At 70.1% G+C, this 229,140-nt stretch carries 199 protein-coding genes, 3 pseudogenes and 1 riboswitch (2 of these 203 cut by a window edge); of the genes and pseudogenes, 112 read left to right on the top strand and 90 right to left on the bottom strand.

Features of this window, described 5'->3' with window-relative positions; genetic code table 11:
- The 5 genes from OG430_RS11780 to OG430_RS11760 all read left to right on the top strand — a co-directional run.
- On the top strand, nt 1–721 hold the 3' portion of the coding sequence (locus OG430_RS11780; RefSeq protein ID WP_327352411.1) for a leucyl/phenylalanyl-tRNA--protein transferase. Its footprint begins 71 nt before the window's first position; the window shows 721 of its 792 coding nt (coding positions 72–792); its start codon lies beyond the left edge, outside the window; its stop codon occupies nt 719–721.
- 41 nt (nt 722–762) lie between these two features.
- Entirely contained in the window at nt 763–1,521 is a 759-nt protein-coding gene (locus OG430_RS11775) for an N-acetyltransferase (RefSeq protein WP_327352410.1), read from the top strand.
- A gap of 79 nt (nt 1,522–1,600) precedes the next feature.
- Nucleotides 1,601–2,644, top strand: coding sequence for a methyltransferase (locus OG430_RS11770; RefSeq protein WP_327352409.1), 1,044 nt, complete (start codon nt 1,601–1,603; stop codon nt 2,642–2,644).
- On the top strand, nt 2,641–4,530 hold the full coding sequence (locus OG430_RS11765; RefSeq protein WP_327352408.1) for an acyl-CoA dehydrogenase family protein: 1,890 nt from the start codon (nt 2,641–2,643) through the stop codon (nt 4,528–4,530). The genes OG430_RS11770 and OG430_RS11765 overlap by 4 nt, the downstream gene beginning before the upstream one ends.
- On the top strand, nt 4,520–5,185 hold the full coding sequence (locus tag OG430_RS11760; RefSeq protein WP_327352407.1) for a transcriptional regulator: 666 nt from the start codon (nt 4,520–4,522) through the stop codon (nt 5,183–5,185). Before OG430_RS11765 ends, OG430_RS11760 begins: the two co-directional genes overlap by 11 nt.
- 11 nt (nt 5,186–5,196) lie before the next feature.
- Here the strand turns inward: OG430_RS11760 and OG430_RS11755 are convergent, their stop codons facing one another.
- The 4 genes from OG430_RS11755 to OG430_RS11740 form a co-directional block, all read right to left on the bottom strand.
- Nucleotides 5,197–5,778 (bottom strand): pyridoxamine 5'-phosphate oxidase family protein, encoded by a 582-nt coding sequence (locus tag OG430_RS11755; RefSeq protein WP_327352406.1) that lies wholly within the window; start codon nt 5,776–5,778, stop codon nt 5,197–5,199.
- On the bottom strand, nt 5,765–7,024 hold the full coding sequence (locus tag OG430_RS11750) for a cytochrome P450 family protein (protein ID WP_327352405.1): 1,260 nt from the start codon (nt 7,022–7,024) through the stop codon (nt 5,765–5,767). The genes OG430_RS11755 and OG430_RS11750 overlap by 14 nt, the downstream gene beginning before the upstream one ends.
- 146 nt (nt 7,025–7,170) lie before the next feature.
- Nucleotides 7,171–8,769 (bottom strand): MFS transporter, encoded by a 1,599-nt coding sequence (locus OG430_RS11745; protein WP_327352404.1) that lies wholly within the window; start codon nt 8,767–8,769, stop codon nt 7,171–7,173.
- A 93-nt stretch (nt 8,770–8,862) separates the two neighbouring features.
- Entirely contained in the window at nt 8,863–9,030 is a 168-nt protein-coding gene (locus OG430_RS11740; protein WP_327352403.1) for a hypothetical protein, read from the bottom strand.
- Between the two features lie 242 nt (nt 9,031–9,272).
- Between OG430_RS11740 and OG430_RS11735 the strand changes: the two genes are divergently transcribed.
- A complete protein-coding gene (locus tag OG430_RS11735; RefSeq protein ID WP_327352402.1) occupies nt 9,273–11,624 on the top strand; it encodes a penicillin acylase family protein in 2,352 nt (783 codons plus the stop codon).
- Between the two features lie 73 nt (nt 11,625–11,697).
- Here the strand turns inward: OG430_RS11735 and OG430_RS11730 are convergent, their stop codons facing one another.
- From OG430_RS11730 to OG430_RS11705, 6 genes are all read right to left on the bottom strand, one after another.
- Complete coding sequence (locus tag OG430_RS11730) at nt 11,698–12,282, bottom strand: TerD family protein (RefSeq protein WP_327352401.1); 585 nt, start codon at nt 12,280–12,282, stop codon at nt 11,698–11,700.
- A 153-nt stretch (nt 12,283–12,435) separates the two neighbouring features.
- Nucleotides 12,436–13,143, bottom strand: coding sequence for a heparin lyase I family protein (locus OG430_RS11725; protein WP_327352400.1), 708 nt, complete (start codon nt 13,141–13,143; stop codon nt 12,436–12,438).
- Nucleotides 13,140–13,880, bottom strand: coding sequence for a hypothetical protein (locus OG430_RS11720; RefSeq protein ID WP_327352399.1), 741 nt, complete (start codon nt 13,878–13,880; stop codon nt 13,140–13,142). Before OG430_RS11720 ends, OG430_RS11725 begins: the two co-directional genes overlap by 4 nt.
- Nucleotides 13,881–13,993: 113 nt before the next feature.
- On the bottom strand, nt 13,994–16,438 hold the full coding sequence (locus tag OG430_RS11715; RefSeq protein ID WP_327352398.1) for a polysaccharide lyase 8 family protein: 2,445 nt from the start codon (nt 16,436–16,438) through the stop codon (nt 13,994–13,996).
- A 548-nt stretch (nt 16,439–16,986) separates the two neighbouring features.
- A complete protein-coding gene (locus OG430_RS11710; RefSeq protein WP_442816475.1) occupies nt 16,987–17,832 on the bottom strand; it encodes a serine hydrolase in 846 nt (281 codons plus the stop codon).
- Nucleotides 17,833–17,849: 17 nt separating this feature from the next.
- On the bottom strand, nt 17,850–18,821 hold the full coding sequence (locus tag OG430_RS11705; RefSeq protein WP_327352396.1) for a LysR family transcriptional regulator: 972 nt from the start codon (nt 18,819–18,821) through the stop codon (nt 17,850–17,852).
- Nucleotides 18,822–18,936: 115 nt separating this feature from the next.
- Between OG430_RS11705 and OG430_RS11700 the strand changes: the two genes are divergently transcribed.
- The 4 genes from OG430_RS11700 to OG430_RS11685 all read left to right on the top strand — a co-directional run bounded on the left by OG430_RS11700 (nt 18,937) and on the right by OG430_RS11685 (nt 23,748).
- The gene (locus OG430_RS11700; protein ID WP_327352395.1) at nt 18,937–19,917 is read left to right on the top strand and encodes an alpha/beta hydrolase family esterase; all 981 of its coding nucleotides are present in this window, start codon (nt 18,937–18,939) and stop codon (nt 19,915–19,917) included.
- A complete protein-coding gene (locus tag OG430_RS11695; protein WP_327352394.1) occupies nt 19,914–21,386 on the top strand; it encodes a peptidoglycan D,D-transpeptidase FtsI family protein in 1,473 nt (490 codons plus the stop codon). The genes OG430_RS11700 and OG430_RS11695 overlap by 4 nt, the downstream gene beginning before the upstream one ends.
- Nucleotides 21,387–21,532: 146 nt before the next feature.
- Nucleotides 21,533–22,165 (top strand): HD domain-containing protein, encoded by a 633-nt coding sequence (locus OG430_RS11690; RefSeq protein ID WP_327352393.1) that lies wholly within the window; start codon nt 21,533–21,535, stop codon nt 22,163–22,165.
- A 77-nt stretch (nt 22,166–22,242) separates the two neighbouring features.
- A complete protein-coding gene (locus tag OG430_RS11685; protein WP_327352392.1) occupies nt 22,243–23,748 on the top strand; it encodes a vanadium-dependent haloperoxidase in 1,506 nt (501 codons plus the stop codon).
- Nucleotides 23,749–23,771: 23 nt separating this feature from the next.
- Here the strand turns inward: OG430_RS11685 and OG430_RS11680 are convergent, their stop codons facing one another.
- Genes OG430_RS11680 through OG430_RS11670 form a run of 3 tightly spaced genes read right to left on the bottom strand, consistent with a single transcriptional unit; the run spans nt 23,772 to nt 25,517 of the window.
- Nucleotides 23,772–24,452, bottom strand: coding sequence for a maleylpyruvate isomerase family mycothiol-dependent enzyme (locus OG430_RS11680; RefSeq protein ID WP_327352391.1), 681 nt, complete (start codon nt 24,450–24,452; stop codon nt 23,772–23,774).
- Nucleotides 24,445–24,696, bottom strand: coding sequence for a DUF397 domain-containing protein (locus OG430_RS11675; protein ID WP_327352390.1), 252 nt, complete (start codon nt 24,694–24,696; stop codon nt 24,445–24,447). The genes OG430_RS11680 and OG430_RS11675 overlap by 8 nt, the downstream gene beginning before the upstream one ends.
- Nucleotides 24,693–25,517 carry a helix-turn-helix domain-containing protein gene (locus OG430_RS11670; protein WP_327352389.1) on the bottom strand — a complete coding sequence of 275 codons (825 nt, stop codon included), beginning with the start codon at nt 25,515–25,517 and terminating at the stop codon, nt 24,693–24,695. Before OG430_RS11670 ends, OG430_RS11675 begins: the two co-directional genes overlap by 4 nt.
- 154 nt (nt 25,518–25,671) lie before the next feature.
- Between OG430_RS11670 and OG430_RS11665 the strand changes: the two genes are divergently transcribed.
- Nucleotides 25,672–26,097, top strand: coding sequence for an ATP-binding protein (locus tag OG430_RS11665; protein ID WP_327352388.1), 426 nt, complete (start codon nt 25,672–25,674; stop codon nt 26,095–26,097).
- Between the two features lie 55 nt (nt 26,098–26,152).
- Here OG430_RS11665 and katG read toward each other — a convergent pair whose 3' ends face one another.
- Nucleotides 26,153–28,369, bottom strand: coding sequence for a catalase/peroxidase HPI (gene katG, locus OG430_RS11660; RefSeq protein WP_327352387.1), 2,217 nt, complete (start codon nt 28,367–28,369; stop codon nt 26,153–26,155).
- 229 nt (nt 28,370–28,598) lie between these two features.
- Between katG and OG430_RS11655 the strand changes: the two genes are divergently transcribed.
- On the top strand, nt 28,599–29,015 hold the full coding sequence (locus OG430_RS11655; RefSeq protein WP_327352386.1) for a Fur family transcriptional regulator: 417 nt from the start codon (nt 28,599–28,601) through the stop codon (nt 29,013–29,015).
- Nucleotides 29,016–29,052: 37 nt separating this feature from the next.
- On the opposite strand, the gene OG430_RS11650 is transcribed toward OG430_RS11655, so the two are convergent.
- From OG430_RS11650 to OG430_RS11640, 3 genes are read right to left on the bottom strand one after another with little or no spacing between them, the layout of a single operon-like run.
- Complete coding sequence (locus tag OG430_RS11650) at nt 29,053–29,649, bottom strand: gamma carbonic anhydrase family protein (RefSeq protein ID WP_327352385.1); 597 nt, start codon at nt 29,647–29,649, stop codon at nt 29,053–29,055.
- Nucleotides 29,650–29,658: 9 nt separating this feature from the next.
- Complete coding sequence (locus OG430_RS11645; protein WP_327352384.1) at nt 29,659–30,282, bottom strand: 3'-5' exonuclease; 624 nt, start codon at nt 30,280–30,282, stop codon at nt 29,659–29,661.
- A gap of 43 nt (nt 30,283–30,325) precedes the next feature.
- A complete protein-coding gene (locus OG430_RS11640; RefSeq protein WP_327352383.1) occupies nt 30,326–30,682 on the bottom strand; it encodes a MerR family transcriptional regulator in 357 nt (118 codons plus the stop codon).
- Between the two features lie 126 nt (nt 30,683–30,808).
- Here OG430_RS11640 and OG430_RS11635 point away from each other — a divergent pair, with 126 nt between their 5' ends.
- Nucleotides 30,809–31,249 carry a hypothetical protein gene (locus OG430_RS11635; RefSeq protein ID WP_327352382.1) on the top strand — a complete coding sequence of 147 codons (441 nt, stop codon included), beginning with the start codon at nt 30,809–30,811 and terminating at the stop codon, nt 31,247–31,249.
- Between the two features lie 65 nt (nt 31,250–31,314).
- Here OG430_RS11635 and OG430_RS11630 read toward each other — a convergent pair whose 3' ends face one another.
- From OG430_RS11630 to OG430_RS11615, 4 genes are all read right to left on the bottom strand, one after another.
- Nucleotides 31,315–33,339, bottom strand: a complete 2,025-nt coding sequence (locus OG430_RS11630) for a bifunctional serine/threonine-protein kinase/transporter substrate-binding domain-containing protein (RefSeq protein WP_327352381.1) — start codon at nt 33,337–33,339, stop codon at nt 31,315–31,317.
- A 126-nt stretch (nt 33,340–33,465) separates the two neighbouring features.
- A complete protein-coding gene (locus OG430_RS11625; RefSeq protein WP_327352380.1) occupies nt 33,466–34,323 on the bottom strand; it encodes a bifunctional 5,10-methylenetetrahydrofolate dehydrogenase/5,10-methenyltetrahydrofolate cyclohydrolase in 858 nt (285 codons plus the stop codon).
- A gap of 32 nt (nt 34,324–34,355) precedes the next feature.
- A riboswitch (ZMP/ZTP riboswitch) is annotated at nt 34,356–34,481 on the bottom strand.
- A gap of 40 nt (nt 34,482–34,521) precedes the next feature.
- The gene (locus OG430_RS11620; protein ID WP_327352379.1) at nt 34,522–34,962 is read right to left on the bottom strand and encodes an acyl-CoA thioesterase; all 441 of its coding nucleotides are present in this window, start codon (nt 34,960–34,962) and stop codon (nt 34,522–34,524) included.
- Nucleotides 34,963–35,055: 93 nt separating this feature from the next.
- Entirely contained in the window at nt 35,056–35,715 is a 660-nt protein-coding gene (locus tag OG430_RS11615; RefSeq protein WP_327352378.1) for a hypothetical protein, read from the bottom strand.
- A 168-nt stretch (nt 35,716–35,883) separates the two neighbouring features.
- On the opposite strand from OG430_RS11615, the gene OG430_RS11610 reads away from it, so the two are divergent.
- Nucleotides 35,884–36,312, top strand: coding sequence for a LysM peptidoglycan-binding domain-containing protein (locus OG430_RS11610; RefSeq protein ID WP_327352377.1), 429 nt, complete (start codon nt 35,884–35,886; stop codon nt 36,310–36,312).
- Between the two features lie 183 nt (nt 36,313–36,495).
- Here the strand turns inward: OG430_RS11610 and OG430_RS11605 are convergent, their stop codons facing one another.
- Entirely contained in the window at nt 36,496–37,791 is a 1,296-nt protein-coding gene (locus OG430_RS11605) for a sulfite oxidase (RefSeq protein WP_327352376.1), read from the bottom strand.
- A gap of 164 nt (nt 37,792–37,955) precedes the next feature.
- Between OG430_RS11605 and OG430_RS11600 the strand changes: the two genes are divergently transcribed.
- Together OG430_RS11600 and OG430_RS11595 are read left to right on the top strand one after the other, a co-directional pair.
- On the top strand, nt 37,956–38,576 hold the full coding sequence (locus OG430_RS11600; protein WP_327352375.1) for an RNA polymerase sigma factor: 621 nt from the start codon (nt 37,956–37,958) through the stop codon (nt 38,574–38,576).
- Nucleotides 38,573–39,799 carry a CU044_5270 family protein gene (locus OG430_RS11595; RefSeq protein ID WP_327352374.1) on the top strand — a complete coding sequence of 409 codons (1,227 nt, stop codon included), beginning with the start codon at nt 38,573–38,575 and terminating at the stop codon, nt 39,797–39,799. The genes OG430_RS11600 and OG430_RS11595 overlap by 4 nt, the downstream gene beginning before the upstream one ends.
- 55 nt (nt 39,800–39,854) lie before the next feature.
- On the opposite strand, the gene OG430_RS11590 is transcribed toward OG430_RS11595, so the two are convergent.
- The 3 genes from OG430_RS11590 to OG430_RS11580 form a co-directional block, all read right to left on the bottom strand.
- Nucleotides 39,855–41,000 carry a S8 family peptidase gene (locus tag OG430_RS11590; protein ID WP_327352373.1) on the bottom strand — a complete coding sequence of 382 codons (1,146 nt, stop codon included), beginning with the start codon at nt 40,998–41,000 and terminating at the stop codon, nt 39,855–39,857.
- Nucleotides 41,001–41,232: 232 nt separating this feature from the next.
- Complete coding sequence (gene aceB, locus OG430_RS11585; protein ID WP_327352372.1) at nt 41,233–42,855, bottom strand: malate synthase A; 1,623 nt, start codon at nt 42,853–42,855, stop codon at nt 41,233–41,235.
- Nucleotides 42,856–43,055: 200 nt separating this feature from the next.
- Complete coding sequence (locus OG430_RS11580) at nt 43,056–43,685, bottom strand: nucleotidyltransferase family protein (RefSeq protein WP_327352371.1); 630 nt, start codon at nt 43,683–43,685, stop codon at nt 43,056–43,058.
- An 84-nt stretch (nt 43,686–43,769) separates the two neighbouring features.
- Here OG430_RS11580 and OG430_RS11575 point away from each other — a divergent pair, with 84 nt between their 5' ends.
- Nucleotides 43,770–45,836: a protein kinase domain-containing protein gene (locus OG430_RS11575; RefSeq protein WP_327352370.1), complete on the top strand. Its 2,067-nt coding sequence runs from the start codon at nt 43,770–43,772 to the stop codon at nt 45,834–45,836.
- A 166-nt stretch (nt 45,837–46,002) separates the two neighbouring features.
- Nucleotides 46,003–46,317 (top strand): DUF5955 family protein, encoded by a 315-nt coding sequence (locus tag OG430_RS11570; RefSeq protein WP_442816474.1) that lies wholly within the window; start codon nt 46,003–46,005, stop codon nt 46,315–46,317.
- Nucleotides 46,318–46,405: 88 nt separating this feature from the next.
- On the opposite strand, the gene OG430_RS11565 is transcribed toward OG430_RS11570, so the two are convergent.
- Together OG430_RS11565 and yczR are read right to left on the bottom strand one after the other, a co-directional pair.
- Nucleotides 46,406–46,909, bottom strand: coding sequence for an FBP domain-containing protein (locus OG430_RS11565; protein WP_327352368.1), 504 nt, complete (start codon nt 46,907–46,909; stop codon nt 46,406–46,408).
- A gap of 72 nt (nt 46,910–46,981) precedes the next feature.
- Entirely contained in the window at nt 46,982–48,451 is a 1,470-nt protein-coding gene (gene yczR / locus OG430_RS11560) for a MocR-like transcription factor YczR (RefSeq protein ID WP_327352367.1), read from the bottom strand.
- A 113-nt stretch (nt 48,452–48,564) separates the two neighbouring features.
- On the opposite strand from yczR, the gene OG430_RS11555 reads away from it, so the two are divergent.
- Entirely contained in the window at nt 48,565–48,702 is a 138-nt protein-coding gene (locus tag OG430_RS11555; RefSeq protein ID WP_327352366.1) for a hypothetical protein, read from the top strand.
- A complete protein-coding gene (locus OG430_RS11550) occupies nt 48,702–49,199 on the top strand; it encodes a universal stress protein (protein ID WP_327352365.1) in 498 nt (165 codons plus the stop codon). The genes OG430_RS11555 and OG430_RS11550 overlap by 1 nt, the downstream gene beginning before the upstream one ends.
- Nucleotides 49,200–49,400: 201 nt before the next feature.
- Here OG430_RS11550 and OG430_RS11545 read toward each other — a convergent pair whose 3' ends face one another.
- The gene (locus tag OG430_RS11545; protein ID WP_327352364.1) at nt 49,401–50,051 is read right to left on the bottom strand and encodes a response regulator transcription factor; all 651 of its coding nucleotides are present in this window, start codon (nt 50,049–50,051) and stop codon (nt 49,401–49,403) included.
- Nucleotides 50,048–51,394 (bottom strand): sensor histidine kinase, encoded by a 1,347-nt coding sequence (locus OG430_RS11540; protein ID WP_442816473.1) that lies wholly within the window; start codon nt 51,392–51,394, stop codon nt 50,048–50,050. The genes OG430_RS11545 and OG430_RS11540 overlap by 4 nt, the downstream gene beginning before the upstream one ends.
- A 147-nt stretch (nt 51,395–51,541) precedes the next feature.
- Between OG430_RS11540 and OG430_RS11535 the strand changes: the two genes are divergently transcribed.
- From OG430_RS11535 to OG430_RS11515, 5 genes are all read left to right on the top strand, one after another.
- The gene (locus OG430_RS11535; protein WP_327352363.1) at nt 51,542–52,621 is read left to right on the top strand and encodes an ABC transporter permease; all 1,080 of its coding nucleotides are present in this window, start codon (nt 51,542–51,544) and stop codon (nt 52,619–52,621) included.
- Complete coding sequence (locus OG430_RS11530; protein WP_327352362.1) at nt 52,618–53,313, top strand: ABC transporter ATP-binding protein; 696 nt, start codon at nt 52,618–52,620, stop codon at nt 53,311–53,313. The genes OG430_RS11535 and OG430_RS11530 overlap by 4 nt, the downstream gene beginning before the upstream one ends.
- A 144-nt stretch (nt 53,314–53,457) precedes the next feature.
- Nucleotides 53,458–54,429 carry an ATP-binding protein gene (locus tag OG430_RS11525; RefSeq protein WP_327352361.1) on the top strand — a complete coding sequence of 324 codons (972 nt, stop codon included), beginning with the start codon at nt 53,458–53,460 and terminating at the stop codon, nt 54,427–54,429.
- Nucleotides 54,369–55,502, top strand: coding sequence for a LuxR C-terminal-related transcriptional regulator (locus OG430_RS11520; RefSeq protein WP_327352360.1), 1,134 nt, complete (start codon nt 54,369–54,371; stop codon nt 55,500–55,502). Before OG430_RS11525 ends, OG430_RS11520 begins: the two co-directional genes overlap by 61 nt.
- Nucleotides 55,499–55,834: a cupin domain-containing protein gene (locus tag OG430_RS11515; protein ID WP_327352359.1), complete on the top strand. Its 336-nt coding sequence runs from the start codon at nt 55,499–55,501 to the stop codon at nt 55,832–55,834. The genes OG430_RS11520 and OG430_RS11515 overlap by 4 nt, the downstream gene beginning before the upstream one ends.
- Nucleotides 55,835–55,872: 38 nt before the next feature.
- On the opposite strand, the gene OG430_RS11510 is transcribed toward OG430_RS11515, so the two are convergent.
- The 3 genes from OG430_RS11510 to OG430_RS11500 form a co-directional block, all read right to left on the bottom strand.
- The gene (locus OG430_RS11510; RefSeq protein WP_327352358.1) at nt 55,873–57,324 is read right to left on the bottom strand and encodes an MFS transporter; all 1,452 of its coding nucleotides are present in this window, start codon (nt 57,322–57,324) and stop codon (nt 55,873–55,875) included.
- A gap of 132 nt (nt 57,325–57,456) precedes the next feature.
- Complete coding sequence (locus OG430_RS11505; protein ID WP_327352357.1) at nt 57,457–57,831, bottom strand: nuclear transport factor 2 family protein; 375 nt, start codon at nt 57,829–57,831, stop codon at nt 57,457–57,459.
- A gap of 229 nt (nt 57,832–58,060) precedes the next feature.
- Nucleotides 58,061–58,861, bottom strand: coding sequence for an IclR family transcriptional regulator (locus OG430_RS11500; RefSeq protein ID WP_327352356.1), 801 nt, complete (start codon nt 58,859–58,861; stop codon nt 58,061–58,063).
- Nucleotides 58,862–59,224: 363 nt separating this feature from the next.
- Here OG430_RS11500 and allB point away from each other — a divergent pair, with 363 nt between their 5' ends.
- Together allB and alc are read left to right on the top strand one after the other, a co-directional pair.
- The gene (gene allB, locus OG430_RS11495; protein ID WP_327352355.1) at nt 59,225–60,562 is read left to right on the top strand and encodes an allantoinase AllB; all 1,338 of its coding nucleotides are present in this window, start codon (nt 59,225–59,227) and stop codon (nt 60,560–60,562) included.
- A gap of 4 nt (nt 60,563–60,566) precedes the next feature.
- Nucleotides 60,567–61,682 carry an allantoicase gene (alc, locus tag OG430_RS11490; protein WP_327352354.1) on the top strand — a complete coding sequence of 372 codons (1,116 nt, stop codon included), beginning with the start codon at nt 60,567–60,569 and terminating at the stop codon, nt 61,680–61,682.
- 96 nt (nt 61,683–61,778) lie between these two features.
- On the opposite strand, the gene OG430_RS11485 is transcribed toward alc, so the two are convergent.
- Nucleotides 61,779–62,519, bottom strand: coding sequence for an SDR family NAD(P)-dependent oxidoreductase (locus OG430_RS11485; protein ID WP_327352353.1), 741 nt, complete (start codon nt 62,517–62,519; stop codon nt 61,779–61,781).
- Nucleotides 62,520–62,667: 148 nt separating this feature from the next.
- On the opposite strand from OG430_RS11485, the gene OG430_RS11480 reads away from it, so the two are divergent.
- From OG430_RS11480 to OG430_RS11465, 4 genes are all read left to right on the top strand, one after another.
- Complete coding sequence (locus OG430_RS11480) at nt 62,668–63,282, top strand: dihydrofolate reductase family protein (protein ID WP_327352352.1); 615 nt, start codon at nt 62,668–62,670, stop codon at nt 63,280–63,282.
- Between the two features lie 131 nt (nt 63,283–63,413).
- Nucleotides 63,414–64,337: a DMT family transporter gene (locus OG430_RS11475; RefSeq protein ID WP_327359050.1), complete on the top strand. Its 924-nt coding sequence runs from the start codon at nt 63,414–63,416 to the stop codon at nt 64,335–64,337.
- 53 nt (nt 64,338–64,390) lie between these two features.
- On the top strand, nt 64,391–64,708 hold the full coding sequence (locus OG430_RS11470; protein ID WP_327352351.1) for a hypothetical protein: 318 nt from the start codon (nt 64,391–64,393) through the stop codon (nt 64,706–64,708).
- Nucleotides 64,709–64,772: 64 nt separating this feature from the next.
- Nucleotides 64,773–65,183, top strand: coding sequence for a ribonuclease (locus OG430_RS11465; protein WP_327352350.1), 411 nt, complete (start codon nt 64,773–64,775; stop codon nt 65,181–65,183).
- 15 nt (nt 65,184–65,198) lie between these two features.
- Here OG430_RS11465 and OG430_RS11460 read toward each other — a convergent pair whose 3' ends face one another.
- Nucleotides 65,199–65,399, bottom strand: a complete 201-nt coding sequence (locus OG430_RS11460) for a hypothetical protein (protein ID WP_327352349.1) — start codon at nt 65,397–65,399, stop codon at nt 65,199–65,201.
- Nucleotides 65,400–65,598: 199 nt separating this feature from the next.
- Between OG430_RS11460 and OG430_RS11455 the strand changes: the two genes are divergently transcribed.
- On the top strand, nt 65,599–66,894 hold the full coding sequence (locus OG430_RS11455) for a sensor histidine kinase (protein ID WP_327352348.1): 1,296 nt from the start codon (nt 65,599–65,601) through the stop codon (nt 66,892–66,894).
- 84 nt (nt 66,895–66,978) lie between these two features.
- On the opposite strand, the gene OG430_RS11450 is transcribed toward OG430_RS11455, so the two are convergent.
- The 5 genes from OG430_RS11450 to OG430_RS11430 all read right to left on the bottom strand — a co-directional run bounded on the left by OG430_RS11450 (nt 66,979) and on the right by OG430_RS11430 (nt 70,557).
- Nucleotides 66,979–67,317 (bottom strand): helix-turn-helix domain-containing protein, encoded by a 339-nt coding sequence (locus OG430_RS11450; protein ID WP_327352347.1) that lies wholly within the window; start codon nt 67,315–67,317, stop codon nt 66,979–66,981.
- 680 nt (nt 67,318–67,997) lie between these two features.
- A complete protein-coding gene (locus OG430_RS11445; protein ID WP_327352346.1) occupies nt 67,998–68,306 on the bottom strand; it encodes an SCO5918 family protein in 309 nt (102 codons plus the stop codon).
- A gap of 66 nt (nt 68,307–68,372) precedes the next feature.
- On the bottom strand, nt 68,373–68,696 hold the full coding sequence (locus tag OG430_RS11440; RefSeq protein WP_442816472.1) for a CBS domain-containing protein: 324 nt from the start codon (nt 68,694–68,696) through the stop codon (nt 68,373–68,375).
- Nucleotides 68,697–68,752: 56 nt separating this feature from the next.
- Nucleotides 68,753–70,198, bottom strand: coding sequence for a DEAD/DEAH box helicase (locus OG430_RS11435; protein WP_327352345.1), 1,446 nt, complete (start codon nt 70,196–70,198; stop codon nt 68,753–68,755).
- A 155-nt stretch (nt 70,199–70,353) separates the two neighbouring features.
- Nucleotides 70,354–70,557, bottom strand: a complete 204-nt coding sequence (locus OG430_RS11430; RefSeq protein WP_045556499.1) for a cold-shock protein — start codon at nt 70,555–70,557, stop codon at nt 70,354–70,356.
- A 351-nt stretch (nt 70,558–70,908) separates the two neighbouring features.
- On the opposite strand from OG430_RS11430, the gene OG430_RS11425 reads away from it, so the two are divergent.
- From OG430_RS11425 to OG430_RS11415, 3 genes are all read left to right on the top strand, one after another.
- On the top strand, nt 70,909–71,571 hold the full coding sequence (locus OG430_RS11425) for a response regulator transcription factor (protein ID WP_327352344.1): 663 nt from the start codon (nt 70,909–70,911) through the stop codon (nt 71,569–71,571).
- 113 nt (nt 71,572–71,684) lie between these two features.
- Entirely contained in the window at nt 71,685–72,548 is an 864-nt protein-coding gene (locus OG430_RS11420) for an MEDS domain-containing protein (protein WP_327352343.1), read from the top strand.
- A gap of 6 nt (nt 72,549–72,554) precedes the next feature.
- Nucleotides 72,555–73,109, top strand: a complete 555-nt coding sequence (locus OG430_RS11415; RefSeq protein ID WP_327352342.1) for an ATP-binding protein — start codon at nt 72,555–72,557, stop codon at nt 73,107–73,109.
- Nucleotides 73,110–73,169: 60 nt separating this feature from the next.
- Here the strand turns inward: OG430_RS11415 and OG430_RS11410 are convergent, their stop codons facing one another.
- Nucleotides 73,170–73,685 (bottom strand): GyrI-like domain-containing protein, encoded by a 516-nt coding sequence (locus tag OG430_RS11410; RefSeq protein WP_327352341.1) that lies wholly within the window; start codon nt 73,683–73,685, stop codon nt 73,170–73,172.
- A 104-nt stretch (nt 73,686–73,789) separates the two neighbouring features.
- Between OG430_RS11410 and OG430_RS11405 the strand changes: the two genes are divergently transcribed.
- Together OG430_RS11405 and OG430_RS11400 are read left to right on the top strand one after the other, a co-directional pair.
- Nucleotides 73,790–74,809, top strand: a complete 1,020-nt coding sequence (locus OG430_RS11405; RefSeq protein ID WP_327352340.1) for a hypothetical protein — start codon at nt 73,790–73,792, stop codon at nt 74,807–74,809.
- Nucleotides 74,796–75,209 (top strand): PaaI family thioesterase, encoded by a 414-nt coding sequence (locus tag OG430_RS11400; RefSeq protein WP_327352339.1) that lies wholly within the window; start codon nt 74,796–74,798, stop codon nt 75,207–75,209. Before OG430_RS11405 ends, OG430_RS11400 begins: the two co-directional genes overlap by 14 nt.
- Before the next feature lie 36 nt (nt 75,210–75,245).
- On the opposite strand, the gene OG430_RS11395 is transcribed toward OG430_RS11400, so the two are convergent.
- The 4 genes from OG430_RS11395 to OG430_RS11380 all read right to left on the bottom strand — a co-directional run bounded on the left by OG430_RS11395 (nt 75,246) and on the right by OG430_RS11380 (nt 77,850).
- Nucleotides 75,246–76,250 carry a Gfo/Idh/MocA family protein gene (locus OG430_RS11395; protein ID WP_327352338.1) on the bottom strand — a complete coding sequence of 335 codons (1,005 nt, stop codon included), beginning with the start codon at nt 76,248–76,250 and terminating at the stop codon, nt 75,246–75,248.
- A gap of 82 nt (nt 76,251–76,332) precedes the next feature.
- Entirely contained in the window at nt 76,333–77,133 is an 801-nt protein-coding gene (locus OG430_RS11390) for a hypothetical protein (RefSeq protein WP_327352337.1), read from the bottom strand.
- The gene (locus OG430_RS11385) at nt 77,117–77,656 is read right to left on the bottom strand and encodes an RNA polymerase sigma factor (RefSeq protein WP_327352336.1); all 540 of its coding nucleotides are present in this window, start codon (nt 77,654–77,656) and stop codon (nt 77,117–77,119) included. The genes OG430_RS11390 and OG430_RS11385 overlap by 17 nt, the downstream gene beginning before the upstream one ends.
- Before the next feature lie 32 nt (nt 77,657–77,688).
- Nucleotides 77,689–77,850, bottom strand: coding sequence for a hypothetical protein (locus tag OG430_RS11380; RefSeq protein ID WP_327359499.1), 162 nt, complete (start codon nt 77,848–77,850; stop codon nt 77,689–77,691).
- A 490-nt stretch (nt 77,851–78,340) separates the two neighbouring features.
- Here OG430_RS11380 and OG430_RS11375 point away from each other — a divergent pair, with 490 nt between their 5' ends.
- From OG430_RS11375 to OG430_RS11325, 11 genes are all read left to right on the top strand, one after another.
- Nucleotides 78,341–78,811 (top strand): hypothetical protein, encoded by a 471-nt coding sequence (locus tag OG430_RS11375; RefSeq protein ID WP_327352335.1) that lies wholly within the window; start codon nt 78,341–78,343, stop codon nt 78,809–78,811.
- A 146-nt stretch (nt 78,812–78,957) separates the two neighbouring features.
- The gene (locus OG430_RS11370) at nt 78,958–79,248 is read left to right on the top strand and encodes a hypothetical protein (protein WP_327352334.1); all 291 of its coding nucleotides are present in this window, start codon (nt 78,958–78,960) and stop codon (nt 79,246–79,248) included.
- A 93-nt stretch (nt 79,249–79,341) separates the two neighbouring features.
- Nucleotides 79,342–80,133 carry a GntR family transcriptional regulator gene (locus OG430_RS11365; protein WP_327352333.1) on the top strand — a complete coding sequence of 264 codons (792 nt, stop codon included), beginning with the start codon at nt 79,342–79,344 and terminating at the stop codon, nt 80,131–80,133.
- Nucleotides 80,134–80,305: 172 nt separating this feature from the next.
- Nucleotides 80,306–81,304 (top strand): sugar ABC transporter substrate-binding protein, encoded by a 999-nt coding sequence (locus OG430_RS11360; protein WP_327352332.1) that lies wholly within the window; start codon nt 80,306–80,308, stop codon nt 81,302–81,304.
- Between the two features lie 95 nt (nt 81,305–81,399).
- Nucleotides 81,400–82,410, top strand: a complete 1,011-nt coding sequence (locus OG430_RS11355; protein WP_327359048.1) for a substrate-binding domain-containing protein — start codon at nt 81,400–81,402, stop codon at nt 82,408–82,410.
- Nucleotides 82,407–83,468: an ABC transporter permease gene (locus tag OG430_RS11350; protein ID WP_327352331.1), complete on the top strand. Its 1,062-nt coding sequence runs from the start codon at nt 82,407–82,409 to the stop codon at nt 83,466–83,468. The genes OG430_RS11355 and OG430_RS11350 overlap by 4 nt, the downstream gene beginning before the upstream one ends.
- Nucleotides 83,435–84,367, top strand: coding sequence for an ATP-binding cassette domain-containing protein (locus tag OG430_RS11345; RefSeq protein ID WP_442816705.1), 933 nt, complete (start codon nt 83,435–83,437; stop codon nt 84,365–84,367). The genes OG430_RS11350 and OG430_RS11345 overlap by 34 nt, the downstream gene beginning before the upstream one ends.
- A gap of 282 nt (nt 84,368–84,649) precedes the next feature.
- On the top strand, nt 84,650–85,807 hold the full coding sequence (locus OG430_RS11340) for an ROK family glucokinase (RefSeq protein ID WP_327352329.1): 1,158 nt from the start codon (nt 84,650–84,652) through the stop codon (nt 85,805–85,807).
- Nucleotides 85,804–86,400: a sugar kinase gene (locus OG430_RS11335; protein ID WP_327352328.1), complete on the top strand. Its 597-nt coding sequence runs from the start codon at nt 85,804–85,806 to the stop codon at nt 86,398–86,400. The genes OG430_RS11340 and OG430_RS11335 overlap by 4 nt, the downstream gene beginning before the upstream one ends.
- A gap of 178 nt (nt 86,401–86,578) precedes the next feature.
- Entirely contained in the window at nt 86,579–89,380 is a 2,802-nt protein-coding gene (locus OG430_RS11330) for a DEAD/DEAH box helicase (protein ID WP_327352327.1), read from the top strand.
- A 917-nt stretch (nt 89,381–90,297) separates the two neighbouring features.
- Nucleotides 90,298–91,896 (top strand): SWIM zinc finger family protein, encoded by a 1,599-nt coding sequence (locus OG430_RS11325; protein WP_327352326.1) that lies wholly within the window; start codon nt 90,298–90,300, stop codon nt 91,894–91,896.
- Between the two features lie 24 nt (nt 91,897–91,920).
- Here the strand turns inward: OG430_RS11325 and OG430_RS11320 are convergent, their stop codons facing one another.
- The 6 genes from OG430_RS11320 to OG430_RS11295 all read right to left on the bottom strand — a co-directional run bounded on the left by OG430_RS11320 (nt 91,921) and on the right by OG430_RS11295 (nt 97,738).
- Nucleotides 91,921–92,853: an ornithine cyclodeaminase family protein gene (locus OG430_RS11320; protein WP_327352325.1), complete on the bottom strand. Its 933-nt coding sequence runs from the start codon at nt 92,851–92,853 to the stop codon at nt 91,921–91,923.
- A gap of 196 nt (nt 92,854–93,049) precedes the next feature.
- Complete coding sequence (locus OG430_RS11315) at nt 93,050–95,071, bottom strand: TerD family protein (protein ID WP_327352324.1); 2,022 nt, start codon at nt 95,069–95,071, stop codon at nt 93,050–93,052.
- A gap of 173 nt (nt 95,072–95,244) precedes the next feature.
- Nucleotides 95,245–95,571 carry a carboxymuconolactone decarboxylase family protein gene (locus OG430_RS11310; protein WP_327352323.1) on the bottom strand — a complete coding sequence of 109 codons (327 nt, stop codon included), beginning with the start codon at nt 95,569–95,571 and terminating at the stop codon, nt 95,245–95,247.
- 194 nt (nt 95,572–95,765) lie between these two features.
- Entirely contained in the window at nt 95,766–96,560 is a 795-nt protein-coding gene (locus tag OG430_RS11305; RefSeq protein ID WP_327352322.1) for an isocitrate lyase/PEP mutase family protein, read from the bottom strand.
- A gap of 48 nt (nt 96,561–96,608) precedes the next feature.
- A complete protein-coding gene (locus tag OG430_RS49445; protein WP_442816471.1) occupies nt 96,609–96,797 on the bottom strand; it encodes a hypothetical protein in 189 nt (62 codons plus the stop codon).
- 218 nt (nt 96,798–97,015) lie between these two features.
- Nucleotides 97,016–97,738, bottom strand: coding sequence for a GNAT family N-acetyltransferase (locus OG430_RS11295; RefSeq protein ID WP_327352321.1), 723 nt, complete (start codon nt 97,736–97,738; stop codon nt 97,016–97,018).
- 131 nt (nt 97,739–97,869) lie between these two features.
- On the opposite strand from OG430_RS11295, the gene pdxR reads away from it, so the two are divergent.
- On the top strand, nt 97,870–99,357 hold the full coding sequence (gene pdxR / locus OG430_RS11290; protein ID WP_327352320.1) for a MocR-like pyridoxine biosynthesis transcription factor PdxR: 1,488 nt from the start codon (nt 97,870–97,872) through the stop codon (nt 99,355–99,357).
- A gap of 116 nt (nt 99,358–99,473) precedes the next feature.
- Here pdxR and OG430_RS11285 read toward each other — a convergent pair whose 3' ends face one another.
- A complete protein-coding gene (locus tag OG430_RS11285; protein ID WP_327352319.1) occupies nt 99,474–100,580 on the bottom strand; it encodes a glycosyltransferase in 1,107 nt (368 codons plus the stop codon).
- A 3,164-nt stretch (nt 100,581–103,744) separates the two neighbouring features.
- Here OG430_RS11285 and OG430_RS11280 point away from each other — a divergent pair.
- The 3 genes from OG430_RS11280 to OG430_RS11270 all read left to right on the top strand — a co-directional run bounded on the left by OG430_RS11280 (nt 103,745) and on the right by OG430_RS11270 (nt 106,147).
- Nucleotides 103,745–103,948 (top strand): hypothetical protein, encoded by a 204-nt coding sequence (locus tag OG430_RS11280; protein ID WP_327352318.1) that lies wholly within the window; start codon nt 103,745–103,747, stop codon nt 103,946–103,948.
- 267 nt (nt 103,949–104,215) lie between these two features.
- Nucleotides 104,216–105,487 carry a bifunctional 3-oxoadipate enol-lactonase/4-carboxymuconolactone decarboxylase PcaDC gene (pcaDC, locus tag OG430_RS11275; RefSeq protein ID WP_327352317.1) on the top strand — a complete coding sequence of 424 codons (1,272 nt, stop codon included), beginning with the start codon at nt 104,216–104,218 and terminating at the stop codon, nt 105,485–105,487.
- Nucleotides 105,488–105,499: 12 nt separating this feature from the next.
- Nucleotides 105,500–106,147, top strand: coding sequence for an MBL fold metallo-hydrolase (locus OG430_RS11270; RefSeq protein ID WP_327352316.1), 648 nt, complete (start codon nt 105,500–105,502; stop codon nt 106,145–106,147).
- Here the strand turns inward: OG430_RS11270 and OG430_RS11265 are convergent.
- From OG430_RS11265 to OG430_RS11255, 3 genes are all read right to left on the bottom strand, one after another.
- Nucleotides 106,119–107,621, bottom strand: coding sequence for an FUSC family protein (locus OG430_RS11265; RefSeq protein WP_327352315.1), 1,503 nt, complete (start codon nt 107,619–107,621; stop codon nt 106,119–106,121). The genes OG430_RS11270 and OG430_RS11265 overlap by 29 nt on opposite strands.
- Nucleotide 107,622: 1 nt before the next feature.
- Nucleotides 107,623–108,195: a hydrolase gene (locus tag OG430_RS11260; protein ID WP_327352314.1), complete on the bottom strand. Its 573-nt coding sequence runs from the start codon at nt 108,193–108,195 to the stop codon at nt 107,623–107,625.
- A gap of 82 nt (nt 108,196–108,277) precedes the next feature.
- Entirely contained in the window at nt 108,278–108,745 is a 468-nt protein-coding gene (locus tag OG430_RS11255; RefSeq protein WP_327352313.1) for a MarR family transcriptional regulator, read from the bottom strand.
- A gap of 90 nt (nt 108,746–108,835) precedes the next feature.
- Between OG430_RS11255 and OG430_RS11250 the strand changes: the two genes are divergently transcribed.
- Together OG430_RS11250 and OG430_RS11245 are read left to right on the top strand one after the other, a co-directional pair.
- Nucleotides 108,836–109,615 carry an exodeoxyribonuclease III gene (locus OG430_RS11250; protein WP_327352312.1) on the top strand — a complete coding sequence of 260 codons (780 nt, stop codon included), beginning with the start codon at nt 108,836–108,838 and terminating at the stop codon, nt 109,613–109,615.
- Nucleotides 109,616–109,813: 198 nt separating this feature from the next.
- Nucleotides 109,814–111,046: pseudogene (locus OG430_RS11245) on the top strand (chloride channel protein); the annotation flags it as partial.
- Nucleotides 111,047–111,142: 96 nt separating this feature from the next.
- Here OG430_RS11245 and OG430_RS11240 read toward each other — a convergent pair.
- Together OG430_RS11240 and OG430_RS11235 are read right to left on the bottom strand one after the other, a co-directional pair.
- Nucleotides 111,143–112,948: an SGNH/GDSL hydrolase family protein gene (locus tag OG430_RS11240; RefSeq protein ID WP_327352311.1), complete on the bottom strand. Its 1,806-nt coding sequence runs from the start codon at nt 112,946–112,948 to the stop codon at nt 111,143–111,145.
- Between the two features lie 85 nt (nt 112,949–113,033).
- Complete coding sequence (locus tag OG430_RS11235) at nt 113,034–113,888, bottom strand: calcium-binding protein (RefSeq protein WP_327352310.1); 855 nt, start codon at nt 113,886–113,888, stop codon at nt 113,034–113,036.
- A 191-nt stretch (nt 113,889–114,079) separates the two neighbouring features.
- Here OG430_RS11235 and OG430_RS11230 point away from each other — a divergent pair, with 191 nt between their 5' ends.
- From OG430_RS11230 to OG430_RS11205, 6 genes are all read left to right on the top strand, one after another.
- Nucleotides 114,080–115,162, top strand: a complete 1,083-nt coding sequence (locus OG430_RS11230; protein WP_442816470.1) for a glycerophosphodiester phosphodiesterase family protein — start codon at nt 114,080–114,082, stop codon at nt 115,160–115,162.
- Between the two features lie 135 nt (nt 115,163–115,297).
- Complete coding sequence (locus OG430_RS11225) at nt 115,298–115,738, top strand: DUF6278 family protein (RefSeq protein ID WP_327352309.1); 441 nt, start codon at nt 115,298–115,300, stop codon at nt 115,736–115,738.
- Nucleotides 115,739–115,905: 167 nt separating this feature from the next.
- Nucleotides 115,906–116,649, top strand: a complete 744-nt coding sequence (locus tag OG430_RS11220) for an amino acid ABC transporter ATP-binding protein (protein ID WP_327352308.1) — start codon at nt 115,906–115,908, stop codon at nt 116,647–116,649.
- A gap of 19 nt (nt 116,650–116,668) precedes the next feature.
- Nucleotides 116,669–117,577, top strand: coding sequence for a glutamate ABC transporter substrate-binding protein (locus OG430_RS11215; protein WP_327352307.1), 909 nt, complete (start codon nt 116,669–116,671; stop codon nt 117,575–117,577).
- Nucleotides 117,578–117,590: 13 nt separating this feature from the next.
- Nucleotides 117,591–118,235, top strand: coding sequence for an amino acid ABC transporter permease (locus tag OG430_RS11210; RefSeq protein WP_327352306.1), 645 nt, complete (start codon nt 117,591–117,593; stop codon nt 118,233–118,235).
- Nucleotides 118,232–119,101, top strand: a complete 870-nt coding sequence (locus OG430_RS11205) for an amino acid ABC transporter permease (RefSeq protein WP_327352305.1) — start codon at nt 118,232–118,234, stop codon at nt 119,099–119,101. Before OG430_RS11210 ends, OG430_RS11205 begins: the two co-directional genes overlap by 4 nt.
- A 57-nt stretch (nt 119,102–119,158) precedes the next feature.
- On the opposite strand, the gene OG430_RS11200 is transcribed toward OG430_RS11205, so the two are convergent.
- Both OG430_RS11200 and OG430_RS11195 read right to left on the bottom strand, forming a co-directional pair.
- Nucleotides 119,159–120,754, bottom strand: a complete 1,596-nt coding sequence (locus tag OG430_RS11200) for an alpha/beta fold hydrolase (RefSeq protein ID WP_327352304.1) — start codon at nt 120,752–120,754, stop codon at nt 119,159–119,161.
- 115 nt (nt 120,755–120,869) lie between these two features.
- Nucleotides 120,870–122,093: an Ig-like domain-containing protein gene (locus tag OG430_RS11195; protein ID WP_442816469.1), complete on the bottom strand. Its 1,224-nt coding sequence runs from the start codon at nt 122,091–122,093 to the stop codon at nt 120,870–120,872.
- Between the two features lie 284 nt (nt 122,094–122,377).
- On the opposite strand from OG430_RS11195, the gene murJ reads away from it, so the two are divergent.
- From murJ to OG430_RS11165, 6 genes are all read left to right on the top strand, one after another.
- On the top strand, nt 122,378–124,009 hold the full coding sequence (gene murJ / locus OG430_RS11190; protein WP_327352303.1) for a murein biosynthesis integral membrane protein MurJ: 1,632 nt from the start codon (nt 122,378–122,380) through the stop codon (nt 124,007–124,009).
- A gap of 67 nt (nt 124,010–124,076) precedes the next feature.
- Entirely contained in the window at nt 124,077–124,757 is a 681-nt protein-coding gene (locus OG430_RS11185) for a response regulator transcription factor (protein ID WP_327352302.1), read from the top strand.
- A gap of 48 nt (nt 124,758–124,805) precedes the next feature.
- On the top strand, nt 124,806–126,227 hold the full coding sequence (locus OG430_RS11180) for a HAMP domain-containing sensor histidine kinase (protein ID WP_327352301.1): 1,422 nt from the start codon (nt 124,806–124,808) through the stop codon (nt 126,225–126,227).
- On the top strand, nt 126,224–126,778 hold the full coding sequence (locus tag OG430_RS11175) for a hypothetical protein (protein WP_327352300.1): 555 nt from the start codon (nt 126,224–126,226) through the stop codon (nt 126,776–126,778). The genes OG430_RS11180 and OG430_RS11175 overlap by 4 nt, the downstream gene beginning before the upstream one ends.
- Nucleotides 126,779–126,879: 101 nt before the next feature.
- A complete protein-coding gene (locus OG430_RS11170) occupies nt 126,880–127,671 on the top strand; it encodes an alpha/beta fold hydrolase (protein WP_327352299.1) in 792 nt (263 codons plus the stop codon).
- A gap of 8 nt (nt 127,672–127,679) precedes the next feature.
- The gene (locus OG430_RS11165; RefSeq protein ID WP_327352298.1) at nt 127,680–128,942 is read left to right on the top strand and encodes a cytochrome P450; all 1,263 of its coding nucleotides are present in this window, start codon (nt 127,680–127,682) and stop codon (nt 128,940–128,942) included.
- 15 nt (nt 128,943–128,957) lie between these two features.
- On the opposite strand, the gene OG430_RS11160 is transcribed toward OG430_RS11165, so the two are convergent.
- Nucleotides 128,958–129,719, bottom strand: a complete 762-nt coding sequence (locus tag OG430_RS11160) for a hypothetical protein (protein ID WP_327352297.1) — start codon at nt 129,717–129,719, stop codon at nt 128,958–128,960.
- A gap of 114 nt (nt 129,720–129,833) precedes the next feature.
- On the opposite strand from OG430_RS11160, the gene ggt reads away from it, so the two are divergent.
- Together ggt and OG430_RS11150 are read left to right on the top strand one after the other, a co-directional pair.
- Entirely contained in the window at nt 129,834–131,666 is a 1,833-nt protein-coding gene (gene ggt, locus OG430_RS11155) for a gamma-glutamyltransferase (RefSeq protein WP_327352296.1), read from the top strand.
- Nucleotides 131,667–131,691: 25 nt separating this feature from the next.
- Entirely contained in the window at nt 131,692–132,351 is a 660-nt protein-coding gene (locus OG430_RS11150) for a glycoside hydrolase family 75 protein (RefSeq protein ID WP_442816468.1), read from the top strand.
- Nucleotides 132,352–132,500: 149 nt separating this feature from the next.
- Here the strand turns inward: OG430_RS11150 and map are convergent, their stop codons facing one another.
- Nucleotides 132,501–133,268, bottom strand: coding sequence for a type I methionyl aminopeptidase (map, locus tag OG430_RS11145; RefSeq protein WP_327352295.1), 768 nt, complete (start codon nt 133,266–133,268; stop codon nt 132,501–132,503).
- Between the two features lie 32 nt (nt 133,269–133,300).
- Between map and OG430_RS11140 the strand changes: the two genes are divergently transcribed.
- Both OG430_RS11140 and OG430_RS11135 read left to right on the top strand, forming a co-directional pair.
- Nucleotides 133,301–133,564 (top strand): helix-turn-helix domain-containing protein, encoded by a 264-nt coding sequence (locus OG430_RS11140; RefSeq protein WP_327352294.1) that lies wholly within the window; start codon nt 133,301–133,303, stop codon nt 133,562–133,564.
- Nucleotides 133,561–134,076, top strand: coding sequence for an NUDIX hydrolase (locus tag OG430_RS11135; RefSeq protein ID WP_327352293.1), 516 nt, complete (start codon nt 133,561–133,563; stop codon nt 134,074–134,076). The genes OG430_RS11140 and OG430_RS11135 overlap by 4 nt, the downstream gene beginning before the upstream one ends.
- Before the next feature lie 187 nt (nt 134,077–134,263).
- Here OG430_RS11135 and OG430_RS11130 read toward each other — a convergent pair whose 3' ends face one another.
- Nucleotides 134,264–134,920 carry an NAD(P)-dependent oxidoreductase gene (locus OG430_RS11130; protein ID WP_327352292.1) on the bottom strand — a complete coding sequence of 219 codons (657 nt, stop codon included), beginning with the start codon at nt 134,918–134,920 and terminating at the stop codon, nt 134,264–134,266.
- 117 nt (nt 134,921–135,037) lie between these two features.
- On the opposite strand from OG430_RS11130, the gene OG430_RS11125 reads away from it, so the two are divergent.
- From OG430_RS11125 to OG430_RS11085, 9 genes are all read left to right on the top strand, one after another.
- Complete coding sequence (locus OG430_RS11125; RefSeq protein ID WP_327352291.1) at nt 135,038–135,463, top strand: winged helix-turn-helix transcriptional regulator; 426 nt, start codon at nt 135,038–135,040, stop codon at nt 135,461–135,463.
- Nucleotides 135,464–135,504: 41 nt separating this feature from the next.
- On the top strand, nt 135,505–136,938 hold the full coding sequence (locus OG430_RS11120; RefSeq protein ID WP_327352290.1) for an alginate lyase family protein: 1,434 nt from the start codon (nt 135,505–135,507) through the stop codon (nt 136,936–136,938).
- Between the two features lie 59 nt (nt 136,939–136,997).
- Nucleotides 136,998–138,170 (top strand): alginate lyase family protein, encoded by a 1,173-nt coding sequence (locus OG430_RS11115; RefSeq protein WP_442816467.1) that lies wholly within the window; start codon nt 136,998–137,000, stop codon nt 138,168–138,170.
- Between the two features lie 75 nt (nt 138,171–138,245).
- Nucleotides 138,246–138,656, top strand: a complete 411-nt coding sequence (locus OG430_RS11110; RefSeq protein WP_327352289.1) for a PPOX class F420-dependent oxidoreductase — start codon at nt 138,246–138,248, stop codon at nt 138,654–138,656.
- A gap of 203 nt (nt 138,657–138,859) precedes the next feature.
- Entirely contained in the window at nt 138,860–140,383 is a 1,524-nt protein-coding gene (locus OG430_RS11105; protein ID WP_327352288.1) for a hypothetical protein, read from the top strand.
- A 215-nt stretch (nt 140,384–140,598) separates the two neighbouring features.
- Nucleotides 140,599–141,441, top strand: a complete 843-nt coding sequence (locus OG430_RS11100; protein ID WP_327352287.1) for a nitrilase-related carbon-nitrogen hydrolase — start codon at nt 140,599–140,601, stop codon at nt 141,439–141,441.
- The gene (locus OG430_RS11095) at nt 141,438–142,718 is read left to right on the top strand and encodes an aspartate aminotransferase family protein (protein ID WP_327352286.1); all 1,281 of its coding nucleotides are present in this window, start codon (nt 141,438–141,440) and stop codon (nt 142,716–142,718) included. The genes OG430_RS11100 and OG430_RS11095 overlap by 4 nt, the downstream gene beginning before the upstream one ends.
- A gap of 63 nt (nt 142,719–142,781) precedes the next feature.
- The gene (hydA, locus tag OG430_RS11090; protein WP_327352285.1) at nt 142,782–144,188 is read left to right on the top strand and encodes a dihydropyrimidinase; all 1,407 of its coding nucleotides are present in this window, start codon (nt 142,782–142,784) and stop codon (nt 144,186–144,188) included.
- Nucleotides 144,189–144,217: 29 nt separating this feature from the next.
- A complete protein-coding gene (locus tag OG430_RS11085) occupies nt 144,218–145,240 on the top strand; it encodes a TIGR03842 family LLM class F420-dependent oxidoreductase (protein WP_327352284.1) in 1,023 nt (340 codons plus the stop codon).
- A gap of 312 nt (nt 145,241–145,552) precedes the next feature.
- Here OG430_RS11085 and OG430_RS11080 read toward each other — a convergent pair.
- The 10 genes and pseudogenes from OG430_RS11080 to OG430_RS11035 all read right to left on the bottom strand — a co-directional run.
- Nucleotides 145,553–146,332: pseudogene (locus tag OG430_RS11080) on the bottom strand (sialidase family protein); the annotation flags it as partial.
- Between the two features lie 145 nt (nt 146,333–146,477).
- Entirely contained in the window at nt 146,478–147,281 is an 804-nt protein-coding gene (locus OG430_RS11075; protein WP_327352283.1) for a hypothetical protein, read from the bottom strand.
- A 600-nt stretch (nt 147,282–147,881) separates the two neighbouring features.
- Nucleotides 147,882–150,017, bottom strand: a complete 2,136-nt coding sequence (locus OG430_RS11070) for a UvrD-helicase domain-containing protein (protein WP_327352282.1) — start codon at nt 150,015–150,017, stop codon at nt 147,882–147,884.
- 62 nt (nt 150,018–150,079) lie between these two features.
- On the bottom strand, nt 150,080–151,360 hold the full coding sequence (locus OG430_RS11065) for an McrC family protein (RefSeq protein ID WP_327352281.1): 1,281 nt from the start codon (nt 151,358–151,360) through the stop codon (nt 150,080–150,082).
- A complete protein-coding gene (locus OG430_RS11060) occupies nt 151,357–153,159 on the bottom strand; it encodes a DUF4357 domain-containing protein (protein WP_327352280.1) in 1,803 nt (600 codons plus the stop codon). The genes OG430_RS11065 and OG430_RS11060 overlap by 4 nt, the downstream gene beginning before the upstream one ends.
- Nucleotides 153,160–153,208: 49 nt before the next feature.
- Nucleotides 153,209–153,694, bottom strand: a complete 486-nt coding sequence (locus OG430_RS11055) for an ATP-binding protein (protein ID WP_327352279.1) — start codon at nt 153,692–153,694, stop codon at nt 153,209–153,211.
- A 120-nt stretch (nt 153,695–153,814) separates the two neighbouring features.
- Nucleotides 153,815–156,319, bottom strand: a complete 2,505-nt coding sequence (locus OG430_RS11050; RefSeq protein ID WP_327352278.1) for an Hsp70 family protein — start codon at nt 156,317–156,319, stop codon at nt 153,815–153,817.
- Between the two features lie 47 nt (nt 156,320–156,366).
- A complete protein-coding gene (locus OG430_RS11045) occupies nt 156,367–157,044 on the bottom strand; it encodes a nucleotide exchange factor GrpE (RefSeq protein WP_327352277.1) in 678 nt (225 codons plus the stop codon).
- Complete coding sequence (locus OG430_RS11040) at nt 157,041–157,286, bottom strand: hypothetical protein (RefSeq protein WP_327352276.1); 246 nt, start codon at nt 157,284–157,286, stop codon at nt 157,041–157,043. Before OG430_RS11040 ends, OG430_RS11045 begins: the two co-directional genes overlap by 4 nt.
- A complete protein-coding gene (locus OG430_RS11035) occupies nt 157,283–159,133 on the bottom strand; it encodes a hypothetical protein (protein ID WP_327352275.1) in 1,851 nt (616 codons plus the stop codon). The genes OG430_RS11040 and OG430_RS11035 overlap by 4 nt, the downstream gene beginning before the upstream one ends.
- A 298-nt stretch (nt 159,134–159,431) precedes the next feature.
- Between OG430_RS11035 and OG430_RS11030 the strand changes: the two genes are divergently transcribed.
- Together OG430_RS11030 and OG430_RS11025 are read left to right on the top strand one after the other, a co-directional pair.
- Complete coding sequence (locus OG430_RS11030; RefSeq protein ID WP_327352274.1) at nt 159,432–160,310, top strand: helix-turn-helix domain-containing protein; 879 nt, start codon at nt 159,432–159,434, stop codon at nt 160,308–160,310.
- On the top strand, nt 160,307–160,498 hold the full coding sequence (locus tag OG430_RS11025; RefSeq protein WP_327352273.1) for a DUF397 domain-containing protein: 192 nt from the start codon (nt 160,307–160,309) through the stop codon (nt 160,496–160,498). The genes OG430_RS11030 and OG430_RS11025 overlap by 4 nt, the downstream gene beginning before the upstream one ends.
- Before the next feature lie 77 nt (nt 160,499–160,575).
- Here the strand turns inward: OG430_RS11025 and OG430_RS11020 are convergent, their stop codons facing one another.
- The 4 genes from OG430_RS11020 to OG430_RS11005 all read right to left on the bottom strand — a co-directional run bounded on the left by OG430_RS11020 (nt 160,576) and on the right by OG430_RS11005 (nt 176,400).
- Entirely contained in the window at nt 160,576–164,676 is a 4,101-nt protein-coding gene (locus OG430_RS11020) for an Eco57I restriction-modification methylase domain-containing protein (protein ID WP_327352272.1), read from the bottom strand.
- The gene (locus tag OG430_RS11015; RefSeq protein ID WP_327352271.1) at nt 164,676–167,630 is read right to left on the bottom strand and encodes a DEAD/DEAH box helicase; all 2,955 of its coding nucleotides are present in this window, start codon (nt 167,628–167,630) and stop codon (nt 164,676–164,678) included. Before OG430_RS11015 ends, OG430_RS11020 begins: the two co-directional genes overlap by 1 nt.
- 62 nt (nt 167,631–167,692) lie before the next feature.
- Complete coding sequence (locus OG430_RS11010; protein ID WP_442816704.1) at nt 167,693–174,013, bottom strand: protein kinase domain-containing protein; 6,321 nt, start codon at nt 174,011–174,013, stop codon at nt 167,693–167,695.
- Between the two features lie 182 nt (nt 174,014–174,195).
- Entirely contained in the window at nt 174,196–176,400 is a 2,205-nt protein-coding gene (locus tag OG430_RS11005) for an N-6 DNA methylase (protein WP_327352269.1), read from the bottom strand.
- A 180-nt stretch (nt 176,401–176,580) separates the two neighbouring features.
- On the opposite strand from OG430_RS11005, the gene OG430_RS11000 reads away from it, so the two are divergent.
- The 4 genes and pseudogenes from OG430_RS11000 to OG430_RS10985 all read left to right on the top strand — a co-directional run.
- The gene (locus OG430_RS11000) at nt 176,581–179,367 is read left to right on the top strand and encodes an ATP-dependent helicase (protein WP_327352268.1); all 2,787 of its coding nucleotides are present in this window, start codon (nt 176,581–176,583) and stop codon (nt 179,365–179,367) included.
- Nucleotides 179,368–179,494: 127 nt separating this feature from the next.
- Complete coding sequence (locus OG430_RS10995; RefSeq protein ID WP_327352267.1) at nt 179,495–179,653, top strand: hypothetical protein; 159 nt, start codon at nt 179,495–179,497, stop codon at nt 179,651–179,653.
- A 192-nt stretch (nt 179,654–179,845) separates the two neighbouring features.
- Nucleotides 179,846–181,219 (top strand): UvrD-helicase domain-containing protein, encoded by a 1,374-nt coding sequence (locus OG430_RS10990; protein ID WP_327352266.1) that lies wholly within the window; start codon nt 179,846–179,848, stop codon nt 181,217–181,219.
- Nucleotides 181,203–181,310, top strand: a pseudogene (locus OG430_RS10985) (peptide-methionine (R)-S-oxide reductase); the annotation flags it as partial. The gene OG430_RS10990 and the pseudogene OG430_RS10985, both read left to right, overlap by 17 nt.
- Here the strand turns inward: OG430_RS10985 and OG430_RS10980 are convergent.
- Nucleotides 181,285–183,330, bottom strand: a complete 2,046-nt coding sequence (locus OG430_RS10980; protein WP_327352265.1) for a PE-PGRS family protein — start codon at nt 183,328–183,330, stop codon at nt 181,285–181,287. The pseudogene OG430_RS10985 and the gene OG430_RS10980 sit on opposite strands and share 26 nt — an antisense overlap.
- Nucleotides 183,331–183,608: 278 nt before the next feature.
- On the opposite strand from OG430_RS10980, the gene OG430_RS10975 reads away from it, so the two are divergent.
- Together OG430_RS10975 and OG430_RS10970 are read left to right on the top strand one after the other, a co-directional pair.
- Complete coding sequence (locus tag OG430_RS10975; RefSeq protein ID WP_327352264.1) at nt 183,609–183,860, top strand: hypothetical protein; 252 nt, start codon at nt 183,609–183,611, stop codon at nt 183,858–183,860.
- A 194-nt stretch (nt 183,861–184,054) separates the two neighbouring features.
- On the top strand, nt 184,055–184,690 hold the full coding sequence (locus tag OG430_RS10970; protein WP_327352263.1) for a nucleoside/nucleotide kinase family protein: 636 nt from the start codon (nt 184,055–184,057) through the stop codon (nt 184,688–184,690).
- On the opposite strand, the gene OG430_RS10965 is transcribed toward OG430_RS10970, so the two are convergent.
- Together OG430_RS10965 and OG430_RS10960 are read right to left on the bottom strand one after the other, a co-directional pair.
- Nucleotides 184,671–185,591, bottom strand: coding sequence for a PfkB family carbohydrate kinase (locus OG430_RS10965; RefSeq protein ID WP_327352262.1), 921 nt, complete (start codon nt 185,589–185,591; stop codon nt 184,671–184,673). The genes OG430_RS10970 and OG430_RS10965 overlap by 20 nt on opposite strands.
- Complete coding sequence (locus tag OG430_RS10960) at nt 185,582–186,286, bottom strand: hypothetical protein (protein ID WP_327352261.1); 705 nt, start codon at nt 186,284–186,286, stop codon at nt 185,582–185,584. Before OG430_RS10960 ends, OG430_RS10965 begins: the two co-directional genes overlap by 10 nt.
- Nucleotides 186,287–187,482: 1,196 nt before the next feature.
- Here OG430_RS10960 and OG430_RS10955 point away from each other — a divergent pair.
- The 4 genes from OG430_RS10955 to OG430_RS10940 all read left to right on the top strand — a co-directional run bounded on the left by OG430_RS10955 (nt 187,483) and on the right by OG430_RS10940 (nt 194,021).
- Nucleotides 187,483–187,995, top strand: a complete 513-nt coding sequence (locus tag OG430_RS10955) for a hypothetical protein (protein WP_327352260.1) — start codon at nt 187,483–187,485, stop codon at nt 187,993–187,995.
- A gap of 1,861 nt (nt 187,996–189,856) precedes the next feature.
- Nucleotides 189,857–191,200 carry a type VII secretion-associated serine protease mycosin gene (gene mycP / locus OG430_RS10950; protein WP_327352259.1) on the top strand — a complete coding sequence of 448 codons (1,344 nt, stop codon included), beginning with the start codon at nt 189,857–189,859 and terminating at the stop codon, nt 191,198–191,200.
- Nucleotides 191,201–191,348: 148 nt separating this feature from the next.
- A complete protein-coding gene (locus OG430_RS10945) occupies nt 191,349–191,771 on the top strand; it encodes a hypothetical protein (protein WP_327352258.1) in 423 nt (140 codons plus the stop codon).
- 21 nt (nt 191,772–191,792) lie between these two features.
- A complete protein-coding gene (locus OG430_RS10940) occupies nt 191,793–194,021 on the top strand; it encodes a DUF6571 family protein (protein ID WP_327352257.1) in 2,229 nt (742 codons plus the stop codon).
- Nucleotides 194,022–194,939: 918 nt separating this feature from the next.
- On the opposite strand, the gene OG430_RS10935 is transcribed toward OG430_RS10940, so the two are convergent.
- Nucleotides 194,940–195,494 (bottom strand): hypothetical protein, encoded by a 555-nt coding sequence (locus OG430_RS10935; RefSeq protein WP_327352256.1) that lies wholly within the window; start codon nt 195,492–195,494, stop codon nt 194,940–194,942.
- Nucleotides 195,495–195,579: 85 nt separating this feature from the next.
- Between OG430_RS10935 and OG430_RS10930 the strand changes: the two genes are divergently transcribed.
- Nucleotides 195,580–196,347, top strand: a complete 768-nt coding sequence (locus tag OG430_RS10930; RefSeq protein WP_327352255.1) for a transposase — start codon at nt 195,580–195,582, stop codon at nt 196,345–196,347.
- 210 nt (nt 196,348–196,557) lie between these two features.
- Here the strand turns inward: OG430_RS10930 and eccCa are convergent, their stop codons facing one another.
- Complete coding sequence (gene eccCa / locus OG430_RS10925) at nt 196,558–200,532, bottom strand: type VII secretion protein EccCa (protein ID WP_327352254.1); 3,975 nt, start codon at nt 200,530–200,532, stop codon at nt 196,558–196,560.
- A 244-nt stretch (nt 200,533–200,776) separates the two neighbouring features.
- Between eccCa and eccD the strand changes: the two genes are divergently transcribed.
- The 9 genes from eccD to OG430_RS10880 all read left to right on the top strand — a co-directional run bounded on the left by eccD (nt 200,777) and on the right by OG430_RS10880 (nt 209,092).
- Entirely contained in the window at nt 200,777–202,303 is a 1,527-nt protein-coding gene (eccD, locus tag OG430_RS10920) for a type VII secretion integral membrane protein EccD (RefSeq protein WP_442816466.1), read from the top strand.
- Nucleotides 202,304–202,406: 103 nt separating this feature from the next.
- Entirely contained in the window at nt 202,407–203,945 is a 1,539-nt protein-coding gene (eccB, locus tag OG430_RS10915; protein ID WP_327352252.1) for a type VII secretion protein EccB, read from the top strand.
- Between the two features lie 17 nt (nt 203,946–203,962).
- Entirely contained in the window at nt 203,963–205,222 is a 1,260-nt protein-coding gene (gene mycP / locus OG430_RS10910; RefSeq protein ID WP_327352251.1) for a type VII secretion-associated serine protease mycosin, read from the top strand.
- Between the two features lie 515 nt (nt 205,223–205,737).
- A complete protein-coding gene (locus OG430_RS10905) occupies nt 205,738–206,100 on the top strand; it encodes a WXG100 family type VII secretion target (protein ID WP_327352250.1) in 363 nt (120 codons plus the stop codon).
- 69 nt (nt 206,101–206,169) lie between these two features.
- Entirely contained in the window at nt 206,170–206,469 is a 300-nt protein-coding gene (locus OG430_RS10900; protein WP_327352249.1) for a WXG100 family type VII secretion target, read from the top strand.
- Between the two features lie 1,005 nt (nt 206,470–207,474).
- A complete protein-coding gene (locus OG430_RS10895) occupies nt 207,475–207,642 on the top strand; it encodes a TRM11 family SAM-dependent methyltransferase (RefSeq protein WP_327352248.1) in 168 nt (55 codons plus the stop codon).
- 15 nt (nt 207,643–207,657) lie between these two features.
- The gene (locus OG430_RS10890; protein WP_327352247.1) at nt 207,658–207,972 is read left to right on the top strand and encodes a hypothetical protein; all 315 of its coding nucleotides are present in this window, start codon (nt 207,658–207,660) and stop codon (nt 207,970–207,972) included.
- Between the two features lie 41 nt (nt 207,973–208,013).
- The gene (locus OG430_RS10885; RefSeq protein ID WP_327352246.1) at nt 208,014–208,817 is read left to right on the top strand and encodes an alpha/beta fold hydrolase; all 804 of its coding nucleotides are present in this window, start codon (nt 208,014–208,016) and stop codon (nt 208,815–208,817) included.
- Nucleotides 208,814–209,092, top strand: a complete 279-nt coding sequence (locus OG430_RS10880) for an FAD/NAD(P)-binding protein (RefSeq protein ID WP_327352245.1) — start codon at nt 208,814–208,816, stop codon at nt 209,090–209,092. Before OG430_RS10885 ends, OG430_RS10880 begins: the two co-directional genes overlap by 4 nt.
- On the opposite strand, the gene OG430_RS10875 is transcribed toward OG430_RS10880, so the two are convergent.
- The gene (locus OG430_RS10875) at nt 209,055–210,605 is read right to left on the bottom strand and encodes an NCS1 family nucleobase:cation symporter-1 (RefSeq protein WP_327352244.1); all 1,551 of its coding nucleotides are present in this window, start codon (nt 210,603–210,605) and stop codon (nt 209,055–209,057) included. The genes OG430_RS10880 and OG430_RS10875 overlap by 38 nt on opposite strands.
- Before the next feature lie 288 nt (nt 210,606–210,893).
- Here OG430_RS10875 and OG430_RS10870 point away from each other — a divergent pair, with 288 nt between their 5' ends.
- Nucleotides 210,894–212,159, top strand: coding sequence for an MFS transporter (locus tag OG430_RS10870; RefSeq protein ID WP_327352243.1), 1,266 nt, complete (start codon nt 210,894–210,896; stop codon nt 212,157–212,159).
- A 13-nt stretch (nt 212,160–212,172) separates the two neighbouring features.
- Here OG430_RS10870 and OG430_RS10865 read toward each other — a convergent pair whose 3' ends face one another.
- From OG430_RS10865 to OG430_RS10850, 4 genes are all read right to left on the bottom strand, one after another.
- Nucleotides 212,173–212,907, bottom strand: a complete 735-nt coding sequence (locus OG430_RS10865) for a Mut7-C RNAse domain-containing protein (RefSeq protein WP_327352242.1) — start codon at nt 212,905–212,907, stop codon at nt 212,173–212,175.
- Nucleotides 212,908–212,987: 80 nt separating this feature from the next.
- Nucleotides 212,988–213,599, bottom strand: a complete 612-nt coding sequence (locus tag OG430_RS10860) for a hypothetical protein (protein ID WP_327352241.1) — start codon at nt 213,597–213,599, stop codon at nt 212,988–212,990.
- A gap of 208 nt (nt 213,600–213,807) precedes the next feature.
- Nucleotides 213,808–214,638, bottom strand: a complete 831-nt coding sequence (locus OG430_RS10855; RefSeq protein WP_327352240.1) for a class I SAM-dependent methyltransferase — start codon at nt 214,636–214,638, stop codon at nt 213,808–213,810.
- Nucleotides 214,635–215,654, bottom strand: a complete 1,020-nt coding sequence (locus OG430_RS10850) for a carboxymuconolactone decarboxylase family protein (RefSeq protein ID WP_327352239.1) — start codon at nt 215,652–215,654, stop codon at nt 214,635–214,637. Before OG430_RS10850 ends, OG430_RS10855 begins: the two co-directional genes overlap by 4 nt.
- A 397-nt stretch (nt 215,655–216,051) precedes the next feature.
- Between OG430_RS10850 and OG430_RS10845 the strand changes: the two genes are divergently transcribed.
- The 3 genes from OG430_RS10845 (at nt 216,052) to OG430_RS10835 (ending at nt 218,607) form a co-directional block, all read left to right on the top strand.
- Nucleotides 216,052–217,290: a sensor histidine kinase gene (locus OG430_RS10845; RefSeq protein ID WP_327352238.1), complete on the top strand. Its 1,239-nt coding sequence runs from the start codon at nt 216,052–216,054 to the stop codon at nt 217,288–217,290.
- A complete protein-coding gene (locus OG430_RS10840) occupies nt 217,287–217,964 on the top strand; it encodes a response regulator transcription factor (protein ID WP_327352237.1) in 678 nt (225 codons plus the stop codon). The genes OG430_RS10845 and OG430_RS10840 overlap by 4 nt, the downstream gene beginning before the upstream one ends.
- An 88-nt stretch (nt 217,965–218,052) precedes the next feature.
- Nucleotides 218,053–218,607, top strand: coding sequence for a Uma2 family endonuclease (locus OG430_RS10835; protein WP_327352236.1), 555 nt, complete (start codon nt 218,053–218,055; stop codon nt 218,605–218,607).
- Nucleotides 218,608–218,619: 12 nt separating this feature from the next.
- Here OG430_RS10835 and OG430_RS10830 read toward each other — a convergent pair whose 3' ends face one another.
- Nucleotides 218,620–219,684, bottom strand: coding sequence for a lipoate--protein ligase family protein (locus OG430_RS10830; RefSeq protein ID WP_327352235.1), 1,065 nt, complete (start codon nt 219,682–219,684; stop codon nt 218,620–218,622).
- Nucleotides 219,685–219,843: 159 nt separating this feature from the next.
- On the opposite strand from OG430_RS10830, the gene OG430_RS10825 reads away from it, so the two are divergent.
- From OG430_RS10825 to OG430_RS10815, 3 genes are all read left to right on the top strand, one after another.
- Complete coding sequence (locus OG430_RS10825) at nt 219,844–220,557, top strand: M15 family metallopeptidase (RefSeq protein WP_327352234.1); 714 nt, start codon at nt 219,844–219,846, stop codon at nt 220,555–220,557.
- Between the two features lie 87 nt (nt 220,558–220,644).
- Entirely contained in the window at nt 220,645–222,447 is a 1,803-nt protein-coding gene (locus OG430_RS10820) for a gamma-glutamyltransferase family protein (protein WP_327352233.1), read from the top strand.
- Nucleotides 222,448–222,586: 139 nt separating this feature from the next.
- Nucleotides 222,587–223,444: an inositol monophosphatase family protein gene (locus OG430_RS10815; protein ID WP_327352232.1), complete on the top strand. Its 858-nt coding sequence runs from the start codon at nt 222,587–222,589 to the stop codon at nt 223,442–223,444.
- On the opposite strand, the gene OG430_RS10810 is transcribed toward OG430_RS10815, so the two are convergent.
- Nucleotides 223,380–224,084: a hypothetical protein gene (locus OG430_RS10810; protein WP_327352231.1), complete on the bottom strand. Its 705-nt coding sequence runs from the start codon at nt 224,082–224,084 to the stop codon at nt 223,380–223,382. The genes OG430_RS10815 and OG430_RS10810 overlap by 65 nt on opposite strands.
- A 95-nt stretch (nt 224,085–224,179) precedes the next feature.
- Here OG430_RS10810 and OG430_RS10805 point away from each other — a divergent pair, with 95 nt between their 5' ends.
- The 4 genes from OG430_RS10805 (at nt 224,180) to OG430_RS10790 (ending at nt 227,606) form a co-directional block, all read left to right on the top strand.
- The gene (locus tag OG430_RS10805; RefSeq protein ID WP_327359043.1) at nt 224,180–225,595 is read left to right on the top strand and encodes a phytoene desaturase family protein; all 1,416 of its coding nucleotides are present in this window, start codon (nt 224,180–224,182) and stop codon (nt 225,593–225,595) included.
- 341 nt (nt 225,596–225,936) lie between these two features.
- Complete coding sequence (locus tag OG430_RS10800) at nt 225,937–226,764, top strand: MarR family transcriptional regulator (protein ID WP_327352230.1); 828 nt, start codon at nt 225,937–225,939, stop codon at nt 226,762–226,764.
- A gap of 57 nt (nt 226,765–226,821) precedes the next feature.
- Nucleotides 226,822–227,169 (top strand): roadblock/LC7 domain-containing protein, encoded by a 348-nt coding sequence (locus tag OG430_RS10795; protein WP_327352229.1) that lies wholly within the window; start codon nt 226,822–226,824, stop codon nt 227,167–227,169.
- A 5-nt stretch (nt 227,170–227,174) separates the two neighbouring features.
- The gene (locus OG430_RS10790) at nt 227,175–227,606 is read left to right on the top strand and encodes a hypothetical protein (protein WP_327352228.1); all 432 of its coding nucleotides are present in this window, start codon (nt 227,175–227,177) and stop codon (nt 227,604–227,606) included.
- A 142-nt stretch (nt 227,607–227,748) separates the two neighbouring features.
- Here OG430_RS10790 and OG430_RS10785 read toward each other — a convergent pair whose 3' ends face one another.
- From OG430_RS10785 to OG430_RS10775, 3 genes are all read right to left on the bottom strand, one after another.
- Complete coding sequence (locus OG430_RS10785; RefSeq protein WP_327352227.1) at nt 227,749–228,123, bottom strand: hypothetical protein; 375 nt, start codon at nt 228,121–228,123, stop codon at nt 227,749–227,751.
- Between the two features lie 50 nt (nt 228,124–228,173).
- A complete protein-coding gene (locus tag OG430_RS10780; protein ID WP_327352226.1) occupies nt 228,174–228,572 on the bottom strand; it encodes a roadblock/LC7 domain-containing protein in 399 nt (132 codons plus the stop codon).
- Nucleotides 228,573–228,648: 76 nt separating this feature from the next.
- On the bottom strand, nt 228,649–229,140 hold the 3' portion of the coding sequence (locus tag OG430_RS10775) for a transcriptional regulator (protein ID WP_327359042.1). Its footprint extends 288 nt past the window's final position; the window shows 492 of its 780 coding nt (coding positions 289–780); the start codon falls outside the window, past its right edge; its stop codon occupies nt 228,649–228,651.

Raw genomic sequence — 229,140 nt, 5'->3', positions numbered from 1 at the left:
GCCCGAGGGCCCCGTCGCGTTCGGCGACGACCTGCGCCCCGAGACCCTGCTCGGCGCGTACCGGCAAGGGCTCTACCCGTTCCCCGCCGAGGGCCCCGAACACCGCCTCATCAACGAGATCAGCTACGAACCGGAGGTCGCGGCGGGCCGGGTGAAGCTGCTGCCCGGCTCGACCGAGCCGTACGCGGTCGCCTGGTGCTCCCCCGATCCGCGGCCGCTCATCCTCGTCGACCGGGCCCGTGTGCAGCGCAGCCTGCGCCGCCAGTTGAGGCAGGGCCCGCAGTGGACGACGACCGTCGACGTCTGCTTCGAGCGGGTGGTGCGCCAGTGCCGCACGGGCCGCACCGAACGCTGGCTCACCGACGAACTCCTCGCCGCCATGGTCCGCCTGCACCAGGCGGGCTACGCGCACAGCGTGGAGGTCTGGGAGGGCCGCGAACTCGTCGGCGGGACCTTCGGCGTCCGGGTCGGGCCGGTGTTCAGCGCCGATTCCCAGTTCACGCTGCGCAGCGGGGCGGGCAAGGTCGCGGTCGTCGACCTGACCCGACGCCTGGCCGAGGCGGGCGGCACGGCCGTCGACGTCCAGTACGACGGCGACCACGTCCGGCTCCTCGGCGCCCGCCCCGTCCCCCGCGCCCACTACCTCGACCTGCTGCACAGCCCGGACCACGGCACGGCCCTGAAGACCGGGCCGCTGCCCGCCCGACGGCTGGCCGACTGACCCAACTCCCTTGTTCCCCGCACCACTTCTGGAGGTCCGCCATGCCCGTCACCGGTCTGCACATCGTCAGTCTCGCCGAACGGCCCGACCTGGAAGAGGCCATGCTGACGATGGAGTCGACCTGGCCCGCGTACGTACGCCCCGATCCGATCCTCATCCACTGGGCCTTCGAGCGGCACGCGCAGCACCAGCTGGTGGTGCTCGAAGGCGACGGGGACGGTCCGGAACGTGTGGTCGCCCGCGCCGCCAGTGTGCCCCTGGCCTGGAACGGCGCCCCGGCCGGCCTGCCCGACACCGGCTGGGACGAGGCCCTGCGCCAGTGCATGGCCGACACCTACGAGGGGCGGGCGTTCACCGCGCTGTGCGCCCTGGAGATCGCCGTGGTGCCCGATCTGCAGTCGCAGAACCTGTCCGTACGCACCCTCCAGGCGCTCCGCGACCATGCGCGCGGCGCCGGGTACGGCGACCTGCTCGCCCCGGTCCGGCCCAGCCGCAAGCACGCCGAGCCGCAGCTCTCCATGGTCGAGTACGCGGCCCGGACCAGGCCCGACGGGCTGCCCGAGGACCCCTGGCTGCGGGCGCACGTACGGCAGGGCGCCGAGGTCGTCAAGGTCTGCCCGGTGTCGATGACGATCTCCGGGAGCCTCGCGCAGTGGCGCGACTGGACCGGGCTGCCGTTCGACACCAGCGGGCCCGTAGAGGTGCCCGGCGCGGTGGCCCCCGTCGCGGTGGACGTCGCGCACGACCATGCCGTGTACGTCGAGCCCAATGTCTGGGTACGGCACCGGCTTACGCCCTGACCTCCGCTGATCCCCCTTCCTTCCTTCCTCCCTCCTCCTTTCCATCCTCCCTCCCCCCTCCCTCACTAGGAGAGTTCTCATGAGCAGCAGCACCCAGAAGCTGGCCCTCCGGAACGCCCTGATCGAGAAGATCGGCGGCTATATGACGGCCCACTCGCTCGGTGTGGCCGCCGAGTTGGGCATAGCCGACCTGATCAAGGACGAGGTGCGCGACGTGGCCGAGCTGGCCACCGAGGGCAAGCTCCACGAGCCGTCGCTGCGCCGGCTCCTGCGCACCCTGGCGGCGGTCGGGATCACGACCGAGCCGGAGCCCGGCCGGTTCGCGCTGACCGAGGTGGGCGCCCAGCTGCGCTCCGACTCGCCCGACTCGCTGCGGGCCTTCAGCCGCATGTTCTGCCACCCGCTCCTGGTCAACTCCTGGCAGGCGCTCGGGCACTCGGTGACCACGGGCGAGCTGGCCTTCGACCATGTCCACGGCGCGGACTTCTACAGCTATCTCGCCACCCAGGAGGAGACCAGCGCGCTCTTCAACGAGGCGATGGGCGAGGAGTCGAGGATCGCGGCCGGGCAGCTCGCCGCCGGCTACGACTTCTCGGACGCCAAGAAGGTGGTGGACCTCGGCGGCGGCGACGGAACACTGCTAGCCGCGATCCTGACCACCCGGCACGAGCTGCGCGGCATCGTCTTCGACAGCGCGAGCGGCGTGGCCGAGGCGCCCGACGTCCTGAAGCGCGCGGGCGTCGACGACCGGGCCGAGGTGGTCGCGGGCGACTTCTTCCAGGACATCCCCGCCGACGGCGACCTGTACATCATCAAGAGCGTCTTCCAGGACTGGAACGACGAGGACGCCCGGGCCCTCCTGCGCTCCTGCCGGGCGCAGATCCCGGCCTCGGCGACGCTCCTGATCGTCGGGTCCGTACTGCCCGAGACGGCCTCCCCGGAGCAGCCGATCGCGTTCTTCACCGACCTGAACATGCTGGTCAACTCCGGTGGCCGGGAGCGCACCGAGAGCGAGTTCCGGGCGATGCTCGACGAGACGGGCTTCACCGTGGAATCGGTGGGGCTGCGTACGGCGGGCCCGCTGTCGATCATCAAGGCCGTGCCGGCCGCGGCCGCGCGATGACGGGGTCGACCTTCGGCGCGGAGCTGTTCCTCGGACGGCTCCGCACCGACCTCCTTGCCCCGCCGGCCGGCGCGCCGGCGGGGCCGGGGGCGTCGTTGGAGGTGTCGTTGGGGGAGGAGGACGAGCAATTCCTGTCCCGGCTGCGGGAGTTCTGCCTGAAGGAAGTGGACGGCGAGCTGATCGAGCGCGAGGACCGCATCCCCGACGCGGTGATCGAAGGGCTCAAGGACATCGGGGCGTTCGCCATCAAGATCCCGCAGGAGTACGGCGGGCTCGGCCTGTCCGGGCTCTGCTACCTGCGGGCCCTGATGACGGTCACCACCGTGCACGCCTCGCTGGGGGAGCTGCTGGCCGCACACCAGGCGATCGGGCTGCCGCAGCCGCTGCTCCTTTTCGGCACCGAGGAGCAGAAGCGGGCGTTCCTTCCGAGGTGCGTGCGGGAGATCTCCGGGTTCACGCTCACCGAGCCGGACATCGGAAACGATCCGTTCCGGATGCACACCACGGCCGTACGGGACACGACCTCCGCTCCCTCGCAGGACGCGGACGCGTCCGGCCCGGACTCGGGAACGTACACGCTCAACGGCGTGAAGCTGTGGGCCACCAACGGTGTCATCGCCGATCTCCTGGTGGTGATGGCCATGGTCCCCGACGCCGGGATGACGGCCTTCGTGGTGGAGGGCGGGGCGCCGGGCGTGACCGTGGAGCACCGCAGCTCCTTCCTCGGGCTGCGCGGCCTGGAGAACGGCGTGATCCGGCTGCACGACGTGCGGGTCCCGGCCTTCCACCGGATCGGCGCGGAGGGCGCGGGCCTGGAGGTCGCGCTGGCCGCGCAGGACACCGGACGCCTGTCGCTGCCCGCGGTGTCGGCCGCGGCGGCCAGGTGGAGCCTGAAGATCGCCCGCGAGTGGGCGGGGGAGCGGGTCCAGTGGGGCCGGCCGATCGGGGAGCACGACGCGGTCGCGGGGAAGCTGGCGTTCATCGCGGCCACGGCCTTCGCCCTGGAGGCGATGGTCGAGGTCACCGCCCGGCTGCCCGGGTCCGGCGGCGGCCTGGAGGCCGAACTGGCCAAGCTCTTCGCCTCGGAGCGGACCTGGCAGGTGGCCGACGAACTGGTCCAACTGCGCGGAGGTCGCGGCTACGAGACGGCGGCGTCGGCTGCGGCGAGGGGCGAGCGGGGGGTGCCGGCCGAGCAGCTGCTGCGGGACGTGCGCATCGGGCGCATCTTCGACGGGTCGACCGAGGCGCTGCGGGGGTTCATCGGGCAGGCCGTGCTGGAGGGCGCCGGGCAGCCTGCGGACCCTAGCCTGGGCGGGCGGCCTGCGGACTTGAGCCTGGGCGGGAAGTCAGAGCTGTTCGGGTACGCCGACACCCTCGCCTACGCCGACACCCTCGCCACCCACCTGCGCTTCGTCGAGCGGAGCGCCCAGGAGCTCGCCGAGGCCCTGCAAGGCTTCACGAACCTGCCCGAGCGTGAACTCGCCGACCGGCAGCGCGAGTTGGGCCGCCTCATCGACATCGGAGCCGAGCTGTACGCCATGAGCGCGGCCTGCGTGTACGCCGCGGCCCGCGCCGACCCGGGGGATGCGGCGGGTCCGGCGGTCGACCTTGCCGGTGCCTTCTGTGCGCAGGCCCGACTGCGGGTCGCGGAGCTGTTCCGGCAGCTGCGGGGCAACGTCGACGGCGGCGACCGGGAGGTGGCCCGGCAGGTGCTCGCCGGGCGGCACACCTGGCTGGAGGAGGGTGTCATCGATGCCTCCGTCGAGGGGCCCTGGATCGCGCAACCCCCACCGGGCCCGGCCACCGGGCCGAATCTGCGCCGGGTCGTCCCGGCGCCCCACCACACGAACGAGCCCCATGAGCAGGGAGCCCCCGATGGCCGTTGACGTCGCAGTCCTCATCAAGGAGGCCCAGGCGCAGCTCGCCGAGCAGGCGGTGCCGAACCGCTTCCTCGACCGGCTCGAAGCGGGCCGCGTGCCCAGGGCCCAACTACGCGCCTTGGCCGGGGAGTTGTACCGCCTCGTCCGCAGCGACCGCCGCAGCTTCGCCCTCCTGGCCGCCCGCTTCCCGGACGCCCCGGCCGGCGACCTCTTCCTGGCCATGGCGCAGGGCGAGGGCGAGGCCCTGCGCCTCCTCCTCGACTTCGCCGCCGAACTCGAAATGGAGGAGTGGGAGTTGGCGGCGTACGAGCCGAAGCCGCTCGCCCAGGCCTACCCCGCCTACCTCACCCAGACCTCCCTGTACGGCTCGCGCAGCGACATCGCGCTGGCACTGCTCGCGAACGTCGAGGAGTCGGGTGCCCACTACGCGCGCGTGGCCGACGCCCTGCGGTCCGGGTACGGCTTCGACGAGGCGGCCGTCGGGCACTTCCGCTTCTTCGCGGACACCCCGCCGGAGCTCCTGGACCAGGCGACGGCCACCCTCGCGGCGGGGCTCGCGGCCGGCGACGACCCGGTCGAAGCCGTGCGGACCGCACGACTGGTGCACGCCTACGAGAACGCCTTCTGGGGCGCCCTCGCCGAGGACGCCCCAGCACACTGACCCGGCGGGGATCACCCCAACGGCAGCTCGTCCGGCGCCACTTCGATGCGCCGGTCGATCCGGTCCACCTCCCACGTGCGGGTGTCGACCAGCCACCAGCGCTCCACCTCCACGAGGTAGAGCCGGTGGCCGGCCGGCGCCCGCAGCGCGTTCGGCGGCAGCGACCACTCGCTGCGCTGCTGCTCGTCGGGGAACACGGTCTCGTAGAACACCGAGTGGTACCGGTCCAGTTCGGCCGCCGTGACCTCCGCGCAGGTACCGGTGAACTGCGCCCCGTCCACCGCCGCCACATCGAGCCCGGGCCCGCCGCCCGCCACGAACAGGGAGCCGCTCACCCGGGCCGACCGCGCGACATCGCGGCTGTGCCGGGACCCGGTGGCCGAGCCGAACACGAAGCGCAGTGGCGGCCCGGCCAGCCACGCGTACTCCAGCGTCGCCACCCACGGCGAGCCGTCCGCCGACACCGTGGCCAGATTCAGATAGCGGGCGGTGTCGAGCAGCCGCCGGGTCCGCTCGCCCAGATCACCGGGCCGCTCGTCCAGATCGCCGGGCCGACCGTCGACGTCCGGGGCGGCCACGTCAGGCCTGCCCATGGCCGAGAAGCACCGGCAGTGCGGTGATGCCGTTGCCGATGAACGTACGCACCGGCTCCACGTCGTCCGCGTCGACGCCGAGCGCCATTCGCGGGAAGCGCCGGAACAGCGCGGGCAATGCCACATCGGCCTCCAGGCGGGCCAGCCGCGACCCCGGGCAGAAGTGCGCGCCGAGCCCGAACGCCAGATGGTCCTTGTCCGCCCGGTCGATGTCGAAGCTGCCCGGCGCCTCGTGCACGCCGGGGTCGCGCCCGTGCGCGCCGTAGCAGATCAGGATCGCGTCGCCGGCCCGGATGACCACGCCCTCACCGAGGTCGATGTCCTCCGTCGCCCAGCGCATCGGCAGATGCATGACCGGGCAGTGCGTACGCAGCGACTCCTCGATCACGTCCTTCCAGCGGCCCGGATCGGCCTGGACGGCGGCCAGTTGGTCCGGGCGGGCGAGCAGTTCGCGGACCGTGTGGTCGATGAGGTTGATCGTGGTGGTGGAGCCGCCGCCGATCATCAGGAGCAGCGTAGAGATCAGCTCGTGCTCGCTGAGCGGCGCGTCGCCGTCCGCACGGGCCTCGCCCTGCTCGTGCGCGGCGAGCAGGAAGCTCGTCAGGTCGTCGCCCGGCTCGCGGCGCTTGGTGGCGATGAGGGTGTGCATCTCGTCCACCAGGGCCTGGTAGACGGCGATCGACTCCTCCTCGGGGACATCGGTCTCGCCGACGGCCCTGAACAGGCGCAGTACCTCGGGGCGTTGGGTGTCGGGCAGCCCGAACAGATCGCAGATCACCTCGGTCGGCACCCGGTAGGAGAACGCGGTGTGCAGATCGACGGGCTCGTCCGAGGGGCGCGCCGCCAGCTCGTCGAGGAGCCGTTCTACAAGGGCCTCGATCTGCCCGCGCAGGGCGTCGGTGCGGCGCGGACTGAACGCCGGGGTGATCAGCTTGCGCAGCCGCGCGTGGTCGGAGCCCTCGGCGGTGGCCATGGAGTCGACGTCCACCCAAGGGGAGAGCCAGGGCACGGAGCCCGGCTCGTAACTGGGCACGTTCTTCTTGAGGTTGCGGGACACGCCCGGGTGCGTCAGCAGGAGCCGGACGACATCGCCCCGCGTGACCGACCAGGCCCCGACGCCCTCGGGCAGCCGCACGGGCACGGCGGGTCCCGACTCGCGCAGCCGGTCGACCTGTTCATACATGCACCGGCCGCCCTCGCTGGCGAGGGTCGTGGTGGGAGAAGCGCTGAAAGCTATCGCAGACATGGTGCGCACCTTTGCGGATGTACGTATCCGGAGCTACGTATGCGGATGTGCTTGAGGAAGTACGCGTGGGAGTACGCGGGTGTCGAGGGCCGAGAGGGGGTGCGGGGCCAACCACGACCGGCCCCGCACCCCCCTTGCCCCGCCACCTACTTGACGGCTTCGCTCCCGGCCGACGCCGGCTCGGACGCGGCGTCCGCGTCCCCCGCCTGCTCGGGCACCGCGGCCGCCGCGGCCCCCGTCGGGGGCACGTGCCGCAGGGCGAGCGCGGCGAGGACCGCGCCCACGGCGGCGATTCCCGCGGCGGTGGCGGCGGCGACGTTGAAGCCGCTCGCGAAGGCGTCCCGCGCCGCACGAAGCACCTGCCCGCCCACGTCGGCCGGCAGGGTGCCCGCAGCCGTGATCGCCCCGTCGAGGTTGTCCCGCGCGCTCGCCTCCGCCTCCGCCGACAGGCCCGAGGGGAGGTCGATCTCACCGCGGTACTGGGCCACGCCGATGCTGCCGACGACGGCCACACCGAGCGAGATGCCCAGGTCGTTCACAGTGGAGCTCAACCCGCCCGCGGCGCCCGCCTTCTCCGGCGGCACCGAACCCACGACGAGGTCGGTGGTGAGCGCCATGGACGGCGCCACCGCCGGGTACATGACGATGAAGCCCGCGAGCACATACGGCAGACCGGTGTCGGCGTCGACCTGCGTGAGCATCAGATAGCCGACCACCTGCACGGCGAGGCCCGTGGCGATGACGTACCCGGGACGCACCTTGCGCGCGAGGACCGGCGAGAGCGTCGCCACCACGATCAGGAGCAGCGCGGCGGGCAGGATCGCGAACCCGGTCTGCAGCGGCGAGAGTTCGGCGACCAGCTGCAGGAACTGCGTGAACATCAGATAGATGCCGCCGAGTCCCGTCGCGGCGAGGATGAACACGCCGAGCGCCCCGCCCACGGTCCGGTTGCCGAAGAGGCGTACGTCCAACAGGGGTGCGGAGGAACGCAGTTGGCGGATCGCGAACAGCACGCCGATGACGACGCCGACGGCGATGGACACGACGGACAGGCCGACGTCCTCACCCGTGGCGATGGACTTGATGCCGTAGATGAACGGCAGCAGCGTCGCGAGCAGCAGCAGCGCGCTGAACAGATCGAGCTTGCCGGTGTCCTGACGCTGGTGCTTGGGCAGCAGCAGCGGCCCGCCGATCACCACGACCGCCATGACCGGCACCGCGACGTAGAACGTCGCCCGCCAGGAGAAGGCGTCCAGGAGCAGCCCGCTGAGCAGCGGACCGAGCGCCACACCGGCCGAAATGGCCGCGGCCCAGGCGCCGATGGCGACGCCGCGCTGCTTCGCGTCGAGGAACATCGTGAAGATCAGGCCGAGCGTGGCCGGCATCTGCGCCGCGGCCGCGACGCCGAGCAGGGCCCGCCAGACGATCATCATCGCGGGGTCGTCGGTGGAGGCGGCGACCACGGAGACGACGCCGAACGCGGCGGCGCCGATGACGAGCAGGTTCCGGTGCCCGATCCGGTCGGCCACCGTTCCCATCAGGACCAGGAATCCGGCCATGAGGAAGCCGTAGATGTCCAGGATCCACAGCGTCTGCGTGCTGCTGGGCTCCAAGTCGGCGGCCAGGTAGGGGATCGCCAGGAACAGGATCGTGAGCATCATGAACAGGAGCATGGCGGGCAGCACCAGCAGGCCCAGCGCGAGCCACTCCTTGCGCCCGGCGGTTAACTGCGGTGACGTGGACATCGGTTCTCCTTGCCATGAGAGGGATACCCCAACCGGGTATGCGTATGTGAAGGTAGGGGTGGGGGGTATCCCTGTCAAGGCGGTGGAGAACGACTATCGGAAGTTGGGGCTCCGGCAGTCACCGGAGAGTTGGATGCGCAGACTCAGGCAGAGCCCGAATGCCCGCCGCAACAGGGTCACTTCCGCCGAGCCGAGACCGCACGCCGCGGCGCAGGCCCTCGCGGCGGTGTCGCCGCCGAGATGTTTCGTGAGTGAGATCATGAACGTCAACATACCCGGTATGGGTATGTGTCAGTCCGGGTGGGGCTCAACTCGGCGCCGCTCGGGGTCCCTTGGTAGTACATCCTCGGACGGATGCGCCGACGAAAGATTGGCCGGTGGTCCGATGTCGACACCGCCCGTACCTGGGCAACGTGGGCGCCATGCGTTTATCCAGAGCACACGGAAGAATTCGACTGTCCAGAGCACATGGAAGAACTCGACGAAGTCGCACCGCGGTTGCGGTGGCCCTCGGCCTCACCGCGGCCGCCGCGGTCGTGTGGCCCGGGCCCTCGTCCGCGTCCGATGCGGCGGAGCCCGATGCGGCGGGCGCGACCGTGTCCGAGCAGAGCTACACGGCCCAGATCCGCCGCACCGAGTACGGCGTCCCGCACATCCTGGCCAAGAGCTACGACGGCCTCGGCTACGGCTACGGCTATGCGTACGCCCAGGACAACGCCTGCGAACTCGCCGACCAGATCCTGACGTTGCGCGGCGAACGCTCCCGCTATCTCGGCGAAGGCAGCCCCGAGAGCCCCAACCTCGCGAGCGACACCTACTACAAGGGCCTGCGCCGTGCGGGCACCGTCAAGCGCCTCTTCGACAAGCCCGCCCCGCTCGGCCCGACGGCGGAGCTGCGCAGGATGGTCGAGGGGTACGCCGCCGGGTACAACCGCTATCTGCGGGACACCGGCGTCGACAAGCTGCCGGACGCCCGCTGCAAGGGCAAGCCTTGGGTGCGGCCGATCACCGCGCTCGATCTGTGGGGCGTGGTGCACGACGTCAACGGGGTCCTCGGCATCGCACCGTTGGTGCCGGACATCGGCAACGCGAAGCCTCCCGCCAAGGGCGGCAAGCCCGCGACGGCAGCCCGCTCGGCCACCCGCCCGGATGCCACGGCAGCCGACTTCGGCAGCAACGGCTGGGCGCTCGGCCGCGACGCCACCCGCAGCGGCAACGCGATGGTGCTCGCCAACCCGCACCTGCCCTGGACCGGCAACTTCCGCTTCTACCAGGTGCAGTTGACGATCCCCGGCACCCTGGACGTGGCAGGCGCAGGACTGGCCGGCACCCCCATGGTCCTGATCGGCCACAACAAGCGCGTGGCCTGGACCCACACCGCGAGCGACGCCCAGCACGCCTCCCTCTACCAGCTGAAGCTGGCACCCGGCGACCCTACTAGGTACCTGGTCGACGGCAAGGCGGAGCCGATGAAGCGCCGCACCGTCCCGGTCGCCGTACGCGGCAAGGACGGCAAGGTGACCACCGTCCGGCGCACCCAGTACACCTCCCGGTACGGCCCGCTCCTGTCCCGGGGCTGGACGACCGAGACGGCGTACGCGATCCGTGACGCCAACGCCGAGAACCTGCGCTCGATGAACACCTGGCTGGCGATGGGCAAGGCCGACAGCCTCGACCAGCTGCGCGCCGCCCAGAACACCTACCAGGGTCTGTCCTGGGTCTACACCCTCGCGGCCGACACCAGCGGCAGCACGTACTTCACGGACTCCTCGGCCGTCGCCCACCTGACCGACGACCAGCTGAAGCGCTGCACACGCCCGGGCGGCGAGGATGGCCTCACCGTCCTGGACGGCTCGACGACGGCCTGCGCCTGGGGCAGCGACCCCGACGCGCTGGTCCCCGGCCTCTACGGCCCGTCCCGCCACCCGAAGCTGACCCGCACCGACTACGTGGCCAACTCCAACAACGGCCCTCAGTTCACCAACCCCGCCGCACCGCTCACCGGCTTCCCCGGCACGTACGACAGCGACCCCCGCATCGGCCAACGGGCCCAGCTCGGCCTGCGGATGATCGCCGAGCGCGCCGACGGCACCGATGGACTCGGCGCCCCCGGCTTCACCCGGCGCACGCTGCGCGAGTCGATGCTCGGCAACCGCGTCCGGTCGGCGGAGACGGGCCGCGACGACGTGGTCGCGATGTGCCGCGCGCACCCGGAGCTGACGGCGACGGACGGCAAGAAGGTCGACGTACGGGCGGCCTGCAAGGCCCTCGCCCGCTGGGACACCCGCGCCGACGCCGACAGCCGCGGCGGCGCACTCTGGAGCACCTTCTTCGAAGTCCTCCTCGACGGCGGCCCGTCGCACACGTGGTGGCGAGTGCCCTACGACCCGGACCAGCCCCTCACCACACCCCGTGGCTTCAAGGGCGACGACGCACAAGTCCAACGCGCCCTGGCGGACGCCGTCCAGGACTTCGCCGCACAAGACCTCCCCGTCGACACCGCCATCGGCGCGGTACAGCGCTGGGTGGACATCCCGCTGCCCGGCTGCAACGGCGCCAAGGGCTGCTTCAACGTCGTCGAGGCGAGCCCCGGCTCCGGGCAGCCCGACCCTGAGGACCCGACGGTCGCGTACGGCGGCGCCTTCGGCACCAGCTTCCTGATGGCCGTCGAACTGACCCCCGACGGCCCCCGCACCCACACGCTCCTGACCTACGGCCAGTCCGCGAACCCGGCCTCGCCCCACTTCACGGACCAGACCCGGCTGTTCTCGAAGGAGCGCTGGGTCACCGAACGCTTCACCTCTGCGGAGATCGCCGCCGACCCGGCCCTGGAGGTGACGACGCTGCGCCGCTGAACGCGTCCGGCCCGGGCCCCTGACACAAACCGGGGACCCGGGCCGCCAATTGCTGCAGCAGTTACTACGGCTGCTACTTGCTCACGGCAAAGCGCATCAGCGCCTGCTCGTCGCCCTGCTTGATCTTGCCCGTCACATTGATCACTTCAAGCTGCCAGTTGGCGCCGGCCCGGACCGCCTTGGCCACGGCGCAGCCGTTGTCGTTCGACAGCAGGCTCGGCCAGATGTCGGCGACCTGCGTGGTGCTGCCGCCCGTCGCGTCGTACACCTTGAAGCTGATGTTCCGCGCCTTCTGGAACGAGCTGTACTTCTTGTAGGCGGCGGCGATGAACACGATGGACGTGACATTGCCCGGCACCTTGGCGAAGTCGACCGTCACGGTCTCGTCGTCGCCGGCGCCCTTGCCCGTCTGGTTGTCGCCGCTGTGCACCAGCGCGCCGTTGCCCAGCGGGTCGAGGGAGTCGAGGCCGGCGAGGCGGACCGGGTCCGCGTCCTGCATCGCTATCGCGATCAGGTCAAGGTCGGTTCCGGCCTTCTGCCGGAGCTTGCCCATCAGACCGCCGCTGCTGCCGACGGTCGGGTCCCAGGACACCCCGATGGACAGATGCGTAACACCAGCCAGATCCGCTGGGCCGTCTTCCTTCTTGAGCGTGATCATTCGTGAATCCTTCTGGTGGTGAGACTCATGGTGGGACAACTACTTGATACCGGAACTTATCGCGGGACCGGGTCCGTGCAATACGCCGCTGGCATGGCTTAATGACGCCTGACCCGACTCATTCGTTCCCACCACCGAAGCGACCTTGCTCACTCAGCTCGCGACATCCGCGTACGACGTGCCCACCTTCAGCCCGTCGATCCAGTTGATGACCCGCTTGTCCTGCACCTCCGCGCCATAGGACCCGAACCGCGTGTCATTGCCCAGGTCGTCCCAGGTCCGCCCGGTGAAATCGGCGACCTTCGCGCCGTTGTAGTACGCCTCGACCCGCCCGCTCGACGCATCGCTGGAGGTGTGGATCCCGAGGACGATGCGCTTGTACGTACTTGTCGCGACCGGCGTCGACCACTTGAGCGTCCACTCCTCCCCGACCTTGATGTGGAACAGCTTCAGCACCCCGCCCTCGACCTTCATCAACACCGGGTAGTTCTGCTGATGCTGATCATTGGTGCCGTACGACTTCCACTGGAAGATGGTCCCGGCGTCGGGGGTGTTGGTGGAGGTGTCCCAGCCCAGCCAGTACGTCGAGTTGTTCTTGAAGGTGTAGCGGGACCCGCCCACCGTGATCCCGTGCGCCTCGCAGCGCTCGAGCCCCAGCGGCTTGTTGAACTTGAAGACCTGGCCCCGCCCGTCGTCGTTGTCCTGCGCGACGACACTGCCGGGGGAGTCGCAGAGGATGGACGAGAAGACCCCGGTGCCTCCCGAGGCGTCCCCGTTCCAGATCACGGAGGCCTGCGCCGGGCTCGCGGCGAGCACGACCAGGGCGGCAGAGGCGGCGCCGAACGCTCCGACGCGCCTCATCGGGCCACGTCCGCGTAGCTCGTGCCGACGGCCAGGTCGTCTACCCAGTCGATGCCCGCGGTGTTCTCGATGTCCGCGCCGTACGTTCCCCACTTGGGCTTGTTGAGCCCGTCCCAGGTGCGGCCGGGATAGCGCGTGGAGCCATTGCTCATCGTCTGCTGCTCCCCGTTGTAGTAGAGCTCGATCCAGCCGGTCGACGCCTCGTCCGAGGTGTGGATGCCGAGCGCGAGGTGCTTCCAGGTGTCCGCCGTGATCGCACGGCTCCAGATGAGATGCCAGGTGGCAGCCGGGTCGACGTGGAACAGCTTGAGCACGCCGCCCTCGACCTTGATCTCCACCGGGTAGTTCTGCGTGGAGTTGGGATAGGACTTCCACTGGAATATCGACTCGGCGTCGTCCGTGTTCGTGCACGTGGACCAGCCGAGCCAGTAGGTCGAGTCGTTCTTGAAGACGTACTCGTACCCGTCGCCGGTCCGGATGCCGCGCGCCTCGCAACGCCGCAGCCCGCTCGGCTTGTTGAACTTGAAGACCTTGCCGCGCGGATGGTCCACGGCCGTGACACTGCCGGGAGCGTCGCATTCGATGCCGCCGAAGACACCGGTCCCACCGCTGGCGTCGCCGTCCCAGAGCGGGGCGGCGGAGGCCGGGGACGCGAACAGCAGGGCGAGCGAGAGACCGATCGCCGGGAGGCCCGCCTTACGAGCCGTACGGAGAAGAGGTGGTCGTTGTGTGCGCATGAGGGGGGAGGGCCCTTCTGCGAGAGGGAATGGGGGGATAGGAAATGAGGGGATGTGCCAAAGGGCCGGACCCGTGAGGAGGTCCGGCCCTTCGAATGAGGGGTCAGAGCCGGTCAGTTGGTTCTGACCGTGACCTTGTGCGTACCGCCGTTGCTGCCGCTGAGATCGCCGAACGTAAGGGTGAGCGACGAGCCGGTACGCGCGTCCGACACCACGGACGGCTTGCTGACGACCGACGCCACCGGCCGCTTCCACACCAGCGTGAGCCCCTTCACCGACCGGCTGGGATCACTCACGCACACGACCGCCGTACCGTCGCGCTTCTCCCGGATCTGTACGCTCACGGGCGCATCGACGACGACTTTGCCGGCCGTCCCGGGCTCCCAGAAGTTGATCCCGGTGAACCCGAGCGACGGCACCCGCACACCCTGTGCCTTGCCGGAGTTGACCAGGGTGACCAGCCACCCACGGTCCAACGCCCGCGCAGCCGTGCGCAGTTCACTCGCACCGGGCATCAGGATGTACGAGTACGAGGCGTCCGAGGGATCCGTCCCGTGATCGGCGAGCAGCGTGACGTACCGCCGCGTGACGGCATCCTCCGCACCACCGCCGTTGATGTCCTTCCACTTCCCGGTGCGCTCCTCGCGCAGCGCGGTCAGCTTCGTCCCACCCGGAAAGACATAACCGGCATGGCCCTTGAGGTGCGCCCAGCGCGCGTCCATGGTCCCCGACCAGGGATGCTCACCCGGCTGCGTACGCCCATTGACCGTCAGCTGAGCGGCACCACTCGCACCCAGATTCCGGTTGTCCACCACACTCTCGACACCGACCCCGTCCGCACCCTTGATCCCGGCGCCCAGACACACCACGGCGTCGTCCACGAAGAACCAGGACTTCTTCGCCTCCATCGTGGAGGAGAGCCCCTTCAGATACTGACCGACGGTCGCGTACGTCCCGTCCGTCGTGCCCCCCACCCACGTCGCATCCGGCGTGGCCGCACCCCAGATCCCGCCCTCACCATCCGCGAGCCGCTTCTGCGAAGCAGTCGTACCCGGCAGCCGGTACGGGTCGACGGTCGGCCAGAACCCGTCCGAGTACTGCCCGCCACCCGCATCGGCGCCCCACCAATACAACATCCCGGACCCGGTGTGAAACCCCCGAACGTTCTCGCCGTTCCCGTTCTCGTAATAGGTGATCCGCTTCGACGCCATCGACACCGACGCCGCGAACCCCTTCGTACGGTGCACGGCCCGGTCCATGCCGGGAAACACCTTGTGCCCGACCGGCTCGGCGGCGGCCTTCACACTCTCATCGGCGAGCAACGCGTTGGCCCGCGACAGCGCCGGCACCCCGAGCGTGCGCCCGGTGGAGACATCGGCGTACCGATCCCGCGTGAACCACCCCTTGGCCAGGGCCTTCCACCGCGCGGCCTCCTCAGCACTGGCCCCCTGGGCCAGCACGAGAACGGCCCCGATGATGGCGTGCCCCCGCAGATGGTCGTCCTGCTGAATCTTCAGCACATCAGTGGCAGTCAGCCCCCGACTGATGGCACGACCCGAAACACCGTCCATCATCAGCCCGTTGTAGATGAACGGCGCATACGCGGCCTCGACGGCATCCAGGAACAACTGCTGCTTCGGATCGCTGACAGCCCACGTGGACCCTCCCAACAACCCGAGCAACTTGCTCATCCCGCTGATGAGCACAGCGCCGTAAGACCCGGTGTAGGGCACATTCGTATGCTGAATGAGCGACCCATCCGCATACAGCCCATCCCCGACCGTCACATACGGGAACGTCGGCGACATCGCATCCCGCGCCAGCGCGACCTTCGCCGCGGTGCCGTCCAGAATCCCCCGCAGCGCCAGCACCTGGCACAGGTCGATCCGATTGGCGCCCGTACTCGTCCCCGCGTACTGGGCCACCTTGGAATCGGGAACGAAATGGTCAACTGCCTTGACCGTGGCGGATATCTGCTCCGCCGACAGGTGCTCGTACATCATGATCGCGATGTCGAGCAGCGACTGCGGGGCGCCTATCTCCCAGCTGTACCAGTTGCCGTACGGCGCCTGGTTCTCGTTGTAGACGTCCTTGATCAGGTGGTCGTATGCGACCACGATCTTGTCCTTCACCGCCGCGTCCCCGGTGACCCCGGTACCCGGCTGGCAGTAGGCCTCCGCCATGGTCCTCAGCCGCGCATAACTCTCCTGGATCTTCCCGGAGAACCCGTACGACTCCGTGTCCTTGTCCGGCTCCGGATCGGCGTAGACCGCATCGGGCCAGACCGCACCGGTCGCAGGGGCCATGGAGTCGATCCACCGCCGGGCGGTCGTGCCGAGCGTGGCGAGCTTCGACTTGAAGGGCTCGGCGGTGGGCGTGAACCCCTCACCGAGGATGATGCTGCGCCACTTGGCGCGCAGCGCGGCGAACTCATCGCCTTCGGCCGCGGCTTGCGCCGCACTGGCGTGCCCCGCGCTGAAGGTCCCGGCCAGACCGAGCGCGAGGGCGGTGGCACCGGACGTGGCGAGGAAGCCGCGGCGTGACCAAGGAGTCGTCATGAGGGGGCTCCGGGTGTGCGTGGGAGGGGCGTACCGCTTGGGAGTAAGCGGTTTCTAGCACGCGCTCGCTCAAACGCTCAATATCTTGGCCCAAATTGAGCGTTTGGATCGTTTCCCCTCTGTCCCCGTGAGGGGGCTTTTGCGCCACCCACCGGCGATCAGCCGGGTACGCCCACCCACCGGCGATCAGCTGGGTACACACCATCCACCGGCGATCAGCTGGGTACGCACCCCCCCACCGGCGATCAGTCGGGTACGGGCCCGTCCACCGACCGGCGGCGCACCATGAACGAACGCGAGGGGTCGGGTCGGTAGGTGCGTGCTCGACGCATACCGGACCACCTGCAATTGCCCGCGGCGAGCACGTACCTACCGACACGGCCCCGCCTTGACCAACGGCGCTGAGCCACAACCGGGTCAGCAGGGGCAGAACCCCAAAGCCCCGCCTCACAAAATCCAGCCCGTCCGGCGCTTGAGGACCGGGGGCCCGGGGGCAGAGCCCCCGCGACCCCAACCGAAGTCGAGGCGCGACCATCCAGGCCCAACCACTACCGCAACGCGTCCACGGCAATGCGCGCAGCCGAACCGATCACCGCATCCGCCGAAGGCAACGTCGCCGCCGGATCAGCGGCACGCGTAAACACCGCCACCGCATACCGCCCACCATCGGGATACTCCACGACCCCCACCTCGTTCCGCAGCGTCGGCAGACTCCCGGTCTTCCCCGCCACATGCACATCGTCGAACGGAAACCCGGAAGCCATCCGATGCGGCCACACCTGCAACCCCAGCAACCGCCGCATGGCAGCACAGTGTTCAGGCGTACCGGCCTCATCACGCCACACCGCGGCAAGCAGCCGCGTCATGTCCCGAGGCGTACTCCGATTGGTCCGGCCAGGATCCAACGCCCGCAGCCGAGCGATCACATGCGGTTCCGCCAAAACAGCCGCACCCCCGGGCCCCGCATCCTCCCGCAGGGAACCCAGCAACTCCCCGAAGGTATGCACCGCGTGGGTACGCGCCAGCCCCAGCCGCCCCGTGACGGCGTTGACCTCGTCGAGCCCCACCCGCGAAAGCAGCACATCGGCCGCCGCGTTGTCACTGACGGCCATCATCAGATAGCCCAGATCCCGCAAGGACATCCCGACCGGATCGAGCATGGCGGCAACCCCGGTACCTCCCGCCGTGCGACCGTCCACCGCACACTCGACCCGCTCGGCGAGGTCGACCCGCCCCGCCGCGGCCTGCTCGTGCAGGGCCACCAACAAACACAGCTTGTGCACGCTCGCGGTCACAACAGGATGATCCGCGCCCGAGTCGACCTCGGCACCGGAGTCGATGTCGACGGCATGCAGCCACCCGGTGACACCGGCCTCGACGAAGGCGGCCCGCACCCGCGCACCCGGCCCGCTCACAGCCAGAACTCCGCGGCCGGACGCAGATGAAGCGGCCGCGACGGCGCCTCAGGCGCGGCACCGGCGGTATCCAGCAAGGCGCGCGTGGCCGCCTCGGTGAAGGCCCCGACCGCGGCATCGCTGCGACCGGCCGGCCAGGCGACCGAGTACTGCCACGTCAGCGGCGCCGCGGCCAACGGCCGCCACACAACACCGCGATCGGCCTCCCGCGCCTCCCGCGCATCCCAGGCATCCCGCGGACCAAACGCAACGGCCCGAGACGAAAGAATCAACCCCCGCACAAAACTCGCCCCCTGCCCATGCCGCACCGCAACCGGCGAGAACCCATGCCGCGCACAAGTCGTCAGCACCTGATCATGCAGCGCGGGCGCCCCCGCACGCGGAAACAGAATCAGCTCGTACCCGTCCAGCGACCCGAGCGGCACTTCGTCCAGCGCCGCCGCCGGAGCGTCTCGCGAGATCAGCACTCCTACCTCCCGCCGCAGCACCGGCCCCAGCTCGAGCCCCGCCACCTCGCACGGATGATGGATGAGCCCCACATCGAGCCCGCGCGCCCCGAACAGATCGAGCTGCTGCGCCGTGGTCAGCTCGTGCAGCTCCAGCTCGACCCCCGCATGCCGCTCCCGGAACGCCGCGAGGATCGCCGCCACGGTGTCCCCCGAGAGATCCGGCGGCAGCGCGGCCCGCAACAGCCCGCTCTCGCCGTCCCGGATCCGGCGGGCGGTGGCGAGCAGGGACTCGGAGCGGTCGAGCAGCGTACGTGCCTCGTCGAGCAGCAAGGTCCCCGCCTTCGTGATCGTCACCTGTCGGCTGGTCCGCTCGAAGAGCCGCACGCCCAGCTCGCGCTCAAGGCGCTGGATGCGCTGGGACAGGGGCGGCTGGGCCATGCCCAGGCGTTCCGCGGCACGGCCGAAGTGTGACTCTTCTGCAACAGCCACGAAGCACTCCAGGTGCCGTATCAGGTCCACAACCAGCAACGATACTGGATCGCTATGAATACATAACTCATAACAATCTTGGACACGACAGGCCCCGGCCTGGTCTTCTCCTCTCATGCAGACGCCTTTCACCCCTTTTCGCGCCTTGCTCAAGCCTTTGGCCGGATTCCTCACCCTCGGCCTGGCCCTCACCGCCTGCGCCACGCACCAGGACCCCGCCGACCCCACGACCCCGTCCGCGGCGTCCTCCTCGGCACCCGTCGACCAGCGCGCACACCTCAAGGTCGACGGCGTCTCGCGCGCCTTCCTCCTGCACCGGCCGGCCGCGACCAAAGCCCCCAAGCCCCTAGTGATCGCCTTCCACGGCAGAGGCGAAACCGCCGACCGCATGCGCGACCGCACTCGCCTCAACACCGCAACTGCCGCCCGCGGCATGCTCATTGCCTACCCCGAGGGCCTGCACAAGGGCTGGGGCGCCGGCACCGCACGCACCGAGCGGCGCCCCGACCCGGACGCCGACGTCCGGTTCGCCGAGGCACTGGTCGACGAACTGGTGCGGACCGAGGGGGCCGACCCCCGCCGCGTCTATGTCGTCGGCTTCTCCAACGGCGGCTCGATGGCCCTGCGCATCGCCGCCCAGCGCCCCCGCCTGGTCGCCGCCGCGGGCGCGGTCGCGGCCCAGCTCCCGACCGGGTCCGCCGAGGTGAAGCCCACCGGACCGGTCCCGCTCCTGCTCATCCACGGAGCCGACGACCCCGTACGTCCCCTCGCGGGCCGGCCCGCTGGGGACCCGCCGAACCCGGGCGACGAACCGATCACCCCGACGAGGTCGACCCGCGCCACGGCCGAGGCCTTCGCCGCCAAGGGCCCGCACGGCAAGGCCGACGAGACGGCGGCCGCCGGCTACGACCGCACGGACTGGAGCTCCCCGAAGGCCCCGGTCGAACTCCTGGTCATGCACGACGCGGGCCACACCTGGCCCGGCTCACCGGAGAAGCCGTCCAAGGGATTCGGCCGCACCAGCACCGCCCTCGACGCGACCACCACGATCCTCGACTTCCTCGTGAAGCCCGAAGGCAACCCCGCAGGCAGCAACCTCGAAGACAATCCCGGAGCCCAGCCGTGAACCGCACCCTCCGCCACATAGCCGTCCTCTGCGGAGTCCTGGTCCTCGCGCTGCTCCTGCGCATGACCTGGGTGCAGGTCGTCGACTACAAGGAGCTGGCCGAGCACCCGAACAACCGCCGCGTCGCCATCGATTCGTTCGCGCAGGCCCGCGGCAACATCATCGTCGGCGGCGAGCCGATCACCGGCTCCGCCCGCACCACCGGCTCGGACCTCAAGTACAAGCGGACGTACAAGGACGGTCCCCTGTACGCCCCCGTCACCGGCTACTTCTCGCAGGCGCAGGGCGCGACCTTCCTCGAAGGCGTCCACAAGGACATCCTCAGCGGCAAGGACCGCAGGCTGCTCGGCAACCCCGTCGACGCGCTCACCGGTAAGAAGTCCCTCCCCGGCGACGTCGTCACCACCATCGACCCGGCCGCCCAGAAGGCCGCGTACAAGGGACTGAAGGACCTCGACGCCAAGGGCGCGGTGGTCGCCCTGGACCCCCGTACCGGCAAGATCCTCGCCATGGCGAGCACGCCCTCGTACGACCCCTCCGTCTTCGCGGGCATCTCCGGCAAGGAGGGCGAGGCCTTCGAGAAGCTGGCGAAGGACAAGCGCAAGCCGCTCAACAACCGTGCGCTGCGCGAGAGTTACCCGCCGGGCTCGACCTTCAAGATCCTCACCGCGGCCGCCGCCCTGGAGCACGGCACGATCACCGACATCGACGCGCCGTCCGGCGCGAAGGACCCGTACAAGCTGCCGCAGAGTTCCAGGGAAGTCGGCAGCCTCGTGCCCGACTCCCGGTGCGACAAGGCCTCGTTGAAGACCGCCCTGCAGTGGTCCTGCAACAACGTCTTCCTCGACACGGCCCTGAAGACCGGCAAGGACAAGATGCGGGAGACCGCGGAGAAGTTCGGGTTCAACAAGGAGCAGTTCACGCCGGTACGTTCCGCCGCCAGCGGCTATCCGAAGGAGCTTGATCAGCCGCAGACCGCGCTGACCGGCATAGGGCAGGGCAGTGCCACCACCACTCCGCTGCAGATGGCCATGGTGACCGCCGGGCTCGCCAACGGCGGCAAGGTGATGAAGCCCTACATGGTCGACGAGCTGCGCGGACCCGACCTCGACACGATCGAGAAGAGCGAGCCCGAGGTCCTCGGCCAGGCCGTCTCGCCCGACACCGCCCGCAAGGTGCAGCAGATGATGGAGCACACCGTCACCGACGGCACGGGCGGCAAGGTGAAGATCGACGGGGTGACGGTCGGCGGCAAGCCGGGCACCGCCCAGCACGGTGCGGACGTACGCGACGAGGATCCGTACGCCTGGTTCGTGTCCTACGCCAAGCAGGCCGACGGCTCCTCGCCGGTCGCGGTCGCCGTGTTCGTGGACCCCGAGGACATGGACATCTCCCGCCCCGACATCGCGGGCGGCCGCCTGGGCGCGCCGATCGCGAAGGCGGTGATGCAGGCCGTGCTGAAGCGATAGGGCCCGCCGGTGGATTCCGTGGTTCCCGGATGGTTTCCGGGTGGTGGAACCTCACAAAGCCAACACGGCAAATGTCGTCAACGCGTCCGCCCGCACGCACAGTTGGTCACCGCATCCCCGCACGTCACCCCACGCAAGGAGCAGGCATGACCATCGCCGGCATCAAGGTCCCCGACAGCGCCCTGGCCAAGGAGGCCACCGAGCTGGTGCGGGACACGGCCAACGAGCTGATCTTCCATCACTCGCGGCGGGTCTATCTCTTCGGTGCGCTGCAGGGGACGAACCGCTCGCTCGGCTTCGACCCCGAACTGCTTTACGTGGGCGCCATGTTCCACGACCTCGGCCTCACCGAGTCGCACGCCGGCTCGACGCAGCGCTTCGAGATCGACGGCGCCGACGACGCCCGGAAGTTCCTGCTCGACCACGGCATCGCGGAGGACGGCGCCCGCGTCGTCTGGGAGGCCATCGCGCTGCACACCACGCCGGAGATCCCGTCCCGGATGGCGCCGGAGATCGCCCTGGTCACGGCCGGGGTCGAGCTCGACGTGCTGGGCATCGGCTACGACGACGTCAGCGACGAGCAGCGCGCCGAGGTCGTCGCCGCCCACCCGCGCCCCGACTTCAAGAACCAGATCCTGCAGGCCTTCAACGGCGGCATCGCGCACCGCCCCGACACCACCTTCGGCAACGTCAAGGCGGACGTCCTGGAGCGCTACACCGAGGGATACGTACGCCCCAACTTCGTGGACGTCATCACGGGCTCCCGCTGGGCCGAGTGACCGGCCGGCCGAACCACCGGCCGGCCGGACCCACGCCACACAGCCCCGCACTCCCACGAAAGGCCCGTGACGTCCTGATGACCCGCAGCCTGACCCGCAGCAGACGCTGGACCACCCTCGGCGCGCTCACCGCCCTGACCTTCGCCACCGCGGTGACCGTGCCCGCGGCCGCCACGCCCGACGACCACCCCCGTGCCGCCGCCGACGCCCGGAGCGAGCGCGAGAACGTCGTCCTGCAGTGGAACCAGCAGACCATCGAGGCCATGAAGGCCAACTCCCGGGCCACGGGCCAGAACACGCCCCCGCCCGTCTCCGGCCGCACCCTCGGCATCGTGCACAACGCGATCTACGACGCGTGGGCGGCGTACGACCGCCGTGCCGTCGGCACCGAGCTCGGCGGCGACCTGCGCCGCCCGCGCGCGGAGCGCACCACTGCCAACAAGCGCAAGGCGATCAGCTTCGCCGCACACCGGGCGCTCGCCGACCTCTACCCGGCCCAACGTGCCACCTTCGACGCCAAGTTGAAGTCCCTCGGCTACGACCCGGCCGAGGCGGCGGACGCGGCCCCCGGCTCGCCCGCCGCCGTCGCCCTCGCCGCGACCGACGCGATCCTGGAAGAGCGTCACCAGGACGGCTCCAACCAGCTCGCCAGCCCGCCGTACGCGACCGCCCCCGGCACGTACACGCCGGTCAACGCCCCGCAGGACGTGAACCATTTCGACAAGGAAGCCCTGGTCGCCCCCGACCGCTGGGCGCCGCTGATCACGGCCGACGGCAAGACGCAGCAGTTCGTCACGCCGCAGTTCGCGGACGCGCGGCCCTTCGTGATCGACGACACGGCGAAGTACGTTCCGCCGACGCCCCCGAAGTACGGCACGCCGGAGGCGGACGCCGCGATCGAGAAGCAGATCGAGCGCAACGCGGGCCTCACCGAACGCCAGAAGGCGATAGCCGAACACTGGCAGTGGCCCCAGGAGGGCTCCTCCTCGGTGCCGCAGGCCTGGGCCCGCTTCGTCTCGGCCCGCGACCACCACACCCTCGACGACGACGTGAAGCTGTTCTTCGCGCTCAACATCGCCGAGGCGGACGAGGCGGTCGTCGACTGGAAGACGAAACGCGACTTCGACTACGGCCGCCCCATCACCATGATCCGTTACGCCAAGTCGGGCCAGGAGATCAAGGGTTGGGCCGGTCCGGGCAAGGGCACGCAGACGATCGACGGCTCCAAGTGGCGCCCGTACCTGAACACCCCGGGCTTCGCCGCGTACGGCTCCGGGCACACCGGATTCACGGCAGCGGGCGCCGAGATCCTGAAGCAGTTCACCGGCTCCGACCGCTACGGCGCCACCGGCGTCATCAAGGCGGGCTCGTCCCAGATCGAGCCGGGCCTGCCCACGAAGGACGTCGCCCTGAAGTGGCCGACGTTCAGCGCGGCGGCCAAGGAGGTCGGCTACTCACGGCTGTGGGGCGGCGTGCACTGGGAGTTCGACCACACGGAGGGCGACGCGCAGGGGCGGAAGCTGGCGCGGGACGTGTGGGCGGAGTCGAAGCGGTACTTCGACGGGACGCATCCGGACGCCTGAGTTGCCCTTGTACCAGGGTGAGTTCAACCCCAAGCCGGGGTCGGGGGCAGCGGCCAGTCAGGCGGCTGCGGGACCCCGGCCCCGGACCCGTTCCCGGGTGCGGGCGAGCGACCGCTGAGCCAGCCGAGCAGGGCGTGGCCGGGAGCCTCGATCGCCGGTCCGGCGGGGGACAGGGTCCAGGTGCGGCCCAGGTCGGTCGCTTCGACCCGGCCGAGCGGGAAGCCGCGTGCGGCGAGCGCGACGAGGGTGCCGTCGAGGGCCCAACTCACGTACGCCTGCGGCCAGTCGGCCGACTCGTACCCCGACCCCAGGTCGACATGGTGCGTCTCCAGCTCCCGCCAGCACCGGTACAGCGTGAACCAGGCCGGATGCCGGTATCCCGCCTTCGCGGTGACCAGGACGTCCCATGCCTCGTACGGCATCCGTCGCGCGTCATCGAGCATCCGCTCAAGGCCCTGCTGTACGTCGCCGTCGCCGTCGCCGGGTGCTGCGGGGTGTGGCGTGCCGATGCGGGCCAGGTTCAGCAGGCGTACGTAGGCGTCGGCGGCCCCGGCGATGTGGTCGAGCGTGTCCCTGCGGGTCCAGCCGGGGAGCCTTGAGGGCGCGTCGAGTTGGGCATCGTCGAGCTTGGCCGTGGTGGCGGCCAGGCGGGCGTGGGAGGCCTCGATGTGGTCGAGGATCGCTTCGATGTCGGGCTTATCCACGCGGGGCGACGGCGTGTGCCAGGAAGGTCTGCCAGGCCTTGGGGGAGAGGGTGAGCTGGGGGCCTTCGGGGTGCTTGGAGTCGCGGATGTGGATGGTGGTGGGGCAGGTGGCGATTTCTACGCAATCGCCGCTTGAGTCGCCGCTGTAACTGGACTTGTGCCAGGAGAGGGCGACTTCTACACAGTCGCCGCTGGAACCGCTGCTGTAACTGCTCTTGAACCAGGCCAGTTCGTGGGTGCTCATAGCGCTCCTCGCAGACGCTCCAACAGGCCCACGGAATCCTCGGGGGTGAGGGCCTGCGTCCGCAGTTTCGCATACCGTCGGTGGAGCGTGCTGATCACTTTGGGGTCGGAGACGAACTGCCCGTTCTCCTGGCCCTCCAGGTACCCGTACCACCGGTTGTCCGGGGTTTCGAGGAGCTGAATCGGGCCGTCCAATCCGGGATGAACTCCCCGTGATTGAGGCATGATCTGCAGCTTCACGTTCCGTGGCGACGTGCGCTCCAGCATGCGGTCGATCACCTCACGCATGACCGCGGCGCCCCCGGTGGGCCTCGTCACCACGTGCTCCTCGACGATGAAGCTGTACGTCGAGTTGGGGCGGTCGAGGAGCAGTTGCTGCCGTTCCGCGCGGGCCGTGAGCTGGTGCTCGATCTGCTCGTCGGTCAGCGGCGGCTCGCGCTCCTCGAAGAGCGTCCTGGCGTACGCCTCGGTCTGCAACAGGCCCGGAACGAGCCGCGATTCGAAGGTGTAGAGGCTCACCGCGTCCTGCTCCAGGTGGGCCCAATGTCGGAACCAGGACGCGATCCCGGGTTGGCGTGCCAGCTGGTTGGCCGCCACTCGCAGCGTGCCGAACGCGTCGAGGCTCGCCTCGCACTGGTCCACGAACCGCTGCGGCGGCAGCCTTCTGCCCTGCTCCACCGAGGCCAGGAAGTGAGTGGAGTAGCCGATCTCCGAGGCCAGCGACTCCTGCGTGTAGGAGGCGTGCTTGCGGAAGCTCTTCAGTACGGCACCGAAGGCTTTGAGCCCATCGGACGGTTCCGGCTCGGTAGTGCTTGACGACATCACGGGTCACCCCTGACGCTCTCGTACGTCCCCGCCAACTCGCCCATGGTTACGGGCAGTTACGCGTACTGTCCAGTGCGTGAACTCGTACGCTGCGAAACCGTACGAGTTTCGCCCCTGACCGGGTGACCCCGGCAGGCGTGACCGTAGGGCCATGCACTCGGCAACAACCCACCCCCTGGCCATGACCCAGCGCATCAGCGCAACCCCACGCGGCGCCCGCCTCGCCCGCCACCTGGCCACGGCCCAACTCGCCGCCTGGGGCATCCCGCACGACACCGAACCCTCGCAGGCCGCCGCAGCGATCGTCGCCGAGCTGGCCGCGAACGCCGTGACGCACGGCCGCGTCGCCGGGCGCGACTTCGAGCTCGGCCTCCACCTGGACGGCGCCACCCTGCGAATCGCGGTCAGTGACGCACGTACCGAGAAACAACCCCCGCGATTCGGCGAGGCCCCTGCCCCCGAAGCCGAGACCGGACGAGGTCTCCTCCTCGTCCAATCCCTCGCCACCGCCTGGGGCGTAACCGCGCGTGACATCGGCAAGACGGTGTGGGCCGAACTCCACGTGTCCACACACTGAGAGGCGCCCGCGTCGGCCACGTACGGCCGGCGCGGACGCCTCAAAAGGATGGAACTCAGACGCGGGCGTCGAACCGGTCCAGGTCCATGACCTTGCCCCACGCGGCGGCGAAGTCCTTCACGAACTTCTCCTTCGCGTCGTCGCTCGCGTACACCTCGGCGACCGCGCGCAGCTCGGAGTTGGAGCCGAAGACCAGGTCGGCACGCGTACCCGTCCACTTGACCGCGCCGGAGCCGTCACGGCCCTCGAACTCGTCCTGCGCCGAGGACGTCGACTTCCAGGTCGTGCCCATGTCGAGCAGGTTGACGAAGAAGTCGTTCGTCAGCGTGCCCGGCTTGTCGGTGAACACGCCGTGCTTCGACCCGCCGTGGTTGGCGCCGAGGACGCGCAGACCGCCGACGAGGACCGTCAGCTCGGGCGCGCTGAGGGTCAGCAGGTTCGCCTTGTCGAGCAGCAGGAACTCGGCCGGCAGACGGTTGCCCTTGCCGACGTAGTTGCGGAAGCCGTCGTTGGTCGGCTCAAGGGCGGCGAACGACTCGACGTCCGTCTGCTCCTGCGAGGCGTCCACACGGCCCGGCGTGAACGTCACCTCGACCTCGACGCCGCCGTCCTTGGCGGCCTTCTCGACCGCCGCGGTGCCCGCGAGGACGACGAGGTCGGCCAGCGAGACCTTCTTGGCGCCGGAGTTGAAGGACGACTGGATGCCTTCGAGGGTACGCAGGACCTGCGCGAGGCCGTCCGGGTTGTTGACCTCCCAGCTGCGCTGCGGCTCCAGGCGGATGCGGCCGCCGTTGGCGCCGCCGCGCTTGTCGCTGCCGCGGAAGGAGGACGCCGCGGCCCAGGCCGCCGAGACCAGCTGCGCGGTGGTGAGGTCCGAGCCGAGGATCTGCTCCTTGAGGGAGGCGACGTCCGCGGCGTCGATCTGCTGACCCTCGGCCGCCGGCAGCGGGTCCTGCCAAAGGAGCACCTCGGAGGGCACCTCCGGGCCGAGGTAGCGCACGACCGGGCCCAGGTCACGGTGCGTCAGCTTGTACCAGGCGCGGGCGAAGGCGTCCGCGAACTGCTCGGGGTTCTCGTAGAAGCGCCGCGAGATCTGCTCGTAGACCGGGTCGAAGCGCAGCGACAGGTCGGTGGTGAGCATCTGCGGGCGGTGCTTCTTCGACGCGTCGAAGGCGTCCGGGATGATCTCCTCGGCGTTCGTCGCCACCCACTGGTGCGCACCCGCCGGGCTCTGCGTGAGCTCGTACTCGTACTCGAAGAGGTGCTTGAAGAAGTCGTGGCCCCACTTGGCGGGCGTGGTCGTCCAGATGACCTCGAGACCGCTGGTGATCGCGTCGGCGCCGACGCCGGTGCCGTGGGTGCTCTTCCAGCCGAAGCCCTGCTGCTCCATGGGCGCGGCCTCGGGGTCGTCCCCGACGCTCTCGCTCGGGCCCGCGCCGTGGGTCTTGCCGAAGGTGTGGCCACCGGCGATGAGCGCGACGGTCTCCTCGTCGTTCATCGCCATGCGGCGGAACGTCTCGCGGATGTCGCGGGCCGCGGCGACCGGGTCCGGGTTGCCGTTGGGGCCCTCGGGGTTGACGTAGATGAGACCCATCTGGACGGCGCCGAGCGGGTTCTCCAGCTCGCGGTCGCCGGTGTAGCGCTCGTCGTCGAGCCAGGTGGTCTCGGGACCCCAGTAGACGTCCTCGTCGGGCTCCCACACGTCCGCGCGACCGCCGGCGAAGCCGAAGGTCTTGAAGCCCATGGTCTCCAGGGCGACGTTGCCGGTGAGGACCATGAGGTCGGCCCAGGACAGGCTCTGGCCGTACTTCTGCTTCACCGGCCACAGCAGGCGGCGGGCCTTGTCGAGGCTGACGTTGTCCGGCCAGCTGTTGAGCGGGGCGAAGCGCTGCTGCCCGGCCCCGGCGCCGCCGCGGCCGTCGCTGATGCGGTACGTGCCCGCGCTGTGCCACGCCATCCGGATCATCAGCGGGCCGTAGTTCCCGAAGTCGGCCGGCCACCAGTCCTGCGAGGTGGTCAGGACATCTGCGATGTCCCGCTTCACGGCAGGCAGATCGAGGGAGTTGAACGCCTCGGCGTAATCGAACTCCTCGCCGAGCGGGTTGGCCACGGCCGGGTTCTTCGCGAGGATCTTCAGGTTCAGCCGCTCCGGCCACCACTGGCGGTTGCCGCCGCCCTGGGTGGGGTGCAGCGCACGTCCGTGGGCGACGGGGCAGCCGCCTGTTTCCTCAGGCTCGGGGTCTGTGACGATCGCGTCGTGGTTGTCAGTCATGAAAATCCCTCCGGACGGGGCGGATCTCGGTGCGCTCGATGCTCGATGCTCGGGGACTGCGGGAGGGCGGAGGGTGGAGCAGATGAACCGTCACATCCCTTGGCCCACTGTTGCTTTGTCCCTTGGCCGTCGCCGGAACCGATCCTACGATGGACGAAATCCAAGTCAATGGAACGACCAGACCCGTACGGATTCATTCTTCGGACTTTGCACAGTTAGGCTGGTGGACATGAGTGATCTGCTGGAACGGCTTCGTGGGCGTGGCTGGCGGATGACCGCCCAGCGCCGGGTGGTTGCCGAGGTGTTCGACGGCGACCACGTCCACCTCACCGCGGACGAGGTCCTGGCACTCGCCACGGCCCGGCTGCCGGAGATCTCTCGCGCCACGGTCTACAACACGCTCGGCGAACTGGTCACCCTCGGCGAAGTCCTCGAAGTCGCCACCGACGGCCGGGCCAAGCGCTACGACCCGAACGCCCACCACCCCCACCAGCACCTGATGTGCACGTCCTGCGGCACGATCCGCGACGTCCACCCGGGCGGTGACCCCCTGGCCGACCTCCCGGCCTCCGAACGCCTCGGCTTCACGGTGTCCGAGGCGGAGGTGACGTACCGGGGGCTGTGCCCGGACTGCGCCGTGGCTTGAGCCGAACCGTGCCACTGCTCAAGTGGCCCGCGAGTGGTCAGCCGTCGAGCAGGCGATCGTCCCTGTGGGCCGCGTAGAAGTCGGTCTGACGGGCCATGACGTCGCGCATCGGCGTGCCCCGCGAGACCCCGTAGACGGTGCCGGGGAAGTCCAGCCCGCGTTGCTTCTCCCACAGGTCGGCATGCCGGTCGGGGGAGAACAGCTCGGCCGGGTCGCCGGCCGCGATCCATCCGATCGGGACGACGGTGCCGGGCAGCAGCCGCGAGTTGACGTGCAGCACGCTGTTGATCCGCAACTCCGAGCCGGCCCCCGCCACGGCACCGGGAAACATCGACGCCCCGGTCGCGACGAACACCTCGTCTTCCACACTGGCGCCGTTGACGTGCGCGTGCGGACCGATCAGCACCGCGTCGCCGATGCGGGCCGGATGCTCCGCCCGGCCCCGGACCAGGGCGTTCTCCATCACCACCACATCCGCCCCGATACGGACCTCACCGTCCTCGGCGCTCAGCACGGCGCCGTGCAGGATGCGGGCGCGTTCCCCCAGGACGACGGCTCCGCAGAGCACGGCCGAGGGGGCGACATAGGCGGACTCGGGGACCACGGGCTTCTTGCCCCGATGTTCGATCAGCATGCCCCGAGCCTACGAGCCGCCCTCAGCGGCGCCGTCCCAGGCCATCAGATTCCCCAGCAGCTCCGCCTGCTCGATCGCGTCGTCCAGCGCGTGATGGGTGTGCCTGCGCCGCGACAGCAGATGCCGCGGCATGGTCCCCTTGGCCACCGCCCGCAACGGCAGCCCCGCCTTCGTCGCGTACAACGTCTTCATGTCGAGACAGCCCGAGTGCCCGAAGGGGCTCTCACCGGTGAAGCGGATCAAGTACCAGTACAGGAACGTCCAGTCGTACGAGGCCGGATACCCACACATCACAGGCTGCGCCCCACCACCACTGACCTCCCGCACCCACTGGGTGAACTCGCCCAGGGCAAGGGCGGGTTCGCTCCCCTCCTCCTTCAACCGCTCCCGATCGAGCCCACTGACGGCCAGCGCCTCGGGGACGAACTCCTCGCTGATGGGCTTGAGTTCGCGATAGAAGGTCTGGGCTTCGGGATCGGCGGGGTGCCATCCGCCCCCGTCCCCTTTCCCTTCCCCGTCCTGCCGTCCGGCGACCGCCGCGCCGAAGCTGATCATCGAGTAGGGGCCGGGGATGGGGCCGTCGGCCTCGATGTCGACGGAGATGTAGAGGCTGGGTCTGATGCGTCTGGCCATGAGGCGAGGGTGCCAGGGGCGCGTCGGCGGGGCATCTGAATTGTCAGTCGGCCGCCCGCAGCGGACACCCCGTACCCACCCGCGCCGTGAGTTCCGCACGCAGCGCGCCCAGTTCGGCCATGCGGGCGTCGATGACCTGGATCTTCTCCTCGAACAGCGCGGACAGTGCCGCCGCGGAGTCCGGCAGCTCGCGCAACTCCGCGCCGTGCCGGGCGATTTCCGCGAGGGAGAGGCCGAGGGTCTGCGCGGTGCGCACGTACTGGAGCCAGGCCACCGTCTCGGGAGAGAAGTCGCGGTACCCGTTGGCCAGCCGCTCTCCGGCGACCAGGCCGACCTTCTCGTAGAAGCGGATGGCGTCCCTGCTCAGGCCCGTCTGTGCGGCCAGTTCTCCGATACGCATGCCCTGTGGCCCCCACCCATCCCCGTCATCGCCCGTCATGGTGCGGCCGATGAACTTGACCTTGGACCGTACTCCACTGTTTAGCGTGAGGCGATCGCTGACCGAACCGTACTGGGAGCCCTCATCGTGATCCGATTCCTCACCCCCACCCGCCCCTCCTACCCCCGCGTCGTACGCGCCAGCGCCTGGTACGACCTCCTCGTCACCGCGGGCTTCGCGACGCCGTGGACGTACGAGCTGGTGCACCGCATGCTGTCGTCGCTGGGCGAGGCATGGGGACTTGGCGTCCTGCCCGAACTCGACCCGATGCAGGTCCTGTACGCGAATCTGATGGGCTCGGTCGTGGTCGTCTGGTCGGTGCTTCGTCTCCTCAGGCCGCTGCCCGTGCACGGTCTTTACGACGGTGCGGCGCGCACGCTGTTCTCGATCTGGATGGCGTACGCACTCGCCCTCGGCGCCCCGCAGTGGCTGTGGGCGTTCCTCGTCGTCGAGGTCACGTGGGGGGTTGTCCAGCTCGCGCCGTGGGCGGTCGGGAGGGCTGCGCGTGCGGAGAGAATGGCCGTGTGACCCTGCCGTTGCTTTCCGCCGGGGCGGTTGCCGCGCACTACGAGCGGGAATGCTGAACGCCCGTGTCAGCGGCCCGCGTTGATCTCCGCCTTGCGCACCGCGCCGTCCGGCACCGACCACTTCTTGAGGATCCTCGTGTACTCGCCGCTCTTGAGGAGGCGGGCAAGGGCCGCCTGTACGGCGTCCCGCAGGTCGGGTGCGGACTTGGCGACCGCGATGCCGTAGAGCGCGACCGGCTCGATCGGCCGGGAGGTGGCGAGTTCGAGGGACGTGCCGTCGGAGTGGGTCGCGGCCGTGTACGCCGCGAGCGGGTACTCGTCGAGGCAGGCCGCGGACCGGCCCTTGGCGACATCGGCGTACATGTCGAACGACGTCTCGTGCTCCCGGATGCGCAGCCCCTCGGGGAGCTTCTTGTCCAGTTCCCGCAGGTAGTCCTGCGAGACCGTGCCGTACTGCACGGACACGGACTTGCCCGACAGGTCCTCGGGGCGGGTGATGCCGTCCGGATTGCCCTTGCGCACGACGAGGGAGAGCCCGGCCCGGAAGTAGTCGACGAAGTCGACGCCGGGGCCGGTCTTCTTGCCCTCCGCGAGGCCCTTCTGGCGGTCCTCGGTGTCGACCATCGCCGACATGACCAAGTCATAGGTGCCGGTGCTCAGTGCGCCGAGCAGCGATTCGAACGCCGCCGTCTTGAACCGGACTTCGATGTCGAGCTCCCGGCCGAGCGCGTCGGCGACGTCCACGTCGATGCCGGTGGGCTTGCCCTCCTCCATGGATTCCATGGGCGGGTAGGACATGTCCGCGCCGACGGTGAGGGAGCCCCGGTCGCGGATGGCCTTCGGAAGCCGGTCGGAGAGGGAGCCGGACGCGGGCGGTGTCGTCCCGCCGGTCCCGGTCTTCCCGCCACCGCCCGGATCCTTGCCGCCCGTGCCACCGGTGGTGCCCTCGCCGTCGGGCCGCAGCGCCCAGGCGACGGCCCCGCCACCCGCCACGACCCCGGTGACGGACAGCGCGGCCAGCACACGGCGGCGGCTCGGGCCGCGGGGAGCGGGCGGGGTGACGGTCTGCTGCAGGGGTGGTGCGTACGGGCCGTCCACGAAGGGCGTGGGCGGGCCGAACTGGCCCAGGGGTGGGGGAGTCGGGCTCACGGCCGGGGGGCCTTCCGGCTCCGTGGCCGGGGGACGCGCCGGCTCCGCGCCCGGTGACCGCGGGTCACGCATGATCTCGGTGGAGAGCCGGTGCAGTTGTACGGTGACGGGCTCGGGCAGCCAGTCGCCGTACGGCCCGGCCGGCCCCACCCACTCACCGAGCCGCGCGAGCGAGGGCCGGGCCCCCGGATCCTTGGCCAGGCAGGCCGCCGCCAACTCCCGCAACCTGCCGGGGAGTTCAGCGAGCTGCGGCTCCTCGTGCACCGTGCGGTACATGAGCACCGTCGGATCGGCGGCCCCGTACGGACCGGCACCCGTGGCCGCGTACGAGATCACCCCGCCGAGCGCGAACACGTCCGCCGCGCCCGTGATCTTCGGCCCCGAGGTGACGAGCTGCTCCGGCGCCATGAACCCGGGGGTGCCGAGCGTGGTTCCGGTCATCGTCAGGGCGGTGTCCGCCGCGGAGTGGGCGATGCCGAAGTCGATGACGCGGGGGCCCTCGGCGGTGAGCAGGATGTTCGACGGCTTGAGGTCGCGGTGCACCAAACCGTGCGCGTGCACGGCCGACAACGCCTGCAGCAGCCCCGCCGTCAACAGCAGCACCGCGGGCTCCGGCAGCCGCCCGCAGTCGTGCACGGCGTCCGTCAGCGAGACGCCCGGCACGTAGTCGGTGGCCATCCACGGCGCATCGTCGTCCGGCGCGGCATCGACCACCGGGGCCACGAACGGCCCGCCCACCCGCCGTGCCGCGGCCACCTCGCGCGCGAACCGGATGCGAAACCCCCGGTCGTCGGCCAGCTCGGGCCGCGCGGCCTTCACCGCGACGGTCCGCCCGTCGGCCGAGCGGCCCAGATAGACCCGCCCCATGCCGCCGCTGCCGAGCAGCCCGATGAGCCGGAACCGACCGATCTGCTCCGGATCGTCCTTACCCAGCGGTCGCACCGAAACCCCCACGCTTCTCACCCATTGCCGAACGGCAGTATTCCGCACGCGATTTGGTGTGTCGCCAGGTGGGGCGGCCTCGCCCCGCAGCCGTCCCGAGGCCGGGGGGCGAGCCCGAAAGCGGACCTAGGCCAGGCCCGCCTCCGCCGAATCCAGCGTCTGCTCGAGCAGCACCGCGATCGTCATCGGCCCCACCCCGCCCGGCACCGGCGTGATCAGCGACGCGCGCTCGGCCGCCGACGCGAAGTGCACATCGCCCACGTTCCCCGCGTTGTAGCCCGCGTCGAGCACCACCGCGCCGGGCTTGATGTCCTCGCCCCGGATGAACTCCGGCCGCCCGACGGCCGCGACGAGGATGTCGGCCTCGCGGATGATCGAGGGCAGGTCCACGGTGCGCGAGTGGCAGTACGTCACCGTCGCGTCCCGCGCGAGGAGCATCATGCCGACCGGCTTGCCGAGGATCGCGCTGCGCCCGACGACCACGGCGCGCTTGCCGGTCGGGTCGACGTCGTACGCGTCGAGCAGGCGCATGATCCCGCCGGGCGTGCAGGAGGCGAAACCGGGCAGGCCGAAGCCCATCGCCGCGAACGAGTGCATCGTGACGCCGTCGACGTCCTTGCCGGGCGCGATCGCCTCGAACGCGGCCCGCTCGTCGATCTGCGCCGGCACCGGGTGCTGCAGCAGGACGCCGTGCACATCGGGGTCCTCGGACAGCTCGGTGAGGGTGGCGACGAGCTGCTCGGTGGTGGTCTCGGCGGGCAGGGCGACGAAGCGCGAGTCGATGCCGGCCTTGGCGCAGCGGTTGCGCTTCATCCGTACGTACGTCTCCGACGCCGGGTCGTCGCCGACGAGGACGGCGGCCAGGCAGGGCGCCTTGCCGGTGCGCTCGGTGAAGGCGGCGGCGCGGGCGGCGGTGCGCTCACTGATCTTGCGGGCGAGGGCGGTGCCGTCCATGAGCTGGGCGGTGTGTGCGGGCGCGGTCATCGGCGTCTCCTGGGCGTCGGCTGCGGAAGCTGCGGATTCGCCCAGGCGCGCGGCAACGTACGACGACACCGGTGACATCAGTGCGGCGACGCGAGACGGCGGACCGTCGGGCCGCTCCCCGGTGGTACTCCACCTCAGCGCCAGTCACGGCCCGCCCAGTACTTTAATCGACGCCGCGCCCGCCCCGGGCCGGGATGCCTACAGCCCGAAGAGACCGGGCTCCGTGGCGAGCGCTTTGAAGTGCTCCCTGGGGTCAGTGACCAGTTTCCGCGCCTTGAGGTCCATCAGGCCGCCCACCGCCGAGATCTCCGCCGAGACCGTGCCGTCCGTCTTGCGGATGGTCTGCACGATGCGGAAGGTCTTGCCCTCGCCCCACTCGAAGGCGCAGCTCACCGTCACCTCGTCGCCGGCGCGCAGCTCCCGCAGGTAGCGGATGGTCGTCTCCAGGGCGACGGGCCCGACGCCCTTGTCCACCAGGTCGCTCTGCCGGATCCCGGCCGCGTGCAGCAGCGACCAGCGGCCGTGCTCGGCGTACTGCAGATAGACGGCCTGGTTGAGATGGCCCTGGGTGTCCGTCTCGTAGCCCCGGACGGTCACGGGCACGGTGAAGGGCTGGGGCTGGAGTTCGGACTCGGCCACGGTTGTTCCTCGCTTCTCCTGTGGGGTTCATGCCCCTCAACTGGTGTGTGCGGTACGCCATTCCCGTGCGGAGCTGTCAGGCCCGCGCCGTGCTCAGACCCGCCGCGGCGACGCGAGCAGCCAGCGTCCGGCCTGCCCACCCCGCCCGGCATGCTCGCTGACTTGCCACCCCGCCCTCTCCAGGGCCTCCGAGCAGGCCCGTATCTCCCCCTCGGCCCCCGCCGAGAGCCGCACCGCGACCGCCTCCGGCTGCGGGGTCTCCGCCACCGCATAGCCCCCGCCGGTCCCGCCCGCCCCGCCCGCGGGTCGGCACCCCGCCGCCTCCAGGGCCAGCGCCGCAGCCTGCGCCAGATGGGTGCGCTCCCACCCGCACGGCCGCTCCGTCGCCCCGTCCGTATTGGTCATCCGGCGCAGCTCGACCAGCCCCTGCCAGGCGCTGCGCACCTCGCGCTCCCGGTGCGGCCCGGCGGTCCAGGGCTCCGCCCCGGTACGGGCCCGGAAGACCCCGGAACCGGCGTCCGTGACGGGGGCCGGCGGGGGAGGCGTCGCGCTCAGGAAGTCCTGTCTGAGCCGGTGGCCCGCCGGGGTCAGGAAGTACGCCCGGGGCGGCCGCGCGTGCCGGAAGGCGAGCCCCCGCCGGACCAGCCCCACCAGCTGGGCCTCGGAGCCGCTCAGCCGCCCGCTCGCCTCGTCCGCGCGCTCCACGATCCGGCGCAGCCCCGCCGTCAGCCGCTCGTTCGTGCGTTCCTTCATCGGGCCCCCTCCCGTGCCGTCCGCCGGACCCTGCCCGGCGACTTCCATGGTGCCGCGCGCCACTGACAACGGCCCGTCTCCGCGCGCGCTGAGCGCCACGCCGGGTGACAGTGGGCCGGGGGGCCGACATCCGGGACACCCGGACACTCCAACCCCCAGGAGGCAGAGATGGGAATCTTCGACAGGTTCAAGCACGACAAGAAGTCCGACGACTCGGCCAAGGAACAGGTCCAGGAGCAGGCCGCCCCCGGCCAGTCCGCCCCGGCTCCGTCGAGCGGCGACACCCCGGCCGCCACCGCCGAGAAGTACGCCGGAGCGACCGAGGACGCGGTCGACGCCACCAAGGAGGCCGCCGACCGCCTCGCGGCGAGCGCCCGCATCGCCCCCGAACCCAAGGCGGAGGCACCGGCCGCCGCCGCACCCGCGGCCCCCGCCCACCGCACGTACACCGTGAAGCCCGGCGACTCGCTCTCCGCGATCGCCCGCCACGAGCTGAACAACGAGAGCCGCTGGCACGAGATCTACGACCTCAACCGGGCCGCGATCGGCGGCAACCCGGACCTCATCCAGCCGGGCACCGAGCTCAAGCTTCCGTAACTTCTGAGAACGACTGGGCTAGGGCCTGTCCGGCGGATCTTCGCGGGCCCACGACGCCTGGCACGCACTCTCGCCGCACGCCCGAATCACCCAAGTACGTCCAGTACGAGGGCGATCCGGGCGCACGCCGAGAGCACGCACCAGACGCCGCGGGCTCTTCCGCGAAGATCCGCCGGACAGGCCCTAGGCGACCACGGTGACGGGATGCCGGACCACCGCGTCGAACAGATAGCCCTGCGTGTTGTGCACCGTCCGCTCCGGCTGACGGTTGCCCCGGGTGTCCGTTGCGCGCGCGAGGAGCTCCGTTTCCCCGCCGCGCACCGGACGCCAACGCGCCGACCAGCGCACCCAGTTGTGCGCCCGCGCGGGATCGCGAAGCCGGGCCCGGGTCCAGGTCGCGCCGCCGTCCGTGCTCACCTCGACCGAGGCGATGCCGCCCTTGCCGGACCACGACCGGCCGGTCAGCGTGTGCGTCTCGCCGGCCGCGAACTCCGCGCCCGCCGCCAGCTCGAAGGTGCTGCGGACCGGCTGCCGGGTGAGCGGCTCGGTGCCGCCCGGCGGGTACGCGGCGCCGAAGAGCCGGTAGAAGTCGGTGTTCCACGGCGAGTAGAGCGGTACGTCGGACACCTCGATGTCGCCCACCCACTTGATGGACGCGATGCCCACCCAGGACGGTACGAGGACCCGTACGGGATGCCCGTGGTCGTGGGGCAGCGGCTCGCCGTTCATCTCGTACGCGAGAAGTACGTCACCGAGCGCCTTGGCGACCGGCAGCGGTCGTCGCACCCGCCCCAGGTTGGCGCCGTCCGCCGTCACGTAGTCGGCGTCGAGCCCGCGCGGCTGCACATCGACGGCGTCGCGCGCGATGCCCGCCCTTTTGAGTACGTCGCCGAGCCGGACCCCGCGCCACCGCGCGCTGCCGATCGCACCGAGCCCCCAGGTGGTGCCGGTGACGCTCTCGCCCTGCTGGGACGTGAAGTAGCTGCGCCCGTTGCCCGCGCACTCCACCAGCGCGTCGGTCGTCACGGCGGGCAGCCGCCGCAGATCGTCGAGCCCGAACTCGGCCGCGCGTCCGCCGCGCAGCCCGGAGCCCCACACCTTCAGGCTCCAACTGTCCGCGTCGAGCACGGGAGTCGAGGTGTGGTTGCGCACGAAGAAGCGGTCCACCGGGGTGTGGAACCCCTTGCCCTGCCACGACGCGACCTTCGACTCCGCGTTGGTCCCGCGCACCGTGAACAGCTCGGGCGGCAGCGGCTTCACGATCCCGGCCGCAGCCGCAACCGTGGCTGATGCGCTTGCCGATGCTGATGCCGGGGCGGCACCCGCGGCACCGAACGCGGCGGCCCCGCCCGCTGCGGCCAGGAGCTTCAGCAGGACGCGGCGGTCGACGCCGTCCGCGCGGGCGTCCCCCGCGAGGAACTGCCGCAGCCGGCGGCGGTCGTACGAGTGCTCATCGACGAGATCGACATGATCATGCATGCGGACATCCTGCCCGCGGGGCTCGCCCCAACTCCATGACGGCACCGTGAAGTTCGTATGTCGCAAGTCGGCGGTAACAATCGGCCGCCCCGGACCACTACCTCATGACAACGGTCCAGGATCACCGAAGGAGGTACCGGGGGTGGCCGATGGGTGAGCCGGAGATGAGTGAGCCGGAAGCGGCGGAACGCTTCACGGCGATGTACGACGCGTGCAGACAGCGCGTCTGGGCCTATGCCGCGGCCCGCGCGGGGCGGCAGGCGGCCGACGAGGCGGTGAGCGAGACCTTCGCCGTGGCCTGGCGGCGCATCCGGGACATCCCGGATCCCGCCCTGCCGTGGCTCCTCGGAGTGGCCCGCAACGTGCTGCGCGAGGCGGCCCGCGACCAGGTGCGCCGGGAGGCGTTCGCCGCGCAGTACCTGGCGGGGGAGGGGGCGGCGGCACCGGAGGGGGATGTCGCCGACACCGTCACCGAGCGGATGGCGCTGCTGCGCGCCCTGTCCGGGCTCGGCGAGGACGACCGGGAACTCCTGGTCCTCACCGCCTGGCAGGGACTCGGCCCGCGCGACGCGGCCCGGGTCGTGGGCTGCTCCACGGCGGCGCTGCGGGTGCGGCTGCACCGGGCCCGCAAGCGGTTCGCCACGGCCGTGGAAGTCCTTGAAATCGCCGACGGCGAGCAGCAGTTGGCCGGCCGGACGCAACCTCGCATGGAACGCATGGAACGCATGGAACGCATGGAACGCATGCAACGGATCGACCGTATGGCAGGAGACGAAGCCCGATGACGAAGCAGACGCACGACCGGCGACGGGGCGACGTCCTCGACCGCCTCGCGGGGGCCCGCCCCGCCCACCTCGACCCCGACCGCCCGGTGACGGCCGAGACCCGCGTCGCCGAGCTGACCCGGGCGATGCGCGGGACTCCGCGCACGGCGGCACGGCGGCGACCGTACGTGAAGCCCGCGTGGGGCATCGGTCTGGTCGCGACCGGGACCGCGATCGCGGCTCTGGCCGTCACGCTCAACAGCGGCAGCGACAACGCCGCGCCCCAACAGGACGCCTTCAGCTGGAAGTTGGGGCAGCAGCAGGCGCCGACCGGCACGGTGGCGGCACGCCCCGTCCTGCGGGCCGCGGCGGCCACCGCGCTCAAGGAGCGCACGCCGAAGGGGCGCTACTTGAAGGTCGACTACGACTACTGGCAGAGCTTCCCCATTCGCGACACCGAGATCCCGTACACGATCGTGGGCGGCGTGCGTATGACAGCCTGGTCGGACATCAGGACGGGGGGGCTCATCGGGCCGCAGAAGGAGATCGCCTACGCCCCGTCGACCGAGGCCGACCTGAAGGCCTGGAAGAAGGACGGCTCGCCTAATCCGGCCCCGATCGATCCCAAGGTGCCGTACCGCGTGTCCGGCGGCACCGTGGGCGACATCGGGGACGGCCCGTTCAAGGTGCTGTTCGAGGCCAGAGAGAACGGCATGGAACGGTTCGGCCGGATCTACGCCAATCGCGCCAAGCCCTACTACATCGGCCGCGCCGTCACCCTGAAGGAACTCCGAGCCCTCCCCACCGACGTGAAGGCCCTGCGCGCCGACCTCATGACGGGGTGGACCGGTGATGCCAAGAAGCGGAATCCCACGCAGGAGGGCTTCCTCTTCGAGGCTGCCCACAGCCTGATCCTCGACCTCCCGGTCGAACCCGCCCTGCGCGCGGCGGCGTTCAAGATGCTGGCGGACCTGGAGGACGTGACCGTCCAGGAGAAGGCCGTCGACGTGGCGGGCCGCACCGGGGCGGCAGTCGTCCTCGACCAGAAGGACAGTCGCGGTGGCGTGCTGCGGCAGCGCCTCCTGTTCGACCGTCAGACCTCGCGCGGTCTGACGTACGACATCTCGGTGGTGGAACCGGGCGGCCGGTACCAGTCGTTCGCGCCGGGAGCGAACATCTACTCGGAGGTCGTGAAGAAGATGGTCTGGACGAACGAGGGACCCCCCAAGAGTCCCCGGCCGTAGCGCCACCAGCAGCGAAGCCGGTCCCCGCGCACTGCGGGGGCCGGCCGCGTGTGCGTCAGCCGGTGACGTTCAACAACCGGTTGGGCGAGCCCGGTCCGGGATTGACGACCACCCCGTAACTCGCGCTGTCCGTCAGTACCTTGGCCACTGCCGCCGGGCTGTCACCCGGCGAGACGCCCAGCCGCACGGCCGCCGCACCGGTCGTGTGGGCGGTCGCCATCGACGTACCGGAGACCGTAGCGACGGCCTTGTCGGAGGTGTTCCAGGCGGAGGTGATGGAGCCACCCGGCGCGAACAGGTCGACCGACGGACCGTAGTTGGAGGACCCGAGGCGCCGGTCGGCGGAGTCCGTCGCGCTGGTGGTCAGCGCCTCGGTCACGCGGGCCGGGGAGAACTGCCCGGCATCCGCGTTCGAGCTCCCCGCGGCAACCGAGTAAGTGACGCCCGCCGCAATGGAGTTGCGTACCGCCTGGTCCAGCGCCTCATTGGCCGACCCGCCCAGACTCAGGTTCGCCACCGAGGGCCCGCTGTGGTGCGCGGTCACCCAGTCGATGCCCGCGATGACCCCGGCGGTGGTACCGCTCCCGCTGTCGTTCAGCACCCGCACGGCCACCACCTTCGCCTTCTTGGCCACGCCGTACTTCTTGCCCGCGATGATCCCCGCGAGATGCGTGCCGTGGCCGTTGCCGTCCTGCGCGGTCGCGTCGCCGTCGACGACGTCCGTGCCGTACGCGGCCCGCCCGCGCAGCTCCTGGTGCGTGATGCGTACGCCGGTGTCGATGACGTACGCCGTCACCCCCGCGCCCGCCGAGTCCGGGTAGCGGTACAACCCGTCGAGCGGCAGCGTCTTCTGGTCGAGCCGGTCCAGGTTCCAGGTGGGGTCGGTCTGCACGGCGAGGGCGTGCACCGGGGTGTCGCGTACGACGGAACGTACCGAGGGATCGGCGGCAAGCCGGGCGGCCTCCGCGCGCGTGGCGGTCACCGCGAAGCCGTTCAGGGCCGTGCGGTACGTGCGGTCGATACGGGCGCCGGAGCCCTCGACCAGCGATCTCGCCTGCTGCGAGGCCGAGTTGAGGCCCTGGGCCGGGGCGAGCGTGACGATGTACCCGGACTCCGGGGCGGCGGCCGCAGGGGTGGCGGCAAGCCCCAGACCGAGCACGGCCAACGCGGAAAGGGTGGCGGTCGTACGCATCCGAACCATGCGAGGGATCCTCCTCATGCGGTGGTGCGCCTGTGGGGAGAGAGCCACGCGAGTCTGGGGCCGGCCATCTGCCCGGCGCAAGGCCACAGTTGGCCAAAACATGACCGCCCCGCGGCGCCGAATGGCGCCGCGGGGCGGTCATGTTTTCAGGGGCGCGGGGAACTGCGCGACCAGCCCCCACCGACCCGCAGATCACAACCGGCAGATCATGACCTCAGGTCGTTCGGGCTACTCAGCCAACGAGCTGCTCATACGCAGGCAGCGTAAGGAAGTCCGCGTAGTCCGCGTCGAGCGAGACCTGAAGCAGCAGGTCATGCGCCTGCTGCCAATGCCCGGCCTGGAAGGCCTCCTCGCCGATCTCGGCACGGATCTTGCCAAGCTCTTCACCGGCGATCTTGCGGGCCAGCGCGTCCGTGGCCTGCTCGCCGTTCTCGAAGACGACACCCGCGTTGATCCACTGCCAGATCTGCGAGCGAGAGATCTCCGCGGTGGCCGCGTCCTCCATGAGGCCGAAGATCGCGACGGCGCCGAGGCCGCGCAGCCACGCCTCGATGTAGCGCGTGCCGACCTGCACCGCGTCGACCAGGCCCTGGTAGGTGGGCTTGGCGTCGAGCGAGTCGATGGCGATCAGGTCGCCGGGCGCCACGGAGACGTCCTCGCGCAGGCGGTCCTTCTGGTTCGGCTTGTCGCCGAGCACCGCGTCGAAGGAGGCCATGGCGATCGGGACCAGGTCGGGGTGGGCGACCCAGGAGCCGTCGAAGCCGTCGCCGGCCTCGCGGTCCTTGTCGTTCTTGACCTTCTCGAACGCGACCTTGTTGACCTCGGCGTCCTTGCGGGACGGGATGAAGGCCGCCATGCCGCCGATGGCGTGCGCACCGCGCTTGTGGCAGGTACGGACGAGGAGTTCGGTGTACGCCCGCATGAACGGCGCGGTCATCGTCACGGCGTTGCGGTCCGGCAGGACGAACTTGGCGCCGCCGTCACGGAAGTTCTTGACGATGGAGAACAGGTAGTCCCAGCGGCCCGCGTTGAGACCGGCCGCGTGGTCGCGCAGCTCGTACAGGATCTCTTCCATCTCGTACGCGGCCGTGATCGTCTCGATCAGGACGGTGGCGCGGACGGTGCCCTGCGGGATGCCGACGTAGTCCTGCGCGAAGACGAAGATGTCGTTCCAGAGGCGGGCCTCGAGGTGCGACTCGGTCTTCGGGAGGTAGAAGTACGGGCCCTTGCCGAGCTCGATGAGGCGCTTGGCGTTGTGGAAGAAGTACAGGCCGAAGTCGACCAGGGCGCCGGGAACGGGGCGGCCGTCGAACTTCAGGTGGCGCTCCTCCAGGTGCCAGCCGCGCGGCCGCATGACCACGGTGGCGAGCTGGTCGGCGTCCTTGAGGGCGTACGACTTGCCGGACTTGGGGTCCGTGAAGTCGATCTTGCGCTCGTAGGCGTCCACCAGGTTGACCTGGCCGAGGACCACGTTCTCCCAGGTGGGGGCCGAGGCGTCCTCGAAGTCGGCGAGCCAGACCTTGGCGCCCGAGTTCAGGGCGTTGATGGTCATCTTGCGGTCCGTGGGACCGGTGATCTCGACTCGGCGGTCGTTCAGCGCGGCCGGGGCCGGCGCGACCTTCCAGGAGTCGTCCTCGCGGATGTGAGCGGTCTCCGGGAGGAAGTCGAGCGTTGAGGTGCGGGCGATCTCGGCGCGGCGCTCCTGGCGGCGGGCGAGGAGCTCGTCACGCCGGGGCGTGAACAGCCGGTGCAGCTCAGCCACGAAGGCAAGGGCCGCGTCGGTGAGGACCTCTTCCTGCCGGGGCAGGGGCTCGGCGTCGACGATGGCCAGCGGGGACGGCGCTGGTGCGGACATGAGCTGTCACTTCCTTCAGCGGGCGGTGCCTGTACATACGGCACTGAGTGCCGCTTGGGCCGTACGTACGGTCCCAGGGCCGCCGGGTTACGGGGCGCTTCTGACCAGTGGATAGTAGTTTCCTCATGGTGGAACTTCAATGGTTTGTTGATGTCGAGATTCTCCGGATCAACAGACCATGGCGCTGAGTGCCACCTCCGTTACCGAAGGTGTCGCAGATCGGCCTCTGTATCAATGTCGTACGCCTCGGCCACGTCCGCACATTCGACGAGCGTGATGTCCGCCTCATGCGCCCCGAGGTAGTCCCGCGCCCCCCGGTCGCCGACCGCGCCCGCCGCGATCGCCGGCCAGTGGTCCGCGCCGAAGAGCACGGGGTGCCCGCGCTTCCCGTCGTACGCGGCCGCCGCCAGGCTCGACGGTGACGCGTAGGCCCCGCGCACCCGGGCCACCGCCGCGGTTCCGATTCCCGGCTGGTCCACCAGGCAGACGAGCGCCGCCCGCGCGCCCGTCTTCGCCAGCGAGTCGAGGCCCGCCCGCAACGAGGAGCCCATGCCCCCGGCCCAGTCCGGGTTGTCGAGCACCACACACCCGTCGAGGCGCGCCCGTTCCCGTACGGCGTCGGCCTGTGCGCCGAGGACGACGTGCACCTCGGCGCACCCGCCCTCCCGCAGCGCCCGCACCGCGTGCTCCACCAGGGGCCGCCCGAGGTGGGTGAGGAGCGCCTTCGGGCGGCCGCCGAGCCGCCGTCCGCCACCCGCCGCGAGCAGCAGCCCGGCGACAGGGACGCCGGGCGAGACGGGGGATTCCGCTTTGTTACCTGCACGTGGCATAACCACTGCATACCGCACTACCGGGGTCGGATAAGGTGCCGGACGTCTTGTATGGGTGAAGTAAGTGGTGGGGAACGGGGATTGATGAGCACTCAGGGTGCCGAGGGCGTCTTCAAGCCGCTGGAGGGCGACGACCCGCGTACGGTGGCGGGCTACCGCCTCACGGCGAAGCTCGGCTCGGGCGGCATGGGCAAGGTGTACCTCTCCTACACGCCGGGCGGCCGGCCCGTCGCCATCAAGGTGATCCGGCCCGACTTCAGCGAGGACGCCGAGTTCCGCCGCCGCTTCAAACAGGAGGTGCGCGCCGCCCAGCGTGTACAGGGCCTGTACACCGCGCCGGTGATCGACGCCGACCCCGAGGGCACCAACCCCTGGCTGGCCACCGCGTACGTTCCCGGCCCGGCGCTGTCCGCCGCCGTCACGGAGCACGGGAAGCTGCCGGTCGACACGGTGCTGCTGCTCGTCGCGGGCATCGCCGAGGCGCTGCACGTCATCCACGGCGCCGGGATCGTGCACCGCGACCTCAAGCCGTCGAACGTCCTGCTCGCCGCGGACGGACCCCGCGTCATCGACTTCGGCATCGCCCGCGCCGCCGACGCCACCTCGCTCACCGGCAGCGGCGTCACCATCGGCACCCCCTCCTTCATGGCGCCGGAACAGGCGGCCGGGAAGAAGGTCACCGGGGCCACGGATGTCTTCGCGCTCGGCCAGATCGCCGCGTTCGCCGCGATGGGCGCCCCCGCGTTCGGCGAGGGCACCTCGCACAGCGTGCTCTACCGCATCGTGCACGAGGAGCCCGACCTCACCGGACTCCCCGCATCGCTGCGCGAGTTGGTCACCCGCTGCCTCGCCAAGGACCCGGCCGAGCGGCCCTCCGTGACGGAGGTCATCGGGCTCTGCCAGGCGGCCAACGCCGAGACGGTGCTGCGCCGCCCGGAGGACTGGCTGCCGGGCACGGTCGCCGCGGACATCACCGGACGGGCCGCGGCCCCGGCGCCGCCGCACACCCCGCCGCCCCCGGTCATCGCCCCGGCCCCGGTCATCGCACAGGCCCCCGCCCAGCCGGCCCAGGCTCCGGCCCAGCCGCCCGCGCTCCCGCCGACGGCTCCGGCACAGCCGCCGGCCGCCGCGCCGCAGTACGGCTATCCGCCCCAGCAGGGCCAGCAGGCGCCCGCCGCCGCCCAGGCCCCGACCCCGCCGCCGCAGTACGGGTACCCGCCCCAGCAGAGCCAGCAGCCCCAGGCCGCCGCTCAGCAGGCCGCGCCGCAGTACGGCTACCCGCCCCAGCAGGACCAGCAGCCCCCGGCCGCCCACGCTCCCACCCCACCGCCGACCCAGCAGTCCGGCCCGGCCACCCCGCCGCCGGGCTTCGGGCCCAACGCGTACGACACCGCCGCGATGCGGGACCCGGGCCCGGCCGCGCACGAGCCGACGCCGCCGCCGGTGACGCACGGGGGACAGGGCGCGGGCGCGACGACGGCGCTCCAGGCACAGGCCCAGCCCAAGAAGAAGAAGCGCCGCGCCCTGCCCATCGCGATTGCCATCGCCCTGGTCCTGGGCATCGGCGGCGCGGGCGGCGCGTACTTCGCGCTGAAGAAGGACGACGACAAGAAGAGTTCGCAGTCACAGGGCAGCGACAACAGCAAGTCGAGTCAGGGCACGGACGACGGGTCTCAGGGGCCGGCGTCGTCGGACGAACCGTCCGACGACGCCTCCGACGACAGCGGCCAGGCGGTGCCGAACCCGGAGCCCGTGACGAAGAACAGCATCGACCTCACTGCCGGCTACCACCTGTCCTTCACCGACGATCCGCTGGGGAAGCCGGACGACACGGACGCCACCGAGGACGACCTGGAGTACGACAACACCTATGAGACAGGTGTGTTCGAGCCCGGCGACGGCGGCAAGATGATCCTGCTCAACAACGCCCAGAAGGGCAGTCTGGAGCTGTGCCGCACGGAGACCCGATTCAGCGAGTCGATCTCGTTCGACCGGGTCAGCGTCGGCACTCAGTTCTGCGTACTCACCCCGTCGGGCCACATCGGCCTGGTCACCTTCAAGCACTACTCGCCCAAGAGCGACTCGAGCCAGTACGTCAACATCGACCTGACGGTCTGGCGCAACGCCATGGACGTCCAACCGACCAGCTGAGTCACGTCCCCGGAGTGGCGCAAACCGTACGCGATGGCGTTAACTGGCCGACGGCTGCGGGCGACTGACCACCGCCCGGCACGCCGGAAACACGCTCGACGAGCACGACAGAACGACAGAACGACGCACAAGGGTGTGCGAGGGGGAGAAGCCTGTGTTGCGAAGCATGAGGCAGAGGTCTGTGACCGGCAGCGACGAGGACCCGAGGGTGACGGAGCTGCGCCTGGCCGTGTCCAGGCTGCGCCGTGAACTCGCCGGGCACCCGGCCGAGTTCCCGGACCGGGCGATCGCCGAGGACGAGCTGGCCGCACTGGACGCGATGGCGTCGAGCGGGGTCCCGGAGATTCCGCGGCTGCGGCGCTCGCTGCTGCTGATCGCGGGCGCGGTCGGCTCGGTCAGCGCGCTGACCGCAGGTCTCACGGCGGTCCGCAGCGCGGTCGACCTGTTCGGCGAGACGCCCCGCCAACGCTCGGGCGACTAAGCCGGGCGCGAAGGGTTAGTGGGGGAAAGCGGACAAGCGAAGTGGGGCGAACCGGACAGTTATCTGCCCCGTTCGCCCCACAAGCAGTTCAGGCCGCCGCGACCTTCGCCGCGAAGACGTCCAGGTTCGCCTGCATTCTGGCCAGGCGCTCGTCCAGCGAGAGGGTCTCCTCGAACTGCTTGGCCGCCAGCTTCGGCTGCCGCTTGCCCCGCAGGTACAGCGAGCAGGCCAGGTCGGCGCAGACGTAGATGCCGACCGTATTGCCCTCGCGGCCGCGCGCACCCGCCAGCGGGGCCGCGAGCAGGCGGACGCCGGAGGAGGCGTGGCCGGTGAGGCAGACCTGGCAGATGCTGGACTTCATCGCGCTGGTGCGGTTCAGGGACGGCACCCGCAGGGAGATCCCCAGCGGTCCGTCGGGCGTGGGCAGCACGAGGTGGGCGCGCAGCGGCGCCCCCGGGTCGACCCAGCCCAGGAAGTCCAGGTCTTCCCAGGCCAGCGTGGCGAAGTCGAGCGGCAGCTTGAGCCGGGCGGCCTCACCCTTGGTGCAGTTCACGAAGGATGAGCGGATCTGTTTTTCACTGAGCGGTTCCACGGGATACGACCCTACGCAGCCGTGGATCATGCCGCATCCGAATATCTCCGCCACACCGCGCCTGAGCTGCGGCTATGCCACCCAGTGCGGCTGCCGCGGTGCGAGCGCCGACGCGGGCAGGTCCGTGCTCAGGGCCGTCGCGAGCCGGCGCGCCGCCTCCTCGCACACCTCGGCGGGCAGCGTGAAGGGGATGCGCAGCCGGTGCTCGTACGTCCCCGGATCCGCCCCGAACCGCGCCCCGCCCTCGATCCGCACCCCGTGGTCGAGGGCGGCCCGCGCGAGTGCCGTGGCCATCGGGCGGCCCAGGTCGACCCAGAGGGACAGGCCGCCGGCCGGCAACTCCCAGCGCCACTCCGGGAGATGGCGGGCCAGGGCCGCGGCCAGGGCGTCGCGCTGCGCGCGGAGCCGGGGCAGCCGCTCGGCGAGCACGGTGTCCATGTCCTTCATCAGGTGCAGGGCGACCAGCTGGTCGAGGACCGAGCCCGCCATGTCGAGGGTGACCCGGCGCTGCGTCAGCTCCGTGATCAGCCGGGAGCCCGCCCGCACCCAGCCGATGCGCAGCCCGCCCCAGTGCGTCTTGCTCAACGAGCCCACGGTGACGACCTGTTCGGCCTCGCCGTGCTGCGCGAGCGAGGCGAAGGGGGCGGGCGGCGCGGCGTCCAGGGCGATGTCGGAGAGGGTCTCGTCGATGATCAGCCAGGTGCCGGTGCGGCGGACCGCGTCGAGCAGGCGGCGGCGCTGCTCGGCGGGCATCACGGCGCCGGTCGGATTGTGGAAGTCGGGGATCATGTAGGCGAGCCGCGGCGCGGTCTGCCGCAGCGTCGACTCGATCAGATCGCTGTCCCAGCCGTCGGCGGTCACCGGCACCGGGGCGGTGCGCAGGCCCGCGCCGCGGATGGCGTCGAGGCCGTTCGGGTACGACGGGTTCTCGACCAGGACCCGGTCGCCGGACTTGCCCAGCAGGCCGAGGGTGAGCGAGACGGCATGCTGGGCGCCCGAGGTGATCAGGATCTGGTCCGGCAGGGTGGGCAGGCCGCGCCGCGTGAACCGCTCGGCGACCGCCGCCCTCAACTCCGGGATTCCGTACGGGTGGTAGCCGGGTGAGGCCGCCAGCTCCGTGAGCATGCCGCCGGCCGCCCGCAGTGCCGCGGCGAGCTCGGCCTGTGGGGCGTACGGCGCGGCGAGGGCCAGGTCGATGACGTCGTCCCCGGCGGGGAAGGCCGCCACGCTGGTCGGCCGCTGCCCCTCAGGGAGCAGGGTCCAGGTGCCGGAGCCGCGCCTGCTCTGCGCGAACCCGCCCTCGCGGAGCAGGTCGTACGCCGCCGTGACGGTGGCCCGGCTCACCCCGAGGGCCCCGGCCAGATCGCGCTCGGCGGGCAGCCGGGTGTGCAGCGTGATCCGCCCGTCGAGCAGCAGGGTGCGCACGCCCTGCGCGAGCGCGCGATAGCCGGGCCGTTCGCCGGCGGTGGCCGCGAGCAGCGTGGCCAGACTGCGGCTGCCGAGCATCCTGTCCACGGACTGGACGACTTGAGACCCTGCCATGCCAACTCCCCTTGATTGGCCCTGCACTCCAGGCCAATCACCCTACAGACTCCGTATTGGCCGGGCGAAGTGGCCTGGTGCAGGTCTGAAATCCAGGGGAGAGGTGGCCTGACATGACCCAGCAGACGACGGTCCTGACCGACCGGTTCGAGCGGCAGTTGCAGCGGCGTCAGGAGGAGCGGACGGTACGTCCCGCGCAGCTCACGGCCTGGCTGCGCGGGCTGCTCGGCGCGAAGGCGGTGCGGCACTGATGGCCGGGCGCACCGTGGTCGGAGTGACCGGTTCCGCGGCGAGCCTCGCGGCCCTGCGCACGGCGGCCGACGAGGCCCGCCACGGCGGGCGGCGGCTGGTGGCGGTCCTGGCTTGGGAACCGCCGGAGGGCGAGGCGGCATATCTGCGCCGCCCGGACCGCGCATGGGCCGCGTACTGGGAGGAAGAGGCGCAGGCCCGGCTGCGAAGGGCCTTCGACGAGGTCTTCGGCGGCGCACCGCCGGGCGTCGAGACCGAGCACCGCGTGGTCCGCGCCCGCCCCTGGCGGGCCCTCCTGGCGGCCGCACCCGACCCGGACGACCGCCTGGTGGTGGGCGCCGGGCGGGGCTTCGGCGGGGGCCGGGTGGGCCGCCGCCTGCGGCGCGGGGCGGACTGCGCGGTGCTCACGGTGCCGAAGCCGCGGCTGACGAAGGAGACGCGGCGGGCACTGCGGCGGGCGACACCGACCGACTTTGCCCGCTCACCCGTCGGGGCTTGATTGCTCATTCAGCCCGTCCGGCACTTCATCCAGCCTGTCCGGCACTTCATTCAGCCCGTCCGGCGTTTGAGGACAGAGGCCGAAGGCCGATCCGGGGTCCGGGGCGGAGCCCCGAAGCCGTCCGCCAGGACCTTGGGGAAGGGGCGGTCAGGGGCAAATTTCCACCCACCGAAGCCCCGCCCGCCCCCCCCGGGCCACGGGTCAGCGCCGCAACATCCCCCGCGCCGTGGCGGCAGCCACCGCCGCCGTACGAGAATCCACACCCAACTTGGCAAACACATGCACCAGATGGGACTTCACCGTCGCCTGACTCAGAAACAGCGCCTTGCTGATCTGCAGATTGGACAGCCCGTCCGCGACCAGCCGCAGCACCTCCAGCTCGCGGAGACTGAGCGCCTCGCCCGGATCCCGCATCCGGTCCATCAGCCGATGCGCGATCGCGGGCGCGAGCGCGGACTGCCCGGCGGCGGCCGTACGCACGGCCGCCGCGAGCTCCTCCGGCGGCGCGTCCTTGAGCAGATAGCCGCTGGCACCGGCCTCGACCGCGGCCAGGATGTCCGCATCCGTGTCGTACGTCGTCAGGACGAGGACGCGCGGGCCCCCGGCCCGCCCCACGATCGCCGCGGTGGCCTCCGCGCCGTGCATCCGGCCGGGCCCGAACTGCAGGTCCATCAGGACCACATCGACCTCGACCTCCCCGCCCGAGGCCAGCTCGATGGCCCGCTCGGCGCTCGCCGCCTCGGCGACGACCTCGAAGTCGGCCTCCGTGTCGAGCACGGCCCGCAGCCCGTGCCGTACGACGGGATGGTCGTCGGCGAGCAGCAGCCGGATGGGGACGGGAGCGGGGCTCATGCCTGCCCCCCGGCCGTAACAGGAACCGATGAGGGCGCGGACGCGGGCGTCTGCCCGGCGGCCGACACGGGCAACGGCAACGGCAACGGCAGCGGCAACGTGATGGCGACCGCCGTGCCCTGCCCCGGAGCCGACTCGACGCTCAACGTCCCGCCGAGCGAATGCGCCCGCGCCCGCATCGCCGGCAGCCCGAATCCGCCGTCGTCCGACCCGGCGGCCGGCACCGCGCCCGGGTCGAAGCCCACGCCGTCGTCCACCACGTCCAGCGCGACCGAGGTGTCCATGAAGCTGAGCGTGATCGAGGCGCGCCCGGCCCCCGCATGCCGCACCGTGTTCGCGAGCGCCGACTGCGCGACCCGGAGCAGCGCCACCTCGTACGGCGTCGGCAGCTCCACCGGCGTACCGCTCAGGTCGAACTCGACGGCGGGCGCGCCGGACCCGGAAGACGCATCGGAGGCCGGTCCGGAGGTCGATGCGCACAGCCGCTCCAGGGCGCCCGCGAGGGAGCCCCGCTCCAGGTCCGGAGGGGTCAACTCCCGCACGAAACGGCGTGCTTCGGCGAGATTGCCGACCGCCGCGACGCGGGCCTCGCGCACATGGGCGAGAGCCGGGGCGTCCTCGGGCAGCGCGCGCTCGGCGGCCCGCAGGAGCAGCTGGATGCTGGACAGGCCCTGCGCGAGGGTGTCGTGGATCTCGCGCGCGAGCCGCTCCCGCTCGGCCAGGGTGCCCGCCATGCGCTCGGCCTCGGCGAGCTCCGCGCGGGTGGCGAGCAGCTCCTCTATGAGACGGCGCCGGTGTTCGTTCTCCCGGTACAGCGCGCGATAGCCGAGCACCGTGCCCACCGCGACGGCCGCGCCGATCGGGGGACCGATGAAGGCGCCGGGCGTCACCGCCCCGCCGTGCACGACGAACCCCGCGATCGCCGCGCCCGTGGTCGCCGCGACGAGCGGCAGCCCCCAGCGCAGCGGCAGCAGATGCACCTGAAGGAAGAACAGCGGGAACGCCGTCCACAGTGCGTCGGGGGTCAGGATCAGCAGCCCCGCCCACAGCACGCACAGCAGCCCGAGCCAGCCGGCCCGCGTGGCCTGTGAGCGTCGTACGAGCGGCAGCACGAGCCCCGCCCCGTAGGCGATGGCAAGCACCGCACAGGCCGCGACCACCAGCGTCGCCCGGTGCTGTGTGCCGTCGGTGACCGCCCGCACGGCGGCGAGCGCGAGCAGCCCGGCCATCAGCAGATGCAGACAGCCGCGCAGGGCGCGCAGGACGGGGGCGAGGGAACGACTCGAACCGTTCGCGGGGATCGCGGGGTTCGAGGGGTTCGCGGTGCTCTGTGCGGTTTCCATGACTCATCCAGCGTAGGCGGGACCACCGACAGCGGCCGAGCCGCAGCCGGTCAATCGAAAGTTTGATTCCGCCCTGCGTCCATCGATGCCGCAGGTCCGAACCGGGGCGCGATGCCCCACGGGCCCCGTCCCGGCCAGGGTGGGGGCATGTTCGTCGCATGGAGAGATCTCAGGTTCGCCAAGGGGCGCTTCGCGCTGATGGGCACGGTGGTGGTGCTCATCACGCTCCTTGTCGGGCTGCTGTCCGGGCTGACGGCCGGCCTCGCCCGGGAGAACACCTCGGCGATCACCGGCCTGCCCGCCGACCACCTGGCCTTCGCGAAACCGCCTGCCGGGCAGTCGGTCTCCTTCACCAATTCCACCCTGCCGGAGAAGTCCTGGCAGACCTGGGCCGGGCAGGACGGCGTCCGGTCCGCCGAGCCGATCGGCATCCGCACCCTGAACGGCGGCGCGGGCGACCGCACCGCCGCCGTCTCCGCCTTCGGCGTCGAGCCCGACGCCAAGATCGCACCGCGCGGGCTCGCACCCGGCCGGGCGGTCCTCTCCGAGAAGGCCGCCACGGAACTGGACGTACGCGCGGGCGACAAGGTCCGCCTCGGGACGCTCGAGCTGAACGTCGCGGCGGTGGCCGGCTCGGCCTCGTACAGCCACACCCCGGTGGTGTGGACGACGCTCGACGACTGGCAGCGCGTCGGCCACAACGGCACGTCCCTGGACGAGCAGGCCACGGTGATCGCGCTCAGCACGGGCGGCGGCGCGGATCTCGCGGCGGGCGACAAGGCGGCGGGCACCGAGAGCCGGGGCCTCGACGACGCACTCTCCGCGATCGGCTCCTACCAGGCGGAGAACGGCTCGCTGCAGCTGATGCGCGGCTTCTTGTTCGCGATTTCGGCGCTCGTCATAGGGGCGTTCTTCACGGTGTGGACGATCCAGCGCAGCGCCGACATCGCCGTCCTGAAGGCGCTGGGCGCCGGAACGCCCTACCTCCTCAAGGACGCGCTCGGTCAGGCCGTCCTGATGCTGTCCGCCGGGTGCGGCCTCGGGACGGCGCTCGCCGCCGGGATCGGCGGGGTGATCAGTGGCGGGGACGTGCCGTTCGTCCTGGACGCGCCGACCGTGCTCGTGCCCGCCGCCGTCATGATCGTGCTCGGTGTCCTCGGTGCCGCGCTGTCCATTCGCCGGATCACCGCCGTGGATCCGCTCGTTGCTCTGGGGAGCGCCCGATGAATACGTCGAACCTCGTCCTGGCCGATGTCACGCTGACCTACCCCGACGGCGACGGCCGGCTCACCGCGCTGGACCGGGTCGGACTGTCCGTGCCCGGCGGCACGATGGCCGCGATCGTCGGGCCGTCGGGCTCGGGCAAGTCGAGCCTGCTCGCGGTGGCGGCGACGCTGGTGACGCCGGACAGGGGGGAGGTCGTCGTGGGCGGTACGTCGACGGGCTCGCTCGGGGCGGCCGAGAAGTCGGCGCTTCGGCGGGAGCGGATCGGGATCGTCTTCCAGCAGCCGAACCTGCTGCCGTCCCTGACGTCGGTGGAGCAGCTTCAGGTGATGGCCCACCTGGATGGCCGAAGGCCTCGTCAAGTGCGGGAGCGGGCGCGGGAGTTGCTGGCCGCGGTGGGGTTGGCCGACAAGGCGGAGCGGCGTCCGCACCAGCTGTCCGGGGGGCAGCGGCAGCGGGTCAACATCGCGCGGGCCCTGATGAACGAGCCCTCCGTGCTCCTCGTGGACGAGCCCACGAGTGCGCTCGACCACGAGCGGGGGGTGGCTGTGCTCGACCTGCTGGTCCGGCTCACGCGGGAGCGGTCCACCTCGACGGTGCTGGTCACGCATGACCGGGGGCACTTGGGTGAGGCGGATCAGGTGGTGGTCATGGCTGACGGCCGGTTGGGGGCTGAGGTCAAGACCGGCCCCTGACCGCCGGTGTCCTCAAGCGCCGGACGGGCTGGTAAAACCAGCCCGTCCGGCGCTTGAGGACACCGCCCGCAGGGCGGAAGGCTGCGCAGCATTTCGGGAAGGGGCGGGGAGGGGAAAGGAAGCCCCCCATGCCAAGATGACCAAATGCCGCTCAGGGGACGTGAATCCGAGCTCTCCGGCATAGCCGAGCTCACCGCCGCCGCCCGCCAAGGGCACAGCGGGACCCTGGTCCTGCGCGGCGACCCCGGCATCGGCAAGACGGCCCTCCTCGACCACGCGGCAAGCGAAGCCGCCGACCTCGTCGTCCTGCGCGCCGCAGCCGTCGAGGCCGAGTCCCAACTCCCCTTCGCCACACTGCAGCTGCTGCTCACCCCGGCCCTGCGCCACCTCGACGCCATCCCCGCCCCGCAGCGCGACGCGCTCCGTACCGCACTCGGCCTCGCGAAGGGCGACGCCCCGGAACCGATGCTGATCGGCCTCGCCGTCCTGTCCCTGCTCGCCGAGGCGCGGGGGCAACTCGACTCCGCCGAAGGCCTGTTGTGCCTCGTCGACGACGCCCACTGGCTGGACGCCGCCTCCCGGGGCGCCCTCCTGTTCGCCGCGCGGCGCCTGCAGAGCGAAGGCGTCGCCCTGCTGTTCGCCGCCCGCGAAGGCGAAGGGTCCTTCGACGCACCCGGCCTACCCGAACTGCGCCTGACCGGCCTGCCCGCCCGGGCCGCGGGCGCGCTCCTCGACGAGCGCAGCGCCGACCTCACGCCCACGCTCCGCTACCGCGTACTCGCCGAGGCGCACGGCAACCCCCTCGCCCTGCTCGAACTCCCCGTCGCCCTCGCCGCCGAGTCACCGGGCGCCGCTCCGGGCGCGCTGCCGCTGACCAGCCGCCTCGAACTGGCCTTCCACGGCCGGGTGAGCCGGCTGCCCGACCCCACCCGGCTGCTGCTGCTCCTGGCCGCCGCCGACGGCACCGGCAGCCTCGCCGTCGTGCTGCACGCGGCCGCCGCGCAAGGCATCGGCCCGGACGCCCTGCACCCCGCGGAACAGGCAGACCCGAGCCCGTGCTGCGCACCACCCTGGACCGGATCCGCCGGGCGGGCGCCGCCCGGCCCGAGGAGCTGATGCTGCTGTGCGGCGTGGCGCTGAGCCGGGGCCAGGACTCGGCGGCGTACGAACTGGCCCGGGAGCTCAGCCAGTCGCAACGGGACAGCGGCAGCGCCGGGCGGCTGCCGACCACGCTGTTCTTCCTCGCGGAGGGCGAGGTGTTCACCGGCCGGTACCGCGAGGCTTTCGCCACCGCCGACGAGGCGCTGCGGCTCGCCAGGGACACCGGGCAGGCGCAGTGGGTCAGCCAGTCCCACAGCGTGCTCGCCTGCCTGGCCGCCGCCGAGGGCGACGAGGAGCGCTGCCGGGACCACGCCGACCGGGCCCTCGACGGAGGCGGCGCGGCCACCATGGCGCCGGGTGCCCCCTGGGCGTACTGGGCGCTCGGCCTGCTCGAACTGGGCCTCGGCCGCCCGGAGTCGGCGCTCGGCCGGTTCGACCGGCTGACCCGGGAGCCGATGCGGCACCACTTCTGTGCCACCCGCAGCACGCCGGATCTGGTGGAGGCCGCCGTCCGGGTAGCACAACCGGAGCGGGCGGCCGAACCCCTGGAGCGCTTCGAGGCCTGGGCGGCGCGCAGCCGGCAGCCCTGGGCCGACGCCCTCGTACGGCGCTGCCGTGCCCTGCTGGCCACCGGCGAACAGGCGGAGACGCACTACACGGCCGCGCTGGAACTGCACGACCCGGGCGCCCGACCCGTGGAGTACGCGCGGACCGCGCTGCTGTACGGCGAGTGGCTGCGCCGGGGCAAGCGCAAGGCGGAGGCGCGCGGCCAACTCGCCGGAGCCCTGGAGGTGTTCGAGCGCCTGGGGATGCGGCCGTGGGCCGAGCGGGCCCGCAGCGAACTCACCGCCACCGGCGCCCCCAGGGCGGACGCGGCCCCCGCCGCGACCGGGATCGCCGCCGAACTGACCCCGCAGGAGCTGCAGATCGTCCGGCTCGCCGCCCAGGGTCTGAGCAACCGCGACATCGCGGCCCAGCTGTTCCTGAGCCATCGCACCGTCGGCCACCACCTCTACAAGGCGTACCCCAAGCTGGGCATCGCCTCGCGGGGTGAACTCGCCGACCTGGAAGAGGAGTTGAGCGCATGAGCACGCCACCGCCGGTACTGCCCGGACAGATACTGCCGGTCGACGTCGACACGGTCCCGCCGGTCGAGATCGGCCCCGGCATCGAGGCCCGGCTGCTGCCGGGTGCCGAGGGGCTGCGGGTCTGGGTGATCGACCTCGCCCCCGGCGCCGAGTGGCCCGACGTCGACGTCCACGAGACGTACGGCGAGGGCTACTTCGTCGTCGAGGGCACGCTCATCGAGGGGGAGCGGGAGCACGGCCCCGGTACCTACGTGGCGTTCGGCCCGCGGACGAGTCATCGTCCGCGGACCGCGACGGGGGTACGGGCCTTCGGGTTCAACTTCGACGTCTGACCGGGCGCCGGACCCGAGGTCCGGCGCCGCTTCTGCGGTTACGACGTCCGGGCCGGCCGAGGGAGCAGCTGGACCAGGGCCGCCGTGGCCAGGCAGCACCCGATGAGGGTCCCCAGGCCCCAGGTGAACGCCGGGCCGAAGTCCGCCGCGAGGGGCCGGTCGCCGAGTACGCCGTAGAAGACGATCCCGACCACGGCCACCCCGAGCGCCCCGCCGACCTGCTGGGCGGTGGCCAGGACCCCGCCCGCCGATCCCGCGTACCGGGCGCCGACCCCGGCCAGCACGATCCCGGACATCGGGACCAGGGCGAGGCCCATGCCGACCCCGGAGAGCACCATGCCGGGGATCAGCAGCCCGACCGGACCGGTCGCGCCGATCCCGTCGGCGGTCAGCGCGAGCAGCCCGTACCCGGCGGCCTGGGCCACGGCTCCCACCGCGATGACCTGCCGGCCGAGCCGCTGCGCGACCTTCGCCGAGGCACTGGAGGCGAGGAAGTACCCGGCGCCCAGGGCGATGAAGAGCAGCCCCGAGTCGAGCGCCGACATGCCGTGGCCCTGCTGCAGATAGAGCGCCAGGACGAGGAAGAAGGAGCCCATCGCGAGGGCGTAGACCAGCGCGATGCCGAGGCCCACGGTGAAGGCCCGCTCCCGGAACATCGCCGGGTCGACCAGCGGCGCCCCGCCCCGTCCGGCGAGCCGGCGCTGCTGGACGAGGAACACCCCGAGCAGCAGCGGCGCTGCGGCCAGCGACAGCCAGGTCCACAGCGGCCAGTCCTGCCCGGGCCCCTGGATGAGCGGCAGCACCACCGCGACCAGGCCCGCCGTCACGAGGACCATGCCCAGGGTGTCGAGCCGGCGCCCGCCCTCGCCCCGGGACTCGGGGACGAGGCGCGGCAGCAGGGCGAGCGTGAGCGCGCCGACCGGCACGTTGATCCAGAAGATCGCGCGCCAGCCGAGCCCGAACAGATCGGCCTGCACCAGCGCCCCGCCGATCAGCTGCCCGAACACCCCGGCGAAGCCCATCGCGAGCCCGTAGGCGCCGAACGCCTTCACCTGCGCGGCGCCGCTGAAGGCGACCGTGATGATGCCGAGCACCTGCGGCATGAGCAGCGCCATCGCCCCGCCCTGCAGAAACCGCGCGGCGATCAGGAACTCCGCGCTGCCGGCCAGCGCACAGGCCGCGGAGGCGAGCGTGAACAGGGCGATGCCGATGCCGTAGACCCGGCGGCGCCCGTAGATGTCGCCGAGCCGTCCGCCGGTGATCAGCCCGGCCCCGACCGCGAGGCCGAAGCCGGCCACGACCCACTGGATCGCGGCGGTGCTCGCGCCCAGGTCGGCCTGGGCGGAGGGGATCGCGACATTGACGATGAACACGTCGAGGGTGGTGATGAAGACCCCGGCGAGCAGGACCAGCAGGGTTCCCCAGGCGAACGCGGGTGCGGGCGCCGGTCGGTGGGCGGTTTCCGTGGTGGCGTACGTGGTGGTGGACATGCTGGGCAGACCCTCCGGATCGGGACGTACGGACGGGACGTACGGGACGTACGGACGAATGAACGAGCTGTGCTGGGCGCTGAACGAGCCGTGCGGGCCGCGGGCCGGGCGGCATGCCCGGCCCGCGGCGGGTCAGACCCCGGACGGCACCTTGTCGAGGAAGCCGTGCACGTCGGTGATCCGGCCGTCCTCGCCGATGACGGCGACGTCGAAGCCGACGACCAGGGGCTGCTCGCCCTCGGGCCCGAGGTTCCAGGTGAACCGGGCGATGTCGTGGTGCGCGTCGACCGGGCCCGCGAGGCTGAACACCAGGCCGGGGAACTGTCCCTGCACGGCGCCGATGGTCGCGTCGAGGGCGTCGTGGCCGCGGACGTCGGCCAGCGGGTCGGTGTACCCGGCCTGCTCGTCGAAGACCTCGGCGATCAGGGCACGACGCGCGGTGGCGTCGGTCTCGTTCCAGGCGGCGAGGTAGCGGCCGACGAGTTCGGTGGCGTTGATGTCGCTCATTGCTGGTCCTCCATGACCTGTGTGCACCTGACTGCTTCGGGTGCGGGGTGCGGGGTGTTTCCCGCTGGTCATGAAGTTAGAAAAATCGGCGAGGCACGGAATCTGTCACGCATAGGTACTTCGTACGTACGTCGCCGAAGCTGTCCCCGGACATGCCGGAGGGGCCCGCCCCCAATTCCCGGGCGGGCCCCTCTGCGCGAGCTGTTGTACCTGGCCTGAGCAGGCCGTTCTACTGGGCGGGCCCCGTACTCGTCAGCGCCACCGAAAGCTCGGCGGCCACCTGCTGCAGGATCGGCACGATCTTGTCCGTCGCGGCCTCGGTCACGCGACCCGCGGGGCCGGAGATCGAAATCGCCGCCGCCGTGGGGGAGTTGGGCACGGACACCGCGAGGCACCGCACCCCGATCTCCTGCTCGTTGTCGTCCACCGCGTACCCGGTGTCGCGTACCAGCTGAAGCGCGTCGAGGAAGCCCTCGGGCGTGGTGATCGTCTTCTCGGTCGCCGCCGGCATCCCGGTCCGGGCGAGCAGCGACCGCACCTCCTCCGGCGGCGTGTGCGCGAGGAGGGCCTTGCCCACGCCCGTGGAGTGCGGCAGGACGCGCCGCCCCACCTCGGTGAACATGCGCATCGAGTGCTTCGAGGGCACCTGGGCGACGTACACGATCTCGTCCCCGTCGAGCAGCGCCATGTTCGCGGTCTCGCCGGTCTCCTCGACCAGGCGGGCCAGGTAAGGACGCGCCCAGGTGCCGAGAAGGCGGGACGCGGACTCGCCGAGGCGGATCAGGCGGGGGCCGAGGGAGTACCGGCGGTTGGGCTGCTGGCGGACATAACCGCAGGCCACGAGCGTGCGCATCAGGCGGTGGATGGTCGGCAGGGGCAGTCCGCTGCTCGCGGACAGCTCACTCAGGCCGACCTCGCCCCCGGCATCGGCCATACGCTCGAGGAGGTCGAAGGCGCGCTCGAGGGACTGGACGCCGCCGCTGGGCGCGGTGGACTTGGAGTCGGTGGTGCTGGCGCTGGACGTCGGCACGGCGCGGTCCTTTCAGTGCTGGCAGGCAATGCTGCAGCCTACCGGTCGGTTCTGGCCATGAGGGCGGGCCGGGGTATGACGGTCTTCGCCGGTCAGCGCCCCTTTGTCCGTGTGTCGTCACGCTCCGACTTGTCGATAGCTCCGTTCTGCTATGCGAAATCTTACTTCCACTTTGTGGAAACAGCTAAATGATGTTGAGTAGAGTTCCGGTGCCCGGGGGTGGGTCTTGACGGACCACGGCCCGGCATGAAGACTCGTTCAACAGAACGTTGAATTCCGCAGTGCGGAAGATCCGGTGCACGAGCTGCCCGAGCATGAGCTGCACGCGCACGAGCTGTACGAAGAGTGAAGAGAGGGGCAGGGGTGTCCGACGTAGAACTGGTACTGCGCTCGACGCGTGTCATCACCCCCGAGGGGACGCGGGCCGCATCGGTCGCCGTTTCCGGAGGGAAGATCGCGGCGGTGCTGCCGTACGAGGCCGAGGTGCCCGCGGGCGCCCGGCTCGAGGACTTCGGGGACGACGTGCTGCTCCCCGGCCTCGTGGACACCCACGTCCATGTGAACGACCCCGGTCGCACCGAGTGGGAGGGCTTCTACACGGCCACCCGCGCGGCCGCGGCCGGCGGCATCACCACGCTCGTGGACATGCCGCTGAACTCCCTGCCGCCGACCACCACGGTCGACAACCTCCGTACGAAGCAGGAAGTCGCCGCCGCCAAGGCGCACATCGACGTCGGCTTCTGGGGCGGCGCCCTGCCGGACAACGTGGCGGACCTCAAGCCGCTGCACGACGCCGGCGTCTACGGCTTCAAGTGCTTCCTGTCCCCGTCGGGCGTGGACGAGTTCCCGCACCTGGACGGCGACCAGCTGGCCACCTCCATGGCCGAGATCGCCGGCTTCGACGGCCTGCTGATCGTGCACGCCGAGGACCCGCACGAGCTCGACGTCGCGCCGCACCTGAGCGGCCCGAAGTACGACGACTACCTGCAGACCCGGCCGCGGATCTCCGAGGACGTCGCGATCAAGCGGCTCATCGACACCGCCAAGCGCATCGGCGCCCGCGTCCACGTGCTGCACCTGTCCTCCTCGGACGCGCTGCCGCTGGTCGCCGCCGCCAAGGCCGAGGGCGTCAAGCTCACCGTCGAGACCTGCCCGCACTACCTCACGCTCACCGCCGAGGAAGTCCCGGACGGCGCGAGCGAGTTCAAGTGCTGCCCGCCGATCCGCGAGGGCGCCAACCAGGACCTGCTCTGGGCGGCCCTGGCCGACGGCACCATCGACGTCATCGTCACCGACCACTCCCCGTCGACCGCCGACCTCAAGACGGACGACTTCGCGACCGCCTGGGGCGGCATCTCCGGCCTCCAGCTGAGCCTCCCGGCCATCTGGACCGAGGCCAAGAAGCGCGGCCACTCCCTCGAGGACGTGGTGCGCTGGATGTCCACGCAGACCTCGAAGCTGGTCGGCCTGGACAACAAGGGCGCCATCGAGGCCGGCCGCGACGCCGACTTCGCGGTCCTCGCGCCCGACGAGACCTTCACCGTCGACGCGGCCGAACTGCAGCACAGGAACAAGGTCACGGCGTACGCGGGCAAGACCCTCAGCGGCGTCGTCAAGTCCACCTGGCTGCGCGGCGAGCGCATCCTGCACAACGGCGAGTTCACCGAACCCACCGGCCGACTCCTTGAAAGGAAGAACTGACACTGTGACGGGCATTCCCTCCTTCACCGGTAACGCGAACCCCTACGGCGGCGGCGACCCGTACGCCGACTACCGCACGGCGGAGTTCCCGTTCACCCAGTACGCCAACCTCGCGGACCGTCAGCTCGGCGCCGGTGTCATCGCCGCCAACGACGAGTTCTTCGCCCAGCGCGAGAACCTCCTGGTCCCCGAGGCCGCCGAGTTCGACCCCGAGCACTTCGGCCACAAGGGCAAGGTCATGGACGGCTGGGAGACCCGCCGTCGCCGCGGCATCTCCGCCGAGCAGCCCTGGCCGACCCCCGAGGACCACGACTGGGCGCTCGTTCGCCTGGGCGCCCCCGGCGTCATCCGCGGCATCGTCGTCGACACCGCCCACTTCCGCGGCAACATGCCGCAGGCCGTCTCCGTCGAGGCCGCCTCGGTCGAGGGCGCGCCCACGCCGGAGGAGCTCCTCTCCGCCGACGTGAAGTGGACGACCATCGTTCCCCGTACGGCGGTCGGCGGCCACGCGGCCAACGGCTTCGAGGTGACGGCCGAGCAGCGCTTCACGCACCTGCGCGTCAACCAGCACCCCGACGGCGGCATCGCCCGCCTGCGCGTCTACGGCGAGGTCCTCCCGGACCCGAAGTGGCTCAAGGCCCTCGGCGCCTTCGACGTCGTCGCCCTGGAGAACGGCGGCGCCGTCACCGACGCGTCCAACCGCTTCTACTCCTCGCCGGTCAACACCATCAACCCGGGCCGCTCCCGCAAGATGGACGACGGCTGGGAGACCGCCCGCCGCCGTGACAACGGCAACGACTGGATCAACTACCAGCTCGTCGCCGAGTCCTCGATCAGCGCCATCGAGATCGACACGGCGTACCTCAAGGGCAACAGCGCCGGCTGGGCGTCGCTCTCCATCAAGTCGAGCGACGACGCTGAGTGGCAGGAGTTCCTGCCGCGCACCCGCCTGCAGCCCGACACCAACCACCGGTTCGTCCTGGACACCCCGGCGGTCGGCAGCCTCGTGCGGATCGACATCTTCCCGGACGGCGGCTTCTCCCGCCTCCGCCTCTTCGGCTCCCTGACCGAGGACGGCACGGCGAAGCTGGCGGCCCGCCACCAGGAGCTGGGCGGCTGAACGCTGCCGCTTGAAGCCCCGTAGAACGTGAGGCGCACCGGGAGGACAGCCCCGGTGCGCCTCATTTTTTTTGTACGTTGCCGAATCGGCCTGCAGTCAGGCCGCGTGCCCGCCGTCGACCGCGAACTCGGCCCCGGTGACGTACGACGCGTCCTCGCTCGCCAAGTAGGCGACCAGGGAGGCGACTTCATCGGCCGAGCCGAACCGGCCGAGCGCCGTCATCGCGGCCTGCGGCTCCGCGTAGGGGCCGTCCGCCGGGTTCATGTCCGTGTCGATCGGGCCGGGGTTCACCAGGTTCGCGGTGATGCCCTGACCGCCCAACTCCCTGGCGAGGGCCTTGGTCAGGCCGATCAGCGCCGCCTTGCTCATCGCGTACAGCGTCCCGCCGGGACCCGGCACGTGGTACGCCATGATGGAACCGGTGGTGATGATCCGGCCCCCGCGCTCCAGCTTGCCGGCCGCCGCCTGCGAGGCCAGGAACACCCCGCGGACATTGATGTCGAGGACCCGGTCCACATCGGCGAGCGCCAGGTCGCCCAGCGGGGCGAGTACGCCGATGCCCGCGTTGTTCACCAGGATGTCCAGGCGCCCGAACTCCGCGACCGTACGCTCCACCGCGGCGGCCGGAGCCGCCACGTCCGCCGCGTCGGCCTGGATCGCGAGCCCCCGCTGCCCGGCGGCCTCGATCTTCGCGACGACCTCGCGGGCCGCGTCCTCGCCCCGCACATAGGTGATCGCCACATCGTTGCCCTGCTGGGCCAGGCGCAGCGCGATCGCCGCCCCCATCCCGCGGCTGCCGCCGGTCACCAGGGCCACCTTGCTGTTCATGCCGTTCATCGCGTGCTCCTCAGTAGTGGTTGCGAGTTCAATGAAATCGCCCGGGAGCCCTCGGGGCTGGCGGAGATCGGACACCGAACCCGCGATGAGTTCCGGCCCGTGCCACGGTCATAGAGGCGACATCTTCCGCACCGAAGGAGCGCACACCATGAAGATCACCCTCACCCAGTTCGTCACCCTCGACGGCGTCTTCCAGGCGCCCGGCGCCCCCGAGGAGGACGCCAGCAGCGGCTTCCCGCACGGCGGCTGGTCCGTTCCTTTCGGGGACGACGACTTCGGCGCCTTCGTGACCGAGAACTTCGAGCGGGCGGACGCCTTCCTGCTCGGCCGGGGAACGTACGAGATCTTCGCCGGGTACTGGCCCAAGGTCAGCGGCGACATCGTCTCCGACAAGCTCAACGCCCTGCCCAAGTACGTCGCCAGCACCACCCTCAAGTCCGCCGACTGGAACAACTCCCACCTGATCGGCGCCGAGGACCTGGCCAAGGACGTCACCGCGCTCAAGGAGCAGGACGGCCGCGAGTTGCAGCTGCACGGCAGCGGCAATCTCGCCCAGTCGCTGTTCCAGCACGATCTGATCGACACCGTGCATCTGATGACGTTCCCGGTGGTGCTCGGCAGTGGCAAGCGCCTGTTCGCCGAGGGCGGTCTGCCCACGGCGTTCAAGCTCGCCCAGTCGCGCACCACCAGCACGGGCGTGGTCATCAGCACGTACGAACTCAACGGACGCCCCGAGTACGGCAGCTACTCGCTCGACCAGTGACCGCCAGGTACCGACCAGTGATCGACCCGTGAGACACCCCTGCCGGGGAGCGATCTCGCCGGATACGGTGAGCGCTCCCCGTGCGAGCCGCCGAAGTCTCCACCACGCCGTACCCGTTGGAGACCCACCCCGTGTCGACGCTCGCCACCACTCCGGGCACCCTCGCGCCCCGCCGCGCCTGGCTGACCGATCTGCCCGTGCTGCTCGTGGCCGTCGTCTGGGGCGGCAGCTATCTCGCGGCCAAGGGCATCACCACCTCGCACACCGTGATCGCCGTCCTGGTGCTCCGGTTCGCGCTGGTGCTGCCCGTCCTGGCCGTCGTCGGGTGGCGGAAGCTGCGGGCCCTCGGCGGGGCGCAGTGGCGGGGGGCCGGGCTGCTCGGGCTGATCCTCGGCGGGATCTTCCTCCTGGAGACGTACGGCGTCGTGCACACGTCGGCGACCAACGCCGGCCTCATCATCAGCCTCACCATGATCTTCACCCCGCTCGCCGAGGCGGCCGTGACCAGGCGCGCCCCCTCGCGGGCCTTCCTCGCCGCGGCCGGCCTCTCCGTGCTCGGTGTGGTGCTGCTGACGCAGAACGGAGGCTTCACCAGCCCCTCGCCGGGCGATCTGCTGATCCTGCTCGCCGCTCTCGCGCGGACCGCGCATGTGCTGGCCATGGCGCGGATCAAGGCAGTCCAGGACGCCGATTCGCTGTCGCTGACGACGGTCCAACTGGGCGCGGCGGTAGGTGTGTTCGCGCTGCTCGCGGGAGCGGGCGTGGGGGAGTCGCCGTGGTCGGCGGCGGTCGGGTTCGGTCCGCGGGAGTGGGCGGGCCTGGTCTTCCTCTCCGTCTTCTGCACCCTCTTCGCCTTCGGCGTCCAGATGTGGGCCGTACGCAAGACGTCCCCGTCCCGGGTCAGCCTGCTGCTCGGCACGGAGCCGCTGTGGGCGGCGGCCGTCGGCATCGCGATCGGCGGGGAAGCGCTGGGCGCGGTGGGGCTGTTGGGGGCGGGGCTGGTGCTTGTCGGGACGACTTGGGGGCGTCGCGCGGCTGATCAGGGCGGTTGCTAGGTTCGAGCGGCTGTGCGCACCGCGAAGTCGACGTCGTACGAGGTGGGGAAGACATGGATGCGAAGGCTCTGGATCTGCGGTTCATGCAGGAGGCGCAGCGGGCGCGCCAGCGGGGCATGGGGCTGATCGCCGGGGGTGCGGCTCTCCTGCTGTGGGGACTGTGGCTGTGGCTGCGGCTGCCCGATCCGGACGGGTACGAGGCCGACATGGATGCGTGGCGCCAGGGAATCCAGTACAGCCTGCTGCTTCTCGTCCTGTCGATCCCCCTTCTGCTCTCGGGCAGTGTGCTCTACGCGGGGGCCAACGCCCGCCTGGGCGTGAGCGAACACATGGTCAAGCGGGAGCAGCTGCAGGACGAGCAGCGCGGTTAACTCTCGGAAAACTCAAGGCACTTGGCCTTGACGCCCCACCATCTACGCGCGTCATCATGAACGCATGCGAATCCCCCCACGTATCGCCACAGGCATAGCTCTCACCGCCACCCTCCTCATCGGCGGGCCCGTCGCGGCCCACGCGGCACCGGTTGCCGCACCCGCCCACTCCGCGGCAGCGATCGCCGCGGTCGGCGACATCTGTTACTCGGCCCTGCCCTCCCAGGCGCACGACACCCTCGACCTGATCGAGGCGAACGGCCCCTACCCCTACCCGCAGGACGGCACCGTCTTCCAGAACCGCGAAGGCGTCCTGCCGAGCCACGCCGCCGGCTACTACCACGAGTACACGGTCATCACGCCGGGCTCCGACAACCGCGGCGCCCGCCGCATCGTCACTGGCGAGGCCAACCAGGAGGACTACTACACCGCCGACCACTACGCGTCCTTCGACCTGGTCGACCACACCTGCTGAACCCCGCGCGGGCGGTCAGGACTTGGCGCGTTCGGCGACGGCGAACACCGCGACCGCGAGCACGATCACCACGATGCTCGCGAACAGCTCGTAGCCCTCGAAGATGCCCAGCTTCTGGATGAGTCCCCACTTCACCCAGCCGAAGAGCGCATAGACCAGACCGCCCACGCCCTGAATCAGCAGAATCACACCGATGAACTCCAGCAGCTTCTTCATGCAGTGATCGTCGCCCGGCCCCGCGCCGGGCCGCATCGGCCACCGGGCGAGGCCGCGACGACCAAGGTCGCGGCCCCGCCCCGGGGACCGCGCCGAAGGTCTACCGGACCCCTACTTTCGTCGGTGATTGGCCCCCGAGGGCCTTTCCGGGCGCCCTAGCTGCGTAAATTTGTCGACTATGAAGGCCGAGAAGTCGACCATGAAGGCTGAGAAGCAGCCGGCACCCGGTGCCGGGCAAGGGACGGGCGAGGCCCTCCCGCAGGTGGCGCCGGAGTACCGGTGGCCGTGGCTGCTGCCCTCCGCCGTCGCCGTCGAACTGGACCCGGACCGGGACCGCACGCGCGAGGGCCGGCCGAGGCGGACGTTCCGCGACTGGATCGTGGACTTCCTGATCTTCCTCACGGCCGCTGCGATCGCGATGATGACCATGGACGCGATCGGCAAGAACCCCGACATCTCTCCCGGCCTGGCCACCCTCGACCAGCTGATCGGCGGCCTGGCCTGCGCCGCGCTCTGGCTGCGCAGGCGCTGGCCGGTCGAGCTCGCCGTCACGCTCACCGCGCTCGGCCTGGTGTCGGACACCGCGGGCATCGCGGCCGCGATCGCGGTCTTCACCGTCGCCGTGCACCGGCCCTTCAAGTACGTCGCCTGGCTCGGCGGCGTCTCCCTCGCGTCGGTGCCGTTCTTCTACGCGTACCGGCCCGACCCCGACATGCCGTACGGGGTCTCCGTGGGGTTCGGTGTTCTGGTCAGCCTCGTGGTGATCGGCTGGGGGATGTTCGTGCGCTCCCGCCGCCAGCTCCTGCTGAGCCTGCGCGACCGGGCCCGGCGAGCCGAGTCCGAGGCGGCCCTGCGCGCCGAGAAGGCCCAGCGCCTGGCCCGCGAGGAGATCGCCCGCGAGATGCACGACGTGCTCGCACACCGGCTGACCCTGCTCAGCGTGCACGCGGGCGCCCTGGAGTTCCGCCCCGACGCCCCGCAGGCGGAGGTCGCCCGTGCGGCCGGGGTCATCCGGGACAGCGCGCACGAGGCGTTGCAGGACCTGCGGGAGATCATCGGGGTGCTGCGCACCAACGAACCCACCGACGAGACCGGACGGCCCCAGCCCACCCTCGCCGCCCTCGACGCGCTGGTCGCCGAGTCCCGTGAGGCGGGCATGAAGGTCATCCTGGACTGCCGCATTCCGGACCCCGCGAAGGTCCCGGCCGGAATCGGGCGCAACGCCTACCGGATCGCCCAGGAAGGGCTGACCAATGCGCGCAAGCACGCGCCGGGGGCGGAGGTCACGGTGTCCGTGGCGGGAGCGGCGGGGGAGGGGCTGACCGTGGAGGTCGCCAATCCGGCGCCGCCGGGGGAGGTGCCGGCCGTGCCGGGTTCCGGGCAGGGACTGATCGGGCTCACCGAGCGGGCCACGCTCGCGGGCGGGCGGCTGGGGCACGGGGATGCGGGGGACGGGGGGTTTCGGGTCAGGGCGTGGTTGCCGTGGGCTGCATGAAACTCTCCCCCCGCCCCATTCCCTTGGGGCCTCCGCCGCGGCCTCGACCTCGAACGCCGGACGGGCCGGTGGTGCCGGGCGGGCTCAGTTCGGGCTGTCGGCCCGCTGGGCTTCGGCCCGGCGATACTCGGCGTTGATGCGCTGCGCCTCCTCGAGCTGATCCTCGAGGATGACGATGCGGCACGCGGCCTCGACGGGTGTCCCTTGGCCGACCAGCTCACGGGCGCGGGCGGCGATCCGCAGCTGATAGCGCGAGTACCTGCGGTGCCCGCCCTCCGAACGGAGCGGCGTGATCAGGCGGGCCTCGCCGATGGCACGCAGGAAGCCGGGGGTGGTGCCGAGCATCTCGGCGGCTCGGCCCATCGTGTAGGCGGGGTAGTCGTCGTCGTCCAGACGACCGCTGAGCGGGGTATCTGCTGTCATGTCACCTCGTTATGCAACAACGCGTCGAGGGGCCCTGGTGCCGTACGGCACCAGGGCCCCGAAGGAAATTCAACACCATCGGCCGGGCCTACTGCTGCGCCGACCTTCTGTTTTCCGCCGCCCGGCCCGTAAAAGGCCGGGAGCGCGGGGATCGCGGATGCGTGACCGAGGACCACCTTCCATTCTGGGGTCTTGCGGTACCCGGGGTGATTCCTCCTCGCCCGGGCGATCCTGATGGCGTTTGCATCCTCCGTTCTTCCTCGGTACTTCTTCGTACTCTCCTGCCGATGGCAGCCCCTGAACCCGCGGGCCGCCCAGCGCGGGCGCCAGCCCCGTCGCCGTCCTGGGAACTGCTTGGCTTCGGAACTCCACAACCGCGCTGACCTGCGAACTTCACATACTTCTACCCGCCAGTTCGTCTCTGCCGGGCCTCGTCTGACCTTGTCGATGAAGGGAACTCTAGCCACGCGATAGCCCAATGTCTACTCTGGCGAGCATAGATTTCTGAGTGCTCGAGGCGGAGGTAATTTGGGGCCTCGAACTCCTCCGGTGCGGGGGTCGCGTGACAGCCCGAGGGCCCCGTCGGCGTGTGCCGACGGGGCCCTCGGGCTTCGTCTTCGGTTCTGCTTCGGTTCTTCTTGGGTACGAGGCGTTCCCCGTCTCCCCGGTTACGCGGGCGGTTACGCGGCCGAGGACGCACCAAGCAGGGCCGATGCGGTCTGGAGCGGCGTCAGCGCGCGGGCGGGGACGGCCGCGGGCACGGCGCGGCAGGCGAAGCCGAGGCGGGTCATGGCCCGGACGACCTCCCCGGCGGTGAAGTCGCGGCGGTCCTGCCGGGTGATGACCTCGCCCACCTGCTTGACCGGGTAGTCGCGGCGGCCGATGCGGACGGACTCGCCCGTGACCGGCTCGGGCTTGACGCCCTTCATCGAGGCGACCACCCCGCTCTTGGTGAGTTCGAAGGGGAAGCGGGCGATGACGCAGCGCATGGTGCCTCACAGTCTCGGGGGAGTGGGCGGAGCAGGGCGAGGTCGGGCGGGACCAGGGTGGACCGGTCAGTGGGACGCGGCGAGGGCGCCGGGAGCGGCGTTCGCCGCTGTCCGGTCTTCGTCGACGATGTCCGCCAGGCGGACCCGGTCCGTGTACGAAGGACGGTTGCGTACGCCGCTGAGTCGGGCCTGGGTGATCAACCCCGTGCGGCGGCCGTCCGCGTCGCACAGAACCAGGTGTCCGGCCTGCGCGGCGGCCATGACGGACAGGGCCACCTCGACGGTCATGTCCGCCCACACCTGAGGGCCGGTGGCGTCCGCGATGTCGACGGCGGACGGGGCGTGGGGTGCGGCGCCTGCCGCGATCCGGTGAAGCTGGAACGGGGCCAAAGAGTGCCTCCTGCGTGGTGGGTGACGCGGTGGGTGAAGCGCCTGATCACGCCGCTCTACGCGGCTGCTTCACCGGCGCCTTGCTGTCGTGCCGCACTGCGTGACGCCTGACCGGGGCGCCGGTTCGGTGCTCCGCGGCCGCGACGCCCCCGCCCGGGGCCGAAGGTGCCGCGCCGGGTGCGTTCGGCGACCGGTGCGCTGATGGTGACGGGGACGCCCGACGGGGCCTGGGCGCCGGTGATGCGACTCAACTCGGCTTCTCCGGACCGCACTTGCGAAACCTGCGGCACGATGCCGGCCGTGGCCATCAGGCGGCTCATGCCCCGGCGCTGACTGGGTGTCACCAGCGTGACGACGCAGCCCGACTGGCCGGCGCGCGCGGTGCGGCCGCCGCGGTGCAGGTAGTCCTTGTGGTCGCCGGGCGGATCGACGTTGACGACCAGATCGAGGTTGTCGACGTGGATACCGCGTGCCGCGACGTTCGTCGCGACCAGCACCGTCACATGACCGGACTTGAACTGGGACAGGGTCCGGGTGCGCTGCGGCTGGGACTTGCCGCCGTGCAGGGCCGCGGCGCGCACCCCGCTGTTCAGCAGGTGCTCGGTCAGCCGGTCGACGGCGTGCTTGGTGTCCAGGAACATGATCACCCGGCCGTCGCGGGCCGCGATCTCGGTCGTTGCCCGGTCCTTGTCGGCGCCGTGCACATGGAGCAGGTGATGCTCCATCGTGGTGACCGCGCCCGCGGACGGGTCGACGGAGTGCACCACCGGGTCGCTCAGGTAGCGGCGGACCAGCAGGTCGACGTTGCGGTCCAGGGTGGCGGAGAACAGCATCCGCTGGCCCTCGGGGCGCACTTGGTCCAGGAGCGCGGTCACTTGGGGCATGAATCCCATGTCCGCCATCTGGTCGGCCTCGTCGAGGACGGTGATGCCGACCTGGTCAAGCCGGCATTCGCCACGGTCGATGAGGTCCTTGAGCCGGCCCGGAGTCGCCACGACGACCTCCGCGCCGCCGCGCAGGACACTGGCCTGCCTGCCGATCGACATTCCGCCGACCACCGTGGCCAGCCGCAGCCGCACGGCGCGGGCGTACGGGGTGAGCGCGTCGGTGACCTGTTGGGCGAGCTCGCGGGTGGGGACGAGGATCAGCGCCAACGGCTGCCGAGGTTCGGCGCGCAGGCCGGCGGTACGGGCCAGCAGGGCGAGGCCGAAGGCGAGGGTCTTGCCCGAGCCCGTACGTCCCCGGCCGAGGACGTCCCGCCCCGCAAGGGAGTTCGGCAGGGTCGCCGCCTGGATGGGGAAGGGGGCGGTCACGCCCTGTGCGGTGAGCGCGGCGAGCAGCTGCGGCTCCAAGGCCAGCTCGGCGAACGCGTCGACGGCGGGAAGTGCGGGGGTGACCGTCACCGGCGGGGCGAACTCGCCCCGTGGCGCGGTCGGTCGACGGCGGGACGTACCACCGGATCGGTTGCGGGAAAATCGCTCGTTCGTGCGCGTGTGGTTCAAGTGGAACCTTCCTTGATACGACACGTATCAAGGAATTCCCGGTGGACGAGTGGCACGGGAATCGCGAGAACGAGTCAATTGAATTGTCCAGAAATGCAACGAGCTGGGGCCCGCACCCCAAGGTGCGGGCCCCAGCTGTTATGTACGCGTGGGCGTCAGGCGGGAACGATGTTCTCGGCCGTCGGGCCCTTCTGGCCCTGCGCGATGTCGAAGGTCACCTTCTGGCCCTCGAGCAGCTCGCGGAAGCCCTGGGCGGCGATGTTCGAGTAGTGGGCGAAGACGTCCGGGCCGCCGCCGTCCTGCTCGATGAAGCCGAAGCCCTTTTCCGCGTTGAACCACTTCACGGTACCGGCAGCCATATTGAATCTCCTTCGGGGCATTTCCCGGAGTCGCACTGTGCGAACTCCGCGTCACTGCGATGATTACCCCACCCGGAAAAATTGCCGGAAATACAAAAGTGCTCCCACCGGCATGGAATGTCGATGGGGGCACTTGAAGTTTTGGGAACCACAACTGCAACTGAGTCGACAGTAGCACGGCGCGATCGACTTTATGTGGCGGATAATTCGGCTCAGCCGGTCGGACAAGAAACTCTCACAGCGTGTGGCTTCGATATCTGTTTTCGCTGTAACAGATATGTTCACGCCAGGACCCGCAGTGCCGCGGGGGCGGGTGCGGTCCGTGGTTCGTCGGCTGGCTACCGTTTGCGCATGACTGCGATCCGGCTGCTCCTCGTCGACGACGATCCACTGGTCCGCGCGGGCCTCTCCTTGATGATGGGCGGCGCGGACGACATCGAGATCGTCGGTGAGGCCTCCGACGGCTCAGAGGTGCCCGAGTTGGTGGACCGTACCCGTCCCGACGTCGTACTGATGGACATCCGGATGCCGTCGATCGACGGCATCACCGCCACCGCGCGGCTGCGCGCCCGCAAGGACGCCCCCGAGGTCGTCGTCCTCACCACCTTCCATGCCGATGAGCAGGTCCTGCGGGCGCTGCGCGCGGGCGCCGCCGGGTTCGTGCTCAAGGACACCCCGCCCGCCCAGATCGTCGACGCAGTACGCCGCGTCGCGGCCGGCGATCCGGTGCTGTCGCCGACCGTCACGCGCCAGTTGATGTCCCATGCGGCGGGCGCCGAGCCGGACACCCGGCAGGTGACGGCACGTACCAGGACCGACGCTCTGAACCCGCGCGAGCGCGATGTGGCGGTGGCGGTCGGCCGGGGCCTGGCGAATGCCGAGATCGCGGCCGAGCTGTATATGAGCGTGGCCACGGTCAAGGCGCACGTCTCGCGCATCCTGACCAAACTCGATCTCAACAACCGGGTCCAGATCGCCCTGTTGGCCCACGACGCGGGACTCCTGGACGGTTAGGGTCCGCCCCGAACAGGCAGAAGTGGTCCCCAGTTGATCGAAGCCGGGGCGACTTCAGGCAACATCGGTCACCGATGGCTCGCGCCGCAGCGCGGCCCCTACGTTCGATGACCATGAGCAGCAGTTCCGCAGCAGGCACGCTCTCGGTCACCCGGGTGACCGCCGGCGACCACGCCTGCCTGGGCTTCGACGACGACGAGGCCCGCTGGGAGATCCGGGCCACGTACGCCGACATCGGCCTCGCCCGTGGCGAGCGGGTCATGTTCTTCACCGACCCGGCCACCACCGCCGCCGTCGCGGCCGAGCAGCTCGCCGCCTGCGGGCTGCCGGCCGAGGAGGCGATCGCGGCCGGACGCCTCGTCGTGATCAATGAGGTGCCGGGGTACGACCCGGAGTCCGGGTTCGACCCCGTCGCGCGCGCCCAGACCTGGGTCGAGGTCACCAACAGCGCCCGCCGAGAAGGCTTTTCGGGTGTCCGGGCCCTCGGTGACATGGGCTGGGCGGCCGACCCGGGCGTCGACCACGACCTGCTCGTCGACTACGAGGCCGGGCTCACCCCGCTCTTCGCCGACATCGGGTTCACGGCCATCTGTGAGTACGACCGGCGCGCCTTCGACGACGCGCTGATCGACCGGATGTGCGTCGCCCACCCCAAGCGGGTCCTGCACCGGCTCGGCGCCCTGGACATCAGCCGCACCGACGACGGCCTGCGCCTCGCGGGGGACGCCGACCTCGCCACCCGCGACGCGTTCGACACGGCGCTCCACGCGGTCCTTCGCGTCCCCGGCGCGGCCACTGTGCTCGACCTCACCGAGCTGTGTTTCCTCGACGCGCACAGCGCCGGCCTGCTGGTCCGGCTCGCCGTCGGCCTCCCGGAGGCCCGGCAGGTCGAGGTCCGCTGCCGGCCGCTGCAGGCCAAGGTCCTGCGGCTGTGCGGAGCGACGCAGGTCCCGCAACTCGTCCTGGGCGAAGGGTGATCCGGCATGGAAATCCTCCGGCGCGACAGCGACAGCGGCAGCGACAGCGACAGCGAGAGCGGCCGTGCCGGCGACAGAGACCGTGCCGGCAGCAGTGACCGTGCCGGCAACAGGCATGGCGCGGGCGGTCACCCTCCTGGCGCCAACGGCTCTCCGGTTCCCGCGCCGCGAGGCGTGACGGCCCTGCTCGAACTCCCCTTCGTGGCCGCCGACTTGGCGCTGCTGCGGCATCTGGTGAGTCGGCGCTCCGAGGACGCCGGGCTCAGCGACCCCCGGCTCAGCGACTTCGTGCTCGCCGTGCACGAGGTGGCGAGCAACGCCATCGTGCACGGCGGGGGCAAGGGCCGCATCCTGCTCGACCGGGCGGACGGCGGCCTGCGTTGCAGCATCGCCGACCAAGGGCCGGGCTTCACCGCCCCGACCCCGCCCGGGAGCCTGCCCGCCGCCGACGAGGCCGAGCACGGCCGTGGCCTGTGGCTGGCCCGCGCCCTCGCCGACCGGTTCGAGGTCGTGGTGGACGCGGCCGGGACCACGGTGACGCTGGTGGCGCATCTCAGCTGAGCGGCCGGACGGCCCACTGCGGCGCGGGCCCCCAGCCCGCGCAGCCCCCGAACCCAGGACCTAGTCCCGCAGCCGAAACGCCAACTCCGTCTCCCACTTGTGCAGATCGGGCTCTCTCCGCGGATCCGTCTTGTAGCTCTCGAGCCGGCACCCCCACACCTCACCGGCCGCCGACTGCGTCATGTCGAGTTCCAGACCCTTGGCATGCGCCCACTTCAGCGCGGTCCTCGCCACCCCGGCCAGCTCGTCCGGGTGTCCCACATGGGTGAGGGCCACATAGCGTCCGCCCGGCAGCGTTCCTGCGAACAGATCGGTGCCGCCGGTCCCGTCGAGGCGCACCCGCTCGTCGACCGGCACCCCCGCCACCACCTCGAAGTCCCGCTCCTGGTCGGACGGATCGATGACGTCGTACTTGAAGAAGGGCCCGTCCGCCGGCGCGACCCCGCGCTCCGCCAGCCAACCCACGATCTCCGGGAGCCGGTCCGCGAGCTGCCCGAACGTCGTCCAGGTGACCTTGCCCCGGACCCCCACGAAGGGCTGCTCCGGGCGCTCCACGATCCTTGGTTGTGTCGCCATGCCCCGATCCTGCCGGGGCAGGGTCCCGCACGCACCCGGACGGCGACAGGTCAGGCCATGCGCCCACCGGCCGGTGGACGACGGGCCGCGCGGAGAGGGGCACGATGGGGCAGCGTACGAACTACGTCCTGGTCGAGGGCGGCGGCTGGCGGCTCCACTACTCCCACTGGGGTGCGAACCGCCTCGACGTCGACCTGCTCGACGGCCCGGCGAGCACGACGCGGTTCATCCGCGCCCAGCACGAGGTCGAGCGGGACGACTGGCTCGACGACGTGTGGTGCGAGGGCGCGGCCCTGGTCGACCACGACGCGCGGCAGCTGCTCCTGTTCACCATCCATCTGGACGGCTTCGCCCACCGGACCGCCCTGCTCGCCGTGCTGGCCCGCACCTGGCCGGGGTGGGAGATCCGCTGGGCGTACGACGGTCTGGAGGACATCGCGGCCCACGTGGGCGTGGACCGGGCCGTCGTACGCACCGCCGGCGACGGTCCGGGCGGCGGATCGGCCGCCGGACCACGGGACATGGGCCCGCTCGCCCCCGCCGAGCCGGACGAGCACGACTTCGCGGTCTCGCTCTCCGTGGTTGACGAGCAGGGTGCGCGGGGCTACGCCCTGTGGGTGGAGTCCGTGCTCGACCTCCTCCACCGGGGCCCCGGGCTCGTGCGGGAGGTGCCCCGGGAGGCCCGGCTGCGCGAGTTCGGCGCCGTTCCGCAGTGCGGCGTCCACGTCGACCGGGTGCGCCGCACCGTCGCGGCCTGGACCGGCGAGAACCTGGAGGGGCAGGCGGGGGCCCGCGCCCTGCCCGGCTGGGACGGCTGGCGGTGGACGTTCTGGCAGGACGAGTACGCGGCCCAGGAGCGGGCCTCGGCCGGTGCCGTGGTCTTCCCGGCCGTCGATCTGGCAGGCGCCGTACGGGAGTTGACGCAGCGCTTCGACCGGCTCGCGGACAAGGACCCGGTGGCGTCCTTCCGCGCGGTGCACGAGAAGATCCTTCAGCAGGACCCCGGAGCCCGGCCCTCACCCTGGACCGAGGCCCACACCGTCACCGGCCCGCTCCCCGGGGAGCGGGCCGCACTGCGCGCGGTACTGGCCGCGCTGGGAGGCGTACCCGATGACCGGACTTGATCTCTCCACCGCCGAACAGGCCCTGGACGCCCAGCCGTTCAGCCGTCTGCTCAAGGCCCGCATCACCGCCTTCGGCGACCGCGGCGCCACCCTCGAGGTCGACATCCGCACGGAACTCCTGCAGCAGAACGGCTTCCTGCACGGCGGAGTCCTGTCGTACGCGGCCGACAACGCCCTCACCTTCGCCGCCGGGGCCGTCCTCGGCCCGGCCGTGCTCACCTCCGGCTTCTCCATCCAGTACGTGCGCCCCGCGCAGGGCGCCACCCTGATCGCCCGTGCCGAAGTGGTGCACGGCGGACGCCGGCAGGCAGTGGTCCGCTGCGACCTCGTCACCGACGACGGCTCGGGAACCGAGACCCTGTGCGCGGTGGCCCAGGGGACGGTGCTCACCGCGGGGTAGGGGCGATGCTCAGGAACGTACCGGCGGACCTGCCCCTCACCCTCCGGCGATCTCCTCGAGCCGCACCGAACGCCCCTCCCGCCGCGAGAGTTCGCACGCCTCCGCGATCCGCAGCGCCTGCAGCGCCTCGCGGCCGTCGCAGGGGTTGTCCCGCTCGCCGCGCACCAGCTCGACGAACGCCGCGAGCTCCGCCTCGTAGGCGGGCGCGAACCGTTCCAGGAACCCGGTCCACGGCTTGTCCGGGCGGGCCGGCCCCGTCGGCTCGACGGAGGCGACCGGCGTCCGCTCGTCCCAGCCCACGCCCACCTGGTCCAGATCTCCCGCGAGCTCCATCCGCACGTCGTACCCCGCGCCGTTGCACCGCGTGGCCGTGGCCGTGGCGAGCAGCCCGCCCTCCAAAGTGAGCAGCACCGCGGCCGTGTCCACGTCGTCGGCCTCGCGGAACATCGCGGGCCCCGCGTCCGACCCGGCCGCGCACACCTCGACCACCTCGCGCCCGGTCACCCAGCGCAGCATGTCGAAGTCGTGCACCAGGCAGTCCCGGTAGAGCCCCCCGGACAGCGGCAGATACCCGGCCGGCGGCGGCGCCGGGTCCGAGGAGTTCGCCCGCACCGTGTGCAGCCGCCCCAGTCGCCCGGAGCGCACCGCGGCCCGCGCGGCCGCGTACCCCGCGTCGAACCGCCGCTGAAAGCCCAGTTGGAGGATCGACCCCGCAGCCTCCACCTCGCCGAGCGCCGTCAGCGTACCCGCCAGATCGAGGGCGATCGGCTTCTCGCAGAACGTCGGGAGGCCGGCCCGCGCGGCCCGCCCGATCAGCTCGGCATGCGCCGCCGTGGCCGCGGTGATCACCACCGCGTCGAGCCCGGCGGAGAACACCTCCGCCACGCTCCCGACCGCCGTCGCCCCCACTCGCCGTGCGAGCTCCGCGGCCCGTTCCGCCTCCGCGTCGGCGACGACGAGCGCCTCCACCGCCGGGTGCCGCTCCAGCGTCGCGGCGTGAAAAGAACCGATGCGGCCTGTCCCGATGAGTCCGATACGCATGCACCCCAACCTCGCATCGAGGACCGCGGCTGTCCAGGGTTTGTCCTGACAATCGAACCTGAGAGGTAGGAGGTCTCCCTGCTCAGGCGCGATGCGAGGGCGCGGGCGCGACGGTGTTGTCCGTACGCCTGGTCCACCGGGCCCAGGCGGCTCCGCGTCGGCGCTCGGGTAGGGGTGTGGGCCTGCCCCGGTAGGCCGGGAGCCGGCCGGTGGGCGGGGTGGTGAGGGCGTGGATGCGGTCGGTGAAGTCCTCGTCGGGCAGCGGCAGGTCGAGGTCGTCGTCGACGAAGGTGACGGCGGCGGGAACGTACCCGAGCACGGCGTGCACGGGTTCGGGGACGCGGGCGTCGTCCGGTTTCAGGGCGCGCAGCAGCCTCAGTGCGGTGGCGACGTCGACGGTGTCCCAGTCGGTCTGCCGGGCGATCTCGTGGCTCTGGGTGTGCCACCAGTGGGCGACGTGGTCCTCGCCGAGCGCGCGGTGGTGGAGGTAGAGGCAGTAGGTGGCGGCGTAGTCGCCCGCGCCGGCCGCGTACTGCCACCAGAAGCGCGCGGATTCCGTGCGTTCGGCCAGTTGCAGCAGGCAGCCGAGGACCCGGGCGCCGATCGGTTCGGGCAGCGCACGGGCGAGGAACCGGCGGAGGCTGGTCAGCGACAGCGGTTGGGCCACCAGGGTCTCGCAGAGCGTGGTGAGGTCCTGCCAGGCGGGGTGCGCGGCCGGCTGTACGCCCACCCCCTGCGTGGGGGGCGAGGGTGCGGGTGGACACGGGAGTGCCGCGCCGACGCGGCCCGCCAGACGGGCTTCGGCGGCGTCGATCTCCGCCTGGGCATAGGGCTGTTGGACCAGTTGGGCCCGGTCCAGGAGGCCGTCAATGTGCGACGTCATCGGGGTGTCCCTCCGTGGTGTCCGGGGCGGGGTGGGTCAGCAGCTGGTGCAGCCGGCGCTTTGCGTGGCGGGCGCTGGAGCGGACCGTGGCGGGACTTATGCCGAGTTCGTCGGCGACCTGGCGGACGCCGAGGTCGTGCAGGTAGAGGAGCATCATGATGTCCATCTGGCGCGAGGGGAGTTGCCGTACGGCGGCCATCAGCGCGCTGGATTCCTCGAACTGGCCTATCGGGTCGGCGGTGCCGAGCAGGGCAGCCGTCTCGAAGGCGGCCATCTCCAGGGGCAGTGCCCTGCGGCCGCGCCGGTAGACGTCGATGGTGTTGTTCCGCAGGACGGTCCAGGCGTACCCGGCCGGGTTCTCCGAGGAGAGCACCGCCGGCCATGCCTTGAGCAGCTGCTCGAAGGCGCCGTCGACGGCTTCCTCGGCGTCGGCCCGGTGGCCGAGGTAGCTGTGTGCCCAGCGGACGTAGGCGGGGCGGTGCATCTGGTGGAAGGCCGAGAAGTCCACCGGCAGGTGCGTCATGCGTGTGGTCTGGGTGTGCGGGGATCCGTGGCTCACTCCTGTACCTCGCCCCGGTCCGCGCGGCCCAGTTCGGTGACTCCGACGCGGACGCCGGCCGCGGCCGCGCGGCGCAGCAGCCGCAGCGCGTCCCGGCCGAAGACCCGGATCGCGAGTGCCGCGATCAGTACATCTCCTGCTAGCTCCACCATCGTCACGAGTGGTCGATCCCTCCGGTCTGGGCGAGGCCTGCCCCCTTGAAGACCTCGGGAGCGCCTGTGCGCCTCCGAACAGAAGACGTCGCTCAACTGCCAGATGTGCAACGGGAGTCGAAGAAATTCTCACGCACCGCACTGCTCTTGCTAAGCATCTTTGTTCACAGGTGGTCTTGTGTTCGTTTGCAGCCATGGCGCGCCACCCGGATGCTTCTTTGCGCCATGACCGATGACCAGGTGCCTCACCAGCTGGAACCTGATGCTCCGATTGGTTGCGCAAAATTTGCTGCAAGCCGGTCGGGCCTTATGTGTGACGCACGCCACACTAGAAGCTCGGCGCCTAATTTCACGCTCAGTAACATTCCGAGAATTCGATGGGCGGCTGCCCCCGTTGCCCGGGCGGGCCGGGGCGGCGTGCGCTTAGATCCTGCTCGAGGGGCCACATGGGCCCGGCGGCCGGGGGTGGGGACTCACCGGCTGCGTCCCGGACCAGGTGCGCCGCCAGGTCGAACTCGCCCGCACCAGCGTGGACTTCTTCATCACCCTGCTCTACGGCCACCTCGTGGTCATCGCCTCGGTGGCGTTCGCCCTGACCTCCGCCGACCGTGCCGACCGTCCGCTGCTGCTTGCCACCGTCGGAGTCCTCGGCCTAGGGCCTGTCCGGCGGATCTTCGCGGAAGAGCCCGCGGCGTCTGGTGCGTGCTCTCGGCGTGCGCCCGGATCGCCCTCGTACTGGACGTACTTGGGTGATTCGGGCGTGCGGCGAGAGTGCGTGCCAGGCGTCGTGGGCCCGCGAAGATCCGCCGGACAGGCCCTAGTGCTCCCCGACACCATCGACGCCGAGCGCAAGATGTGGACGATGGTCTCCCGGCTGTCCCGCATCCCGTACCACGAGCGGGCCTCGGCGCTGGACGCGTACCGGATCTCCGAGGTCGAGCCGGAGGCGGCGGGCGGGGTCGGCTAGGGCGCGCCAGAATCACGCGCCCCGCAGGGAATCCGTCGCGCGGCTTGCGCAACTCGCTTCTGCCGGTGCGGGGTTCAGGTGTCCGACTCTCCGCCGTGGGGTACGATCAACGTGATTTGAACCTGTTCAAAAAGGGGGACCACATCATGCTTGAGCCGACCGCACCCAGCCAGGCCGACGCACCTGCTGTCGCACTGGGCCCCACCGCACTCGTTCTCGGCGCGCCGTCCGCGCTGGGCGTCTGGGTGCCCGAGCTCGGATTCGCCGTACTGCCGCTGGTGTTCATCGCCGGAGCCCTCGCGGTCACCCTCGGCGCGGCGGGTATCCACTACGCCCGGCGCGGCATCGGCCGTGCGTGGATCGCGCTGACCGGGACCGTGCTCGGTGCCGTCGGATTCTTCGGCGTCGTCAGCCTCTTCTTGGCGCTCGGCGCGTGATTCCCGGGGGCGACGGCCGGTGGCTCCGGGGCTTGTCCTGACAATCGAACTTCAGGACTTCCCGTCATCATTTCCCGGGACTACGCTCCCCCCGTGCCCAAGCCAGCAGCGGACCAGCAGACAGCGGACCGGTCCGGTCCGGCGACCCGCTCCCTCCAGCTCGGCGTGGACCGCAGCAGTCCGGTCCCGCTCTACTTCCAGCTGTCCCAGCAGCTGGAGGCCGCGATCGAGCAGGGCCACCTCGCGCCGGGCAGCCTGCTCGGCAACGAGATCGAGCTGGCCGGCCGCCTCGGCCTGTCCCGCCCGACGGTCCGCCAGGCCATCCAGTCCCTGGTCGACAAGGGTCTCCTCGTACGTCGCCGGGGCGTGGGCACCCAGGTCGTGCACAGCCAGGTCAAGCGCCCCCTGGAGCTCAGCAGCCTCTACGACGACCTGGAGGCGGCCGGCCAGCGCCCCGCCACCCGGGTGCTGCACAACGCGGTCGAGCCCGCGTCCGCCGAGGTCGCCGCCGCCCTGGGGATCGCCGAGGGCGGCGACGTACACCGCATCGAGCGGCTGCGCCTGACCCACGACGAGCCCATGGCGTATCTGCGCAACCACCTCCCGCTCGGCCCGTTCACCCCGGACAGCGACCTGCTCGCGGCGACGGGCCTGTACCGCCTCATGCGTGCCTCGGGCATCACCCTGCACAGCGCACGCCAGACCGTCGGCGCCCGCGCCGCGTCGGCCGAGGAGGCCGAGGGGCTTGCCGAGGAGGCGGGGGCGCCGCTGCTCACGATGGCGCGGACGACGTTCGACGACACCGGCCGGGCGGTCGAATTCGGGTCCCACATCTACCGCGCGTCGCGCTATTCCTTCGAGTTCCAGCTGCTCGTACGCCCGTGAAGCCCGAGGGCGTACGTCCCTGAAGCCCGCCGCGCAGCACCAGTTGGGGACGTATCCATAACGAAGTCAGAATGTTCTGACAAGCCGGGGCCAAGGCATTGACCGATCCACCCGCCCGCCGCTAGAACCGGTCCAGCCGCACCGGGCGGCGAGGAGATGGGGTGGGTCCACCATGCGTACAGCCCGCAGGGCAACAGTCGTCACGGCCTGCATAGCGGCGCTCGCACTCGCCGCCGGCTGCAGCAGCTCGGGCGGCAAGGGCTCCGAGGAGAAGCCGGACAACACCTCGGGCGGTGGCGAGGTCTCCGGGCCCCGGCTGAAGATCGCGATGGTCACCCACGCCGGCAAGAGCGACGCCTTCTGGGACATCGTCCAGAGCGGAGCCAAGAAGGCCGCCGCCAAGGACAACGTCGAGTTCCTGTACGCCAGCAACGACCAGGTACAGGAGCAGGCCCAACTGGTCCAGTCGTACATCGACAAGAAGGTCGACGGGATCGTCGTCTCCCTCGCCAAGCCCGACGGCATGAGGGCCGTGCTCGGCAAGGCGAAGGCCGCGGGCATCCCGGTGATCACGATCAACTCGGGCGGCCAGTTCTCCAAGGAGTTCGGCGCGCTCAACCACATCGGCCAGGACGAGTCCGTGGCCGGCGAGGCGGTCGGCAGCGAGCTGCAGGCGCGCGGCAAGAAGAAGGCGCTCTGCGTCATCCACGAGCAGGGCAACATCTCGCTCGACGAGCGCTGCGACGGCATCAAGAAGACCTTCAAGGGCGACGTCGAGAAGGTGAACGTCCCCGGCACCGACATGCCCCAGACCCAGTCCCAGATCGCGGCGAAGCTGCAGGCCACAGAGGACATCGACGCGATCGTGACCCTGAATGCGGGAATCGCCGAGGCCGCGATCAAGGCCAAGGACGACTCCGGCAGCAAGGCCGAGGTCTCCACCTTCGACCTGAACGAAGCCGTCACCGAGCAGCTGAAGTCCAAGGCGATCGCCTTCGCCGTCGACCAGCAGCCCTACCTGCAGGGCTACCTCGCCGTCGACGGTCTGTGGCTCTACAAGACCAACGCGAACATCATCGGCGGCGGCAAGCAGGTCCTCACCGGACCGGCGATCGTCACCGAGAAGGATGTGCCCCAGCTTGAGAAGCTGACCAAGAACGGCACCCGATGACCGCTTGGCAGATCACCGTGTCCGATACTTGGGCGTTCGGGATCGCGCATGCGGTTCCGGCGCACCGAGTACGGCAGCAAGAAGGGCACGGCTTCGTGGCAAGGGTTCGGACCTGGGTGGGCATCGCGATGGCGGCGGTGCTCGGAGCATCGATCACGGGATGCAGCAGCACGGGCGGCAAGCGCGCCGAGGACGCCCGCAAGGCGGCGCAGGCCCAGGCGCAGGGGCAGTCCGCGGTGAACACGCCCAAGTGGACCTTCGCCATGGTCACCCACTCGGGCGATGGCGACAGCTTCTGGGACATCGTGCAGAGCGGCGCCCAGCAGGCCGCGAACAAGGACAACATCAACTTCCTGTACGCCCATGACGACCAAGCTCAGCAGCAGGCCCAGCTGGTCCAGTCGTACATCGACAAGAAGGTCGACGGCCTGGTCGTCACCCTCGCCAAGCCCGACGCGATGAAGGACGTCCTGGCCAACGCCAAGAAGGCCGGCATCCCGGTGATCACCGTGAACTCCGGCTCGGCCGAGTCCAAGGAGTTCGGCGCCCTGAGCCACATCGGCCAGGACGAGACCATCGCGGGCGAGGCGGTCGGCGACGAGCTCAACAAGCGCGGCAGGAAGAAGGCGGTCTGCGTCCTGCACGAGCAGGGCAACGTCGGCCACGAGCAGCGCTGCGCCGGCGCCAAGAAGACCTTCAAGGGCGAGCTGCAGAACCTGTACGTCGACGGCACCAACATGCCCGACGTACAGGCCGGCATCGGCGCCAAGCTCCAGGCGGACACCGGCATCGACACGGTCGTCACCCTGGGCGCCCCCTTCGCGGACGCCGCGGCCAAGGCCAAGAAGGACGCGGGCAGCGACGCGGAGGTCGACACCTTCGACCTGAACTCGGACGTCGCGCAGGGCCTCAAGGACAAGACGTACGGCTTCGCGGTCGACCAGCAGCCGTACCTCCAGGGCTACGAGGCGATCGACCTGCTGTGGCTCTACCGCTACAACGCCGACGTACTCGGCGGCGGCCGCCCGGTCCTGACCGGCCCGCAGATCATCACGGGCAAGGACGCCGACGAGCTCCTCGCCTACACGGACCGGGGGACCCGATGACAGCGACCGCCCCGGCACCGGCCCCCACGCCCGGCAAGACGACCGACGAACGCCTCCTGCAGACCTCCCTGTGGCGCAAGCTGCTCGCCCGGCCGGAGCTGGGCGCGGTGATGGGCGCCGTCGCCGTCTTCGTCTTCTTCTCCTTCGCCGCGGACAGCTTCCTGCGCCCCGCGAGCCTCAGCACCGTCCTGTACGCGGCCTCGACGCTCGGCATCATGGCGGTGCCGGTGGCCCTGCTGATGATCGGCGGCGAGTTCGACCTGTCGGCCGGTGTGCTGGTCACCAGCTCGGCGCTGACCTCGTCGATGTTCAGCTACCAGATGACCGCGAACGTCTGGGTGGGCGTCTTCGTCTCACTCCTGGTCACGCTCGCCATCGGCGTCTTCAACGGCTTCATGCTGACCCGTACCAAACTGCCGAGCTTCATCGTCACCCTCGGCACGTTCCTGATGCTGACCGGCCTGAACCTCGGCCTCACCAAGCTCATCAGCGGCACCGTGCAGACGAAGTCGATCGCCGACATGCAGGGTTTCTCCTCGGCCGAGAAGGTCTTCGCCTCCGAGATCTCCATCGGCGGCGTCGACTTCAAGATCACGATCCTGTGGTGGCTGGCCCTGGTCGCCGTCGCCACCTGGATCCTGCTGCGCACCCGCTGGGGCAACTGGATCTTCGCGGTGGGCGGCAACGGCGACGCCGCGCGCGCCGTCGGCGTCCCCGTCACCAAGACCCGGATCGGCCTCTACATGGCCGTCGCGTTCGGCGCCTGGATCGCGGGCCAGCACCTGCTGTTCTCGTTCGCCAGGGTCCAGTCCGGCGAGGGCGTCGGCAACGAGCTGATCTACATCGTCGCGGCCGTCATCGGCGGCTGCCTCATCACCGGCGGCTACGGTTCGGCGATCGGCTCCGCCTTCGGCGCGCTGATCTTCGGCATGGTCAGCAAGGGCATCGTCTTCGCCGAGTGGAACGCCGACTGGTACAAGTTCTTCCTCGGAGCGATGCTGCTCCTCGCGACCCTGCTCAACCACTGGGTGCGCAAGCGTGCGGAGGCCACCAAATGACGACCCCCTCCAAGGACGCCCAGGACGCGCAGGACGTGCAGGGCGCGCAGGACGTGCAGGACCAGGGCGCGCCGCTCATCGAGCTGGATGACGTCAGTAAGTACTACGGCAACATCCGCGCCCTGGAGGGCGTCTCGCTCAAGGTGCACGCGGGCGAGGTCACCTGCGTACTCGGTGACAACGGCGCGGGCAAGTCCACCCTCATCAAGATCATCGCGGGTCTGCACCAGCACGACGCGGGCACTTTCCGCATCGAGGGAGCCGAGACGCGTCTCGCCAACCCGCGCGACGCCCTGGACCGCGGCATCGCCACGGTCTACCAGGACCTCGCGGTCGTCCCGCTGATGCCGGTCTGGCGGAACTTCTTCCTCGGCTCCGAGCCGACGCGCGGGGCGGGCCCCTTCAAGCGCCTCGACGTCGAGACGATGCGCCGCACCACGCGCGAGGAACTTCTGCGCATGGGCATCGACCTGCGCGACGTCGACCAGCCCATCGGCACCCTGTCCGGCGGCGAGCGCCAGTGCGTGGCGATCGCCCGCGCGGTCTACTTCGGCGCCAAGGTCCTCGTCCTGGACGAGCCCACGGCCGCGCTCGGCGTCAAGCAGTCGGGCGTGGTCCTCAAGTACGTCGCAGCCGCCCGGGACGCGGGTCTCGGCGTGGTCCTGATCACACACAACCCGCACCACGCCTACCTGGTCGGCGACCGCTTCGTCCTCCTCAAGCGCGGCACGATGGCCGGCAGTCACCTCAGGTCGGAGATCGGCCTCGACGAGCTGACGCGGCAGATGGCGGGCGGCTCCGAGCTGGAGGAGCTGAGCCACGAGCTGGAGCGGGCGCCGGTACCGCCGCTGCCCGGCGAAGCCAGTGCTGCGGGCAAGTCCGGTCCGGCCGGGGGCTGAGTCAGCACAGTCCTTCCAGCGGTCGGGCCAAAATCAGCCCCTCCGGCGTTTGAGGAGCGGGGGTCCGGGGGCGGAGCCCCCGTGGCCTCCGGCTGGTCGGGCCACACTCACCCCTCCAACATTCGGGCCAAAATCAGCCCCTCCGGCGTTTGAGGAGCGGGGGCCCGGGGGCGGAGCCCCCGTGACCTCAGCCCCGGCGGGGCACGACCAGAACGCCGAGCCGGGCCACGGCAGGGCAAGCCGCAATGCACCCCCGGCCAGGGTTAAGGCAGAATCGGCCCGATGAGCACCTACCGCGATCTGGCCCACCGCGGCTCCGCACGGGCCACGGTCCTGCGCACCGTCGGCACGCGCGAACGCCGCTCGCACCTCACCGCCCCCCGCGTGCCCACCGTCGGCATCGACATCGGCGGTACGAAGGTGATGGCGGGCGTGGTCGACGCGGACGGCAACATCCTGGAGAAGCTCCGCACGGAGACCCCGGACAAGTCCAAGAGCCCCAAGGTCGTCGAGGACACCATCTGCGAGCTGGTCCTCGACCTCTCCGACCGGCACGACGTGCACGCGGTCGGCATCGGCGCCGCGGGCTGGGTCGACGCCGACCGCAACCGCGTCCTCTTCGCCCCGCACCTCTCCTGGCGCAACGAACCCCTGCGGGACTCCCTCCAGTCCCGCCTCGCCGTCCCGGTCATGGTCGACAACGACGCCAACACCGCAGCCTGGGCCGAGTGGCGCTTCGGCGCCGGCCGGGGCGAGGACCACCTGGTCATGATCACGCTCGGCACCGGAATCGGCGGCGCCATCCTGGAGGACGGCCAGGTCAAGCGCGGCAAGTTCGGCGTCGCGGGCGAGTTCGGCCATATGCAGGTCGTCCCCGGCGGCCACCGCTGCCCGTGCGGCAACCGCGGCTGCTGGGAGCAGTACAGCTCGGGCAACGCCCTGGTCCGCGAGGCCCGCGAACTCGCCGCCGCCGACTCCCCGGTCGCGTACAACATCATCGAACGCGTACAGGGCCACATCCCGGACATCACCGGCCCCCTCATCACCCAGCTGGCCCGCGAGGGCGACGCGATGTGCGTCGAGCTCCTTCAGGACATCGGCCAGTGGCTCGGCGTCGGCATCGCCAACCTCGCCGCCGCCCTCGACCCGTCCTGCTTCGTCATCGGCGGCGGCGTCAGCGCCGCCGACGACCTGCTGATCGTGCCCGCGCGGGACGCGTTCCGCCGCCATCTCACGGGCCGCGGCTACCGCCCCGAGGCCCGCATCGCCAAGGCCCAGCTCGGCCCGGAGGCCGGCATGGTCGGCGCGGCCGATCTGGCCCGCCTTGTGGCCCGCCGCTTCCGCCGCGCCAACCGCCGCCGCGTGGAGCGCTACGAACGTTACGAGCGGTACGCCCAGGCCATCCGCACCAACCGCACCACCAGGGAAACCGACAAATGAACCCGCCCTCGTCGCCTTCCGTGCCCCGCCAGTCCCCGCCTCCGGACGAGCCGCCCCGGCAGCCCGCGGAGGACCGGAAGCACATGATCCGCCGCCGCTGGATCACCGCGATCATCATCGTGCTGCTGATCGGCGTGCCCGCGGGCTATCTCGCGATCTCGGCCGCGCAGAGCCGCGACAGCGGCCGCGACAAGGAGAAGAAGTACGCCGCGACCGGCCTCACCGAGGGCTGGCCGTCGAAGGTCCAGCGGCGCATCTACGAGGTGCCGATCCCCGGCTACTCCCTCAAGGTCGCCTACTACGAGACGAACAACTGGCGCACCAGCCGCCTGTACGTCCAGTTCTATACGAGCAACGAAGGCCTCGACCGGTTCCTGCAGCAGATCGGCGCGAACTCCGACGAGCTGGAGGACGGCAGGATCACCATCAGCGAGCGCGACCGCAAGGTCGTCGGCTGGGAGTTCTCGGGCCCCGGCCCCTGGTCGGGACTGATCCACGACAACCCCAACCCGCGCCCCACCCAGCACGTCACCGTCGACCGCTCCAACCCGCAGCACCCCATGGTGTACGTCGTCTCGACGGCGACGCCCTGATCGACCTGGCCGGTCCGACCAGCCTGACCCGACCGATCGGATCGACCGGACCGACCGGACCGACCGGACCAACCGGCCTGACCTGGGGAAACCTTCGATTGTCAGTGCCTCTCCGTACAGTCGTAGGCGTCTCATCCGCACGACGCGGACGCGAAGCCGAGGGGAGGCGGACCACCGTATGACCGAAGCACACACGGCGCTGACCCGGCTGCCGGCGGTCTTCCTGCCCGCGCCCCTGCCCAGGGACGGGCGGCTGGCCTTCTGGGATCCGGCCGGCGGGGAGCTGCCGGAGGCGGCCTCGGCCCGGCACGAGGAGCTGACGGTCGTACGTCGCCACGGCAGGGGCGTCCGCAGCGCATCCGTGCCCGCCCTCACCCTCCCCGTCGAGGACGCACTGCCCGTACTGCTCGCCGCGGCGCACCGCCCCGGCGCCCATCCGGCCACCGTCTGCTGGGGCGCGGCGGCCGGCCTCGCCCTGCACCTGGTGGCCCGCGGCCGACTGCTGCCCGGGCTCACGCCCGAAGACTGCGACGCCTGGCGGGCCGGACCCCTGGACGCTACGGACATCGCGCACCTGCGGGCGATCGCCGCCGCCCTTCCTTACGAGGGACACGCCACGCCCCTCCACGGCGTCAAGCCCCTCCAACTGCCCGAACCCGAAGCCCTGTTGCGTTCCTGCCTAGACGCGATCGCCGACACCCTGCCGCGCACGCCGGCTGCCGCGTTCGCCGCGGGGCGGCCGTTCGCGGCGCGGGACGCGGTGTGGCTGCCGGGCGCGCGGGACTGGGCGGCCGAGGCCGCGGCCGGGATGGACGCGGGCGTCCGCATCTCGCTCCGCCTCGACCTGTCGGGGTACGGCCTGTTCGACCGCACGGACGACGAGGAGCGCGCCGCGGGCGCCGCCGTCGTCCAGGTGCACAGCCTCGCCGACCCGACACTGGTCCTCGACGCGGCGGAGCTCTGGGCGGGCGAAGGAGATGCCACCTTCGGGCCGCGGGCCCGGGTGGACGCGGCCCTCGCGCTGCGCCGCGCCGCGCGCGTGTGGCCACCGCTGGAGCGGCTGGGCGAGCAGGACACCCCGGACGTACTGGCTCTGTCCGAGGGCGAGTTGTACGACCTCCTCGGTGTCGCCGCGAGCCGGCTCGGCGCGGCGGGGGTCGCCGTGCACTGGCCACGCGATCTGGCCCAGGACCTCAGCGCCACCGCGATCGTCCGGTCCGCACCCGGCTCCTCGACCGACGGCACCGGCTTCCTCGAAGCCGAGCAACTTCTGGAGTTCCGCTGGCAGTTGGCGCTCGGCGGGGACCCGCTCAGCGAGGCCGAGATGGACGCGCTCGCCGAGTCGCACCGCCCCATGGTGCGCCTGCGCGACCAGTGGGTCCTGGTCGACCCGGCCCTGGTCCGCAAGGCCCGCAAGCGCGAACTGGGCCTGCTCGACCCGGTCGACGCGCTGTCCACCGCGCTCACCGGCACCGCGGAGGTCGACGGCGAGACGGTCGAGGCGGTGCCCGTCGGCGCGCTCGCCGCGCTCCGCGACCGGCTCACCTCGGGCCTCGCCCCGGCCGAACCCCCACCGGGCCTCGACGCCCAGCTGCGCGACTACCAGCTGCGCGGCCTGGCCTGGCTCGACCAGATGACCTCACTCGGCCTCGGCGGCTGCCTCGCCGACGACATGGGCCTCGGCAAGACCATCACCGTCATCGCCCTCCACCTGCGCCGGGCCCGCCGCGAACCGACCCTCGTGGTCTGCCCGGCCTCCCTGCTCGGCAACTGGCAGCGGGAGGTGGCCCGTTTCGCCCCCGGCGTCCCCGTGCGCCGCTACCACGGCACGGACCGCACCCTGGAGGACCTCGACGGCGGCTTCGTCCTCACCACGTACGCCACGATGCGCGCCGGGGCTCCCCGCCTTGCCCAGCAGGCCTGGGGCATGGTCGTGGCCGACGAGGCCCAGCACGTGAAGAACCCCTTCTCGGCCACGGCCAAGGCCCTGCGCACGATCCCGACCCCGGCCCGAATCGCCCTCACCGGCACCCCCGTCGAGAACAACCTCTCCGAACTCTGGGCCCTGCTCGACTGGACCACCCCCGGCCTGCTCGGCCCGCTCAAGTCGTTCCGCTCCCGGCACGCGCGTTCGGTGGAGGGCGGCGAGGACGACGACGCGATCGCTCGCCTGGCCTCGCTGATCCGCCCGTTCCTCCTGCGCCGCAAGAAGTCCGACCCGGGGATCGTCCCCGAACTCCCGCCCAAGACGGAGACCGACCACCCGGTCCCGCTCACCCGCGAACAGGCCTCGCTGTACGAGGCGGTGGTCCGCGAGTCCCTGGTGGCGATCGAGATGGCCGACGGCATCGCCCGGCGCGGCCTCGTCCTGAAGCTGCTCGGCGCGCTCAAGCAGATCTGCAACCACCCGGCGCAGTACCTGAAGGAGGGCGAGACGGCCCGCCTGGAGGGGCGATCGGGCAAACTCGCCCTCCTCGACGAGCTGTTGGACACGATCCTCGCCGAGGACGGTTCCGCGCTGATCTTCACGCAGTACGTGGGGATGGCCCGCCTGATCGGCGCCCACCTCGCCGCCCGCGCGGTCCCTGCGGAGCTGCTGCACGGCGGCACACCGGTCGCCGAACGCGAACACCTGGTGGACCGCTTCCAGTCCGGCGCGACCCCGGTTCTCGTGCTCTCCCTGAAGGCGGCGGGCACCGGTCTGAACCTCACCCGCGCGGGCCACGTCATCCACTTCGACCGCTGGTGGAACCCCGCGGTCGAGGAGCAGGCCACGGACCGCGCGTACCGCATCGGCCAGACCCAGCCCGTCCAGGTCCACCGCCTCATCACCGAAGGCACGGTCGAGGACCGCATCGCCGACATGCTCACCGCCAAGCGGGCGTTGGCGGACGCGGTGCTCGGCTCCGGCGAGTCGGCCCTCACCGAACTGACCGACCGCGAGCTCTCCGACCTCATCTCGCTCCGGAGGCCGTCATGACCCAGAGCCCGGCGGACAAGGCCCGCGAGGCACTGCGGGCGGCCCGGCGGGCCCCTGCCGGGGACGACGCGGAGGCTCCTGCCGAGCCCCCGACGCCCGAAGCGGGGCCCAGTCGCCGCCCGGCCGACCTGGCCCGGGAGGCGTTGCGAGCGGCGCGGCGGGAGGCGCGTGGGGGCGGCGCTGGTGCCGATGCCGGCGGTGAGCCGGGGCTTGAGGCTGACTCAACGGGCCCTGCCCGCGAGGTGGTTGACGCTTCGACGGGTGCCTCCGGTGACCCGTCGGGGCGCGGAGGCCGCACCGCTGACCTTGGTGTGGTGGGGCTTGAGGGCGGCGCAACCAGTCCCGGCAGCGCGGCGGTTGACGAGTCGGCGGACGCCTCCGACGCAAGCTCGAAGCGCAAGGCTGGTGCTGCCGGCTCCGGCTCCGGCTCCGGCTCCGGCTCCGGCTCCGGCTCCGGCCCCGGCCCCGGCCCCGGCCCCGGTCGAGCTGCGGGCGAAGGGTCGGCGGGTGGCGTAGGTGCCGACGAGGGGCAGCCGGTAGACCCTTCCCGAGGCGCTCCGGCCGCAGCTCAGGACGATCGCGGCACAGCCGACCGCACGCCCCGGCCCCGGGGCGAGGCGGCGCAAGCCGCGCGGGCGGCCATCAGGAGGTTGGGGGCCGATTCGGGCAACGAGCAGCAGCGCCCGGATGTACCTGGCGAACGCTCAGGCAGCGAGCAGCAGCGCCCGGACGTACCTGGCGAACGCTCAGGCACCAGTGACACCCCGGCCCGCAGCAGGTCCGGGAAATCCCGCCCAGGCGCCGAGCGGCCTCGGGCGAGGAAGCCGCGCGACACCGACCCCCGGCGAGCAGTGCTCCGCGCCCTCGCAGCGCAGGACCCCACCTCCACCCTGGCCTCGGTAGACCGGCTCTTCCGCATGCCCGACGCGTCCACACCCGAGTGGGACCCCGACCACTCCTCAGGCCCCTCGGAGCCCGACGCGCCCAACCCCGGAGTGGCCTCCGGCCGTTCACCAGACCTGACCGTGGCTGGCTCGCCTGCGCCCAAGTCGGACCCGACCGTGCCCGGCTCACCTGCGCCCAAGTCGGACCCGACCGAGCCCGGCTCACCTACGGCCCACCCGATCCTGACCGAGGTCAACTCGCCTGCACCCGAGTGGGACCGGATCAAGCCCGCCTCGCCCTCCTCAGGCCGCGAGTCCGGCGCCGGGCGATCACTCGCCCCCACCCGCCGAGGCCCCAGGCACGCGGAGACCGCGAACCCGACCCGCCACCGCCCGGGCACCCCCGCCGAAGAGCTGCGCCGCACCTTCCCCGCCGACTCCGGCACGGTGGGCGACGGACTCGCCGACAGCTGGTGGGGCAACGCCTGGATCTCCGCCCTCGAGGACTCGGCGCTCGACCCGGCACGGCTCGCGCGGGGCCGGTCCTATGCCGGCCAGGGCAAGGTCGACGCGATCACCGTCACCCCCGGCCGCGTACTCGCGTACGTACACGGCAGCCGGGTGCGGCCCTACCGCGCGAGGCTCACGCTGCGCACCCTGTCCGACGAGGAGTGGGAGCAGTTCCTGGACGCGGCCGCCCAGCGCCCCGGGCACATCGCCGCGTTGCTCGACAAGGAGATGCCGCAGTCCCTCGCCGACTGCGGAGTGGACCTGCTGCCGCGCCCGGGCGACCTCGAACCGGACTGCTCCTGCCCGGACTCGGGCCACCCTTGCAAGCACGCCGCCGCGCTCTGCTACCGCACGGCCAGGCTCCTGGACGAGGACCCGTTCGTGCTGCTCCTGCTGCGCGGCCGGGGCGAGCGCGAGCTCCTCGACGAGCTGGCCCGCCGCAATGTGACCCTGGCGGCGCGCTCCGCCGCGGACGCCCCGACCCGCCTGCCCGGCGTACGGGCCAAGGACGCCCTCGCCCCGCGTACGCTCCCGCCCCTGCCCCCGCCGCTCCCCGTCCCCGCCCGCCCCGGACCGCCGCCCGCCTATCCCGCCGCCGAGTCGGGCCCCGACCCGCTCGCCCTCGACCAGCTGGCGACGGACGCGGCGGCCCGAGCGCACGCCCTGCTCAGCACCGGGCACGACGCGTCGGCGGAGCTGACGCTCTGGCAGGACGCGGTCCGCCTCGCCGCCGCCCGGCCCGGTTCCGGGCTGACCGCCGGCGGGCGCGCGCTGTACGAGTCGCTGGCCGCCGCCACCGGCCGCACCCGCACGGAGCTGGCCCGCGCGGTCGCGGCATGGCGGCAGGGCGGGATGGCGGGCCTCGCCGTACTCGAAGAGCCCTGGGACCCGCCCGCGGGCCGCTTCGACCAGGCCCGACCTGCCCTGCGCGCCGCGGAGTTCCCGGCCTTCCTGCCCCGCCGCAACCACCTCACCCACCCCCGCGGCCACCTCCAGCTCCGCCTCGGCCGCGACCACCTCTGGTACGCCTACGAGTCGGAGCCGGGCCAGGACGACTGGTGGCCCAGGGGCACCCCGGACCACGACCCGGTCGGCGCCCTGACGGGCCTCACCGAGGGGTGAGGCCCGGGCTGCGGCCCGGGAGAGCTACTGCCGGTACGCCTCGTACACCGCCCCCGCCACCGCCAGGTCCTCCCAGGCCATGCCCGCCGACTTGAACAGCCGAGGCCGATCCTGGTCCACCTTGACCTCGCCCCGGACCAACTGGGCAAGGGTGTCGAGCCGTTCGACGTCAAAGGTGCCCGCTGCGACGGCCTGGACGATGTCGCCGCACTCGCGCAGCGCCACCGCATGCGACTCCGCGACGACGGTGGCCCGCCCGACCAGATGCTCGTCCACCTCACGGGCATCCGGCTCGTGCGAACCGACGGCAGCGACCGCGGCGTGCGGCGCCAACAGGGCGCTGTCGAAAAGGGGTTCACGTGCCGTGGTGCAGCAACACACCACGTCCGCCCGCGCCACGTCCGCCGGCGTCGCCGCCGCGGCGCCGACCCCGATCGCCCGGCACCGCTCGACGAAGGCCGCCACCCGGCCCTGGTCCCGCCCGACCACATCGACGTACTCCACCGTCGGCCGCACGGCACGCACCGCCGCCACGTGCCACCACGCCTGCGGTCCGGTCCCGAAGACCAGCATGCGCCGGGCATCGGGCACCGCGAGATGCCGTAGCGCCACCGCCGAGACCGCGGGCGTACGCAGCGATGTCAGCGCGATTCCGTCGAGGAGGGCGAGCGGGGTGTGGGTCAGCCCGTCGAGCAGCAGATAGAGCCCCTGGATCCGCGGCAGACCGCGCGCGGGATTCCCCGGCGTCGCGGAGACGACCTTCACTCCGGCGTACCCGGCACCGGACGAGGGCATCATCAGCAACTGCCCGCCCGGGATCCCGACCACCCCGCGAGCGGGCTCGGACTCCGGATCGAGACCCGCCGCGAGCGCCGCCTCCACCGCGTCGACAGCCCCGGACATCGGGACCAGCCGCTCCATGGCTTCCGCGTCGACAAAGGGCGGCATGTCACTCATGGGACTTCCTCGCTGAACTTGTGGAATGCCTGATCCGGTGGAACGGCTGATCCGCTGGAACGGCGGGCGGCAGACGCCACGCATGGGCGACGGCGTACCCGGTCGACGCTACCCAACCCGACGCCCCCGACACCCGGCAGCCGACGAGATCCCTCGGTCACCGAATCCCTCCGGTCACCGAGGCGCTGCCACCGTCTCAGTCAACCCGTGTCACCACGCTCTGGTAGAAGAGGTCGACCGCCGAGTCGACACTGCGGATGAACCCGGACGCGGCGTTGCCGCGCGTGGTCCCGAGACCGCGCGAGAGCGACAGTCGAAAGCCCGTGATCGGCTGTCCGGGACCCGGCAGGAGATCGCCCGGCTCCGGACGCAGCTTCTCCAAAGTGCCCCGAGGGCCGGGGACTTCGCCCTTCATCAGGGTCTGCACATGCAAGTCGGCCGGGGCGACGGCAAGCTGTCGCATCAGACGCTTCACCCAGGACAGCGGGTAGCCCTGCTCGGGCGCCGGGACCTCCGTCGAGGCGCGGAGCCGGCTCAGCCGTAGGTCGGCGACCAGTGCGAGCGGGCCGGGCGTGCCGTCGATCCGGATCTCCGCGTGCAACCGGCCGTCGTCACACAACGCCTCGGCGAGCGCCAGCCGACGTGCGTACGGGTCGACACCACGCCTGGCCCGCTGGACGGGCACGACCTTCGTGCCGAGCTCGCCGGCCAGCCGCAGGCACACCTGCCGGATCAGCCGCTCCCAGCTCTCCACCACGAGGACGGACCGGGGATCCCCGGGGACGAGGGTCTCGTCGTCGATCCCCTTGCGGACCGGGACCCACGCCGGACCCATGTTCTGGAAGCCGTGGCAGCCGGAGTTGTCATGCTGGAGGTAGTGCAGGAGCTCGTGCAGCAGCCAGGCGTGCGGCTCGAGCCCCACCCCCTCGTGACGGATCAGGAGCTGTGCCTGGTGGGTCACCTCCGCCCAGGACAGGTGCCAGAGGGCGACCTTGTTCTTGCGCCGACCGTCGATCTTGACGTCGACGAGCGGACTGCCGTCCAGGGCAACGTCGTTGGAGAGCGTGATGACGGCTTCGTACCCGCGCCGTGATGCGATGTCGAGGTAGCTCTGGACCTGTTCGTCACGGAGCGGATTGCCGTTGGTCTTGACCTCGACCAGCGCGGTCCACAGCTTGCCCGCACGTTCCACGCGGATGACTCCGTCGGGTCGGCGCGGATTGTCGGCGTTCGGGAGGGTGACCTCGGTGAAGGTCTCCATGCGTCCGGCCGGAGCGCCGAAACCGGCGGTGAGTCGGCGCCCGAACTCGGGCACTTGGGCCATCACCGCCAGCAGGATGGAGGTGGCCCGCACCTCACGATCGCGGTCGCTCTTCAGCGAGGCGACCGGGAAGAGACGTGCGGGATGCCACGCGTCGTTCTCGGCGAGGGACGGTTTCCCGCCGCGCGGCAGGGTGACCTTCTTCTTCGCGGTACGCAGCCGCCGTCCGGCGACGCTCCCGTCACCGGGCCCTTCGGCGGCCCCGCCGCTCCCCGTGGCCCCGCTGTTCCCCGTGGCTCCGGTCTCGACGGGCACGGTCGGCACGGGTACCGGCACCGGCACCGGCACCGGCACCGGCACAGCCACCGTCGGCGATGCCTGCCCCGGCACCCCCTGCTTCTCGTCCTCGTCGTCCTCGTCGATCTCGATGCCGTAGTCGGTCGCGAGGCCGGCCAGCCCTGTCTCATAGCCCTGCCCGACGGCCCGGAACCGCCACTCGCCCTGCCGGCGGTAGATCTCCCCGAACACGAACGCGCTCTCGACCGAGGCCCCGGTGATGGTGAAGCCGAGCAGGTCCTCGTCCGTGCGGTCGGTCAGCGTGATCCGCAGATTGTCCAACTCGCCGAAGCCCGCCCGTTGGTACCGGCTCGCCGCGATGATCACGCACTGCACGTCGGCGGGCAACGCCGACAGGTCGAGGCGGATCCGGTCCTCACTGCCGTTGTCCGTCGGTGTCTGACCGAGAAGCTGTACGGATCCGTCCGCCGAGGTCGGATTGTTGTAGAAGAAGAAGTCGTCGTTGCTGCCGACCTTCCCGTTCGCCCGCAGCAGCAGTACGGATACGTCGGCGTCCCCCTCCCCGCTGGCGCTGCTCCAGCTGAGGCTGACGAGCACCGAGCCGGCACTCTCGGCGAGGGGCGGCAGTGGGGCATTGGCGCCCTTGGTCATCTCGCGCATGGCGGCCCCCCGGAGCAGCGAGGGCAGTGCGGTCGGAGGCCGAACGGCCCTCCTAATGTGTGGAGTTGAACACGGTGCTGTCCTTCGAGCTTGATGCGGACCTGCCGACCTGACAAGGAGTTCGACCCAGGTGGTGGGGTACCTGGGGTACCTGTCCTACCGATAGCCCCGCTTCAGCAGATACTTGGCTCCCGCCTCGAAGCCGTCAGGGCTGAGCAGTTCGAAGCCGAAGGCGTCGGCGAGCCGGCCGGTGGTGTTGAAAGCGGCTCTGCGACGGGCGCCGATTCCAGGTCGGCCGGCACCGCGGCGACCCGTGGGCCGTCCTGGTACGCCTGGCTCGCGGTCGCGGTGTGCGCGCCGACGCAGAACGCGGAGCCGTTCACCTGGGAGACGTACGCCGCCATCAGCTCCCGGTCGCCCACCGACCGGGCGGACGGCCCGCGCATCGCCTCGTGGGTGAACGTCTTGGCCCGGGCGCCGTAGAGGATCTCAAGTCGCATGCCCGGGCCTCCCCTTGGCGATCGCTTCGGCCAGGGCCCCGAGTCCGGTTTCGTACAGCCGGGTGGAGTGCCCGACCGCGGCGCAGACCACCAGCTCGAAGAGCTGGTACGCGGTCCACCAGGGCTCGATGTGCTGCTCGCTCCTGGGTACCGCACGGTTGGTGCGCCGTCCGGCGTGACATGCGCAGCCGGGCTCAGCCGGGCGTCGCGCCCTGGTGGCTGAGTGCGTCCACCTCCGCATAGGTGGGGATGCCGACGGGCAGCGGCAGGCCGTCGCGGACCGCGAGGGCCGTGGTGAGCGTGGCGTGCAGGGCCGAGCGGAAGAGCAGGGAGCCGGTGCTGACCCGTCGTACGCCCAGGTCGGCCAGGCGGTCCAGGCCGAGGGCGGGCAGGTGCAGCACGTTGACCGGCACCGGAACGGCGGCGGTCACGGAGGCGATGTCCTTCTCCGCGGCCAGACCGGGCACGAAGAGTCCGTCGGCGCCGGCGTCCACGTACCGTCGGGCGCGGTCCAGCGTCGCGGGCACCGAGGCGTCGACGCCCAACCAGTAGGTGTCCGTACGGGCGTTGAGGAAGACGCCGGGTGCGTGCCGTTTGACCGTACGGATCAACGTCACCTGCGTCGCGGGATCGGCCAGCCCGTCCCCACGCCCGTCCTCCAGGTTGATTCCGGCGACGCCGAAGTCGGCCAACTCGACGACCAGGTCGGCCACTTGGGCGGGGTCGGCGCTGAAGCCCGCCTCGATGTCGACGGTGACCGGACACGGCAGGCGGACCAGCTTCCTGGCCAGCGCCACCGTCTCGTCGCGGGCCAGTCCCGCGGCGTCGGGCAGGCCGCCCGCCGCAGCCACACCGAGGCTGGTCGTGCCGACGGCGCCGAACCCGGCAGCTGCCAGCGCCGCGGCCGACGCGAAGTCCCAGGCGTTGGGCAGCAGCAGGGGCCGGTCCGCATGATGCAGTGCGTGGAATGCGGATTTCGCGGAGTTCACGGAGTTCAACGGGTCCTCGCTCAGAGCAGGTTGGCTGCGATCGTAGGCTCACTCGGGTCGCGCGGCGGTGTGCCGGGCACGCGGGCGCAGGAGCAGTGTGGCGGGCACCCCGATGAGAGCCGGCGCCGCGGCGAGGCCGAGGGGCGTGCCGTTGAGCAGCCACGCCTGCGCGGGTACCGGTGTGTGCAGCGACGCGACCGTGGCCGGGAGGGTGACCATCACCGCGTTGTAGATCATCAGCGTGAGGGCGGTGGCCGCACTGACGAGGAGCAGCGTCCTGGCCGGCGGCGGCCCGGCCGGGGAGGGGCGGCACGGGAAGAGGGCGTGCGGCCGGAAGTGAGGTGCACGGCCAGGGAGTTCAGGCCCTGGCCGTGCGGGGGCGGCGCGAAAGGATGTCCGCCCGCCGGAACTGCCCGCAGTGGGCGAAGTACCCGCAGCCGACGAAGTGCGCGTAGTTATACGGCAGTTAGGGCAGCGCGCAGTTCGGCGAGCGAGTGTCGCTGGACCCCCTGGTCGTCGAAGTTCTCGGGGGCGAGCCAGGACTCGAAGGCCTTCTTGACCGTGGGCCACTCGGTGTCGACGACGGAGAACCAGGCGGTGTCGCGGTTGCGGCCCTTGTACACGAGCGCCTGCCGGAAGATCCCCTCGAAGGTGAAGCCGAGCCGTTCGGCCGTCTTGCGCGAGGGCGCGTTGAGGGAGTCGCACTTCCACTCGTAGCGGCGGTAACCGAGGTCCTCGAAGACGTACTTCATGGCCAGGAACTGCGCCTCGGTCGAGATCGGACTCCGCTTCATCAGCGGCGAGAACATCACATTGCCGACTTCGACGACGCCTTGGGCCGGGTCCTGCCGCATCAGCGAGAGCGTGCCGACCGGCTTGCCGTCGGCGAGGTCGATCACCGCGTAGTGCCGCGGGTCGGTGCTCGCCGCCATCCCCTCGACGTGGCGACGGTAGTCCTGCGGGTCGTCGAAGGGGCCGCTGGACATGTACGTCCAGTCCCGGTGGTCCGGCCCGCTGCGGTAGGCCGCGTAGAGATCGGCGGTGTGCGTGTCCGCGTTCAGCGGTTCGAGCCGGCAGCGGCGGCCGGTGAGCGTGACGGCGGCGGGCCGCGGGCGCGGAGTCCAGTCCGGTACGGGTTCGCCGACGGGCTGGTCGTACTCATTGAGTCGGATGTGCACTGTTTCTCCTGATCTGGCCGTGTGCTGCCAGCGTACGAAGCCTGTGGACCCATCAAAAGGTCCACGAGGGGGATAATCGATGGAGCCACCCTTTCGCCGGGAGAGAGGGCGGGGAAGGGAGCCGTACGTCCATGGCCATCGAGGAAGGCTTCGGTCCGCAGCTGGATTTCCTGCTCCAGGCACCGCTCGACCGGAGTCGCGGCGCCGAGCCCCTCCAGCGCCAGCTCGCCCGGCGACTGCGTGAAGCCGTCCTTGACGGGCGCCTGCCGTCGGGATGCCGACTGCCCGGCTCCCGGACGCTCGCCGCGGCGCTCGGCATCTCGCGCAACAGCGTCACCGCCGTCTACGACCTGCTCGGCGCCGAGGGCTACATCGAACCGAGCCGGCAGGGAACACGCGTCGCCGAACTGACCCGCGCCCCGCGCCACCCGCAGCCGAACGAACAGCGCAAGGTGCCCGAACTGGCCCGGCGCAGCGCCCGGATCCCCCAGAACCACTACCGCGCCGAGAGCTCGTACGCCCTGAAACCGGGCGTTCCGGCGCTGACCCGGTTCCCGCACGCCGCCTGGCGGCGGTGCGTCGAGCGCGCCCACCGGGAGGCGGACACCGGGACGCTCGGCTACGGCCCGCCGCGCGGCGAACCGGCGCTGCGTACGGCGATCCTGCGCCACCTGGCCCTGGCCAGGGGAGTGCGCTGCACGCGGGACCAGGTGGTCATCACCGAGGGCGCGCAGGACGCCCTCATGCTCTGCGTGCGTCTGCTCACCGATCCCGGGGACACCGCCTGGGTCGAGGACCCCGGTTACCGCGGCGTGCAGACCGCGCTGGCCTCCGGCGACCTGGACGCCGTACCGATGGACGTGGACGGCGCCGGCCTGCGGGTGCCCGACGCCGCCTGGCGCACGCGCACCCCGCGCCTGATCTACACCACCCCGTCCCACCAGTACCCGACCGGCGCGATCCTGACCGCCGGCCGTCGCCTGGAGCTGATCGAGAAGGCGCGCGAGCACGGCACCTGGATCATCGAGGACGACTACGACAGCGAGTTCCGGCACAGCGGCGCCCCGATCGGCGCCATGCAGTCCCTGGCCCCCGACGCCCCCGTACTCTACGTCGGCAGCTTCAGCAAGACCCTGTTCCCCGCCCTGCGCATGGGCTTCCTGGTCCTGCCCGAGTCCCTGGTCGAGCCGGTGAAACCGCTGCTCGACCAGATCCTGCGCGGCGGCCACCGCCACGAACAGCTGGCCCTCGCGGACTTCGTCGAGAGCGGCCAGTTCGGCCGCCACCTGGGCCGCATGCGCCGTCTCTACCGCACCCGCCGGGACGCCCTGACCGCCGCACTCGCCGCCCACCTGACGGTGCCCCACTCGATCACCGGCTCGGAGAGCGGGATGCACCTGGTCCTGCACCTGCCCCCGACCCACCCCGACCACCTGATCGCCGCCGCGGCCCGCGAGCGACGGATGGCGCCGATGGCCCTGTCCCTGTGCAGCCTCCGGCCGGCCCCCGAGGTCAACGGCCTCGTCCTCGGCTACGGCAACACCCCCGAATCGCGCTACGCGTCGCTCTGCCGTGAGCTCGACGAGCTGATCAAGTCGTCGGCAAGGGGCGGACGGTGAGGATCTGCCGGGCAGGTCCCGACGAGACCGGCGAGCCTACGAGGCGTTCCTCACCGACCGGCTCTGCGGTCTGCCCGCCGTGCTGCGCCTCGCATCGCACCTCAACATGAAGACGATCAGGGAATGGGGTTGAGCCGGCCGAGGCACGCGAGTCCGAACTCCCGGTTGGCGAGGGTCTGTTCGCGGTAGCCCGCGGGCAGGCCGGGCAGGGCGAGGAGCCGGTTGCAGGCGGCGACCGACGCGGTCGCGTCGCCCGTCCAGTACGCGGTGATCGAGTACTCGAAGAGCAACCCCCATGCGTACACCCACGGTTGGACGAAGAGGATGTCGTCGGGCGCCGGCCGGTCCACGGCGGCAGCGGCGAAGGCGTGCGCGGTCACGTACCGCCCCGCCTTGCGCAGCCGTGAGACGAGTTCGTACGCCGCTTCGAGCCGGGTGGGCCGTGCTTCCCAGGCCTGAATCAGCCGGTCCGTCCCGCCGGCCCGGTCCCCGGACTCGGCCCGCAGCACCCCCGCCTGAAGATGGGCGTAGTAGACCTCCTCCGCCCAACCCCCCATCCGCGCGCGCTGCTCGTACAGCCGGATGGCCTCCTGCCGCTCCCCGATGTCCCGCATGGTCTGGGCCAGATAGAAGACGGTGCGGGAATTTCCGGGGTCGCGTGCCAGGTCCGCGCGCAGGAGCCGCGCGTCCCGCTCGAACTTGTCGCCGCGTGCCCCGCCGTCGGCGAAGTGCTCGACGACGAACGAGTCGAGATTCTCCTGAGTGTGCTGCTGGGCTTGCTCGGCGGTGAGGTATTCGTGAGTGACACCTTCGTACCGCCAGGCGATGTCCCCGCGCACCACCCGCTTGTTGCGGTACTCGAGGTCCCCGGCGTGCTTGACGAGATACGCGTCGGCGGTGAGCGCAGCCGGTGGACCCGCTGCCGCTCTGAGGACCATGTCCGCGTCGATGAGCAGCAGATAGTCCGCCTTCCCGTACGCGCGGCGGATGTTGAGCGTGCGGTTGTGCCCGAAGTCCTGCCAGGGCTCCTCGTGCAGCTCGCCCGGAATACCGTCGAGGACCTTGCGGACCAGGTCCTGGGTGCCGTCGGTGGAGCCGGTGTCGGAGATCACCCAGTAGTCGATCAGATCGCGTACGGAGTCGAGGCAACGCTCGATGACGCCGGACTCGTCCTTCACGATCATGCAGAGGCAGAGGGTCGGCCTGTGGTGCGTGGGGGGCATGCCGGCAGAGCGTATCGGTGCATTCCGGGATGTTCGGCGCGGTGGGTCGTGAGGGGCGGCCATTCAGGGGGGTCGAGGGAAATTCTGTGCGTCATTTCAACGCACTGGTATTCGGGCGGAGGAACATCGGCGTGATTTCCCGAATTGCCCTCCGGCTTGCCCCTCCGACTTGCTCTCTCCGACTTGCTCTCTCTGACTTGATTCCCCCGCCTTGAATTCCCTGCTCACCGTGATGAAAGGCCACCGAGATGCCCCGCGCAGTGCATTGGCACGATGTCGGCCGCCCTGTCCTCGGCGCCGTGACGCTGGGCCTCACGCTGGGCCTGTGCCCTCCGGTTCCGGCGGCCGTGGCCGCGGCTGCTCCGGCGATGGTGCTGTGGTGCCGGAACAGTGCGGAGGTGATCGCGCGCACCGGCCAGAACGCCCGGGCCAGACCGACGACCGCGTCGCCCACCACGGCTTCGTACCCGCAGTACGCGTGCGTCCAGCTCAAGTGCAAGGCCCACGGGCAGAACATCCAGGGCAACAGCACCTGGTACCGCCTCACAACCGGCACCGGCTGGCTGAACGCCCGCTACACCCGGCCCCACGTACCGGTCCCGTGGTGCACCCACACCATGCCCCCACCCAAGCCCTGCAAGTGCGACCGCGGCCCGACGGGCCCTGCCGGCCCAACCGGCGCTACCGGCGCTACCGGCCGCCCCGGCCCCACGGGCCCGGCAGGCCCGACCGGTCCTACAGGGGCTCCTCCTGCGAGCTCGCCTGTCGTCATGACGCCGGTGATCGGGTCGACGGGGCCGAGAGGGGAGGACGGTGAGGATGGGGAAGACGGTGAGGATGGCGCCGTGGGGGCGACGGGTGCGACCGGGGCGACGGGTGCGACGGGTCCGATGGGGTCGACCGGTCCGATGGGGGTAGCGGGGCCAACTGGCCCGGAGGGTCCTACGGGTGAACCGGGCCCAACTGGTGCGACGGGTCCTATGGGACCGGAGGGTGACGCCGGGGCGACCGGGGCAACGGGCCCGACGGGGGAGCAGGGGGCGATTGGGCCTACGGGTGCGTCGGGCGCCGATGGTGTGGCGGGTGTGGAGGGGGCGACGGGACCGGCCGGTCCCACGGGTCCTACGGGGCTGGCGGGTCTGACGGGTTCGACAGGTCCGACGGGTCCGACAGGTGCGGCTGGTGCTGACGGGGAAGCGGGCTCAACTGGCCCCGTCGGGCCGACGGGTGCTGTGGGTGAGCAAGGTGCAGCGGGGGAGAAGGGAGAACCCGGCGCGACGGGAGCGAAGGGCGACCCGGGTTCGACCGGGGCTGTCGGCCCGACGGGCCCAACTGGTGCGACTGGTCCCGCAGGTGAGGCGGGGGCTGTGGGTCCGGCCGGCGTCGACGGCGCTACGGGCCCGGCCGGGGTCGACGGTGCGACTGGTCCGGCGGGTCCGACTGGCGGCACCGGGGCTGCAGGAGCTGCTGGGCCTACTGGTCCGACAGGACCCACTGGCGCGACAGGTGCCGCTGGCGCGGCTGGAGTGGATGGAGCTGTTGGCTCAACCGGTCCGACCGGTCCGACCGGCCCAACGGGGCTGACTGGCGCGGTTGGTGAGGCGGGTCCGGCCGGGGAGCCTGGACCGGCCGGGGCCAAGGGCGAGCCCGGGGCCCCGGGTGCGCCGGGCCCGACAGGGGTCGCTGGCGCGACCGGCGCTGCTGGCTCGGCTGGAGTGGATGGAGCTGTTGGCTCAACCGGTCCGACCGGTCCGACCGGTCCGACCGGCCCAACGGGGCTGACTGGCGCGGTTGGTGAGGCGGGTCCGGCCGGGGGCCCCGGACCAACGGGAGCCACGGGGGAGCCCGGGCCCACCGGTGCCACTGGCCCAGCGGGCGCGATGGGCGAGACGGGTTCGACAGGACCCACTGGCGCGACAGGGGTCGCTGGCTCGGCCGGAGCTGACGGCGCCACTGGCCCAACGGGTTCAACCGGTGCGGTTGGTGAGACGGGTCCGACTGGTGAACCCGGACCAGTCGGAGTCAAGGGCGAGCCCGGCTCGACGGGCGCGACCGGTCCGGCGGGCCCAACTGGCGACACCGGGATCGCAGGAGCTGCCGGCCTTACTGGTCCGGCAGGGGCGACTGGCGCTGCCGGCCCAGCTGGAACCGATGGAGCCACTGGCGCAACAGGCCCAACCGGCCCAGCGGGCACGGTTGGTGAGGCAGGTCCGACTGGGGCCCCCGGGCCGACCGGAGCCCCAGGCGAGCCCGGACCCACCGGCGCGACCGGCGCCACTGGCCCAGCCGGAACCGACGGAGCCACCGGCCCAACGGGCTTGACTGGTCCGGTTGGTGAGACCGGTCCGACAGGTGAACCCGGACCGACCGGCGCCATCGGCGAGACCGGGGCGACGGGCGCGGTGGGGCCGACAGGCACGACGGGGGCGACCGGTCCAACGGGCTCCACCGGCTCTACCGGCGCCATCGGCCCCACCGGTCCTTCGGGCGCCCGCGGAGACACGGGCACGACAGGTGCCACCGGCGCTGACGGCCGGATCGGCGAAACCGGCCCAGCTGGAGCCACCGGCGCAACGGGCCCCACCGGCGACACAGGTCCGTCAGGCTCGGCGGGAGCCACGGGAGCCACGGGAGCCACGGGAGCCACGGGAGCCACCGGCTCAACAGGGCTGCCAGGTCCGGCCGGTAAGGACGGTGCCCCTGGCGACATCGGGCTCACCGGTCCAACCGGCGCGACGGGTGCAACCGGCACCACTGGCGAGACCGGCGCGACCGGCCCCGCCGGGCAGGCCGGCCCCACGGGCCCTTCCGGGCCGACCGGCCCCACGGGCGAGACCGGTTCAATCGGCCTCACAGGCAACACAGGCCCCACCGGCCTGCCCGGCGCAATCGGCGCCACCGGAGGACTCGGCCCGACCGGCCCCACTGGCCCAGCAGGCAAAGACGGAGCAGCCGGCATCGGCAGCACGGGCCCAGCAGGCCCAACCGGCGCGACCGGAGCCGCCGGAGCAACAGGCGCGACCGGAGCAACAGGCGAGACCGGAGCAACAGGTGCCACCGGAGCTACAGGCCCCACCGGCCCAACCGGCCCCACCCCGACCGTACTCAACCCGCTCTACCTCACCAGCACACCGCAAACGCTCGGCGGACTCGCCGAAGGAGGTGTGGTCAGCCCGACGTGCCCGGCGGGGTACAAGGCGTTCGCGGGGTCGCCGTTCGCGGGGCCCGTCACGAACGGGCAGCCGCCGAATGTGGAGCTGGTCTCGGTCTTCCGCAATACCGAGACCAACTACGTGGCCTACTTCAGGAACCAGAGCTTCGGCAGCGCCTCGGTCCAGGTATCGGTGACCTGCCTGCCCGTTTCGTAGCGGGCCACGCGGACGGGGTTCTGATGTGCGGGGGCATCACACCGAAAGACACCTGCCGGCAGCACCCCGCGGCCCCGCACCCTGCGGTCCGCGCGGCCCCGCACCCCGCGGCCCCGCGCCCCCACCCTGCGGCCCCGCGCCCCCACCCCGACACCCCCCCACCCCGACGTGAAGGATCTTCGTACAACGGCGGATACCTGGAGCAGATCCGGCAAGCGTCCCCACCCCCGGCCACGAAGCGGAGCGGAGATGTGGGAGCGTGAGCGGGTGAGTGAGACGACGACTGAAACCCTGCAATACCGCCTTGACGGGCCAGAAGACGCCCCGGTCCTGATCCTGGGGCCGTCACTCGGCACTACATGGCACATGTGGGACCGGCAGATACCCGAGCTCTCCGAGCAATGGCGCATCTTCCGCTTCGACCTGCCGGGCCACGGCGGCGCCCCCGCGCACCCCGCCGACTCCGTCGCCGAACTCGCCGACCGGGTGCTCGCCACGCTCGACGAGCTCGGCGTGCAGCGCTTCGGCTACGCGGGCTGTGCCCTCGGCGGCGCGATAGGCACCGACCTCGCCCTGCGCCACCCGCACCGCGTGGCCTCCCTCGCGCTGATCGCCGCCTCGCCCCGCTTCGGCACGGCCGACGAGTTCCGCCAGCGCGGCGTGATCGTCCGGACGAACGGGCTGGATCCGGTGGCGCGTACGTCGCCCGAGCGCTGGTTCACCCCGGGCTTCGCCGCCAACCAGCCCGCGATCACCGAGTGGGCCGTACAGATGGTGCGTACGACCGATCCCGGCTGCTACATCGCCGCCTGCGAGGCCCTCGCCGCCTTCGACATCCGCGCCGAGCTGGGCCGCATCGGCGTACCGACGCTCGTCCTGGTCGGTTCCGAGGACCAGGTGACCGGGCCCGCCGAGGCACGCACCCTCGTCGCGGGCATCCCGGACGCCCGGCTCGCGGTCGTCCCCGGTGCCTCGCACCTGGCGCCCGTGGAGCAGCCCGCCGCCGTCTGTGACCTTCTCGTGCGTCACTTCTCCACGGCCTGGACCGAGCACCACCAGGCCATCCCGGCGCCCCCCGTCAAGCCGGTCCTCACCCAGGCCCCGGCCGCCCCGATCGCCGAGATCGCGCCGATGGAGGTAGCCGAGCAGCCGGGCCGCCCCGACCTGTACGAGACGGGGCTCAAGGTGCGCCGCGAGGTGCTCGGCGACGCCCACGTCGACCGGGCGCTGGCCGATGCCGATGCCTTCTCCGGCGACTTCCAGGACCTGATCACGCGCTACGCCTGGGGCGAGGTCTGGGCCCGGCCCGGCCTCGACCGCCGGATGCGCAGCTGCGTCACGCTGACCGCGATGGTCGCCGGCGGGCACCTGGACGAGCTGGCCTTCCACGTGAGGGCGGCCCTGCGCAACGGCCTCACCCCGGACGAGATCAAGGAAGTGCTGCTCCAGGCGGCCGTCTACTGCGGAGTTCCCGCGGCGAACGCGGCGTTCAAGGTGGCGAAGGCGGTCGTACGGGAAGAGACCACGCCGCAGGAGTAGCAGGATGGGCTCATGAAGCCCTTGCAGATTGAGCTCACGAAGAAGGCGCACGCCTGCATCCGACTGGAGAAGGACGGGCAGACGCTCGTCATCGACCCGGGCGGCTTCAGCGAGCAGGACGCGGCGGCCGGCGCCGACGCGATCCTCGTGACGCACGAGCACCCGGACCACTTCAACGAGGACCGGCTGCGCCTCGCCATGGACGCGAACCCGGCCGCCGAGATCTGGACTCTGCGCTCCGTCGCGGACCAGGTCTCGGCGGCGTTCCCGGGGCGCATCCACACGGTCGGGCACGGCGACACGTTCGCGGCCGCCGGCTTCGACGTACAGGTGCACGGCGAGCTGCACGCGGTGATCCACCCGGAGCTGCCGCGGATCACCAACGTCGGCTTCCTGGTGGACGGTTCGGTCTTCCACCCCGGTGACGCGCTGACCGTCCCCGACCATCCGGTCGAGACACTGCTGCTGCCCGTCATGGCCCCGTGGAGCAAGGTCTCCGAGGTCATCGAGTACGTCCGTGAGATCAAGCCGCGGCGCGCCATCGACATCCACGACGCCCTGCTCACGGACCTGGCCCGGCCCATCTACGACACCCACATCGGGAACCTGGGCGGCGCGGAGCACTCCCGGCTCACGTCCGGGGACGTGGCCGAGCTCTGACGCCTTCGGCGGCCGCGGCCGTGGCGTGGCGGATGAGTGCGGCGGCGGCACGGGGGATCTCCCCGTCCGCGAAGGGGAGCGGCCCGGGGCCGTCGCCGATGCCGTCGACCAGATCCGCCGTGTCTCTCAAGTCCCCTGCGGTGGCGCGCAGTTCGTCGGGATCGAGGGGCAGGTCCGGTGCGTGGTACGGGGAGTGCGCCTGTACGAGGTCGCGCAGGTGCCGCGCCGCGGCCGTGGTGGCGTCGAGCTCGCCGAGGAGTGCCTGGGAGGCGCGCGGCTGCGTGGCCAACCGCCCACGGGATGCGGCGAGTTCAGCCTGAGCGGCCTCGAAGGCGCGCCGGGTGTGCAGGCGTTCCACCGGCGGCGGCCGTCCGATGAGGGACGCCACCCGGTCCAGCCAGCGGGCCTGCGCGCTCAGCAGCAGCGCCACCCGGCCCGGCACCTCGCTCTCCTCGCGGTGCGGCCACAGCACGAGCGTCGCCAGGGCCGCGAGGACCGCGCCCATCGCGTTGTTGCCGACGCGTTCGGCGGCGTCGACCCAGCTGGGATGCGTACCGAAGGTCAGCAGGAGCAGCGTCGCGGGGGCCCAGAAGATCGGCCAGAGCCCGTAGTTGACCTGCCGCAACGGCCGGGCGATCCCGGCGAGCACGGCGGTGATCACGGCGAGCAGCACCGGGGAGAACGACGCCGACAGGGTGAGCAGCGCGGCGCCGATGGCGGAGCCGAGGATCGTGCCGCCCATGCGCTTCACGATGCGCTGCGTGGTCTGGCCCCAGCTGGGCCGCATCGTGGTGGCGATGCCGATCAACACCCAGGTCCCGTGCGGCAGATCGGCCAGGGTCACGGCGACGAAGGCGAGGGCGAAGCAGACGGCCAGCCGCACCGCGTACCGGAACTGCGGTGTCCGCCCGGTGACGGCCGTACGCAGCGAGTCCCGGGCCTGCCGCACGGACACGGGGGTGGCCCGCTTGTCCACGGGCGTGTGCGGGCCGCCGATGAACGGCAGCAGGATGAGCAGCGAGCCCCACACGGCGCCGATGGCGAACAGTGCGATGTGTTCCACGCTGTCGATCCGCCCGGCGGGCTCCGCGGCGATCACCAGGACGATCAGCGCCGACGCCCCGAGCGCGGGGACCGGCACGAGGAGCGCCATCACGGCGATGGCGACCGTGGTGGCCGCGAGATGGCCCGCGACCAGGATGCCGAGTGCCGCGGCCGCCGTGATCACGAGACTGCGCTGGGCCAGCGCGGCCACGCGCGCGGAGGTGGACCCGCGGGGGATGGCGAGCGCCAGGATGACGGAGGACAGGGCGATCGTCATGCCGTGCTCGACGTGATCGGTGGCGATCCCGATCAGCATCGGCACCAGCATGCCGATCATGGTGCCCAGGGCCAGCTGCCACGAGTAGCGGCCGTTCTCCTCGCGGGCCAGGAAGACGTCCGTCAGGCCGCCCGCGAATCCGCGCGCGCCCATGTCAGGCGCTGAGGAGTTCGATCACGCGGTCCGTGGTGTCCACCTCGGAGAGCCTCGGGAAGATGTTCTTGAGGCTGCTGGCCTGGGCCTCGGCGTTGGTGTCGGTGCACGCGTCCTCGACGAGCGTCAGGTGGTAGCCGAGCTCCCAGGCGGAGCGCGCCGTGGACTCGACGCCGATGCTGGTGGCGATCCCGGCGAGCACGATCTGGGTGACGCCCCGGCGGCGCAGCTGGAGGTCCAGCTCGGTGCCGGTGAAGGCGCCCCAGTGGTGCTTGGTGATCACGATGTCGCCGTCCTGGGGGCCGAGTTCGGCCGGGAACTCGGAGAACGCGGCCGGCGGCGCCGCCGCCATCCGCCCCGCGTCGGACCGCCCGACGGGCAGGTCCCCGCCGTCCTGCGACCAGCCGACCCGGACCAGGACGACCGGCAGGCCCTTGGCCCGGAAGGCCTCGGCGAGCCTGGCGCCCTGCCCCAGCACGTCGGCGGAGGGGGTCACGGTCGGCAGGCCGAGGATGCCGTTCTGCAGGTCGATGAGGACGAGTGCGGTGCGCGGGTCGAGTGTCGTGGCGGGCATGGTGCGGTTCCTTTTCGTACGTTGCCGGGGGAGGGGGCCGGTGGATCCGGGGCCCCGGTCGGTGGCGGACCTGTGCTTGTCGTCAGTCCTCCGCGAGCCGCCTGAGCAGGGCGGTCGCCGCGGCCAGCGCATGCTGTTCCGCCGGGTCGAGCCGCTCTTCGAGCATGCGGGTGAGGGCGTCCTCACGCACTTCTTGCCGCTTGCGCAGGCGTTCGCGGCCGTCCTCGGTGAGCTCGATGAGGACCTGGCGGCCGTCGGTCGGATGCGATCTGCGCGCCACGAATCCCTCGGCGTCGAGCGCCTTGATCGTGGCGAGCATGGACTGCGGCCGGACCAGCTCGGCGCGCGCGAGGGCGGCCGGGGTGGCGGCGCCGTCCCGGGCGAGCCGCTTGAGGAGCGAGGACTGGGAGAGCGAGAGGCCTTCGTCGGCCGCCGATGCGCGGATCTTGCGCAGCAGCCGGTCGAGCGAGGCCCGCAGGTCCTGGGCCATGACGCCCAGCTCCTGCCGGGACAGGGGTTCCGGAGTTTGTGGAGTCTGGGATTCCGTCATGTTCAACAGGCTAACTGTCAAACAGGCAAACTTGCAAGTTTGCCTGTCGATCTCCCCCTGTTGTCAGTGCCGCCCGGTAGGTTGTGGGGCATGCGCATCGCCACCTGGAACGTGAACTCGATCACCGCCCGTCTGCCCCGCCTGCTGGCCTGGCTGGAGAACAGCGGCACGGACGTGCTGTGCATCCAGGAGACCAAGTGCGCCGCCGAGCAGTTCCCGGCGGACGAGCTCCGCGAGCTGGGCTACGAGTCCGCGGTGAACGCCACGGGCCGGTGGAACGGCGTGGCACTGGTCTCCCGGGTCGGCATCGAGGACGTCGTCACCGGCCTGCCCGGCGGCCCGGATTACGAGGGCGCCCAGGAGCCGCGCGCCATCTCCGCGACCTGCGGCGGCGTCCGCGTCTGGTCGGTGTACGTGCCGAACGGCCGGGAGCCGGAGCACCCGCACTACGCGTACAAGCTGGAGTGGTTCAAGGCGCTGAAGGCGGCCACGGCCGCCGACGTGGCCGGCGCCCGCCCCTTCGCGATCATGGGCGACTACAACGTCGCACCCACCGACGAGGACGTCTGGGACATCAGCCTCTTCGAAGGGGCCACGCACGTCACCCCGGCCGAGCGTGCCGCCCTCGCCGCGCTGCTCGAGGGGGGCCTCACCGAGGTCATGCCCCGGCCGCTGAAGTACGACGTGCCGTTCACCTTCTGGGACTACCGCAACCTCGGCTTCCCCAAGAACCGCGGCATGCGCATCGACCTGGTCTACGGCAACGAGCCCTTCACCAAGGCCGTCACCGACTCGTACGTGGACCGCGAGGAGCGCAAGGGCAAGGGCGCCTCCGACCACGCCCCGGTCGTGGTGGACCTGGACGTCTGACCTGGTCGTTCGCCCCGTGCGGCTGAGGTCGGTCGGCACTGTCGCCGGCCACCTCCGCGCTCCTACCGTTGGGTTATGCCCAGCTATGCCCTGATTTCAGCGAAACTCCGTCCCGACCACCGGGACCAGCTGAAGGCAGTCGGCCTTGTGCTGCTCATCGGCCTCGGCGCGGGCGCCGGAGCCGTCGTCTTCCGCTTCATGCTGGAGGGCGCCACCCGGCTGTTCTCCGGACATGCCGACTACGCCTCGGCCGGACACGCCGCGCACCCCGGACTCACCTTCCTCGGCCCGTACTTCGTGCTGCTCACGCCGGTGGTCGCGGGCCTCATCTACGGCCCGCTCGTCCATCGCTACGCCCGTGAGGCGCGCGGCCACGGAGTGCCCGAGGTCATGCTCGCCGTCGCGCAGAACGGCGGCCGCATCAAGGGCCGCGTCGCCGTCGTGAAGTCCCTCGCCTCCGCCCTGTGCATCGGCGGCGGCGGATCGGTCGGCCGCGAGGGCCCCATCGTGCAGATCGGCTCCGCCCTCGGCGCGAGCTTCGGCGCCCTCATCAAGGCCGACGAGGAACGCACCAAGCTGCTGCTCGCCTGCGGCGCGGCCGGCGGCATCGCCGCCACCTTCAACGCTCCCCTCGGCGGCGCCGTGTTCGCCATGGAGCTGATCCTGCGCCGCTGGAACGCCCGCACCTTCGGCCTCGTCGCCCTCGCGTCGGTGACCTCCTGCCTCCTCTCCCGCGCGGTCTTCGGCGACACCCCCTTCCTGGCCCTGCCCGAGCTGCACGTCCAACACCCGGACATCTACCTGCTGTTCGCGGCCCTGGGCATCGTCGCGGGCGCGGCCGGCATCTTCTTCACCCGCCTCCTGTACGCGGTCGAGGACCTCTGCGACCGCATCTGGCGCGGCCCCGAGTGGCTGCGCCCCGCGGTGGGCGGCCTGGCGCTCGGCGGACTGCTCCTCCTGCTCCCGCAGATGTACGGCGTCGGCTACCCGGTCCTGGAGAACGCGGTGCGCGGGCACTACGCGATCGGCCTGATGCTGATCCTGCTCCTCGGCAAGATGGTCGCGACCAGCCTGACGATGGGCATCGGCGGGTCCGGCGGCGTCTTCGCGCCCTCCCTCTTCATGGGCGCGATGCTGGGCGGCGTCTTCGGCGCGGTGGTCTCCGGGGTGCTGCAGACGGGGCCGGGGTCTGCGGCGGAGTTCGCTCTGGTGGGCATGGCGGCGGTGGTCGCGGGCTCGGCCCGCGCGCCGATCACTGCCGTGGTGATCATGGTGGAGCTCACGGGGGAGTGGGGGCTGATCCTGCCGTTCATGCTGGCGGTGGCGTTGGCCACGGGGGTGAGCCGGATGCTCAGCATGGAAACGATCTACACGTTGAAGCTGGCGCGTCGGGGCATCGACATTTTCCCCCACCCCGCCCCTTCCCGTAAGGCTGCCGCCGGCGTTTGAGGACAAGGGGGGTCCGGGGGCGCAGCCCCCGGCCTCCGGAGGGTTTCGGGAAGGGGCGGGGAGGGGCTGAAAAGAACCTCAACCCCCCAGCACCCGCAGATCAATCGACTCCCCGAGCGCAGCCAACCCCGCATCCCCAGGATGCAGATGATCCCCACTGTCATACGCGCCCAGCATCCGCGAAGGATGCGCAGGATCCCGAAGCACCGCATCGAAATCCACGACCCCGTCGTACACCCCACTCGCCCGAATCCAAGAATTCACCGCAACCCGCTCCGCATCCACCGCGGCCGTACACCGCGATTCCCCCTCGCAGGGCGCAATCGTCGCGGCAACAACCCGCAACCCCCGCTCCCGCCCCCGCGCAGCGATCTCCCGCAACCCCGCGATGACTTGGTCCGCCCGCACACCCCACCGCACATCGTTGACGCCCTCGAAGACGATCACCGTACGGACCGAGGTCTGGGAGAGGACATCCCGCTCCAGGCGGTGCAGCGCACTCACCCCGCCCGTATTGGTGGACACCCCGTCCCCGAGGTAGGCGTCCTGGGTGACCCGGTTCGCCGAGATGCCGTGGTTGATCACGCCGTACCGCGGCACGGCGGACTGCGCGAGCAGCCGGCGGGCCAGCACATTGGGCCAGCGCGCGTTCGCGTCCTGCGTCGACTTCACGCCGTCCGTGATGGAGTCGCCCAGCATCACCACGGACCCGGGCCCGCCACCCACGTCCACGCCCGTCAGGAACGGCCAGGTCGAGAGGGTCGACGTGTACGCGCCCGCGTCGGCGGCAGCGGTGTGGTCGCCCGGCTCGCTGACGTACGAACGCTGGATCGCCTGGCTGTGCACGGGCGCCGTGGTCACCGTGTCCGGCAGGTGGAAGCTCACCAGGAGGTTGGCGTCGGCCGGTACGTCGAAGCCGAGTGGATCGCTGAACAGTTGGGCCCCCGCCGGGATTTCGGCTCCCGCGGCGCCCCGGAAGCTCAGCGCGACCGGCTTGCCCTTCGCCCCGGCCCCGGCGGCCTGCACGGCCACCGACGCGCTCCCGATCCGCACCGGCGCCGCCGCGAAGGTGTTGTCGAGCCGGATCCGCACCCGGGGCCCGCCCGCCGCCGTGTGCACCACGAGCCGCAGCGTCCGGTCGGACCACGGCCCGACCGCCGTGTACCCGGCGGTCGAGGCCGACCAGCTCCCGGTCCAGCCCCGCGCGGCCTCCCGTACCGACAGCGCGAACACATGCAGATCGGGTCCGCCGTCACGCGGCAGCTCGACGGAGGCGACCTCGCGGCCCCGGGCGAGGGGCACGGAGACGACGTACAGCCGTGCCTGCTCGGCGAGTTGACCGCCGGGAGTGTTGAGGTGCGGCAGCGCGACGGACTTGGTGGAGAGGGGACCCGAGCGCCAGTCGGGCGCGGTGAGCCGATAGCCGCTGCGCGAGCCGTCCCGATAGCGCACGGTCCCCGCGCCGCTCGCCTCGCCGCCCGTGCCCGCGACCAGGAAGGACAGCGCCTCGCCCCGGCCGCGTACCCGAACCGACTGGCCATCGGCCCGTACGTTGTCGGGCTCACCCGGTGCCGTACGGGGCAGCCGCAGCCGGGCCGCGTCGATGGACAGCGTCCGTCCGGGCGTCCAGCCCGCCGCGCCCAGGTCCTGCGCGGACAGCGAGGCGCCCGAGCCGTCGAAGTCGGCCTCGGCCGGCGCGGAGTCGGCACTCACCGCCCGGTTGTCGAACAGCCGCTCCAGCGGCAGCGCCCCGGTGACCGGGGCCTCGGCCGCCCCCGCCACCGGGGCGGCCGAAGCGAGCAGGGCGAGGGTGACGGCTGCACCCCAGATACGTCTGCGCACGACCGTCTCCTCCTGCTCACCCTGTGACGACAGATGCGCCATGAAGCTAAGGAGGCCGCGGCAACGCGTCAATGACCCCGGCCTGAACTCGGCCTGAACTCAAGGGCGGTCGGGTCCGCCCGATGGGTCAGTCCTGGCGCTCGACGTCCGTGCCGGGCCCGCCGGAGAGCGTGTCCCGGTCGGGTCCGCCGTACAGCTTGTCGTTGCCGCTGTTGCCCCACAGCTGGTCGAAGCCGCTGTTGCCCCAGAGGGAGTCGTGGCCCGCGCCCCCGTACAGCAGGTCGTCGCCGCGACCGCCGTACAGCGTGTCGTTCCCGTCGTCGCCGCGCAGGATCTGGGTGCCGTCGCTGCCCTGGACGACGTCGTTGCCGAGGCCGCCCTCCACGATGTCGCCGGTGGTGTGGACCGTGTCGTTGCCGTCGCCGGCGAACACGAACGATGCCGGGCCGACCGTGAGGGTGTCGTCGCCCGCGTCGCCCCAGACGGTGCTGCCGTCGACGGTTCCGGTGTTCGTCAACCGGTCCTTGCCCGCGCCCAGATGAATGGCGTTGCTGTAGTAGGCCTGGCCGGTGGTGTTGTTCACGGTGGCGCTGTCGTCGCCGTCGGCGAGGGCCATGGTCAGCGTGGAGTACGGGTCCTGGGTGTCCAGGGTGGGGACCGTGCAGGAGACCACGGTCAGGTCCGCTCCGTCGGGGTGGGTGCAGCCGGTGCCCGCGTCGATCGGGACGACGTCGTCGATCACGTACGTGAGGTGGGTGAGGCCGCTGCTCTTCGTCTCGGTGACGGTCACCTTGTTGGTCTGGCCGGCGGCGGCCGTGTAGAGGACCTCGCGGCCGGCGTCGTCGACCGCGGCGGTGGCCCGGGAGGCCGCGGCGCCGGCCGCCGGAGCGAGGACGAGCGGCAGCGCCAGCGCGGTGCCGAGACCCAGCGTCAGGGCTGCGGCGGTGCGGGGCGAGCGGCGACTTACGCGGTGCGAGGACATGCCATAACCTCCGTGCTGCACAAGCGAGTTGTGCGATAGCTGGTGTGACGGCCTGTGTGACCTCCGGTGTGTGCCCGTGGTTGCCCCTGGGGAGCGAGGGCACTGAGTTGTCTCCTCGGGTTCTCCGGGCGTTCAGCCCGAACCCGCCGGGCCGATGCAAGCGAGCGAACGATGGAAGCGACCGAACCGACATGAGCGAGGTTTCGATGCCCGCACCTCAGACGCTGGTAGGACTGGCCCTGGCAGCGGTACTCACCGCCCCGGCGGCCGCGCACGCGATATCGGCCGAAGGCCCCCAAGTACCGCCCCGCAAGACCCACTTCGACCTCCAGGCTCACCGTGGCGGCCTCGGCCTGACCACCGAGTCGTCCCTCGAAGGGTTCGGCAAGGCGCTGCGCCTCGGGGTCTCCACGCTGGAGCTGGACACCCAGATCACCAAGGACCTCAAGGTCGTCGTCACCCACGACCGTCAGGTCAACGCCACCAAGTGCCGCGACACCGGACCCCTGACGCCGGGCGACCCGATGTACCCGTACGTCGGGAAATACATCAAGGACCTCACCCTCGCCCAGATCAGAACCATGGACTGCGGCTACCAGCAGCTGCCCGGCTTCCCCCAGCAGGAGCAGATCAAGGGCCTGCGCATGGTCGAGCTCAAGGACGTGCTCGGCCTGGTGAAGCGCTACCGCGCCAAGCAGGTCACCCTGAACATCGAGACGAAGATCGAGGCGGGCGCGCCCGAACAGACCGCGCCGCGCGAGCTGTTCGTCCGCCGGGTGTACGAGGAGATCCACGCCTCGGGCATCGAGCGCCAGGTCAGCATCCAGTCCTTCGACTGGGGCGCGCTCATGGCCATGCACAGGCTGGCGCCGAAGTGGCCGCTGGTCGCCCTCACCAACTACGACTTCCTCCAGGTCGGCAAGCCCGGCGCCTCGCCCTGGCTCGGCGGGATCGACGCCGACGACTACGACGGCGACTTCGTGAAGGCCGCCGCCACCATCGAGGGCGTCACGACCCTGTCCCCGAACTACGGCTTCCCGCAGAACGGCAAGGTCGGCGACCCGGGCTTCCGCTTCTACGCCGACCGCTCCATGACCTCGGCCGCGCACGCCCGTGGCCTGAAGGTCGTCCCGTGGACCTGCGACGACCCCGCCACCATCGAGGCCCTGATGGACATGGGCAACGACGGCATCATCACCGACTACCCCGACCGCGTACGCCAGATCATGGCCGACCGCGGCATGCGCCTGCCCAAGGCCTACCGGCCGCGCTGAGGCTCGTTCGGGGATCCCCGTGCCGCTGGTTTCGTGTGTCTTCGAGGGAGAATGGGAGACAAGTGGGAGATGATCTCATGTGACCAGTGGACAACTGCGGCCGACCAGGGCCAACTTGGCACGGGGAGACGGATCATGAACATTCCGTTCTTGGAGAAGTGGCGCAAACGCCAGGCAGACGCCCGGGGTGCGGGCCTCGCCGCCGCGTTCGAGGAGGATCCGGCAGGCGTGGCCGAGCTGCTCTCCGAGTGCGAGCTCCTGCGCTCCCAGGCCCAGCGCGCGGGCCTCGAACTGGACGACAGCCCCGCGTCGTTGGAGGCGCTCGACCAGCTGCCGCCGCGCTGGCGGGACGACCCCGAGGCGCTGCCCTGGCTGGGCAATGACGCCGGGCTCTACCTCGGCACGGTGCTCGTGCGCACCGTGCCGGGCGCGTCCTGGCACGTCTGGCCCGGCGGCCACCCCGTGGTCCGGCTGGCCTCGGGCCGGTCGGTCCAGGTGGTCGAGGCGGGCCTGGAGTGGGCGGTGAGCGGAGCGCCGGAGCTGTCCCAGGTGTACGCGGAGGCCGCCGAGGCCTGACGTATCCGTACGTGGCCCCGCCCTCCAGGACTTGGCCCGCCCCGCCCAAAAGTCCTTGCCGCAAATACGGTTAATGCCCTATAAGTGCGTGTCGCCTATTAAGTCCCATATTGCGCCGGATAGTTTGCGCGGACTGCGACACGAGCGATGAGTGGGTAGGGCTGGGCATGGCCGTCGATCCGTTGATCGAGCTGCGGGACGTCAACAAGTACTACGGGGAATTGCATGTCCTGCAGGACATCAATCTCACCGTCGGACGCGGGGAGGTGGTGGTGGTCATCGGCCCGTCCGGCTCGGGCAAATCAACGCTCTGCCGGACGATCAACCGGCTGGAGACGATCCAGTCGGGACAGATCAGCCTGGACGGCCGGCCGCTCCCCGAGGAGGGGAAGGCGCTGGCGAAGCTCCGGGCCGAGGTGGGGATGGTCTTCCAGTCCTTCAACCTCTTCGCGCACAAGACCGTTCTGCAGAACGTCTCCCTTGCGCAGGTCAAGGTGCGCGGCCGCAAGAAGGACGAGGCCGACAAGCGGTCGCACGAGCTCCTGGAACGCGTGGGCCTCGAGGCACACGCCGAGAAGTTCCCGGCGCAGCTCTCCGGCGGCCAGCAGCAGCGCGTGGCCATCGCCCGCGCCCTGGCCATGGACCCGAAGGTGATGCTCTTCGACGAGCCCACCTCGGCCCTCGACCCCGAGATGATCAACGAAGTACTCGAGGTCATGCAGCAGCTGGCCAGCGACGGCATGACGATGGTCGTCGTCACGCACGAGATGGGCTTCGCCCGCTCGGCCGCCAACCGCGTCGTGTTCATGGCCGACGGCAGAATCGTCGAGGACCGCGCCCCCGAGGACTTCTTCAACAACCCGGAGAGCGACCGCGCCAAGGACTTCCTCTCCAAGATCCTCAAGCACTGAAGGCGGGGTGCGACTACTCATGATGCGTACGACACGTGTGCTCGCGGTGCTCACCCTCGCCGCCCTTGCCGCAGCCGGCTGCGGCAAGGAGGGCAGCCCGCCGACCAAGGGACCCAAACCTGAGGACCTGCCCAAGTACCAGGTGGCGCAGGGCTTCCAGCTCACCGACTCCGGCACCTGGAACAAGGCCAAGCGGCGCGGGCACCTCGTGGTGGGCGCCAAGGAGGACCAGCCCTACCTCGGTGAGAAGGACCCCGCGACCGGGACGTACTCCGGTTTCGACATCGAGATCGCCAAGATGATGTCGGCGTCCCTCGGCTTCGACCCGAAGTCGATCGAGTTCAAGACGATCGCCTCGGCCAACCGCGAAACGGCCCTGCAGAACGGGCAGATCGACTACTACGTCGGCACCTACACCATCAACGACAACCGCAAGAAGCTCGTCGGCTTCGGCGGCCCGTACTACATGGCCGGCCAGGGCCTGCTCGTCAACAAGGACAACGACGACATCCACGGGCCCGGGGACCTGAACGGCAAGAAGGTCTGCTCGGCCGCCGGTTCGACCCCGTACCAGCGGATCCAGGCCGACTACCCGAAGGCGATCCTCGTCGCGTACGACACGTACTCGATCTGTGTCGACAACCTGCTGACCTACCAGGTCGACGCCGTCACCACCGACGACACGATCCTGATGGGCTACGCGGCCAAGGTGCCCGACGAGCTCAAGCTGGTCGGCAAGCCCTTCTCCAAGGAGCCCTACGGCATCGGCGTACCGAAGGGCGACAACACGCTGCGCTTCGCCCTCGACGACGCCATCGAGGCGCACGAGAAGAACGGCGACTGGAAGAAGGCCTACGACGTCACGCTCGGCCTGTCCGGCGTGCCGGCGCCCACACCGCCCGCCATCGACCGCTACCCGGCGAGCTGAGGGGGCACCGGACATGAACGTACTGACGGACAACTTCTCCACCTATGGCAAGGGGTTCCTCGGAACTGTCGAACTCACCATCTACGCCTCGCTGTTGGCGCTGGTGCTCGGATTCGTCATGGCATCCTTCCGGGTCTCCCCGGTCGGGTCCTTCCGGGTCTTCGGCACCGTGTGGGTGGCGATTCTGCGCAACACCCCGCTGACGTTGCTGTTCTTCGCGGTGCTGCTCGGGCTGCCGCGCTTCGGACTCGTGCTGCCCTTCAAGGTGTTCGCGGTCCTCGCGCTCGGCTGCTACACCTCGGCCTTCATCTGCGAGGCGCTGCGCTCGGGCATCAACACCGTGCCCAAGGGGCAGGGCGAGGCGGCCCGCAGTCTCGGGATGAGCTTCAGCCAGACCCTGTCCCAGGTCGTCCTGCCGCAGGCCTTCCGGTCCGTGATCCCGCCGGTCGGCTCCAACCTGATCGCCCTCGCCAAGAACTCGGCGATCGCCGGCGCCTTCAGCGTCACCGAGCTGCTCGGCACCTACAAGACGCTCAACGAGCTGGGCTACAGCATCATCTGGACCTTCGTCTGGATCGCCCTCGGCTACCTGATCATCACTCTCACCATCAGCGCGCTCTTCAACATTCTTGAAAAGCGCTGGGGGGTTGCCCGATGAAGGCCCTCGACCACGACTCCAACGCCCTCTACGACATCCCGGGGCCCAAGACCGAGCGCCGCCACAAGCTGTACGGCGCCGCGTCGACCGTGCTGATCCTCGGGCTCGCCGGCTGGATCCTCTATCTGCTGTTCGACACCGACCAGTTCACCGTCACCAAGTGGCGGCCCTTCGAGTACAAGGGCATTCAGGAACTGCTGCTCAAGGGCCTCGGCAACACCCTCAAGGCCTTCGCCATCGCCGCGGTGCTTTCCCTGGCCCTCGGCACGGTGCTCGCGGTCGGGCGCCTGTCGGACCACAAGCCGGTGCGCTGGGTGGCCACCCTGATCGTCGAGTTCTTCCGCGCCATGCCCGTACTGGTGATGATCTTCTTCGTCTTCGTGGCGCTGAAGGTGCAGCCGCTGCCCGCCCTGGTCGCGGGGCTGACGCTCTACAACGGCTCGGTCCTCGCCGAGGTGTTCCGCTCCGGCGTCAACTCCGTGGAACGCGGGCAGCGGGAGGCGTCGTACGCCCTCGGCATGCGCAAGACGCAGGTCATGAGTTACGTCCTCGCGCCGCAGGCCGTCCGGGCCATGCTGCCCGCCATCATCAGCCAGCTGGTGGTGGCCCTGAAGGACACCTCGCTCGGCTATCTGATCACGTACGAGGAGTTCCTCCATGCCGGGAAGCTGATCGCGTCGAATCTCGACTACGATTTGCCGTTCATCCCGGTCGTGATGGTGATCTCGCCGATCTACATCGGGATGTGCATGCTTCTCTCCTGGTTCGCCACCTGGGTGGCCAAGAGGCAGAAGCGCAGTCCCAAGACCGAGGCCGTGGACGTGGCACCGGCCGAACCCGGGACGCTGCTGCCAGGTGTGCAGTAGCTCGTAGAGCCAAGCCCGACCCGGCAGCAGCCGGTGATCACTTCTCGCGCAGGAAGGTCACTTCTCGCGCAGCGGGACCGACAGGTACGACGGGTCGGCCGCGGGAGAGGAGAAGGTCAGCTGCGCGCCGGTCGGGTTGTGCTCGATGTAGAGCGGGTCGACCGTGTCGACCACCACGGCCAGCTTGTGGCCGGCCGGTACGTCGTAGGCCGTGGAGAACAACTCCAGGTCCACGCCGAACGGCTGCCCGGGCGTCTTGCCGTGGAAGGTGTACGGCGCGTTGGAGACCAGCTTGCCGAGGCCGAGCGGGCCCACGTCGTAGAGGTAGGCGACGAGGGTGCCGCTCTCCTTGGTGCTGGTGACCGTGGTGTGCAGCTTCGCCGTACCGCGTACGTGCTGGTCCGTGGCGTACCGCTCGGACTCCCAGACCCCGGCGAACATCCGCGGCAGCAGCGGGATCGACGCCATCGGCGGGATCTTGAGGATCTGGTCCAGGGCGTTGGAGAGCAGCGTGATGCCGCCGTTGGCGCCCGAGTCGATGTTCGCGTGGATCCGCTGGGTGGAGCCGAGCTCGATCTTGCGGCGGTCCGCGCCGACCGACTTCCAGTCCGGGTAGCCCTCGTAGCCGCCCGTGGTGCGGGACTTGAGCTGGACCGGCTGCTCGCGGTCGATGCCGTTGTCCGCGCCCTTGAGGTAGTGGTCGAACCAGCGCTGGGTGTCCGTCCAGACGTCGTTGGGCAGACCGAACAGGCCCGTCGCCTCGGCCGTCGCGTGGTCGCCGGGGCGGAACTCCAGGCGCTTGGGGCCGGTGAACTTCTCGTAGAAGTCGGCGTACTGGTTGGGCGGGAAGAGCGTGTCGCCCCAGGCGTTGCCGAGCATCAGGGCCGGCTTGTTCTGGTTGAGCTTGTCCAGGTAGGTCGCGGGGGAGCGCTTCTTGCCCCAGTCGATCATTTCCTGTTCCTTGGCCAGGTTCGAGCCGAGGAAGTCCTTGAGGGTCTGCTGGAGTTCGGGCCCTGGTCGGCCGGTGAGGAAGCCGGCGCCGCCGAGCAGGGCTGCGGCCTGCAGATGCTGGGTGCGGCCCGAGTAGATCGAGTCGATCAGGTCGGCCCAGCCGCTCATCGCGGCAACCGCCTTGATCCGCTTGTCGTGCGCGGCGGCCAGCAGGCTGATGCCCGCGCCGTACGAGACGCCCGCCATGCCGATCTTGTCGGCGTCGGCGGGGGTGTTGGCGAGCGCCCAGTCGATGACCTTGGAGGCGTCCGCGATGTCCCGGGGGCCGGCCGTCTCGATCTCGCCGCCGGACTGCCAGAAGCCCCGGGAGTTGTAACCGACCACCACATAGCCGGAGTCGGCGAGCTTCTTGGCCTGCGCGACGTACTCGATCTGGGGCATGGCCCAGCTCGTCGGGAGCACGATCACCGGGTACTTGGTGCCGGTCTTGGCGCCGGTCGGGGTGAAGACGTTGGCCTTGAGGATCGTGCCGCCGTCGCCGGCGATGTCGACGAAACGTACGTCGGAGGAAGCAGCCGTCGCGGCCTGCCGGGCGGGGGCGGCCTGCGCGGCAGGGGCCAGGCCGAACGCGGCGCCCGCCACCAGCGCGGCCGAGACCGTACCGATCGACGTCGTGCGCAGGGCCTTGGGTGCGTGAACCACGGGTCACTCCTCACTCGTCCAGTGCAAAGTGACCCGACGGTAACCTCGGGCGTTTACCCGAGGTAACCCGTCGGTAAGTTACGCGCGGGTAACGATTATTGGCCAGGCTGCTGGACTATTGGCCCGACTGCTGGCCGTGCAGCGCGCTCTTGGCCTGCCACTCGGCGTAGGTCATGTTCCATTCGCCGTAGCCGTTGCCGAGCTTCGCCTGGCCCTTGGAGCCCGGGCCCGTGACCTCCACGGGGTCGCCGACCTGCGCCTGGGCGTAGATCGAGTCGGCGTCCGACTTGCTCATGCCGACGCAGCCCGAACTGTTGTTCTTCACGCCGAAGTTGCCGTTGTTCCACGGGGCGGCATGCATGTACATACCGGACCAGGTCAGCCGCATCGAGTCGTCGACCATCTTGTCGTAGGCGTCGCCGAGGCCCACGGACTGGGAGGTCATGTTGATGGTGCCCTCCTTGGCCATGAGGACCATCTTTCCGCTCCAGGAGGCCTTTTCGCCGCCCGGAGTTCCGGCCGCGACGGGAACGGTCTTCACCGTCTTGCCGTCCTGCACGAGGGAGAGCTGCTTGGTGCCCAGGTCGACCTTGAATTCCTGGTTCTTGCCGATGGTGAAATCGGTGTCGTAATCGCGGACGAACCAGCCGCCGCCGTCACCGGAGTTGATGCCGTTGAGATCGGCGTCCAGTTTCACCTTCGTACCGGACTTCCAGTGCTCCTTGGGCCGCCAGTCGATGCGGTCCTTGCCGGAGTAGTCCTCGACCCAGCCCCAGGAACCCTCGGTGCTGTTCGAGGTGGTCACCTTGAGGTGCTTCTCGATGTCGGCCTTGTTCTTCACCGGGTTGTCGAAGACGAGCGAGATCGGCTGGGCGACGCCGACCGTGGTGCCCTTGCCCGGGTACATGTTGAGCTTGTTGACCTTCGCGGCCTTCTCGGTGCCGAAGGACTGCTCGGCGGTGCGGCTCTGGTCGTCCTTCACCTGCACCTTGTACTGCGTGGCGGGGGACGTGACGCGCTCCGAGGTCCAGGTCTTGCCGTCGGCGGATATCTTGCCCGACAGCTTCCCGCCCTTGGTGTCGCTGACCGAGACGTCCGAGAGCTTGCCGTCGGCGAGGGTGATCTTCACCGGCTCGCCGGCCTTGGCGTTGTCGCCCTGGAGGTTCACCGAGATCTTGGCCGTCTTGTCGGCCTTCAGCTCGGCGGCGCTCTTGCCGGAGCCACCCCCACAGGCGGTGAGTGCCAGGGCCAAGACCGCGGTGCCGGCGAGTGCGGCGTGGCGGACGTGGCGCGAACGGCCGGGGCGGCCGGGCTGGGTGTGGCGACGTATGCGGCTCAACGGGAGACCTCCATTGCAATCTCTGTCCGAAGGGGATGAGTCGATAGCCGGACTTTAGGTTGCCAAAGAAGCTGAAAAACTCCTGAATCCGTGTGTGACGTGGATTGCAGGGCAACCGTCGCGGTCCGGTCACATTCCGTGGGACTCCGCGGGACTCCGTGGGATTCCGTGGGACTTTCGCCTCCCGGGAAAGGCCGAAAGGCCCTGGGGGACGGGGAATTGGTGTGCCCCCGATCTGCCCCGGATCGAGTCGCGCGAGGGGCGCCGCGTACCCTGCACCTCTTATGACCACCTCCGCCACGACCGCACCCGAGCAGGCCGCGCCCGCCTCCATAGGCCGCAGCAGTGCCCTGATGGCCGCCGGGTCGCTCGTCTCCAGGGCCACCGGGTTCGTGCGCTCCGCAGTCGTGGTCGCCGCCCTCGGCACCACGCTGCTCGGCGACGGGTACACCGTCGCCAACGTGGTGCCGAACATGCTGTACGTCCTGCTCATCGGCGGAGCGCTCAACGGCGTCTTCGTGCCCGAGCTGGTGCGGGTCGCCAAGGAACACAAGGACGGCGGGGCCGCGTACACCGACCGGTTCCTCACCGTCTGCCTGACGGCACTCGTCGTGATCACGGCGGCCGCGGTGCTCGCCGCGCCGCTCCTCGTGGACGCGTACACCGACTACACCGGGCAGCAGGCGGAGCTGACGACGGCGCTCGCCCGGTACTGCCTGCCGCAGATCTTCTTCTACGGCCTGTTCACCCTGCTCGGCCAAGTGCTCAACGCGCGCGGCAGATTCGGCGCCATGATGTGGACGCCGGTGCTGAGCAATGTCGTGATCACGGCCGTCTTCGGGTTCTATCTCGCGGTTGCCGCGGGCGGCGACACGCTCAGTTCCGGTGAGGCGCGGCTGCTCGGGTGGGGTACCACCGCCGGGATCGCCGTCCAGGCCCTCGCGCTGATCCCCGCGCTGCGCGGCTCCGGGTTCCGGTGGCGGCCGCGGTTCGACCTGCGGGGGAGCGGGCTCAGGCGGCCGCTCAGGTCGGCGGGCTGGCTGCTGCTGCTCGTGCTCTCGAATCAGGGCGCGTACTGGGTGGTGACGAAGCTCTCCACGACCGTGGGGCACCGGGCGGTCGACTCCGGTGTCGACGGCGGCGCCGGATACATGGCGTACAGCAATGCCCAGCTGCTGTGGGCGGTGCCGCAGGGCATCGTCACCGTCTCGCTGGTCACCGCGCTCCTTCCGCGGATGAGCAGGGCCGCCGCCGAGCAGGATCTGCGGGCGGTTCGCGCCGACGTGTCCTATGCGCTGCGGTCGTCCGCCGCCCTCGTCGTGCCCGCGAGCTGTGCGCTCCTCGCGCTCGCGCCGTGGCTGATCGGGGCGGTGTACGGGTACGGGGCGGCCGGGGCCGACGATGTCGCGGTCATGGCGGGCATGCTCATGGCGTTCGCGCCGGGGCTCGTCGCCTTCTCCGGGCAGTACGTCCTGTCCCGGGGCTTCTACGCGATGGGCGACACCCGCACCCCGTTCTTCCTGAACCTCGTGATCGCCGGGCTCAACGCCCTTCTGTCGTACGTCGCCTATCTGCTGCTGCCCACCCGTTGGGCGGTGACCGGCATGGCGGGGGCCTACTCGGTGGCGCTGTTCGCCGGGTTCGCCGTGACCGCGTACACCCTGCACCGCAGGCTGCCCGAGCGGACGGCGGGCCCCGGTGCGCTCGGGGCGCATCTGCGGCTCCTCGCGGCCGTCGTACCGGCGGGGGCGCTCGGATACGGAGCCGCGCGCCTGGTCGCGGGGGCCGGGGACTTCGTGGCGGCGGGGGCCGGCGGGGCGGTGCTGCTCGGCGTGGTGGTGCTCCTCGCGCGGCCGCTCGGGATTCCGGAGATCGGGGCGATGCTCGGCAAGGTCACCCGGCGCGTGGGACGTTAGTCACTGTTGGCAGCTTTGATGCGCCTATTGGGCGATTCATAGAATTTGTCCGGCAATACTGAGTGCCATGCCACGTCTGCTCCTCATAGAAGACGACCCCTCCGTACGCGAAGGGGTCGCGCTCGGACTGCGCCGTCGCGGCCACGAGGTGCGGGCGGCCGCGACGGGCGAGGCGGGGCTCGCCGCGCTCAACGAGTTCCAGCCGGAGCTGGTGCTGCTCGACCTGATGCTGCCGGGCCTCAACGGCGTCCAGGTCTGCACCCGCATCCGCGAGGCCGGCCAGCTCCCGATCATCATGCTCACCGCACGCGGCGACGACTTCGACGTGGTCATCGGCCTGGAGGCCGGCGCGGACGACTACATCGTCAAGCCCGCCCGCACCGAGATCATCGAGGCCCGCATCCGCGCGGTGCTGCGCCGCCACGCGAGCCACGGGACGCGCCAGGACGTCGAGTTCCACGGCGAGCTCGCCATCGACCGGGCCGGGCTCACCGTGGCCAAGGCGGGGGAGCGGATCTCGCTCGCCCCCTCCGAGCTCAAGCTGCTGCTGCATCTCGCGGGCGCGCCCGAGCAGGTCTTCAGCCGCCAGCAGCTCCTCGAATACGTCTGGGAGCACGACTACCACGCGGACGCGCGGCTCGTGGACGCGTGTGTGCGGCGGCTGCGCAACAAGGTCGAGGACGTGCCGGGCAGCCCCCGCTACATCCAGACCGTGCGGGGCTTCGGGTATCGGTTCGGGCCGCTGTGAGGTCGCTGCCGGGGGCGACGTCGAGGTTCCTGCCGTGAGGCGGTCGCCGTGAGGTTTCCGGCCCGCTTCGGGCTGCGTACGCGACTGATCGCCGCCTTCCTCCTGGTGGCCGCGATCAGCGCCGCCACCACCGCCACGCTCACCTACCGCGAGGCCCGCTCGGCGATCCTCAAGCAGAGCCAGGACACCGCCATCGGGTCCCTGCGCGACCAGCTGGACGGGGTGGCATTCCAACTGCCCATGGACCAGGCGGCCCTGGACGAGCTGTGCAGGAGCGTGGGCAAGCGCGCCAGGCCGCACCCCTGGATGGTCTTCGCTCAGTACGCGGGGCTCAAGGCCTCCAACTCCGACCGGCCCGAATCGACGGTCATCACGCCCGAGCTGCGCCGCGAGGCACAGGACGACGGCCACACCTCCTTCCAGCGCGTGGTGAACAACGGCGAGCCCGAGCTGACCGTGGCCGTGCCGGTGACGGCGACGTACGGCTCGACCACCCGGCCCACCGGGCTCGTCGTGTACGCCGTCATGGGCCTGGACACCGAGGGCGAGACCGTCGACGCCATGGTCACCGCCGCCCGCGACGGCGCCCTGCCCGCGCTCGGCATCGCCCTGGTGCCCGCGCTGCTCGCCTCCCGCAGCGTGCTGCGCCCGGTGCGCGACCTGCGGCGGGCCGCCCTGCGCCTCGGGCGCGGCAAGCTCGACACCCGGATCGAGGTGAAGGGCTCCGACGAACTCGCCGATCTGGCAAGGACGTTCAACGAGTCGTCGGGTGAACTCGAACGCACCGTGGGCGAACTCCAGGACGCCGAGGCAAGGGCCAGACGCTTCGCCGCCGACGTCTCGCACGAACTGCGCACCCCGCTCGCCGGGATGCTCGCCGTCACCGAGGTCCTCGACGAGGACGCCGAACGCCTCGATGAGGACACCGCCTCCGCGGTCCGCCTGATCAGCACCGAGACCGGACGCCTCGCCGTCCTGGTCGAGGACCTGATGGAGATCTCCCGCTTCGACGCCAAGGCGGCCGAGCTCAACCGCGACGAGGTCGACGCCGCCGAAACCATCCGCAAGACCCTGCAGCGCCGCCGCTGGGAGGGCGAGATACGCACCGAACTCCAGGACGGGGTACGGGCCTCGCTCGACCCCCGGCGCTTCGACGTGGTCATCGCCAACCTCGTCGGCAACGCGCTCAAGCACGGCGAGGCGCCCGTCACCGTACGGATGCGCGCCGAAGGACCGCAGCTCGTAGTGGAGGTCGCCGACAGCGGCCCCGGCCTCGCCCCCGAGGTGCTGCCGCACATCTTCGACCGGTTCTTCAAGGCGGACGCCGCCCGCACCCGCTCGGCCGGCAGCGGCCTCGGCCTGGCGATCACCCAGGAGAACGTGCGGCTGCACGGCGGCACCCTGCGCGCCGCCAACGGACCTTCCGGCGGGGCCGTGTTCACCGTCGAGCTGCCCAAGGAGGCCCAGTGATCCGGCGACCGCGCGCCCGAGACCTCCTGGCGCTTTCGCTGCTGCCCGCGTTGCTGCTCACGGGCTGCGGGATCCGTGGCACCGATGTGATCGAGTCGGGGCGGCCGGCCACCGGGGAGTTGCAGCCGGACCGGGAACGGTCGACCGTGCTGTACTTCGTCGCGCCGGACCGCAAGGTGCTGCCGGTGCACCGGTACACGGGCGGGCGGATGTCCTTCACCGGGGCGCTCGACATGCTGCTCGGGGGCCCGGACGAGAGGGAGCGCGGCGCGCGGCTGAGTACCGAACTGCCGGTGAAGTACGGTTCCGTCACGCTCTCCGGGCGCAGTGACGCGCTCCAGGTGAACCTCGGCATTCCCGTCATGGGCCTGTCCGCGGTGGCCCGTCGGCAGCTGGTGTGCACCACGGCCGAGGCGGCGCGGGTGGTGCCCGGCCAGAAGACGGCCGGGTCGGCCGACCCGGCGCCGACGACAGCAGCAGACGAAGGTGACGTACAGGTCATTGTCAAGGGCACGGACGGCCAGATCGGCCCTGCACGCTGCACACTCTGACCGCTGTGCGCCCTTGCCGGAAGGGGGAGTTGGGGCCACCGTGGGGGTGATCCGGGAGTGAGTGATCCCCGCCCCCTTCGCCCCCTTCGAACGGAGTCACCGTGGCCTCCTTCGTCCTGCCCCATCTGCTGCTCGGCAGCGGACCCCACCATGTGATCGCCGTGCACGGCTGGCTCGCCGACCGCAGCGCGTACGCGGCCGTCCTGCCGGACCTCGACGTCGACTCGTTCACGTACGCCGTCGTCGATCTGCGCGGCTACGGGGAGGCCCGGGACGTCCCCGGCGTCTACTCCACCAGCGAGGGCGCCGCCGATCTCCTCGTGCTCGCGGACCACTTGGGCTGGGACCGGTTCTCGCTCGTCGGGCACTCCATGGGCGGCTCGGTCGTGCAGCGGGTGGTCGCCGCGGCGCCCGCGCGGGTGCGCCGGCTGGTCGGCGTATCGCCGGTGCCGGCAAGCGGGTTGGGGCTGCCGCCCGAGCAGTGGGAGCTGTTCGCCTCGGCCGCCGAGCAGCCCGAGAGCCGCCGCATCATCTTCGACAACACCACCGGCGGCAACCGCCCGGCCGCCTGGCTCGACCGCATGGTCCGCCAGTCCTTCGACACCAGCGACAGCAAGGCCTTCCGGACGTGGCTCGACTCCTTCGCGCTCGAGGACTTCCACGGCGAGCTGGAAGGGTGCGAGGTGCCGGCCCTGGCGATCGCGGGCGAGCTGGACCCGGCGCTGAGCGCGGAGTTGATGCGGCAGACCTGGATGCGCTGGTTCGTACGCGGCGAACTGGTGGAGCTGGAGCGGTCCGGGCACTACGAGATGGACGAGACCCCGCTCGCCCTCATCCGCACCGTCGAGGACTTCCTGCGCGCGGACGGCGTGGACGGCGCGGACGGCGAGTGAGCAGGACCATGGCCGACCGCACCACCGCCGATGTCCCCGACGTCTTCGATCCCCGTCTGTACGCCACCGGCATACCGCACAGCGCCCTCCGCGAGCTGCGCGAGCGACACCCGGTGGCCTGGCAGGACGAGTACGAGGTCCTGGGCTGGCCCGCGGGTCCCGGCTTCTGGGCGGTCGCCCGGCACGCGGATGTCGTACGCGTCCTCAAGGATCCCGCGACCTACTCCTCACACCTGGGCGCCACCCAGATCCGCGACCCCGACCCGGACGACCTGCCGTTCATCCGGCGCATGATGCTCAACCAGGACCCTCCCGACCACGGCCGCCTGCGCCGCCTCGTCAGCAGGGCCTTCACTCCGGGACGCATCGACCGGTTCGAGGAGCGAGCCCGCGCCCGCGCCCGTGAACTCCTCGGCGTGGCAAGGGAGTCGGGCTCGGTGGTCGACCTGGTGGCGGCCGTCACCGACGACTACGCGCTGCTCAACCTCGCCGACCTGCTCGGCGTCCCACCGGGCGACCGGGGGCTGCTCCTCGACTGGACCGAGCGGGTCATCGGCTACCAGGACCCGGACGAGGCACCCGCCGTCGTACGCGGCGCCGACGGGCGGCCCGTCAATCCGCGCTCCCCCGCGATGCTCCGCGAGATGTTCGACTACGCGCAGCGGCTCGCCGCGTTCAAGCGCCGCTGCCCCAGCGACGACGTCATGACCGCCCTCGCGCACGCCACCGACGGCGACATCCGGCTCGGCAGGGACGAGCTGGAGATGTTCTTCTTCCTGCTGACCGTCGCGGGCAACGACACCGTACGCAGCGCCGCCCCCGGCGGCCTCCTCGCGCTCGCCGAGCACCCCGACGAGCACCGCCGGCTGCGCGCCGGCGAGGTCGGCCTGGACACCGCGGTCGAGGAACTCCTGCGCTGGCACCCGCCCGTGCTCACCTTCCGGCGCACCGCCGCCCGCGACGCCGAGCTCGCGGGGCAGAAGATCGCGGCGGGCGACAAGGTCGTCGTGCTGCACGCGAGCGCCAACTACGACGAGCGGGCCTTCGCGGCCCCGTACCGCCTGGACCTCGCCAGAACACCCAACCCGCACGTGTCCTTCGGCGACGGACCGCACGTCTGTCTCGGCGCGCACTTCGCACGCCTCCAACTGCGGGTCCTGTACGAGGAGACGCTGCGCGCCCTGCCCGAACTGGAGCCCGTGGACCGGCCGCGCCGCCTCGTCTCCAACTTCATCCACGGCATCAAGTCGCTGCCGATGAGGGTGAGGTGAAGCGGCCTTGGACGGTCAGTCCTTGGCGCCCGCGCGGTGGGCGCCGCCCTTCGGTGCGGGCAGCGGGGTCTGTGCGGCCCGGGTCACATCGGCGACCAGCTCGACCACATCGGCGCCGTACGCCTGCGAGTTGGTGACCTTCAGGAGCAGCACGAAGGTGTTGCCGCCGTGCTTGCGGGCGAGGCGCTCGTGGTTGCGCGCCAGATAGCGGGTCGCCGCCTGGTTGGTGATCGCACGCTGGCCGCAGAAGAGGAAGACGGGTCTCGCCTCCTCGCCCTGCCCGGCGGTGAGGCGGGCCAGCACCACGTACTCGGTGCGGCCCGGCTCCATGCGGTAGCGCTCGCTGCCGATCTGGAAGGCGCCGCGGTCCGGGCCGGGCTCCGGCTCGACGTTGACGCGTATGCCGGGAAGCAGCGAGTGCATGTGCGCGGCCATCCGGCGGTTCGAGGCGGGCCCGCCCACGCAGAACTCGGTGCGCTCGCCGAAGCCCTGCTGCGCCACATCGTGCGTGATGACCTGGGCGTGCGCCCCGCAGTCCTTGATCAGCGCGGACAGCTCGAGCAGCGAGAAGACGTCGTTGCGGGCGACCGAGAACTCGGGCCCGCCCGCGTCCCGCCCCACCACGAGCAGCGACTCGGAGTTCTCGGGGAGGCCGAAGAAGGCCTGCTTGCGCCGTAGCTTGCGGCTCCACAGATACGTACGGGCGAACCAGCCGAGCGAGGCGGCGAGCCCCGCGGCGACGACGCCGAGGACGATATTGCGCAGGTCTTCATTCATGGGCGGGCATGCTAGCGGGCCTGCGTCTCGCTGTTCGAGAGGGGTTCGAAGGGGGCTGCCGGGTCTTGTGCCATGAAGTTACGCTGCGCAGACAGTCGTTGACCGGAGGTACGGATGAGACGCCCTGTTGCGCGCAATCTTTCGATATTGGCCGTTACGGCGGCTCTGGTATCGATAGGTGCCACCGCGCCCGCTTCACCGCATTCATCTGCCGCGGATTCTGTTGGAAAGGCAACATCGCCCGAGCCGCCGAAGACGCCCCTCGCCGTCGGCTACGGCGGGGCCGTGTCGAGCGTCGACGCGGACGCCTCGGCCGCCGGCATCGAAGTCCTGCGGGGCGGCGGCAACGCGGTGGACGCGGCGATAGCCACGGCCGCGGCGCTCGGCGTCACCGAGCCGTACTCGGCGGGCATCGGAGGCGGCGGCTATTTCGTCTATTACGACGCCAAGTCCCGCAAAGTGCACACCCTCGACGGCCGCGAGACGGCCCCGCTGACCGCCGACTCGTCCCTCTTCCTCGGCGCGGACGGCAAGCCGCTCCCCTTCGCGGACGCGGTCACCAGCGGCCTGGGCGTCGGCACCCCCGGCACCCCCGCCACCTGGGACGACGCCCTCGACGCCTGGGGCAGCAAGCCGCTGCGCAAGCTGCTCAAGCCGGCCGAGCGCCTTGCCGCCGACGGCTTCACGGTCGATGCGACCTTCCGCTCGCAGACCGAGGCGAACCAGGCCCGCTTCAAGGACTTCCCGGACACGGCGAAGCTGTTCCTGCCCGGCGGGCAGCTGCCGGTGGTCGGGTCGACGTTCAAGAACCCCGATCTGGCGCGTACGTACGGGGAGTTGGGGCGCAAGGGGACGGGGGCCCTGTATCGCGGGGCGCTCGCGGACGACATCGTACGTACCGTCAACAAGCCGCCGGTCGACCCGGCTTCCGGACGCAACGCGCGGCCCGGTGACCTCTCGGCGAAGGACCTGGCCCGGTACGGGACGCTGCGGCAGAAGCCGACCAGGGTCGGGTACCGCGGCCTCGACGTGTACTCCATGGCGCCCTCGTCCTCCGGCGGTACGAGCGTCGGTGAGGCGCTCAACATCCTTGAGGGGAGCGACCTTTCGAAGGCCTCCGAGGCCCAGTATCTGCACCGCTACATCGAGGCCAGCCGGATCGCCTTCGCGGACCGGGGCCGCTGGGTGGGGGACCCCGCCTTCGAGGACGTACCGACGAAGGAGCTTCTTTCACAGCGGTACGCCGACTCGCGGGCCTGCCTGATCAAGGACGACAAGGCCCTGACCAGTCCGCTCGCGCCCGGCGACCCGCGGCACCCGGCGCCGTGCTCCGCGGCGGGCAAGGCCGCCCCGACGACGTACGAGGGGGAGAACACCACTCACCTCACGGCCGCCGACAAGTGGGGCAACGTCGTCGCCTACACCCTGACCATCGAGTCGACGGGCGGCAGCGGCATCACCGTGCCGGGGCGGGGGTTCCTGCTCAACAACGAGCTGACGGACTTCTCGTTCGCGCCCGCGAGCCCCGAGGTGCACGACCCGAATCTGCCCGGCCCCGGCAAGCGGCCGCGCTCGTCGATCTCGCCGACGATCGTGCTCAAGCACGGAAAGCCGGTCCTGGCGCTCGGCTCACCCGGTGGCGCGACCATCATCACCACGGTGCTGCAGACCCTGACGGGCGTCGTCGACCGCGGACTTCCGCTCGTCGACGCGATCGCCGCGCCCCGGGCCAGCCAGCGCAACCAGGCCACGACCGAGCTCGAACCGGGGCTGTGGGACAGCCCGTTGAGGGGCCGGCTCGAATCGCTCGGCCACGGCTTCCGGCAGAACCCGGAGATCGGGGCGGCCACGGGTGTGCAGCGGCTGCCGGACGGGCGCTGGCTCGCGGCGGCGGAAAAGGTGCGAAGGGGCGGGGGCTCGGCAAGGGTGGTGTACCCGAGCTCCTGACGTCTCATCAGTAAGGAGTGCCGTTTTGCGCGCACTCGTTCCGGTCGCCCTCGCCCCTGTTCTCCTCGCTGTCGCGGTGCCGCCCGCGGTGGCGCAGGAGGGCGGGGTGGGGGCGGCGGCGCTTCTGGCCAAGGTCCGTTCCTGTACGCAGCTCTCGCGGGGCAAGTACCGCACGGACGACGGGGCGCGGGCCTCGGTGCCGGTGTGCGGGATGAGGGGTGCGGTCTTTTGGAAGGCCGACCTCGACATCGACTGCGACGGGCAGGTCTCGCGGCAGTGCAATCGGCGGACCGATCCTTACTTTCAGCCGACCACGGCCTACCAGAAGGCCAATGGGCAGCATTTGAATCCGGCGCTGTTGCCGTATGTGGTGGTGCCGTTGCCGAGCCGGATCTGGAATGCCGCGGGGGCCGGGATTCGGGGTGGGGGTGTGGTCGCGGTCATCTATCGCGGGCGGGTCGAGTACGCCGTGGTCGGGGACCAGGGGCCTTCGGATCTGATCGGTGAGGCGTCCTATGCGACGGCACGGGCGTTGGGGATCGATCCGGATCCGGTGCGGGGTGGGGTGTCGGGTGGGGTGACGTACATCCTGTTCAAGGACTCTCGGGTGCGGCCGATCGAGAGTCATCGGGCTGCGGTGGTGGCGGGGGTTGGGCTGGCGAAGCGGTTCTTGCGGGCGAATTGATTTTTCCCCGCCCCGCCCCTTCCCGAAAGTCTGCGACGCCTTCCGCCCTGCGGGCGGTGTCCTCAAACGCCGGACGGGCTGATGAAATCAGCCCGTCCGGCGTTTGAGGACTTTCGGGAAGGGGCGGGGAGGGGAGAAAGCAGTGCCGCTTAAAGCGCCGTGAGAATCCGAGGCCCAGCCTCAGTGATCGCCACGGTGTGCTCCGCATGCGCAGCCCGGCTGCCGTCGTTGGTCCGGAGCGTCCACCCGTCCGTGTCCTCGTAGTACCCGTCCTTGCCCCCACCGATCAGCATCGGCTCGATCGCGAGCACCATGCCGTGCCGCAGCCGCATGCCCCGGCCGGCCCGCCCCTCGTTCGGCACCGGCGGATCCTCGTGCATGCTCCGGCCCACACCGTGCCCGCCGAACCCGTCGGGGATCCCGTACCCCGCCGCCCGGCACACCGTGCCGATCGCGTGCGCGATGTCGCCGATGCGGTTGCCGACGACGGCCGCCGCGATCCCGGCCGCCAGCGCCGCCTCCGCCGTCTCGACCAGGGTCACGTCCTCGGGGCGCGGGGTGCCGACCGTGAAGCTGATCGCCGAGTCGCCCGCCCAGCCGTTCAGTTGGGACCCGAAGTCGATCGAGACGAGGTCGCCGTCGCTCAGCCGGTAGCCGTTCGGAATGCCGTGCACGATCGCGTCGTTCACGGACGCGCAGATCACCGCCGGGAACCTGGTGGTCGCGAAGGTCGGCCGGTAGCCGAGGAAGGGCGAGGTTGCGCCTGCCTTCCGCAGGACGTCGTGCGCGATCTCGTCCAGTTCGAGGAGGGTCACGCCGACGTGTGCCGCCTCCCGGGCGGCCGTCAGGCCCTGGGCCACGACCCGGCCCGCTTCGCGCATCAGGTCCATCGACGCGTCTGTCTTGAGCTCAACCATGCCAATTACTATACCGGTATTAGAATGGCGGCATGGTGCGTACCCCCTTGACCCCAGAAGAGCGCGAACGCGGCGAGCGGCTCGGCCAACTGCTGCGCCAGGCGCGCGGCGGCCGCAGCATGGTGGAGATCGCCGCCGGCGCCGGTCTTTCCGCGGAAACCCTCCGCAAGATCGAGACGGGCCGGGCCCCGACGCCCGCGTTCTTCACGGTGGCGGCCCTGGCCCAGGTGCTCGGCCTCTCCATGGACGAGCTCCTCGCGCGGTGCTCGTACGTCGCTCCGGTGGCCGTGGCATGACCGACGCCATGATCTCGGGCGGCCTGCGACGCATACCCCGCCCCGCCGCCCGGGCCGCCGTGCTCGACCCGGACGGCGCCGTCTTCCTGCTCCGCTACGACAACTCCGAGGTCGGCGTGCACTGGGCGATGCCCGGCGGCGGCCTCGACCCCGGCGAGTCGCCGCGCACGGGGGCGCTGCGCGAAGTCCGGGAGGAGACGGGCTGGGCCGACCTGGACCTCGGTGAGCTGCTCTGCACCTGGGAGCACGACTTCACCCGGGCCGGGGTGCCGGTGCGCCAGCACGAGCACATCTACCTCGCCCCGATCCTGGAACGCCGCCGCGCCATCGGCCCCGACGTGGCGGCCGCGCACGCGGAGGACGGCATCCTGGCCTCCCGCTGGTGGAGTCCCGCCGAGCTCGCCGCGCCCCAAGAGGCCCTGTGGCCGCCGCAGTTGGGGCGGGTGCTCGCCGAGCATGTGGCGGGCGGGGACGGGGTGGACCTGGGGTTCGTGCCGAACGAACCCAAGTGAGCCGGGCCCTGGACCGGGCGGCTGGCTGCTTTGGTCCAGGGGGTCAGGCCTCGGACCAGGGGATGGGCCTTGACTCAGGGGGTCAGGTCTTGAACCGGGTGACGGGCCTTGACTCAGGGGGGCAGGCCTTGAACCGGGTGACGGGCCTCGACCCAGGGAGCAAGGCCCTGCCACGGGGAGCAAGGCCCTAGCCCGACACCCCGAGCTGCACCCGCCGATGCCGGGGCGCCTCGATCTCGTCCAGCAGCGCCACCGCCAGATCCGCATGCGAGATCCGGCCCGCCGCCCCCTCCACCACGGACCCCACCGCAGTGCGATAGCTCCCCGTGCTCGGCGCCTGCGCGTTCAGGTCCATCGGCGGGACCACCATCAGCCAGTCGAGCCCGGCCGGTGCCTCCTCGAGCAGCAGCTCGAACTCCGCGACATGGCCCTGCGAGAACACCCGGTACTCCTCCGGGAACGCCGGGTCGTCCATCACCCGCACCCCCGCTCCCGGCGAAACCTCCAGCGTCGTCGCGATCCCGAGCACGAGCAGCCGCCCGACCCCGGCCCGCGTCAGCCCGTCAAGCAGAGCCCGTGCCGCCGCAGTGAAGTACTGCTCCGAGGGCGTGTCCAGGCGGGCCGAGGCGTTCACCGCCGCGTCGTGCCCCGCCGCGACCGAGGCCACCGAGTCGGCGTCCGTCGCGTCGCCGCGCACCACCGCGACGCCCTCCAACGCCGCCAGGTCCGGGTACTTGGCCGGATCCCGCACCACCGCCGTCACCGCGTGCCCGCGCCGCACGGCCTCCGAGACCGCCGCGCGCCCCACACGTCCGCCCGCCCCGAAAATCACGATCTTGCTCATGAAGTTCCTCCCTGGTCCTGCGTTCCGATGACCGGAAGGTAGGCGGGACCTCCCCGGTTACTGCAACGGAACCGGCCCTGACCTCGACGTACGTACAGCGGGTTCTATTGTTTGGCCATGACGGCCCACCCCGAGCCCTTGAGTCCCGAGCTCTTGAGTCCCGAGCCCCAGAGCCGGGAGCCCTTGAGCCCCGAGATGTTCGACCCCCACTGCGGCCACCGCATGCCCATCCGGGTCGGCGACAAGTGGAGCGGCATGGTCCTGCGCTGTCTGCAGGACGGCCCGCGCCGCTTCACCGAGCTCAAGGTCCCCCTCAAGGGCGTCGCCCCGAAGGTCCTCACCGAGACCCTGCGCGCCATGGAGCGCGACGGCTGGCTCACCCGCACCGCGTACGACGAGAACCCGCCCCGGGTCGAGTACGCGCTCACCCCGCTCGGCCACTCCCTCCTCGGCCCGATGGACGTCGCCTGCGACTGGGCACGCGAACACCTGGACGAGCTCCCGCGCACCGACCAGCCGTACGCGCGGCCCGGCTCGGACTAACAGATCCTGCGCCGGGCCCCGCCCGGGGTCACGCTGCCGGTATGTCCCGACCGCACGCAGCCGTGCGCCGCACCCTCGCCGCCGCACTGCTCGCCCCTCTCCTCACCGCCCTAGGGCCTGTGTCGGAAGTGGCGTCTGTCCCGCGACGCCCGGCACGCGCCCCCACTGCCTCAAGGGCGTGGGAGGTGCCCCCGCTCGCCGCACCGGCCGAAAGCCCAAGTACGTCCGGTCCATCGACGGGGCCTTCCGGCCGGCCCGCCGAGAGCACGCACCGACTGCAGACACCAGTTGCTCCGCAGCGGGCGCAGGGCCAGCCCTCCGGGCTGACGACGCCACTTCCGACACAGGCCCTGGGCCCCACGGCCCCCGCCCCCCAGCCCAAGCCCCTCCGCCACCCCGGCGCCCTGGTCAGCCGAGCCCAGCTGGACACCGTCCGCAAGCAGGTCAAGGCCGGCAAGGAACCCTGGGCCTCCGCCTTCGACGGCATGCGGGCCAGCCGTTACGCCTCGCTCTGGTACTACCCGCAGCCCCAGACCGAGGTCTCCTGCCCGTCCGGCAACCGCCCCGGGCGCGGCTGTCAGCAGGAGCGCGAGGACGCGATCGCCGCGTACACCCACGCCCTGATGTGGACGGTCACCCGCGACGAGAAGTACGCGAAGAAGGCCCTCGAGATCATGGACCTGTGGTCCGCGACCCTGAAGAACCACACCGAGGCCAACTCCGGTCTGCAGTCCGCGTGGGCCGGCTCCATGTGGGCGCGCGCCGCCGAGATCATGCGGTACGTGTACAAGGGCTGGTCCGCCGACGGCATCACGCGCTTCGACCGGTTCTTGCGTGAGATCTATCTGCCGCAGGTCGCCGGGGGTTCGCTCGGCCGCAACGGCAACTGGGACCTGGTGATGGCGGACGCCGCCGCGTCCATCGGCGTCTTCCTCGACGACCGGTCGGTCTTGGAGCGGGCGGTCGCGCGGGTACGCAACCGGGTTCCGGCCTACTTCTACGTTCACGGCGACGGCCCCCGGCCGAAGGCGCCGCCCGGCGCCCTCCTCGACGCGCCGGCCGAGCTCACGCGTTACTGGTTCGGGCAGCGCAGGCTGGTCGACGGCCTGGCCCAGGAGACCTGCCGCAACTTCGAGCACGTCGGCTACGCGCTCGCCGCGACCGCCCACGTCGCCGAGACCGCCCACCACCAGGGCATCGACCTCTGGCGCGAGATCGGTCCACGCCTGCGCCCCGCCCTCGAACTGCACGCCGACTACCAGCTCAGGGATGCCGAGACCGCCCCGGACTGGCTGTGCGGCGGCCACATCACCCCGACCCTGGGCCCCGACCTGGAAGTCGCCCTCAACCACCTGCAGAACCGCATGGGCGGGCGCCTCCCCAAGGCCCGCCGGCTCGCGGGGGAGCAGCGCCCGGCCGGCACGGACAACCTGTTCGTCGCCTGGGAGACCCTCACCCACGGAGAGAACCCGTGAGACCCGTGAGATCCGTGAGACCTGTGAGATCCGTGAGATCCGTCAGACGTGTGAGATCCGTGAGACGCCCCCTCGCCTTCGCCCTGGCCGTCGTCGCCCTGTTCGCGACCGCCGCAGCTCCGCCCCCGCCGCCGGACCCGGGGTACTTCGCCCACCCCGGAGTGCTGCTCAACCGCGCCCAGTTGGACGGCATGCGGGCCCACGTCCACGACGGAGCGGAGCCCTGGCGCTCCGCGTACCGGCAACTGCGCGACAGCCGCTACGCCGCCCCCGACCACCGCCCGCACCCGATCGCGGTCGTCGCCTGCAAGCCCTACACCAAGCCCCCCGCCTGCACCGCCGAGCGCGAGGACGCGATCGCCGCCTACACGCAGGCCCTGCTCTGGTACGTCACCGGCGAGCGCGCGCACGCCGAGCGTGCGGTGCGGATCATGGACGCCTGGTCGAAGGTCCTGCGCGACCACACCGAGGGCAACTCGGCGCTCCAGGCGGCCTGGGCGGGCTCGACCTGGGCCCGTGCTGCGGAGATCGTCCGGTACACGTACGACGGTTGGCCGAAAGCGCGAGTGGAGCGCTTCGGGAACATGCTCCGCCACGCCTACCTGGGCGAATACGCCGAGGAGGTCGCCGACTACAACGGCAACTGGGACCTGGCGATGATCGACGCCTCGATCCAGATCGCCGTCTTCCTCGACGACCGACAGGTCTTCGACCGCGCCGTACGCCGGTTCAAGATGCGCGTGCCCGCCTACTTCTACCTGCGCTCGGACGGCCCGCTCCCGGTGCCGCCGCCCGGCGGGAAGGCGGACACCCCCGAGGAGATCAGGGAGTTCTGGTTCGGGCAGAAGGTGTACGTCGACGGGCTCGGGCAGGAGAGCTGCCGCAACTTCATGCACGTGGGCTACGCGCTCGCCGCGACCGCGCACATCGCGGAGACCGCGCACCACCAGGGCGTCGACCTGTACGGGCCGGTACGCCAACGGCTGCGCGCCGCACTGGAGTTGCACGCCGGATACCAGGCGGGCGGGGCCGTGCCGAAGTGGCTGTGCGGCGGGAATCCGGAGCTCACGATGGGGCCCGATCTGGAGGTCGCGCTCAATCATCTGCAGGGCCGGCTCGGCCTGCCGATGCCGCGCACGAGCCGGCTCGCCCAGGCGATGCGGCCCGCCGGGACCGATGACCTCTTCGTGGCCTGGGAGACGCTGACGCACGCGGCGAATCCGGGGACGTAGGCGCTCGGCCCGATCGCTGGGAATCGGTGGCCCGCACCAGGGTTTCGCGAGGCCCCTGACATAGGCTCACCGCCCATGACCTCAGACACCACCGGAGCCGGGACCCTCGCCGCGCTCGGGCGCGCCCAGTACATCAGCCTCACCACCCACCGTAAGAACGGCACGGGCGTCGCGACCCCGGTGTGGGTCACGCGGGACGGCGACGAGCTGTATGTGTGGACCAAGACCAACACCTGGAAGGTCAAGCGCATCCGCAACAACCCCCGCGTCGTGGTCGCGGCCTGTGACGTACGCGGCCGGATCGCGCCCGGGGCGCCGAGCGCGGAGGGGACGGCCCGGCTGCTGCCCGAGTCCGACCTGCCGCGGCTGCGGAAGCTGCTCTCGGCCAAGTACAAGCTGAAGTACTGGCTGATCGACTGGCCCGCGGCGATCGTCCGGCTCGGCAAGCGGCCGCACACCGGGATCGCGATCAGGCTGGACGCCTGAGGTTCCGGCTCGGGCTCGGGCTCCGACTTCGGATTCGGAGCCGGATTCGGCTTCGGTACCGGAACGTGAAGTGGCCGTTCCGCTCCGTCGTGGAAAAGCCCCTGTAGCCCGCCCGTAACACGGCGGGTGTCGAATGCCAGCCGGACGAGTTGCGGACCGGAACGCTCCAGTCTGCTGGGGCGTCCTGCTGGGGGCTGGCGGCGATGACAGTGGAACAACTCCCCGATCAGGTACGGGAGTTCGCGGGCTATCTGCAAGAGCTGCTGGCCCGCCTCGATCAGGGCGGCGGCTGGTGCGGCGTGTTCTGGCAGCGGGACCCCGACGGCATGGCGGCCTGCCTCGACGGGCGCGAGGTGCCGCCCTGGGACGTGGTGCAGGCACTCCTGCACGACCTCGCGGCGGACGCGGGCCCGGCGGTCGCCGAGGGTGAGACGGCACGGGCGGGCGCGCTGCACGCTGCGTCGGTGCGGGCGCACGATGCCCGGCCGGGGGCCCGTGAGATCCTGGCGGACCGGCTGGACATCATGCTCAGGGAACAGCGGTACGCCGCCGAACGCGGCCTGGATCTCGGCGAGTTGCTGGCAGCCGCCGCGCCGGACCGGGTGGAGGGCATCCACCTGGAGCTGGCCTGGGCCCGCGACGACCAGGAACGGGCCACGGCACGGTGTGCCGAACTGCGCGCGCGGATGGCGGAGTTGGACCGGCGGGTCGGGTACGTGGGCACGGTGTGGCCGGAGTCCGCGGCGGCTGGTTGGGGCGGGGGGCCGACGGCCTGGTCCGGGGGTGAGGCCATGGCCGACCCCGACCGCGCCCCCGGGCCGGCGGTTCGGCCTGATCCCGGCCCTGTGTGGCCGCAGGCTGCGGCGACTGCTCGCGAGGGAGGGCCGGGGGCCTGGCCCGAGGGTGAGGCCGACCGTGGCCCCGCCCCCGACCCCCAACCCCTCGCCCAAGTCCCCGCCCAAGTCCCCGCCCAAGCCCCACCTCCCGAAGAGCCCCGCCGGCGCAAGCCCCCGCGTCGCCCCCGAGGTGCCCGCTTCGCCGGTCTGGAGTCCGATGACGCGGCGGCCGACGAAGTGCCGGTGGTCCCCGTCATGCCCCTGCCGCCGCCCACGGACGACACCACGCCTCGCGGCGCCCGCTTCTCCGGTGGCACCCCCGCCGGGGACAACCCGCGCCGCGCCCCTCAACCCCTCGACGACGAGGCACCGCGCGCCACCGCCCAGGCCGTCGCCGATCTCGTCCGACTGCGCGGCCAGGGCCGCAGTGGCGAGGCCCATGCCGTGCTCTGCGAGGCCGCCCGCTGGCCGGCGCCCCGACTGCCCCTGCTCGCCGCCGAGCTGCACCGGGCCGGGCTCGGCGCCGACTGGGCCACGCTGCTGTGGGAGGCGGCGTCCCTGCCCCCGGACCGCCTGGTCGCGGCCGCCGACGCGCTCGCCGCAGCAGGCCGCACCGAAGACTGCCGCGGACTCCTGCGCCAGGGCGTGGCCCGCCCCGCGCCCGACATCGCGGACGCCGTGCTCGCCCTCGACGAGGCGGGCCGCGAGCGCGAGGCCGCCGCACTCCTGGACGCGTACCTCCGTGTCCGTACGCCGGAAGAGGCCGCCCGCATCGCCGAGACCGACCCGGACCACCTCGTGCCGCGCCTCCTCACCGCCGCGCACGCGGTGTCCCCGGAGCACCACTGGGACCTGATGCACGCCCTCCGCGTCGCGGGTCTCACCGCCTGACGTCACCGGTCGCGCCTGTCACCCGGCGCGCAAGTAGGCCCAGGAGACGCCCACTTCTCATCGGCCCGTCACCCGCTCGGGTACGAAACATGATCGACTCTGCGGGTTCACGACGATGGTCTTGCCCCGCCCGTCGACGGGGCTTACGTTCATCTCTCTGCGTTCCGAATCTACGGGCGTAGAGGCTCTCTGACGTCCCGTCGAAGGAGCAGCTCATGGCCAACGTCGTACGCGCCGCACTGGTCCAGGCGACCTGGACCGGCGACACCGAATCCATGATTGCCAAGCACGAGGAACACGCCCGCGAGGCCGCCCGCCAGGGCGCCAAGGTGATCGGCTTCCAGGAGGTGTTCAACGCCCCGTACTTCTGCCAGGTGCAGGAGGAGGAGCACTACCGCTGGGCCGAGGCCGTCCCGGACGGCCCGACCGTGCGCCGGATGCAGGACCTGGCCCGGGAGACCGGCATGGTCATCGTCGTCCCCGTCTTCGAACTCGAACAGTCCGGGTTCTACTTCAACACCGCGGCCGTGATCGACGCCGACGGCTCCTACCTCGGCAAGTACCGCAAGCACCACATCCCGCAGGTCAAGGGCTTCTGGGAGAAGTACTACTTCAAGCCGGGGAACATGGGCTGGCCGGTCTTCGACACGGCCGTCGGCAGGATCGGTGTGTACATCTGCTACGACCGCCACTTCCCGGAGGGCTGGCGCCAACTGGGCCTCAACGGCGCCCAGTTGGTCTACAACCCCTCTGCGACCTCCCGCGGCCTCTCCGCGTACCTGTGGCAGCTGGAGCAGCCCGCGGCCGCCGTCGCCAACGAGTACTTCATCGCGGCGATCAACCGCGTGGGCCAGGAGGAGTACGGCGACAACGACTTCTACGGCACCAGCTATTTCGTCGACCCGCGCGGGCAGTTCGTGGGAGAGACCGCGAGCGACAAATCCGAGGAACTCCTCGTCCGGGACCTCGACTTCGACCTCATCGACGAAGTACGTAAACAGTGGGCGTTCTACCGCGACCGCCGCCCCGACGCCTACGAAGGGCTGGTGCAGCCGTGACCAACCTGCATGACCGCCACAACGCCGTCCTCCCCGACTGGCTGGCCCTGTACTACTCCTCACCCATCGAGCTCACCCACGGCGAGGGCCGCCACGTCTGGGACGTGGACGGCACCAAGTACCTCGACTTCTTCGGCGGCATCCTCACCACGATGACCGCCCACGCCCTGCCCGAGGTCACCAAGGCCGTGACCGAGCAGGCCGGCCGCATCCTGCACTCCTCGACGCTCTACCTGAACCGCCCGATGGTCGAACTCGCCGAGCGGGTCGCGGCGTTGTCCGGCATCCCCGACGCCCGCGTCTTCTTCACGACCTCGGGCACGGAGGCCAACGACACGGCCCTGCTCCTGGCCACCGCGTACCGCCGGTCGAACCAGATCCTGGCGATGCGCAACAGCTACCACGGCCGCTCCTTCACGGCAGTCGGCCTCACTGGCAACAAAGGCTGGTCCCCGACCAGCCTCTCCCCGCTGCAGACGCTGTACGTCCACGGGGGTGTGCGGGGCCGCGGCCCCTACGCCCACCTCTCCGACGCGGACTTCATCGCGGCCTGCGTCGACGACCTCAAGGACATGCTGGGCCAGACCCGGGGCGTGGCGGCGCTCCTGGCCGAACCGATCCAGGGCGTCGGCGGCTTCACCTCCCCACCCGACGGCCTGTACGCGGCCTTCCGTGAAGTCCTCTCCTCCCAGGGCGTGTTGTGGATCTCGGACGAGGTCCAGACGGGCTGGGGCCGCACCGGCGACCACTTCTGGGGCTGGCAGGCGCACGCCGCCTCCGGTCCCCCCGACATGCTGACCTTCGCCAAGGGCATCGGCAACGGCATGTCGATCGGCGGCGTGGTGGCCCGCGCCGACATCATGAACTCCCTTGACGCCAACTCGATTTCGACGTTCGGCGGCTCCCCGATCACGATGGCGGCAGGCCTCGCCAACCTCACGTACCTCCTCGAACACGACCTGCAGGGCAACGCCCGCCGCGTGGGCGGCCTCCTCCTGGAGCGGCTGCGCGCGGCGGCGGCCGGTGTGGAGTGCGTACGGGAAGTCCGCGGCCGGGGCCTCATGATCGGCATCGAACTGGTCAAGCCCGGCACCGACGAGCCCGCCCCCGAACTGGCCACCGCGGTCCTGGAGGCAGCACGCGAGGGCGGCCTGCTACTCGGCAAGGGCGGCGGCCACAACACCAGCGTGCTCCGCATCGCCCCACCGCTCAGCCTCACGGTTGCGGAGGCGGAGGAGGGCGCGGCAATCATCGAACGGGCCCTGCGCGGCGTTTAGTTCACCGCAGCACCGCAGCACCGCTTCTCTGCTTCACCGTCCCGACCGGTCAAGGGGAAACCAATGAGCAGCACCCGCACCCTGATCCGCGGCGGCCTCGTCATCACCGCCACCGACGAAACCCACGCCGACGTACTGATCGAGGACGGCCGCATCGCCGCCCTGGCCGCACACGAGTCGGCGGTCGCCGGCTCCTGGACCGCCGACCGCGTGATCGACGCGACGGGCAAGTACGTCATCCCGGGTGGCGTCGACGCCCACACCCACATGGAGCTGCCCTTCGGCGGCACCTTCGCCTCCGACTCCTTCGAGACGGGCACCAAGGCGGCCGCCTGGGGCGGCACCACGACCATCGTCGACTTCGCCGTACAGAGCCAAGGGCACGCGCTGCGCGAGGGGTTGGACGCCTGGCACGCGAAGGCGGACGGCAAGTGCGCGATCGACTACGGCTTCCACATGATCCTCTCGGACGTGAACGAGCGGTCCCTGAAGGAGATGGACCTCCTTGTGGAGGAGGGGATCACCTCCTTCAAACTGTTCACCGCGTACCCGGGGGTCTTCTTCAGCGACGACGGCCAGATCCTGCGCGCCATGCAGAAGGCGTCGGTCAACGGCGGCCTGATCATGATGCACGCGGAGAACGGGCTCGCGATCGACGTGCTGGTGGAGCAGGCGCTGGCACGGGGCGAGACTGATCCGCGGTATCACGGTGAGGTGCGCAAGGCGTTGCTGGAGGCGGAGGCGACGCATCGGGTGATCAAGCTGGCGCAGGTGGCCGGGGCGCCGGTGTACGTCGTGCACGTCTCGGCGCAGGAGGCGGTGGCGGAGCTGGCGCGGGCGCGGGACGAGGGGCTTCCTGTGTTCGGGGAGACGTGCCCGCAGTATCTGTTCCTGTCCACGGACAATCTGGCGGAGCCGGACTTCGAGGGCGCGAAGTACGTCTGTTCGACGCCGCTTCGGCCGCGTGAGCATCAGGCGGCGCTGTGGCGGGGCTTGCGGACGAATGATCTGCAGGTGGTGTCCACGGATCACTGTCCGTTCTGTTTCGTGGGGCAGAAGGAGCTCGGGCGGGGGGACTTCTCGAAGATCCCGAATGGGTTGCCGGGGGTGGAGAACCGCATGGACCTCCTCCACCAGGCAGTCCTCGACGGGCACATCACCCGCCGCCGCTGGATCGAGATCGCGTGTGCCGCCCCGGCGCGGATGTTCGGCCTGTATGGCAAGAAGGGCACGATTGCGCCGGGCGCGGACGCGGATGTCGTCATCTACGACCCGAACGCGGAACAGGTCATGTCCGCCGAGACCCATCACATGAACGTCGACTACTCGGCGTACGAGGGCAAGCGTGTGACCGGCCGGGTCGAGACGGTCCTGTCGCGCGGCGAAGTCATCATCAACCAGCGCGAGTTCACGGGTCGGGCCGGGCACGGCGCCTATGTCCCGCGTGGCATCACCCAGTACGTCGGCTAGTCGGCAAGTGAGCTAGGAGAGACCGCATCATGGATTTCGGACTTGTCCTGCAGACCGACCCGCCGGCCTCGCAGGTGATCAGCCTGATGAAGCGGGCCGAACGCAATGGCTTCCGCTACGGCTGGACCTTCGACTCGGCGGTGCTGTGGCAGGAACCCTTCGTCATCTACTCCCAGATCCTGGCCAACACCCAGAAGCTGACGGTCGGCCCGATGGTCACCAATCCGGGTACGCGTACGTGGGAGGTGACCGCCTCCACCTTCGCCACGCTGAACGACATGTACGGCAACCGGACGGTGTGCGGGATCGGGCGGGGCGATTCGGCCATGCGCGTAGCCGGCCGTCAGCCCAACACCCTGGCCCGGATCAGCGAGGCGATGAAGGTGATCCGGGCGCTGGCATCCGGTGAGGAGGCGGATCTGGGCGGCGGCACGACGGTCCGCTTCCCGTGGATCAAGCCGGACGCCCAACTCCCGGTCTGGATGGCCGCGTACGGGCCGAAGGCCTTGAAGATGACGGGGGAGGAGGCCGACGGGTTCATTCTTCAACTTGCCGATCCGTATCTGACCGAGTGGATGGTCAAGGCGGTGCGCGATGCGGCGGTGGCGGCTGGGCGCGACCCGGCGGACGTCAAGATCTGCGTGGCCGCCCCGGCGTATTTGACCGTGGACGACAGCCCGGCCGCGCTTGCGCATGCCCGCGAGCAGTGCCGTTGGTTCGGCGGCATGGTCGGCAACCACGTCGCCGACCTGGTCGCCAAGTACGGCGAACACTCCGACCTGGTGCCGGAGGCGCTGACCGAGTACATCAAGGCCCGCCAAGGCTACGACTACTCCCACCACGGCCGCTCCGACAACCCCGACACTGCCTTCGTCCCCGACGAAATCGTGGACCGCTTCTGTCTCATCGGCACCGCCGAGCAACACATCGCCAAACTCGGGCAGTTGAAGGCCTTGGGCGTCGACCAGTTCGCCGTCTACGCCATGCACGATGCCCGCGAAGCTGTCATCGACGGCTATGGGGCCGCGGTCATCTCCGCCCTGAGGGACTGACCCCGGCGTACAGGCCGACTCTTCCGTCTTTATGGCTCTGACCTTGGGGTTTCCCTGGACTTCCCGGGTGGTTGTACACGGAGTGTGCATTGCGGGAGCGGGCTGATCTTTCGCCAGTACGGGGTGTTGGCCGCAGGTTCGAGTCCCAGGCAGGAGCCGACGACAAGGGCTGGTCGTATCACGCCCCCTGTGACCTGCGGAGATTCGCTCGTTGTGGGCCGTGTCGACGTATATGCCGAAAACGCGTGTGGCGTGATGTGTGTGGCGAAGGGTCGGCTTGCTAGGGGGTGACCTCGCGGAGCGGGATGCGTTTCGGAAGACGATGGTGTCGTGGGGGTGGGCGGTTCCGGTTTCGTACAGGATGCCGACTGTCTCGGGATCGGGCTGGACCAGGTCGGAGTAGGCGGCCTTCTTTGTCGACAGGGTGAGTGCTTTGTGGAAGGAGCGTCCGGCGTCAGCGCTGGTCCAGATGGCCATCGCGGTACGGCTGGTCGGCCTTGAGGGGCCGGAGAACAACAGCGGGCCGTTCTTTCCCGGGAGTTGCAGCACACTGCCCTCGACGACAGGTACCTCGTTGAGGGCGGGCTGGGCGCGGTAGGGGCGGTCAAGGGTGGCGCCGGCGTCGCTGGAGTAGCTGTCCAGACGGATTCCGGGGTCCGTCCCGTGCTGGTCGCGGGCGTTGAAGTAGAGCCGTCCGTCGGGGAGCTCGGCCACGCTGGACTCGTTGGCGTTGTCAGTGCCGTCGTAGGAGGCGTCGGTGAATCCGGTCCGCCAGGTTCGGCCTCCGTCGTCGCTGTGGATGGCGTGCGCGCCGTAGTACTTGGCTTCCTGCCCGCTGTCCGGTGAGCCCGGTGGCGGGGTGGTGGAGTGGTTGGCAGGGATGATGAGGCGGCCCTTGTGGCTGCCGCTGGTGATGGAGAGGGCGTGGCCAGGGCCGGTGGCGTACCAGCGCCAGGCGGGGAGCTTCACGGCGGCCGCCGCGCCCGCGGAGGATGTGATTTGTCGTGGACGGGTGAATGAGCGTCTGTCGTTGGCGCTGGTCTGCACGAATACCCGTCGGCCCTGCGTGGCGGTGGCCTGGCCGCGCAGGATCCCTTGTGCGTGATCCGCGGGTCGTCGTCGGGAGTGGGATGCCGGCCCAGAAGGTGCTCCCGGTTGAATCTGGCGACTGCCTGGCACGTCTTGGGGCCGTAGTGCTCGCTCTCGGCAATGCTCGGGTTGAGATATGCCGTACGGCTCAGGCGCTGGCCCGCTCCCGGTTGAGCGCTCGGCGCAGCGTGACGCCGTGATGGGTACGCAGTCGGCGCACTTCCCACACAGACAGAGCGGTCACGGACAGCGGAGCGCCGACCAGGAAGAGCACGCGCACCCACGCGGGTGCGTTGACCGGGGGACTGTCGAAGAGTTGGACGAAGAACATCGACCAGACGAGCAAGGGAGAAAGGAGCGGGGGGAGAACCTCGTGGACATCGGCCATGCGGAACGTGTGGTGCACCGACAGGACGAGGGCCGCGAGGAAGAACGGCAAGGAGAAGAGCATTGCGGCCAGCAGCACGAGCAGAGTGACGAGCCCGAGTCCCCAGGGCAGCTGCCTGGCCCACGCGGGTTCCATCCCCTCTTGCCACAGGGCCCAGTTGAACGCTGTCACGCACAGGAGAACCCCGAAGGCGACCAGCGGGCCACCGAACCGGCGCAGATAGGCCGACCGCCGCGGCGGCCGTGTGGCCAGGATGAACATGACCAACGCGAGAGGTGACGCCGACAGGAGCAGGGCAGCACTGAGCAGGGCCTTCACGAACTCGTCCTGTGCGAAGTCCTCGGCTGATCCCCGCAGTGGATAGGAATAGAGCAACCAGGCGGCCGCTGCGAATGCGATCGCCGTACGGGCGACCTGGGCGGCCTCCATACGCTGGTCGGTGAGGCGGCCTGCACGGCCGGGCCGGAAGACTCTGCCGGCGAGTACGAATGGACGCGCCAGGAAGCCGAGCCAGCCGGCCCTCGGCAGGACACCGTCATCGTGCACCCGTATGCGGCTGGTCACGCCTGTATTCCCCCATGTGCTGTTGATGCGGTGGCGAGCGTCCACGCGAGGAGATCAAGATCCCGCGTGCTCGGTGCGCCGAAGCTACCAAGGTGGGGCACGGTCGGCGGGGTGTGTCCGAGATGCGACACCACCTCCTGGCGCGGGGCTGTGGGAACGAACCAGACCACGCGATCGCGCCAGATCCGAACGCCCCGTTCTGGGCCGCGCCGAACGCCGGGCGTCGTCACGCGAGGCGGTCGCCAAGGCTGGTCCTGCCGAGGAATTCACCCGGTTCGCTTCCGCCGGCCCGCACATTAAGTGTGCTGGTCACCGGCAGCGTCGACGATGATCTGGGCAAGCAGTGCGGGGCTGGACTCTGAGCTGGCAGGGTGACGGTCTCGGCCCGGACGACCTGCCCGGAGCCATGACGATCGGCGAGGCGGTAAGCGTCGTCGTCAGCCCCGACCGCTGTACGGTCGACTCCTTCCTCACAGAAGCCGACCCGAGCGAGTTCGATGTCGTGATCGCGGCCATCGGTGAGGACCCCTACGCCGAGATACGCGGCACTCTCATACCGGCCGCGGGAATCGCCTCGCCCTGCCCGCAGCCACGTGCGGCTCAGCCGGTCTGCGGGAGAAACGAGCTCGGAGTTCCGCTCCATGTCACGCTCAAGGCCTCGCGGGCGCGCGTGCAGGAGACGAAGAGCAGGCAGCGTTCCCGGAGGACGTCGGCGTCGTGCTGGAGGGGGTCAACCGCGCGTGGCGTGATCTCGCGGGCGAACGGGAGGGTGCCCTCGCCGACACCGAGGACGGATACCGCACGGAACTCCAGCCCCTTCATCGCGTGCATGGTCGCCAGCCGCACTCCGTCGGCCCCCTGTGGGCTCTGGCCTTTGACCCGCAGTACGGGAATGCCCGCGGCCCGCAACTTGTCCTCGGCGGTGTCGAGGGTGAGGTTGAAGCGCGCGCACACGCCGATCTCGTGCGGTTCGAGGCCCTCGGCGAGCAGCGCTCGGACCCGGTCGACCAGGGCATCGGTCTCCTCTTTCCGGGTCGTGTACCCCTGCGCCTTGGGTCGGCTTCCGTGGAGCAGGGATCGGTAGCCGGACAGTGAGTCCGATCCCTCGCCCTCAAGCGCTTCGACGGTGACGGGGGCGAGCAGGCGAGCCGACCAGGCGAGGATTTCCTCGGTCGAGCGGTAGTTGATCCGCAGCCGGAAGCTGCGGCCCGCCGTGCTGATGCCCAACGAGCCGAGCGAGACCCGGGAGTCGTAGATCCGCTGGTGCGGGTCGCCGGTGACGAACAGGTCGTCGGGGCCGGCAGTTGCGGCGGCGCGCAGAACACGCCACTGCGCGGGGTGCAGGTCCTGTGCTTCGTCGACGACGACATGGGCGTACGGGGCCTCTTGGCCGGTGAGGAGTTCCGCGGCGCGGGCGCAGATCCGCAGGTGAGTGGTCTCACCGCGGTCGTGCAGGAAACGTTCGAACAGTTCCACACCGCGCCACACCTCCCTGCGGCGCGCGGGGCCCAGGCCGGTGCCCCGGCCGCGGCGCTTCGCGCCGAGGTATGTGTCGACATCGCGGATGTCCTGGCCGAGAAGGATGTGCCGGTACTCCTGGGCCAGGAACTGCGCTGTGAACGGGAGTTGGAGCTGCTTGACCGCCATTTCCCACAACTGCCGCTGCTCCCGGTCCCCGGCCGGTCGGGGCATGGCCGTCGAATGCGCTCGCAGGACGCCGTTCGCATAGGCGTCGACCGTCGTCACATCGACCCGGGCCAGAAGCTTCTCGTCCTCGTCAAGCAGCAGTCCGAGCATGTCGCGCAGCCCGGCGGCGAGTGCGTTCGTGTACGTGGTGAGCAGGACGCGGCCGTCTTCGCTGCGGTCGAGCAAGTGCTTGACCCGGTGCAGGGCGGCCACGGTCTTGCCGGTGCCGGGGCCACCGGTGACCTGCACCGGGCCGTTGCAGGAAGTGCGGTAGGCGACGCGCCGCTGCGAGGGGTGGAGGAAGACCCGCCACGCGGCGAACGGCTTGCGAAGGACCTCCGCCAGCTCCTGCGGCCCGGTGACCAGACGAACCCGTGCGGAAGTGTTGACGATGACCGTCGCCAAGTCCTCCACCGGCTCGGCGGGCGCGTCGGCCGGACGGCGGACGGCCACGACATCGCGGTAGACCTCCTCCGGGCTGAATCCTTCGGCGAGGTACTGCAGCACCTCCAGCTGGTCTTCCGGGAGCAGCGTGGAGAACGCCTCCAGTTGGGCTTTGTCCGCCAGCGAACGCGCGGCACGCAGTACTTGATCGTCGATACCGAGCTCACGCAGCGTGCCGTCGGACACGTCCGCGAACAGCAGCCGGGGAGCCGTGTGTGAGGCGGTCTCGTACAGCGGGGTCAACTCGTCGAGGGCGACGGCATTGCGGACCTCCAGCGCCCGGGTCGCCGTGTTCGCGCTGTAGAGGCGTTTCGCCGCCCATGTGTAGGCGTCGTCGTGCGGCAGAACGTTGACCAGGAGGAACATGTCGCTGCCGTCGTCGGGTGCCAGGACGACGCCCCGCCAGAAGTCGGTGATGCGAATGGTGCGCATCCGCCGGTCGCGGGCATTCTCGACGGACTCCAGGTGCAGGCCCTTGTCGGAGTTGAGTTCGGCGACGCTCAGGGCCTGGAACTTCGCCATGGCCTTGCGTACTCCCGCTCGGAGCGGCTTCGCCAACTTGTCGTAGCCGTCCCAGAAGCTCTGGGCGAAGGCGAGTCGGGGCATGGCGCCTGTTCCTCTCTGCCGGACGGTCTGCCGGTCGGTGCTTCAAGCCTGCGTCGGGTCGTTCATGATCGCGGCTGTGGGGCGGCAACGGCCAGCCTTTCGGCGATCTCCCGCAGCGTGGACAGGAGTTGGTCCGGCTCGCGCGCGAGGTCGAGACTGTGCTGGTACAGCCGTACGCCGGGTCTGCCGGGTCCGTCGGCTGTGCCACGTACCTCGTGGCAGCGCTCCTGCTGCCGTCCTGCCGCGTACACCAGATGTCCCTCGCGCAGGCCGAGGACCGTGGCGTACGTGAGTGCCTGGTAGAGGTCGGCGTTGGGGAGCCCGTCGGCCTTTTCGACCTTGTACTTGGCGTCGACGACGGCGAGCGGAGTGCGGCCGTCGGCTGTGCGGACGACCAGGTCGGGGCGTATCCGTACGAGGCGCGCTACGTCCAGGTGGTGGGGGTCCTGGAGACGTGCGACGAGACCGAGTTCGCGCAGGGCCTCGCGCAGTGCGACGGTGACGAAGTCCTCGAAGAGCTTGTTCATGTCGAGCAGGAAACCGTCCACGGCGAGCGGCGCGGCCCCGGCCGGCCGGTGTTCCGGGGAGGTGCCGCGCAGCACGGCCTCGGCGAGCCGTAGCGCGGGCTGGTAACGGGAGTTGAGGCGCGACGGCTGCCAGCGCGGCAGTTCCTGTCCGCGTATCAGCGGCAGCGCATCCGACAGACGCCCACGCTGATGGGCGAGGCGCCGCCGGACCGGGCCGGGAACGCCCGGCAGTCGCAGCAGCCGCTCGGCAGCGGCGCGCAGGATGCGGTTCTCCGCGGTGTCGGCCGTGTACGCGTCGTAGGCGATCTCCACGGGGGGCGTACGGCCGAAGCGCCGCCGGATCTGCTCGGCTTCGCGCAGCCGTCCCCGTATGACGAGCGAGGATTCCTCGACCTCGCGGTAGCCCTGGAGTACCCCCTGACGCAGCGCCGCGTCGATCTGTCGCTCCACGGCGTGGGCGAGTGCGGGGACGACATCGTCGTACGCGCCGATGTCGACCGTGCCCTCGCGGCTGTCGCGCCAGGCCCGCGCCGGATCGAGGCTGAAGCCGAGGAGGAAGAACAGCCGGCTCACCGGGGTCTTGGGCGTGATCCGTACTACAGAACCGCCGGGCGCGCGAAGGGCTCCGACCCGGCTGCCCGCTCGCAGCAGCCAGTGGCCTTCCCGGCGCGGGTCCGGGGTCGCGCTCTGCAGGATGCCGGAGGCGGCCAATGCCCGCCCGGCTTCCCGGCTGAGGGGGACGGAGACCGCGGGCCCGTACTCGCGCAGGGTCACCTCGGTGGTGGACGGGGGAGCCTCAGCCGCCGAGACGGTCACTGGCGCTGCTCGCGAAGCGCGTCGAGGCCGTAGCGGGCGGCGACGTCGAGGCCTTCTCCGTAGTGGTGCTCCTCGAGCAGCGGCAGGATCTTCGTCCGCCAGGTGCGGTCGAGGCCGCCGTCGCGGTACACGCCCGGCTTCATCAGATACGAGGGGCCGATGGCGAAGTCGGCATCGTCGATGCGGGAGTTGAGGGCATCGAGGAGGTGGGCCGGCTCCGGATCGCGGCCCTCGCGCTTCAGCCAGCGGGCGAGTAGTCCGGCGGTCGGCTCGGTGCGCGGAGACAGCTCCACGAACGCGAAGCGTCGGCGCATCGCCGCGTCCACCAGGGCGATCGACCGGTCGGCGGTGTTCATTGTGCCGATCACGAACAGATTGGGCGGCAGCGCGAAGTCGTCCCCGGAGTAGGTGAGGCGGACCGACCTCGTTCGGTACTCCAGGAGGAAGTACAGCTCGCCGAATACCTTCGCCAGATTGGCGCGGTTGATCTCATCGATGATCAGGAAGTGCGGTACGTGCCGGTTGCCTTCGCGGGAGGCCAGGTCGGCGAGCTCCCGCAGCGGGCCCGCGGTCATCCGGAACGCCACGTCCCGCGTCTCGGGATCCTCCACGGGCCGGAACCCTTCGAAGAAGTCCTCATAGGCGTACGAGGGATGGAACTGCACGATCTTGACCTGCTCCGGTCCGCCGCCGAAGTGCTCGGCCAGCTTCATCGCGAGGTAGGTCTTCCCGGTGCCGGGCGGGCCGTAGAACACCAACTGGCGTTCATCGACGAGGAGTTCACGGATCTCGTCGAGCCAGGACGCGTCATGGACGAGGAGATCGTCGGCGAGTGCCTCACTGACGCCGGGCAGCGACAGCTCCCGCGGCGCGGGCGGCTCGGCGCCCTCCGCCGGCTCCGTACGCTCGCCCACCCCCGTCAGTTCGTCCAGAGCGTCCAGCACCCCGGTCAGGTCGACGACGTCATGCTGCACGGACAGCTTCTGCTGCACTTCCTCGGGCAGTTCTTCGTACGCGTGACTGTCCGCCCGCCAAGCGACGGCTCGCCGCAGGTTCGACAGCCCGCCCGGGGACGAGGTCTGCGCGGCCTCCCCGGTGATCTGCCCGACGTGTAGCCGACCGTCGCTGATGGTGGCCACTGCGTCGCCGGCGCGCATCTGCGTCAGGAACGCGTGCAGCTCGTCGACGAGGCCCTGTTTCTGGCTGTACGAGGCCGCCCCCTCGTACCCGCCCTCGACATAGCGGCGCAGGGCGCTCTTGGTGGGATCGGCCTCCTCCAGCACAGGCAGGTGAGCGCCCGCCAGCGACACGTATCCCTCCGGCAGCCACAGCTGCCGCACCAGGTTGTGGCCCGAGACGTTCGAGCCGCGCACCAGCCACGCCTTGCGCGGGGCGCGCCAACTGGTGGAGAGGTAGTCCGCGAGCGGGTGGCCGTCGTCGGTGCGCCAGGATTCGGGGCCCGAGCCACTGTAGCCGTAGACCAGGGAGGCGGCGGCGGAGGAGGAGTTGCACTCGATGTCCCGGCTCGCGGTCCAGCGCGGTGGGGCCCCGGGATGGTCGGATTCCGCGGGCGCGTCGACGAGCGCACCGCTCTCGCGCAGCTCCGCACGCAGCCGCCGCGTGTGCTCTCCAAGCCTGGGCCACGCCTCGGCGGCGACCATCGACCCCTGCCGCAGCAGAAACTTATGCGTGCCGTTGCCGCCGAACTCGGTGAGCAGATAGCCGTGCGCCTCGCCGCCCCCATTGGAGAGGACGATGCGGAAGTCGGGTGCGCCGGGGAGGCGGTCGGGGTGCGGCATGGGTGAGTGACCCTCCGGAGCTGGGCGAGGCCTGTGAACACCGAAAACCTTACCTATTCGCACTGTCGGTCGAACTGCTTTCGGTGGGCTGGGCGGCCCTCGTCCGAGGGTCGGCACCGACCGTCTTACCGCTGGGCGGGTAGGGGACCGTGTCCCAGCGATCGGCCAGGGCGGCGACGAGCGCCAGGCCGCGTCCGCCGCTGTTCAGCGAGGCGGCGTCGGTGGGTGGGGTGGCCGTTTGGGGGAGCAGGTCCCCGCGCGCGTCGGTGACTTCGATACGGAGTAGGCCTGGCGTCGGACGGTAGGTGAGCGTGAGCCGGAAGCCGCGGCCGGGCAGGCGGCCGTGGGCGACGGCGTTGGCGGCCAGCTCCGCGACCACGCTTTCGGCACGCTCCGTCAGCTCGGGCGGAGCGTCCCAGGCGTGCAGTTCGGTCACGGTGAGCAGCCGCGCGAGCCGGGTGCCGCGCCGGGTGGACGACAGCAGTTGCGTGAAGGTGCTTACGGTGGCGTCGAGTTGGGGAGCAGTGCGGTTCATGACGCCAGCGTGGCCACCGCAGACGGTCGGGCGCGAGCGCGGCACCCCGTACGCGGCGTGAGCGTACGGAGTGCCGGTGGGGGCTGGCAGACGGACGAGCCCGACCGGAGGGCCGCACCTTCATCGCCGGGACGGCAGCACTCCACCTGTGCCCGAGGAGCCGTGCACGTTCGCGGACTGGGTGCGGCCTTGCTCGGCGAGGCGGCCGAGGCGCACGAGTTCGGTGTCCCGTGCGGTCTTGTCGCCGCGCTTGACCGCGCGCTGCAGGGCCACGCCGGACGCCAGGACCTCCTTGGCGAGGGTTGCCTGGTAGGAGTCCTGCTCGGCGAGGCGGATGGTCCGGATCGCGGTGCGGACGGCGGGATCGATGTCGTCCAGGAGATCATGAACCTTCGCTGTTCCAGCCCGCATCAGGTCGGCGTCCATGGTCGTGCGCGCCCGCATGAGTGCCTGAGCGGCAAGTCGGAGTGAGCTCAGAAGCGGCTCAGGCACCAGCCCGGCGGCTCTGTTTCTGAGAATTGTCGCCGCCGCGTGGGCGTTCCGGGCCTCCAAGCACACGCTCAGTGTGTCCTCGGCAGAGTCCAGAAGATCATCGAGCGAGCGGCCGACGGGCTCCCCTCTGCTGAGCGATGTGAGGTCGCCGAGGGGTGCTTTCAGGGCGGCCCGCTCCGCGAGCGTGAGCTCCTCGTCCCAGGTCTCGAGGAAATCGGCGTAGCGGCCGCGCAGCTGTGTGGCCCGGCGTGCCACCGCCGCGGCGACCGTGCTGCGCCGAAGCCGCGCTCCGTGCCACTCATCGGTGCCGAGGCGGTACTTGAGGTCGAGGGTCCGGTCCGCGTCGAGCCGCACCTGAAGAGTGAGGGGCAGGTCGGTGCGGGGCCCGGTGGAGCGGTCGTGGGTGAAGCCGCCGCAGAATTCGTTGCGCTGCGCCGAACTCAGATGCGGTCCCTCCCACAGGAGGAACCGCACAGGGCCGCCGCTGTCGCCGCGTACCGCGAGCGTGTCGATCTCGTGCCACTCGGTCGGGTAGTGCGTGCCTTCGGGGAAGAGGACCTCCAGCCGGCCGTCCGAGAGTTCCAGCCCGATGTGCTGCGCAGTGATCTGCTGGGGAGCGGCGGTGCCGAAGTCGCCGTCGCAGAACGAGCAGGCGCTCAGACCGGCGGCGTTGGTCATGCCGCAAGAGGGGCACTTCAGGCCATCCTTGGGGAGCGGCGCGTCGCAGTCGAGGCAGACCGTGGCCGAAGCCGGGTTGTCGTACCTGCCGCAGTCCGGGCACTCCGCGCGGCCGACCACGGGGGCGGCGGCACGCAGTGCGGACAGATCGCCGGCGCACACCGGGCACGCATCGGTGAGTTCCGGGGCGGGGACATGGCAGTCCGGGCAGTCCACCGTTGTCGCGCCGACCAGGGGAGTGGCGCAGGCTGGGCAGGCGTCTTCACCCACTGGGATGGACTCCTTGGTGCAGGACCCGGAGGGGCAGTCCAGGGTGTCGACGAGGCCCGCCTCCACTGCGGCGCCGTGGGCCACCGCCAGCATGGGGTCCACCGCGTGCGAGACGGCCTTCTCGCCGAACAGCTCCGCGAGGTCCGCTCGTATCGAGGGGATGCGGGTGGAGCCCCCGACGAGGAGGACGCGTTGGACGTCCGCCGGTGTCGCGTCGCCCTTCTTGAGCACGGATTCGACGATGTCCGTGATCCGGCGTCGGTGCCCGGCCAGCAACCCCTCGAAGTCGCCCCTGCGCACTTGCCCCGACCAGGATCCGCCGTGGCGTCCCAACGGGGAGATGGTCAACTCGGAGACCTCCCGCGCGGAAAGATCGATCTTCGCGAGCTCGGCGGCGGCCCGGATTCTGCAGGCGTCTCGGTCGCCGTCGTGGTCACGGCCGCCGAACCGCTCGCGCAGGTGCGCGTCAAGCAGCGCGTCGAAGTCGGACCCACCGAGGAGGTTGTCCCCGCCGAGCTGGTCCACGGAGAAGTAGCCCGGACCGATCGTCAGCAGCGACGCGTCGAAGGTGCCCCCGCCGAGGTCGAACACCAGCATCGTCGAGTAGTCGTCGCCTGTCTGCTCGCTGGGGCCGACCCCGAACGCGTGCGCGGCGGCGGTCGGTTCGGGAATGATTCGGCTGACGTGGAAACCGGCCAGCTGTCCGGCGGCGCGCACCGCGTCGATCTGCGGTTCGGCGAAGTACGCAGGCACGGTGATGACCGCGCGCGGGAAGGAGACACCCGCTGCGGCTTCGGCATCCCGCTTGAGCCCGCGCAACAGGACGGCTGACACCTGTACCGGGGACAGGTAGTGCTCGCCGAGCCGGACCTCCACCGCGCCGGCCGCGCTCCGACGGACCCCCGGAGCATCGTCGGGCCGCGCCCGCAACGTCTCCTGTACGGACTGGTCCTCCCACTTGCGTCCGATCAGCCGCTTCACCTCGGTGATCACGGACGAAGCCTTGCGGTCACGCCACTGGAGTGCCTCCTTCCCTATCAGCACCTCACCTTCGATGCCGATTCCGACAGCTGACGGAGTGGTCTCCTCACCGTGCCGGTTGGGCAGGACGGCCGGGACGCCGTTGTCCAGCCAGGCCGTGACGGAGTTGGTGGTGCCGAGGTCGATGCCGAGAGTCCGGTGCATGGCAGATGCTTCCGATCGTTGGAGAGTGCGGTCAGGAGAGTGGCCGGTCAGGACCGTCGCCGCCGACGACCCCTCCAAGGCGCCGAGTTCTGGGAAGTGCGGCGCTGAGAACGAGTGGTGCGGCGGGGCTGAGCGCGCCGGCCGCGGGTGCCGGGCGGTGGCCCGGCCGCCGATGGCTCCGAGCCCGCGGCGCTCACCACGGCCGCTTCGGGCCACCGCGCCGGGCCTGGTTCTGTGCTGACCGCCGAGTCTGGTTCTGCGACGACCACCGGGCCCGGCTCAGCGATGACCACCTCCGCCGGGCGAAGGGTGGACGACCCCAGGCGGAAGCCGGTGGACGTCTCCCTCAGCACGGTGCCTTCCAAAAGGGACGGGTGCGGCTCCGTCGCGATCACCCGCATCTCCGCCGGATCGGCCGCCCTGCCCACCACCTCCATCGGCCGCACATCGTGCCGTGCGAACTCGCCGCGGAGCATCAGATGCGCCGCCTCGATCTGTTCGCCCAGGGCCACGGCGATCGCGCTCGTCTCGCGGGCGGAACGCAGGTCGTGCAGGGCGCCCGCTCTGCTACGCGTGTCGGCGAGCAGGTCGTCGAGAGGCAGCAGCCCGGACAGCAGGCGGTGCAACCGTGCCTCGGCCTCGTCGCGCTTACGGGACAGCGCCTCCACGCGGCGCCGCAACTTGTCGAGCTCGCTCGGCGGGCCGGCGGCGGCAGAACCGTTCACAGCGCATCCTCGGTGTGGTGGGACAGCGGGGGAGTGAGCATCTCCGCGACCAGGGCGGTGACGGCGTTGCGGGACGCCTGGTCGGCACGGCGCAGGTTCTCCAGTGCCACCGGATCGCCCTTCGCGGTGGCGAGTGCCTGTGCCGCGGCCCTGCGAAGGGCAGGGGGCCGCGTGCCGGGCGGCAGGCCGGGAATCAGCTCGTGGAGTGTGGGGCCGAACCAGGGTGTGGTGGGTGTGGTCAAAAGAGGGGTTCCTGTGGTGAGTCGTCGTGGCCGGATGTGTCGGAGTAGTGGCCGAACAGCAGCCCTTGCGCGGGCAGTTCGCCACCGATGCGTTCGGCACACACGCGGTCGCGCTGCGCCTGACCGTGATCGCCTGCCTGTTCGTTCTCACGGGCGCGGTTCAGGTAGGCGGTGGCGACGATCTCGTCGAAGCGCGCGCTGACACCGGTCCGCAGATGATCCTTGAGATACAGATCGATGACATCCGATGAGGTCGCGGTGTCATCAAGCAGGCCGGCGAGGCGGAGTACCGCGTCGGCGAGCTCTCCTCGGACCTGGTCGCGCCACCGTTCAAGACGGCTCGCGGAATGCGCCGCGACCTTGCCTGCCGTGCTCAGCAGATCGACGCTGCGGCACAGGCCGGCGACGTCGTCCGCCGCGCCCTCGCGTACGGCCGCGGAGAGCAGCAACTCGATGAGCTCACGGTCGAGTTCCAGCGGACTCGGCCGGTGCCCGCCGCCGTTGATCCGCATCACCTTGCGTACGGCGTTGCGCGCGGCCTCCGTATCCGTGTGGAGAGCAGCCGCGATCGCCCGCGCGGCATGGTGTTCCCGGAGCCAGAGGCGGGCGGGCTTGCAGTCCGGGCGGCGTTTGAGGAGTCCCTGGACTTCGCGGACGAGGATCTTCTGGCTGGGCGCAACCTGCTTGTTCACAGCGCCGTCGAGAGCTTGCTCCAGACGCAGTCTGAGGTCGGCATCATCGGCTCCGACCCTGGCCTCCGCGTCACCGGGCGTCGCGGCCAGGGCGCGGGCGAAGTGGGCACGGCTGTGCGCCGGGTCGCTGTCGAAGAGGGTGTTGCCCTGGCGCAACGACTCGGCGGCGAGTTCGGCCGCGAGCTGCTTCACCTGCGGCAGCAGCCGGTGCGCCCTCTCCAGACCAGCGATGCGCTCCGCGGGGGAGTGGCCGTGGTTCCGGCGCCGTCCCACGTGGTCGGCCGCGCGCAGAACCTCCCTTTCCTCTTCGGTGTTCAGCACGTGCCCGAGCCGGGCCGCTGTGGAGAAGTCGGTCAACACCTCGCTCCACTGCTTGCTCCGTGCGTGATCGCGGCCGCGCTCGGCGAGGGCCTGAGCCAGTACCGCGGAGCACGCGCGGTGTTCGGGGTCGTCGGCGCTCCACGAGTGCTGGTCCGGGTGGCGTGCGGTGTAGGCATCGAGGAGCGTGAGATGCGCGCCGTGATCCAGGAGGTACCGGGCCGCGCGGGCGGGCGGCAGCGGCGCGGCGGACGCAGGGCGGAGACCGGAATCGGCTCGCCCCACAAGCCACGCCGTCTCCCAGGCGGCAAGCACGTCCCGGCCCGCCCGCGCGTCCAGACCCCGCAGCAGCTCTGCGACGCGCTGGTGCAGGTGGTCGCGTGCCTCGTGCCACAGCTCGTCGGGTACGGGCGCTGCGCGCCGCTCGCCAAGGAGCGCGTGGAACCCGCCCGGGTCCTCTTCGTCCAGGAGGTACGCCCACAGCCGCATCGCCAGGGCCGCGGTTGAGGCGTCCTCGCCTCCCGCCCGCGAGCCGAGCCGGCGCAGCGCGGCCACGGCGAGGGCGTGGACGACGTCGGTCCCGGCCGGCCGTAGGTCGTCGGGACAGCGCCGGGCGGCCTCGGACCAGTTGTCGGCCCGCGCGGCCATGGCCGCGCGCAGCACCGCGTGCCGCGCGCTGTCGCCAGGGTCCTCGGGCGTGCCGAACTCGTTCTGGATGCGCTGGAGAAGGGGGCGTACGGTGCGGAACTCGCCGCTCCGGTAGGCCTGTTCGGCGAGGACCAGCAGGCGCGCCGCCAATACGGGCCGGTCGGATCTCCCGGCTTCATCCGCCCGCATTCCTGCTGCTCCCCCCGGAGATCCACTGACTGCAACGGCAACCGTATGAAGGTCGGCCGCCAAGGTCAACGCCCGTCTCAGGTCAGCGTGTTACGCAGCTGAGGGCCGACGCGGCCGACGTGGACCTTTCCAGATCGCGGGCCCGTCTGCGTAGATGCGCGGTCGGGGTGCGAGGGGAGCGCCGGAGCCCGTACGCGGAGTGCGCGTACGGGCACGCGGGGTTGCCGGTACGCGGGGTACGCCGTCACGCTGGGTAGTGGTAACGCGGGGTCGTGCGGTGCGCCGAGAGGAGCGACGGATGGACGACGTCGAGAGTGACGGGGGAGCGGTCGCGACACGTCCGGCCCCGGCGGGCGAGTGGGAACGGGAGCCTCATCCGTCGGACAGCCTGCGGACGTTCGGAGCGTTCCTCCAGGCGCTGCGTGAGCACGCGGGGCTCAGCCGCGAGGAGCTGGCGGATCGGGTCAACTACTCCGAGCACACGGTGGAGTCCGTGGAGTTGGGCCGACGGATGCCGGACCCGGCCTTCGTGGAGCGGGCGGAGGCGGCCCTCGGGAACACCGGAGCGCTGCGGCGTGCGGCGCGGCATCTGACGCGGGGCGAGGCCGGGCTCGCGGTGTGGTTCCGGCAGTGGGCGCGCCTTGAGCGGGAGGCAGCGAGTCTGTGCACGTATGAATGCAGGCTGGTGCCGGGGCTGTTGCAGTCGGAGGGGTATGCGCGGGCGGTGTTCGAGGGCACGATCCCGCTGCGGACCGACGAGGAGATGGACGAGCGGCTCGCGGCCCGCATGGACCGGCAGGTGATGATGCGGGAGCGGCCGACAGTCCCCTTCAGCTTCATCGTCGAAGAGCACGTGTTCCGGCGGCGGTTCGGCGGGGCGGAGGCGATGCGGGTGATGCTTGACCATGTGCTGGAGTTGAGTGCGCCGCGCAATGTGACGTTGCAGGTGGTGCCGCTGGAGGGGGCGCTCCATCCGTGTCTCGATGGTCCGGTGCGGATCCTGGAGACGCCGGAGGGGCGTCGGCTCGGCTACTCGGAGGGACAGGAGAACGGACGGCTGATCTCCGACCCGAAACAGGTGAGCCTGGTCTGCCAGCGCTATGAAACACTGCGCTCGCAGGCCCTCAACCCCCAGGAATCCAGGGCCCTGCTGGAGCGGCTGCGAGGAGAACTATGAGCAGCGATACGACTGATCTCACCTGGTTCAAGTCGAGCCACAGCGGCAGCCAGGGCGACGACTGCGTGGAGGTCGCGATCGCCGAACAGGGCGTCCACATAAGGGACTCCAAGGACGTGACGCGGCCGTCGTTCGCGGTCGGGCGTGACGGCTGGTCGTCGTTCGTCCGGTACGCGTCGGAGAGCTGAGCGGGCCGCCCGGTTGCGGCGGCGGATACGCGGAGGCGGCCCGTACATCTTCTTGTACGGGCCGCCTCCGCGTTCGCTCACGCTGCCGGGTGGCGTGGGCCGTGGCCCGGGGGCGGGGTGAGGGTGGAGCGGTAGGTGCCGGTCTCGGACTCGTCGAGCGGGGTGTCGAGGGTGAGGCCGGCGGCGGCCATGCGGTCGTATTCGGCGAGGATCAGGTTCTTGGTGCGGTACTCGCCGTGGGCCTTGATGTCGTTGTCGCGGGTGACGTTGAAGGTGTCCAGGATGTAGGCGGTGTCGTCGCGGGAGATGCCGTAGAGGTGGAAGAAGAGGGCGTCGAGCTCGGCGCGGATGACGGCGCGGCGGTCAGGGTCCCAGCGGAAGGGGGTACCGGTGTCGTCGAGGTCGCGGGCGAAGGGGGCCATGTCGTGGGAGGTGTAGGTGAGTTCGAGGACGCGGGGGGTGATGAAGGGGGCGTGGAAGGAGAGTGTGTCGGGTGTCGGGACTGGCAGCTGGTACACGTAGCCGAAGGTGAGATGGGTGCCGCCGATCTTCTGGCGGACGGCGTAGTCGCAGGCCTTCGAGGAGAACACGGCGGTGAGGAGTGGCGCGTGCGCGGTGGTGGCGGGGAACGCCAGCGGGAAGGGGTTCCCGAAGCCATGGGCAGGGGCGATTGAGCAGATCATCGTGCGTTCGTCGCTCGCGCGGCAGATGTCGCGCCAGCCCATCACCCACTCTCGGTCCCACCCGCGCGCCCGCAGGCGGGTGCGGACGCCTGGTGTCTTGATCTCGTGGCCAGACTTGTCGAACTCGCCGGTGGGGGTGTCCTGTTCAGAGACCCAGTAGCGAGGTAGCGGGATGGCTGTTGGGTTCTGGTGCTGCTCCACGGTGAAACGCGGGAGGGTGCCCTTGTTGAGGTGCTTCTCTGTCGCGTTCTCATACGTGGCGAAGCGGTGGTCGTAGTGGTGCAGCATCTTTCCCTCGTACAGCGGCAGCATGCGCGCTCCCGCTTTGACGAAGGTGTTGCCGTCTAGGCGCCAACCATCGGCGATGAGTTCTTCAAGGGTGTGGAACTTGTCCGAATCCGTGCTCATCATGAACATGAGCTGGAACTTCACGTCCCACGGGTTGCCGTCCTCAACGCCTTCCTTGAGTAGCACTGGGACGCGTCGGTAGATGCCCAGCGTGATCTCCATGTCGCGGCGGGAGCGGAAGACAGGGCAGGTTCCGGTGTTCGGGTTCATAGCGAGGATATCTTCGGCTGCCAGCAGGTAGCTCCGATCGGCGATCTGCTCAGGCTGTCGCACCTTGAACACCATCCGGATCGGCTCGCGAAGGTTGCCTGAGCCGCGCAGTGTGAACAGGCAGAACCGCAGCTGGTTGTGGACTTCGGGAAAGACCTTGTCCTCGTTCTCGAAGTCGTAGAGAGCGTCGAGTTGTCCTTTGGTGACCAAGTCCCTGAAGAAGTATTGGTTGAACGAGTCCGTGGCGATGCCCGAGGGCACAATCTGACCGCTACGTCCTTGAGCACCCATCGCGGTGCGAGCGTGTTCTGCGAAGAGTGAGTACGTGTTGAGCCGCCCGAAGGCTGTCAGCGAGAAACGCCCAGAGGCGTGGGCGAAATGCTTGAATCCGTCGTTCTTGCGCTGTTCGTCCTTGAAGCTTGCGTACAGCTCGGGGGCCTCTGTGGCCAGCAGGTTGATCTTCTTGTTACGGACTGTCAGGTTTGCTGCTTCAGCGATGTCCGCTCGATTCGCTGCGAAGAACTCGCGTGCGTCCACCTGAACTTGATCCCACGGCGGATTCCCCACCACGGCGTCGAACCCGCCGACCCACCCCGTACCCTTCTGAACGCCGACGCCTGACTCCGGGACGGAGAAAACCTCCGGAAACTCCAGGTGCCAGTGGAAGAAGCTGTACTGGTCCCGCAACCGCAGGATCTCCGCATGCGCCGCATCCGGCACCGCTGACTGGTTCCGGCTGCGCAACGCCCGGAACACCTGGTCCGTCGGCGCCTCCGGTGCGCCCCCGTGCTTCGGCCAGACGAAGGCTGCGCACCAGGCGTCCGCCGCATGCATGTCCTGGATGTACGCCGTGGACGAGACGTAGGTCTGGTATGCCGACTCCTGAGCTCGCACCTGTTCCAAGACGTCGGACGGGGCGTCCGTGATCCGGGCGAGCTCGGTGGCGTATAGCTCGTTGCTGGGCAGTGCGTCCGCGTCGAACAGAAGCTCGTCCTGGCCGTGCCGTTGGGCCTTGTTCCGCTTCACCAGCCCGGCTGCGTATTTCTTGTCGTCGCCCTCGATCGACTTGAACGCCTCGTCCGGGATGCCGTCCGCAAGGAGTTTCGGGGTCGCCCCGATCAGTCCGTTCCCGTGCTTGATGTGGGCGTCGAGGAACCCGAGCGCCTTCCCCGGCTCTAGCGCCTCCAACCACAGCGAAACCTTGGCGAGTTCGACCGCCATCGGGTTGAGGTCGACGCCATAGATGCAGTGGGCGACCACCTCGTGCAGCGCATGCCGTACCGCATCCAGCGTCGGCTCCGGGTTGCGTTCACGTACCGACGCGACGCGCTTGGCGATGCGCCTGGCCGAGGCGACCAGGAAATGGCCCGACCCGCATGCCGGGTCGCAGACCGTCAGGGACAGCAATTCGTCGACGATGTCCTCGGCCGGATCAGGGCGCCCGGCATTCGTGGCACGGGCCTCGCCGCGCTTCACCGCGTCGTCGATCACCGGGTCGAGCGTGGTGTCGAGCAGGCAGTCGATGAGCGACGACGGGGTGTAGTAACTGCCCGTCGTCTTGCGGCTGTTGCCCGCGACCTCGATCAACTCGAAGGAGCGGTCCGTCGCCGAGTGCTTCGGCTCCAGCTCCAGCAGAGACTCGTAGACCGAGCCCAGTTCCTCCGCGTCCAGATGCCGATAGTCGACCGCGCGCCAGCGCCGGGCGCCCACGTCGCGGACCTGGGCGAGGTGGCGTACGGCGGTGAGCAGCGACTCGTTGGACAGCTTCAGCCCATCGAGTGGCGTGTCGGTCTCCGTGTGGGAGAACAGGCCACCGAGGCCGGGCAGGCCCAGCTCCGGACGGCCGCCCTCCGCGCCCAGGGCGGCGAGGACGATACGCAGAGCCTCGTACTGGTCGCCGTGGGCCGTGCCCTGCCGACGTCGGGCCCGCTGACGCAACCGGGCCGAGGAGAAGTACCGCCCATATGCCGCCCGCTCCCGCTCGCCGGCCGCAGGGTCGAGCAACGCCTCGCGGTCCTCGGCGACGAAGACGAACAGCAGCCGGTAGACGAGCCGGAGCAGGGCGTCCCGGAGCGCCTTCGGGTCGGTGTTCTCGCGCAGCCGGACATTCTCCGGGTGTCGCAGGAATCCAGTGCCGAGCACGGTCAGCGCGTTCTGCACCCCCAGCCGTAGCTGGTCCAGTGCCCGCGCCCCCGAAGTGACGGCCTCCGTACGCCACTTCTCCAGCCAGCACCCCGAAGCCGCCGCCCCCTCTGCCACCGCGAACCGCGACGCATGCAGCACGCAGTACAGCAGCACGAACTCGCTGAACAGCTCGCCGTCGAAGATGGCTTCCAGGTCGAAGTCGACGTACGCCGCGGTCGCGAAGGAGGACGAGTCGCGGAGCAGGCGCAGGCGGTGGCCATTGGTGAGGACACCCCACAGGTGGGCGTCGGTGCGGTTGAGGCAGTCCTGGAGCATGGACTGGGGCGGGACCTGGCCCGCCGCTGGGCGCTTGTCCAACTCCCCGTTCCACGGGATGAGATGGACGAGGGCCGGGCCGTGCCGGTGGGAGACGGGGAAGTGGACGGATGCGTCGGAGTCGGCCGCGATGCCCTCCGCGCCGACCTCCGTCAGCGCGCCGAAGTCCAGCTTGCGGAAGAGCTGGGCCAGCCAGTCGGTGCCTGCCCGGCCGGTGGGGTCGGCGGCCGGTGCTCCGGTCGTCGGGTCGGCGGGCAGGGCGGTGCGCAGTTCGCGCCAGAGCGGCTTGAGGTACTCCCAGGCGCGCTCCGCCTCGTCCCGTACGGGAACGGAGTTGGGCAGGCCGTAGTCGGCGGACTTGGTGCCCGGCAAGTTCCGCGCCTCGGCGATGCGAAGGAGCATGTCGGCGGGGAGCAGGCCGCCGACCGTGGTGACGGCGGTGAAGGCCAGGGCGTTGCGAGTGGTGGTGGCGGACATCAGGCTTCGGCTCCGGACGCGGTAGAAGGAGAAGCGGGCTGAGGCAGGTAGACGTACACGCCGAGCACGTCGGCGGGCTCCTGCGGGACGACCTTCAAGCCGCGGACGATCTCCTCGTTGGCCTTGCGGACCCGGCGGTGCGAGGCGTCGAGTTCGGCGGCCAGCGTGACGCCGTACTCGGTGAGGTGGGCGGCGAGATCCGGCAGGCCGTCAAGGGTGCGGGTGATGTGGTTGCGGGCCGACTGCTCGTGGGTGTTGGCCGAGGCGCGGGCGGTGAGCAGGGCGGTGGCCGCGTCGTCGTCCAGCCAGCGGGCGCGGGCCGGCATCCCCTCGTACGCGAGCAGGCGCGCATCCTCGGCGACGACCTTGCGCTCGCCGGTACGCGAGGGCAGCGTCAGGTGGAAGCGGTAGCGGACCAGGAGCAGCGTGGTGCGCGTGGTGACCGCGTCCGTGGTGACCACACCGCAGCGGCGGGCCGGGCGTGGGCCCGCGGTGTTCGCGTCGAGGGCCGAGTCCAGGACGTACGAGGCGATGGCGCCGATCGCCGGGTCGGTGCGGACCAGGGCGGCCTCGCCGCGGGCGATCGCAGGCGTCGAGCGGAACGGGATCTGGCGGTCCTCCTCGACCAGCCGGCCGCCGAGGGTCGCCGCGAGCGTGTCACGCAGACCGGCCGGGGTGCCGCCGACCTGGGCGGTGAAGTCGCCGCTGCCGTCCCGTGGGTCGCGGACCATGGCTTCCAGGTCGCGCAGAGCCTCCACGGCGAACTCGCGCACCTCACCCGCACCGCCGAGCGCCGCCCGCACGGAGGCCACCTCGCGGGCCACCTCCTCGGGGTGGATGGTGCGCTGGGCGTACTTGGAGCGGGATGCCTTCTCGCGTTCGGCGGCCGAGTTCCACTCGCGCTCGATCGCGTCGAAGGACTCCTGGTGGTCACCACCGAAGCCGAACAGGCTCTCCTGGACGCCCTGGCGTCCGTGCAGGAGCAGCCACTCGACCACGGCGTCGGTGACGCCGGAGGCGGTCTCGTCCGGTACGGAGACGGAGATGCCGAGGTCCTTCATGATCTGCCGGTGCTTCTTGAACAGCACCCCGAGGACCTTGCCATCGATGCCGTTGTCCTCGCCGAACATGGTGATGACCCGGACCTGGTCGCGCTTTTGTCCGTAACGGTCGACACGGCCCTCGCGCTGGTCGTGGCGGGTCGGGTTCCACGCCAGGTCATAGTGGACCACGGCATCGAAATGGTGCTGGAGGTTGACGCCTTCGGACAGGCAGTCGGTGGCGATCAGCACGCGGCGTACGGCCGGGTCGCCGGCCTCCTCGGCGGACTCGGCGCCGAGCTCCTCGATGCGGTCCATCCGCTGCTGCGGGGAGAGGGTGCCGGTCACGGCGGCGATCTTCGTCTTCTTGCCGAGCTTGCCTTCGAGCTGCTTCTCGAGGTACTCGGCGGTCGGAATGTAGCGGCAGAAGACGATCGGGTGGTAGCCGTCGGCGAGCAGGCCCTTCAAGTGGCGGGTGAGTGCCTTGAGCTTCGCGTCCCCGGCCGGACCGACCAACTCGGCGGCCCGCTCGGAGAGTTCGAGCAGCCGGGCGCCCGCTTCCTCCGACTCGGCCGCGCCCGGTGCAACGTCCATGCCCTCAAGACGGTCGCTGTCCGCCGAGTCGGCCGCGACCTGTGCGCCGAGCGCGTCCGCCTCCTGCGCGGTGCGTGCGGTGGCCGACTCGGAGCGCGTCTTCAAGGTCTGTGCCGCGGCCGCCGGTGAGGAGACCATGGAGCGAAGCAGCGCGATCACCGACCACCAGGCGATACGGGACTCCCGCTTGCCCTGCGCGCCGGCCGTCTCGACACGGTCCTTGGCGTAGGCGATGGCGTCGTCGAGCAACGCCCGGTAGGCGGGGGTGAGTTTGTACGGCTCGTCCTTCGTCCAGCGGTCGGACGGGAACGCGGTCCGCTCGGCTAGCGAGTCGTCGGCGAGGCCGTCCTCCTTGGTGAGGTACTCGCGTACGTCCGCGCGCTTGCGGGCCACGAAGTGCTCGGCGAGCTTCGCCCGGCCCGCCGGGGTCTCCAGGTTGAGTGTCGCCAGTTCGGGGCGTACCAGGCCGAGCAGGTTGCGGAACGCGGACTCCTTGCCCGAGTGCGGGGTGGCCGTCAGGAGGAGCAGGTGGCGGTCGGGATCGGCGGAGACCCTGCGCAGCAGCTCGTAGCGGAGCTGGTCCGTGGACGACGACTTGCCGCTCTGCCCGGTTTCGTCTGCGGCCACGCAGGTGTGCGCCTCGTCGGCGATCACCAGGTCGGGGCAGCGTCGTACGAAGTCCTCGCGGTGGCGGGTCGATTTGATGAAGTCCGTCGAGATGACCGTGTACGGGTGCTTGTCGAACAGCGACTGGCCCAGCTCCAGACCTCGCTCAAGGCGCGACACCGTGGAGGCTAGGACCAGTTCGGCGTCGATGCCGAACTTCTCCCGCAGCTCTCCCTGCCACTGCTCGGCCAACGCGGGGGCGCACAGTACGGCGAGGCGGGACGCCTCACCCTGCGCGAGCAGCTCCTTCGCGATCAGACCTGCCTCGACCGTCTTGCCGATGCCCACATCGTCCGAGATCAACAGGCGTACGGTGCGCTGCCGCAGCGCCATGAGGAGCGGGACCAGTTGGTAGGCGCGGGGCTCCACGGCGATCGACGCCAGCGAGCGGAAGGGGCCCGCGCCCGACCGGAACCCGATGCGCAGGGCCGTACGCAGCAGTCCGGCGGCGCGCTGGTCTCCGAGGTCGGCAGGGCTCGGCGTGGCGAACTCGGCGGGGCGTACGTCCTCGAACGCGGGGAAAACCGCGGCGATGTCGTCCTCGCCGCCGCCCAGCGGGCGAAGCACCAGCATGTCGGGGGCGCTCTCAGGCAGCACCACCCATTCGCGGCCGCGGGCGGCGACCAGGGAACCGGCCGTGTACGTGAGGCTCATGAGTGTCTTCAGTTCCTGTAGGTCGGGCGAGGATAAGTTGCTATCGGATGCGCGTGACGCGGTCAACGGAGGTGGAAGTACGCGGCGTTGTGGTCGGCGATGGCATCCCAGTCCGCGTCCGCCGGGAAACGAAGGACGTCCCAGCCGGCGTCCTCCAGGCGATAGCCGGCCTCCAGGTCGCGGGTGGAGTCCGGCGTGTGACCGGGGAGGTCCACGAACACCGCGAGGTTGGCGCCGTCCAGGTGGAAGGCGAGGTCGGGGCAGGTGCCCGCCTCCTCGACGAGGAGGCCGACCGCGTCGGGCAGCCGGTACCCCTTCGCCCTCAGCCAGCCGAGCAGGTCGCCTTGCACGACGAGGGACGCCAGGTCCGCCTCCGCCGGGGTCGGGGTCGGGGTCGGCGTCCGGCGTGCGCTCGCCGGACTCGGATCGGCGGGAGCAGGAGCAGGAGTGGGCGAGGGCGCGAGCCTGCGGAACTGCTCGCTGCGCGATTCACCGCGCTGCTCGCGCTCGGTGCGCGCACCGGCGAGACGCAGCAGCAGCGGTGCGGCGGCATGCCGGCTCAGATGCCGGTGATGGATCTGATTGGCGTACGTCAGCAGGCAGGCGTAGCAACCGCGGGCACAGCGCTCCTCGTCCGCCGGGCCGCCCAGGTCCGCACCGTCGGCTTCCACGTCGAAGTGGCAGATGTCCAGAGCGGTGCGGGCGGCTTCGGCGAGGGCGTTCTTGTCGTGCTGGATCCGGCGCAGAATGCCGGCGCCGCCCTCGGCGGCTTCCGTGAACAGCAGGTGGCGGCGCGGGCCTTCGTCGGGCGGCAGCAGCTCGGCTGTCAACTCGGAGTCCTCCAGCTCGAAGGCCGCCTCGATGCCCCGTTCCAGCGCGTACAGGAAGGACAGGGCCACCGGTTCGGGCAGTGCCTCGTCAAGGGTGACGACAAGGATGTTGCGGCGGTCCTCGACGTACGGCAGAACTCGCCTCTTGCGCCGCTTCTCGTTGCCGTCCTCGTCGACCACCGGCATGCCGGTGCCCTCGATGGCGTCCGCGGCGGAACGGTCGTTGAGCCAGCGGCCGTCTCCCAAGTCCAGCCAGTAGCCGTCCGGTTCACCCTCCTTGCCGCGGACGCGGCCGAGATTGGTGATGCGGACGGTCGCCGAGTCGCCGTAGTCGAGAGCGAGGACGGGTGCGCCGTCCGCGTCGGCGACATGCGAGGTGAGCCGTCCTCTGCGTACCCCGTGATCCTGGAAGGCGTACGAGGTCTCCAGGCGGAATCCGGCCCGGCGGCGCTCCTCCTCGTCGGAGGAGATCCGCTCGCGCGGCGTGGTGTACACGGTGTGCAGATGCAGCAGGCCGGTGCGCTTGCTGCGCAGCTCCTCGCCGCACATCGTGCACTTGTCGGCGCCGGGCCGCACCGCGTAGTGGTAGCCACAGCCGTCGCAGCGCCTTGCCTCCGTGGTCGCCAGCTCACCCGACGCGTCCGGCGGCAGCTGTACCCGCGTCACCTGATAGCGGGCGCCTTCGTGGTAGATCAGCGCGCCGGGGCCGAACTCGCGGATCGCCAGGAACCGGGGGCGCTGCAGGTAATCGCCGTCGGCGTTGCGGCGGTTGCCGGAGCGGGGGATATAGGCGGCAAGCGGCAGCCTGGGGAAGCTGTACCCCGGCAGGAAGCCTTCTGAGGCCAGGTAGCGGTACGGATTGAAGTCGCTCATCACCGACTTGCTGTCGGTGGAGCGGTTGAGGAGCAGGTTCGTCTGCGTCTCGGCCTCCCGGCGGCGGCTGCGCGCCCGGATCTGCTCGCCCTGGGTGAGCGTGTGGTCGACGACGCGCTTGTTCTGCTCGTACTGGTCGATGACGGCCGCGCGGAAAAGCTGGCGCCACCGGTCGAAGGAAGCGTCGAACTTCTTCGGCGCCTGCTCGATCCGGTCCTCGATCCACTCGTCGTACCACCACGTTGTCGCCTCGAAGTCGGCGATCAGCGGGGCGAGTACGGTGCGGGCGGCGGTAGCCGCGCGGCGGCGGGCGTCCTCGTCGAGGGACTGGCTGAGGATGTCCGCGAGCAGCGGCAGCTGCATGTGCGGATCGGGGCGGTCCCCGCCATCCGGGTCGTAGGCGACGTCGACGACCTCGGGGACCGCCTTGCCGAGCTTCATACCGGTCTCCGCCAGCCAGATCCCCTGCAAATGGGAGCGGACCAGATCCTCGTTGGCCAGGTCCAGGCGGGGCGCGGCCACCTGTCCCGAGACCATGTCCTGGGAGCGACGGAAGTAGTACTGGTCGTGGCTGTTGCCCGTCGCGCAGTACGTCGTCACCAGGGCGGGCTGTCCGGAACGGCCCGCCCGGCCCGACCGCTGCGCGTAATTGGCCGGAGTCGGCGGCACATTGCGCATCATCACCGCGTTGAGCGAGGAGATGTCCACACCCAGCTCCATCGTGGGGGAGCAGTAAAGGAGGGGCAGTTCGGCCGTCCGGAACAGCTGCTCCCGCTCAAGACGGTCCTCGGGAGTGACCTGCGCGGTGTGCTCCCGTGCGTACAGGCCGGCCAGATCGGATGCGGCCGTGCGGTACAGGTCGCGGAAGAACGGGTTGACGCGCGGGCCTTCGCCGCTGCTGTAGGTGCGTGCCAGCGGGTCGACCGCGCCGCGCTCGCCGTGGCCTGCCTTCCAGATCAGCGCCGCGGCCGACACCCGGAAGCCCGTCCGCTTCTGCGCCGCGCGGCGGCGGTAGGCCGGACCGAACTGCTCGGGTGTCGCGTCCACTTCGCGTACGAGTTCTGCCCTGTGCAGCACCTTCAAAAGGTCCTCGATGACGGACTGGACATCCTCCAGGGGGAGTTCGCGTAGCTCGAGCATGTTGCGCCGCAGGTACTTGCCGAACTTGCCACGGGCCGAGAGGAACAGCGCGGAGCGCTCCATGCCGGGCCGCGACCCGTACGGGTAGGCGGTGCCGACGGAGGGGCGGTCGCTCTCACCGAGCACCCACGGCCCGGTCAGGCGCTCCTCGCTGGATCGCTGCAACGCGTCGAAGTCGTCTCGGAAGTACTGCACGTCGATGGCGAGCGCGCGCCGCATGTAGTCGAGCAGGGTGCGGGCGATCTCTTCGCGCAGCGCCGGGTCGGCGTCGCGGAGCACGGCGTGTGTGGAGGCCCAGCGTTCCGGGGTCTCGGCGATCCAGCCCAGGTCCTCGTAGTCGATCCGCAGCAGCCCCGTCTGCTCCAGGTTCGGCATCGTGATGCGCCAGCCACGCTCCAGGTCGCGGTAAAGGCGGAAGCCCACGACGTCCCGGAAAGCCTTGGTGGCGCGGCGTTCCATGGAGGGAGCGAGGTCGGTCCCGGCCGCGAACTCACGGGGGGTCAACCCCATGACCCCGGCGACCGCCTCGGCGAGTTTGTCGTGGTTCAGTCCTTCGTCGCCCGCCCGCACCGCGGCCTCGTACAGAGCGCCGCGCAACTGGGTCACCTGGGCGAAGTCGTTGAAATGGCCTGCCTGGAGCGAGGCGTCCTGCCGGTTGTCGACGAACGTGAGCAGTTTGCGCGCTTCCTTGTCGAGGCTCTCCTCGGGCACGGCACGCAGGGACTTCATGATCGACGCGGAGATCAAGGACGTCGCGGAGGAACGTCCCTCCTGGTCCAGCGTGGCCAGCTTGGCGAAGTCCCGGCCGCGCGTCTGCTCGTAGGAGACCTGGCAGTGCACACAGAACAGGAACGGCGCCGGGACGAACGCCGCGACGAGCCCTTCACCGGACTCGTTGCCGTGCCCGTCCACGACGACGCGCTTGGGCAGGCGGGGCCGGTAGGACTTCTTGACGACGGTCGTGCCGTCGGCGTCCGGCTCCAGCCAGGACTCCGGCAACCGCCGGTCGTCCACCGCCTTCTGCGGATCGGCCGGCCACTCGTAGTCCTCGCCGGGCATGCCCACGTACAGATAGCCCTCGCCTTCTCGGCCACCCGAAGCGGAGGTGTCCCGCCGGGGTTCGTACCGGAAGGTGCCGCTGTCCTCGGTGCGCCAGACCGTCAGGTACTCCTGTCCGCATTCTCGGCAGAACGCCAGCGGGAACAGCGGTTTGCCGTCGCTGTCCGGCTGTTCCAGCTGGTAGGTGCGGGTGAGCGGGCGGGTCAGTGGATCGTCGAGCGTCGTGAAGACGGTGTCGCCCTTGGAGAGGAACTGGTGCAGGCGGAAGGCGAACAGGGGTCGCTCCGTCACCGGGTGTTTGGCTTGGGCGCCGGCTTCGAGTGTGGTCCGGATGGCCTCGCGTACCATCTCTTCGGCAACCCCGGATTCCGCGTGGAGCTCCTTCGCGGCCTGTTCGACGGTGCCGGGCGGGCGGCGGCGCAGACGTTGCGTACCCTCCTCGTGCTCCAAGCCGAAGCGTGACTCCACCCAGCGGGCCAGAAGGTCCTTCGTCAGTGCCTCGTATGCGAGCGGTGCGGCGGGCACCCGAAGCCGCTCGGCGGGGATGGTCGCCGGGGCTTCCTCGGTTGCCCGGACCAGCGTCTCGCCGATGACCCGCTTCGGCAGCACGGTCGTCCCGAACAGCCGGCCCGCCACCTTCGCCACCTCGCGCTGCTGCTCCTGCCAGGATCCCTCGGTGGACATGGTCGCCGAGGTGCCGATGCACTGCAGGGTCGCGGAGGCGCGGCACGCCTCGCGCACGCGCCGGATCAGGAACGCCACGTCCGCGCCCTGCCGTCCGCGATAGGTGTGCAACTCGTCGAACACCAGGAACTGCAGACCCTCGGCCATGCGGATCAGGCTGGAGCGATCGTCCGGCCGGGTCAGCATCAGTTCCAGCATCACGTAGTTGGTCAGCAGGATGTCCGGCGGGTTCTTGCGCAGCTCCTGCCGGACCTCATCGGACTCCTGGCCGGTGTAACGGGCGAAGGTGACCGGTTCACGACCCGTGCCGAAGCCGTGGCGAAGGTACTTCTCCAGCTCCCCCAACTGGGAGTTGGCGAGGGCGTTCATCGGGTAGACGACGATCGCGCGCACCCGGCCGCCTGCGCCGGGCCCCGCCGCCTGACGTTCCTTCAGGACGTGGTCCACGATCGGGACGATGTACGCCAGCGACTTGCCGGAACCCGTGCCGGTCGTGAGCACATACGAGTCACCGGCCTGCGCGGCCTCGATCGCCTGGCGCTGGTGGAGATGGAAGGTCAGGGGCCGGCCGTCCGGGCGCAGTGAGGTCGGCTTCTTGCCGGCCTGAAAGATCTCCGCGCACCTGGGGTGCAGTATTCCGTCGCGCACGAGGTCGGTGACCTGGCCGCCGTCGGCGAAGAACGGGTTCAGCGACAGCCACGGGTCGGGCCACTGCGACTTCGCCGCCAGGTCGTCCTCGACGAATCCGGTGATCCGGGGGTCGCGGATCACCGTCGCGCTCTTGGTGAAGTTCTCGTACTCGCTGATCAGGTCGGCATGGATCCCGAAGACATCCATCGTCTCGGGCATACGAGGCTGCCGGCGCGGCACGGGCACGGGCGCGGCCGGGGTGCGCTCGGGCAGCAGAGCCCGCAGCCGCGCGACCGGATCCATGACCCGCCAGTGGGCAGCGAGCAGTGCTGCCGTGTCGTCCGCGGCGAGAGCGAGCGGGATCAGCGCCTGATGGACCATCGCGGCGTTGTCGGGACGATCCTCGGCCCTCTTCTCCAGGAGACGATCGACCAGCCGGACCAGCTCAGCGGGCAGATCCGGGCGCACCAGGGTCAGACGCGGGGGTTGCTGATTCTGGTGCTCCTCGGAGAGCTCGAATGGGGTGCGTGCCGAGAACGGGGGCCGGCCGATGAGCAGTTCGTACAGGATGCAGCCGAGCGCGTAGAGGTCGGCCGAAGCGACGACCTGCTCGGCCCTGAACTGCTCGGGGGCCATGTAACGAGCTGTGCCTACGCCGACGCCCGTGCTGGTGAGCCGCGTCTGGTCAGGATCGTCGACGACTGAACCCATGCCGAAATCAAGGATCTTGACAGTACCGTCGCGTGTGAGCATCGCATTGGCCGGCTTGAGATCCCGGTGGACGACCCCGGCCGTGTGCGCGGCAGCGAGCCCGGATGCCATCTGCGCCCCGATGGCTGCCACCCAGGAGACAGGGAGCTGGGGCTCCTCCTCGATCAGCTCGGCGAGAGTGTGGCCGTCCAGCAACTCCATGGCCAGGTACGGCAGTCCGCTGCCGGTGGACGACTCGTCCACGCCACCGTCGAGCAGCAGGGTCAAGTTCGGATGCCCCTTGGAGAGCATGCGCATGATGCGGACTTCGCGATGGAAGCGGGCGACTTCCTTGCCGTCCCCTGAGGCGGCCACGGCGAGACCGGTCCGTGAGCGCAGCACCGTCTTCACGGCGACCTGCTGGTGCGCTGAGTCCGGTGCCGCCTGAAGGTCGACGGCGCGATGGACCTCGCCCATGTTGCCGCGCCCCAGGGGCGTTGTGATCCGGAACCGTCCGTTGACTGTCTCGGGGCTCACTGGCCTTCTCCGTTTCAGATGCTGCTCAAGTCGGGTGTGGTCTGGTGTCACAGGCTTGGGGTGCCAGTTTGACCGTGTCAGGGTGGGGGCGCCGGGATATCAACCGACGCGGACGTGCACCGTCAGTTGCGCTTCCGGGCTGGTGGACCGCCCGGAGACTCGGGTGGCATGAGGGCGCCGGCCGTCAGACCGGTCAGAAGTGACTCGGCTGTACGCTCGGCGAGTTCGGCGGTCCGGACGGCCGTGGTGCGCAGTTCGTGGACGCGGCGGAACGCGATGCCGTAGCGGCGTTGCTCGTCCACCGGCAGGAGGGGCACTCGCAGACGTCCTGCGGAGATGTGCAAGGTCGTACTGCCGGATGAGGCACCCGCGAGATTGTCCGCGGTGCTGAGGAATCCGGCCAGGAACCAGGGGTCCAGACGGTCAGCGTCGGGCCGCAGCAGGAAGACGGAGCGGCCGAGCACCGCACCGGCGTCCTCGGCGTCAGCGACCCGCGTCATCGGACCGCTTCCGCCTCCGACAGCCCGTACGAGGACATCTCCCTCGGCGATCACAGGGCCTGTGACGGTCAACGACTCACCCCGCGCCGTCCCGCCGGCCCCGTCGGCCGTGGCGCGTGCACCCCGTGCGATGTCGGCGCCAGTGAGGACCGGACGGGTCTTTGGCGCCGGGGAAGGTGTGGCCTCCGCCTTCTCTTTCGCGTCGGGCGCCGCTCTGAGGACCTCAACCGCCCCACCGCGGGCCAGGTCAGTGACCGTGGCCGTACGCCACTCCCGCGCCGAGGCGCCCGCCGGAAGCCACGTCTGGGCGTCAGTGGCCTCCGTCAACAGGCCGATGTGAGCCACCAGTTCGTCCCGCCGTGCGGCCGTCTGGCGTGCCTGCTCGGCTGGGGCGATGTCAAGAGGGGTGGCCTTCACTTGGCGCGCCGGGGTGAGGTCGACGTAATCGTCGAGCAACTCGACCAGCGGCACGGCGCGGGCGTTCCCCGGTGTGTCGGCGAAGCTGTCCGGCGCCGCGAGGAACGACGACCACGCCGCCAAGGCGGCATCCGCGGCCTTCGCCCAGCGCGTCTGCGTACGGCCTGCAGGGGTGCGCCCCGATACCGATCCGGCCTGTCCCTGTTTTCCCTGTGCGTCGTCGACCTCGACGAACAGAACCGACTTGCGGTCAGGCCCACCCGGCTCAGGCCGTTGGAGCATCCACACCTGCAGAGCGATATGCGCGGGCGGGGCGACGCCCTGCGGCAGGCTGATGACCGCACGCAAGGCGCCGCTGCGCACCAGCTCCGCGCGGATACGACGCCCGGAGCCCCGCGAGGCTACAGCGGGCGGCAGCAGGAGAGCGGCGAATCCTCCGGGGACGAGATGGGCCAACGCGTGCTGGACCCAGGCGAGTTCGGACTCGCCGCGGGCCGGGACGCCGTACGCCCAGCGCTGGTCGAAGGTCAGCTCGTCGTGCCCCCAATCGCGATCGCCGTAGGGCGGGTTGCACACCACCGCGTCCGCGAGGAGTTCGGGGAACGAATCGGCGCGCAGGCTGTCACCGTCGCGTACGGCGACCTCGGCGTCGGGTGCTTGCAGGAGCAGTCGTACGGCGGTGCGCAGGGCCTGCACCGGCACGGTGTCCTGTCCGTACAGGGCGTTCGCTCCGAGGTGTGCGGCGTACCGCAACAGGGAGCCGCTGCCACACGCCGGGTCGAGCACGCGCACCGGTCGAGTGTCGTCTTGGTGTCGTACGGCGTCTGAGTCACGCAGGGCCAGAGCGGTCAGCAGTTCTGCCACTGCGGAAGGTGTTTCGTAGGTCCCGGTCGAGGCGCTGTCCTCCAGCTCGCGTTCGGCCAGGACCCGCAGAGCGGACTGGGCGTCCGCGTCGCGTACGCACACCAGAAGCGCACGCAGAGCGTCGGCCTCATCGCCCTGGAAACGGGCGGCTGGTCCTGCCGGGAGCTCCTCGGCGACCTCGGTGCAAGCCGCATCGGCTCGCGACGCCAGGTCGCTATCCGGCAGCTCGGCGATCTTGGTCAGTTCAGCCTTGTCGCGTCGGGCCGCGGCCAGCACCAGCGGAAGCATGCGTGTCGCGATCCCGGACCCCGGCCCGTGCAGCCGCAGGCTGGTGCGCAGCTCCTCAGCCGGGTTGGCGGCAGCGGTGTGCCCACGGCTTTCGAGCCAAGCGCGGACGGGCTCCAGGTCGTAGAGCGGGCTGGACTCGGTGCCCCCCGAGGGTGCCGGAAAGTCCTCGTGGCGGCGCCGCCAGTTACTGACGGTGGCACGCGTGACCCCGGCGATGCGGGAGATCTCGGCGGCGGTCACCTGCGCTGACTTCGGCATGGAGATTCTGAGCCTTTCGGAGAGTGGACGGTACACACCCTACCCGAGCCTCGAATGAAGTCAATGCGATTGACAACGCTTTCACGCATCTGCTTCTCTCGTAATGCTTCCACTGGTGCTCTGGGGTCGTCGACCGCGCTGCGCACCGCACCGAGATCCCACGTCACCTAAGGAGTGCTCATGCACCTCACCCCCTCTCAGCAGCAGGCAATATCCACCGTCAACCAGCACCTCCTCCTGGTCGCCTGCGCTGGTTCCGGCAAGACCGAGGTCGTCGCGCAGCGCACTGTCGAGATCTTGAAACGTCCAGGTGTGCATCCGCGGAACGTCGTGGCCTTCACCTTCACGGACAAGGCGGCAGCCGAGCTCAAGGAGCGGATCGCGGCGCGGGTACGTCAGCAGCTCGGGGAGGTGCCCGGTCTCGCGGAGATGTACGTCGGCACCATGCATGGGTACGCACTGAGCCTGCTGCAGACCCACGTGCCGGAGACCTTCAAGTACGCGGTCCTCTCCGACGTACAGAACCGGCTGCTGATCGACCGCAACAGCACGCGCAGCGGTCTCACGTCGGTGCACGCCACCACCGCCACCAAGGGACGCCAGCCGCTGCGCAGGTACGTGCACTCGCGGCTTTACCAGCAGGTTCTGAGCATCCTGCGAGAGGATGAGGTGGATACCACCGAACTCCCCGAGGAGGTGAGCGGCGGCCTGAGCGCCTACCGCGAACTGCTCGCCGAGCACCGGTACTTCGACTTCACCGAGGTGCTGCGCCGTGCGGTGGAACTGCTCGAGGACGCGGAGGACGACGCGGTCGTCGGTGCCCGGCAGCACGTACGGGACACCGTGCGCTACGTGGTGGTCGACGAGTACCAGGACAGCAACCCGATCCAGGAGCGCCTGATCCAGGGACTCGCCCAGTTCGGCGCGAACCTGTGCGTGGTCGGCGACGACGACCAGACCATCTACCAGTGGCGCGGCAGCGCGGTCGACAACATCCTCACCTTCGCCGGCCGCTACCCCGACGTGGCCCGGGTCACCCTGGACGACAACTTCCGCTCCAGCCCGGCCATCGTGGACCTGGGCCGCTCGATTGCCGAGCACATCCCCGACGGCCACCGGCTGCCCAAGCAGATGACGGCCGCAGGCCATCAGCGCTTCGAGCGCGGGGACTTGCTCGCCGTGGACTTCACCACCCCGGACGACGAGGCGGCCTGGATCTGCGACCGGATCGCCGCGCTGCGAGGGACGCCGTTCACCGATTCCCCTGGCGCGGAGCCGCGCGGCATGAGCTGGTCCGACTGCGCGGTGCTCTTCCGTAGCGTGTCCGGGGATGCGGGTCAGCTGGTGGCCGAGCTGCGCCGGCGCGGAATCCCGTATGTGATCAAGGGGTTGGCTCGTCTGTTCGAGACTCCCGAGGTCAAGGCCGCGGTCAGCTGCTTCGAGTACGTCGCAGGTCGTGTCGAGGCGAGCGAGGTGGAGGAGGCCTGGCTGACGGCCGATGTTGGCCTGAGCGTGGACGACGTACGGCGGGGCATCAAGGTGCTTGACGACTGGCACACGCCGGACGGGACGGATGCGACGGACGAGTCGCGCCCCTGGGACACGTACAACCTGCAGCGCACCTACCTCGACTTCCTCGCCGAGACCGGGCTGCGCGAGGAGCGCGTCCCCTCATCCACCGATGCCGACCGCGGTGAGCTGGTCTTCTATAACCTGGGCCGGTTCAGCACCGCCATCAACGACTTCGAGCGCATCCAGTTCAAGAGCGAACCCGCGCAGAAGGCCGAGGACTTCGCGGCCTGGCTGACGTACCAGGCACCCACCTACTACGAGGAGAGCGCCGCCGACGCCGGCTACGCCCGCCCTGATGCCGTCGTCATCGCGACCGTCCATCAGGCCAAGGGCATGCAGTGGCCGGCCGTGTTCGTCCCCGCGCTGCGCCGCAACCGCTTCCCCGGCAAGCGCCACGGCGGCCTGAACGTCTTCCACGTCATTCCGCAGCAGGCCGTGGCGGACGCGGACCGCTACCGCGGCAGTGAGGAGGACGAGCGACGCCTGCTGTACGTGGCGGTCACCCGCGCCCAGAAGTACCTGGCCCTCTCCTTCTCGCCGGGTAAGGGCAACCTGTACGCCCGCAAGTCCGACTACTTCCTGGAAGCCACCCGCAACCCGTACGTCCTCACCACCGAACCGCCCGCCGCGGACATCGACCGGCTGCCGCCGCGGCCCAAGCAGGACACCCCGGACGTGGTGCTCAGCTTCAGCGAGCTCAAGTACCTCTTCGAGTGCCCCTACCAGTTCAAGCTCCGCTTCCTGTACGGCTTCGACAGCCCGCTGCAGAAGGAGCTCGGCTATGGCAAGTCTCTGCACGACGTCCTCGCCGAAGTCCATAAGCGGGCCATCGAGGGCGACTACGTAAGTAAGGACGAGGTGGAACAGCTCGTCGACCGCCACCTCAACACCCCGTTCGCCAACCCCGTACTGCACGAGCAGCTGCGCACGGCCGCCGTCGGCGCGATCCGCCGCTACCTGCGGGACAACCAGGCGACGCTGCACCTGAGCGAATACTCGGAGCAGCCGGTCGAGGTGCACGTCGCGCCCGGCGTCACCGTCAACGGCCGCATCGACCTGATCCGCCGGCTGGACACCGACGAGGTCTCGGTCGTCGACTTCAAGTCCAGCGAGCGCGCCCAGGCCGAGGACGTCACCCGCGACCAGCTCCACATCTATGCCCTCGGCTACCACGAACTCACCGGCGACCGCCCCGACCTCGTCGAAGTCGTCAACCTCGACCCCGGCTCCCAAAGCACCCGCGACCTCGTGAGCGACGACCTGCTCGCCTCCATCGGCACCAAGGTCGACGCCGCCGGCCAGGCCCTGCGCGACAACAACCTGCCCCGTCTGCGCACCTGGTGCACCACCTGCGCCACCTGCGACTTCGCGGCGATCTGCCGCGACAAGCCCTGACAAAGGGCTCCTCTGCCACTCATGAGCAGGAAAGGACTCACGCCATGCAGACCCGCCGCACGTTGCCACTGCTCGTGTTCGACCCAGACGGCCCCAAGGCGGGGCGTCTGGGAGAGGACAACGCATCATGGCGCACTCACCGCACCGCCGCTGGAAGGGCTGCCGCATCTGCAAGCCCCACAAGCTGCGCGGCACCGGCCGCTCGGCGAAGGACCCCGCATCGGTACGCCGCCGCCTTGGCACGTCGCGGCGCCTTCGCCGCAACAATCTCGGCGACCAGAACTGACCTTCCTGTCGCTCTAGCCCGGTGGGCGAGAGCGGCTCCCGCAGGCCCGGTGTGCTGTCCGAAGGGTGGCTTCGCCTCAGGGATGTCCAGCGTGCCAGGTAGCGTGTAAATGACTGTGCCATCGCCATGCACAGTGACCTCAACTGCTCGGGCTGCTAGCCCTCGACCGAGAAGCTGACGAAGAGCCGATGGATGACGACCTGGAGTGGGCGCGAACGAATGGGGAAGAAATCTCATCGTCAGGCCGTGATCGCAGCGGAGCAGGAGGCGGTCGACCACGCCTATGCATGCCTGGAGCGCACGCTGACCGAGGCTGTGAAGGACCGTGGCGCGGATGCTGCGGCGAGTGGCAAGGACTCGATCACCCTACGGGAGAGCTTCGACCGGAAGATCGAAGCGCTCGACCTCAGGGGTCGAGCGCTCGTCACCGCGCGGGCCGATGTCGTGGACGGGGATGAGCGCGAGAAGTTCTATATAGGGCGACGCGGGATCAACGATGCCGAGGGCAATCGCGTCGTCGTGCTCTGGTCCACTCCTGCCGCGATGAGATGGCAGGAGACGGACGAGCAGAATCCTGAGGAAGTTGGCCTTCTTCGCCGACTCACTTGCAGGTCACGAAAGGTGCAGAGCTACCTAGACGTCCATGGGACTGATCCTCAGTTCACGGCTGGTGAGGAAGCAACGTCTCTCGAAGACTCGGAGCCTGAGTGGCGAGATCCGCTCCTGGCGGAGCTGGACCGGGCCCGCGATGGCTCCATGCACGACATCGTCGAGACCATCCAGCGGGAACAGCTTCGCCTGGTCGGAGCCCGACCCTCCGGCGTGCTGGTAATCCAGGGTGGACCCGGCACGGGCAAGACCGCAGTCGGAGTACACCGGGTCACCTGGCTATTGCACAACGAGCACAACTCAGCCCAGGACATCTTGATCGTTGGCCCCAACCGGGGATTCCTCGAATATGTGGGCACGGCGCTCGACGAGCTTGGCGCCCGTGGCATGACCATGCTGGAGTTCCCCGCGCTCTGGGACGCAGCGAAGGCGAAGCACGATGAAGACGCGGTGGCGGTGCTGAAGTCGGATGCGCGAATAGCGGACGTACTCCGGAGAGCCGTTGACAACCGGCCCCGGACTGCGGTGGAACAACTCACGGTCATCATCGACGGGCCGGTCTTCATCTTCGAGCTCAACCGCCGTGAGGTAGTGGTGCCTGTAGAGGACATATCCGCCATCGCCGTCGCGGCGTTCACTCGGAAGAGCCCGTACCTGACTCGCCGTGAGGGCTGCATCCAGCGGATCGTCCAGCTGTTTACCGACGCGTACGTTGGCACCCTCCCCGGCCCAGCTGACGACAACTATTTTCCCCGGGTCGCGGCGCTCCGCGAGGTGCAGGAACTACTCAAAGAGATATGCCCCGCGCTGACGGGCCGGGAGGTCCTGTATGACCTCCTCGCTTCGCCCGAGGACCTGGAGGATGCTCTGAACGCGAAGGAAATCGACGGCGACGATCAAGTCGGCCGGGCGGTCGAGCACCTCCATTGCGCGAAGTATTGGGTCCCATCTGGGTGATCTCTTCGAGGGTGAGGGGTATCCGACGTCGACTGATCGGCGGTATTGCATCAACTCGATCTCGCTCAGGCTGGTTCCGGGCGGGGAGTGACTCCGGTGCCTTCCTTCGGCGCATCCTGATCCGGCTCGGCCATCCTTCGGATGATGCAGGGCGGGATCGCCGTGTTCTGGGCGGCGTGTTCGGCGGTGTGGCGTTCGCGGAGGAGGGTGACCAGGACGCGGGCGGGAAGGCGGGGGCTTTGGGTGGCGGCCCAGCGGACGGAGCGGTTGGGGTCGTCGAGGAGGCGGATCGCGCCCAGGCGGCTCAGGCGGGGGTCGTCGGCGGCGCGGAAGCGGACCTCGTGGTGCGGGTCGTGGGTGAAGCGTTCGACGAGTTCGGGGGTGGAGTCCGGATCGTCCAGGGCGAGTTGGCGCAGTCGGGGGTTGGGGTCGTCGGCGTACTTGAGGAGGTCGGTGCGGGGGAAGTTGGGGTGGGTGCGGGGGCGGCCGGGGGAGGAGAGGCTGCCGTTCCACCAGTGCCAGACCTGGAGCAGCATCCAGGGTGGGGCGTCGTCGCAGGACTCGGCGAGGAAGAGGTGGACGACGCGGTCCTTGTCGTGGGCGAGTCGGTCGACGACGTCCGGCGGGAGGTGGCGGGCGCGGGCGGCGGAGCGGCGGATGAGGGGGTGGGGGGAGGCGGAGAGTCGGCGCATGGCTTCGGGGTCGTCGTGGAGGGCGTGGACCCACGGGAGGGTGTGGTAGTGGCCCGATGGGTCGAAGTCGTAGGAGATGGTGGCCCGTTGGGCCTCGGAGATGTCCGGGCGCAGCGCGAGGGTGCTCCGGACGGACGGTTTGGGGTCCTCGGCCAGTACGGCGATCAGGGCCGGGGTCAGGTGGAGGTTGTCGGCGAGGGCGCGGCGCAGGGCGGCGTCCGGGTGCCGGGACAGGTGGCGGGCCAGTTCCGGTTCGAGGACGGAGTCGGTGACGATGCGGGCGGCGTCGCCGAGGTCGCCGCTCTCGAACACGGCGAGCGGGACCGGGTGTTCGCGGTGGTGCAGCCGGCGGGCGGCGGCGCGGACGCCGGAGTCGGCGTCGGTGAAGAGCGCGCGGCGCTCGTCGGCGTCGAGGTCCGGCCAGGCGGCTGCGCAGGCACGCTGCCGGACATGAGGCTCGGGGTCGGTGACGAGGGCGCGGGCCAAGGCAGTCGGCAAGCCGGTCAGTGAGGCGGTCTCGGCACGGACGCGCGGGACGGGATCGGCGGCGAGGCGCTCGTAGGCGGCGGAGGTGAACGTCGCGCGGTAATCGACGGCGACGCTGACCAGGACCCAGCGGCGGCGGTCGCCTTCCTCGGCGAGGACGAGGCGGCTCCACTGCTCGGGGGTCAGCTGGTTGGAGCCGGTGTCGACCACGCCGCTGCGCATCTTCCAGTCCGGGTGGACGAGCAGCTGGTCGATCAGGTCGGCGGGCAGTTGGCGGCCGTAGAACCTCTGGGTGCGTATGACGAGGTCGAGCTTGAGGTCGTCGGGCAGAGCGGCGTTGTACGGGAGCCCGACCTCCCACCGCTCCCGTGTCCGCGGCGAAATCCGGGGCCTGCCGAACAGCCCGTCCCAGGCCGCCTCCCGCTCCTCCTCGCTCTCCTCCCGCGCCAGTCCCAGAGCCCGTTGTTCCCGGTACGCAGGGACATCCTCGACCATGATCAGCCAGATCTCGTACTCCTCCGTGGTGACGCCGATCAGCCTCTTCCCGTCAGGGGAGATCGTCATGAACTCAGGGTTGCGGGGCTGGTTCCGCAGGACGTCCGCGAGCCGCCACTGTTCCCCGAGCCGGACGCGGAACCAGCCGCCGTCCCCCAACGTGACCAGGAAACCCCCGTCCTCGCCGAACAGTCCGTGCGCGGTGGCAAGGCGGAACCATTCCGCGTCGGTGTCGGCGAACGGCTCGGCGACGTCCAGCCGAACGACGGAGGTGGGCACAGTGTCTCCGGCTGCGATCGGCCGCAGCGCAGCATAGGTGGGGAGGACGTTGAAGCCGGCGCCCCAGCCGCCCGCGTACTCCAGGCCCGCCTCGGCGAGAATCGCGTCGGCCCTTTCCCGTGGTGTGATGTAGCGGTCGGCGTCCCGAGAGTCATTCATGACGTCGATTCTGGGAACGGGCGAGCACCCCGAACAAGCTTGCTGGGCTGTGCCGTTCGTCCTAGGTAAGGACACCCTTGATCTGTCATGATGGGTGTGCCATCACTTCTGGGGCTGCCCGCAGAGCATCAAGCCGGAGGCTGGGGTCCAACTCCTGGGAACGCATTGCGGCGCGACCGGTTTCACGCGCTGAGCGGCGACTGGCGCACGGGGCGTCGAGGCCGCTGCCGTCGACTCCGCGCAGCTCGTCCACTCCGAGCTCGTCGGCAACTCGGTGCGTGCCTGCGGGGAGCATGTACCGGCTGGTCGTGGAGGTGTACGTAACTTCGTACGGCATCGCGGTGAACGTGCACGCCCCAGACCCCGGCGCGCTGCCCCGGCGCCGAGCGGTAGCACTCGACAGCGCGGAAGCGGAAGCCGGACGAGGGCTCGGCCTGGTCGATCTGCTCGCGCCCGGCTGGCACGTGTGCCGGTCGGCGATCGGGAAGCAGGTGCGGTGCAGGGTTCCCATCGACCCGCCGTGCGGCTGACAGGCACTGCCCACGGGGCGAGAGCGACGCGGAGTGAGATCCGGTCCGGAAGTGCACCGCCTTCTCGGGGCGGCATCGCCACCGGACAGGTCCCAACGCGCTGAGCACGCGCCCTGCTTCAAGCTGATCGGCAACGGAGCTCGGTTTGTACTCTCTGACCCCCACCCCAGCGGGTCACCGGTTAGCGTGGCCCAGTGACCGACGACTTGATCGCTGATGCTGTCGCCTTCGCCGAGAGCGCCAACCCGAGATGCATGCTCGGTCTTGCCGGAGCGCCTGCCGCTGGCAAGAGCACGCTTGCGAAAGGTCTTGTGGCTGGCGTCAACGAGCGGCTGGGGGAGAACGCCGCGGCGTATCTGCCCATGGACGGCTTCCATCTGTCCAATCGGCAGCTGGACCGCCTAGGCCTGCGCAGCCGTAAGGGTTCCCCGCCCAGCTTCGACATCCATGGCTATCTGGCGCTGCTGCGCAGGGTCCTGACGGAATCGGACCACGCCGTGTACGTCCCGGACTACGACCGTGCCCTGCATGAAGCCGTCGCAGCGGGCCTGGTGGTCCTGCCGGAGACCAAGCTGGTCATCACCGAGGGCAACTACCTGGCGAGCGACGAGCCCGTCTGGCGTGATATCCGGTCCGTGCTTCACGAGTTGTGGTACGTCGATGCTCCTGATGCCGTACGTGAGGCACGCCTCGCGGCACGACAAGTCGCCGCCGGGAAGTCGCCTGAACAGGCTCAGGCCTGGGTCGTGAGCAACGACCGACCCAATGGCGAACTAGTAAAGGAATCCCGTCGGCGTTGCTCGCGAGTGGTCAGATCCGGCCCGTACTAGGTAGAGGAGCGCTGTCCTCCATCCAGGTCCTGGTCCCAAAAGCCGCACAGGCCCGTGACGCCACCGCGCCGGCTTCCTGCAGCGCGGCTTGCAGACAGGTCGCGGAGGGGTGGCGTGTGCCGCGCAGGTGGTAGGCCAGTGCGCCGTGCAGGATGTCGCCCGCCCCCAACGTGTCCATCACCTCGGCCTTGGGTACGTCGGTGGAGCCGCTGCCGCCCGTCCCGGTCCACTCGATGGGGTCGGGGCCGTGACTGATCGCCGCCCATTGCACGCCCGCAGCCTGCAAGTACTCCAACACGTCCTGCGGAGACATGGTGCCCGGCGGATGGAAGTTCGCCGAGCACAGGGCCACATCGATGAACGGCAGCAGCTGCTCGGTGCCGGGCTTCCAACTCCCGCCGTCGAACACGGTCAGGATGTCGGCGCTCCGCGCTTCCTTGGCCACGCGGACGGCGAGATCCATGTGGTGCCCGTCGAACTCGACAACCTCGATGCCGTCAAGGAGCGCTGAGAGCACCGACGGTGCTTCGAGCTTCGCGCCGATCGCGTTCACCGAGGACACTGCCCGGTCTCCTGTTGCCGCCGTGACAAGGATGCTCGAGACCGTGGGCGGCTCCGCGCGGTGCGGGGACAGGTCCACGATCCGTACGCCCAGAGAGTCTAGGTCCCCGGTGATGCCCGCGGTCAGCGCATGCTGTCCCAGCCCAGTCAGCAACGTGGCCTCGCCCCCAAGGTGGCTGAAGGTGGCGGCGGCGTTAGCGGCCGGCCCGCCGGCTGCGACCGTCTGGCGCGTAGCAACGATCTTCTCGTTGGAGGCCGGGATGTGATCCACCAGCTGGATCACATCCAGCGTGCACAGCCCGACGAACAGACCTTTAGGGGGTGTTGCCGTTAGTGGCACTGGTCAGTACCTCTTTCAGTCTCGGCGTCCGGTCCGTGTAGGAGCCCACTGCCACGACCGCCACGAAGTCCTGATCGTGCGGGACCTGCTTGGCGAGCGCGGGCCAGATACCAGCCCGCGTCTGTGGTTCCCACGGGACCGAGACCGGCAACCAACATCCAGCGCCGCTCGGGTGCGTCGTCTCGATCCGGTGCATGGTGGAGTATGACTCCGTATTGCCGTTGGTCCGTCGACCGGTACTCATGCCCATTGCGCAGTCTTACGTACTCCGAGCCCTGGTCGTCCTCCACGACGCTGAACAACGGGTTGGGCGCGTCGTGCAGATAGAGGTGGGTGCAGTCGTTGCTCGTCAGCCCGAAGCTGATGAAGCTGCGGTCGCAGTCCTCGAGGATCTTCCCGTCGGCCAGCATGACGTTGGGGGAGTCGGCGTTGCTGTCGAAGAGGCTGGAGACGTAGAGCAGTGACTGGATGTCGTTGGAGGCCACCAGGCTGGGTACGTCGATCCGGTGCACGGCCATCCCCGTGAATCGCGACTGTGGCCGCTGATAGATGAGCTGCTGGTTGTGCGAGGAGAGCGTCTCTCTGACGTCCTCGTGCAGCACGAAGTCCGGGTAGACCAGCGTCGTTTCCTGGTGCACGAGTTCGTCGCCGAAGAAACGCACACGACTGCGGCTGACCGCACGACTTTGGGCCACGACCAGCAGGTCAAGGATGCGGCGAAGACGAACCAGGGGGCCACGCCGACCAAGAGATCTTGTAGTGGTTCTTTGGTTTGTACCGATGCGACGTAGAGGACGGCCGCGATCGCCAGACCCGTTAGATCCAGAATGGCTCTGGGATTCCGTGATCTACGCACGCTTCTTGTCGCCCCCGACCGGCCCTGCTAGCGGCTGTAAGGGGAACACAATCTGATAGAACTCCCGTGCGCTGCAAGGCTGTTCACGGATCACGCCGTGTATGGCCAGTGGAGTCGCATTTCGCGAGACGCATATGGCGCTGCGCCACCTGGCCCCGTAACCCCTCACTCCGCGCCAGCAAACCCAGACCCACTGGCCCCGCCTCGCCAGCACCAGGCATAGCTGCCGCTCGTGGGGTGTGCGGAGTGGGAGGGAAAGATCCTCCACCAGATGCCGGTCCACGGAGCCTGAAGCTCAGTTGGACTGTGACCGGCCATGCCGTGCGGAACGCATCGTGTGACAGCGACCAGGCGCGCGGCTGGTGCGGAGCACGGCCGCGAAGGTCGCCAGCAGCAACTCGTGGGTTTGACCGTCAGATTGGAGTGTGCCCAGGCCAGCCGACCGGTACGGCGGTCACGAGCAGTACAGCCACGACGATCTGAGCACCCCACTGCAGGGGCAAAGCGGCCCAGCCGCGTACCGCATGCGCGGAAGGTCGAACACGGTCATGCGTCCGGATGCGAGCGACGTGAGGAACAGGCTACCGCCCGCCCAGCTGGGCGGGCGGTATCTCGGTGCATGCTCCGACCTCGCAGCAAGTGCCCCCACGTGAGAGACGCGCTGTTGGGTGTCAGCGTGCCAGGTGTTCGCGACCACCTCGTCCGCAGCTTCCATGCGATCAAGGGCCCTCTGGAGCTATCCCTCGCTCCGCGGCCAACTCCCCATGCTCTTGCGAATTGGCCAGCAAGTTCGTTCGCGAGGGAGATTCAGTAGGCCCATGCCGACCGCCCGTGAGGGCTGTCGGCAGGCGTGATATTCGGCCATCAGCGATGCTGTGGCGAGGTGGCTGTCACTAAGTCGTGACGGTCGGTTGCGACCGACTCTGCCCGGCTTGTGTCCTTGTGTGCTCACTTGCACCTGCAATGAACACGTGCAAGTTGTCAGTGCCCGTGGCTACAGTGAAACCTGACGCTTTGGCTAACGGGGAGGATGCTGTGGCGGACGACGTTCCGATCAACGCGGGTTTGGCAGGGGCAATGGGCGGAGGGCTTTCCTTCGCTGCTTCGGCTGTCGGTGACGTCATGACCGAGCTGACGTCCTTCACGAAGTTCCGCGACCGTATCGATGAGTTGCTCCGTGAACTGAAGGAGTCCCCTGCCGACCCGAAGCAAGTGGGTCAGGACGCCATGACACGGACGAACTTCGGCGGCGGTGGCGACGGTTGGGTCGGAGCCAGCGGCCTGTTCGGTTCGTACCAGACGGTGATTACCGAGTTGGAACAGCTCTCCAAGCTGATGTCGGACTCCATCGAGGGCATGAGCATCGCGGTGATGGCCTCGCACAAGGGCTACGAGAACGTCGAGGCCGAGGTCCGGGAACGGATGCTCGCGATCGGCCGGAATGCGACCAAGCATTACGGCGGCGCATACGAGCCGGGCGTGTCCGATGCCGGTGCAGGAACGGGCCAGCCGGGCGGCGACACGGCAGGTGCCTCGGGTCTGGCCTGACCGCACGATCGGTCCAGCGTGGGTGTGGCGCGGACCGCGTGGAGCATGACATCGCCCGCAGCACGCGGGCGATGCGCAACACGGAGATCACGGATTTCACGGGGACTGAGGGAGGGCCAGCAGATGGCCGGCAAGGGGAGTGGCGGCTCAACGCCGTTCGAGGGCATGTCACATGAGGACATGCTGGCGTGGCTGGATCAGGCGAACAGCGGCACTGTGTCGGCCGCCGCGGCCAAGCTGCGGGCTGTCGCCGATGAGGTGAAGAAGGCCGCAGATGAGCTCAAGACGCGGCCGCAGTGGGTGCAGTGGAAGGGCGAGGGCGCCCAGGCATTCCGCGACTGGAGCGGCGACTTGGCCAACTCGGCACTGAGGCTGGCTGAATACGGTGGAGACGCGTCGCGCCGCCTGGACGAGGCGGCCGGGGCGATCGCCGAGGCGCAGGCAGCGATCCCGCGGGACCACAAGGCGGGCCAGACGCAAATGGCAGCCGCTCAGGCGAACGTGGACGCTGCGGATGCCAAGCCTAAGGACGCCAAGGCTGCGGCTGCGGGGAAGGATGCGGCGCGGGAGATCGAGGAGATCAAGGCGTACCGGGAGGGGCAGCGGCAGGAGGCCGCCCGGCAGATGCGGAAGCTCGAGCAGTCGTATCAGCAGTCTGCGGAGCGGATGGAAGGGCTGGAGCGGCCAGTGTTTCCGCCGCCGCCGAAGGCGGTGATGCCGCCTGCTGGAGACCGCAATGATTCCCTGGATGTGTCGCGTTCAGGTGCTGGGGACGGCGGGGTTGAGTCCGGTGGCGGCGTAGCTCCCTCCTCCAGAGGCGTTGCGCCTGATTCCGCAGGCGCCGTGGATAGCGGCGCCGGTTCTGCTGGTGGCGCGGGCGGCGGTACCGCGGCCGGAGGCTCGGGTGTGTCTGCCTCTCGGCCAGAAACTCCGGTGTCTACTGGGATCGACAGTGTGGGTGTGCTGCCGGAGTCGCCGACTGCTCCGGGGCCCGGGCCTACGCCCGGCGCTCCTCCTGCAGGAAGGCCGGACGGGGGCGGTGGCTTGCCACCAGGTTTGGTTCCGCCCAACTACGGCGGAGGCACACAGACGCCTCCTACTTCGACTGGTGGGCGAGCGCCAGTAAGCGGCCGTCCTCAGGGTCTGCCTGGTCAGGGCCGAACTGGATCGACGCCCATAGGGCGCCCACCGGAGCGGAGCGGGATTGTGGGCGGCCGCCCTGTCCCACCCTCCTCGGGCCGGCCCAGCGGAGGTATGCCGCGCGGCACAGTAGTGGGCACGGAGGGAACGCCGGGTCGCAGTGCTGCGAGGCCTAGTGCTCCTGTCGCTAGGGGCGTCACGGGACAAGGCGGTATGAGTGGCGGCCGTCGTGTGGCAGGAGAGAACGGCGGCATCGTGGGCGGCCGTCCGCAGCAGACAGGTGCCGGGGGTGTGGGGCGTCCCGCGCCTGTTGGCGGGTCCGGGCCCGTGCGCGGTAGCGGTTCGGGATCCGCCAGCCAGCGTGGTGCAGCGGGTGCCCGGCGTGGGGCTGGAGAGATCGGCGGCATCGTAGGCGGGCGGCCGAGGCAGCAGACAGGCGAGGTAAGCGGACGCTCCTTCACGCCGGGGGGAGCAGGGCTGGTCCGGGGTGCGAGCGGGTCCGGGGCCCAGGGCGGCGCGCCAATGGGGCGTGGCGGCGCGGCAGTGCCGTCAGGCACTCGGCCCTCGGGGTCACGCCGCGACGAGGACCAGGGGCTGCGTCCTGACTACCTCACCGAGGACGAGGAAACCTGGCAGCAGGGCACCCGACGTGTGGCGCCTCCGGTCATCGACTGACTTGCTCAGGTGTTGCAGAGATGTGTACGGCAATGAGGGAAGACTGATGTTCACCAGTAGTAGACGAAAAAGTCGCCGCCGCATCGTGTTCTCCGGCGCGGTAGCGCTGCTGCTGGTGGGCATCGCTACCGCACCCGCGCAGGCCGAGTCGATCCGCTCCCAGCAATGGCACCTCACGGCCATGAAGGCCGAGGAGGTGTGGGAGATCAGTACCGGCAAGGGGATTACCGTCGCAGTTGTCGACAGTGGGGTAGACCCCAACAACCCGGACTTGCGCGGACAGGTCCTGGACGGCAAAGACTTCACGTCCAAGGACGCGGGCAATGAGCACACCGACTACACCGGGCATGGCACAGGGATGGCCGGACTGATTGCCGGTACGGGGAGGAGCGGCGGGGGTGACGGGGCCTTCGGACTTGCCCCCGGCGTGAAGATCGTTCCGATCCGGGTGCATGCGGGAGGGAACGTCGCGGCCGATGGGGAGAAGGCGTTCAACAGACAGCTTGCTCTCTCGATCCGGTACGCGGTTGATCGTGGCATCAAAGTGATCAACATCTCCCAAGGGACAGCTAGCGGCTCACAGGTGTTGTCCGATGCCGTGAAGTACGCGCTGGACAAGGGAACACTGATTTTTGCCTCCGCAGGTAACGACGGAACAAGATTCGTGGAGTACCCCGCAGGCACGCCTGGAGTCGTCGGCGTCGGCGCGATCGGTGAGAATCTGCAGAAGACCGAAGAATCACAGGTGGGTCCTCAGGTCGACCTGTCGGCGCCCGGTGACGACGTCGTGCACGCATGCGGAGGCAAGACGGGTCTCTGTAAGTCGCACGGCACCAGTGACGCGACCGCTCTGGCCTCCGCCACCGCTGCTCTTATCTGGTCCAAGCACCCCGACTGGACCAACAACCAAGTCCTACGCGTAATGCTGAACACTGCAGGCAAGCCGACCAGCGGCAAGCAGCGCAACGACTATGTGGGCTACGGCGCCGTACGCCCTCTGGTGGCGCTGAAGACCCCTGGTGTCCCCGGTCCAGCCGACGAATATCCACTCCCGGACCTCGCGGCCGCAGCTCCCAAGGCCCCGTCCTCCGAGGCTTCCCAGCCTGCTGAGGGCAACGACGCCGGCAACAGTCAGGACAACAAGGAAACCAAGCCGGCTAGCTCTGCCTCCGACGATGACAGCAACACAGGGCTCTGGCTGGCCCTGGGAGTGGGCGCGGCAGCCGTCCTTGGTGCTGGGATCGCCGTCCCGCTCGTACGAGCCCGTCGTCGCCGGGAGCCTGTGCCTGCCTCCCCTGCCGTGCCGCCCGCGCCGTGGTCTGGGTATCAGCAACCGCCCATCTCGCAGGAGCAGTTCCGATCACACTCAGATGAATGGCGCCAGCCGTAGATTGGGCGAGGTGGATCACCCGGTTAGAGACCCGACGTACAACACTGCAGCCAAGACGAGGCAACGCTTGGTGAACAGTCCTAGCACTTCTATAAGTTGACCTGGCCCTTGGCCATCCATCGGTCCATACGGGGAAGGAGCCGAACGAATGGCTTGGGACGAGTGGAACCAACTGAAGGCTGATGCAGCAGAGCGACACTCTGCCCAGATGCAGCTCAATCAAGTAGCTCCCGTCGAGGGTCGCGGCGCTGCAGACCTGGTTGTGCGCGATGACGATTTGGGCAAGTTGGGCGCCATGGCGTACGACTTGCGCGAGCGTCTGAGAGTTGACTCTGACCACGCGAGGGCTAGTTCCTTCAGCGCCGGCATCGAGCTGCTGAACGACGGGTTGGAGGTCGGTACGGCTCTCACCGAACTGAACGATGCATGGAACTCCAAGGCGAGAACGCTTGTAGATGCATGCGGACACATCTCAAACCACCTCGACTACACCCGGGCGTTGAGCGCCAAGGAGGACGCCAAGGTTGCCACGTCAATTTCGGCTTCGCGGATCAATCAGTACTTTAAGTAGACCAAGCCACGGGGGCAAGAAATGCTCAGCATGCAGGAACTTTTGAACCTACGCCTGGGAAAGCTTAAGGCTGCCATCGACGACTGGGAGGAAGTCGCGCGTAGGTTGAAAGTCCTGACGAACGGAGAAGGCGGCAGCGTTGCCCTCAAGACGCGGGCCGAACAAGCATCTTGGGAAGGGGTGAACGCAACTGTATCGCGAAAGTTTGTCACTAAGACTGCATCGGAGTTTGACGATGCAGTCACGACCGCCCGGAGCATCCACGTCATTCTCCGCGATACGCATTCCGTATTCATCCGGCATCAAGATGAGCTGAGTCGCGCCATCTCTGATGCTACGAAAAACAACATCTATATCAATGACAAAGGGGGAGCGGAGCCGCCTTCGGCTCCTCCTGGTGTCGCGGGAGAAGGTAGCGACGCCGACAGGCCGACGAAGGAGCAACTTGCGGCTGCCGAGCGGAACATCGCCCGGATCTTGAAGGAAGCGGACGAGACTGACCGCATAGCATCGCGGGCGCTGCGCGCCCTCGCCAAGAATGAACACGACTTTGGAAAGACTTTCATGCAGGGGGTCGACGACGCGAATCTCCTGCAAGGTGAAGCCGATGCAAAGTACTGGGCCAAGAAAATTGCCGAGGGGAACGTCGACGACTGGAGCGACAAGGAACTTGAGCGCTTCAACGACGTGCTCGCTGCCCAGCACGATAACCCTGCGTTTGCAGAAAGGCTCACCACTGAGCTTGGGGCGACAGGCACCCTTAAGTTTTGGCAAGAGCTGGCGACGTCCGAGTTCCCTGGAGACGTGCGAGGGAAAATCCTGGCACACACCCAGGACAGCCTTGGCATGACGATCGCGACCGCCACCCACGCCAGCAGCCCGGAGATGGAATCCTGGAAGCGGGAGATGGTAGCTGCCGGTAGCACCAGGTTCCCCGGCAGTGGGATCCCCATGGTAGCGCCTTATGGTTTCCAAATTATGAGCAGCTTGATGGGGAAGGGCGAGTTCGATTCTGGGTTCCTTAAGAGTTACGGGAAGAAGCTCGTAGAGTTTGAGCGCTCGCGTGGGTTCGGTGTGCCCCCGTGGCATGGTGGAGAGAATTTGTCCTACCCTCCATCCGGCGAAGCCAATGACCCACTCGCCGGATTTCTAGAGGCCCTCGGCCACAACTCACAGGCTTCCCTGGAGTTTTTCAATGCCTCAACCGGAAAGGGCGAAGACGGCGCCCTGAAGGAACTAAGCAACTGGGACTATCTACTGTCAGGCGATCCATACCTTGGGGTATCGGGGGTCGGCGGCGGGGGCGACGCACGCGTTCCCCTTTGGGAAGATGGCAAGCCCATTGGCAAGGAGGCCCTGGGGCATGCCTTGGAATCAGCAGCTTATGGCGGCCCGTACGACAGTGATGGCCCGTTTCCGCCTCACTCGGCTGAGAGCTCTGCTTTCGTCTACCAGCTTGTGGACCACTTTGGTGGAAGTCCTGAACTACTCGAAAAGTCCGCCCTCCGTGAAAGTCTTGGAAACATCACTGCGGAGTACATGCGCGATGTGCAGGATGGCCTGAACGGTAAGAGTGAGATCAAGACGGTCGGTGAAAATGCGAACCTTGGGAGCCTGAATACCGGCGTACTGCGTGATTTTCTGGGCGGCGTAGGCACAGATCCTCGAGCCTATGGAGCCATCATCAATTCCCAACAAGCAGTTACCACCGAACTAATTCATGGCGCCTTGACCGACAAGGATATATCCGAAACGTTCCGTGAAGCTGCAGCTCGGAGCATGAGCTCTCCCGGCGGCGAGATAGCTGGAATTTTGGCCGAATCAAGAACCCAGGCTGTATTTGACGATCGAATTGCATCCGACAAGGAATTCAATGAAAGCGTCGTCAAGGAATCTGATAAATGGACTGGAAGGGTCATTAATGCAGCCGTCGGCTGGATTCCTGTCGTGGGGGATGTTGTCGGCTGGGGCGTTGAGGAGGCCAGTGAAGCCGCCGTGGAAAACTATTCGCGAGACTCCAGCGAAGATGCGAACAAGGAGCGGGAAGATTTCAGGCTCAAGCAGCTAGACAGTTCGGCGGAGGCTGTATATGACGCAGCTAAGAGTTCGGCAATACATGCAGGTATGAGTGAGGGGGAGGCGGATGTCATAGCATCGAGCGTACGGGACAACATGAGATACAACTATGATCTGAGCGTCTCGCTTGACCAAGGGCCGAATCAGCAACCAAACCTGAAAGAGGACCAGTAACCTATGGGACGCTCGAAGCGATGGGTCATGTGTATTGGCCTAGCCTTGTTTGTGATGGCAGCGGGAATTGCGGCATGGCGATTCTGGCCTGCTAGCGAGGTCCCTGTGGCTGTCCCGAACCGGGTATGCGATCGAGTTTTGCCGGGGGATGTTGTATCGAAGCTTCTGCCGGATAAAGGAAAAGAATTCCAGGAGTCTGTTTCGGGCGAGGTGGATTTCAATGAGGTGACGAATAAGCCACCCACGTGCCGCCTAAGCGCCGGGGGGCGGATTATTGCAGTGTCTTATGATCACTTCGCGGAATCAAAATTCACGTCGACTATTGAATCGGTGAAGGCCCGGATAGAGGAGAATACCAACGCGCCTGGCAGCACTGCGATCAGATTTGGTGATTCACGAGGGTATTCGTCCAGTCACGGAGCGGAGCTCATCATTGACTGCCCTAAGAGATTCTCCAGTGAATCTACACCTCGCCGAGGAATCATCAGAGTGACCGTTTACGAGGTGCCTCCCGTAACAACGACCGTTGCAGATAGAGGTAATTTCGGACGATTCGCCGCCCAGGTGATGCGCGCAGTCTCTAAGGATGTTGTGCAATGCAAGGGAGGCGCGGCTTTCCCAGACAGCCCTTCATGGTGATGCGGGATCAGCTTTAGCCATCAGCCCGTACTTGCCGTGGCGTTTACGTATCCGGGGCAGGGCGTTGTTGGGCAGATACCTCGATGCCCCGGACAGTACGATGAATCTTGGTTGTGAACTCCGAGTACCAGAAGCTTCGTCGCTCCATGAGTCTCTCCAAGTCGTGGGCAACCACGGCAGGTTGAGAAACCCTGATTGGTATCCAGTGCTTCGTCCTTGCTCAGGCTTGTCCCGCATTGATCACGGAACCGTGTTCTGGGCTGTCTGGTGGTGACGTGCTCAGCCGGTGGCTTGCGCGGTGTCCATTGATCGAGCGAAGACGGCGAGCGTGTGGAAGTCGTCCTCGCGCAGTCCGATTCGCGGGTTGACGTGGTGGAGAAGCCCGGGGCCCTTGTGGTGGGCGGCTACGTATCCGTCGTCGAGGTCGCTCTGCTCGTCGTCCACCCAGGCGAAGGGACGGCCGTTGGCGTAGTCCACTAGGGGGCCGGTCTTCCAGTGGATCCCGTCGGGGCGTTCTTGGAACAGGGCGTCGCCGAAGTCGACGAAGGGGAGTTCGGGAAGGTCGAGCACTGGGGCGATCCACCGGTTGGCTTCGTCCATCCACGTGGTGGCCCAGCACAGTTCGTAGTTGAGCCGGATCAGGGCTTGTCCGTGCTCGGGGTTGAGCCAAACCCGCAAGGGTCGCCGCCGGACCGAGAGTCCTGTGTGTTCGCTTGGGGTCCCGCTCTTCTGGGGCACTCTGAGTGTGGTGTAGCCGTCGGGACGTCTCTCGGGCTGGGCCGCGTAGGGGTTCAGCGGCCCGTCCACATCTAGGAACAGCAGTGGCCTGCTCATGAACCCTCCCTGCTCAATATCAACTGCGCTGTGGAATCGTAGTTGCGACAACGTATGGGCGGGCGTCTGATGTGATGATCCCGGTGTGGCTGGTGTGATCACGGCGTCGGGGCCGTCCTGGATATCCCCGTATACCGGGCTGAGCCCGCGCGAGTTCGCGAAGTTGGTGGCTGTGCTGCGGCGCAACGAGGCCAACACTGTCCGCCGGGGCCGGCCATGGAGCCTGCCCTTGGAGGACCGGCTGTTGCTGGTTGCGTCCTACTGGCGCACGAACTTGACGCTCCGCCAGCTCGCCCCGCTGTTCGGAGTCTCCAAGTCGGCTGCGGACCGCGTCATCAATCACCTCGGCCCACGGCTTGCGCTGCAGCCCCGCCAGCGGTTCCGCAAGGACACCGTGCTCATCGTTGACGGCACCCTCGTGCCCACCCGCGACCACACCATTGCCGAGCAGTCGAAGAACTACCGGTATTCAACCAACCACCAAGTGGTCATCGACGCAGATAGCCGCCTGGTCGTCATCATCGGCCGACCTCTGCCAGGCAATCGCAACGACTGCAAGGCGTGGGCGGAATCCGGTGCGAAAGCTGCCGTAGGGCAGACCATGACGATCGCCGATGGCGGCTACCCAGGCACCGGACTCGTCATGCCGCACCGCCGCCACAAGGGAGAAGCACTGCCCGACTGGAAAGAAGCGCACAACACGTCCCACAAACAGGTCCGCGCTCCCGTCGAGCACACCTTCGTTCGCATGAAGACCTGGAAGATCCTCCGAGACTGCCGCCTCAAAGGCGACGGAGTACACCACGCCATGCTCGGCGTCGCCCGCCTGCACAACCTCGCCCTCGCCGGATAGACGAACGGGTAGCCCCGTAACGACCTTGCCCCTCCCGACTCCAAGATCGTTACGGGACAAGTCTCAGTGTCGGAAGTGCCGTCATCCGAACATGCAGCCAATGCGTCGTGGAAGAGGTTCCTATCCGCAGTATCAGCGCGCCAGCACGAAGCGTGCCCAAGCTGCCCGTCTCCAGCGCTTGTCGACTACATGCCCATCCTGGCCTCGCTATCAGTTCTGGTCCCCCACCCCAATAAGGCCTGTCTGCACCAGAGGATTTCCTCGCCTCCGAGAGACGAAGACCCCCCGCCCCGCCGGCATGGCACGGGGGCGCACATTGCCCAGCAAGTCACCCTCGGTCGGATCGCCGGAGAGCACGACGCCCTGCGCGCCCAGCTCCTTCATGCGCTGCATGAAGGGCTCGTACGAGGAGCGGCTGGCGCCTGCCGAGTTGCGGGCAATGATGAAGCGGATGCCCACATCACGCGCGAACGGCAGGAGTTCCGTGAGCGGCGCGAGGGGGTTGCCGCTGGACGTCGACACCAGGTCGTAGTCATCGACGATGACGTACACCGTCGGACCGGTCCACCAGCTGCGTGCCCGTAGTTGCTCGACCGTGATGTCGGGCGATGGTGAGCGCCGTCGCATGAGATCGCCAAGGGCCTCCACGTGATGCTCCATGGCGTTGGACATCGGCACGTACTCGGCCAGGTGGGATGCCGGGGTGACGCCCAGGAGGGAGCGGCGGTTGTCGATGACGAAGAGCTTGCAGGAGTCGCCGTCGTAGCGATCGGTCAGCTGCTTGATGAGGAGGCGTAGCAGGTTGGACTTGCCAGCCTCGGTCTCACCGAAGACCAGGAAGAAGGGGTCCTGTTCGAAGTTGACGAAGACGGGTTCCAGGTTGTTTTCGTCGATGGCGAAGGAGACCCCCCGGTCTGGCTCTGCGAGGGCCGCCGGCAGGCTCTCGAGGGGCAACTCGCGTGGCAGGAGGCGAACCGTCGGTGCGCCGGGGGCGGTCCAGTGGCGGGCGACTTCCCGGCTCATGGCGGCTGTCGCCTCGGAGAGCTCATCGGCGGAGTGGATGCCGTCGATACGGGGGACCGCGGCCATGAAGTGCAGCGTCTCCGGGGTGAGACCGCGTCCGGGCACACCTGTGGGGACGTTCGCGGCGGCCTTGCGATCCAGTTCCGAGTCCATGATGTCGCCGAGTCGGAGCTCGAGGCGGTTCATCAGCAGGTCCTTGAGGTTGGCTCGGACCTCCATGGCGCGGGATGCGGTAAGGATCAGGTGGATGCCGTAGCCGAGGCCGCGCGCGGCCATCTCGTGGATGGCCGATTCCAGACCCTCGTACTCCGTACGGAAGTTGCCCCATCCGTCGATGACCAGGAAGACGTCACCCCACGGCTGGTCTGCTACGGAGATGTCTCCGCGTGCTCGCATCCGGCGGAAGGTGGCGATGGAGTCGATGCCGGAGCTGCGGAAGTATTCCTCGCGGCGGGTCATGATGCCGTACACCTCGGCGACCGTGCGGCGTACCCGCTCCGGGTCGAGGCGGGAAGCGACTCCGCCGACGTGCGGCAGGCCCGACACGGAAGACATACCGCCGCCGCCGAAGTCGAGTCCGTAGAACTGGACTTCGTGGGGTGTGTGGGTCAGGGAGAAGGCAGAGATGATCGTTCGGAGCAGCGCTGACTTGCCCGACTGTGGGCCGCCGATGATCTGCATATGGCCCGCGGCGCCGGAGAAGTCCCGGTACAGGGTGTCGCGCCGCTGTTCGTAGGGCTTGTCGACTACGCCGAGCGGTACGACGAGTCGGCCGGCGCCCTCATAGCCGGGCTGGGTCAGGCCGCGGTTCTGAACCCCGGCGAGACCAGGCAGCAGCCCGTCCAGCGGGGGCGGATTGTCCAGGGGAGGCAGCCATACCTGGTGTGCGGCCGGGCCCTGGCCTTCGAGCTGGCGGACGATGACATCAAGGACGGTGTCGGCCAGCGCGTCGTCTCCCGCTACACGCGGATCCGGCACAAGCGTCCGCGGGTCGGGCTGCTCGTAGCGCACCGGCACGGGGGCCGCGGTAAACGGCACTGGCTGGCGGTCCAGCGGTAGCGGGCCTTCCCCGGCCGCCGTTTGGGCAGTACTGGGGCGATGTGCCCCGGACACATAGGCCGCCTTGAAGCGGTCCATCTCGTCGGTTCCGTACTTCAGATAGCCCGAGCCGGGGACATTCGGCAGGTGGTAGGCGTCCGGCACGCCCAGGGCCGCCCGTGATTCGGTCTCAGAGAACGTACGCAGACCGATGCGGTACGAGAGGTACGTCTCCAGGCCGCGCAGCCGGCCCTCCTCCAGGCGCTGCGAGGCCAGCAAAAGGTGGACGCCCAGCGAGCGGCCGATGCGGCCGATTTGGACGAACATCTCGATGAAGTCGGGCTTGGCGGTCAGGAGTTCACTGAACTCGTCGATGACCAGCACGAGGGAGGGGATGGGCTCCAGGGCGGCACCGACTGAGCGAGCCTTCTCGTAGTCGTGGATGTTGGCATAGTTGCCTGCCTGGCGGAGCAGCTCCTGGCGGCGGTTGAGCTCGCCGCGAATCGAGTCCCCCATGCGGTCCACGAGCGTCAAATCGTCCGCAAGGTTGGTGATCACGGCGGCGACGTGCGGCATGTCCGCCATGCCGGCGAATGTAGCGCCGCCCTTGAAGTCCGCGAGGACGAAGTTGAGCGTCTCCGACGAGTGGGTGACGGCGAGGCCGAGTACAAGCGTGCGCAGCAGCTCGGACTTGCCGGATCCAGTGGCGCCAACGCACAGGCCGTGCGGCCCCATGCCCTCCTGCGCGGCTTCCTTCAGATCCAGCATTACCGCGGTGCCATCCTCGCCGACACCGATCGGCACCCGCAGGCGTTCGGTGCGGGAGCGCGGGCGCCAAGTGCGGCCGACGTCCACCGACTCCGCGTCCCCCAGATTGAGCAGGTCGGTGAACTCCAGATTGGCGAGCAGTGGCTCGTCGGAGTCACCACCCGAGGCCATGTACAGGGGGGCGAGTTGGAGTGCGAGGGCCTCGGCTCCCTCGTAGCTGAGGCGGTCCGGCGTCCCTTCATATGAGAGGCCACGACCGGACTCCAGGCGCAGCGAATCCTGGTGCACCACGACCGAGAGGCCGCCGACCGCACCGGTCAATCGACCCGGTACGACCTCGATGACCGTGACCCCCTGCAGGCCCTCGGCCGCGGCCAACGCCGAGAGCGGCGAGAGCGCTTCGCTGTCGAGTACGACGACGATGTGCGGCTGTTCCAGGAGGGGTTGGCCGCCGGCCTGAAAGCGAGGGCGGCCTTCGAGCTGCTCCTTGAGCAGCAGCTCCAAGTCCTGCGCACTCGTTGTGATCAGTCGGCGGCTGCCCGCTCCGTCGCTTCCCTCGGTCTGGACATGGGGCAGCCACTTGGCCCACTCCCAGTGCGGGGCTGTGTCGTGTCCGGCGGCGATGGCGACGACTAGGTCGTCGGGCGAGTGCAGCGACACGAGGGAGGCCACCATCGCCCGCGCGGACGAGCGGACGTGCTCCTCGTCGCCGCTAATGGTGAGGTGGTAGAAGGACCGCAACGAAATCGCCATGGGCAGTCGCTCGATTGTGCTGTGCGCGTTGAGGAACTGCTTCATGGCGCCCGCGGTGAGCGGCTCCAGCTCGTCCACCGGGGCGGTCTCGGGGGCAACGAGGGGGGTAGCGAGCTGCTGGCCGCCCAGGCCGATCCGCACCTGGGCGAAATCGCCGTCGCTGATCCGGCGCTCCCAGGTGCGGCTGCCCTCGGCGACCAGGGCCCACAGTTGTTCGGGAGCGGGATGCAGATAGAACTGTGCGTCGCGCTGGAGCCGAGCGGTTCGAAGAACAGTGCGACGAGTTTTCGCCAAGTACTTCAGGTAGTCGCGTCGTATATCGGCAAGTTCGCCTTGAGTGCCCCGTCGATAGCGGACAAGCATGGCAATGCCCATGCCGACCGTCGACGCGATCATCACCATGCCCATGATGCGCATGATCGGGTTCGGCGTCATGAAGAAGAAGACGACAGAACCGCCCATTCCCAGCATGGGAAGCAGCTGCATAAGCGCGCCCTCCTGTTGCCCTCTGGGCAACTCGGGCGGGGATTGCAACTGCACTGGCTCGACGGGCACCTCGGTGGGCAGAGCCCGCGGCGGCCGCTTGACGACGATCTGGCTCAAAGCTGACCCATCCCCCTCATGGACAGAAAGCCCCCGTCCGCACCCCCGTGGCGCCGACCCTGTCTGAGGCGGATCCTACTGGCGACCACTGACACCGTGGGCGGTAGGGTTACCCAACGTGCGTACGCACCCGCGAACTATCAATAGATTCGGGGGCATTCAAGGTAATTCGGAATGGCGGCGGACGTGCGAACGGGATAGGGGCGCGGCCCGCGACTTGAAGCACCGTGAGGGGGAGCAGTAGGTGAGTACGACGGTTCGAGCGGCGGGAAACCCGGGTGGCCAACCGGGAACGGGGACATATCCGGGTCCGGGGATGGTGACCACTCGGAGCACTGGCTATCGCCGGATCATCGTGGCAGCTCCCGACAGCCGCATTGATGTGGCCCTGCCTGACGACATTCCTCTCGCGCACCTCTATCCGGAGATCCTGCGCCTTTCAGGACAGAGCCCGGCACCGGGAGCCCCGGTCGGGTATCACCTGGTGCGCCGGGACGGGACGGTGCTCGACGAAGCAGGCTCACTGGCCAGACAGCGCATCGTCGACGGCGAGTTCTTGATGCTCCGCCCGTTTTCTGACTCGCTTCCGCCTGCGGTCTTCGATGACATCTCGCACGCCACCGCGAGCGCTGTCACACGCGACCGTGCGCTGTGGAGCGACGAACTCCTGCGAAGCGCGGGCCTTTTCGGCGGCTCCGTGCTGTTGGCGCTGCTGGCTTTCGTGGCCTGGAGTTCCGACCTGCGCCACGACATGCACGGGCTCGCGGGCATTGTGGCTGCCATCTCCGGTGTGGTGCTCCTGGCGATTGCCGCGGTACGCGCCCGGGTGTACCGAGATCGTGGATCCTCCGTGGCTCTGGGAATAGGCGCACTCGCCAACCTGGGAGTCGCCGGCAGCGGCCTCCTCGCCCTGCCTGCCGGAGAGGGCATCGGGCGACTGCAGTTCCTGCTCGCGTGCGCCGCGGTGCTGGTCGGATCGACCCTGTTGGTGATCCTCACGCCCAGCGGTGACTGCCCCTTCGTCGCCTTCGTGTTCGCCTCGGCCATCGGCATGCTGGTGACCTTCGTGTCCATCCTCACCGAGATGAGGGCGGTCGAGACCGCATCGGTGTGCGCACCGCTCGCTGTGGGAGTGCTCGCCTTCCTGCCGGGCCTGGCCACGCGCTTCGCCCGCCTGCCGATCGGCTTCGACCCGCCGCGTACTGCTGCTGGCAGTGACTACGACGAAGACGACCAGCCAAGCATCACGATCGACGCCGAACGCGTTGCCGCCCAGGCGCGGCGCGGGCACGAGTTGCTCATCGGCCTGGTCGGCGGTTGCGCGTTGGTCGCGGCGGGCTCGTCGGCTGTTCTCGGATTCTCCGACGACTTGTGGGCTCAGCTGCTGGCCCTCGCCACGGGCCTGGCCATGCTGATGCGGGCCCACTTGTTCCGGTACACCGTGCAGATCGGTTGCGCGCTCGCGGCAGGCCTCGTATCGCTGGTGCTGCTCGGTCTGGGCCTCGCCCTGAACCCACCCGGACGGATGATCCTGGAGGCGCTACGGGGCGATAGTGGGGCTCTCGAACTCCGGCTCGTCTGGCTGTCGGTTGCGGTCGCCGTCGTGGCCGGGGCGATGGCGGGCATCGCACTGATCGTCCCGAGTAAGGGGGTCACTCCGTTCTGGGGCCGCTTCCTTGAGATCGCCGAGACTTTCGTACTTCTGACATTGCTGCCGCTGTGCCTGGCGGTCTTCGGCGCATACCAGCAGATGCGCTCGCTCTCCTCGTGAGGGCAGCAAGGCCTTGCTGACGTGAGCGAGGTCGCATCGGCGTACGGGATCAGTTCCTCGTACGCGACCAGATCAGCCAGCGGGGGAAAGAGGCAGCGGAAAGATGGCATCACGGCGGGACGAACTCAACGCCTACACCTTCGCGCGACGGCGCTTGGTCGGGCAGTTTTTGCAGCCGAACCCCCACGGGACGGAAGAAGGCTGGCCACGCCCGCTGCGCGCGGTCGTGCCGGGCGCGATCGTTACGGCTCTCGTGCTTGCGGCCTTCGGGGCCTGGGGCATGTTCAAGCCTGCCGCACCCCAGAAATGGGACCAGACGGGCGAGCACATCATCATCTCCAGTAAGTCGACCACGCGCTATGTGATCCTCGAGACCGACGGCAAGGCGCAACTGCACCCGGTGCTGAACATGGCCTCGGCGAAGCTCCTGCTGCTGCCTGACAAGGGCAAGGTCATCAACGTCGCCGAATCGGTGCTCGACAATGGCAAGATCCCGCACGGTCCCACACTCGGGATCCCCTACGCTCCCGACCGGCTGCCCGAAGTAGGCGAAGCCGGAGCAAAGAAGCGTTGGGCAGTCTGCGAGCGTCCTGGTGACGGCGGCCGTGCCATTCAGAAGGCCGGGTTCATCTTCGCCCAGCGCGACATGGACAGGACCGAGGGCACCGAGCGTCTGCATGGCGGCGAGCTGATGTACGTAGAGGGCCCTGACCGCACGCGCTATGTCGTCGATGCCAAGGGAATGGCGTACTCCGTAAAGAACGACGAGCTGTTGTTGCGCCAGGTCGTTGGCGAAGGCCGCACACCCCAGCGAGTGTCTGCCGGCTGGCTGGCCACCCTGCACAAGGGTGACACCATCGCCTTCCCGAAGATCCCGGATACGCCCGAGGCGGACGCGGGGATTCAGGGGCAGTTGCCCGCCGAGGCGAACAGGGTGGGCATGGTTCTGGAGGCACCGTCCGGCACCAGGATGCAGAAGTATCTCGTTCTGCAGGGTCGTATCGCTCCGGTGTCCGACTTCATGGCGAAGCTCCTGTTGAGCAGCAAGGACATGACCGGCCTCGGCCAGGCGAGCCGGGCACTGCCCGTCAGCGCCGGAAGCTTCACGCCCGGTGAGCCTTTCGGCTTGGACAAGACCTGGCCTCAGCAGGAACCGAAGCCGGTCAACTCGGCGAGCACCGCGGAGGGCAGCCGCAACACGGTGTGCAATGTCCTCCGTGACGTTGACGAGAATGGGGGCGCCACCACACTCAGCACCTGGGCGGGCGACGACTTCCCGGCGACACTTCCCACCGGTTCGAGCAGCGCGTATGTGACGCCCGGTTCGGGGCAGCTCTTCCGGCAGTTCACCGGATCATCGACTCGATCGGGGTTCTACTTCCTGGTCACTGACACGGGCCTGCGTTACGCGATGCAGTCCAACGGCGACAGCGCGACCGACGACGCAGGTATCGGCTCGTCCGGCACAGCTGCTGAGAAGCGCAAGCAGCGCGAGGCGGCCCTGCAGGAAGCACAGCAGGCGCAGAACCGCCTCGGCTACAAGGACGTGACTCCGGCTCCCATTCCGGCCGCCTGGTCTGCATTCCTGCCGACAGGACCCCGTCTGTCCACCGGTGCGGCACGACAGCCGCAGGGTTCGTGAGCGGGGCGGGCCTGGCAATGCGTACACACTGCCGACTGCGCCTCAGCGCAGGAACGGCTGCCGCCACCCTCATGCTCGTCGGGCTGCCGTTGGCTCCCGCCGCATCAGCCGCCGGCACGGCCGACCAGTGCACCTTTCCAGGGAAGATGTACGAGGGCCGCCCCTGGGCGCTGCAACGTGTTCTACTCGACGAGGTCTGGAAGCAGTCCACGGGTAAGGGCGTACGCGTTGCGGTCATCGACACCGGAGTGGACACCAAGAACCCCCAACTCACCCCAGCCGTCGACGCCAAGAGTGGCCGCAATCTCCTGCCGAAGAACCTCAAGGACGAAAACGGCAACAAGATCGAGCGCGGCAGGGAAGACGGCACCACCGACGTGGTTGGCCACGGCACCAAGGTCGCAGGAATCATCGCGGGCAGGCCAGCAAAGGGGACAGGCTTCGTGGGCTTGGCGCCCAAGGCGACGATCATCCCCATCCAGCAGAACGATGCCGAGGGCCACGGCGACACCAAGACCATGGCCCAGGCCATCGACTACGCCGTCAACAAGGCCGACGCCGACGTCATCAACATCTCCCAGGACACGGCCAATGCGGTCGAGCCCACCTCAGCGCTGAAACAGGCAGTGGACAACGCTCTGGCCCAGAATATTGTCATCGTGGCCTCGGCCGGCAACGACGGACTCGGAGGCAATGTCAAGGAGACCTACCCCGCGTCTTACAAGGGTGTCCTGGCTGTGGCCTCCTCGGACCGCAACAACGAACGCGCGGCCTTCTCGCAGTCCGGTGAGTTCGTCGGCGTGGCGGCCCCCGGCGTCGACATGATCTCCACGGTCCCGGAGGACGGACACTGCGCCGACAACGGCACCAGCTTCTCTGCCCCCTACGTTTCCGGCGTCGCGGCCCTGATCAAGTCCAAGCATCCCAAGTGGACGCAGCAGCAGATCACCGCCCAGATCATGCAGACGGCGGAACGCTCCATCCCGGGCCATGACCGCCTGGTGGGCTGGGGCATCGTCGACCCCGTACGTGCCTTGACCGAGGACGACAAGCCCATAGAGCACCCGGTGGCGAGCAACGAGGGCGCCGGTAAGGCCGAGGCGCCCACGACAGCCCAACTCCCGCTCGGGGAAACCCCACAAGAGCGCGCGGAGCGACTAGGGACCTACGTCGTCGTGGGCAGTTTGGTGTTGGTGGCTGCCCTCGGAGGTGGAGCTGTGGCGGTACGCGATTCCCGTAGGAGGACAACGGCCTCCCGGCCTCCTGCCAACCGCTGAGCGGCCAGACCTGTTCCAACCGCGAACGCAGTTCGCGACATAGCGGGTGCACAAGACCAAGACGACTTATCCGCCAGCCTCGTTGGCCGCATCCCTATGGCCGAAAGGAGCCTTGGGAGAAATGGGAAGGCTGTTGGCCCTGTCATAGGTAGTGGCTAAAGTGATACGCATGCAATCGGTGGCGTTCGCGTCACCGCGATCGCAATGACCTGCGGTCGTAGCAAACGGGGAGGGGTGAGCGCCATGCCTTGTGCTGGCGATGAGTGGGACGGTGGGGTCTGGCTGCGTAGTTGGCGCACCATGGAACGCCAAGTGGCCTTGATGGCCCACCAGTAGGTCACTCTCCCTCAGCCTGGCAGCGACGCGGCGTCTCGGCGCGGACGCCTGAGGTTCGCTGGGGTGTCTCGAAGGCTGGCGCCCCCACTACTCCTCGCGCAGCCCACCACAATCAACGGCCCACGCCTCAATTCACACACGGGCCGACTGGCCCGCTAGGACACTGGAAAGGAAAGCTGATGGCAGGTTCCCAGAAGGTCACCGATGAAGTACTCCAGAAGTTCGAGCTGGAGCTCAACCAGAAGTTTGGTTCGATCAAGCACCAGTTGACCCAGCTGGACACCCTGATCGACTCGGTCCAGGCCAAGTGGCAGGGCGAAGGAGCAGTGGCCTTCGATTCCACACAGCGCAAGGTCAATGCAGCCATGGCGGAGATCGGGAAGATGCTGATCCGGTTTGAGGACGCCGTTGCCTCGAACCGCCGTATCGCTGGCAGCACCGACCAGGCGGTCTTCCAGGCGCTCCAGGGCGTCGACGTGGGCTCCGCGGGCGCCAGTGGCTCCGGTGGAGGTGGCAAGTCCTCAGCCTTCGGAAGTATGTGATCCCTCCCATACCGCGGGGTTGGGCCAGCGCAGTCAACACATCAGGCCTAAAGAACAGTTGGAGGAACTATGGCCATCAATGACGGAACGATGCTCGTCACTTACGCATCACTCGAGCAGGCGGCACAAGAGATCGACCGCCAGGCAAAGCAGCTGGACGTGGACCTCGACGCCCTCCAGAGCCGCATGAAGTCCCTCTCCGGCTTCTTCGAGGGCGAGGCGAAGCTCGCAGCCGACAAGATGCACGGAGACTGGGATGGAAAGGCCAAGGAGATCCACGCCGCGCTGACATCCCTCTCCACCCAGATTCGCCAAGGCAGTGAGGCTTACAAGAGCGCAGACTTGAGGTCTGCGGCCGAGTATCACTGAGCCTGAGTGACCGGGATGGGCACGCACGGGAGGTGCCTACCCCAGCTCTATCAGCCAGGGGCGTCCAGCGGCTCACCGTTGGACGCCCCTAGTGATGGTGCATCGAGGCAGCCGGTAACAGTCGAAGCAACTGCCCGTTCCACGTGGACAGGTGGCTATCGTCGGTAGCCGACGGAGACTTCAGGTCCCCAATACGTGGTTTGTGTAGTGCTGGTGTCGAAGCCCTGGCCGTCTATTGAGGGAGATCCTCGCTCGGCGGCCGCAGGACGTTGAAGCTGGCCGGGTATCGCCTTCCGCTCCGCCATGCTCGTCGGTCGAAATGACCCACTCATTCGCGGTGAGGAGCTTCCAGATCGGTGCGGTGGAGGCGATTCCGAGGCGTGACCCATCGGGGCCGACGGCCTCCCAAGCCCAGGCGCCAGCCTCCCGCTGCCAATGGCGGGCATACGTGTTGACCAGGGCGGAGCCCTCAGACAGGTTAAGTTCGGCCTTGCGAAGGCGCTCTATGAGGCGCTCTGCGTAGGTCTCTGGCGGCATGTGGCGTCTACTACCTCGCGCGGAACGGCACAGTGTGGCTGGCTGGCCAGACGTTCGGCGCGACGGCAGTGATTTCCGTCAGACGGGTGCGCCGCAGCAGCTCGGACAAGACCAACTGCGCGCTGTCCGTCAGTGGCTGCATGGACCACGTGAGCAGGGTGGCCCGAAGGCATGCGCGTGCCCGAGCAACGATGCGTGGGTCGCGGGGGCCGGCGGCGGATGACCTGGCAGCCAACGGGCTGAGCGGAGGCGGGCGCCGGGAGCGAAGGGATGCGACCTGCTCGACTTCGACCGTGACGGCGACCTCTGGGTGGTGGCCGCTCTCAACTTCACTCACAGCACGGTGAACCCGGGCCCCGCCTTCGCCGCGTACTGGCAGCAGGTCACTGACTATCACGGCTGCCGACTCCCGCCCCGGCTCAACGCGCCGGCCGCTACGTACCCGGCTCCGCAGACCACCCCGCCAAGATGCTCCCCGCCTTGGCCGACCACGCCATCCGGACCTACACCCGGCCCGGCGATCTGGTCCTTGACCCGATGTGCGGCATCGGCACCACCCTGGTCGAAGCCCTCCATCTCGACCGGAACGCGATCGGCGTCGAGTACGAACCCAAGTGGGCCCGCCTGGCCGGGTAGAACGCCTCCTCCGCGATGCACGAGGCCGGCACCGGCCACTGCTCGGTGTACTGCGGCGATGCTCGCGACCTACGGGATCTGATCCCCGCCGAACAGCACGGAAGAGTCGCGCTGGTCCTCACCTCACTGCCGTACGGCAACTCGATTCACGGCCAGGTCAGTTCCAGCCGCGACAGAGGCGAGGCGGGCGTCACGAAGAAGCACTGCCGCTACAGCCACGACCCGAGCAACCTCGCCCACGTCGGTGCCGATCATTGTCTCAAGTCGCCGTATGTGCTGGCTGACCGCGAGCCGCGTGAGGTTGAGCCGGGCTGCGTGGGTTTCGACTGATCGAGCAAATCCATCCCCGCAACAGTGAAGGAGCGCATCTGATGAACAAGCTGTCCGTATCCGGAACTTCACTCCACTATGCGAGATCCGGCAACGGTCGCGGGCTGGTGATGCTCCACGGCACGAACAGCGACGCGCAGTCGAGTTTTGGTCATGTGGTCAGTCACTTCGATGCCGACCGCACCGTCATCACTCCCGACTACGCGGGTTGCGGCGCGTCCACCATTCCCGACGGCGACCTCAGCCTCGATCTTCTGGTGGAACAGGCGGCGGCGGTGATCCGTGACGCAGCCGACGAACCGGTCGACCTGCTGGGGATCTCGCTGGGCGCGGTCGTCGCCGCGGCCACCGCCGCCACCCACCCGGAGCTCGTCCATCGGCTGGTCCTGGTGGCCGGCTGGCAGGACAGCTCCGATCCCCGGCACCAGTTCGTCTTCCGGACCTGGCAGCAACTGGAGGAGACAGACCCGAAGTTGGCCACCGCATTCGGGCTGTCGCACGTGCTCAGCCCGCAGTTCCTCACATCACTGGAGCCCGACAAGGTCGAGCTGCTGCTGTCCCGGCAGGCCCCGGTGGACACCGTCCGCCGCATCGGGCTCGGCCTGAAGGTCGACATCGGGGAGCAGCTGAAGAAGATCTCCGCACCCACTCTCACCGTCGGCCTCACCCACGACACGCTGGTCCCGCCGCTCCACTCCAGGGAAGTCCACCAGCTGATCCCGAACAGCCGTTACGCCGAGGTCGACAGCGGACACGCCGTACTCCTGGAGAATCCGCACGAACTGATCAGGCTGACCCGGATGTTCCTCCTGGACGGCGAGCCGGGGGAGCAGGTGCGGGCATGATCCGCCGATGGGTGGTGGTGGGCGGCGGGGTCACCGGCACGGCGGCAGTCGTCTCCCTGGTGCACCACGGCGCCGCCCGCACCCTCACCACGGTCGACCCGCTCCCGGCCGGCCGGGGCGCCGCGTTCGCCACGGCTGATCCGGCAGGCGCTGTTGTGCAACACGTCGGCCGACACGATGTCCGCACCGGCCAGGCTCCGGATGAGGAAGAGCCGGCAGCCCTCCGCCGCACCCCCGTCAACCTTCGCGTCCCTCCGACCGAGCCCCAAGACTAGTCAGCGCATAAAGCACCACGGCAGCAAACAGCCCCACCGCCCACCCATAATCCGCCAACGGCTTCAGCACCGGGATCAGGCCGTCCGCCGGGAACGGCCCCTTCCCCGGTGCCGAGTAGGAGCCGCCCACCGCGAGGGTGCCGCCGATGCCGAAGGCCAGCAGGGCGCGCCAGTTCCAGCCTGCCGCGTACCAGTAGCGGCCCTGGGGGCGGTACAGGTCGGCGAGGTCCAGGACGGTGCGGCGGATGATCCAGTAGTCGGCGATCATCACTCCGGCGACCGTGCCGAGCAGGCCGCCGACCACGCCGAGCCAGGTGAAGATGTACAGCTCGGGCGTCGCGGTGAGCTTCCACGGCATGACCAGGACGCCGATCACGCCCGTGATGAGCGCCCCGGTGCGGAAGTTGATGAGTTTGGGGGCGAGGTTCGACAGGTCGTACGCGGGGGAGACGACGTTCGCCGCGATGTTCACCGAGATCGTCGCCACGAGCACCGTCACCAGGGCGAAGAGCAGGCCGAAGACGTTGTCCGTCTTCGCCGAGAGGGCCACCGGGTCCCAGATCGTCGTTCCGTACACCGCCTGGGAGCCGGAGGTGACGAGGACCGAGAGGAGCGCGAAGGCGGTCATCGTGGTCGGCAGACCGAGTGACTGGCCCCAGACCTGGGCCCGTTGGCCCTTTCCGAACCGGGTGAAGTCGGGGATGTTCAGGGACAGGGTGGCCCAGAAGCCGATCATGCCCATGAGGGAGGGGAAGAAGACGCGCCAGAAGTCGCCGTCCCAGCCCAGCCGGGACGGCTGGTCGAGGAGCGGGCCCAGGCCGCCGGCCTTCGAGGTCATCCACACAAGCAGGGCCACCGCGCCGAGGAGGACGAACGGCGCCGCCCAGTTCTCGAACCGGCGCAGGGCCTCCATCCCCCGGTAGATGATGGCGAGTTCGAAGGCCCAGAAGGCCACGAAGCACAGCCAGAGCGTCCAGGGGTAGCCGCCCACCTGCGACGCGTCCGTCCAGCCGCCGAAGATCTTGCCGAGCAGCAGGAAGATCCCCTGGCCGCCGATCCAGGTCTGGATGCCGAACCAGCAGCAGGCCACCGCCGCGCGGATCAGCGCGGGCAGGTTCGCGCCCCGCAGCCCGAAGGAGGCACGGGCGAGTACGGGGAAGGGGATGCCGTACTTCGGTCCTGCGTGCCCCGTGAGTAGCATCGGGAAGAGCACGATCACATTGGCCAGGGCGATGACGAGGACGGCCTGCTTCCAGTCCATCCCGAGGGCCACGAGCCCGGAAGCCAGCGTCCAGGAAGGGATGTTGTGGGCCATGCCCACCCACAGTGCCGTGTAGTTGTAGACGCCCCAGGTGCGCCGCTCCACCGGCACCGGCAGCAGGTCGTCGTTCGCGAACCGGGGGTCGTCCAGGACGACGCCCTCGGCGAGGGACACCCGGCCGTCGGGGTGTGCGTGCTGGCTCGCGGCGTTCGTGGGCGGTCCGAGCTTTACGGGCTGACTCGCGTCTCTCATGGGCAGGCCGATCTCTACAGGGCACTGCCCGCCGCGAGGACTCGTGCGGAAGCGCCGCGTGACAGGGACAAGGCGCTGTGCGGGTGCCGGTGCCGGTGATCTCGCGCGGGGTGCGAGGACTGTACAACTCCCGTGCGTTTTAGGGGAGTAGGTGATCAGAGCCTGGAGACTGATGCGCCTCCCTTGCTCTTGCGAGTAATGTGCAACAAGCTTGACCGGTCCTTACTTCTCGCACCCCCTGCCCCTCGCCCCTTGCCCTTGCCCATACCCAGGACGCGGAGCCCCGACATGCCCAGCCCCGACATGCCCAGCCCCGTCATGCCCCAGCTCATCCCGGCCACCGGCCCCCAACGCGTCCTCGCCGCCTCGAACTTCGTCTACACCGTCGGCAGCGGCCTCTATCTGACCGCAGGCGTCCTGTACTTCACCCAGGCGGTCCACCTGTCGCCGGGCCAGGTCGGACTCGGGCTCGCCATCGCCGGATTCCTGTCGCTGGCCGTGGGCATCGCGGTCGGCCATCTCGCGGACCGGTTCGGGGCACGTGGCGTGTACGCGGGCACCCTCGTCGTCCAGGCGCTGGCCACGGCCGGCTTCGTACTGGCGGACAGCTTCTGGCCGTTCGTCCTCGCGGTGGCCACCGCCACCGGCGCGAAGGCGGCCGGGCTCGCCGCGCGCTCCCCGCTCATTCGGCACTACGGAGGGGACCGGCCGCAGGAGTTCCGGGGCTATCTGCGGGCCGTGTCCAACGTCGGGATCTCCCTCGGTGCGCTGCTCGCCGGGTGGGCCGTCCAGGTCGGCACCGAATCCGCGTATCAGCTCCTCGTCCTCGGCAACGCCCTCTCGTTCGCGGCCTCCGCCGCCGTCCTCGCCGCTCTCCCGCCGGTCGCGCCCCTGCCGGCCGTCGGCGGCCCCCGCTGGGCCGCGCTGCGCGACCGGCCCTACCTCCTGATCACCGCCCTCGACGGCGTCATGGCGATCCAGTTCAAGGTCCTCACGGTGGCCATCCCGCTGTGGCTCGTCTCGGCCACCACCGCCCCGCCCTGGCTGATCTCGGGCACCATGCTCGCCAACACCGTCATCGTCATCGCGCTCCAGGTGCGAGTGAGCCGGGGCATCGACTCCGCCCGGGCCGGCGCCCGCGCCTACCGCCGAGCGGGCGTCGCCTTCCTCGCCTCCTGCGCGCTGCTCTCCCTGTCCGCGGGCACGCCCTCATGGGTCGCCGCGACGCTGCTGATCGTCGCCGTGGTGGTCCACACGATCGGCGAACTGTGGCACTCCGCCGCGGGCTTCGAGGTGTCCTTCGCCCTCGCACCCCCACGCGCCACCGGCCAGTACCTGGGCGTGTTCGGCCTCGGCGCGGGCCTCGCCGAAGCCGTCGGACCGACCCTGCTCATCGCGCTGTGCATCACCTGGGGGCGTCCCGGCTGGTACGTCGTGGGCGCCCTGTTCGCTCTCGCGGGCCTGGTCACGCCCTTGGCCGTCCGCTGGGCGGAGCGCCAACAGGCCGTGGCGGAGCCGCAGTTGGCGGCCGTAGGGGCAAAGGTGAGCGCCTGATTGCCGTCAGGCGTCAACTCCCTGACGTACGTACGGCGTTCATCGCCTCCGCCACGATCGCCTCCAGGCGCTCATGGTGGGCGCCGCGCCAGTACACCCGCTCGCAGGCCGTGCACTGGGCGAACACGTCGTGCGTACGCAGCGTCCCGCCCTCCACGAGGTCGGAGACCTCGTCCTTCGTGGCGTCCTTCAGTGGGCCGTTGCACGCGGTGCAGCGCGTCCATGGGCGCAGTTCGGGTGCGAACCGGTCCAGGAACTCCCGGAGTTGGGCCTCCGGGCGGTCGCTGTAGACGTACGCCCCCGCCCACAGCTCGCGCCGTCGCAGCAGACCCCGGTCGCGGCTCAGCATCACCCGCTGCTCGGCGGCCGATCGAGCGGCGAGCGCCGGGTCGCCGATGTCCGTGCTCTCGTACGCCGCATCCACCCCGAGCAGCCTGAGCCGCCGCGCCAGCGTGCCGAGATGGACATCGAGCAGGAAACGCAGCGGGGCACCCGGGACCCGCTGGGGCTTTTCGACCGGGAGTACGTCGATGACCTCGCCCGCGCCCGGAATGTGTGACGCGGCCACCTCGCGCCCGTCGACGACGAGCCGTCCCACCTCCGTGAGCGGCACGCCCAGCGACTCGACGACATGGCCGAGGGTGGAAGCCCCGTCGGTGGTGAAGGAGGTACGGGCCGTGCGCCGCTCGGGGGAGACGAATATCCCCAGGCCGGGGCCGAAACTGAGGTGGATCTCGGGTCCGTTCACGACGGCAGGATGCCACGACGGCAACCGTCGTGGCCTGGGGTTTTCCTCAGTCGGTCGGTTCCGCGCGGGAGGGGCGGGACTCAGGTCGGATCGCCGAGCCCGGCCACCGCCTCCTTCGCGGCCTTCAGCGCGCCCTTGCGCATCGTGTCCGCGCCCGGGGCGCCCTTCGACTCGAAGTCGCTGCCGTTGTACGTGACCGTGATCAGGGCATTCGACGCGCGCACGGTCACCACGGCCTCGCGGGTGTGCTGCTTGTCCTTCGTCGTCAGGTCGACCGACACCGAGGCCTTGTCGCCGAGGTCCGGCACGCTCTCGCCCTGCCGGGGCTCCGTCGGGCGGGCCTGCTTCGCCGACCCTATGACCTCGTACGACACGTCCAGCCAGCGGTAGTCGTACCCCTTGAGCGCACTCCAGGAGCAGGTGCGGCGCCGCGCCGGGTCGGAGAGGTCCAGCTCCTTGCCCTTGGTCTTCGCGCCCGGCACCAGGTCCTTGACCGTGTCCGCCGACATCGTCTCGCACGGGGCGGGCGGTTTGCGGTACTTCCGGGCGTCAGAGGCCTTGGGGCTGGGCGCCGCGGCGGGCTTCGCCGCGGGCGCGGGGGCGTACGGGCCCGAGGTCCAGGCCCACCCGGCCGTCGCGAGGGCGACGACCGGGAGCAGGCGCCCGGCGAGCAGCAGTGGCAGCGAACGCAAGGTGGTCCACCTCCTGCGACAGGGATACGGCCGGGCTGGGAAGGGCTCAGGACCGGGGACTTGCTCCCGGCCTGCTACAGCTCTGGCTGGAATGTATCTGGGGTGTGAGGGACGACAGTGCCACATGTGACCCCGTCGGCAATAGGGGTTCAGGCGCCGGGCCACGGGGGGTACCGGCGCCGTGACAGGGGGTGCCCGGCGGGGCGGCTCAGTGCGGCCGCACGGCCGTGACCACCCACACCGCGCCGCGCAGCCGCACCCCGCGCGACGTGGCGTACGGCTCCAGGGCGATCTCCATGGCCGTCCTGACGGCGGGTGACACGCTGCGGCCGGGTGTACGGGACAGGATGAAGTTGACGGCGTCCGCCGGGTCGTCGCCCCAGTGCGACTCGGCGCTCAGTGGCGCGATCGAGACGTCCTCGTATCCCGCGAGGACCTCGCGCAGCCGGTCCGGCTCGGCGAGCGAGCCCATCGCGCGCATGGCCGCAAGCAGTTCGGGGCCGGGCCCCGAACCGTCCTCGGCGAGCTCGCCGAGCAGCTTGAAGGCCTGTGCCTCCTCACTGTCCGGGCTCGTCGGCTGCGGGCAGATGAAGGCGAGGCGCCCGCCCGGGCGCAGGGCCCGTGCCAGGTTGTCGAAGGCCGCGCGGTGGTCGGCGAAGAACATCACGCCGCCCCGGCTGATCACGACGTCGTGGCGGGCCCTCGGGAAGGGGTACGTCTGGGCGTCACCGAGTTCGTACGAGGCGTTGGCCAGGCCCTCCGCCTCGGTGCGGGCCCAGGCCCGGTCGAGGAGCGGACCCGAGATGTCGACCCCGGTCGCGTGCCCGCGGGATGCGAGGCGTGCCGCGATCCGGGTGGTCGCGCCGGCCCCGCAGCCGATGTCGAGGACGCGGTCGTCCGCGCCGATCGCGGCGGCCGCGAACAGCCCCTCGTCGAAGTCCGCCATCAGCGCGTCGTAGCGGTCCTGATGGGCGGCCCAGTGCGCGCCGACCGAGCCCTGCCAGGCGGCCTGTGCGGCGGTGGTCGTGAGGGTGGTCATGACGCCTCCTTGACGGTGAAGGTGAGGGCGCGGGCGAGCTGGGCGGCGAGCGACTGCTCGACGCGGTCGACCGCGAGGAACGCGCCGAACGCGATCAGATGGACCAGGCAGTGGTCGGTGTGCGGCGGCACGAGCCAGGCCGCCACGTCCTCGTCGGTGACCCGGTACGGGGCCAGTGCGGCTAGGAGGGCGAGCCGGGCACCCGGACGGTCGGCGCGGGACGGCAACTCGGGCCAGTGCAGCGGGGGATGGGAGCCGTCCCAGACCGCGACGGCCTCGCGCACGAAGGCGGCGTCCTCCTTGGGCAGCAGGCCCTCGCCCGTCGACGCGGCGGTCCGCAGCGCGGCGTAGGCGGGGCCGACCGGGGTGCCCGCCGCCCAGTCGGGGCCGGGGCCCGGTGCGTCGAGGAGCTTCAGGCTCAGGCCGGGGGGCGGGGTGCGCCGCACGGCCTTGGACACGGAGCGGCCGGCGAGGCTGCGTACGCACCGGAGCTTCTGGGCGTTGCCCGGCAGCACCTTCTCGGTGAGCAGGGCCGAGGCGATCCGGTTGATGAAGTGGAAGGCCAGCACGGTGCCGACGAAGGCGGGCGCCTCGGCCCGAGGGAACGGCAGCCGGGCGTCCGGTGCCGGTGAGCTGGTCGCCTTGGCCCAGGCGAGCAGACGCGCCTGCCCGGGGTCCTTCGGCACCTCCCCGCGTGCGATGGCCTCGCCCAGGCGGTGATCGCCGGTGGCGTGCAGCAGCACGGTGTGGGCGGCGACGCAGAACTGGCACTGGTTCGCGAGGGAGACGCCGAGCGCGGCGATCTCTTTGCCGGTACGGGGTGCCTCGCCGGCGATCAGCGACTCGCGGGTCAACGCCCAGGTGGGGGCGAGGAGTTCGGGCGCGGAGGACAGCACGGTGAAGGTGGCCGCCCCCTCGATGCCGAAGTCCTCGGCGATCTGGGCGAAGACCTCGGCGCTGCGGCCGGTGGCGGACTTGTGGGGGAGCGGGGTGGTGTAGCGGTAGGGGGTGGGCATGGCGGGCCTCCCGGGTTCCGGGCTGGAGTGGTTTGACGTGTGGCGTTCGGGGACGATGCTGGCGCCGCCGGGTGCCCCGGGTCGTCGTACGGCCGGAGCGAGTTGGGGCTGCTGCGGGCGGGTCGGGGGCGCGGCGGACTACTACTGCGGGAGTAGCGCGGAAGCGGCCTTCCGGGGTGACGTGCGGGCGGCGGGGAGGACCTAGGGTGCGGGCGTGGGGGATGCGGGCATGCGGGCATGCGGGCGTGCGGGTGAGGAGATGAGTGCGGGCGTGCGAGGCGAAGAGGTGGGTGCGGACGGCGGGGCGGAGCAGGCAACTGCGGGTGATGGATTCGTAGTTGAGGGTGGCTGGGTCGGGGGTGTCGCGGGTGAGTGGAGTGCCGGGGCGGTGGGCGATATGGGTGATGTGGGGGAAGCGGGGCGGTCAAAGGTCCCGCCCGTCGAAGACGGTTCCGGCTCAGCCTCCGGCGCCGGATCAGGCGTCGCCGCTGAGCCCGTCACGCAAGCCGCGCCCCGGGCCGAAGCCCCGCTGACCGACACGCGCCGCATCGCCGCCAAGCGGGAGCGCGTGTTCGACGTCGTGGTCGCCGCTGTCGTCGGCGCGCTCGTACTGACCGCCGCCGCGTTCGGCGACGCGGGCCCGCTGGACTACGTCCTGATCGCGACCGGGTGTCTCCCGCTCGCCTTCCATCGCAGCGCACCCCGCGTCGTGCTGGCCGCCGCCACCCTCGCCCTGGCCGCATATGTGCTGCACGCACACCCCGGCACGGTCGCCGCCGTCCCGGTGGTGGGCGCCGCCCACACCGCGGCCCGGGCCGGGCGCCGAGGGCTCGCCGCCCTCGCGAGCGGGGGATTCCTCGCCGTGTACCTGGCGGCAGGGGGCGCGGTCGGGCAGACCCTGCTCCTGACCGGCTGGTTCCTCTGTGCCCTGGTCACCGGCCTCGCCGACAAGAACTGGCAGGCCTATCTGCGCCAGACCGAGCAACGCGCCCTCGACGCCGAACGCACCCGCGAGGAGGTCGCGCTGCGCCGGGCGGGCGAGGAACGCCTGCGCATCGCAAGGGAGTTGCACGACTCGCTCACGCACAGCATCTCCATCGTCAAGCTGCAGGCGGGCGTCGCCGTGCACCTCGCCCGCAAGCGCGGCGACGACGTACCGCCCGCCCTGCTCGCCATCCAGGAGGCGAGCGGCGAGGCCATGCGCGAACTGCGCGCCACCCTCGACGTGTTGCGCGAGCCCGCCCCCGCGGGGCGCATCGACGAGCTGGTGGAGCGCGCCAGGTCGGCCGGGCTCGCGGTGCGGCTGACCGCGGCGGCCGACCTCCAACTCCCGGACGACGTCCACCACGTGGCGTACCGCATCGTCCAGGAAGCCCTCACCAACGCGGCCCGCCACGCGAGCCCCACCGAGGTCACCGTCACCCTGGCGGCAGAGGCGAAGGCGCTGGACGTACGCGTGGACGACGACGGCCGGGCCGTCCCGGACTCGCCCGTGACCCCCGGCACCGGCCTCACCGGCATGCGCGAACGCGTCACCGCGCTCGGCGGCACCCTGCACACCGGCCCCCGCCCCGAGGGCGGCTTTGCCGTGCACGCCCGACTCCCGCTCTACGCAAGCACGTTGGAGGTCAAGTGATCCGCGTCGCCCTCGTCGACGACCAGGCCCTCATGCGGGCGGGCTTCCGCGCCCTGCTCGAAGCCGAGGACGGCATCGAGGTCGTGGGCGAGGCGGCCGACGGCGAGCAGGGCCTCGCCCTGGTGCGCGCGCAGGTGCCGGACATCGCCCTGGTCGACGTACAGATGCCGGTGATGACGGGCATCGAGGCGACCCGGCACATCGCGGCGGACCCCGCCCTCGCCTCCGTGCGCGTCGTCATCCTCACCAACTACGGCGTGGACGAGTACGTCTTCGAGGCGCTGCGGGCCGGCGCCAGCGGGTTCCTCCTCAAGGACACCGAGCCGGCGGACCTGCTGCAGGCCATCGAGGTCGTGGCGGGCGGCGACGCGCTGCTCTCGCCCGCGGTCACCCGCCGCCTCATCGGCGAGTTCGTGGCACGCCCGCCGGACCGGGCCACCGCGCCGGGCCTGGAACACCTCACCAGAAGGGAATCGGAGGTCACCGCGCTCGCCGCGCGCGGCCTGAGCAACGAGGAGATCGCCGCACACATGGTGATCAGCCCGTTCACGGCGAAGACCCACGTGAGCCGGGCCATGACGAAACTGGGGGCGCGGGACCGGGCGCAGCTGGTGGTGTTCGCGTATGAGTCGGGGCTGGTGACGGCCAGGGGTGCGGATCACCGGATGGGGTGACGCGGCAGCGTAGCGCCGGACCGGGTCGTGGAGCGCCCTGGAGGGTGGTGTTGGCCATGCCGAAGTCATCCTGTGGGACGGGGAGTCGATGAGCAGTCAGCAGCATCCGTATGCGGTGAACGACCCGGAGGCGGCCCTGAAGTACGCGATCCGGCATATCGACGCCGACCGGGTGGAGATCGTCGAGGGAAGGATCCGCCCCGTCCTGCCGTCATGGGATCACGAGAGCGTCGGCCACCTGATCCGAGAACAGCTGAGACCGGTTCTCGACCGCATCGGCTGCCTGGCAGGTTCAGGTGACTTGGATCTGCCCGGAACGAGTAATTGGTACGTGCCCGACCTGGCCGTCGTGGCGAACGAAGCAGCAAAGGGCGGAGCAGAGCTGGTGCCGGCACAGACCCGGCTGATCGTCGAGATCACGTCGGAGGGCACTGCCGATACCGACCGAACGGTCAAGCGCCGCCGCTATGCCGAGTACCGAGCGCCCTTGTACCTCCTCGTCGACCGACAGGAACGGGCCTGCACCTTGTTCGCCGTACCGGGCGAGCTCGGATATACACGGGTTGAGGGCCCGTACCCCTTTGGGACACCGGTGACCCTCCCGGAACCCTTCCGCCTCGACCTCGACACCTCCGAGTTCTGACCCGCGCACCGGCTAGGGAACCCGAGCCGTCCACTCCGCCGTACTGAACTTCGCCTGCGCCAACTCCCGCGCCCGCGCCGCCTCTTCCTCCGTCACGCGCCCCTCGCTCAGGCCGTGCCGGGTCCGGAAGGACTCGATCATCTTCGCGATGACCGCCTCCCGCGGCAGCCCCGTCTGCCGGCGCAGCGGGTCGACCCGCTTCTTCGCGCTCTTCGTTCCCTTGTCGGACAGCTTCTCGCGTCCGATGCGCAGCACCTCGACCATCTTGTCGGCGTCGATGTCGTACGCCATCGTCACGTGGTGCAGCACCGCACCGGGCCGGCCGGCCGGGCCCGCCATCCGCTTCTGGGCCGCCCCGGCGATCTTCCCGGCGTCCGTGGCGATGTCGTTGAGCGGCTGGTACCAGGCCTTGACGCCCATGTCGGCGAGCGCGCCGAGCACCCAGTCGTCCAGGTAGGCGTAGCTGTCCGCGAAGGACAGGCCGGAGACCAGGGCCTCGGGCACGCAGAGCGAGTACGTGATGGTGTTGCCCGGCTCGATGAACATCGCGCCGCCGCCCGAGATCCTGCGCACCACCTCGATCCCGTGCCGCTGCGCGCCCTCCGCGTCGACCTCGTTGACCAGGGACTGGAACGAGCCGATGACGACGGCGGGCGCGGCCCATTCCCACACCCGCAGCGTGGGCGGGCGGCGGCCCGCGGCCACCTCCGCCGTGATCACCTCGTCCAGCGCCATGTGCAGGGCGGGGGGCTGCGGCCCGTCGTGGACGAGCTGCCAGTCGTAGTCGGTCCAGTCGGTGGCGTGGGCGAGCGCGCGACGTACCGCCACACCCACGCCCTCCGAGGTCAGCCCGTACATCACGGTGCCCTCGGGCAGTGCCGCGTCGATGCGCGCCGCGAGGCCCGCCGCATCGGTGTCGGCGGGCGCGCCCTCCAGGGCGTGACTGAGGGTCAGGAACGCCTCGTCGGGCTCCAGGAAGAAGTCCCCCGCGACGCGTACGTGCCGCAGCGCGCCCGCATCGACGTCCAGGTCGACGACGACGAGCTTGCCGCCGGGGATCTTGTACTCACCGTGCACCGTGTCTTCCTCCGGCCTTGGGCATCCAGCTTTTAGTGTGAACCGGTGCAAATCGTACGTCGGTTTGTAGGTCCAGCGATCGTCCTGGCCCTCGCCGCCTCCCCGTGCCCCGCTCATGCCGCCCCGACCCCGCCTCCGTCGCCCCCCTCGACCCCGTCCGTGCCGCCGACTCCGCCGTCCGCTCCGCCCCCGGCTGCGGCCTCGCCCGCGCGGTCCGGCTCCCCGGCCGCCGCCGCACCCGAGCCGGTCGCCGCGAAGCCGGCCCCGGCGAAGACCGTCGCCGCGGTGACCTTGGCGAAGGGTCCGCCCAGGTTCGTGAGCCGCGTCGGCTACGTCCCCGCCGCGAAGTTCGGCCGCACCTGGCGTCCCGGCTGCCCGGTCCCACGGGGCCGGCTGCGGCTGGTCCGCCTGAGCCACTGGGGCTTCGACGGCAAGGTCCACACCGGGGAACTGGTGCTGCGCGACCGGGTGGTCAAGGACGTGACGTACGTCTTCCGGAAGGCGTTCGAGGCGAAGTTCCCGATCCGCAAGATGCAGGTCATGGCCGTATACGGCGGGAGCGACCCGCGTGCCATGGCCGACGACAACACCTCGGCCTTCAACTGCCGTGGTGTGACCGGGAATCCGGGCTCGCTCTCGCAGCACTCGTACGGCGACGCCATCGACATCAATACCCTGGAGAACCCGTACGTCGACTGGAGCGGCCGGGTCTATCCGGCGGCAGGCGCCCGCTATCTGAACCGGCGCCACCACCGGCCCGGCATGATCCACTCGGGCAGTGCCCTCACCAAGGCGTTCCGCCAGGTTGGCTGGAGCTGGGGCGCGCGCTGGTCCAACCCCGACTATCAGCACTTCTCGGCGAACGGCCGGTGATCCCGTGACGGCTGTGGATCGTGCAACAGCCATGGATCCCTGACCAGCCATTGATCCCCGCGTGGGGCGGGGGAAACAATCACTCCCATGTTCACCACCCGCCCCACCCTCCAGGGCACCTTCGGCATGGTCTCCTCCACCCACTGGCTCGCCTCGCAGTCCGCGATGGCCGTCCTGGAGGACGGCGGCAACGCCTTCGACGCCGCCGTGGCCGCGGGCTTCGTCCTCCATGTCGTGGAGCCGCACCTGAACGGCCCGGCGGGCGAGGTCCCGATCATCCTGGCCCCGGCCGGCACCTCGGAACCGCGCGTCCTGTGCGGCCAGGGCCCCGCTCCCGCAGGCGCGACGATCGCCCACTACGAAGGGGAACTCGGCCTCGAACTCGTCCCCGGCACCGGCCCGTTGGCGGCCGCCGTGCCCGGCGCCTTCGACGCGTGGATGCTCCTCCTGCGGGACCACGGCACCAAGACCCTGGCCGAGGTGCTGCGGTATGCCATCGGGTACGCGGAGGACGGGCATCCGCCGGTGGAGCGGTTCGGCGAGACCGTCGAGACGGTGCGCGAACTCTTCGAGACGGAGTGGATCAGCTCCGCCGAGGTCTATCTGCCCGGCGGCAGGCCCCCGGCCCCCGGCACCCTCTTCCGCAACCCCGCGCTCGCCGCGACCTGGCGCCGCCTCCTCAAGGAGGCGGCCGGCGAGGGCGGCAGGGAGGCGGAGATCGACCGGGCCCGCGCCGTCTGGCGCGAGGGCTTCATCGCCGAGGCGCTCGTGCGGCAGTCCGAGCGGCCCACCATGGACACCAGCGGCACCCGCCACACCGGCACCCTCACCAGAGCCGATCTCGCCCGCTTCTCGGCGTCGTACGAGGCGCCGGCGACGTACGACTGGAACGGCTGGACCCTGTGCAAGGCGGGCGGCTGGAGCCAGGGCCCGGTCCTGCTGCAGCAACTCGCCCTGCTGCCGGACGAGTTGCCCGCGTACGGATCCACCGAATACGTCCACCTCCTTGTGGAGGGCTGCAAACTCGCCATGGCCGACCGTGAGGCCTGGTACGGGGACGCGAGTGAGGTGCCCCTCACCGAACTCCTCTCGCCCGAGTACAACGCCGAGCGGCGGGCGTCGATCGGGGCGAAGGCGTCGTACGAACTGCGGCCCGGCACTCCCGGCGGGCGCACGCCCCGAATCTCCCGCCACGCGCGCGACGTCGCCACCGGGGCGCAGGCCTTCGACCCGATGGGCGTGAACGCGGGCGCGGGCGAGCCGACCGTCTCGCACTACGGCGCGACCCGCGGCGACACCTGCCACCTCGACGTCGTCGACCGCTGGGGCAACATGATCGCGGCGACCCCGAGCGGCGGCTGGCTGCAGTCCAACCCGGTCGTGCCCGAGCTCGGCTTCCCACTCGGCACCCGGCTGCAGATGACCTGGCTGGAGCCCGGCCTGCCGGGCTCGCTGACCCCGGGCCGGCGTCCGCGCACCACCCTCACCCCGTCGCTCGCGCTGCGCGACGGAGTGCCGGTGCTGGCCTTCGGTACGCCCGGCGGCGACCAGCAGGACCAGTGGCAGCTGAACTTCTTCCTCGCCGTCGCCCTGCGTGAGCCCGTGCGCGGCGGCTACGACCTGCAGGGCGCCGTCGACGCCCCCAACTGGCACACCGACCACGTGCCCAGCTCCTTCTACCCGCGCGGCATGCTGCCCGGCCATGTCACCGTCGAGTCCCGCATCGGCGCCGACGTCATCGAGGGCCTGCGCGGCCGCGGCCACCAGGTCACCGCGGCGCATCCCTGGTCCGAGGGGCGGCTGTGCGCCGTCGCCCGCGATCCGGCGACCGGGGTGCTGTCCGCGGCCGCGAACCCGCGCGGGATGCAGGGATACGCGGTCGGCCGCTGAGGCGCGGGCCCGCCGTACCGGTGCTCGCCGGATACAGAGGTTCGCGGCATACCGATGCGCGCCGCACTGTTCGCGGCGATTCCACCGGACGTATACCGACCGAATAGGGATTGTCAGTGGTCCATGGTGGGATGGACACATGATCGAAGACCCCGAAGGAACGCTCGAAGCTCTCGCAGGCTTCCTCGACAGCGGCCTGGGCGCCGTCGAGGAGGCGGTCCGCAAGGCGGCCGCCGCCGAGATCATGCCGCGCTTCCGGCAGCTCGCCGAGCACGAGATCGTCGAGAAGAACGGCCCGCACGACCTGGTGACCGTCGCCGACCGCCGGGCCGAGGAACACCTCACGGCCGCCCTCACCGCGCTGCTGCCCGGCTCGGTCGTGGTCGGCGAGGAGGCGGTGCACGCCGACCCGTCGAGCTACGGCGCGCTGCGTGAGGACGCTCCCGTGTGGATCGTCGACCCGGTCGACGGCACCCGTCAGTTCGTGCACGGCGACCCCGGCTTCTGCACCCTGGTCGCCCTCGCGCACCGCGGCGAGCTGCTCGCCTCGTGGACGTTCGCCCCTGCTCTGGACGAGATGGCCGTGGCGGTACGCGGCCGGGGAGCGCGCCTGGACGGCGAGCTGCTCACGCCCGGCGCACCGCGGCCGGGCCAGCCCCTCGCGGTGGCCTCGTCCCACCCGGACTACACCACCCCGGAGCAGAAGCAGGCCCTGCTCGGCCTGAACGCCGAAGGCGTGCACGCACGGCCGTGCGGCTCGGCCGGGCTGGAGTATCTGGCCATCGCCAAGGGCGAGTTGGACGCGGTCGCCTTCTCCTGGGAGAACGCGTGGGACCACGCGGCCGGCCTGCTCCTGGTGACGGAGACGGGCGGCACGCACCGGACGATCGCGGGCGAGCCCTTCCGGATCGAGGGCGGCAATGCGCTGCCGTTCAGCGCGGGGCGAGACTCGGCCACGGTCGACCGGGTGGTGGGGCTCCTGTCACGCGGAGCCTGACCTGGGGATGGCCGCGCGGCGGCCCGCCGTCCGGGTCGAGGTCGAGGCGCACGGCGATGACCTCGAACTCCGTCCGAGTGCCGACGGGCGGCCAGCCCTGCGGCGGCAGCAGCGCGCCCATGTCCACGAAGCCGTGGATCGGCAGGCCCAGGTCGACGAAGAGCCCGGTGACGCCGAAGCCCCACGGCCACGCGGTGACGGTGCCTGTCAGGCGGCTGCCGGCCGGCAGCGGCCCGGTGTCGACGCGGGTGAAGGTCCGGTCGCGGCGGGCGCGTCGCCACGCCCGCGTGAACTCGGCCTCGGTGACCGGCTCCGCGCCGTATTCCGCGGCATCGACGGGCCCTTCCACGAGTGTGCCGAGGTCGGCCTCGTAGAGCCGCACCCCGAGCGGGCCCAACTGGCCGCGCGACCAGTCGAGTTCCGTGCGGGAGGCCGCCACGACGGCCCCGCCGGCCGATCCGGCGAACTCCTCGCCGAGGGAACCCGGTCCCGCCGCGAGCAGATCCGGGAGCCGCGGCGGCTCGACCGCCCCCGCGAACGAGGCCTGGCGCACCACGAGCCCGTCCTCGCCGACCTCGAACCAGTCGTATGTGCCGCCGGTGTCGCCCTCGGCGTCATGGGAGCGGAATCGGTGCAACATCGGGTTGAGGCTACCTCCGGCGGGCCTGTCGGTGCCCCGGCATATCCTGTGCGGGAGTGGCCATCGGCTGACAAAGGAGTCCGAAGGTGCCGTCGATGCTCGATGCCGTCGTCGTGGGGGCGGGACCCAATGGGCTGACCGCTGCCGTCGAGCTGGCCCGCCGGGGCTTCTCGGTGGCGGTCTTCGAGGCCAAGAGCACCGTCGGCGGCGGGGCCCGCACCGAAGAGCTCACCCTGCCCGGCTTCCGGCACGACCCGTGCGCGGCCGCCCACCCGCTGGGCATCGGCTCGCCCGCCTTCAAGGACCTGCCCTTGGAGCGGTACGGGCTTGAGTGGCTGCACGCCCAACTCCCCATGGCCCACCCGTTCCTGGACGGTACGGCCGCCGTGCTGTCCCGGTCCGTGGCCGAGACGGCACTGTCCTTCGGGCCGCGCGACGCGGGCGCGTACCGCAGGCTGGTGGCGCCCTTCCTCGGCAAGTGGGACACGCTCGTACGGGACTTCATGTCGCTGCCGCTGACCGCACTGCCGCGCGACCCGGTGACGCTCGCCCGGTTCGGGCTCGCGGGACTGCCGCCGTCCAGCTGGCTGCTGCGCCAGCGGTTCCGGGACGACCGGGCGCGGGCCCTGTTCGCGGGCCTGGTCGGCCATGTCATCGCGCCCCTTGGCGGGCCCGCGACGAGCGCGGTGGGGCTGGTCTTCGCGCTGGCCGCGCACGAGAACGGCTGGCCGGTGGCGCGCGGCGGCTCGCAGTCCATCGCGGACGCGTTGGCCGCGTATCTGAAAGACCTCGGCGGCGCCGTGCACACCGACTACGAGGTCAAGCGCCTGGACGATCTGCCGCCCGCGCGTGCGTACATCTTCGACACGTCGCCCACCGCTCTTGCCCGCATCGCCGGACTCGGCCGCGCGTACGAGGGCTACCGGTACGGCGCGAGCGTCTTCAAGGTCGACTACGCGCTGGACGGGCCCGTGCCCTGGACCGCGCCGGAGGCCCGCCGCGCCGGCACCGTGCAGGTCGGCGCGGGCAGCCGGGAGATCGGCGAGGCCCTGCGGATCGCCTCGCGCACCGCTGACGCGCCCGACGAGCCCTTCCTGATCACGGTGCAGCCCAGCCTCGTCGACCCGTCCCGCGCGCCCGAGGGCAAGCACGTCTTCTGGGCGTACGGACATGTGCCGAACGGCTGGCAGGGCGATCTGACCGATGCCATCGAGCGGCAGCTGGAGCGCTTCGCGCCCGGCTTCCGCGACCGTGTCCTCGCCCGCGCCGTCGCGGGCCCGGCCGAACTGGCCGTGCGCAACGCCAACTACGTGGGCGGCGACATCGCCTGCGGTGCCGCGTCGGGACTGCAGCTGATGCTCCGCCCCAAGCTGTCGCTGTTCCCGTACAACACCCCGCATCCGGCGGTGTTCCTGTGCTCCTCGGCCACACCACCGGGACCGGGCGTGCACGGCATGTCCGGGCACAACGCGGCGAAGGCCGTCTGGCGCCGGCTGCGCGCCGACCGATAGCGCGCAATCCTCTCCTCGCGCGGTGACTCTTAAGTAGGAGATCGGCCGGCCGATCGTTTTTGAGGCCCCGGCGGGCAGCTCATTTCTCTTTCTGTCATCTTGCGCCCTCCCTTCGAAATGGCCGCCTCTTACTGATAAAAACATCCCCTCGAAGGTCGGGCGGCAGTGCGAGTGTGCCGAGGGCGAAAAGGGGAGTGATGGCTGCGGTCTCTCATTCCCCTGCCCAGGACGCGATATTTTCGCTGTCCCGCATATTGGCCGAGTGTGAGAAATGTGCATTCACCGGATCGGTACGGGTCCTCGGACACCCGGGCGGCACGCTGCGGCTGAGGCAGGGGCGGGTGGCTAGCGCCGAGAGCCCCGGCGCCCCCGGGCTCGAAACGCTGCTGCTGCGCTCCGGGCGGGTGAGCGAAGCGGACTGGGCCGAAGCCCTCGAGGCGAGCCGCGGCACGCGCCGGCCCGCCGCCGAACTGATCACCCTGGGCCGAGTCGGCGCGGTGGAACTGCAGGTCATCTGGATGATGGCCATGTACGACGCGGTGTTCGCCCTGCTCGCGGGGACGGTCGACGAATGCGTCACCCGGGTCGACGAATGCGTCCCACGGGCCCAGGACGGCGGCCCGCCCACGCCCGACGGTCCGGCCGAACGACCCCTGCCCCTGGTCCGGGAAGCGGTCCGCCGACTCGAAGCGCTCGCACGACTCCCGCACCCCGTGCGGCCCGACACCGACCCGCTCCTCCCCGGACCTCGCCCGGACGCCCTGCCGGACCGGCTGCCGGGCGTGCAACGGGAGATCCTCGGCCTGGCCGACGGCCGCCGCACCCCGCGTGACATCGCGTTCCAGGCAGGCCGCGGCGTCTACACCGTGACCGTCGGGGCGTCCCGGCTGCTCGCCGAGGGGTTCCTGGTGCGGGCACCCGCCCGCGAGGCGGCATCCGCCCGCGAGGGCGCCCCCGCCGACTCGCCGGCCCCTGCCGACGCGCTGCCCCTGCGCCGCCGCGTACGGCAGGAAGAGCCCGCCCCGGACGTCACCGCCAGCGGGCTGCCGCGCCGTAGTCCCGGCGCCGGCGGCCCCTCTGAAACTCTCGCCGAGGAAAACTCCACGGCGAGCTGGAAGGGAATATTCCGGCTCGGCGGGCGACTGCGCCCGACGGGTTTTGGAAAATGAATCCCGCACCAATGCAAGGGGGGTCCTGGATTGGATCACAAGAAATTGTCCGCGGAAATGAGAACGTTACGCGAACAGTCGACGGGGATAACCGACACCTTGGTGTCGGCCGTCGACGGACTCCTTATAGAGGCGGACACCGGCGCGGCCATCGACCCCGACGGCCTGGCAGCCATCGCCGCGGCGGGGCTCGGTCTCGCCCGGCGTACCACGTCCGCCACCGACCGCGGCACCCTGCGCCGGGTGGTGACCTACGGCAGCCATGGCTGCGCCGCCGTGTACGCGGTGGGGGACACGGCGCTGATGGTGATCGTGGGCGACGAGGGACTCGACCTCGACCGGCTGCACCAGGAGTCCCAGCCGGTGCTGAAGCGCATCGGCTCCCTGCTGACGGACGGAGCGTGAAAGGAATGGCGACCAAGAGGATGCCCCAGAACTTCTCGGACCAGTGCATGGCCCTGTGCAAGGCGTTGCGGACGGAGACCCCGGACTGTGTGGCCTGCGGTGTCGTCGACATGTCGACCGGCATGCTGCTCTCCTACGAGACCGTGGACAGCCACCCGCCGGAGGTGCTCGACCTGCTGGCAGGGGCGACGCTCGACATGTTCCAGGGGCGCACGGTGGTGATGATCGAGGACGTCTTCAAGGAGCGCAGGGGCGTCACCAGCGATCAGCACTACTTCCAGGAAATCCTGGTGAACAGCGATCACTTGACCCATCTCTTCATCCGGATGAACGACCGGCAGGACGTGGTGGCGGTGGTGGTCTGCCGCAACTCGGTGAACGTCGGCATGCTGTTCGCGCAGGCGCGAAGGGTGGTGAAGGAGTACGTGGGACTGTGAGCCCACGGACCGCCGGACCGGCTCCGGCCCCACAACGAGCCCCACATGAAGGCGGCGCCGTGCATCCGGGCACGGCGCCGCTTCCTGTGGGGGCTCAGCCCGTGTGGGCTCACCCCGTGCCAGGGTTCACCTCACGCGAGAACTAGACGTCCAGCTCGCTTTCGATGCGCTTGAGCTGGTGCCGGGCCATGGCGAGGTTGGCGCGCTCCTTGTCCAGGGCCAGATACAGGAACAGGCCGCTGTTGTTGCGGGACTTCAGGAGCCGGATCAGGTGGTACTGGCCGCCCAGGGTGATCAGGATGTCCTCGATCTCGTCCTTGAGGCCGAGCATCTCCATGGTGCGCACCTTGGCGCGGACCACATCGGTGTTGCCGGCCGCCGCCACGGACAGATCGAGGTCCTTGCTGCCGCCCAGCGTGCCGAGGGCCATTCCGCTGCTGTAGTCGACGAGGGCCGCACCCAGGGTGCCCTCGATGCCGGTCATTGCTTCCTTGAGGGCGGTCTCGGTATTGATCATGGGCGTCGCACTTCCTCTTCGTTTGTTCGGGGAGCGGGGGGAGGGAGGATTCATGGTGGGGTGTTCTCCAGTCGTTCGAGCGCGCCGTCGATCAGCACGCCGATACGGGCGCTGGACCGGCGAGCCTCCAAGCGGAGCCGGCCGACGTTGGTCCAGGGCTCTGTCACAAGCGCGAGGACGGCGCTGGAGCCGGCGGTGCAGACGACCACCCAGCCGTGCTCGCCGCGCATCAGGAACTCGTCGACGACGCCCTGACCGGCGACGTCGGCCAGCCGCAGGGCCGCCCCGAGCACCTCCGAGGTGCGGGCGCCGAGGCGGCCCGCGGGGGCGCCGGTGACGCTCTCGGCCAGTACCCGACCGCCGTCGCCCACGACGAGCGCGCCGGTCACCTGCGGCACACAGGCCCGCAGTCGCCCGAGCTCACCGGTCAACTCGGCCTCTGCCGCCATGACTTGTCTCCTTTCGGCTCGGCGCCGGATCGTGCGTCTCATGGGGGAGCCCCGGACCCGGCGGTCGATTGCGGCTTCAAAGACGGGCCTCCAGGGCGTCGCGGACACGCCGCAGCAGGGCGATGTCGGGGGCGTACACGTCGTCCGGCACGAGGTCCGGCGCCCGGGGGCGGGCCGTCAGCGACCGGCTGGGGGGATCGCCGCGGCCGGTCGGGGGATCGGGCGGCAGACAGGGGTCGATCAGCCCGGCGACGGCGAGGCGCCGCACCTCGAGGAGCACGTGGAAGGCAGGCCTGCCCAGTGCGCCGGCGATGTCGGTGGGCGTACGCGATCCGTCGGCCAGCGCCAGGACGGCGCGCAGTCGCCCGGGGACGCACTGTCCGGCCGCCGGTGGGCGGCGCACCAGCGGCCGGTCGTCGAGGTGCGGGCCCGGCCACAGGCCGTCCAACAGCCGTCTGCGGCGCAGCGATTCACCGATGACCCGCTGCACGGCGACGGACCACGGCCGGTCGCCGGCGCGGGCCGTGCCGTGCCGGAACCGGGTCGGCCCGCCGTGCGGGGCCAGTGC

The sequence above is a fragment of the Streptomyces sp. NBC_01304 genome (assembly GCF_035975855.1).
In the GTDB taxonomy this organism is placed as follows: domain Bacteria; phylum Actinomycetota; class Actinomycetes; order Streptomycetales; family Streptomycetaceae; genus Streptomyces.
This window is presented reverse-complemented; position numbering and strand designations above follow the sequence as displayed.

Coding starts and splice junctions, on each gene's coding strand:
- OG430_RS11775 (WP_327352410.1), top strand. CDS start 763: ATGCCCGTCACCGGTCTGCACATCGTCAGTCTCGCCGAACGGCCCGAC.
- OG430_RS11770 (WP_327352409.1), top strand. CDS start 1,601: ATGAGCAGCAGCACCCAGAAGCTGGCCCTCCGGAACGCCCTGATCGAG.
- OG430_RS11765 (WP_327352408.1), top strand. CDS start 2,641: ATGACGGGGTCGACCTTCGGCGCGGAGCTGTTCCTCGGACGGCTCCGC.
- OG430_RS11760 (WP_327352407.1), top strand. CDS start 4,520: ATGGCCGTTGACGTCGCAGTCCTCATCAAGGAGGCCCAGGCGCAGCTC.
- OG430_RS11755 (WP_327352406.1), bottom strand. CDS start 5,778: ATGGGCAGGCCTGACGTGGCCGCCCCGGACGTCGACGGTCGGCCCGGC.
- OG430_RS11750 (WP_327352405.1), bottom strand. CDS start 7,024: ATGTCTGCGATAGCTTTCAGCGCTTCTCCCACCACGACCCTCGCCAGC.
- OG430_RS11745 (WP_327352404.1), bottom strand. CDS start 8,769: ATGTCCACGTCACCGCAGTTAACCGCCGGGCGCAAGGAGTGGCTCGCG.
- OG430_RS11740 (WP_327352403.1), bottom strand. CDS start 9,030: ATGATCTCACTCACGAAACATCTCGGCGGCGACACCGCCGCGAGGGCC.
- OG430_RS11730 (WP_327352401.1), bottom strand. CDS start 12,282: ATGATCACGCTCAAGAAGGAAGACGGCCCAGCGGATCTGGCTGGTGTT.
- OG430_RS11725 (WP_327352400.1), bottom strand. CDS start 13,143: ATGAGGCGCGTCGGAGCGTTCGGCGCCGCCTCTGCCGCCCTGGTCGTG.
- OG430_RS11720 (WP_327352399.1), bottom strand. CDS start 13,880: ATGCGCACACAACGACCACCTCTTCTCCGTACGGCTCGTAAGGCGGGC.
- OG430_RS11715 (WP_327352398.1), bottom strand. CDS start 16,438: ATGACGACTCCTTGGTCACGCCGCGGCTTCCTCGCCACGTCCGGTGCC.
- OG430_RS11690 (WP_327352393.1), top strand. CDS start 21,533: ATGACCATCGCCGGCATCAAGGTCCCCGACAGCGCCCTGGCCAAGGAG.
- OG430_RS11685 (WP_327352392.1), top strand. CDS start 22,243: ATGACCCGCAGCCTGACCCGCAGCAGACGCTGGACCACCCTCGGCGCG.
- OG430_RS11675 (WP_327352390.1), bottom strand. CDS start 24,696: ATGAGCACCCACGAACTGGCCTGGTTCAAGAGCAGTTACAGCAGCGGT.
- OG430_RS11670 (WP_327352389.1), bottom strand. CDS start 25,517: ATGTCGTCAAGCACTACCGAGCCGGAACCGTCCGATGGGCTCAAAGCC.
- OG430_RS11665 (WP_327352388.1), top strand. CDS start 25,672: ATGCACTCGGCAACAACCCACCCCCTGGCCATGACCCAGCGCATCAGC.
- katG (WP_327352387.1), bottom strand. CDS start 28,369: ATGACTGACAACCACGACGCGATCGTCACAGACCCCGAGCCTGAGGAA.
- OG430_RS11655 (WP_327352386.1), top strand. CDS start 28,599: ATGAGTGATCTGCTGGAACGGCTTCGTGGGCGTGGCTGGCGGATGACC.
- OG430_RS11650 (WP_327352385.1), bottom strand. CDS start 29,649: ATGCTGATCGAACATCGGGGCAAGAAGCCCGTGGTCCCCGAGTCCGCC.
- OG430_RS11645 (WP_327352384.1), bottom strand. CDS start 30,282: ATGGCCAGACGCATCAGACCCAGCCTCTACATCTCCGTCGACATCGAG.
- OG430_RS11640 (WP_327352383.1), bottom strand. CDS start 30,682: ATGCGTATCGGAGAACTGGCCGCACAGACGGGCCTGAGCAGGGACGCC.
- OG430_RS11625 (WP_327352380.1), bottom strand. CDS start 34,323: ATGACCGCGCCCGCACACACCGCCCAGCTCATGGACGGCACCGCCCTC.
- OG430_RS11615 (WP_327352378.1), bottom strand. CDS start 35,715: ATGAAGGAACGCACGAACGAGCGGCTGACGGCGGGGCTGCGCCGGATC.
- OG430_RS11610 (WP_327352377.1), top strand. CDS start 35,884: ATGGGAATCTTCGACAGGTTCAAGCACGACAAGAAGTCCGACGACTCG.
- OG430_RS11605 (WP_327352376.1), bottom strand. CDS start 37,791: ATGCATGATCATGTCGATCTCGTCGATGAGCACTCGTACGACCGCCGC.
- OG430_RS11600 (WP_327352375.1), top strand. CDS start 37,956: ATGAGTGAGCCGGAAGCGGCGGAACGCTTCACGGCGATGTACGACGCG.
- OG430_RS11595 (WP_327352374.1), top strand. CDS start 38,573: ATGACGAAGCAGACGCACGACCGGCGACGGGGCGACGTCCTCGACCGC.
- OG430_RS11590 (WP_327352373.1), bottom strand. CDS start 41,000: ATGGTTCGGATGCGTACGACCGCCACCCTTTCCGCGTTGGCCGTGCTC.
- aceB (WP_327352372.1), bottom strand. CDS start 42,855: ATGTCCGCACCAGCGCCGTCCCCGCTGGCCATCGTCGACGCCGAGCCC.
- OG430_RS11580 (WP_327352371.1), bottom strand. CDS start 43,685: ATGCCACGTGCAGGTAACAAAGCGGAATCCCCCGTCTCGCCCGGCGTC.
- OG430_RS11575 (WP_327352370.1), top strand. CDS start 43,770: ATGAGCACTCAGGGTGCCGAGGGCGTCTTCAAGCCGCTGGAGGGCGAC.
- OG430_RS11570 (WP_442816474.1), top strand. CDS start 46,003: ATGAGGCAGAGGTCTGTGACCGGCAGCGACGAGGACCCGAGGGTGACG.
- yczR (WP_327352367.1), bottom strand. CDS start 48,451: ATGGCAGGGTCTCAAGTCGTCCAGTCCGTGGACAGGATGCTCGGCAGC.
- OG430_RS11555 (WP_327352366.1), top strand. CDS start 48,565: ATGACCCAGCAGACGACGGTCCTGACCGACCGGTTCGAGCGGCAGTTG.
- OG430_RS11550 (WP_327352365.1), top strand. CDS start 48,702: ATGGCCGGGCGCACCGTGGTCGGAGTGACCGGTTCCGCGGCGAGCCTC.
- OG430_RS11545 (WP_327352364.1), bottom strand. CDS start 50,051: ATGAGCCCCGCTCCCGTCCCCATCCGGCTGCTGCTCGCCGACGACCAT.
- OG430_RS11540 (WP_442816473.1), bottom strand. CDS start 51,394: ATGGAAACCGCACAGAGCACCGCGAACCCCTCGAACCCCGCGATCCCC.
- OG430_RS11535 (WP_327352363.1), top strand. CDS start 51,542: ATGTTCGTCGCATGGAGAGATCTCAGGTTCGCCAAGGGGCGCTTCGCG.
- OG430_RS11530 (WP_327352362.1), top strand. CDS start 52,618: ATGAATACGTCGAACCTCGTCCTGGCCGATGTCACGCTGACCTACCCC.
- OG430_RS11525 (WP_327352361.1), top strand. CDS start 53,458: ATGCCGCTCAGGGGACGTGAATCCGAGCTCTCCGGCATAGCCGAGCTC.
- OG430_RS11515 (WP_327352359.1), top strand. CDS start 55,499: ATGAGCACGCCACCGCCGGTACTGCCCGGACAGATACTGCCGGTCGAC.
- OG430_RS11510 (WP_327352358.1), bottom strand. CDS start 57,324: ATGTCCACCACCACGTACGCCACCACGGAAACCGCCCACCGACCGGCG.
- OG430_RS11505 (WP_327352357.1), bottom strand. CDS start 57,831: ATGAGCGACATCAACGCCACCGAACTCGTCGGCCGCTACCTCGCCGCC.
- OG430_RS11485 (WP_327352353.1), bottom strand. CDS start 62,519: ATGAACGGCATGAACAGCAAGGTGGCCCTGGTGACCGGCGGCAGCCGC.
- OG430_RS11480 (WP_327352352.1), top strand. CDS start 62,668: ATGAAGATCACCCTCACCCAGTTCGTCACCCTCGACGGCGTCTTCCAG.
- OG430_RS11470 (WP_327352351.1), top strand. CDS start 64,391: ATGGATGCGAAGGCTCTGGATCTGCGGTTCATGCAGGAGGCGCAGCGG.
- OG430_RS11465 (WP_327352350.1), top strand. CDS start 64,773: ATGCGAATCCCCCCACGTATCGCCACAGGCATAGCTCTCACCGCCACC.
- OG430_RS11460 (WP_327352349.1), bottom strand. CDS start 65,399: ATGAAGAAGCTGCTGGAGTTCATCGGTGTGATTCTGCTGATTCAGGGC.
- OG430_RS11455 (WP_327352348.1), top strand. CDS start 65,599: ATGAAGGCTGAGAAGCAGCCGGCACCCGGTGCCGGGCAAGGGACGGGC.
- OG430_RS11450 (WP_327352347.1), bottom strand. CDS start 67,317: ATGACAGCAGATACCCCGCTCAGCGGTCGTCTGGACGACGACGACTAC.
- OG430_RS11445 (WP_327352346.1), bottom strand. CDS start 68,306: ATGCGCTGCGTCATCGCCCGCTTCCCCTTCGAACTCACCAAGAGCGGG.
- OG430_RS11430 (WP_045556499.1), bottom strand. CDS start 70,557: ATGGCTGCCGGTACCGTGAAGTGGTTCAACGCGGAAAAGGGCTTCGGC.
- OG430_RS11425 (WP_327352344.1), top strand. CDS start 70,909: ATGACTGCGATCCGGCTGCTCCTCGTCGACGACGATCCACTGGTCCGC.
- OG430_RS11420 (WP_327352343.1), top strand. CDS start 71,685: ATGAGCAGCAGTTCCGCAGCAGGCACGCTCTCGGTCACCCGGGTGACC.
- OG430_RS11415 (WP_327352342.1), top strand. CDS start 72,555: ATGGAAATCCTCCGGCGCGACAGCGACAGCGGCAGCGACAGCGACAGC.
- OG430_RS11410 (WP_327352341.1), bottom strand. CDS start 73,685: ATGGCGACACAACCAAGGATCGTGGAGCGCCCGGAGCAGCCCTTCGTG.
- OG430_RS11405 (WP_327352340.1), top strand. CDS start 73,790: ATGGGGCAGCGTACGAACTACGTCCTGGTCGAGGGCGGCGGCTGGCGG.
- OG430_RS11400 (WP_327352339.1), top strand. CDS start 74,796: ATGACCGGACTTGATCTCTCCACCGCCGAACAGGCCCTGGACGCCCAG.
- OG430_RS11395 (WP_327352338.1), bottom strand. CDS start 76,250: ATGCGTATCGGACTCATCGGGACAGGCCGCATCGGTTCTTTTCACGCC.
- OG430_RS11390 (WP_327352337.1), bottom strand. CDS start 77,133: ATGACGTCGCACATTGACGGCCTCCTGGACCGGGCCCAACTGGTCCAA.
- OG430_RS11385 (WP_327352336.1), bottom strand. CDS start 77,656: ATGACGCACCTGCCGGTGGACTTCTCGGCCTTCCACCAGATGCACCGC.
- OG430_RS11370 (WP_327352334.1), top strand. CDS start 78,958: ATGCTTGAGCCGACCGCACCCAGCCAGGCCGACGCACCTGCTGTCGCA.
- OG430_RS11360 (WP_327352332.1), top strand. CDS start 80,306: ATGCGTACAGCCCGCAGGGCAACAGTCGTCACGGCCTGCATAGCGGCG.
- OG430_RS11350 (WP_327352331.1), top strand. CDS start 82,407: ATGACAGCGACCGCCCCGGCACCGGCCCCCACGCCCGGCAAGACGACC.
- OG430_RS11340 (WP_327352329.1), top strand. CDS start 84,650: ATGAGCACCTACCGCGATCTGGCCCACCGCGGCTCCGCACGGGCCACG.
- OG430_RS11335 (WP_327352328.1), top strand. CDS start 85,804: ATGAACCCGCCCTCGTCGCCTTCCGTGCCCCGCCAGTCCCCGCCTCCG.
- OG430_RS11330 (WP_327352327.1), top strand. CDS start 86,579: ATGACCGAAGCACACACGGCGCTGACCCGGCTGCCGGCGGTCTTCCTG.
- OG430_RS11325 (WP_327352326.1), top strand. CDS start 90,298: ATGCCCGACGCGTCCACACCCGAGTGGGACCCCGACCACTCCTCAGGC.
- OG430_RS11320 (WP_327352325.1), bottom strand. CDS start 92,853: ATGAGTGACATGCCGCCCTTTGTCGACGCGGAAGCCATGGAGCGGCTG.
- OG430_RS11315 (WP_327352324.1), bottom strand. CDS start 95,071: ATGCGCGAGATGACCAAGGGCGCCAATGCCCCACTGCCGCCCCTCGCC.
- OG430_RS11310 (WP_327352323.1), bottom strand. CDS start 95,571: ATGCGACTTGAGATCCTCTACGGCGCCCGGGCCAAGACGTTCACCCAC.
- OG430_RS49445 (WP_442816471.1), bottom strand. CDS start 96,797: ATGATCTACAACGCGGTGATGGTCACCCTCCCGGCCACGGTCGCGTCG.
- pdxR (WP_327352320.1), top strand. CDS start 97,870: ATGGCCATCGAGGAAGGCTTCGGTCCGCAGCTGGATTTCCTGCTCCAG.
- OG430_RS11285 (WP_327352319.1), bottom strand. CDS start 100,580: ATGCCCCCCACGCACCACAGGCCGACCCTCTGCCTCTGCATGATCGTG.
- OG430_RS11270 (WP_327352316.1), top strand. CDS start 105,500: ATGAAGCCCTTGCAGATTGAGCTCACGAAGAAGGCGCACGCCTGCATC.
- OG430_RS11265 (WP_327352315.1), bottom strand. CDS start 107,621: ATGGGCGCGCGCGGATTCGCGGGCGGCCTGACGGACGTCTTCCTGGCC.
- OG430_RS11260 (WP_327352314.1), bottom strand. CDS start 108,195: ATGCCCGCCACGACACTCGACCCGCGCACCGCACTCGTCCTCATCGAC.
- OG430_RS11255 (WP_327352313.1), bottom strand. CDS start 108,745: ATGACGGAATCCCAGACTCCACAAACTCCGGAACCCCTGTCCCGGCAG.
- OG430_RS11250 (WP_327352312.1), top strand. CDS start 108,836: ATGCGCATCGCCACCTGGAACGTGAACTCGATCACCGCCCGTCTGCCC.
- OG430_RS11240 (WP_327352311.1), bottom strand. CDS start 112,948: ATGGCGCATCTGTCGTCACAGGGTGAGCAGGAGGAGACGGTCGTGCGC.
- OG430_RS11235 (WP_327352310.1), bottom strand. CDS start 113,888: ATGTCCTCGCACCGCGTAAGTCGCCGCTCGCCCCGCACCGCCGCAGCC.
- OG430_RS11230 (WP_442816470.1), top strand. CDS start 114,080: ATGAGCGAGGTTTCGATGCCCGCACCTCAGACGCTGGTAGGACTGGCC.
- OG430_RS11225 (WP_327352309.1), top strand. CDS start 115,298: ATGAACATTCCGTTCTTGGAGAAGTGGCGCAAACGCCAGGCAGACGCC.
- OG430_RS11220 (WP_327352308.1), top strand. CDS start 115,906: ATGGCCGTCGATCCGTTGATCGAGCTGCGGGACGTCAACAAGTACTAC.
- OG430_RS11215 (WP_327352307.1), top strand. CDS start 116,669: ATGATGCGTACGACACGTGTGCTCGCGGTGCTCACCCTCGCCGCCCTT.
- OG430_RS11210 (WP_327352306.1), top strand. CDS start 117,591: ATGAACGTACTGACGGACAACTTCTCCACCTATGGCAAGGGGTTCCTC.
- OG430_RS11205 (WP_327352305.1), top strand. CDS start 118,232: ATGAAGGCCCTCGACCACGACTCCAACGCCCTCTACGACATCCCGGGG.
- murJ (WP_327352303.1), top strand. CDS start 122,378: ATGACCACCTCCGCCACGACCGCACCCGAGCAGGCCGCGCCCGCCTCC.
- OG430_RS11185 (WP_327352302.1), top strand. CDS start 124,077: ATGCCACGTCTGCTCCTCATAGAAGACGACCCCTCCGTACGCGAAGGG.
- OG430_RS11165 (WP_327352298.1), top strand. CDS start 127,680: ATGGCCGACCGCACCACCGCCGATGTCCCCGACGTCTTCGATCCCCGT.
- OG430_RS11160 (WP_327352297.1), bottom strand. CDS start 129,719: ATGAATGAAGACCTGCGCAATATCGTCCTCGGCGTCGTCGCCGCGGGG.
- ggt (WP_327352296.1), top strand. CDS start 129,834: ATGAGACGCCCTGTTGCGCGCAATCTTTCGATATTGGCCGTTACGGCG.
- map (WP_327352295.1), bottom strand. CDS start 133,268: ATGGTTGAGCTCAAGACAGACGCGTCGATGGACCTGATGCGCGAAGCG.
- OG430_RS11140 (WP_327352294.1), top strand. CDS start 133,301: ATGGTGCGTACCCCCTTGACCCCAGAAGAGCGCGAACGCGGCGAGCGG.
- OG430_RS11135 (WP_327352293.1), top strand. CDS start 133,561: ATGACCGACGCCATGATCTCGGGCGGCCTGCGACGCATACCCCGCCCC.
- OG430_RS11130 (WP_327352292.1), bottom strand. CDS start 134,920: ATGAGCAAGATCGTGATTTTCGGGGCGGGCGGACGTGTGGGGCGCGCG.
- OG430_RS11125 (WP_327352291.1), top strand. CDS start 135,038: ATGACGGCCCACCCCGAGCCCTTGAGTCCCGAGCTCTTGAGTCCCGAG.
- OG430_RS11120 (WP_327352290.1), top strand. CDS start 135,505: ATGTCCCGACCGCACGCAGCCGTGCGCCGCACCCTCGCCGCCGCACTG.
- OG430_RS11110 (WP_327352289.1), top strand. CDS start 138,246: ATGACCTCAGACACCACCGGAGCCGGGACCCTCGCCGCGCTCGGGCGC.
- OG430_RS11105 (WP_327352288.1), top strand. CDS start 138,860: ATGACAGTGGAACAACTCCCCGATCAGGTACGGGAGTTCGCGGGCTAT.
- OG430_RS11100 (WP_327352287.1), top strand. CDS start 140,599: ATGGCCAACGTCGTACGCGCCGCACTGGTCCAGGCGACCTGGACCGGC.
- hydA (WP_327352285.1), top strand. CDS start 142,782: ATGAGCAGCACCCGCACCCTGATCCGCGGCGGCCTCGTCATCACCGCC.
- OG430_RS11085 (WP_327352284.1), top strand. CDS start 144,218: ATGGATTTCGGACTTGTCCTGCAGACCGACCCGCCGGCCTCGCAGGTG.
- OG430_RS11070 (WP_327352282.1), bottom strand. CDS start 150,017: ATGCCCCGACTCGCCTTCGCCCAGAGCTTCTGGGACGGCTACGACAAG.
- OG430_RS11060 (WP_327352280.1), bottom strand. CDS start 153,159: ATGCCGCACCCCGACCGCCTCCCCGGCGCACCCGACTTCCGCATCGTC.
- OG430_RS11055 (WP_327352279.1), bottom strand. CDS start 153,694: ATGAACCGCACTGCTCCCCAACTCGACGCCACCGTAAGCACCTTCACG.
- OG430_RS11050 (WP_327352278.1), bottom strand. CDS start 156,319: ATGCACCGGACTCTCGGCATCGACCTCGGCACCACCAACTCCGTCACG.
- OG430_RS11035 (WP_327352275.1), bottom strand. CDS start 159,133: ATGCGGGCGGATGAAGCCGGGAGATCCGACCGGCCCGTATTGGCGGCG.
- OG430_RS11030 (WP_327352274.1), top strand. CDS start 159,432: ATGGACGACGTCGAGAGTGACGGGGGAGCGGTCGCGACACGTCCGGCC.
- OG430_RS11025 (WP_327352273.1), top strand. CDS start 160,307: ATGAGCAGCGATACGACTGATCTCACCTGGTTCAAGTCGAGCCACAGC.
- OG430_RS11020 (WP_327352272.1), bottom strand. CDS start 164,676: ATGTCCGCCACCACCACTCGCAACGCCCTGGCCTTCACCGCCGTCACC.
- OG430_RS11015 (WP_327352271.1), bottom strand. CDS start 167,630: ATGAGCCTCACGTACACGGCCGGTTCCCTGGTCGCCGCCCGCGGCCGC.
- OG430_RS11010 (WP_442816704.1), bottom strand. CDS start 174,013: ATGGGCGAGGTCCATCGCGCCGTCGACCTTCAGGCGGCACCGGACTCA.
- OG430_RS11005 (WP_327352269.1), bottom strand. CDS start 176,400: ATGCCGAAGTCAGCGCAGGTGACCGCCGCCGAGATCTCCCGCATCGCC.
- OG430_RS11000 (WP_327352268.1), top strand. CDS start 176,581: ATGCACCTCACCCCCTCTCAGCAGCAGGCAATATCCACCGTCAACCAG.
- OG430_RS10995 (WP_327352267.1), top strand. CDS start 179,495: ATGGCGCACTCACCGCACCGCCGCTGGAAGGGCTGCCGCATCTGCAAG.
- OG430_RS10990 (WP_327352266.1), top strand. CDS start 179,846: ATGACGACCTGGAGTGGGCGCGAACGAATGGGGAAGAAATCTCATCGT.
- OG430_RS10980 (WP_327352265.1), bottom strand. CDS start 183,330: ATGAATGACTCTCGGGACGCCGACCGCTACATCACACCACGGGAAAGG.
- mycP (WP_327352259.1), top strand. CDS start 189,857: ATGTTCACCAGTAGTAGACGAAAAAGTCGCCGCCGCATCGTGTTCTCC.
- OG430_RS10945 (WP_327352258.1), top strand. CDS start 191,349: ATGGCTTGGGACGAGTGGAACCAACTGAAGGCTGATGCAGCAGAGCGA.
- OG430_RS10940 (WP_327352257.1), top strand. CDS start 191,793: ATGCTCAGCATGCAGGAACTTTTGAACCTACGCCTGGGAAAGCTTAAG.
- OG430_RS10935 (WP_327352256.1), bottom strand. CDS start 195,494: ATGAGCAGGCCACTGCTGTTCCTAGATGTGGACGGGCCGCTGAACCCC.
- eccB (WP_327352252.1), top strand. CDS start 202,407: ATGGCATCACGGCGGGACGAACTCAACGCCTACACCTTCGCGCGACGG.
- mycP (WP_327352251.1), top strand. CDS start 203,963: ATGCGTACACACTGCCGACTGCGCCTCAGCGCAGGAACGGCTGCCGCC.
- OG430_RS10905 (WP_327352250.1), top strand. CDS start 205,738: ATGGCAGGTTCCCAGAAGGTCACCGATGAAGTACTCCAGAAGTTCGAG.
- OG430_RS10900 (WP_327352249.1), top strand. CDS start 206,170: ATGGCCATCAATGACGGAACGATGCTCGTCACTTACGCATCACTCGAG.
- OG430_RS10895 (WP_327352248.1), top strand. CDS start 207,475: ATGCTCCCCGCCTTGGCCGACCACGCCATCCGGACCTACACCCGGCCC.
- OG430_RS10890 (WP_327352247.1), top strand. CDS start 207,658: ATGCACGAGGCCGGCACCGGCCACTGCTCGGTGTACTGCGGCGATGCT.
- OG430_RS10885 (WP_327352246.1), top strand. CDS start 208,014: ATGAACAAGCTGTCCGTATCCGGAACTTCACTCCACTATGCGAGATCC.
- OG430_RS10880 (WP_327352245.1), top strand. CDS start 208,814: ATGATCCGCCGATGGGTGGTGGTGGGCGGCGGGGTCACCGGCACGGCG.
- OG430_RS10875 (WP_327352244.1), bottom strand. CDS start 210,605: ATGAGAGACGCGAGTCAGCCCGTAAAGCTCGGACCGCCCACGAACGCC.
- OG430_RS10870 (WP_327352243.1), top strand. CDS start 210,894: ATGCCCAGCCCCGACATGCCCAGCCCCGTCATGCCCCAGCTCATCCCG.
- OG430_RS10855 (WP_327352240.1), bottom strand. CDS start 214,638: ATGACCACCCTCACGACCACCGCCGCACAGGCCGCCTGGCAGGGCTCG.
- OG430_RS10850 (WP_327352239.1), bottom strand. CDS start 215,654: ATGCCCACCCCCTACCGCTACACCACCCCGCTCCCCCACAAGTCCGCC.
- OG430_RS10845 (WP_327352238.1), top strand. CDS start 216,052: ATGGGTGATGTGGGGGAAGCGGGGCGGTCAAAGGTCCCGCCCGTCGAA.
- OG430_RS10835 (WP_327352236.1), top strand. CDS start 218,053: ATGAGCAGTCAGCAGCATCCGTATGCGGTGAACGACCCGGAGGCGGCC.
- OG430_RS10820 (WP_327352233.1), top strand. CDS start 220,645: ATGTTCACCACCCGCCCCACCCTCCAGGGCACCTTCGGCATGGTCTCC.
- OG430_RS10815 (WP_327352232.1), top strand. CDS start 222,587: ATGATCGAAGACCCCGAAGGAACGCTCGAAGCTCTCGCAGGCTTCCTC.
- OG430_RS10810 (WP_327352231.1), bottom strand. CDS start 224,084: ATGTTGCACCGATTCCGCTCCCATGACGCCGAGGGCGACACCGGCGGC.
- OG430_RS10805 (WP_327359043.1), top strand. CDS start 224,180: ATGCTCGATGCCGTCGTCGTGGGGGCGGGACCCAATGGGCTGACCGCT.
- OG430_RS10795 (WP_327352229.1), top strand. CDS start 226,822: ATGAGAACGTTACGCGAACAGTCGACGGGGATAACCGACACCTTGGTG.
- OG430_RS10790 (WP_327352228.1), top strand. CDS start 227,175: ATGGCGACCAAGAGGATGCCCCAGAACTTCTCGGACCAGTGCATGGCC.
- OG430_RS10785 (WP_327352227.1), bottom strand. CDS start 228,123: ATGATCAATACCGAGACCGCCCTCAAGGAAGCAATGACCGGCATCGAG.
- OG430_RS10780 (WP_327352226.1), bottom strand. CDS start 228,572: ATGGCGGCAGAGGCCGAGTTGACCGGTGAGCTCGGGCGACTGCGGGCC.